Consider the following 230686-nt stretch of genomic DNA (forward strand, 5'->3'; position numbering starts at 1 on the left):
TCATGGCGAACGTATTAAAGACATGGGTCGAAAGCGATAAGCGCGAGGTCAAGCGCTTGGGCAAGATCGCGGATCAAGTACAAAGTTTCGAGGACGACGTCGCGGCCTTGAGCGACACAGAGCTGCAGGCGAAGACGCCGGCATTCAAAGACCGCCTAGCGAACGGCGAGACGCTGGATGATATTTTGCCAGAAGCCTTCGCCGTCGCGCGCGAAGGGGCCAAGCGAGTGCTCGGGCTGTTCCCGTTCCGCGTCCAGATCATCGGGGGCATCACGCTTCACGAAGGGAACATCGCCGAGATGAAGACCGGTGAAGGGAAGACCCTGACGGCGACGATGCCAGTGTACCTGAACGCGCTGGGTGGCCAAGGGGTCCACGTCGTGACGGTCAACGAGTACCTGAGCGGCCGTGACGCGACCGAAATGGGCGAGCTGTATAACTGGCTTGGTCTGACCGTGGGCCTGAACACTCACGACTTGAGCTCTGACGAGAAGCGTGCGGCCTACGAGGCGGACATCACGTACTCCACCAACTCCGAGCTCGGGTTCGACTATCTGCGGGATAACATGGTGGTCTACAAGCAGCAGATGGTCCAGCGGCCCCTGAACTATGCGATCGTCGATGAAGTCGACTCCATTCTGGTCGATGAAGCTCGGACCCCGCTGATCATCTCCGGCGGCGCAGAGAAGTCGAACGGCCTGTACATTCGCGCGGACCGCTTCGTCAAGACCCTGAAGGAAGAGGACGACTACAAGATCGACTGGCCGACCAAGACCATCGCCTTGACCGAAAACGGGATCCGCAAGGCCGAGAAGATCTTCGGCCTGAAGAACCTGTACGACCCGGAGAACACCGCCTTGACCCACCACATGGATCAGGCGCTGCGGGCGAACTTCATCATGCTCAAAGACATCGACTACATGGTCTCCGATGGGGAGGTCCTGATCGTCGACCAGTTCACCGGTCGTGCGATGGAAGGCCGGCGCTTCTCCGATGGGTTGCACCAGGCGATCGAGGCCAAGGAAGGCGTCGAGATCCAGGATGAGAACCAGACGATGGCGACCATCACCTACCAGAACTTCTTCCGGATGTACAATAAGCTGGCCGGGATGACCGGGACGGCGAAGACCGAAGAAGAAGAATTCCGCGAGATCTACAACATGAACGTGATCTCGATCCCGACCAACAAGCCGGTCGTGCGTGTCGACTCACCAGACGTGCTGTACCCGACGCTGGACGCGAAGTTCAAGGCGGTGGCTGAGGACATCAAGGAACGCCACGCGCAGGGCCAACCGATCCTGGTCGGCACCGTGGCGATCGAATCCAGTGAGCGCCTGTCTGCGATCCTGGACGCCGAGAACATCCCGCACAGCGTGCTGAACGCAAAGAACCACGCGCGCGAAGCCGAGATCGTCATGAACGCCGGCCAGCGTGGCGCGGTCACCATCGCGACCAACATGGCTGGGCGGGGGACCGACATCAAGCTCGGCCCTGGCGTCAAGGACGTCGGCGGCCTGGCCGTGATTGGGACCGAACGCCATGAATCTCGCCGGATCGACAACCAGTTGCGTGGACGGTCTGGGCGTCAAGGGGATCCGGGTTCCACCCAGTTCTACCTGTCGCTGGAAGATGACCTGATGAAGCGCTTCGGCGGTGACCGCATCAAGGTGATGCTGGATCGCTTCAAGGTCGAAGACGAGGACCAGGTGATCCGCAGCCGCATGATCTCGCGCGCCGTGGAATCGGCCCAAAAACGCGTTGAAGGGAACAACTACGACACGCGTAAGAACACGCTGCAATACGATGATGTCATGCGTGAACAGCGTGAGGTGATCTACAAGCAGCGCCAGCAGGTGATCAACGAAGAAGAGACCCTGAAGCCGGTCCTGATGGCGATGATCAACCGCTGCATCACCCGCGTCGTGCAGGCACACACGCTGGGCGACCAGAAGGACTGGAAGCTCGACGAGATCTATGACTACGCGACCGCGAACATGGTCTCGGAAGACACCTTATCGCGCAGTGACTTGGACGGTAAGTCCCAGGCCGAGTTGATCGACCTGCTGCAAGGGCTGGCCGACGAGAACTACGATGAGAAGCTCAAGCAACTGGGCGACCGTGACCAGATGCTGGAATTCGAAAAAGTCGTGATCCTGCGCGTCGTCGACTCGCTATGGACCGATCACATCGACGTGCTCGACCAACTGCGTCAGTCGGTCGGCTTGCGTGGCTACGGCCAGATGAACCCGCTGGTCGAATACCAAGAAGAAGCTTACCGCATGTTCGAAGAGCTGATCGCGAACATGGACGACGGCGTGACCCGCCTGTTCATGAAGGCCCAGATCCGTCAGAACATCCGGCGCTAAGCCTGATCACCCGCAGCCGGAGCAGCCACTCCGGCTGTTTCATTGATAAACCCATTCTTGAAAGGAAGATCCGTATGGAAATCGCTGAGATCCGCAACACCTTGGCCCAGCTTCGGACCAAAATCAATCAATTTAGGGGGTCGCTTTGACCTCGATGCGCTGAACGAACGCATCGCTGAAAACGAAGGCCGCATGGCGGAACCGGGGTTCTGGGACGACCAGCGCGCCGCCCAGACCGTGATCGACGCCAACAATCAGTTGAAGACCAAGCACGACAATTTTATTGCGTTGCAAGATAAGCTCGATGACCTCGATGTCGCGTTCGAGCTCCTGCAGGAGGAACCGGACGCTGAGCTTCAAGGTGAGATCGAAGCCGACCTGGCCGACCTGCAGGAGAAGATGACGCGCTACGAGATGACGCTTCTTTTGAGTCAGCCGTATGACGCCAACAACGCGATCCTCGAGATCCACCCCGGAGCCGGTGGGACCGAGTCTCAGGACTGGGGCTCGATGCTGCTCCGAATGTACCAGCGGTGGGCCGCGCAAAGCGGGTTTTCCGTCGAAGTCGCGGACTATTTGGCTGGCGACGAGGCGGGGATCAAGAGTGTGACGCTCCTGGTCTCCGGGGAGAACGCGTACGGCATGCTGCGCAGTGAAAAAGGGGTGCACCGCCTCGTGCGCATCTCGCCGTTCGACTCCGCCGGTCGCCGCCACACCAGCTTTGCCTCTGTCGACGTGATGCCGGAGCTCGATAACAGTATCGAGATCGACGTGCGCCCAGAGGACATCAAGATGGAGGTCTTCCGCTCCAGTGGGGCCGGTGGCCAGCACATCAACAAGACCTCCAGTGCGGTCCGCCTGATCCACATCCCGACGGGCATCGTCGTGTCGAGCCAGGCCCAACGGAGCCAGTTCCAGAATAAGGACACCGCCATGGGGATGCTGAAGGCCAAGCTCTATCAGCGCGAGCAGGCCAAGAAGGCGGAAGAGGCGGCTGCGATCAAAGGGGACCAGATGGAAGTTGCGTTCGGCTCCCAGATCCGCTCGTACGTCTTCCACCCCTACACGATGGTCAAGGATCACCGGACGAATTACGAGACCGGCAACGGCCAGGCCGTGATGGATGGGGACCTCGATCCGTTCATCTACGCTTACCTGCAGTGGGAGCTCTCCAAGAAAAATCCGCAGTAACCCGCGCAGCCCCTGGTCCTTGGACCCGGGGCTGCCTTGGCAAACTGTAATGTGGCTGTTATCAGTTTGACGTATTGGCATGCTATACTTTGCCTAGTTTTGAAAAAGGAGCGAGAGCATGATCCAAATGAAAAACGTGATGAAGCAGTACGATAATGGCGTCATCGCGATCAAGGATTTGAGTCTGTCGGTCGACCCCGGCGAATTCGTCTACGTGATCGGATCCAGCGGCGCGGGCAAATCGACATTCATCAAGATGCTGTACCACGAACTCACCCCGACGAAGGGCACGATCACCGTGGGCAAGTATGATTTTGCAAAGATGGACAACAAAGACGTGCCGCTGTTTCGGCGCGAGCTCGGGATCGTGTTCCAGGACTTCAAGTTGTTACCGCGCCTGACGGTTTACGAGAACGTGGCCTACGCGATGGAAGTGATTGAAAAAGACGAAGACGAGATCAAGCCGCGCGTCCTGCACGTCCTGAAACTGGTCGGCTTGGAGCAGAAGCTGCGCCGCTTCCCGAACGAACTGTCCGGAGGGGAGCAGCAGCGCGTGTCGATCGCCCGGGCGATCGTCAATGCCCCAGACGTCGTGATCGCCGATGAACCGACGGGGAATCTGGATCCCGATACGTCCGATGGCATCATGGACATTTTGGAGCGGATCAACGCGGATGGCACGACCGTGATCATGGCGACGCATAACCGTGAACTGGTCAACAGCCGCCCGCACCGCCTGCTGGAGATCGCCGGCGGTCGGCTAGTCCGCGATGAGGAAGGAGGCGCCTACGGGAATGAAGCCTAGTGTGATCAAGCGCCACATCAAAGACTCCCTGAAGAGCCTCCGGCGTAACGGCTGGATGTCCGTCGCCGCTGTCTCTGCGGTGACGGTCACCTTGCTGTTGGTCGGCATCTTCATGGCCTTACTGCTGAACGTGAACCACATCTCGCGGCAGGTCGAAAACGACGTGCGCGTGCGCGTCTACGTTGAAAAGAAAACGTCCAAGGCGCAGGAAGCGACGCTCAAGCAGGCCCTCAAGGCGCTGCCGGACGTCACGAAGGTCACGTTCCGGTCGTCCAACCAGGAACTCAACTCCATCGTCGGGACCTATGGGTCACAGTGGAAGATGTTCTCTGGGGACCAGAACCCGTTGAACGACGTGTTCTTAGTCGACACGAAAGACCCGAAAGCGACCGTCTCGGTGGCTAAGCGGGCCAAGAAGCTCAAGAACGTCTCGGAAGCCTCGTACGGTGGCACGACGGCTAAGCGTCTGTTCAAGACCGTCGATGCGATCCAGCGCGGTGGGTTGGCTTTCACCATCCTGCTGCTGTTCGTGGCGGTCTTCCTGATCAGCAATACGATCCGAATCACGATCCTGTCGCGTAAAGACGAGATCCGCGTGATGCGGCTGGTCGGTGCGACCAATGGCTACATTCGCTGGCCGTTCCTGCTCGAAGGCGCGTGGACCGGGCTGTTCGGGTCACTGCTGCCGATTGTGGCCGTCGATATCGCGTACGGTCTGGTCTACCGCAGCGCCAACCTCTCGACCGCAGCGAATGGGTTCGACCTGTACCCGTCGATGCCGTTTTTAATCTGGTTAGACCTAGCGATCGCCTTGATCGGGATCGTCATCGGGGCGCTCGGGGCCGTTGTCTCCATGCGGCGCTTCTTGCGGATCTGACCGACCAAGTGTCCTCCTTGTGAGGACTTTTTTTGTGGCGCAGGCGAGGCGACGGTCAGATTGTATCGCCGCGTTTACGGTAAATTTACTTATTTTTTGCAGTCCGGGGTTCCATGCTATACTAAACTTAAAGATGTGAGATGGGAGCGCGGGATGCAGATGATGATCATGGAAGGGCTTGTCGTGACGCTGGCGTTACTGGCGGTCGGCTACTTCTGGCGGTGGCGCCGCTTCGCCCATGAACGGGCGGTGTTCGGGACCGCGATCGACCGGCACTGGACCAACTGGTGGGCCGGGCTGATCGGCGGCGGTCTCGCCGGCCTTGTCGTCAGCGGGATCGCCGCCTTGGGCCACTTGGCCCTGCCGGGCCCCGTCGGGCTGTGGCTCGGGGCGCTGACGCTCCTGGGCTTGCTGGGGAGTGGCCTGGGGTACGCCCCGGCCGTGCTCGGCTTCAGCGGGATCGCCGCCGTCGGTACGGCTGGGTTAGCACCTTGGCTGGCGTTGCCGGCCGTCGACCGGTGGGCGTGGCAATGGCTGGCGCTGCTGGCGCTGCTCGGTGCGGCCAACGCAGGCCTCTTGCGCTTCTTGGCCCCGCCGATCGACGTGCCGGCGATCCACGCCGGCAAGCGCGGCGCACAGATCGCAAGCTATACGCGGCGCCAGTTCTACTGGGTGCCGGTCGTCTTGCCCCTGATCGGGGCGTCAACCTCGACCTGGGCACTTGTCCCGCTGGTACTGGGCGCCGCTTTGACGACACGCAAACAGCTGCCGACCGCAGCGATCCACGCGTGGGCGCGCCACGAGGCCTGGAGCGCTGGGCTCACCGCCATCCTGGCAGCGGGTACCTGGTGGCAACCACGGCTGGCGCTCGCCGCGCTGTGGGGTCAGGCTGGGTTGAGCCTTGCATTGCTGATCTGGCACCACCACGCTGCGGCGGCGGGGCACAGCTTCGTCTCGCAGACTGATTTGGGCGTGCGCCTCGTAGCGATCCAGCCAGACACACCGGCGAGCAAGATGGGCCTGCAGGCGGGAGACATCGTCTTACAGTGCAACCAGGTGCCCGTCCGCACGGAAGCGGCGCTTTACGCCGCGCTTCAAGCCCACCCCACGTATTGTCGCCTCAGAGTCCAGCGCCTGGACGGGGCGATCAAGCTAACCGAAACCGCGATTTTCAAAGGTGCCCCGCACGAATTGGGCATGATCACATTCACGGAGGATGAACATGAAGAAGATCTTAGTCGTCGATGATGAACCCGCAATCGTGACCCTGCTCCAGTACAACCTCGAAAAAGAGCACTACCAAGTGACGACCGCCAGCGACGGCGACACGGCCTTGAGCCTGGCGTTGCAGAGCCCGTTCGACTTCATCCTGCTCGACTTGATGCTGCCGGGACTCGATGGCTTCGAGGTCACGCGCAAGCTACGCGCGGCCAACAACGCGACGCCGATCATGATCCTGACGGCCAAAGACAGTGAGACCGACAAGATCGTCGGCCTGGAGCTGGGTGCCGACGATTACGTCACCAAACCGTTTTCGCCCCGCGAGATCGTTGCGCGGATCAAAGCGATCGAGCGCCGGATGCAGCCGCAGCCGGCTGCGGCTGCGGACCCGAAGGCGGTGATCAGCGTCGGGGCACTGCGGATCGACGAAGAGAGCTTCAAGGCGACGAAGAACGGGGATCCGTTGAACCTGACGCCTAAGGAGTTCGAGCTACTGGCGTATTTTGCCCGCCGCTTGGGCAAGATCCTATCACGCGATGCGCTGTTGAACGGGATCTGGGGGTTCGAGTACCCGGCTGAGACGCGAATGGTCGACATCCAGGTCAGCCACTTGCGCGAGAAGATCGAAGACGACCCGAAGAAGCCAGCGTACATCAAGACCGTGCGCGGGTTCGGGTATCAGATGGAGGTGCCGCATGATTAGTCTCATTCGGCGTTACGCCTGGGCGTGCTTATTTGCCGTTGCAGGCTTTTTCTTACTCTTGATGGGGATCGACCACTTGCTGTATGCGCAGCAGACGGCCCATCTGACCGCAGTGTACCAGACGTTCCAAGACGTCGGTGAGACGCAGTCGATGGCGGTCCGCTTGGCGCAGGACAACGATGTGACGATCACGATCCTCGACGGGCAGCCGACCACGCAGCGCGAGGATCTGCTGCAGGACTTGGTCGATCGCAAACGCACGATCGTTCACCAGAGCACGGTCTTGCTGGTGAACGGCCGCCCGGAGCAACTCTACGTCGGCCGTCGCAGCAACACGGTGTTCATCGGGGTGTGGCAGCGCAAAGCGACCTTGTTTTCGGTCGCCCCGATGTGGGGGGTCGCCTTCGTCAGCTTATACCTCTTCGCCTGGGGCGTACTGCTCGTCGTCACGTTGCGGCGCAACCAATACTGGCGCGGCCACCTCGCGCAGATGACCCAGAACCTGGCGGCGATCCGCAAAGAGCATCCGATCGAGCCGATCATCCTGACGCCGGGCTCGGCGTTCACCGCCATGGGGGAGGAGGTCAACCGCCTGGACCAGACCGCCGCGCACCTTCGGCAAAAAGTGGCCCTGCGCCAGGCAAGCTTCGACCGTCTGATCGACCACTTGCCGCAAGGGGTGATGCTGATCGACCAGGACCGCCAAGTCCTGCTGGCCAACCAGGCCATGAGCCAATTCGTCGGCCACGACATCTCACCGCGCCAGCATAATTATCTTGATGACGTGAAGACCTACGCCTTGGCGCGGATGATCGAGCATACCTACCGCAATCGCCACACACACCAAAAAGAGCTGACCCTGATGATCACGCAAAAGGCGGTGGACGCCAGCGTTGTCCCGCTGACCGGGACCGACCGCCTGCAGGTGCTGGTGATTCTGTACGACATCACCACGCTGCGGCGCGTCGAGCAGATGCAACTGGACTTCGTCGGTAATGTCTCCCACGAGCTCAAGACGCCGGTGACGGCGATCAACGGCTTTGCGGAAACGCTCCTGGCGGGCGCCAAGGACGATCCGGCCACGCTGGATCAATTCCTGCACATCATCCAGTCGGAAAGCACGCGCCTGACGCAGTTGATCACGGACATCTTGACCCTGTCGCGGCCCGACAGCACTCCGGCGGCCACCGCCGCAGTCAGCGTGGCGACCTTGGTCGAGAAGGCCTTGGCGACGTTGCAGCAGCCGATCGCCGAGAAGGCCCTGACGGTGACCACTGAGATCGATCCGGCGCTGACGGTGACGACGGTCCCCGCCAAGCTCTCGCAGGTGGTCCGCAACCTGCTGAACAACGCGGTCTTCTACAACCGCACCGGCGGCAGCGTGACCGTGACGGCGACGGCCGATACCCACAGTCTGCACCTGCAGATCCAAGACACAGGCATCGGGATCGCGGCGGACGACCAGAGCCGGATCTTCGAGCGGTTCTACCGGGTCGACAAGGCGCGCAGCCGGCATAACGGGGGCACCGGCCTCGGGCTGGCGATCGTCGCGGAGATGGTCACGCAGCTCAGCGGTGAGGTGGCGGTGGACAGCCAACTCGGGGTCGGCACCACCTTCACCGTTACCCTGCCCCTGGATTTACCTTCTTTTTACAATTAACGGGCTGAACATTTACACTGGCTTGATAGACTGAAAGAAGTCATGAAAAACGGAGGGTTCGTTGTGAAAAAAATTCTCGGCTTCCTGGCAGTTGCCGCTGTGACGCTGCTTGCGGGATGTGGTGGCGGCGATAATGGCGAATCGATCACCGCGGTAGGCTCTAGCGCCTTGCAGCCACTGGTCGAGGCCGCAGCGGAACAATATCAGACGGAACACCTCGGCGTGTTCATCAACGTGCAAGGTGGCGGGACGGGCACCGGGTTGTCCCAGATCCAGCAAGGCGCCGTGGAGATCGGCAACTCCGACCTGTTCGCAGAGGAGAAGCCTGGCATCGACGCGAAGAAGCTTGTCGACCACCGCGTTGCTGTCGTGGGGATCACCCCGATTGCCAACCCCGGGGTGGGGGTCAAGAATCTGACCGTCGTGCAGTTGCGCCGCTTGTTCACCGGCGAGATCACGAACTGGAAGCAAGTCGGGGGCAAGGATCTCCCGGTCGTGGTGGTCAATCGCGCCCAGGGGTCCGGCACCCGCAGCACGTTCGAAAAGTGGGTGTTGCAGGACCGTCAACCGATCGCCGCGCAAGAGCAAGACTCGACGGGGATGGTCCGCTCGATCGTCGCCAGCACGCCAGGCGCAGTCTCCTACGTCGCCTTCTCGTATGTCGATGCGACCGTCCGTGCGCTGGCGCTGAACGGCGTGACCCCGACGGATGCACACGTGACGACGAACGAGTGGCCGATCTGGTCTTACGAGCACATGTACACCCGCGGCCAGCCGACCGGGTTGACCAAGGCCTTTCTCAGTTACATCCTCGCCCCTGCGACGCAGCAACGCTTGGTCGCCAAGATGGGCTACATCCCGGTAACTGCGATGCAGGTCGAACGGGACGCTGATGGCAACGTGGTCAAGCGCGGCGAGTGACGCCAGGAGGACAACATGGATCCAATTCGTGAAGCAATGTTACGCCCATCGCGCTCGGCGAAGATCGAGCGGCGCGGGCGGCTGATCAGCCTAGTCTGCATCAGCCTGATCGTGCTCGTCGTGCTGGCGATCTTCTTTTTCGTCGCCTCGCGCGGGCTCGCCACCTTCTTCGAGAACAAAGTCAACCTGTGGGCCTTCTTGAGCAAGACCACCTGGGCGCCGGCCGTTACCGATGCCCATGGCGCCCCACAAGTCGGCGCCTTGCCGATGATCGTCGGCTCGTTCGGGGTGACCTTCCTGTCGGCGATCATCGCGACGCCATTCGCCGTTGGGGCGGCGATCTTCATGACGGAGATCTCCCCGAACCTCGGCAAAAAGATCCTGCAGCCTGTGATCGAGCTGCTGGTCGGCATCCCGAGCGTGGTCTACGGGTTCATCGGCTTGTCCGTCGTCGTGCCGTTCATTCGCGGCCTGTTCGGCGGGACCGGGTTCGGGATCCTCGCGGGGACCTTCGTCTTGTTCGTGATGATCCTACCGACGGTGACGTCGATGACGGTGGACGCCTTGAAGGCGGTGCCGCGCCATTACCGTGAAGCCAGCCTCGCGCTGGGTGGGACGCGCTGGCAGACCATCAGCCGCGTTGTCGTCCGCGCCGCGATGCCCGGAATCCTGACTGGGATCGTGTTCGGGATGGCGCGGGCCTTCGGTGAAGCGCTGGCCGTGCAGATGGTGATCGGGAACGCGGCGTTGCTGCCGCACAACCTGATCAGTCCGGCGTCGACGCTGACGTCGGTGCTGACTTCCGGCATCGGGAACACCGTGATGGGCTCGCTTGAGAACAATGCGCTGTGGTCGCTAGCCCTCTTGCTGTTGCTGATGTCGCTGGCCTTCAACCTGCTGATCCGCTGGATCGGGAAGAAAGGGGAGATGAAGTGATGGCGCCCAAAAAAGTCGATAAACTGGCCACGGTAGTGCTTTACACGATCGCCGGCGTGATCATCGTGATCCTTGCGAGCCTGCTGGGCTACATCCTAGTCCAAGGCGTCCCGCACATCTCCTGGCACTTCCTGACCAGCCCCGCTAAGTCTTTCGAGGCCGGCGGGGGGATCGGGATCCAGCTGTTCAATTCGTTCTACCTGCTGCTGTTGTCGATGTTGATCTCGGTGCCCCTGGCGCTGGGTGCCGGCATCTACCTCGCGGAATACGCGAAGAAGAACTGGCTGACCGACGTGATCCGCACGGCGATCGAGATCCTCAGCTCACTCCCGTCGGTGGTCGTCGGGCTGTTCGGCTTCCTGGTCTTCGTCCTGCAGTTCCAGTTCGGGTTCTCGATCCTGTCGGGCGCGTTGGCGCTCACGATGTTCAACCTGCCACTGCTGACCCGTAACGTCGAAGACTCACTGCGTCAGGTCAGCTTCATGCAGCGCGAGGCGGGGCTTGCCCTTGGCCTTTCGCGCTGGGAGACGGTGATCCACGTGGTGATCCCCGAAGCATTGCCGGGGATCATCACCGGGATGATCCTCGGGGCCGGGCGCGTGTTCGGTGAGGCGGCGGCCCTGATCTACACGGCCGGCCAAAGTGCCCCGGCACTGGATTTTACCAACTGGAACCCGCTGAACATCGCGAGCCCGCTGAACCCGTTCCGACCGGCGGAGACGCTGGCGGTGCACATCTGGAAGATCAACTCGGAAGGCATCCAGCCCGACGCGGCGGCCGTTTCTGCCGGTGCCAGCGCGGTGCTGATCATCGCGGTGCTGCTGTTCAACCTGGTGGCGCGCTACGTGGGTAACCGGATCTACAAGAAGATGACGGCTGCCTAAGAAGGAGAGACTATGCAAAATTACGCGTTAGATGACCGCTATATCAAGGCACTCGACCGCGACCAACACGAGATCGCGATCGAGACGGAAGACCTGCGCGTGTTTTACGGGGCTAAAGAGGCGATCCACGGCACCAGCCTGCCGTTCGAGCGGTTCAAGATCACGGCGCTGATCGGTGCCAGCGGTTCCGGCAAGTCAACGTTCCTACGCTCGCTCAACCGGATGAATGACACGATCGAAGGCACGCGGGTGACCGGAAAGATCATGTACCGCGGCATCGATATCAACGCCAAGGCCGTCGACGTCTACGAGATGCGCAAACACATCGGCATGGTGTTCCAGCGGCCTAATCCCTTCGCCAAGTCGATCTATGACAACATCACCTTTGCGCCCCGGCGCTTCGGGGAAAAACGCAAGGCCGTGCTCGATGAGTTGGTCGAGACCAGCCTGCGCCAGGCAGCCCTGTGGGACCAGGTCAAAGACGACCTGCACGCCAGCGGCCTGGCTTTGTCGGGTGGGCAGCAGCAGCGGCTGTGCATCGCCCGGGCGATCGCGATGAAACCGGACATCCTGCTGCTGGACGAGCCTGCCTCGGCGCTCGACCCGATCTCGACGTCGACCGTTGAAGACACGCTGATGGCCCTGAAGGATCAGTACACGATCGTCATCGTCACCCACAACATGCAGCAGGCGGCGCGGATCAGCGACTACACGGCATTTTTCTACGCCGGTCAGGCGCTAGAGTTCGACGAGACGCGCAAGATCTTCACCCGTCCGAAGATCCAGGCCACGGAAGACTATGTGTCTGGACACTTCGGCTAAGGAGGCACTATGAAAACTCAGGTCATCACCAGCAAGGATGTCCACCTGTTCTACGACAAATTCGAAGCGCTCAAGGGGATCGATTTGGACTTCAATGAGCATGAGATCACGGCGCTGATCGGGCCCAGTGGTTGCGGGAAGTCGACGTACTTGCGCTCGCTCAACCGGATGAACGATCTGATCCCGAGCGCCCGCGTGACGGGCGATATCCGCCTGCGCGGCCAGGATATCTACGCGCCGGAGCAAGACGTCGTGCAGCTGCGCAAGTCTGTCGGAATGGTGTTTCAGCAGCCTAACCCGTTCCCGTTTTCGATCTACGACAACGTGGTGTACGGCTTACGGTTGGCCGGGGTCAAAGACCGCGCGACGCTGGACGAGGCGGTCGAGACCAGCCTCAAAGCCGCGGCGATCTGGGACGAGATCAAAGACAAACTGCATGACAGTGCGCTATCGTTAAGTGGGGGCCAGCAGCAGCGCGTCTGCATTGCGCGGGTGCTGGCGGTGCGGCCGGAAGTGATCCTGATGGACGAGCCGACTTCGGCGCTGGATCCGATCTCCAGCACGCAGATCGAGAATATGCTCTTGGAATTGCGCGACCAGTACACGATCATTTTAGTCACACACAATATGCACCAAGCGTCGCGCATCTCGGACCGCACGGCCTTCTTCCTGCAAGGCCGACTGGTCGAAGTGGATGAGACCAAGAAGATCTTCCTCACCCCGAAGGAGAAGGAGACCGAGGATTACATCAGCGGCCGGTTCGGCTAACGCATCGCGCGGACAAAGGAGGGAACTGCTATGCGGCGGTTATTTGTAGACGAGCTCAACGAGTTACACGTTCGGTTTTCAGAGATGGGGATGATGGTCAACGAGGCGATCTTCAAGTCAGTGAAGGCCTTCATCAACCACGATAAGGCACTGGCCCGCGCGGTCATCGCGGATGATAAGCACATCAACAAGCGTGAGGTCGACCTGGAGAAGCGCAGTTTTGAGATGATCGCACTTCAGCAGCCGGTCACCACAGACCTGCGCATGATCGTCACGATCATGAAGGCGAGCTCTGACCTGGAGCGCATGGGCGACCACGCGGTGTCCATCGCTAAGTCGACGATCCGCATGAAGGGCGAGACCCGCGTGCCGGACATCGAAAAAACCATCGCAGACATGGCGGCAGCAGTCAAGCAGATGGTCGATGAGGTGCTGGAAGCTTACGTTAAGGAAGACTCAGTCAAGGCGCGGGCGATTGCGGAAGAGGACCACGGCATCAACGAGTTCTCGACGACGATCTACCACTTGTGTATCGATGAGATGACACGTGACGCGGATACGATCGTCGGGTCGATGGACTACATGCTGGTGTCCTCCTACCTGGAGCGCATCGGCGATTACGTCACGAACATCTGCGAGTGGATCCTTTACCTCAAGACCGGCAAGTTGCTGGAACTGAACTCTAACGCCAAAGAAGACGTGCTGTGAGCTTCACAAATAAGGCGCCAGGCAACCGGCGCCTTATTTGTGTGGGGGGATTGGTCACAGGGTGAAGTCACCCGTCAACACGACTTTGCCGACTTGGTGGCCCGCAGCCAAGCGGGTGAAGCCGGCCTTGAGGTTACCGACGGTGATCGGCGTGTCATGGGTGGTGACACCAGGATCGAGCACCCCGGCCGCCACGAGCGCGACGAGCTGCGTCAAGATCGCCCCTTGACTCGCCTCGTGCCAGCCGTAGTCGGATTTGGCGAACATATACTCGAAGTCCAGGCTTGCCGCCTTGGCTTTGAGTGCCGTCACCGTCAGCGGGCCTTGGGGGGTGACCAAAGCACCGACATGGCCGAAGGGGGCGACCAGCGCGCTGGCTGCGGCGAGGTAAGGCTCTGTCGTATACAGGATCGCGACCCCGTCGACGGTCGGATAGCCGGTCTGGTGAACCGCGGCGACTAAGTCGGCGTGGTAGTCGAGCGGGTGCGTCACCCCGTGCTGCGTGAGCCAGGCAAAGTTACGCGGGCTGGCGGTCGCCAGCACAGTCAGCCCGGCCCAGTGGGCGAGTTGGCTCATCAGTGTGCCGACGCCCCCAGCCCCGTTGATGATCAGCAGGCTGCGGCCGTGGTTCGCGTCGGCTGCGGGGGTGAAGCCCATTTTTTCGAACAGCAACTCCCAGGCGGTCAGCCCGACCAGCGACAGCCCGGCGAGCGCTACGTCGGGGAGTTGCGCAGGTGCGTGTGCACACAGTGCAGCGTGCACAGCCTGAAACTGCTGGAAGCTCCCGGGCCGAGTGGTCGTTCCGGCGTAGAGCACCCGGTCGCCGACTGTGAAATCTCGGACGGCGGTGCCCGTTGCGACGACGCGCCCCACGGCATCGTGGCCGAAGATGCGCGGCCCGCTGTTGGCGGGCAAGGCGGCGCGCAGCTTGTCATCGACCGGATTGAGCCCGATCCCGCGGACTTGAACGATCAAGTCGGTCGGCTCGGGTGTCGGCATCGGCACAGGCTGAGCGAGAATGCTGTCGGCGGCGTCGAGGGGGCCGCCGTGAGTGGCAACGAATGCGATATTTTGAGTCATGTGAACCTCCTTGCAAAAACGTAACCTTGTTGATATGTATATTCTACCCGTTTTTTGGTAAACTGTTCAAAAATAGCGTGATGAGGAGAGACAACGATGGCGAATAAGCACACCAACCATAGCAACGCATGGACATGGGTCCTGCTGGTGCTAGCCGCGCTCGGGTTCACCGGGTTCGCATGGTTCGTCACACAACCGACCGATGCGCTGACAATGATCAGCACAGGGAGTTTCGGCGTCGGGCTCGTGGTATTGATCTGGCTGATGGCCTACTTCGATGACTTGGCACGTGGGCGGGTCACGCGCTTTGCGGCGGATGTCCTGATCGGTGCGGCAGCCGTGGCGTTGATCTACGTCTATATGATCGGCTTCATCGTATACCCGGAGTTCATCTTCGGGGCGGCTGGGATCGTGTTGGTGCTCGCGGCGCTGTTTGCGCTACGCCGGCCTAACGGCACCCTAGAAGATCACAACCGGGCGCGTTTGACTGTCGAAGACATGGAAGACACCGACGAGTAATCGCCTTGTGGCCTGCGTCATGTGGACGCCAGCCGGGTGTGTTCAAGTCAGATCATGAAGCGTGACTGTGGGCCAAGAACCGACTTTTTGGCCCACTTTGTTGTTGAGTGGGGGTGCGGCGGTGTTCATCTATGTGTGCTGTGCAGGGGGCGGGAGCTCGAGCCTGTTTTGCGCCAGGATCACGCAGGCGATCAAAGCAACTGACGAGAATCTGACGGCGTGTTTCGTTGACCTGACGACGGTGCGTGCGGCCCCCTTGGCGTACGCGACGCAAGCGGACCTGATCTTCGTGTACGGACCGGCTGGGGCGATCCGCCCGGCAGAGGCCTTCGACTATGGGAGCCTGTTCGATGTCGTGTTCGTCGCCCCTCAGGTCCGGTACCTGCTTCCGCAGATCCAGCGGTGTTTGGCCGACTATCCGACTGTGGTCACCGCGCTCGACAGCCAGGTGTTCGGCATGATGGATGGGGCGCGCGGGCGCAGCACACTGCTTGAGCAGCTGATGGTGTTGGATTGGCAGCGCGGCTATGCATCTGGGCGGGCGTTGACGACCAAGCGCGGGGACAAATCCTTGGAGGTGCTGGTCTACGGCGCGAGCCGCAGTGATCGGGCGATCCAAGAACTGGTCGCCGCGCTTGCGGCGCAGGGGATCCGGTGCGTACAGGAGCGCTTCGCGTTGGACCGGCTGTACGACCGGACTTTCACCACGCCCTTCGAGGTCCGATTGTTGTTCGGCGCAGAGGTGACCGCGCGGACGGCGGCCAAGGTCGCACGCCGCATCGACGGTGTGCTCCGGTTCACCACCACGCCGACCGCATCGGCGCGACCGCATTGGGACACTGAGTACCGGATCCCGGTCGTTCGGTTAGACGCCCGACTGTTGGCCCGGCGCGGGGACCGGACCGTTTTGGTCGACCAGGTGCTCGCGTTCCTGCAGACAGTGGATGCGGTCGCGCAGGGGACCCAAAGCGTGTCAGTCGCGCATTTTGAGACCGCCCCACCGCCGCGTCCGACCAAGACGCTGCTGGGGCTTTTGACCTATCGTTGAATGGAGGCCCGGCCGTGCGCGGGCCTTTTTGGTCGGATCAGTGGCGCGCGCCACCTCCAAATAACCTCAGATCACGCATTTGGGTGTCAGATCTGAGGGGAGCGTGTCGTAGTATGGGGTGAAAGGGGGGGGGCGGGATGGATGACGACGAGATCGTTGCGCGGCTCAAAGCGCAGGACGAGCGCGCCTTTGACGGATTGATCGATCGCTACGGGGCCTTTATCCGGCAGGTCATCTGGCACCAGGTGCGCTCGGAGGCGATGCGGGCGTATACCGAAGACATCGAAAACCGGGTGTACTACAAAGTCTGGGCGAACGCGGCGCAGTTCGATCCCGCGCGTGGCCAGTTCAAGCAGTGGCTCGGGTCGCTGGTCAAGCACCAGACGATCGACTACGTGCGCGGGTTGAAGGGGACGCTGGCGACACTGGACATCGATAATATCGCGCTTGCTGCCCCGGAGCCGGCGGCCGATGTCTCACTGACGCAGTATTTTGCGGTGCTGAGTCCTACCGAAAAGCAGGTCTTCGAGCTGTTCTTCGCCGATGGCCGAACGCCGGAGGAGATCAGCCAGCAACTCAAGATGCGCGTGGCCGCGGTCTACAAACACTTGTCCCGCGGGCGCGCCAAGATCAGGAGGTGGTTCTGATGCCGAGCACAACGAATCCGTTCATCCGCGTCGTCAACGGAATGAATGGGCTACCGCAGCGACCGTTGGCGCAGACGCCGATGACGTTTCGGCAGAAACTGTACCGCAAGCGGATGGCGGCGTTAACGGTGACGATGCACCAAGTGCTCGAGCAGGTGGGCGCACTGCTCGAGCCAGGGGAGACGCTGGTGAATATGCTGCCGATGACTAACGAGGCCAATAGCGCGGCGGCGACGGATGGCCTCATGGGGATGTACGGCGTCAAAACCGAGCAGGCGCGCGATTACGTGACGACGCAGGCGAGCCTGCGGGGGAACCGGTTGATGGTGTTTACGGACCGGCGGATCATCTTCTTCATCGTGATCGAGTTTCTGGATGACTCGCAGGCGTACTACAGCTATCCGTATTCGGCGCTCGACTGGGTGATGCTTCGTGCCGACCCGGCGCCCGGCGCCGCCGGACAGGCGATGATCAACCCCTACACGTTAGACTTCGAAACGGCAGACCGGCACGTGTTCACCGAGTTCCTGACGCCCGAGAACGCCCAGATGTTCAAGGAGAACCTCCTGCGGATCCCGGCGATGGCCAACATCCGGTTGAGTGATCACGTGCACCGGCGGCGGCGCTGGGATCAATTTGCCAGCAACCTGGACTTTCAGCTGGCCTTCGCGTCCAAGGGCTTCTGGCTCTTGCTCGTGTTCTTCATCCTCGTCGCGATATGGGGCTATCTGGCCCACTAGTACCACCCAAAAAAGCGCTGCGCGCACGCCTTTAAGGCATGCGCGCAGCGCTTTGTGCGCTCACTGGACTTGTTGGATCGTGATCGGGACAGATTCTGGCACGCGCGGTCGTAGCGTCGCCATCAGTGATTGCAGATCGGTTTTGAACGTCAGGCGGATGAACCCGCGTGGGCTGCGGCCGAACACGGCGACGACCAGTTCTCGACCGTTGGGCAGGGCCAGCGGAGTGAGCGAGATCGCGGTCATTTTTTGGTACGGCAGGACGCGGCGCACCATGCCGACTGAGACGACGGCGGTCTTGGCGAGACCGGAAGTCCCGGACATCACGGTCAGCGTGATGAAGGCGGCGAAGAATACCACCATCAGGATGCTCGGCGTGCCGGTCGCGAGGAACCAGAAGGCGAACAGCGCGGCCATCACGACCTGGAAGCCGGCGTAGTTCCCGCGCAGGTCGATCTGGGCCTGCCAGTAGAGGTTATACACGCCTAGTGCGAGCAAGGCGGCATCGAGGGACAGGAGAAAAAGGGTCAATTCAGTCACGCTTTCTTGTCAGGAGTATCAGATGCAGTGGTCGGCGCCCCTGTCGGCGTCGGGCTGGTCGGGGCGGCTGCTTCGTCATAGAGCCCAGAGACTTGCTGGTACCACTTGAATAAGCGTACCACAACGATGCGAAGAACGGCAAAGCCTGGGATCCCCAAGATGACCCCGATAAGGCCGAACATATTGCCCGCCGTCAGCAGCACGACGACGATCGTGATCGGGTGCATCTCCAGCTTGCTCCCCATTACGAACGGGGAGATCAGCTGTGTTTCCAGTAGCCATTCGACGAAGAAGACCACGATCACCATAATGAACATCCGCGGGCTGGTGATCAGCCCAGTGATCAGGGCGGGGACCATCGCCAAGGCGGAGCCGAAGTACGGGATCAGGTTGAGCGGTGCGGCGATCAGGCCAAGCACCAAGGCGAAGCGAAGCCCGATCAGGGAATAGCCGATCATGAAGATGATCCCCACGGCGATCGCCACGGTGATCTGGCCTTGGACGTAGGAGCCGACCTTCTCATTCATCTCGTGGAGCATCTGCTTGACGCTCTTACGCAGCTTGACCGGGACGACATGCAGGAGCAGCGCCGGGAACTTGTCGCCGTCTTTGAGCATGAAGAACAAGATGATCGGCGCGGTCCCGACGGTGACGACGACATTGCCGACCACGCCGACGAGGTTCTGGATCTGGGCGACCGTCCCAGAGACGATCAGACCTTCCTTGCCGGAGATCGAGGACATGATCTCGTTACCCAGCTGGTTCAGGTCCTTTTGGGCGATCAGGTCCTGGTTGGCGTTCAGGTCCGTGACCCACTGCGTGAAGCTTGCCCAGGTCTCCGGCCAAGTGTTGATCAGGCTGGTCACCTGACGTTCGATCGGCGGGACCAGCTTGAGTACGGCGAAGACCAGCAGGCCGAGCACCCCGATGAAGACGAGCGCGATGGCGAGATTGCGGTGCAGGCCGTGGCGCGTCAGCCAGTTAACGATCGGGTTCAGCAGGTAAAACAGGATCCCGGCGAACACGAACGGCGGTGCGACGATGCCGAGGAAGTTACCGACCGGCTGGAAGACCCAAGCGATCTTGGTGAAGACCCAGATGATCACCAGCGCCAGTAGAACGTTGAACGCAGCAATCGCGAACTTGTTGTTCAAGAAGTGGCGGTAGAACCATGAGTTTTTGTTATTCATAGGAAGCCTCCTGGTTGTTCTCCCTTCAATGATACCCAAAAGAACGGGGGAAAGCGAATCCGGCGCAGGACCGATTTGTGTCGCCGACAGGGCGTGGTTTGTATCGACCTATCACCAAACGCCGGCGTCACGGCATTGTTTGTAAATTCAATGTAAAAAAGGCTTTTACAAAGAGATGGTTTTCGCGTATACTGACTTCAAGAAATCACGTGTAGGAGGCGAAGAACATGATGATCCTCAAATGGGGCTTGCGCGCGCTGATCGTCGCAACGGTCGGCCTGCTGCTGGTCGACACGTTCGTCGGCATCGGGCTGATGGCGGTCGATATCTTGGTCGGCGTCTTCTACGAGATGAAGCGCTCCGCCTGCGACCGTCGGCAGATGAAACACATCCCGGTGATCCACCGCGTCTGATGCGCAGGCCCATCGCTGAAGGCGTTGCGACCGTCGCGAGTCTAGCCCAGCGTATACGCATGTCCCCCGACCAAACCGGCGCAGTTCAGGTTTGGTCGGGGGACATGTTTATCTTGCGTGCTTGGCGCGGTCGACCCGGTGCCGCTTGCTTGAATGTCATTAGGCCCAACTGGGCGATTTTTGTCGGCAGACTTCTCGTGAAAAAGTTGCAAACAAACGTTCTCTTTGGTATGCTAGGGACAGAAAAAATTGAAATGGCGGTGATTCCATGCCTTCCCAAGCCAGTCAGAAGCGGTGGAAGCAGATCTTGACCACGATCCATGAATCGATCGATACACGCGGCTACCCACCGACCGTGCGTGAGATCGGCAAGGCGGTGGGGCTCAGCTCCTCAAGCACCGTTGCGGCCTACCTCGACCGCCTATTAGACGCGGGGTTGATCGCTAAAGATCCGTCCAAGCCGCGGACCCTTGAGATCACGAAGGCCGGGCGTGACTTCATTGGCGTCGGTGAAGCTGGGATCCCGATCGTTGGGACCGTTGCGGCCGGGGTGCCGATCACGGCGATCGAGAACATTGAAGACTATTTCCCGATCCCCGATGAGCTGGCCTACGATGCCGATGACCTGTTCATGCTGCGCGTGCAAGGGAATTCCATGATCAAGATGGGGATCTTGAATGGAGACCAGATCATCGTCAAGCAGCAGGAAACGGCTGAGAACGGGCAGATCGTCGTCGCGATGACCGAAGACGGTGAAGCAACGGTCAAGCGCTTCTTCAAGGAGCGCGACGGCGTGCGTCTGCACCCTGAAAATGACGAGATGGCGGATATGTACTTTGACTCTGTTGTGATCTTAGGGGTCGTGCTGAGCCTGTATCGTCCAGTCTTAGTCTGAGTCACTGACCGGGCCACATCGTTGTGATGTGGCCCGGTTTAGTCTTTTGGATGTGATCGGAGGTGCTGAGATGAATTACGTCGACTCGATCCGCCAGCTGGTCGGGCATACGCCGCTGATCCTGGCTGGTAGCTGTGGCGTCTTGGTCGATCCGACCGGCCGCCTGCTGTTGCAACACCGGAATGAACCAGAAGCGCGCTGGGGCTTGCTCGGGGGCTTGATGGAGCTCGGTGAATCGACCGCGCAGACCCTGATCCGTGAGGTGCACGAAGAAAGTGGGCTCCGGTTGGACCCGGCAGCGTTGACGTTGCTCGGGGTCTACTCTGGCATGGGGCCGCGCACGGCCCCGAACGGGGACGTGTTTTACAGCGTGATCACCGCCTACATCGTGCGGAACGTGACCGCACAGCCGGTGGTCGCCGATGCAGAGACCCTGGCCTTCGCTTGGTTCGCCCCGGCCGACCTACCGCGTCCGCTGGCCGATGCTCACCGCTTAGTGTTGGCGGATTACTTGAAGCAGTTGTAAGACGAGGGGGTTGTGACATAACCCCTGGTGGCACGACTATTCCAGAACGTTACGTGCCATAACGCAACGCCCTTTCTAACGCATGTCTGCCTGTAACTCACTGCGTTCGAACGGGCAGCGCAAGCCGTATAAGAGAGACCCCCTGCAAAACCTAAGTTCGGGTTTTGCAGGGGGTCTCTCTTATACTCTGGGCTAAAACCGCGTTATGGCACAGCCCCCTGCTTGTCACTGGATGGTGCGACGGTCGTCGTTGCGCACGCGCTTGAAAGTCGGGCCGTCGGGGAGCTGGCGGATCTTGGTCGCGCTGAGCTTCTCGAACTGAAGGGTACTGCCGGCCGCATTGGGCTGAGCAGTGCCGCTCAAGGTGTAGGTGGACCCGCTGGTGGTCAGCGTGGCATTGAAGATCCCCTCGGCGGCAGAGGTGAAGTCGGCACCGGGTTCTCGGCGCTGGATGTCAAAGATGTAGCCGGTAGTGTCCGCGGAGAACTGGAGCACCTCGTTATGGTCAGCCTGGTTGACGAAGTAGTGGCCGACCAGGTCGTCGACTGCCGCCGTCGTATTCGGGGCGTGCGGTGCACGTGACTGGCGACTGACGTGCGTCGTGGTGCTTGAGGGACTGACGTGATGTGCCGTGGGGGTCTGACGCATGGCAGGGGCCAGTGCGTGGCAGCCACTCAACAGCAGGATGGTCAGGAGCAGGAGACTTTTTTTCATGGGTTCACCCGAGGTGTTGAACGGCGACCATCAGCAGCGGGATGACGAGCGTCGCCATCAGGGTGGTTGCGGTGACAGTGATCGCGGCGTTGGCGGCATCGGCGCCGTAGAGTTTCGCCACGACCGGTGCGTTGGTCATCACCGGCATCGCGGACTGGAGAATGAAGACCTGCTTCATCATCACCGGAACCGGTGCGGCGGCGACTAAGGCCGTCATGATCAGCGGTGCAGCGATGAAGCGCCCGGCGCAGACTCCGAGGAGCTCGCGGTCGATGCGAATGTTGGTCAAGCCGGCCTGGTGCATCGCGATGCCGATGAAAAACATCGAGCCGGGAATGGTCAGATCGCCGATGTAGGTGAGGTCTGCGAGGACGAAAGCCGGCAGGCGCACGGGTAGTAAGACGAGCACGACGCCGACGATGAATCCGAGCAGCGGCGGCGAGAAGACTTTGCCAAGCGCTGCTCGCCACTGAAACCGAGCGGGGTGTGGGCCGTCGCCTTGGATTAGGTAAACGCCTAACGTCCAGAAGATCGTCGTGTTGGCCATGTAGTAGACCAGCACGTACGGCAAGCTCCTGGCGCCGAACAGCGCCATATTGACCGGCAGGCCGATGAAGACTGTGTTGGAGTTGAAAAACATCGACTCGAACAGACCACGGTGGGCGGCCTGCACGCGCAACAGCCGTGCAACCCCGATCGACAAGCCGAACAGAAGCGCCATGGAGAGTAGCGGGAAGCGCAGGTCGGGCAGCAGTTGCCGCAGTTCGTGAGCGGTGAACTTCGTGCTGATCGTCACCACCATATACGCCGGCAGGGCGACTTGCGTGACGACTTTCGCGATGATCTGACTGGTGCGATCGGTGAACCACCCGATCGCGGTCAGCCAGTAGCCGAGCGCGACGAGCAGTAGGATCTCAGCCACGCCGGCGAGACTGGAAAATAAAACAGTCAAGACAATGCTCCTTTGGCCGGAATCCGCTCAGTTGACGTGGATCCCGGCCAGTGTAATCAGGGTCTGGATCAAGATATCCGTGGGGGCGATCGGCCAAGTCGCGGTCGGTACAGCCATCGCTGGGGCGGCTAAGGTGATGGTAGCGCCGCGATATTGCGCGAGGAAGCGGTCGTAGTAACCGCCGCCAAACCCTAGGCGCGCGTGCGTGTCCAGGGCGTACGCGATGCCAGGCACGATCACCAAGTCGACTTGCTGATCGACGGCCGCCGCATCGTAAGCGGGCTCCGGGATCCCGTATGGGCTGGTGATGCGCGCCGCTGGCCCGGGGTCGGGTAAGAAGGCCATCTGGCGGTGCGGCATCGTTTTGGGCAGATAGACGCGCTTGCCCGCGGCCACCGCGGCGGCGATCACCGGGGCGGTCGGCACCTCGATCGGACTGCTGACTGTGGTGGCGATGGTCGCCGCGGTCTGCCACTGAGGGGTGGTCATCAACCACTCGAGCAGGCGTGGTCCAGCTGCTTGCGTCTCGGCTTGCGCAGCCTTGAGGCGGGCCAGTTGCGCTTGGCGGATCGTCGGTTTGGCCATCATGCCCCCAACTTCTGGCGCAGGTAAGCCGCCAACACGGTCGCGTTATTCGTCGTCTCGTCCTTGGCCCCGAACAACAGGAGCACGCGCGCGGCGTCGAGTGCCTCGAGGTGGGTGATGAAGGCCGGGGTGGCCGGGTTGGCGTCGAGTTCTTGGGTGTAGCGCTGGGTGAACTCAGCAGCCTTGGCCTCATCGTGGCCGAACCACTTGCGGAGCTCAGTTGATGGGGCGATGTCTTTGGCCCACTCGTCTAGGGCCGCATTGACCTTACTGATGCCGCGGGGCCAGACGCGATCGACAAGCAGTCGATACCCCGTGGGTTGTGTGTGTGCGTAGATCCGGACAGGAATGAACTCCATACGAAACACCTCCTGCCTCGATTAAAGCAGTGTGGTCACGCGGCGTCAAGTCGACGTCAGATGACGGCGCTTTCGTGGACGCACGCAGGCGCAGTTGGCTACAATCGAGGAAGGAGGTGATGTCGATGCATCAGAGATATCCGCTGGCCAACGGAGGGCACTGGCACTGCTATGAATCGGCCAGCGAAGCGGAGGTGCTGGCGCTGCAAGCCGATCACGCGATCCCGACGGCGTGGTTGCGTGCCGCACTCGACCCGCATGAAGATCCGCATGTGGAGGGCCTACATGGTGATGAGATCGCGCCGTTGCTGATCATCTTGCGCTTGCCGCTTGAAGCGACCAGCGCAACGGGTGATGCAGGGTTTGAGACCGCGCCACTGGCATTGGTCTTGAGCGACGCGGATCTGATCACGATCACCGCCAAGCCCCTGCGGCTCAAAAACGCTTTTTTGCAGGCGCTCGACGATGCAGACACGGCGAGCGGCTTGGCGTTAGGGATGATCTGGCACGTGTTGCACCAGTTCGTGCTAGACACCGATACCATGGCGGCACGCACACAGGAGATGGAGGTGCGCGTCGGCCACTCGTCACACAACACGTTGCTCTATGAGATCATGACGCTGGGCAAGAGCCTGGTGTACTTCACGGCGGCACTGGCCCGGAGCCGGGAGGTCGTGGCGGCGTTGCAGGATTCGCCGCGCTATTTTACGCACCAACAAGACGCTTGGCGCCTGCGTCGAGTCGAGGTGGAGGTGGGGGAGGCCCAGACGCTGGCGCAAAGCACCGAGGCGATCCTTGACCAGTACAACACCGCGATCTCCAGTGTGGTCGCCAACAACCTGAACCTGATCATGAAGGTCCTGACCTCGGTGTCGATCATCATGACGATCCCGACTATCGTCTCCGGTCTGTGGGGCCAAAACACGTGGCTACCGTTCCAAGAACCGATCTGGGGTTTCTGGGCCACACTGGTGATCACCGCCTTGCTGTGTGCCGGGACCGCTTGGTGGTTGAAACGCAAGGATTACTTCTGAATTGCCGCGGCGTCGCCGGCTTGTGGACGAGCGGGCTCAGGGGCGGGTCATCGCCAGTGGGTCGACCCATTGCGCGTATTGGGCGGCGGTGACCTGCCCAGACGCCAACGCGGCGTCGCGCAGGCTCAGGCCGTCTTGCTGGGCGACTTGGGCGATCTTGGCGCTGGCTTCGTAGCCGATGTGCGGTGATAGCGCCGTGACCAGCATCAACGACTGATCCACTAAGGCGCGCATACGAGTCGGATCGGCGGTCAGGCCCGTGACAAGCAGACGGTCGAACTGGGCGATCCCGCCGGCCAGTAAGTCGCAGCTTTCGAGGAACGCGGCAATGATCACAGGTTTGTAGACATTGAGCTCGAAGTTGCCTTGGCTCGCAGCAACGCCGATCGTGACATCGTTGCCCAACACGCGAGTGGCGATCATGGTCACGGCCTCGGCTTGCGTCGGGTTGACCTTGCCCGGCATGATCGAGCTACCGGGTTCGTTGGCCGGGATACGCAACTCGCCGTAGCCACCACGCGGGCCGCTGGCGAGAAACCGGATATCGTTGGCGACCTTGAGCAGGTCGGCGGCGACCGTCTTCAGTGCGCCGTGCATGCTCGTCAGCTCGCTGTGGCTGGCCAGACCGTGGAATTTGTTCGGCATGCTGGTGAACGGCAGGCCGACCTGAGCGGCGATCGCGGTGACCATCGCTTGGGTCTGCGCAGGGGTCGTGTTCAGGCCAGTGCCGACCGCAGTTCCCCCTAAGGCGAGTGCGAGTAGCTGCGGTTGGAGGGTGGCTAGGGTCTGCTCACCTTGCGCGAGGCTGGCACGCCAGCCTGAGACCTCCTGACCGAATGTCAAGGGCGTCGCGTCTTGCAAGTGCGTGCGGCCGAGTTTGACCGTGTTCGCGTAAGTGGCTTCCTTCTCCGCGAGCGTCTCATCGAGGTGACGCAGGGCGTCGCGCACCGCCGTCACCGCAGGGTAAGCCGCCAGGTGCATCGCGGTCGGAAAGGTGTCGTTGCTAGATTGACCGCAGTTCACGTGGTCGTTCGGCAACACCGGCGCGCCAAGTAAGGCGCTCGCGCGGTAGGCGAGCACCTCGTTGACATTCATGTTCGTCTGCGTGCCGCTGCCAGTCTGATAGACATGAAGGGGAAAATGCGCCATCAGGTCAGCTGCCGGGAGGGCCAAAAGCGCGTCCGCTGCGGCATCGATCGCCGTTGCCACCGGCGCTGGTAAGGCCCCGGTCTCCCCGTTGACCTGTGCGGCCGCGCGCTTGATCGTGATCAGCGCGCGGATCACAGCCACCGGCATTAAGGGGCCGACGGTGAAGTTGTGGCGCGAGCGCTCGGTCTGGGGGCCCCACCAGACATCATCGGGTAACGTTACAGGGCCGAGGGAATCGTGTTCGATGCGCATATCAGTTCTCCTTTGTTGAGGTCAAGATCGTGGTCAGCTGTGTCAACGTGGGGCTGGGAGCCAGCGTCTGGCTTGTCACCAGCTGCATGTGAAACACGGGCTGACCCGGGTCGCTCAGCCGGCGGGTGACCAGTGCGTCGCTCGGGGTGATGGCGATCTGGGCGAGCAAGGCGAGGCCGACTCGAGCCTGGACCATCTGCTTGAGCAGCGTCACGTCAGGCGTGCGGTACACGCTTCGCGGGCGCACGCCCGACTGACGGGTGAGCCATGTCAACGCTTGGGTGTGCACGAAGCCTTCGCTGAGCGTGACGAACGGTTCGGCTGCGAGGTCTGCGAAGTGTAGGGGTGTCCGCTTAGACAGAGGGTGATCGGGGGCCATCACGAGCACGAATGGCACTTGCGCCAGTGGCGTCACGCGGGCCCCAGGGACCTGAAGTGGCGCCGTCGAGCCCAGTAGCGCCAGGTCGAGCTGGCCGGCGCGGAGGTCTGCCAGCAGCTGGTCAGACCCGGCTTCGTGCGGCTGAAGCCGGGTCATCAAGCCGGCCGCCAAAAGCTGGGCCGCCAGCCGGGGGAATAGGACACTGCCGATGATCGGCGGCAGACCGAACTGCAACTTCGCCGCTTCGGCCCGGGCCAGCTCGGCCTCTGCCGCCGTGAGCTGCTGGATGATCACCTGCACGCGCGCAGCAAGCTGCTGGCCAGCCGGCGTCACGCTGATGCCGGCATGGCTCTGGTCGCGGTCGATCAGGGTCACGCCGTAATGCCGCTCCAGGCGCTTGAGTGCCATCGTGATGGTCGGTTGCGTCACGCCGAAGTGGGCGGCAACTTGCGAGAAGCTTTTGATGGTGCACAGTTCAGCGAAGTATTCCAGGTCCCGGGTGTTCATCGTGTCCTCCTCTTACTCATATAAACGTAGCGTATCACAAATACGCCGTTTGACTATCTTTTTTTGCCCGCGGTAAGCTGGAACCATTAATCGATCGGGAGGCGCCACATGCACATCACACCGCAACAGTTGCTTCATGACCCGTTTTTGAACAAAGGAACTGCCTTTACCCAGGCCGAACGCGATCGGTATGGGCTCAACGGCTTGTTGCCACCAGCGATCCAGACGCTCGACCAGCAGGTGCGCCAGGCGTACGCACAGTATCAACGCAAAGCCAACGCCCTAGAGAAGCGGCTGTTTTTGATGCAGTTGTTCAACGTCAATCACGTCTTGTTCTACAAGCTGTTCTCGGCACACCTCAGTGAGTTCATGCCGGTCGTCTATGATCCGACCATTGCGGAGACAATCGAGCAGTACAGTGCGCTGTTCATCGAGCCCCAAAATGCGACCTACCTGAGGATCACCGACACGGCGGACTTTCAGACCGTGCTGCGCCATGCGGCTAACGGGCGCGATATCCGCCTGCTGGTCGTTACCGACGCCGAAGGGATCCTGGGGATCGGTGACTGGGGCACGCAAGGGGTCGACATCGCGGTGGGCAAGCTGATGGTCTACACGGCCGCAGCCGGTATCGACCCGTCGCAGGTGCTGCCGGTCGTGCTGGACGTCGGGACGACGAACCAGACGCTTTTGGCTGACGAGCTGTACCTTGGGTTGCGTCAGCCGCGAGTGTCCGGCGCCGCATACCGGGCCTTTGTCGACCGGTTCGTTGAGGCCGCGACCGCGGTGTTCCCGCACCTTTACCTGCACTGGGAGGACTTTGGGCGAGCCAACGCGGCGGCACTGCTCGAGCAGTACCGGGGGCAGTTGACGACCTTCAACGATGATATTCAAGGCACGGGGATCATCGTTCTGGCCGGCCTGTTCGGCGCGCTGAGCATTTCGGGTCAGGCCTTGGCCGATCAAGTCTACTTGTGCTTCGGCGCCGGGACTGCAGGCGCTGGGATCGTCGCCCGCATCTATGCGGCATTCCTACAGACGGGGATGGCACCGGCTGAGGCCAAGCAGCATTTTTACCTTGTCGACAAGCAGGGGCTGCTGTTTGAAGACGACCCGAGCCTGACACCGGCCCAGCGACCGTTTGCCCGCAAGCGGACAGAATTCAGCGCGCCAGACACGCTGACGTCGCTGGAGGCAGTGGTCGAAGCTGTTCACCCGACGGTGCTGGTCGGCACCTCGACGCAGCCCGGCGCCTTCACGGAAAAAGCGATCCGTGAGATGGCGGCGCATACCGCAAGGCCGGTGATTTTCCCCATCTCTAATCCGACCAAGCTGATCGAAGCCAGTGCCACGGACTTGATCCGCTGGACCGAGGGACGGGCGCTTGTCGCGACTGGGATCCCGTCTGCGCCGGTCACCTACAACGGGATCACTTACGAGATCGGGCAAGCCAATAACGCACTGATCTACCCCGGGCTGGGGCTGGGCACGATCGCCGTGGACAGCAGCCGGCTGTCGGATGCGATGATCGAGGCAGCTGCGCACAGCTTGAGTGGGTTGGTCGATGCTAGTGTGCCGGGCGCCCCGGTCCTGCCGCCGGTCGCGAAGCTCGATGAATTCTCCAAGACGGTGGCGATCGCAGTGGCGACTGCGGCTGTCGCCGAAGGACTGAATCGACAGCCCGTCACAGACGTTGCCGAGACAGTCTTGGCTGCGCAATGGCACCCGATCTATCAGCCACTGCCCGAGATGATCGACTGTCCTTGAGGTAGTCGCCCGATCCGCCTCAAAAGCCAACAAGACCCGAAGCACGATCGCTTCGGGTCTTGTTGGCTTTTGGGGGGCGGTGCTTAGTGGCTGTGTGCTTCGAGGTAGGCGAGCGCGGCGTCGTAGTCCGGTTCATCCGTCTGTTCAAGAACCAATTCACGGTAGACGATCTTGCCGGCCGGGTCGATGACCCAGACGCTGCGGGCATCCGTGTGATTGTCCGGGACTAGGAGCCCCAGTGCCGTCCCGAATTCGCCGGCGGCATCCGAGACAAGCTGGATGCGGTGAACGTCTTCAGCGGCGCACCAGTCCTGCTGCTGGTCGGTGGTGTTCGTCGAGACCGTGTAGAAACCGACGGTGTTGAACCCTTCCATCGCCTGGTTGAAGTTCTTGGTCGAGATGCTGCAGACCCGGGTGTTGATGTCTGGCACAACGCTGATCAGGGTGTACTGTCCGTTCAGCGCCGCGCGGGTCAGCGGCTGACCGTCAGCGGCGGTCACCGTGAAGTCTGGTAGTGTCCGGCCGATCATCGGGGGTTCACCGACCGTCTGTTGTGGGGCGCCATGACGCGTGATTTGCATAGAAACTCCTCCTTCACACTAGTTGACCCTAGTGTAACACAGTCGCGTCAGTATTTCGATTGCAGACAATTAAATTATCGTTTTGATGACAAACCGGCCAGAAGATTGAGTCGCCATGTGACAACTTGTTATAATACAGGAGTGATGACAAGACAGGAAAGGAGCTCGCGCATGGCCAAAATGGTGATCGTCTATACCTCGCAGACCGGCTTCACGCAACAATATGCGCTGCACATCGCGCGTGAGTTCCACTGCGAAGTGATCGATAGCAAGTTTATCACCGCCGCCGAACTGGCGGCGGCCAAGTTGGTCGTCTATGGGGGTCACCTATGGGGCGATAAGGTCGGGGGCTTCACGCGGTTTTATCGCCAGTATGCCGCGGTCCTGCCGGAGTACCTGCTGGTGTTTGGGACTGGGATGCTGGCTGACGAGCAGGTGAATATTGAGCGGATCCGGGCGCGCACCTTCGAGCGCTGCGCGCAGTCCCCGCAGTTCTTCTACTTTCGGGGCCGCGTCGAGCCTAAGACACTGCCGGTCCGCTTGCGGCTACTGTTTCACCTCAACCGCCAGCGGGCTGCGGCACCGGAGACGTGTGCGCCGCAGTCGGACGCGGTGCGCCCGCTTTTGCGGGCGGCCCACCAACTCGACGACCTCGGCTTGTTGAACTGATACCGCATGTGACCGGGGGCCGGGTGGGCTGCCCGGTTTTTTGGTGTGGGCACCGCACAGAAAAAGGCGCAGCCACTGGGCCTGCACCTCGCTCAAAGTTAGCCGATCTCGGCGCTCAGCGCTTCGATCTGTTGTTCAGTTTCGTCCAAGAAGTGGACCAAGTTGCGCAGTGCCTGCGGGGTGGTGATGTCGACCCCCGCGACGCGGGCTTCCTCGACTGGCGGCATGGAATCGCCCAGGGCTAGGAAAGTTTTCCAATCATCCAAGGCAGGCTGACCGAGCTCACGCACACGCAGGTAGGCGCCGGTGGACACGACCATTGCGGCGGAGTATGTGTAGGAGTACAGCCCCATATAGTAGTGCGACTGGCGCATCCAGGTCAGCTCTGGCATCCCGTCGTCAAGGTCGACTGCATCGCCCCAGAACTGATGCAGAACGCCTTTTTTGAGGGCGTTGAGCTTGGCGGCATCGAAGGACTCGCCGGCGTCGATCAGCTTGTAGACTTCGCGCTGGAACGCCGCTTCCAACAGGTGCGTGACGCAGTTGTGGAAGTAGGTATCCGACAGCAGCCGACTCAAGGCGAAGCGCTTCATGCGCGGCTCGGTGGCTTTTTCGATCAGACTGTGGGTCAGGAGCAACTCATGGAACGTCGATGGGCCTTCAACGATGTAGGTCGACGGATAGACACCGAGGATCCCGTGTGCGGCAGAGGTCAGGGCCATCTGGCCGTCGTGACCGAGCTCGTGGACGAGGGTGTAGATGGCCGGCAACGTGTCGCTCCAGCTCATCAGGACATACGGATGCACCCCATATGGCTCGGTGGCAAATGCACCGGATTCCTTGCCGGCGTTCGGGGCAAAGTCGACCCAGCGTTCGGGAAAGGCGCGCATGATCAGCTTCTGGTAGTCCGGGCCGAGTGGCGCGATCGCGTCTTCGATGTACTTCGGCGCTTGGTCAAGGGTGACCTTAGGCGCAAACTCAGGGTCGAGGTCGATCTGCAGGTCGGTGTAGCCGATGTGGTCAAGTCCCCACAGTTGCTTGATGTGGGTGACATAGCGGCGCATCACGGGGCCGAGTTCGTTCATGATCACGTCGATCTGACGGTCGAACATGTCGCGGGTGACTTCCTGCGGTGCGAGCAGGTAGTCGATCACGGAGTCATAACCGCGCATTGTCGCCAGCGTCTTTTCCTTGGCGACTTGATTGTAGTAACCGGCCGCCATCGCGTTTTGGTATTGGGCCAGCGTCTTGCAGAACTGGTGGTAGGCCGCGCGCCGCACCTTGGTGTTCGGATGCTTCTGGTATTCCTCTTCGTACAAGACGAAGGACAGTGGGTAGGTCGTGCCGTCGACCTCGAAGCTGCCGAAGTCCATGTCGGCAAAAATACTCTGGCTCCGGATGGCGCTCGGCGCGTTCAATGCGGGGCTGAGCTCGGCCAGCGCTTTTTCCGCGGCGGGGTCGAGGGCCTGGGCCTTGCCCAGCTTGATGTGGCGGATGAACGCCGCGCGATCGACGTCGCCGGCCGCTGCTTCATCCAGGATCGCATCGGACTGTTGCTGCAATTCGGCGGTAAAGAAGGTCAGCTGGCCTTCCGTTGCGGCCAGCAGGGCCTCGGTCCGGTTGGCCCGCGCGGCCGCCGCCGCGTCGGTCGTGTCCGCCGAAGCTGGCAGGGTCCCGTAGTGGGCGAGTTTATCGACGATGGCCTCGATGTTGGCGTAGTCGGCCAGTGCATCGATGATCACCGGTGCAGCGGTCAGGCGTCCTTGGTACATCCGGGTAAAATCGGCGGTGAGTGCCTTGAGTTGGCTGATCGCCGCCTCAAAGGCGGTGTCGTTCGGGTAGATCGCGGTCAGGTCCCAGGTCAGCCGTGGGTCCACTGGCGCGCGGGGCAAAGATGTAGCAGGCATAGTGATGCTCCTTTCGGTTGCGTCGGCGTCTGAACGCCGGGGATGGACTCATTATAGCAGAGTGAGAACTGCATGAGGGGACGGAGACGCAAGTTCGGGCGATAATGCGTGGGGCCACCTGGCGTGATCGAAGCGTTGGCCTGGGCCCTCGCACACTGCTTGTTATCCCGCGGGTGACGGTTGGACTCCCGGCGCTTGGATGGCCAGCGTGGTGAGCGATCATTGTGCGTCTGGTGAGAACGCGCCCAACGCCTGATGGCCTGGCGCAAGCGTACGGTAGACGCGCTGATGGCCGTCGCCGGCAAACAATGGCGGCGCCAGAGTGAGCACGTCGAGTTGACCGTTATGAATGGCCGTCGCTTGAACGTATCGGTGGGTGATCGTCGCAGTGAAGTTGACGGCGCCGTGGGTCGTCACCGCACTGTCGATACGCAGGCTCAAGGCGGCGAAGGCCGAAGTGAGCAACGGGCCGGCCTCGCTTGTGGTGTGCGGAAACTGGCCGCCAGCGAGCTTGGCCGTCGCGTGGTGAAACCCCGCGTATTCAAGTTGCGGCAGGGCGTCAGCGGGCAACCAGTTGATCGTGCAGACACCGGTGCGCTGGATCTGAGCAGCCGCGTGACCGGTCGCCCCGAGCCCGAAGCAGAACATATCACCGAGGCTGTAGCTTGAGCTACAAGTGGTGACATTGGCCCCGAACTGCGCGTCTTGGTAACCGACGAGGAAGATCGGGTAAGCGAAGTAAGTCTTAGTGGTTGTGTGATCGATCAGCATAGCGTTCCTTCTTTCTTTTTGCTAAGATAACCCCAAAACCATTCGAGTGCCATCGAAATATGGCGCTCGGGCCGAAAGAAGGAACTCGGATGCCAGAATTACCAGATGTGAGCGCACTGGCCCGGCTGCTCGCCGACCCGACGCGGGGGCGCCTCTTGGATCTCTTGATGGACGGCCAGGCGCACACGGCACTGGAGCTCGCGCGGGCTGGTGGGGTGACCCCGCAGACAGGGACTTACCACCTGCACAAGCTCGTCGAGCTAGGGGTGGTGACCACCACGTGCCAGGGACGGCACCATTACTTCATGCTGGCGGACCCGACGGTGGCGGCTGCGTTCGAGACACTGAGTGGGCTGGTGCCTGCCCGACCGGTCCAGGCACTGAGCCGCCGTCGGCCCGCCGCCGCGCTAGCGTACGCGCGGACCTGTTACGATCATCTGGCCGGGACCGTCGGTGTGGCGATCTGTGACGCGATGCAGGCGCAAGGGCTGTTGCGCGTTGTGGCGCAACGGTTCGTGTTGACCCCTGCCGGAGAGGGATGGCTCCAGCGGACGCTGGCGATCGAGCCAGCGACCTTGGCGCAGCAGTCCCGACAGCTGACCGTCCGGTGTCTGGATTGGAGCCAGCGGCGCTACCACCTCGGTGGCGCGGTCGGCCACGCGATGCTGGTCGCGCTTGAGGCGCGCGAGGTCCTCACCCGTGGCCCGGCGCGGGCGGTCTCGGTGACCCCCAGTGGCCGGCGGTGGTGCGCGACGACGCTTGGCCTGACGTTACCAGCGGCGCCGCAGTAAGAAGAACACAACAGGCCGCCGACTGGAGTCAGTCGACGGCCTGTTAGGTTAGGCATTTTCGGGTTCGAGGTAGCGGCTGGTGCGTTTTTCCAACCACCATTGCGCGCCGGTGAGAAGCGTCGTCAGCATCAGGTACAAGAAGGCGACCAGACTGTACGAGACGAGCGGGTTATAATACAGTGCGGCGAACTGCTGGCTGACTTGGAACATCTCGATGATGGTGATCCCGCTGGCCAGGCTCGTGTCCTTGATCAGACTGATGAAGCTGTTGGACAATGGCGGCAAGGCGATGCGCGCCGCCTGAGGCAGGACCACGAGGCGGAGGATCAGCGACTTGCGCATCCCAAGCGCCTTGGCGGCCTCCCACTGAGTCGTCGGCACCGAAAGGATCGCGGCGCGGATGGTCTCGGAGGCGTAAGCCCCTGTGTTGAGCGCGAAGGTCATGATCCCGGCGGTCCAAGCGTTCAGCTCGATCAGCACGTGGCCGTTGACCTTGAGGTAGGGGAGCCCGAAGAAGACCAGGAACAACTGGACGAGCAGGGGCGTCCCGCGGAATATCCAGACGTAGAACCACGTCACGCCTTTGAGTGCGCGCATCCCTGGTTTGCGGGACGGCGAGATGCGGACCAAGGCGACGAGGACGGCGAGCACTAGGCCCAGTACGAACGAGATGACGGTGATCGGGAGCGTATATTTGAGCATCGCCGCGAGCAAGTCAGGCAACGACTTGGTGACGATTTGCCATGCGGACATATGGAGCCTCCTTAATGCTTATGTATCCCGGCTGAGCCGGGCGGTGGATCAGTCGGTGATATCGCCACCGAAGTAGGTCTTTGACAACTTAGCGAGCGTCCCGTTTTGGCGAAGCTTATCGATCGCAGCGGTGACTTTCTTCTGCAGCGGGGCTTCATCTTTGCGCAACAGCCCGCGCGCCGGGTTAGCGGTGATCGCCGAACCGACTTCGATCAGCTTGATGTCCGCGTCTGGCTTTTGCTTCAAGTAAGCGTAGAAGGACGCGGCCTCGTTGACCGTCCCGTCTGCGCGCCCCTGTTCGATCAAGGCGACGGACTGGGCGAAGCCGTCGACGGGCACGATGGTCGCGCCGAGCTTCTTGACGTTCTGGGCGTTATTCGAGGTCACGCTCTGCGCCATCTGTTTGCCCTTGATGTCTTGGATCGTCTTGATCGACGTGTTGTCTTTCTTGACGGCGAGTTGGGACTTGCCAGAGGTATAGGCGCTGGTGAAGCGATACTTGGCCGCGCGCTCTGGGGTCTTGGCGACGTTGTTCAGGATCAGATCGTACTTGTTGACGTCCAGGCCGGCGATCAAGGAATCCCACTTGGTCTCGACGAACTTCACCTTGAGTCCCAGGTCAGCGGCGACCTTCTTGCCGAGTTCGACTTCGAAGCCGGTCAGCTTGCCGTCCTCGTGGTAACTGTAAGGCTGGTAGGTGCCTTCCAGGCCGATCGTCAGGGTGCCAGGCGTGACGAGCTTCAATTCGTTGGAATCACTGGTCTTGGATGTACTGCCGCAAGCCGCCAACGCCCCGAGCAGAACGACACTAGCCAGTGCAAGCAACCATTTCTTCAATGTGTTTTCCTCCCTTATGGAAAAATCAGTAACCCATATTATACACGACTTACTTTTTGTGCGCGAGTTTTTTTAACGGATTCTCATCTGGCCAAATATTTTTCTTTTAATTAACGCATAATCACGGTAAGCTTATGGGACGTAAGGGGGTTCATTATGGAAATCGACAACAACCACTTAGTGACGCGCTACTATGACTTGCAAGCCAAGAACGCCAAGGTCTTCAAGGCCGTCGAAGCCTATGTCAACACGCAGGTCGAGGCGGTCTATGACCAGCTGAAGACCCACTTCGTCGACACGGTCACCATCGACGTGGAAGTCGCATTACAGGCCGCCAAGGACGCCGGCTTTGCCGTGGATCCAGCGGAAGCCGAGATCGCCGTGACGAACTTCATCATGAAGGACCTTTCCTCGATCGGCCTCTGGGTCCTGCCAAGCAGTCAGTGTGATCCGAACACGATCGTTGCGCGCCTCAATTTCTTCAACCACTCGCGGTACTACTGAACGCTTGCCACCCCCGGCGGGTGGCTTTTTTGATGATCGGCAGCGGTGGGTAGTGAAGCGATCGAGGGCCTTCACGCAATGTGTGGTTGGCTGATCGCGTGATCGGCAGGTGTAGACGCGGTTGTGACACCCCTTCAGCTCACTTCCCTCTGTGACGCCCAGTGTGTTACAACTAGGGTAGAGGCGGGGTGGCCCGCCGCGAGTCAAGAAAGGACGTGTCGGCATGAATGAACGGCTCTTAGTGGCACTAGATGGATCGGAAGCGTCTGATCAGGCACTCGCCAAGGCAGTCGCGATCGCCCAAGCCCGTGGCTGTGGGATCGATCTTCTCCATGTGATCGACACGCGCCAGTACCACATGGGGCTGGCGTCGACGACCGGCGTGGATGGTAAGATCCTGTACAACGCCGAACAGCGCGCGGAAGCAGAGTTGACGGACATCGCGACGCCGCTGCAGGCCCAGGGACTCGATGTCGCGATCCACCTGCGCTTCGGCAGTCGGCGCAGCGTGCTCGCCTATGATGCCCCGAAGGACTACCAGACCAGTCTGATTGTCTTAGGCCGCAGCAGTAAGAAGATGGTCACACGGATGTTCATCGGTTCGGTCGCCAGCTTCGTCGTTGAAAACGCGCCGTGCGACGTCTTGATCGTCGCCAACCCGCAAGCGAATTGAATAAGACCCCAACGCGCCGCCTGCCAGAGACCTGGGAGGCGGCGCGTTGGGGTTGGGGCCCTATCAAAGGCCACGGGGTGGCGCTGAGCGAGCCATACGGGGCCATTGCGATGATGACCGTCTCACCGCCAGTTGATCCGTGAGAGGATGCGGCGGCCGAGGAACTCTTGCAGGAGGTAGTAGACCGGTACGCTCGAGGCAAGGGCCGGCAAGTAGATCAGCATTAGGTCCCAACGCCAGAGGTTGGCGAGTGAGAAGATGCCGTTGACGATGAAGAAGGTGCCGAAGAACGCAACGGCGATCATGATGAGCATCGCGAGTTTGTAGCGATTGAAGGGTCGAGAGACCAAGAGCAGGACGTGAAATGAGATCACGCCGATCATGAAGACGACCAGCGTGGACGTCTGGGCGAACGACAAGCCGAAGAAGGACTCGACCCAAGTCATGACCAATGTGTAGCCGACGACGGCCAAGGCGGCGGGGGCTGCGATGGTCATGACTTTTTGCATGAACTGGCCGGTGACACGGTCAAAATTGGGTTCCAACGTCAAGAAGAACGATGGGATCGCGACGGTGATCGCGGTGACCGGCGTCAAGTTGATCGGCGTGATCGGGTAGTCGAAGTTCATGAACACGAAGATCGCAGTCAGGATCACAGAGAAGATCGTCTTGACCAGGTACATCGAGGCGACGCGCTCGATATTGTTGATCACGCGGCGCCCTTCGTTGAGCACGCCGGTCATCGCGTCGAAGTTCGAGTCGAGCAGGACAAAATCGGCGATGCTCTTGGCCGCCTCGGCGCCGCTGGCCATGGCGATGCCGCAATCGGACTGGCGCAGGGCCAACACATCGTTGACGCCATCGCCAGTCATCGCAACGGTGTGCCCGTCGTCTTGCATCGCGGCGATCAGGCGCTTCTTCTGGTCAGGGGTCACACGACCGAAGACGTTGTAGTCACGGGCGAGCGGGTGGAAATCTGCGTCTGCGGCGATCGTCGTCATGTCGAGGGCACGCGATGCGCCGGGCAGGGCCGCTTGCTTGGCGATGTTGGCGACGGTGACGGGGTTGTCACCCGAGATCACCTTGAGTGCGACGCCTTGACTGCCGAAAAACTTGAAGGTGGCGGCTGCAGTCTCCCGCACTTCATCGGTGATGGTGAGCCAGCCAAGCAGCTGCAACCCCTGAAGTGGGGCGGTGAGCGGTGGCTGGACGCTGGCAATGGCGATGACGCGGTACCCAGCGGCGGTCGCCGCAGCAATCTGGTGCGCGGCCGCGGGGTCGAGCTGTGCACCGAAGATGAATTCCGGGGCGCCCATCACGAGGCTACGCTCGGCAAAGCGGGCACCGGACCACTTGCGGGCGGAGCTGAAGGGCACCGTGTCAAGTGCCGGTGCACTCGGGGCGGGGTAGGCAGCTTTGATCGCCAGCGCCGTCTCGTTGTCGTCGTTCAAGGCATAGGTGATCGCGGCGGCGGCGGTGGTCAGCGTCTCGCTGGTGACGCCTGGGGCGGGATGCGCCGCGGCGACGCGCAGTTGGCCGCTGGTGATCGTGCCCGTCTTATCGAGGCAGATCACGTCCACGCGCGCCAGCGCTTCGATCGCAGGCAGTGCCCGCACGAGGACGCGCTTGGCGGCTAGGTTGCGCGCCCCGACGGCCAGCGCCACGTTAGTCAGCAAGACCAGGCCCTCCGGGATCATCCCGATCATCGCCGCGCTGGTCGACAGGATCGCGCGGTCGTAGTTGCCGCGCCGGATCATCGACACGGCGAACAGGGCGGTGCCCAGCGGGATCAGGACGTAGGTGAGGATGCGGATGATGCGGTTGATCGTTGCCAGCAGCTGGCTTTGACTTTTTTTCTCTGCCTTGGCTTCCAGGGCGAGCTTCGCGGCAAAGGTGTCTGCCCCAACGGCAGTGACTTGCATGTGCGCGGAACCTGCGACGATGAAGCTACCGGACAGCAGCGGATCGCCTTCATGCTTGGTGATCGGATGCGACTCACCCGTCAAGGGGCTCTCGTCGGCCTCGATCCCGTGTGTCGACGCCACCTGACCGTCTACCGGCACCTGGGCACCGCGGCGCAGTTCAAGCAGGTCGCCTAAGACGAGTTTGGCCTGCGGGATCGCCTGCCACTGGCCGTCGCGCAGCACGCGCGCGGGGGTCTCGGCGAGGATGCTCATCGCATCGATGCGGCGCTTGCTCCGGATCTCCTGGAAGGTGCCGATGGCGGTATTGATGATCGCCACGCCAAGGAACAGCAGATTCTTGTAGCTACCGGTGGTGAAGATCAAGACGCCCAGTGCGAGGTTGACGAAGTTGAACAGCGTCAGCGTGTTTTGGCGAATGATCTGGCCCACGCTGCGCGTTAGGGGCTTCATCGGCAGGTTATGCTCACCTGCACGGGTCTTGGCGGCCACTTCGGCTTGCGTCAAGCCGGTGGTCGGATCGGTGGTCGGCGTCATCAGGCATCATCTCCGTTCTTGATTCTATTGTAACGAATCACACCGGGGAACGGCTGCACGCGCGCTTGAATTAACCCAAACTTTAGCGGATTGCATCGCGTTTAGAGAAAGGCTAAAGTGGAGGACAAACAAGATAGGAAGTGTGCGTATGCAAACAGCCCCGAACGGCACTCATTTTGTCACCCTCGATAACGGGTATCACCTCTGGACCCAGACCCGCGGCACCGGCGATATTCAGCTGATGACGTTACACGGTGGCCCCGGCGGCAACAACCAAGTCTTCGAGAACTTCGCGGAGCGCCTTGCCCCGTACCGGGTGCAGGTGACCCGCTATGACCAGCTCGGCAGCTGGTTCTCCGATCAACCAGATTGGACGGATCCCGCGAACCGCTCGCAGTTTCTCAACATCGACTACTATGTGAACGAAGTCGAGGCCGTGCGGCAGCAACTCGACCTCGATCACTTCTTCCTGCTCGGGCAGAGTTGGGGCGGCGTGCTCGCGATCGAGTACGCGCTGCGCTACGGCGAGCACCTGCGTGGGTTGATCTTGAGCTCGATGATCGACAATCTAGATGAGTATATCGTTAATATCAACGCGATCCGCGATGCGATGTTCAGCGCGGCAGACGTCGCGTACATGAAAGACGTCGAGGCGCGCCATGCTTTCGACGACGCGCGCTATCAGGGCTTGGTCGCCACGCTCGGGGAACACTACTTGCACCACGCGGCCGACCCGCAACCGCGCCACCTGATCTCGATCCAAGGCACACCGGTGTACAACTACTTCCAAGGTGACAATGAATTCGTGATGGTCGGGGCGCTGAAGGACTGGGACCGCCGCGCGGAGATCCATCAGATCGCCGTGCCGACGTATCTGACCTTTGGCGGCCACGAGACGATGCCGCTAGCGGCGGCCGAGCGCATGGCCCAGACGATCCCCGACGCGACGTTGCACGTGACGCCAGGCGCCGGCCACGGTCAGATGCTGGATAACCCAGAGGATTACTTCCAATACTTGGGTGAGTGGTTGCGTGCGACCGCAGACCGGTAGCGAAAAAGAAACTGGTCATGCTGGGTTTTGGTCCAGAAGCTGGTAGAATGAAGGCAGGAGGTGTTGAACATGCTCAAAGAGACCCACGCTTTAGTCCAACAGATCGCAGACACGGCGCAAGAGCCGGTGCATACGTTCAGTGAAGTCATCAAGGCCAAGCCTGAAGTGCTCGTCGCACTGGCGGTCGTTCACGTGATCCCGATCGCGCTGGCGATCGTCGGGACCACAGAGATCATTGTCGCGCACCAGAAGGTCAAGGTCGAAAAAGAACGCACGAAACAAGCCAAGCTTCGCGCTGGGCTGGGGCGACATCACCGACACCCTGGCTGTGACAGCCATCACGGGCACCCACACCACGCCCCACGGTTGCTGGCCGAAGCGGCCCCGCAAGACTGAGTGAACCAACGGAGCAGACCCTAGGGCCTGCTTTTTTTGGTGGCGGCACCCCACCCGTGGTGCGATTCTCATTGATTTTTAATCGCAAATACGCGACAATAGACCCTATAACTTTCCTGGAGGTGGCAACATGCCAGCAATCTATGTTCGTCAAGGGCAACCGGCCGACGTGCCAGCGATCATGGGCATCATCGAAGACGCACGCGCGTTTCTCAAGGCGCAGGGGATCGACCAGTGGCAGGGGACGTATCCTGACCGCGCGGCGGTCGAGGCAGACATCGCGAAAGGGACGAATCGTCTGCTGGTCGTCGCTGACACGGTCGCCGGAACCGCGAGCCTGCTTGACGGGCCGGATCCGTTCTACACCCGTATCGATGGGGACGGCTGGATCGGGACGGACTTCTACATGATGATCCACCGGTTCGCGGTGTCCGCGGCGATCCGCGGTCAGCACCTCAGCCAGTTCTTCATGAGTAATCTGCTGACGGAGGCCTATGCGCGGGGCTACCGGGATGTGCGCATCGACACGCATGCCCAAAACGTGATCATGCAGCATGTCATCACCGGTAACGGCTTCTCGTACCGCGGGATCGTCTATCTGGACGAACCGGTCCCGGAGCGTAACGCCTACCAGTTGCTACTGAAATAGCCGCGCCGGGCGGGCCCAAGTTGGTGAACGAGCCGCCTCGTTCTGGCGCACCGCCCGAAGCGGTGCGCACGCGGGCGCGATCACCGCTTCGGCTGCACATCAAGGCGGGGTGACAGCGGGCCAGCGGTGGCTGGTGCGGCCAACTGGACCGACTGGACGGTTGAAGCCATAGGAGGAGACGGATGGGGTATCTGGGAACACTGGCACTGATTTTATTGACGACGCTGTTGTTGAGTCAGCTCAGCTTGAAGCTGGGCGTCCCGGCAGTGATCGGGCAGCTACTGGCCGGATTGCTGCTCGGCCCAGCGCTTTTGGGCTGGGTCCAGCCAACGGACATGGTGAGCGAGTTCGCTGAGATCGGGGTGATCGTCTTGATGTTCATCGCCGGGTTGGAATCGGACCTGACGTTGTTGCGGCGTTACTTTCGGCCCGGGGTGATGGTGGCAGTGATCGGGGTGATCGTCCCTGTCGCGGTGATCTTCGCTTTCAGCGAACTATGGGGCTTCTCTTTCGTCGCCGCCGCGTTTTTGGGGATCACCTTTGCCGCGACGTCGGTGTCGATCTCTGTAGAGGTGCTCAAGGAATTGAACGCCCTTGACTCACGCAGTGGCGCGACGATCCTCGGCGCCGCCGTCGTGGATGACATCTTGACGGTGATCATCCTCAGCGTGGCCGTCGGTGTATTCGGGACCGGCGCCAGCGTGACTGATGCGCCGCTGTGGCTGACGCTGGTCGAACAGGTCGCCTACTTCGGGGTGATCTACCTGGTCGTCAAGTGGGCCGCCACGTTCTTGATGCACCTCGCGGAGCGGTTGATCCCGGCTGCCAGTGTGACGATCATGTCGCTCTTGCTCTGCTTGGGGATGGCCTATCTCGCTGACTTTTTCGGCCTGTCCGCGGTGATCGGCGCCTTCTTCGCCGGCGTTGGGATCTCACAGACGCCTTACCGGCGGGAGGTCGATCACGCCCTTGAGGCGATCGGCTACGCGGTGTTCATCCCGGTCTTTTTCGTCTCGATCGGGTTGAACATGCGCTTCACTGGGCTGTTCCAGGACCTCGGTTTCATCGTGATCCTGACGGTGCTCGCCCTGCTGACAAAATGGCTGGGATGTGGCGCGGGGGCCAAACTTGCCGGGATGGATTGGACGGATGCGCATATCATCGGCTCGGGCATGGTCTCGCGCGGGGAGATGGCCCTGATCGTCGCGCAGATCGGCTTTGATGCGCAGCTGCTCCACCGTGACTTTTATTCCAGTGTGATCCTCGTGATCATCCTGACGACGCTGATCGCGCCGTTCATGCTCAAACAGGCCTTGCAGCGCCGCCCGCAACCAGAGCGTGAATGATCCGATCGGGGGCGACGCATCGCCAGCCTCTGAGTGCGTCACGCGGCGGGGTTGGGGCATAAGCAAGCGCGACCGAGTGTCATCACCAGCCGGTGATGAAGGCCCGACGCTCCCCGACCAGGTTGCGTCAACAAGCACCACTCGTATCAGCGCATGTCTGGCCGTTACGCACGGCGTTCCAACGCGCAAGCAAGCCTTGTCAGCACGGCCCCGTGTCGCCCTCGATCCTTGAGGGCCGCGGGGCCGTGTTGAGTTGTGGGCCAAAACTGCTTGACGCCTGCTTGTTTTGACAGGACTACAGGGAGCAGTTATCATGGCAGAGGCGCCTTGGTGTGAAGTCGAGGCAGACGCAGATGTGAAGGAGAGACTCTTGAAACACTTATTCTTTGACTTTGACGGGACGATCGCCAATTCTGAACGCGGAATCGTCGGTGGGATCAAGTATATGCTCAAGGCGATGCAGCTGCCGCCGCTGGACGATGCGACGTACCGGAAGTTCATCGGGCCGTCGTTGACTGCGAGCCTGAACCGTTACTACCCGACGCTGACGCCGGCCGCGGTCGCGGAGACGATCACGCACTACCAGACCTATTATCTCGACCAGGGGATCTACGAGCTGGCGTTGTATCCTGGCATTGAGCAGACGCTGGCGCAGCTCCAAGAAGCGGGCTACCAGTTGAACATCGCCTCGGCCAAACCTGAGGTGATGATCGATAAGATCGCGGCTCACTTTGATCTGGGCCACTACTTCGCCGGGATGTATGGGGCGACGATGGACGAGCGGATCCGTAGCTCGAAGACTGCAGTGTTGGCTTATGCGCTGGATCAGGCACAGGCACCGCTCGCATCGAGCTTGATGATCGGGGATCGCGACACCGATATGCAAGGGGGCGTGAACAATCAAGTCAAGACCCTCGGTGTCCTCTATGGCTTCGGCGACGCGGCCGAGCTGAATGGTGCCGGTGCGATGGGCCTGGTCGAGACGCCCAGTCAGTTGCCGAGCGGGATCCAGACAGTGCTCGGTTAAAGGCGTCGAAGCGCTCTCGGGTCATGGATCCGAGGGCGCTTCGAGCCAACACGTGAATAAGGCTCGCGGCGGTAGGGCTGATGTCGAAGGGCGACATAAGGAGGCAGGCTGATGACGAAGACCAAATGGGGCATTCTGGGGCTGGGCTTTGGGCTGATCACGCTACTTGCGATCGGGGCCCGAATCGTGATCTGGCCGCAGGTGAGTGGCCCGACGAGCGAGACTGTCGCCACTGCGACCATCGGGGAAGGCCGGGCGCCGCGTGCGGCAGTTCTTGTTCGCGTGAGTGGGGATGAGGCGGTCTCAAGCGACTTTGATCTAGCGGTTACGCAGCAACAGCAGTTGACCGTGACGGGCCGGGTCCGCCTGAAGCGGAATGGGAAGGCCCATGCGAGCGCGACGTTGGGCTTCACGTTGCACGCGACGCTGCGGGTGACGGCGGGGGAGCTGGCGATCACGCAGGTGAGCGGGACATGGCACCCCAGCGCGCGCTTGACATTGGCGAAGCGGACGCTCGCTGCCGGCGCTGGTGACAGCACTGGCTGGCCAGTCCAGGCGTTGCCGGCGGCGCGTACCTTTGCGGTGGCACCGATCGCCGCCAAGGGGCTGACTTACGTGACCCCGGACGGTGCGACGTTCACCGGTGCCCAGGTCACTGCCAGCGTGCGGATCCCGGACGTGAAGGCCCCGCTCCACGTCACAGTCCGGTTGCTCCCCAAGCGATTTTGAGCAAAAAAAAAGCGCGGTCCCCACACCACACTTGAATCAGGTCAGGAGACGAAGAGCTTGGTGCTGGCCTCTTCGAGCATGTTGAGCAATGTCTCCAGTTTTGCTTGACCCAAGACCTCGATCCACCGGTCGAATTCTGCTTGTGCCGCCTGTTCAGCCGCTTTTTCAGCGCGGCGACCAGCTGGCGTCAGCATCAAGATGTGGCGGCGCTTGTCTTGCGGTGATACGGTCTGCGTGACATAGCCCAGTGAACGCAGCATCCCCAACTGGCGTGCGATCGCCGGTTTGGTGACGCCGCGTCGCTGCACGATCTCGGTCAAACTTGTGACTTGATTGTGCGCGATGTCGTGCAGGATCTGGTATTGCTCGAACGACAAGCGGTATTCGGCGACCGGGCGTGAGATCAGGGTCTCGACGTTCTTGATCGAGCCGAAATACACATCGATGAAGCCTGCAAGCAGGCTGTCTCTATCCATAGTTTTGCCCCCCTTCAACGGTTCTGCAAACAGTCTAGCAGAAAACGCATTCCAGGCAAAACAAAACGACTCGAAAATGAGAAAAATGTATAGGCCGTTGACGAAATCGTCGTGGTCCGCTAACATGGGGGTTCGACAGAAAGGGGCGTGGCGAGATGAAGCACCGGAAGGGCACACTGATCGCAAGTTTGATGGGGATGCTGGTCGCGGCAGGCACGCTAGGGGCGTGCCTGTACTTCTATGACTACGCCTTCGTCCCGGCGCACAAGACGTTCTTGGCGAACACGCACAGCAAGCTGGAACGCGACGCGGAACGGTGGTTGAAGTCGGTCCCCCAGGAAACTTGGCATATGCAAGCGGCGGCCAGTGACCTTAAGTTGGTCGCCACCTATGTGCCAGCCGCCAAGGCGACTGCGCGCACGGTCGTGATCGCGCACGGCTACATGGGGTCTGGCCAAGAGATGGCCGCGAAGATCCAGCTGTTTCACGCAGCCGGCTATAATGTACTGGCCCCAGATGACCGTGGCCATGGCCGCTCGCAGGGGGATTACGTCGGCTATGGGTGGGTCGATCGACTCGATTACCTCAAGTGGTTGGATCGATTGATCGACCGCACCGGGCGCGCGAGCCAGATCGCGTTGTACGGGGAATCGATGGGCGGGGCGACCGTGATGTATCTGAGTGGGGAACGACTGCCGCAGCAAGTCCAGGCGATCATCGAGGATTGCGGGTACACCAGCATCATGGACGAACTGAGCTACCAGGCCAAGAGTCAGTTTGGGATCCCGCGTTACCCCTTGGTCCCGCTAGTCGCCCTGACTGCGACGATCCGGGCACGCTACAACGTTTTTACCGCCTCGACGATCCCGGCGCTGCGGCGCAACACCCGGCCGATCCTCTTCATCCATGGCTTAGCGGATACCTTCGTGCCGCCGAGCATGGCAACGCGTAGCTACGACGCAACGACGGCCCCTAAGCGCCTCTGGCTGGTGCCAGGCGCGAAGCATGCGGCCAGTCTCGATAAGCAGCCCACCCAGTACCGCAAAGTGGTGCTGGGGTGGCTTGACCGCTACATGCCATGAGCACAGCGAACGGACCAGCGCACTTGCGCTGGTTTTTTGCTTGCGGTCAGCATACTGCGGGTTTCATGTATAATAAAGGCGGAGGATACCGATATGCAAGAATCGAAATATACCCCGATCAGCCGCGGCTGGCTCGGCTTTTGGAGTTTGGTGTACAGTGTGCTACTAATCGTCGGGGCAGTTGGACTTGGCTTTGCCCTGACGTTCGGGCGACCGACGCAGGTATACCGCGTCTTAGTGGATCGCCGTGCCTTCGCAGCGATCCAGACGCGGGTCAATAACGCGACGCTGGCAGTTGCGCAGGGCCAAGGGTTAGAACTCGAGGCGACGACCAACGTCACGCCCGAAGCGGCATTGAAGGCGGCGCTGCGCACTGGCTTGGCGATCAGTAGTAACTTCAACGCCGTGCCAGCGCGCACGCCGATGGTGGTGCCGGCATACGTGACCACCGCTTCAACGGCCAAGACACCGTTAGATCTGACCCCCCTGACCCAAGCAATCACGGCCGAGTTGGTCAAGGCGGCCAAGGACCAGGGGCTGGCCTATAGCGGCACGATGCGCCAGCAGACCGAGACCAAGGTCGCTACCATGATACAGACTAAGATCACCCGTGACTTGATGTTGCAAGGGTGGGGGCTGGTCTATCCCATGCTGACCTTGATGGTCCAGACTGCGGCGATCGTCGGGGCGATCCTCGCGCTGATCGTCTTGGCGATCATGCTGTACTGTAGCCATAGCTGGCAACGCTGGTTCAAAGTGGCCGGGCGGGTGACCTACGTGATCGCCTTTCTCGGTGGTCTAGGCGCGATGATCGCCGGTTCACGCACGTTCGTTGCGCTGCTGGGCAACCTTGGTGGCCTAGATCAGATCATCTGGCAGGAGCTGTTCCACCAGTTCGCCCCGACTTGGCAACGGGTAGCCGGGATCACCGTCGTCGTCGGCTTGAGCCTCGCGTTGGTCGGTCAGGTACTCCGCGCACTGCAACGCCGCCGAGCGTCAAACTAGACAGGCCTGTTCGGCTATGGGATACTGGCGTCACCACATTATCGAAGAAGGTGATCTGATGGCGTTTATCGCAATGCTGTTGGTGTATGTTGGTGGACCGGTGTTGGCATTCTTCGTGATCGCACTGGCCGTCAAGACGGGAATCGTCTGGGCGGTCCAGGCGCTGGAAGCGGCTGGACGGTGGCCTCGTTAGCCCGGACCACGCCAAACAGCGCGCCGTTCAGGCGCGCTGTTTGGCGTGGCTGACTCACTCGGGGTGGGCGCGATCCGGATGGCGCAAGTTGTAGATGAGGGCGATCAGCACCGTTGCGGTGCCGCTTCCAATGAAGACGAGACTGTCGAGGCGCCACCCGTTGCGCCAGAAGTAGGCGAGGGCGACGCCCAGCCATAGCAGGCAGACGGCGATCAGCCGCCAGACTAAGGGTGGCACATGTGGGCGGACGAGGTGCCAGTAGCGCGTGCGCACGAATTGGCTGACGACGGTGATGGCACTGGTCAAGATCACGAGAAGCGAGAAGCTCAGCTGGGGCAGCCGCATGCCGGGCCAGTGAAAAATGTGGCCCATCAATAGCAGACATAGGAGTGCTGACGCGAGCATCGTCGCCCAGTAACTCTGGCGCGCGACTTTGAGGCCGCGCGCTTTTTGCGTCAAGTCGGTGACGAAGCCATGGTCTGCACGAACTAAGGTGTCCAACGAAAGGGCGAACAAGTCGCAGAGCTTGATCAGGCTCTCCAGATCTGGGTAAGTGCGGCCGGTCTCCCATCCTGAGATGGTCTGCCGGGTGAGGTTGAGCCGGTCGGCGACTTGCTGTTGCGTGAGGTGGTGCGCCTGCCGTGCGGCTTGTAGGTTGGTGCCAAGTGGTGTCATGATGATCCCTCCGATTCACGATTCGCCTTCATGATACGCGGTGGCCCGTCGGGTGACTAGCCTAAGCGGCGACGAGTTTTGTTGCGCGTCAAGCATGAGGGCCCTAGGTGCGACTGGAGGGGCTGAGCGCCTGGCAAACGGGGTCTGCACCCAGACCGGCGGCTTGTCATTCGCCGCGCAGGCTTCTTTGGGCAAGTCGCGGGGCAGGTTATTTCCCGGGCAATCATTCAGGCATCGACTGGCCGATCTGCCGCTGCGAGACGCATCGTATGGCTGACAGGCGCCAAGTCCTGGGTGATTGCGCAAGCAACTTGTTATCGCGGACGATCGTCGGCTGGGTCGATGGGAGAGACTGGTGGCCTCATGCGGGCGCTAGTCGGCTTTGGGGTGACGGTTGCGCCACCACTGGAAGCCGGCGACACCACCGATCACGCCCCACATCAGCGGCAGCGCCGCGCTGACACTGTCAGCCGTCAGCTGCCCGTTGTGGATCAGAGGCTGGCCGTAATGAAGGGTGACTTGCCACCACAGCTCTTGGCCAGCCATCAGTAACCAGGCGAGCCCGAGTAGCGCAAAGGCGAGCAGACTGCCGTCGCCTTGGTGAGGGCGCAGGTAGGCGCCAGTGAGGATGAAGTAACAGGTCACCGGCGTCATGACAAGCAAGAGACACCACATGGTCAGGGTGAACTGATCGGCAAACAGCGAGTGGTCGGCGAGCATGATCCTGGTTTGGTTGACCCCCAGTAGCCCTAGCAGTCCCCAGAAGCCGCCGGTGTAGCCGCGCCGGCGGGCCGTCAATTGACGTTCATCAAACATAGCACGTCCTCCTCAGTGAAATAGTTGTAGATAGCCCAAGAGCGCAGCCCAAGCAAGCGCGATCGCGAGTGCCAGTCGCCGGTGGTGACGGACGGTCCCATCGACGATGATCAGCGGTAGTAGCATCATGAGGAAGTTGGTCACCGTCGTCCCGACGGAGGTGTGGACGTCTGCGCGCCCGGCACGCACCCACAGCGTCAGCGCCAAAAGCCCTACCCAGCCGATCAGGATAGCCAGCCGTCGCGGGGTCGGGCGCAGTGAGCTCAAGGTGCCATTTGCGATCGCCTTGCCGGTCGCGGTCAGGGCAGGAAGGCCGACGGCGAGGACCAGGGCCCACGCCGTCGCCCCGGCGCCGATCTGGCCGTGCACCCACAGCGGATCGAGCGTGCCGCGTGCAGTGCTGGTGACGAGCTGGTGGATCTGAAGACCAGTCAGCGCCCATAAGACGAGCGCCAGCACCGGGAGCAGGCCTTGGTTGGTGGGGGTAAGGTAGGCATCCGTTAGCAGGAAGTAGGTGATCAGGCCGCCGCCGGTCAAGGCCAGCGTGACACTGATCAGCCCCAGCTGACTGGCGAACAATGGGTGTCCTAAGACGAGCTCAGCGTGCAAAGCGCCGAGCTGTAGCCCGATCAAGCCGGCTAGTGCCCAAGGGTAGCCGCGATGCTGAAGTTGGATCTGGCGTTCATCGAAGCGAGTGGTCATGGTCAATCCTCCCAGAATAGGTCATCAAGTGTTTTGTTCAGTGCCTTACAGATCCGCAAACAGAGCTGGATCGTCGGGTTGTAGTCGCCTTTTTCAATCGCACCGATGGTTTGGCGGGTCACGCCGATCCGGTCGGCCAGTTCTGCTTGGGTGAGATCGTGTTCGGCGCGGGCAGCGCGCATCTTTGTGTTCTTCATCGGTTCACCTCGATTGTAGTGTATGACATAGCCAACGAAATGACAAGTATATTTTACATTATTAGGGTACACCGACCGTGTTTTTGCGCTGATCTTGGTCGCAATTGACGCAGCGTGGGTGTCTTAACGCTTTTGTAATCCCTGCGGTCGCCGCGACGTGGCATGATTAGGGGGAAACGGAGGGATGAAGATGACGATCTTATTAGCCACCTTGCAGGAGCGGCGCGCGGACCGCTACACCCGATCACAGCTGACGGCTGCACTGGCGCACTGGCAGGCGGCCTATGCCTCGGTATGGCTGAGCGTGGGCGAGACTACGGCGGACTGGCTGCAGACATGGGTCATGCAGCAACCGCACAGTGTCCGGCTCCCGGTGCGCGGCGCCGCATACGCACGGCGTGAATTGGTCCGGGCGGCCCTGCCGTCGGTGCCCGCGGACGCAACGGTCCACCTCGTTGATTTTGATCGGCTGGTGACCTGGACCGCGCTGGCGCCGGACGAGCTACTGGCGTTAGGCCGCTCCACGCTGCCACCGGCCACTTACGAGGTGCTTGGACGCACACCGGCGGCTTGGGCGAGCCATCCGCAGACCTGGCGTGAGACTGAAGCCTTGACGAACCGTGTCGCAAGTGCGGTGCTGGGACTAGCCGGGATCGATATCACCGCGGGCAGTGAGCGATTCACCGCTGACTTGATGCCCCTGTTGCTCACAGGGACCGCGGCGATGAATGATGGCGAGTGGCCGCGCTTGTGTCAGGCGGCCGGTGCAACGCTGCGCTATCGCGCCTGTGAGGGGTTGGCGTACCGCGCCGACTTGAACGGTTACGGCCGTGATGAGACCCGCGAACTGGTCGGCCGGATACGGCTCGCTGCGGTGATCACACAGTCGCTGATCGCGGACTGACGCGCTAACGCCGCTGGATTAAGGCCAAGGTTGGGGCGTCGGGGGTGGGCTGACAAGGCTGCGGAAGACCGACGCGATGAGGGCGTGTCAGCACCGGTGCGTTGAGTCGCGGGGCGGGTCTTTCCGGTCAGCGCTGATGGATCAGATTAAAAAACGGTGTTGACATCATGAGAGTTCGCGGCTATCATGAACCACAACAACAGATGACGTGCTACGCGAAGAAGAGTAGCCAGCAAGCCGCGCTAAAGAGACCCCGGATGGTGAGAAAGGGACGCGGCGACCTGGTGAAGATGAGCTTCAATCAGCAGCCCAGGGGTTCACGCCGTTGAGCCGGGTGCAACCGTTACAGATGCCGGGGATCATCAGGGTCCCGCTGAGGTGGGGTGACCCACGAACACAGGGTGGTAACGCGAGCGATCGTCCCTCGACTGGTAGTCAGTCGAGGGATTTTTTTGTTCAGCTGACGGCGTGACAATGTACCCGCACCGCTAGGGACACTTGCCGATGCCCCGCTCATCACACTGCCCGTACACACAAGCCAATCACGGAGGACAAAACATGACAACGACGACACACGCCCCATTTCACGCAGATCTGGTCGGGAGCTTGCTCCGCCCGGCGACTTTGAAGCAAGCCCACGCTGACCGAGAGGCTGGCAAGATCACAACTGAAGCGGAACAGGCGATCCAGCAGGCGGAGATCCGCCGCATTGTCGACAAGCAGGTCGAGTTGGGGTTCAAGGCGGTGACGGACGGGGAATTCTCTCGCCAGTACTGGCACCTCGATTTCTTCTGGGGCCTAAGCGGTGTTGCTGAACTGCGCCACGCGACGTACGATAAGAACTTCAAAGGCGATATCGCGCCTGCGGACAACGTTAAGCTGGCTGGCCGCGTCACCTTCAACCCGGCACACCCGTTCTTTGACGCATTCAGTTACCTGAACAGCATCGTGCCGGAAGGGGTGCTGGCCAAGCAGACGATCCCGACGCCTTCGTTGCTGTTCCGTGATCATCGCAGTGATAACTGGGCTGAGTTTTACCCCAGCATCGACGCGCTGGAACAAGATGTGATCACGGCGTATGTCCAGACGATCCAGCGCTTCTACGCGCTGGGGTGCCGCTACATCCAGATCGACGACACGAACTGGGCGTTTTTGATCCACAATTTGCGTCGCACGGCAGGCGATAAGACGGCGGCCCAACCGTTCATCGAGCTGGCCGAGCGCTCACACCGGCTGCTTGCCGGGATCCTTGCCCAAGTACCGGATGATCTGACGGTCACCTCACATATCTGCCGCGGCAACTTCCAATCGACTTACCTGTTCACTGGCGGTTATGAGTATGTCGCTGAATACCTGAAGGATCTGCCATATGACGGGCTATTCCTTGAATATGACAACCCGCGTTCAGGTAGTTTTGCGCCGCTTGAGACGATCTGGAATCACGACGCGAACAAGACACTGGTGCTGGGGGTGATCACGTCTAAGTTCCCAGACCTCGAGGCACCTGCACAGATCGAGCACCACTTCGACGAGGCGAAGGCGCTGATCCCGCTGGCGAATCTGGCCCTGTCGACGCAGTGCGGGTTCGCCTCCACTGAGGAAGGGAACAAACTGACCGAGGCGCAGCAATGGGCGAAGTTGCAGTTGGTTCAAGAGATCGCGCAGACACTGTGGGCGTGACGTGGTATGCTGGCATCATCATTTAATGGAGGAGATCAGAATGGCAAAAGTCGAAAGTTTTGAATTAGATCACACGCGGGTCTTGGCGCCGTATGTCCGCTTAATCGCGGTAGAGGAAGGCCCGCACGGCGATAAGATCTCGAATTTTGATCTGCGGTTGGTTCAACCCAACGCGGATGCGATCCCGACCGGTGGTCTGCACACGATCGAGCACCTGTTGGCCAGTCTGTTGCGCGACCGGATGGATGGTGTGATCGACTGCTCACCGTTCGGTTGCCGCACCGGGTTTCATCTGATCACCTGGGGCGAGCACAGCACGACCGAGGTCGCAACGGCGCTCAAAGGGAGCCTGACGGCGATCACGACGGCGATCACCTGGGCAGACGTGCCCGGGACGACGATCGAGTCTTGTGGGAACTACAAGGACCACAGCCTGTTTTCGGCGAAGGAGTGGAGCAAGCTGATCCTGAGCCAGGGGATCTCGGTCGACCCATTCGACCGGCGCGTGTTGGTCTGACCGAACACAAAGGGGCTAAAACACAATTAACGGCCCAAGAATGAATCACGACTGTTCCAGACGAGTACGACCCATGAAGCGACGCCCAAGTCGAATAAGCGCGGTCCCGCGAAAGCCCTAAGCTCAGGGTTTTCACGGGACCGCGTTTATGCTCTGGTAAAACCGCTTTATGGCTCAGCCGCTTTGTGTCGCCGCACTCAGCCCAAGGCGGCGCGGGTGTCGATCAGCGATTGTAACTTGGTGGTCACGAACACGATCGTCTTACTGGACGGTGAGAATAGCGAATGTTCGGGGCGGGAGTGCTGCCAGTCGATCACGCCGTATTGCGGCGCGAGTCGCTGGATGTCGGCCGGACCATAGTCGATCTGGTCGGCCAAGCCCCACATGGTCGCCAATGCGCGGCGGCGCAAGCGGATGACCTTGCGGCAGATGACCTGATTGGCGATCAGCCACACGAGGTAAGCGGCCCACGCAAGCCACGGGTAGCCGGTCCGAAACAGGATAAGGTATAGGGCGATCAGGCCCAGCACCGTTGCGCTGGCCCACAGCCACATGATCTGGTGTGTCTTCATCTCCGGCACCTCCTTATGGCTAGTGTACGCGCTTTCGAGTGGCCGTGCAAAAAAAAGCCCACTGAACTGGCCGGGGGCTCAAGCTGCGTTGGGGCGCCTGCCGACAAGTCTGTGGCGCTTGCTGGGCCCTTACTTGTAGGTCACGGTATAGCGGGTGACGCGCCAGGTTTGTTTGTTGGTGGCGGTCACGCCGATCTGCTCGACTTTGGCCTTGATCTGTGGGGCGGTCAGGCCGTAGCGGGGAAAACACGGCAGCTCGGCATAAGTCAGCCCCAGCCAGCCGGATCCTTCGGTCGTGGTCGCGGTCGCAGACCCTGCGGTTTCGGTGTACGTCTGATTGTAGCGAACGGACTTGCCGGTCTGCTCGTTTTGGATCTCTAAGTAACTGGTAATGCGCGGTTTAGTGGCGTGCTTGGTCTTAGCTGCGGTGACTGTGGGGACAGACATTGGGCGCAGCGCCTGATAACTAGTGATGCCTGCTAGGGCCACGAGCAAGGCGCCGGCTAACCGTGACCGGATCATGTCAATCACTCCTTTGGCGAATTGGGCTTAGTTGGTGAGGGTGGTCGTGAAGCACAGTGGTACCAGCATTCCCGCACTTTGGTAACTGATGGTGAAGGGACTGCCACTGCCCTTGAAGCTCGGCATCTCGGCCCAAAAGGTCATCGTGCCAGTGGTGCCGCTGGCGGCCCGGCCACCACCAGCCATCTGGTTTTTGACGATCTGACCGGGCTGGTCATCGAACCCGCGAATGGTGAAGTCGGTGAGTCTGGGCGCAAAACCGTCCGATCGCGCGTAGTTATGGTAGGTCACAGTGACTTGAACGCCTTTGCGCGCCGTCAGGACCACGCCGCGCGTATCGGCGGCAATAATGGTTTCACCTTGGGCACTGAAGTCATTGGTGACGGCTTTGAGCGTTATGCCGAACTGTGGCTCGCTTTGCAAGTCTTGAACGATGCCTTCTTTGCCCGCAGCGAAGCTCGTCGGAGTCACGACCAGGCGCTTGGCGCGCACCTGGCTGAGCTGGGACTTGAGTTGCTTGTTCTCACGGACCAAGGCTGCTGTCGAATCAGTTTTGGCTGGTTGGCCGCACGCCGTCAAGAGCCCGCTGATCAAAGCGATCACGGTCACGTGGGCGAGCCAGTGCGCGGATGTGCGTGTCATATGCCCACTCCTCATGCTTTATTAATTATATTCTAATCCGAGGCGGCGATCGCCACAAGACTTAGGCCACTGAAACCAAAAAAAACACGTCGCAGGGACGTGTTTGTGGTCAGATCAGGCCTGGTCGCCGAAGAATTGGTGCAAGAAGGCAGCCACGCCGTCGTGGTGGATGTCGCGCGTGTGGTAGTCGACCGCGGCCTTCACGGTTGCGTTGGCGTTCCCCATCGCAACACCGTACCGGACAGTGGTCAGCATCTGGAGGTCGTTATTGCCATCGCCGAACGCCATCGTGTGGTCCAGTGGGATCTTGAGCTGCGCACAGACGCGGCGGATCGCCGTCGCCTTGTTCACGCCGTGAGCGGTGATCTCGATGTTGTCCGGTGCAGAGCTTGAGGTGTCGATGTCGGTGATCGTCGTGTAGGCAGCTCGGGCTGCGGCCAGCTTCTCGGCGTCGAGCGGTTCGATCGCGATCCCGTTGGTGATCTCAGCTTGATGCGCCAGCAGCGCCTCGGCCGAATCGATCCGCAGGTAGTGGGCAGGATCCTGGCCGGCGATCCGGTTGGACCCATCTTGGGTCATGTGCGTCGGCAATGCGTCGAGGTAGAGCACGCGTTCCTGGGTGAAAAAGTAGGTCGGCAGCTGCAACCGGTGGCTGGCCGCATACATTTGGCTCAGCGCGTCAGCCGTGAAGTGGCAGGCGTCGATCGTCCCGTCGATCTGAGTGACTGACCCGTTGGCGCCGATGACGTTCAACCCGGGGCTGACCCGGTCAGCCATCTCGCGGGCGGAGAACAGTGGCCGACCGCTGGCGATGAAGAACTGATGGCCCGCCTGGCGGTACTTCGCGATCGCGGCTTTGGTCGCGACAGTGGGAATCTGGGTATGATCGACCAGGGTCCCGTCGACGTCCATAAAAATTGCGTATGTTGACATGCCTGACATCCTTTGTCTATGTGATGCCTTCAGTCTAAGCGTTTTCACCACCGAAAACAACCGCTTGCCAAAGTCACTTGACTGGGGCACACTGAAGCACGATAAGGAGGTGAGCCAATGAAAGATCAACGGTTCGTCCGGGTGCACCAAGAGACTAGCTATGCGCATGTGATCGAGATCCTCGTCGACCGACAGACGCGCGTGCAATATCTGTGTAGCACCGTCGGCGTCGGGGGCGGTAGTCTGGTCGTGCTCGTCGATGCGCAGGGTCATCCCTTGCTATACGACGGGTCCCTCGATTAACGCACTGAAGCGCCGCTGGTGGGGCAGCGGCGCTTCAGGTATACCCGACTCAGGGGGGCTGATGGGGGTAAGGAGTGGGATCGATATGAAGAAAAAGGGTTTGGCGAGAGACTGGTATCCCTCGTTGTCTCCATTGTACCAGTTGTACGCCATTTAATCATTAACAATTTTGTATTTTTTGCGCAACCAGACAGTTGGTTCGAACGACCCGACGCATCCCTTGGAGGAACACGCGATGACACTGGCCACACGCTTCATGCAAGCAAATCAGAATCCGAGCCACTATTGTGAATATGTCGGGGAGACCGAGGCGGCGATCGCTGAAGGTCTTGCCGACGTGACGGTGATCGACACGCCAACGGTGCTGGCCGGGTTAGAGCAGTATGCCGTCGGGTCAGTCTGGACCGCCGAAGTCTGGGGGCCGTACTTGCGCAAAGCGGCCACGCTCGACCAGGTGATGCCAATGCTGACTGCACAGCTCACGCAACGACCGGCGCAATTGTGCTTCTTCTACACGGCAGCAGATCAAGCCCTCTCGGCGTGGCTGGCGGCGCATCACGCGACACGCACGCAAGAGACGATCTGGCGGCTCACTCCGATCGCAGGTGGGGCGGGGGTGCGGCAGCTTGAGGCGTTGACACCTGCGGTCCAGGCCCTTCACCACCAGTTCTGGCGCGGGCAGCTGCCGCCGGTGGATGCGACGCACTGGTGCTTCGTCGCGATCAGAGATGGCAGACTGGCCGGCTACGCCTATGCGGAGGTGGATGGTGAGGTCGGGCGACTGGATTTCGTCGCCGTGGCCCCAACTGCACGCCACGCCGGCTTGGCGACCAGCTTGATTGCGGCGGTCTGGGCCGCGATGGTCGCGTATGGGCGCTCGACCGTTTTTTTGGTTCAAAGCGAGCGCGCGGTCGCCGCTGGGCGGCTCTACGCGAAGCTGGGCTTCGAGCCGGTACGGACGCTGATCGCGGATACCTTGTGGGTCCCGTTAGACGATCAAAAAGCCCGCTGTTAGGGGGCAGCGGGCTCGTGGATTGGTATCCGACCAGGGGGAACTGATCCGGATTCGGAGTAGGATATGAAAAAGTGGGTTGGGGTTAGAAGTGAGAGGCAAGCTCATTTCTATGGTTCCTATCCTACCGGGGAACTGTGAAGGTTCTATGACGAAAGGTTAGTGAATTCGTTATTTCGGGTCATTCGCCAGCGGTCATTGACCTGCTGGCTGACTCGGTGCCTGGATCCGCCATGCGAGGCCAAAGGCGAGTCCGGTCAGGGCCAGGGCGAACCAGAAGCCGAAGTGGATCCCGACGGTTTGCCCCAGCTGCCCCATGTGCTGGTGGGTGCCCAGCGCCAGTAGACTGGTCGCGATCGCCGTGGCGCAGGCGCCGACGATCTGCTGGGCCGTGTTGAGTACGGCGCTCCCGTCAGCGCTGAGTGGCCCGTCGAGTGCGTTGAGCGCATAGGTTTGGGCAGGCGACATGGCGAGCGGTGCGCCGATCATCAGGATGACATGGCCGAGGATCACGACGGCCAGCGGGCTGGTCGCATCGGAATACAGGAGCACACCGAGCCCTAGGGCGGCGAGGGCGAAGCCGCCGCGCGTCAGCCAGTGGGCCCCGTAACGGTCAAAGAGGCGCCCGGCCAGTGCCGAGACGAGCGCGTTGACTAACCCGCCGGGTAGCATTGCCAGGCCGCACAGCGCAACGGGCAGGCCCATCGTAGTCTGAAGGTATGTCGGCAGCAGGTACATCGTGGCCAGGATCACGCCGAAGTCCAGCATCACCAGCAACATCCCGGTGGTGAAAGCAGGACGCGTGAACACGCGCAGGTTCAGCATCGGCGGCGACTGCCTGAGCTGGCGGCGGCTGAAGGTGATCAGCGCGAGCCCCCCGATAATCAAGGCGCCAAGGACTGGCCAGGATCGCCAGCCACGGTCGGCCGCCAGCGAGACGCCGACGACCAGTCCACCGAAGCCGAGCGTCGACAGGGTGACGCTCCACCAGTCGATCGGGGCGTCGGTGCGGGGGTAGACGTCATCCAGGGCGAGTAGCGTCAGCCCCAGGGCGAGCGCTAGCAGCGGGACGAAGACCCAGAAAACCGCGTGCCAGCTGGCGGTGGCGAGGAGCAGACCGGTCAGGGTCGGCCCGATCGCCGGCGCGAACATGATCACCAAGGCGGCAAGACCCATCACGGTGCCGAGCTTGTGCGGTGGGAAGATCTGCATTGCCACGGCGAACATCAGCGGCAGGACTAACCCGGTCCCAACGCCCTGGACCATGCGACCCGCCAGGACGAGTGGAAAAGTGGTCGCGGTGGCGTCGATTAGGGCGCCGACCATGAAGGCGCCAAGGGCGACGCTGACGATGCGCTTGGTCGCAAAGCGCCGCGCAAGCAGGCTCGACAGCGGCATGCAGATCCCGATCACCAGCATGTAGCCAGTGACGAGCCACTGCACGGTACCAGGCGTGACGTGCAACGTGGCCATTAGGCTCGGTAAGGCGATATTCAGGGCGGTCTCGGAGAACATCCCGACGAACGCGCCGATCATCAAGCCGAGCATTGCGAGGGCCGGATGTGCGAGGTGGACCCGCGCTTCCGGTTGTGATTGTGTCATTTCCATTGTGTTTTTTTGCCTTCCTTTACTGTGGGGCGCGCCCGTCGACGACGCAAAAACACCCCACCGGATAGCCGGTGGGGTGGAGCGGCAGCGCGGGTTGGCGCCCGCGCTGTGCGATGTCTATGGGGTGCGTCATGCAACGACGGTCAGTATAGCACGGATTTTTCAGCCAAAGCAAGGCTTGTTTTGCCCGCGATAAGTGCTATGATCGATTCGTTAGTCAGCTAACGAATGGAGGGCGCGCTGATGGTGAATTACGGACGGCTGGTCAAACAAGCGGCCAATCAGATGACCAAGGCGATGGACGCCTACGCGAAAGGACTCGGGGTGACGGGCACCCAATTGTCGCTGATCGATTACCTGCAAGCCGCACCCGCAGGTCGACTGCAGCGGGAGATCGAAGCGGAGTTTGGGATCCAGCGCTCCACGGCGACTGTCTTGCTGCAGCGGATGGCTGACCGCGGGCTGGTGGTGCGGACGGTCGCAGCGGATGATGCCAGGCAAAAACTGGTGCGTCTGACGCCTAAGGCTGCGGACTTGGCGGCGCATGCCCGCGTGTATCTCCAAGCGGAAGAGCGGCGCTTGGCGGCGGCGTTCACCCCGGCTGACCGCGCGACGTTCGTGCGGGTGCTACAGTTCTGGCAAGGGGGGCGAGCGGATGACTGATGAACGTGTCCCGCGCCGGGTGATCGGTGCCGTAGTGGCGACTGGGTTACTGTCGTTTTGCGGCGTGATTATTGAGACCGCGATGAATATCACGTTTCCCACCTTGATGCGCCAGTTTGATGTGGGCACGAGTACGGTGCAGTGGCTGACCACCCTGTACCTATTGGTGGTCGCGGCAATCGTGCCGTTATCCGCGACGCTCAAGCGTACGCTTCGCATGAAGACGCTATTCTTGATCGCCAACGGCTTGTTTCTGCTTGGGGTGGCGCTAGATGGCCTGGCGCCGACATTTGCGATCCTGCTGCTCGGGCGCGGCGTGCAGGGGCTCGGGACGGGGATCGCCTTGCCGCTGATGTTCAACATCATTTTGGCGCAGGTCCCGCGGTCGAAGATCGGCCTGATGATGGGATTGGGCACCATGATCACCGGGGTCGCCCCGGCGATCGGACCGACGTTCGGTGGGGTGGTCGTCGCGACGTTGAGCTGGCGATACATTTTCTTGTTCCTTACGCCTGTCTTGCTGGGGTCACTGGTGTTGGGAAGCCTGACGATCGTGCAAAGCGAACCACTGACCCGACCACGTGTTGATGGTCTGAGTGTTGTCACGATCATCCTTGCGTTCGTCGGGCTGGTGTACGCGGTGGCGAACGCGACCGGTGCGTGGCTGAGCTGGTCGGTTGCCGGTGCTGGGTCGTTCGGGGTGGTGTGCTTGGCGCTGTTCGTCTGGCGGTCAAGCCTGCTCGCGCACCCGGTGGTCGCCTTGACCAGCTTCCGGCAGCCGGCGTTTGCGGCACAAGTAGGCGCGTTCGTCGCCATCCAGATGCTTGCGCTGGCCCTATCGTTCATCCTGCCTAATTATGTGCAACTAGTCGATGGCGGGAGCGCGTTGGCGGCTGGGCTCACCGTACTTCCCGGTGCGGCCGTCGGTGCGATCCTCGCGCCACTGGCCGGGCGGGTGTATGACCGGCTGGGGCCGCGGTGGCCGATTCTCGGGGGCACCTGCATCATGCTGCTGGGCTTGGGGCAGTTTGCGTGGGTCGGCCGTGCGATGGGTCCTGCGACGATCATCGGGGTCTACCTCGTGTTCATGCTCGGGATCGGGTTAGCCTTTGGCAACATCATGACCAACGCCCTTGCGGCGCTTCCCGAGGCGGCGCAGAGTGACGGTAATGCGATCATGACGACGCTTCAGCAGTTTGCGGCGGCCATGGGGACCAGCCTGGCCGCAACGCTGGTCGCTGGTGGGCAGGCGACCAAGGGCCCGCTAGCGGTCGGGACAGCGCTGGGGGCGACCCATGCGTTCATCGTGCTGGTCGGCTTGTGCGGCGTCGCCTTCTTGTCGCTTGCCTGGGCCTTGCGGCGATAAGTTGGCCACCGGATCGACAACGATCCGGTTTTTTTGTGCAAAAATGAGAATTAGATAATAAATAATGGTAAACTGATAACAAAATTTGGAGGGGGTGGGGAGATGCGTTGGCATTACTACTTGGTGCAGTTGCGATTGCTCCTGCAGCGCAAGAAGAACCTGGCGGCGATCGGGCTCGCGTTGATCGCAGTGGCCGCCTATTGCTTCTACTACAATGAACGGACATTGCCACCGGAGCGGATCGATCTGACGACGTTGCGCAATGAGACCAAGGACACGGCCGATTACCTCAAGGCTAATGGAGACGCGACCCTCTATCCTGCGACAGCCGGGCGCGCGCGAATCGATGCCCGCTTGCTTCAGGGGATCACACACCATGATCGTGAGGTGTTGCTCAACGGGTACACGGCGCGCCTCGCGAATTACCTGATGGGGAATTCGGAGAACTACCTGTTGCCACTCGAGTACTACCTGAACCCCAAGAAGTACGAGTACGTGGATAAGGACGGCCGCTATTACATCAACCAGACCCAAGCGCGGGTGACTTATTATAGTCAGCATGCGCGCGTGCCGGTCGATGTCGCGGTCTTGAACCAGCAGACGTTCCTGCAGACACTGGTCCGGCTGACCGCGGCGTGGCTGCCGCTGGGCGTGTTGATCCTCTGCCTCGCGCTGGGCAATGACATGGTCACGGATGACTGGCAACACCAGACGGTCAGCTGGGGTCAGCCGTTGCGCTGGCGCACGCGACTGCGGCTCAAAACGCTGGCGGTTCTGACCGTGGTTGCGCTGATCGTGATCGTCGCGGTTGGTGCTGTGGCGGCGGTGACACTGCCGCGCTACGGCCTGGGCCGCGGCGCGATGGTCGTCCAACACTATGGGCGGTTCATGTCGACGCGCTTGATCAGCCAAACCCAATACCTGGCCGAGTTCACCCTGCTGTTGCTGGTCGCGAGCTGGCTAATGACCCGGCTGACGCTGGCCATTCAGCTGCTACTGGGCAATGAGTACATCGCCTTGATCTTAGGCGGGGTGTTCCTGCTCCTGCCACAGGCCTACTACATGCGCGGGATCGGGTTCGTTAAGCCGTGGGTGACCTGGCTGATGCCGTCGTATACACAGTTGGGCAGTGTGGTCAGCGGCGAGATGAGTTATCGCTACGATGCTCAGGTGATGACGACAAGCCACGCGTTATTGGTCATGGGCCTGTGGCTGATCGGGATCGAGCTGGTCGTCTCGGTGTGCATCGCGCGCCGGCGGCAACGGGGGTGGTTAGCATGAAGGCGATCTTACGACTCGATCACGGCGCGGTCTGGCGTAGCCGCAAGAATCGGTTTTTGCTTGTCCTGTGGACTGTGATCGGGATCGGCTTTGTCTTCGCGGCGCAGACGCTGCAACTGGGCGATCTCAAGGCCACCCTCTCGCGCAGTCATGCGTTGATCCAGATCAATGCGGGTCAGATCGAGAGTATGGTGGTCCCGACCAAGGGCCCCAAGCGCGCGACTGCAATCGCGATCAACCGCCAGGCCGCATTGTTCGGCCAGACATACGCGCGCTTCATGTTCGACGATGAAGCAGGTACGCAAGACGGGTTGATCGCACTGGCGAAGGCGCAGGTCAAAGGGGCACAAGGCGGGTATCCTGGGCTGAAGGCATCGAGCCTCCCAAGCGAGGCCGCGGCGACGCGCACGCTGCTCGTGACGCAGTGGTTGCGGCAGCACGGTCAACCCCTGATTCGTCAGGTCAGTGATGCAGGGAGCAGTTTGACGCAGGCTTGGCCGCTGTGGCTCGCCTTACTCCCGATAATGGCCCTGGCGATCGCCTGCGACGGCTGGTTGATGATGAGTGAGCACCGCACGGTCACGGCCACATTGCCAGTCGGACTAGGGGCCCAGGCGGTGTCCAAGGTGCTGACGCGGCTGGGCCTGACCTTATTAGCGATGGGGCTCAGCGGCGCGGCGACGCTGATCGTTGGGGCGCTTTCCGGCGGGTGGGGGCACCTCAGTTACCCGACCGCTGTCGCACTGGGGGATCAGCTACAGATCCTGCCGCTGGGGGCCGTGCTCGGCCTGGGGTTGCTCGATGCAGTTTTAGTGACCCTATTCATCGCCAGTGCGATGCTCGTCGTCAACGTGCTGACGCGTAATGTCTACTTGAGCGCCATGACCGGTGCCGCCGCTTTGGCGCTGCCATGGCTCACCCCGGGGCTCACGCGTGCGCTATGGTGGCTTCCCCTGGCTGGGTTGGCGCCAAGCCGCGTGTTCGACGGCACGCTGCAGGCCCAAGCCGGCAACTGGGCGCTTGGGATCGAGGGGAGTGCGCTGCTCTTGGTGCTGTGGACCTTGATCATGTTGGGGTGGTTCCGCTGGCTGGCAGCACGTCAAGTGGGGTAGTGGCTCATGTGATGCGCCGCCCAAAAAGGAGGAAATGAGTATGCTAGAACTTGAACACATTCACCTAGATTTTCCGGATAAGCCCAACGTTTTGGCTGACATCAACCTGCAGGCAGACGGCGGTGAGATCGTCGGGTTGGTCGCCCCGAACGGGATGGGCAAAACCACGCTGCTGAAGGTGATCCTGAACCGGCTCCACCCGTCAAACGGCGCGGTGCGGATCCAGGAGCAGGGCTACACCAGCCAGGCCCAGACGCGCAAGAACCATGCGTTGATCTGCGCATTTCCCGAGCAAAGCGACTTGTACGGTGACCTCAGCGGCCGGGCGCATATGCAGTTCTACGCGGATTGCTGGCAGAACAAGACCAAGTCGATCGCTGAGATCATCACCACGTTGAACATGGACAGTTATGTCGATCGACCGACGCGCACGTATTCGCTGGGGATGAAGCAACGCCTGTGCTTTGCGATGGTGATGGCGGCCAACACCCCGGTGATGCTGCTCGATGAGGTGATGAATGGGCTGGACCCGCTCAACGTGGCGATGATCTCCGAGCAGCTCCGCCGGCTGCGCGCGGAGGGCAAACTGGTGCTGATCGTCTCGCACCTGCTGAACAACCTGCAGACGTATGTCGACCGGACGATCTTCCTCAAAGACGGGCACTTCGTCTTAGATATCGACGCGCACACCGTTCCGGCGCAATACTTGAAATTCAGCGGTGACCCTGCGCAGGTCTCAGGAGCCACTGCGTACACGGAGACGATGAACACACTGCCGTTGGCTGGGCTGGATGGTGCGCGGGTCGGAGCGTTGGCAAGTCAACTGTTCACTGCGGGCGTCGCGTTCACGGTCGGGCCGCTGACGCTTGAGGAACAGTTCAGTCATTTTTACGCCCAGGCGGACGAGCACGTCTGAGATAAGCAGACAAAACAGCGCACGCCCAGATGGCGTGCGCTGTTGGTTTGTCTGCGATCGATCGAGTAAAAACGGGTGACGGGGCGGGCTGATTCGCGTGCGAAGGCGGTGAAAAGCGCTGCGATGCCACGCGTGAGGGCGCTGATCATCGACAGATCATGGTAGACCTCTTGCGTGCGGGGTGAGCCAAAACTGGGTCTGCGCATTTGCACATTGCCTTATCGGCGTGCACCTCAAGTCATGCGCCCTTGTGCATCATCCATAGTCGGTGAAGCGTCGGGATCATGAGGTGCCACAGCATAGCGACATATAGCAACCCCATCGGGATGATCATCGCCCAGGCGAGTCGGTCATCGTGATCGAGCCAGCGGGCGATGACCGGGATCCGCTCGACGAGCCCCAGACAGCCATAGGTGAGGTAGAGCCCAAGGAAGATCTGCGCAAGCCCGCGAGGCATGTGAGCCTGCGCGTGACGGTAGACGGTGAGGCTACCTGCCATTAGGGCGAGGATCGCCGGTAGGCCAAGCCAACCGCCTGTTGAGACGCGCCAACCAGTCGCCAAGTACGGATAAAGCAAGGCCAGACCGCTGATACCCAGTCCGATCCCGGCACCGGTGAGAAGGCCGAGCCCGACCATCACCGGACGGTTGCCGGCAAATGCCAGGGTGCTGAGAAGCAGGCTGCAGACGATCGCGGTCACCGCAAAGGCAAGCCCCATCAACAGGAGTTGGCCGAGGTCGAGCTGTGCGTCGGGTTCGATCAGCAGGGGGAGGCCCATCGCCGTGAGGTAACCCAGTGAGGCGAGCCCGACTAGTCGACGGATCGTGTGTGGACTCGCTGGCATCGCCCGTAGCAGGTCGCGTGACGTGCGGGCGGGTTCGGAGCCGAAGTATGTCGCCGCGCTGATCCCATCCGCTTGGGCGTCGAGCATGTCCGCCTGGATCTCCAGTAGGCTGTGCTCGACTTCGCGGGGGTCCTTGAAGAAGGCCCGCATGCGGGTGTAGACGACGATGGCACCGAAGAAGCGCTGATTCTCGCGTATCAAGTGCTGAGTACGCGCGGTCAATTGCGCCTTGAGTAAGTCAATTTCTGTCATCGTTGAGGCCTCCTTGTGCGGTGCGTGCGACTGGATGCGATCAGCACGCCAAGCGCGGTGACCAAGGTCAAGCCGATCAGTGCGGCGACCATCACCCAGACGAGGTGCCAATCTTGTTTGAGCCAGGCGGCCGCAAGGGGTTGACGGAGCGCCAACCCGACGCCGGCGTAGACCACGTACTCGCCGACCAGCAAGAGACCAGGCCAGCCAGTCAGGCGCAGGAATGCAGGTGACAGGATCACCAGGAGTGCCAGCAGACCCAGGATCACCCAGCTGGCGGTGGTGTCGCTGATGACCAGCCGCCAGGGGGTCCGCGTCCACAGGAGTAGCGGTAGCGCGCCACCAAGCCCGAGGCCCGCGAGTAGCGTCGCGCCGAACACCCCGGCGGCAAAGGTCCGTGGGTGTGGTGTGAACGCCAGCCGGCTGAAGAAGAGGCCAAGCCCTAGCACGAACGCGACGGTCGCGCCGGTGGCGAGCGGCAGGCGTCCGACGTCCAGCGGCAAGCCGGGGAGCATCATGGTTGGCAGGAGCATGACGAGGAGGCAGGCGAGGGCACTGAAGGCGCACAGGCGCATCGTTGCCCGACGGCTGCTCGGGATCGCGTGGAGCAAGGCCGTCGAAGTCGACGCCGGCGCTGCCCCGAAGTAGACCTCAGCGCTGACGCCATCGGCCTGGGCGTCTGCTAGGTCCGCCTGGATCTCCAGCAGACTGCGTGAGACCTCTGCCGGGTCTTTGAAGAAGCTACGCAAGCGCGTGTAGATCAAGAGCTGCTTGAAAAACGCTCGGTTGGATTCGGTCAGATGTGTGCTGCCGGCGCGGAGCTGTTGGCGCGCGGTCACTTTAGTTGCCATCTTGGGTCGCCACCTTCTCGATGATCTCATCGACATTTTGTTGCAAGGCACGCCAGCTTAGGCCAAACGCTGTGCGTTCAGCTTCGCCAGCGGCGGTCAGGCGGTAATACTTGCGCTCCGGACCGTCCGGGGAAGCCTGCATGAAGGATTCCAGCAGCCCTTTTTTGGCCATGGTCATCAACAGCGGGTAGACCGTGCCCTTGGGGACTGCCGCGAAACCGTGTGCAGCTAGCTGCTGGGTGATCGCGTAGCCGTATGACGGTTCGGTGTGCAGGAGCATCAGCAGGCACCCCTGCAAGACGCCCTTGAGCATCTGACTATCGTTCGCTTGGGCCAAGTTCTCACCTCCGACTAGTATGTCTTGCCTACTAGAGTGTACGTCGTCGTTAGCTGGTATGCAAGGCATACTAGTGGACTGCGTCAGATTTTTTCCGAATTCCGGCGGAGTTTGCCCACAGACAATTCACAGAATCGCCATGTTTGCCCCGTAACTTGAAAGTAGTCATTCGACGATCAATCAAGATGGGAGCGACACATATGAATTTTGCCAAACGCGCCTGGTTGAACCTGCTGGCGAAAAAGGGCCGGACCGCACTACTGATCCTGGTGACAAGTGCCATTATGTTATTCGTGATGGCCGGCCTTTTGATCAAAAGCGCTGCCAACCAAGCGACTCAAAACGCGAAGGACAGCGTTGGTGCAACGCTGACGCTGAGCGCGAACCGCGAGAATGCGTTCAAGAAGATGCGCGCGCAACAAAGCGAGAGCGCTGGAAGCACGAGTAAGCCCAGCGGCCGCCCGAGCTTGTCGATGGATCCGGTCAAGCTGAGCACAGCGGCCAAGATCGCTAAGCTCAACGGAGTCGAGAGCTATGCAGCAACGGTGTCCGCGTCAGCCAACGCGCAGAGCTTCGACGCGATCTCGACGAGCACCGGCCAGATGACCGGGCCGATGCAGCAGGAGAACAATAGCGGCGATATCACCATCAGCGGCGTGACCAGTACCGCCAGCAGTGCCAACTTCAGCGACAAGACCTACACGATCAAGTCTGGCCGTGGGCTGACGATCAAGGATGCGGCGACCAACAACGTGGTGATCAACTCCGAGCTGGCGACGCAGAACAGCCTGAAGGTCGGCGACACGATCAAGGTCAAGAACACCGCGAAGACGAAAACATACACGCTGACCGTCGTCGGCATCTACAAGGCCAAGTCCACCACGAGCAGTAGCGGTGCGATGGGCGGCGGTATGGGGATGATGGCGAGCGACCCGGCGAACACGATCTTTGCCGCCTACACCTTCGCCAACACGCTGAAAGGGAGCAAGTACAAGGATACTGCGGATTCCGTGACGTTCACCGTGTCTACCCCAAGTCAGGTCAACAGCGTGAAGAAGGCCGCGACGAAGCTGATCTCCAGCAAGTATGCGTTGTCCGCTGACGATCAATCCTACCAGATGGTCAAGTCCTCGATGGCGACCGTGACCAGTTTTGCGGACAAGATCGTCTGGCTCGTTGCTATCGCCGGGACCATCATCCTTGCGCTGATCGTGATCCTGATGATCCGCGAACGTCGCTATGAGATCGGGATCCTCCTCTCATTGGGCGAAAAGCGCGGCAAGGTGATCGCTCAGTTCTTCGTTGAATTGTTCGTGATCCTCCTGATCGGGGTCGGTGTCGCGAGTGCCGGTGGACAGTTCGTCGGCGATAAGCTTGCGTCACAAGTAGTCTCCAGTGCGCAGACCACGACGACTAGCAGTACCCAAGGCTTCGGTGGCCAAGGCGGGCCAGGTCAGCAAGGTGGTGCCCCAGGTGGGCAGATGCCAGGCGGGACCACGCGCGCCGCGACCCAAAAGGCGCAAGTCAAGCAGGCGAAACTCGCCACGCGCGTCAACCTCAAAGACGTTGCCCTGCTCTTTGGCCTCGGCCTAGCGATCATCTTGATCGCGATCCTCGCCGGCGCTGGTGGGATCTTGCGGCTGAACCCTAAGAAGATCTTGATCAACTGACCCCAAGGGCGGCGCAGGGCCGAACTTAGTCACATGTTAGCCCCAACCGCCGCACAGCATGAAGGAGGATCACCATGTTATCCACAGAGAAACTCACTTACTGGTACACAGACAAGGACCAGTACTTGTTCAAAGACGTTGACCTGACTTTCGAGGCCGGGCATAGTTACGCGATCGTCGGGCAATCCGGCTCGGGCAAAACCACGATGGTCTCGCTGCTGGCTGGGCTCGACACGCCCAAAGCCGGTGCGATCTTGGTCGAAGGTGAGGACATCAAAAAGCGTGGCTTGACGACTTACCGCCGCGATAAGGTCGCCATCGTGTTTCAGGCCTACAATCTGTTCACCTATATGTCGGCCTTAGAAAACCTGATGACCGCGATGAGCATCACGCACGCCAGCCACAAGGGCGACAAGGCGTATGCCGAGGCGATGCTGACGAAACTTGGGTTGACCCCGGAGCAGATGACGAAGAACGTGCAGAAGCTCTCAGGCGGCCAGCAACAGCGCGTTGCGATCGCACGCACTATGGTCTGCGACGCGCCGCTGGTGGTGGCGGACGAACCGACCGGTAACCTCGACGAGGACAACACCGACGATGTGATCGGGTTGTTCAACCAGATCGCCCATGAGCAAGGCAAGTGCGTGATCATCGTCACCCATGAACCGAGCGTCGCTGCCAAGTGCGATGGGGTCTTGCGCCTCGAGCACCGCGAGTTCACCTGGGAAAAGGCGCTCACGCCGACCCCGGCGGCCTAGACGCGCGAAGGAGACTGAGATGCTGAAACTCATTGCGATGCAGACGCTGCTCGGCGGGGTGATGATCGGCAGTAGCTTATGGGCGATGCGCCACAACAATGCGCGCCTAGAGTTGCTCGGTCGCGATGCCGCGTTGGTGTTGGCCGGGGGCTTGATGTTACTGGCCGGGCATACACTCAACTGGAAGTTCTGGACTGTCGCGGTGCTCACCGGCTCGGCCTTGGCCCTATTGGTCAAGGATCTGATCCTGCGCCGCCAGCCGGTGCGCGCGACGCGCTGATCCTGCGAAAGCCCCTGTGGCCCGCCTTTTCTTATGAAGGGCGGGCCACAGGGGCTTTGATGTGTGATCAATTCAGTGTGATCGATCCGTCCCCGGTGCGCACGGTGATCGCAGCTTGGGGGGCGTCGCCGTAGTGGCCGGTGCGACGCTTCGTTTTGTGCTGAGTGAACGTGGCGCCAGCTTCGGGCTGGGTGATGTGGCCATCGAAGGTACGCAGCGTGAAGGTGTACTCGGCGGTCGGTGGTAGCGTCAGCGCGACGTTCCCGTCGCCAGTCTGGGCCGTGAGCGGCTGTGAGAGTTCACTGAGTTGCAGGTCGATGCGCCCATCACCGGTGGTGAAGCGGCCGCCGGTCAACTCAGTGCCAGTGATGCGCCCATCACCGGTTTTGACGGTCAGCTGATCACTATGGAGCCGGGTGAGTTGAACGTGACCATCTGCGGTATGCAGCGTCAGGGACGTGGCGGTCACGTCCGCTAAGGCGGCGCGCCCATCGCCAGTGCTGAGCTCGGCATCACCGGTCAGCGTGAGTGTGTCGACGGTCAGGCGGCCATCACCAGTGGTCGCCGCAAGGGTGGTGCCGGCGACTTGCGTCAGCTGCAAATTGCCATCGGCCGTCCGCAGACTGATCGTTGCGGCGCGGCTATCACGCAGGGTGATATGGCCGTCGTCGGTGTACACGGCGAGGCGCGGTAGGTCAAGCGCGTCCAGTGTGACCGCCCCGTCGGTGGTGGTCAGGGCCAAGCTGACCCCGCTGAGTTGCCGCGCGGAGATCCGGTCGTCACTGCGTAACTGTAAGTCCCCGGTGAAGGTGACCGGGACATTGACCGTGATCACCGACCAGAAGCCGAAGCGTCGCCCGTTGAAGTTGAGCCGAAACAGGGTGTGGGGCCGCTTCCCGTGGCTGATTCGTAGCGCGTCGCCGACCTGCGTCAAGGTGCCAGCGTATGCGGGATCATCGGTCGACAATTGCTCGATGACGCTCAGCTCTGGGTCAAGCGTTGGCTGTAGCGTGACTTCATCACAGGCGTAATCCAACATGATACGTGTGATCCCGGCGATACCGGCGTGCAGCTGTACGGTCTGGCGGACGCCCGGGGTGCCCTCGGCTGTCTCAGCCGAGTCGATCGGCAGATCGGCGACCGGTGCGTTGTCTGAAGTGGACACCGCCGTGACTCGGGCAGGTAAGTCGAGTTGGGTCAGCAGCTCGTCGATGGCGCCGAACTCGGCCCAGGCGGTCGCGACCGCGGTGAGTGCGTCGGCACCGCCGGCCAGCTGGTCGGTGGCCGCCGCGGCCAAATTGCTTCGGATCTCCTCGCGCAGTTCCGTTGCCGCCACGGTCATCTGGTAGGGGGCAAAAACGCGGTCTAGCCGCTCATCGATCAGTTCTAGTGTTGTGGCCATCATCAGTCAACCTCCCGTTGATCAGAGCTTCAAGCGTTGTTTGGGCCAACCGCCACTCGACGCGTGCCTGCGTCAAGGCGGCGGTACCGGTCGGGGTGATCGCGTAATATTTGCGGCGCCCCCCTTGGGACTCATCACCCCAGTGGCTTTCGATCCAGCCAAGTTTTTCCTGCCGCTTGAAGACCGTGTAGAGTGTCGCTTCGTTGAGGGTGTATGCGGCCTGGCTCAGTGCGCGCACGTCCTTGGTGACTTGGTAGCCATAGCTTTCACCTTGGCTCAAGACATTCAAGACGATGGCGTCGAGGTAACCACGCACCATATCCTTGGAGAGTTCCATCTGCTCGCCTCCCGTGTCATCAATATAGCACAAGTAGTTGTTTGAAAGTAGTACTTGGCAAAAAACAAAGGTGACTTGCGTGCAAGTTGCTTGCGAACGTGCTATTCTGCTCATACGCTGGGAGTCGCGAGCAGTTGACTTGGCCGCACAATCGGCCATCGCGCGCTGTGGCAACAGCCAAAAACGCCTCACCGCAGCGTTAGCTGGGGTGAGGCGTGCGCATCATTGGATCGTCCAGTCGTTCGGGACCGAGAAGGTGACCGTGCGGTGGAGACGGTAGTGATTCTGGCCGCTCCAGGCGAAGAGCAACGCATAGAAGCTGTTGCGGTACTTCAGTACGTGGTCAGTGGTGGTCACCTTAGCGGTCGTGCCGCGCACGAGCTTGGTCGTCACAGTCGGGCTCGGCACTGCCTGCGTGACCTTGTGGCTGAGCGGGTTCGTGCGATAGACGACGGCCACTCGCTGACCGGTGGTGCCGATCGCGCGCGTGGTCAGTGTCGTCGCGGTGGTGGTCCCTACCAGCGGCTGTTCGCGCACGGTCGTGACCTCGACGAGGCCGAAGCGGCTCGCGTCGTTGGCGGCGATCCCCGCCGCAGAGGCGATGAGGACGACGCCCAGTACGAGCATGCCGGTGCGTCGGCGAGGACCGGGTTGACCGAGTACGGCGACGAAGAAGAAGGCAATGGCGGCAAGGGTCATGATAACGAGGATCATCAGCGGTCACCTCCATCAATTCGGTCGTTGGTGAGTCGGAAGCTCAGGATGAAGCCGACTGCCGCGAAGATCAGCGACACGACGAACGCGGCGCGGTAGCCAGCGACGGTCGCTGAAGCGGCCTGGGTCGCGAACGCGACCGGATCTGCGGCGCGCAGCGACGCGCTCGGCGCGTTGGCGCTCGTGACTGTCGAGAGCACAGACACCAGGATGGCCGTACCGATCGACGCTGCGACCTGGCGGATCGTGTTGTTGACTGCGGTGCCGTGATTGATCAAGTCAGGTGGAAGTGAGTTCATCCCGGCGGTTGTGACCGGCATCGTGACCATGGTGATGCCGAACATCCGCACGGTATACAGGACGGTGACGAAGAGTGTCGGTGTGTCGGCGGTCAGGGTGACCAGCGGGAAGGTCCCAACTAGCAGGAGGAACAAGCCAGTCTGGGCCAGGCGCTTGGCCCCAATCCGGTCAAAAATGTTCCCGGTGACCGGGCTCATGATCCCCATCATGATCGCCCCAGGCAGGAGGATCAGACCGGAGTGAAAAGCTGACTCGCCGTGGATGGTCTGGATGTACATCGGCAGCACCATCTCGACGCCGACCATGGACATGAAGGCGACCGCGGTCAGGATCACGCTGAGCGTGAAGGCCGGACTTTGGAACACGCGCAACTCCAGCAGTGGCACCGGCAAGTGGAGCTGCCGACGGACGAACAAGGCGACGAAAAGCACGCCGAGCGCCAGGGTCACCAGGACCAGCGGGTCGAACCAGCCGCGATCGCCGACGGTGGAGAAGCCGTAAAGCAGGGAGCCGAAGCCCAGTGTGGACTCGACGACGGAGAGACTATCGATCTTGGGGTCGGTGGTGGTCAGGACCTTGCGCATCGAATAGGTGGCCAGAAGGAACACCAGCCCCGCGATCGGGAGGATCACCGAGAACAGTGCGCGCCAGCCGTGGTGCAACAGCACCCAGCCGGATAGCGTCGGGCCGACTGCCGGCGCCAGACCGATCACGATGCCCGCCAAGCCCATCGCACTGCCGCGTTTTTCGGGCGGGAAGATCGAGTACATCACGTTCTGAAAAGTGGGCGCGGACATCCCGACGCCGGCTGCTTGGATCAGCCGCCCGGCGAGCAGGACTTGGAAGCTCGGCGCGAAGCGAGAGATCAAGGTGCCTAAGAAGAAGATCCCGATCGCGGTGAGGTAGAGGTGCTTGACGTTGAACTTGCTGAGCAGCCAGGCGGATACCGGGATCATGATCCCCATCACCAACATGAAGCCGGTGGTCAACCACTGCACGGCGCTGGCGTTGATGTGAAAATCGCTCATCAAGGTCGGGAAGGCAGTGGTCAGGATCGTCTGGGTCAGGAAGGTCGTGAACGTCCCGATCAGCAGGGTCGCGACCATCAACGCGCGGTTGTAGGGCTTCCCGTTAACATCAGTAGGCTGATTCACAATTAGTCATTCCTTTCATAAAAAACTGCAACTTCTATGATAGCACGTGGTGTCAAGGGGGGTGCGCCGAAGTGACTGACTGTCACATTGTGTCGGTCGTGATAGACCAGGCGTATGCCGGCGGGATGAAACGCCCGGTGTCACGCAGGCACAGCTGTCAGAGCGTGATGGGTAACACAAATATTTTCATATTCGGATGAGCGAAAATGAAACTTTCAGGAGGACGATCATGAGATGGATCAAGGGGCTGTTGCTCGGGCTGGGGCTTGTCGGCTGCCTGCTCCTAGGCGGTGTGGCGCGCGCCGCGGACTGGCACCAGACGGCGACGCCGACGCCGACGCTGTTCGTCCACGGATATGGGGGGAGTGCCGCGTCCAGCGATGCCATGATCGCAAGCCTTGAGCGCGCAGGGGTCGCAGAACGCACGTTACGGTTGACCGTCGATCGCGCGGGTCACCTACATGCCCGTGGTGATCTGCACAGCCCGAACCCGCTGGTGCAGGTCGTCTTTGAGGAGAGTCGCGCTGGTGAAGAAGTCGACACGCAGTGGCTTCTGCAGATCTATCGCTATCTGCGCGATCGATACGGGGTCAAGGCGGTCAACGCGGTTGGGCATAGCCTTGGGGCCGTCGCAGTGATCGCGGCAGCAATGGCCCATCCCGCGGTGCGCATGGCGAAACTGGCTGTGATCGCGGGCCCGTACAACGGGATCATGCCCGTTGAGGACCCGCCACACGCCGTTACCTTGGATAAGCAGGGCCGACCCAGCCAGGAGCCGGTCATTTATCAGTGGCTGGATGCCCGGCGCCATGGCTTTGCCGCGGCGGCGGTCTTGAATCTGTACGGTGATGTGGGGGATGGGTCGGACTCAGACACACGGGTGACTACGCAGTCAGCCCGCAGCCTGCGCGGACTCCTGCGTGACTGGTCGGGGGATTATCGCGCGCAACGGGTGCGGGGCCGCGCTGCCCAGCACAGCTTGTTGCACCAGCGTAACGCCACAGTCGATCGCGCCTTGCGCACATTTCTCTTCGGGCCGTGAGCTGAGTGTGCGGGCACTAGGACAAGCGCAACCCCTCATGCTGGCTGCCCGACTGGTCCGGACTCAGCCAAGCCATCACGCAACGCCTAGGTCAACGCAGGTCTGCCCGTCATTCACGGTGTTCGACGGGGTAATGTAAGCCGGCTAAGGCAGCGTCTGCGACTCAGCAAGACTGCCGGTGACGTCGGGACGACTTGTATTGGGTCGACGTAACGCTTAAACTTGGGTGGGTAATGAAACCGGTTACGGTGGAGGCGGATCAAGATGCGGGTTCCTTGGCGGCGGCTGAGGTTGGTCGCGCTTGTATTGACACTCGGTTCGGTGCTGATGCCCCCGATGCAGGGAATCGCGGATGGCACGACGGGCGGTGTGTATCTGTATCAATTTGGCTGGCCGATCAGCTGGCTCGAGGCGCGCCTGTCGTATGGCCTACCCGGTGCGGCCGGCTTGGGTGGCCTGGTGACTGTCGTCCGATACGCGCCGAGCTGGCAGGTCAACTTAGTCGGCTTAGTCGGTACCTGGCTGGTCGCTTTGGCGCTGGCCGTGCTGGGATGGCGGCTGTGGCATGTGTGGCACCGCAAGTGAGCGGGGGCTGGGATGCGCAGCACAAAAAAAACCGCCAGATGGCGGTTTTTTTGAGCGGTCAGCGGGCGTCATCCTCGTTGTCCAGCGCTGGCACGATCGCGGGGCCGACCGTGACTTCGAACCAGTTGGCGAAGCCCCGGGAGAACTCAGTGACGGTGAAGGTGTAGCGATCGATCTGGACCGAATCGTGCAGCTTCAGGTCGGGGTAATCCTCCATCAGGAAGCCGGCGACGGTGACAATGTCGGATTCCTGGAATTCCTTGAGCTCCGTGCGGAAGTAGCGCTCGAAGTCGTACAGCGTGGTCTTGCCCGACACGCGGAAGACGTCCGGCTGGTCCGTCTTGATGATGTACTCGTCGGACACGTCGTCGATCTCGTCTTTGACCGTGCCGAAGAGTTCTTCATAGATGTCCTTATCGGTGACGATCCCGCTGGTGCCGCCGTACTCATCGACGACGACCACGATCGGGGTCTGCTTCTGGATCATCTGCTGTAGGATACTGTGGATCGGGGTGACTTCCGGCACAGTGACGATCGCGCGCAGGAGCTTGGACACGCGAATGCTTGAATCGACCTGAGACTGCTTGACGAGGTCGTAGATGTAGACATAGCCGAGCACCTTATCTTTATCGCCGTCTGCGACGACTGGGAAGCGTGAATAGCCTTCGGTCAGGTAGTCGCGAAGGACCTCCTTGACGGTCGCCTCGATGTCGACGACCACGAGGCTGGTGCGATCGACCATGATGTCGTGGGCGGTCTTGTCGTTCAGGTCGAAGGCTCGCTGCATATAGGTCACATCGTTTTGGTCCATCTCACCGGTGGTGACGGCGGCCTTGCTCAGGTTGAGGATCTCGGCTTGGGTGAAGGCTTCGTTGCCTTCATCCGCCGGTTTCATCCCGAGCATCCGCACCAAGCCGGTGGCGCTGTGGTTCAGCAACCAGACGAACGGGTAGAACATGATGTGAAAATAGTGCAGTGGGGTGACGACGAACATCAGGGACTTGGTCGGGTAGTCGATCGCGATGTTCTTCGGCACGATCTCCGTCAGCACGACTTCAAGGTAGGTCAGCAGCAAGACACCAGCGACCGCACCAAAAATATGCAGGCCCCCGCCGGGCAACTGAACGTGGGTGATCTTGAGCAGGTCCACCAGCAAAAACTCGACGGTCGCCTCACCGATCCAGCCCAAGATGATCCCGGCGACAGACACCCCCACTTGGGTGGTCGACAGGTATTCGTTGAGGTTGTGGACCATGCGCAAGGCGCGTTTAACTTTAGCCCGGTTGCCCGTGCCGTTTTCCAACATCTCTTCCAAGGCGCTCGGACGGCTCTGCACCAGCGCGAACTCGCTTGCGACGAAGAACGCCGCGAACAGGAAGGTGATCACCATCACCAGTAGATTAGAGGCGACTTGGCCACTATCCATAATTGTGTATTCCCCATTTCAACAGTGTATTTGTGACCATTGTACCACTCGTGCCCGGATCGTTGACTGATCCGGACTAAAATCCGTCTGACGACCGAGTGGCGCGGCCAGGTTGCACTTATTGTACAGGAGCATCGACGTGTTTTCACTACTCAGCGCGAAAAAAGGCGTGCGCAACTTGCGGCTGACCAAAATAAGTGTACAATGAGGCACAAATGAGAGGAGCGTGAGCGTCATGGAACCGCTGACGGCAGAAGAGGAACGGCGCTGGGTGCGGCAGCGCAAGACGGAGCGGGCAACGCTGTGGGTCGGCGCCGTGATTGCCGGCATATTGCTGGTGAGGGGGTTTTATATTGGGAACCTGATGAGCTATTGGTTGCGCTTCGGGCCGTTCCTGTTCGTCGCGGTCTGCATTGAAGACGCGATCGAGACGCGCTGGGTGCGGCGGCGCAACCGCCATTACCAAGCCTAACACTGACGGCGCTTCGGCCGTGTGTGGTTGAGGCATCGCGCACACATCGGGTGGAAGTCCCCTGATGCGTTGATCCTGATCGAGGATCTGCTTGCCAGAGGGCTTCTTTACCGTTGCGTTGGGTCGGCTGCTGTTTTTTTGAGTTGACAAGGCGTATGCCAGCGACTAAGCTTCTGGTAGTTAGCAAAACTAACTAGGAGGCGAGGCGCAAATGAAAATGAGTGGGCACCGATTCGAGGTCGCCTTGGATCGGCGCGTCTTGGCCCTGACAGGGCCGGACCGCGATTGGTTCAACGCGTTGCGGTTGTTGATGTGGACGACTGGTTGCTTACGCAAGCGTGCGGCGATCAACGCGCAGCTGGTGCCGATGCTGGACGACTTACAAGAGGCCGAGCGCAACGGCGGGGATGCGCAGACCTTCTTCGGGCAGGCGCCGCAGACGATGGCGCAAGCGATCTTGCGCGAACTACCGCCGGTGACGTGGGGGCAGCGGACCAGAGTCGGCGGGGTGGTCGCCGCCACCGGCGTGCTGGTGGCCCTGATTTTGCGCGCCCCGCTAGGACAGGCGCTTGCACTGAACCCCTGGGTCGTGCTGGCAACCATCGGCTTGACTGGACTGGCTTGCTGGGGGTTATTGGCGTGTGTGCGCCGGCTCCCGTTTGCCAGCCACTGGCAGACTGCCGGCTGGTGCGCAGCGATGCTTGGTGTGTATGGGGCGTGGCTGGTGGGCCTGTGGGGGCTCAGCGCGTGGGATCAGACGACGTGGCACTGGGCGTTGGGGTTGAACTGGCGTGGGGCAATGCTGGTGTTCGTTGGGGTCGCGCTGCTGGTCGCCGCGGCGTGGTACTGGCTGGCCTACCATAGCGGGGTGACCTCGCTTCGCTGGGTCGCCAACGTCTTGGGCGTGGCTGGATGCGGGGCGGCGACATGGTATCGGACGAGCCTGGCCTACGGCAGCGACGCCGTGATGCAGCTGACGGTGTACGGGCTGTACGCCGGCGCACTGCTGCTGTACTTGGTGATTGGAACGATGACTATCGTGGTCGATCGGCACTTGTAGTGGCGGCACGTCTGTTGTCAAAAAAGCTTCGGCCGATGCCACTGCGGAGCCGCAGTTCAGGCATCGGTCGAAGCTTTTTTGTTGTGGTCACCCACGAATGCGGCTGCTCAAGATGAAGTGAAGCTTAGCGCTTGGGACCAACCGCTGATCGGAGACTTGATAGAGCTGCTCGATCGCGAGCTTAGTGGTGAAGATATCCTTGATCTCTAGCCCAGTGCGGTCGCTCGGAGCTGGCAACGGCGTCGCGACGGCGGCCAGTAAGTGGCCGCCCGGCCGAAGCAACTTGCTCAGCAGGTGAGTCAGCCGCCGCAGATCGTCTTGGCGCAGGTCGAAGGTGCCGAGGATCAGGTCGTAGGGGCCGGATAGCAGGTCTAGTCGTGCGTCTGGCATGATCCGGTAGCGCAAGCGGTCCGAGCTGGCGACTGCGCGCGCCGCGCTGATCGCCTGGGCGTCGTGGTCAACGCCGAGCACAGCGATCGCGCCCTGGTTGATCGCGTGGCGGCAGAACCAGCCATCGCCGGCGTGTAGTGCCAGCACCCGCAGTCCGGCCAGCCGGGGCGCCTTAGCGGCCAGCGCTTGCCACAGTGGTTGCTGGTTGCCGGTACTGGTCGGCAGCGGCGCCTTGCCTTCACGCATTTTTGGGTAAGTATCCATCGAGTCACGCCCTTTCGTTGCCTATTATAGCCTTAACCGGGTAGGCGGGGCAAAAAAGCTTCGGCGCAAGCGCGTCAGCGGACCTATCCTATAGGTAGGATAAGTCGTTGACGGTCAGATCAGCGTACGACTCGCGGCGAACAACGAGCTTGGCGGCGCCACCTTCGACGAACACAACGGCTGGGCGCGGATTGCGGTTGTAATTGGACGCCATGGTGTAGCCGTATGCACCGGTCGCCAGCACCGCGACGACGTCGCCGGGCTGGGTCGCTGGGAGCGGCGCGTCGTCGATGAGGATATCGCCCGATTCGCAGTACTTGCCGACCAGGTGGACATGCTCAGTCGCGGGTGCCAGTGGGGCATCGGCCTTGACCGCGTCATAATCCGCTTGATACAGGGCCGGGCGAATGTTATCGCCCATCCCGCCGTCTACCGCGACGTACGGACGCAGACCTGGAACGTCCTTGCGGCTACCGACGGTGTAGAGCTGGTAGCCGGCGGGGCCGACGATCGAGCGGCCGGGCTCGATCCAGATCGCCGGAACGGCGAAGGGGAGCTCGGCGGCTTTGGCGGTCTCGATGATCGCGTGCACGAAGTCTTCGGCTGGCAACGGATCATCGGCTTCGGTGTACCGGATACCGAAGCCCCCACCGACATTCAGGACGGCTGGGGTGAAGCCGAGGCGTGTGTGCCAGTCGCAGAGGATCTCCAGCAGCTTGGTGGTCGCCCCGACGAAGCCCGCGACCTCGAAGATCTGGCTCCCGATGTGTGCGTGGATGCCGCGCAGGTTCAACTGCGGGGTGGCCAAGGACGTCTTGGCGGCTTGTTCAGCCTGGCCGGAGTCGAGGTCGAAGCCGAACTTGCTGTCGACTTGCCCGGTCTGGTCGTAGGCGTGGGTGTGCGCAGAGATCCCCGGTGTCACGCGTAATAGGATGTCTTGCGTGCGCTCAGGGGTGGCGGTCAGCAGGCGTGTCAGCAAGTCGAGCTCGTAGAAGTTGTCGACGATGATCGTGCCGACGTGGTGGTCCAGCGCGAGTTGCAGTTCCGCCTCGGACTTGTTGTTGCCATGGAAGGCGACGTCTTGCATGGGAAAATCAGCCTGAAGGGCCGTGTACAACTCGCCGCCGGAGACGACGTCGATGTGTGCGCCTTCTTGGGCGGCGACTTGGTACATCGCGACCGTGGCGAAGGCCTTGCTGGCATAGCTGACCGCGTAATCGACGGGTTCTGCCTCGAAAACGCGCTTGAACGCGCGGATCTGTTCGCGGATCGCACCGACGTCGTAGACATATAGTGGGGTCTGGAATTCCTGGGCGAGCGCCAAGGCATCGACGCCGCCGATGGTCAGATGACCCTGCGCATTAGTAGTGATGGACATGGTTGTTCCTCCTTGTGTTTCGGGTGATGAGCAGACTAAAATGGGGCCCTTTTGATTGACGTCGGCCAAACAAAAAGGTCCCATTACGGATCGATGCTTGGATAGCGCCCCGTCTTTCGACGACAGTCCATCCGTTCTTAGCGGATGGCCCAACGGCACGCGCGCCACTGCGTGTGTCGTTTCGGCGATGATCCCTTTGACCGTACCGCGGTGCAGGGTGGCCTGCTTGGCACGGGGACTGATGAGCATCGCAACCTCTATCAATAAGGAACTTTAGCCCACGGGTGCAGGGATGTCAACTCAATTTTGACCCACTATTAGTAAGCACCAGGCTTTTCAGCGCGGCGCTTCTGTGTTAGACTGCGGGCAACAGCTTTTTGAGGAGGTCCATCATGGCAGAGTTACGTCAGGTCCACGGTTCCGATAATACGTTCTTTCTGCTCGATCAGACGACGTTGGGAGCACCGTTGCCGCAGACGACACTGATCCAGCTCGCACAGCGGTTGTGTGACCGCACGACTGGCCTGAACGGCGGCGCCGATGGCCTGTTGGTGGTCGACGCCGCGGCGCAGGCGGTCGGTAAGATGACCGTGATCAATGCAGACGGGACGCTGGCGAAGATGTGCGGCAACGGCATTCGGACGGTGACGCGCTACCTGAGCGAAAAAACGGGGCAGTCGCGCTTCATCATCCAGACCGACCAGGCGCCACTTGAGGTGCACGTTGACCGGGTGCTTGCCCCTGGGGTCAAGACCTACGGCGCCGAGATCTCACCGGTGAGCTTCGCCGCAGCGGCATTGCCGTTCGCCGCGCTTGACCACGAGCAGATCATCGACACAGTGCTGCCACAGATCCACCCGACTTTCAAGTTCACGGCGGTGGCGGTGCCGAATCCGCACCTGATCGCCTTCGTTCCCGAAGCCGCGCTGACGGGGCCTGAGCTTGAGGCGATCGGCAAGCGACTGAACGCACCGAACCCGTATTTTCCGGAAGGGGTCAATGTGACCTTCGCCACGATCGAGGGCCCGGACACGCTGTTCGCACGGACCTACGAACGGGGGGTGGGGTTCACCAACGCCTGCGGAACGGGCATGTCCGCGACCAGTATCGCATTCGTCTTGGCGCATCCAGAGATGGCGGCGTTGGATCGGCTGATCACGGTCTACAACCCCGGCGGCATGGTGCAGACCATCGTGCACCGGGTCGACGCACGCTACTGGGTCGAGTTGATCGGCAACGCGACCACCATTGCCCTGATTGCGATCCCAGATCAAGCGTTGGCGGCTGGCGACTTCGCCGGGGCACAAGTTGCGCTGACCGGCGAGGCTGAGCAGTACGAGGCCTTTGGCCGCACACTACCGTACCGGGACCTTGTCCCGACGATTTAGGAGGACCGATGACGAAGACACACACGTTGACGCGAATGGCGCTGATGCTCGCGCTGCTGATCCTGCTGGCGGCGATGCCACCGTTGACGGTCGGTTTCCTACCGGTACCGGTCGTGCTACAGAACTTCGCTGTGATGCTCACAGCGCTAGTGCTACCGGCCCGGCCGGCAACGGTAGTGGTCGGGCTTTTGCTCGGGTTGGCCGCGATCGGGTTACCGGTCTTATCCGGTGGCCGCGGTGGGGCGGCGCTTTTTGTCGGTCCGACCGCCGGCTTCATGCTCGGCTGGTTGCTGACGCCGGTGGCAATGGCGGGCGTCCGAATCGCCTTGAAGCGGTGGGCCCGCGGCTGGCAGCAGGCCCTCGGTCTGGTACTGGGCGCTGTACTCTTGCCAAACCTGATCGGGGCGCTTTGGCTGAGCGCCAGCACGGGGCTGACGCTGCCGGCGAGCCTGCTCGGGGTGGTCGTGTACCTGCCCGGTGACGCGCTCAAGGCGATCTTGGCCGCGACAGTCGCGCTGCCGGTGCGCGAGACGGCGCGGATGCGGGCCTAAACACCTGACCGACCGCGCCTGAACTGGCGCTCGGCACCGATCGAGCGGGTCAGCAACGACCCAGACGAGGCCGACAGGGCACTGAACCCAAAAACGAGCACTTGCCATCAGGCGAGTGCTCGTTTTTGGTGTGGCTGCTCAGTCGACGAACAGCAGCTGAAACTCGTGTTTGGCCAAGTCGATGTTGACGGCGACATGGCGGTTCAGGTCGGCGACGAGGCGCCGGGCGAAGCTCATTTTTTCTTCGAAGTCCTTGAGGATCGACGTCTCAGGGATGCTGGTGAAGTCGTAGTTCTCGCCGATGAAGGCGGGGTCGGTCACGTACATCAGGTTGTTTTGATCGTGGCGGCTGCCGGGCTTCAAAACGGCGTCGATGTAGTGGTACAGCAGAGACGGCGGGAAGTTCAATGGCTTATCCAGTTCGGTAGTGATCGTGAAGTCCGGCGCGTCATCGGCGAGGTTGTCGTTGACGTGGACTTGTGTCAGCCCTTGGTAAAGTTTCATATACTCACTCCCTTTGGTTTTCTCACTCAAGTATACCGCGAATGGCCCCTGAATGTCCTACTCGAGGTACAGCCGCCGCAGATCGCGCTGTTGATCGCGGGTCAGCTGCAGCACGTCGCGTAGGTATTGCGCCATGCCGCCGAACTCGCGGTTGATCGCTAGGAGTGCGACGTCGAGGTATTCATCGGCGACACGGCCCAGCGAGCGGGTCGACGCGAGCAACTCGTCTGAGCCGCCATTGGCGCGCACCGCGTCGAGGTTCTTCAGGCGTTGCGCGGCCAGGGATTGGTTGGAGGCAAGGTAGTCACGCCGGATCGTCAGCGGGTCGACGCCCAGTGCGGAGAGCACGTATACCGCACCCATGCCCGTTCGGTCCTTGCCAGCGGTGCAATGAAACAGCAGCGCGGCGTCTGGGGCGTCATTGGCCAGGAGCTGGTCGAAAAAGCGGCGGTAGGCGGCCTGGGCGTGGGTCTGGTTGACCAAGTTGGCATAGACGTTCAGCATGTTCTTGAAGCCCGCGAGCGGGTCGGTCGCAAACGTCGCACGCAACTCGGTGGCTTCTTGGGAGACCTTGGTCTCGTCGGTTTCAAGGACCGGGTCAAAATCGTAGGTGACGCCGGCCGGTAAGCGGTCCGGCGCGTTCTCGCGCTCTTTGGGGGAGCGGAAGTCGACGTCGACGCGCAGGCCGTAGTCCGCGAGGTACTGCAAGTCGCGCTCGGACAACTCGTTCAACCGCCCGGAACGGATCAGCTTGTGTGCGCGCAGGGTGTAGCCGTCTTGGGTCCGGTACCCGCCCAGATCGCGGAAGTTGTGGCCGTGGTGAATGTCCAGTAAACGTATACTCAAGATCGTTCGTCCTCCTCTAGTCGTCAATGCCCCTCCAGTATACCCGAGGGTGCGCGGAGAAAAAAGGGCCGGTGCAGCCAGGCGACAGACAAAAAAACTCGCCCCCGCAAGTGGGACGAGCAATGGCCGTTAGTCTTCTGCGACAGTTGTGCTGCCGATGATCAGACCAGCTGTGAATGAAGCGACGAGGTCCTTTTTGGTCGAAGGAAGGACATCGTTGTTATAAGTCAGGACGCTCTTGTCGCTCAAGAGGTCTTCGACGCGAATCACTTCGCGGTCGGTCAGGTCAATGACGGCTTCTTTTTGGCTGGCGTACTTGTCTGGGTAAGCCAGTGCTAGGATGTTGACGGGGTCAGTGTTGTAGTACTCAGCCAACTTGCGGATGCTGCGCTCGCTAGGGATCGTCTGGTCGTTCTCCCACTTGGTAAAACTTGCCGGGGAAGTGTGGGTGGCCTTGGCGACTTCAACGATGGATTCGCCTCGTCCTTTACGGATCTGACGTAATGCGCTGCCAACGGTTTCTGTCATGAATTTTTCACCACGATTCTTTAGGATACGATACCAAACCGAAATTCGGTTCACCTATTAATTTAGCGTTCTCACGCCTGAAATGCAATGAAGTAATCGGTTTTTATTAGCATCTTTATTTGAAATTCACAGAAAGGTCATAATCTGGCCCGCGCGCACTGGCCGATCAATACAAAAAAGATAATCTGAAGGCGCCTGCGCCGCGGCCAATTTGCTTGTATTTCCCGCGGCGCGGCGGTACGCTTAAGTTAATCCAATAAGGAAGTGATCATATGGACCAGGAATACAACACGCTGCTGGTGCCAGTCGATGGTTCCGATGAGGCCGAGCTCGCCTTTCGCAAGGCGGTCAAGGTCGCAGTGGCCAACCACGCGCACCTCGACATTTTGAACGTCCTTGACACGAAGCAGTTCATCGGTGGCTACGGCGGCATGATCTCCGGCGATGCGATCTACCAGCTGACCCAAGACGCCGAGAAGTACCTCGATGGCCTGGCGGAGCGGGCGAAAAACGCTGGCCTCGATGACGTCACGATCCACGTCCGCTTCGGCAATCCGAAGACCGTGGTCGCCACCGATTTTCCGCATGACCACCACACCGACCTGATCATCATCGGGGCCACCGGTTTGAACGCCGTCGAGCGCGTGCTGGTCGGCTCGGTCACCGAGTATGTCAACCGCACGGCGCCTTGCGACGTGCTGATCGTCAAGACCGAAGCATAATGTGCGCCAAATGAGCATAACGCAAAGGCCTGGAACAGCGCTTGGCGTTGTTTCAGGCCTGTTTGTGCGTAATCTATGGCATGGTCCCGCGACGACGCGGCGACCCAGACGGCTCGGGGCGATAGAGGAGGAGACTGAGATGGCAGAGACGACTTGGTGGGGCGACCGAAGCCCCTTACTGAAGGCATATCACGACAAGGAGTGGGGGGTGGCGACGCATTCGGACCGTGACTTGTTCGAGTTGTTGAGCCTGGAGGGCCTGCAGATCGGGTTGAACTGGGAACTGGTGTTGAAGAAGCGACCAGCGTTCAACGCGGCGTTTCATCACTTCGACATCGACGCGGTGGCGGCGATGACCGCAACGGACTTGGTGCCGCTGATGGCGGATACGGGCTTGATCCGCAACCGGCGGAAGCTGGCGGCGATCGTCCGTAATGCACGGGCAGTCCAGGTGATCCAGCGTGAGTATGGCAGTTTCGACGCTTACGTCTGGGGGTTCACCGCGGGCCAGCAGCTGGTCAACCGCCCGCAAACGGCGGCGGACATTCCGACGCGTACCGCGCTGTCAGCACAGGTCGCACAAGACATGAAACAACACGGCTTCACGATGATCGGACCGGTCAGCGCCTACAGCTTCCTGCAAGGGGCGGGTGTGATCGACGACCATCTGGCCCAGTGACGATGGAGGCGCTATGCGACACACACGATTGATGGGCCTGGCGCTGGCGATCCTCGGCTCCAGCCTGTGGGGGATCGCCGGGCCGGCTAGCGAAGTCTTATTCGCACAAGGTGTCTCGGTGTCCTGGCTGATCAGCTCGAAGATGCTGATCGCCGGGCTTGTCACGCTGGGCTACGCCCTGATCCGTGAGGGGCGCGCCGTCCTGGCGCCGTGGCGGACGCGCGCCGATGCTGGGCGGTTGCTGATCTTCATCCTGTTCGGCATGATCGCGATGCAGTATGTCTACTTCAAGGCCGTCGAGGTCGCCAATGCACCAACGGCCACGATCCTTCAGTACCTCTCGCCGGTCGTCGTGCTGGTGATCTTGGCCGTCACCACGCGGACCCTGCCGCGCCGGACCGACGTCGCGATCATCGCACTGGCGATGTTTGGCACCTTGATGGTGGTGACGAGGGGCCACCTGACGCAGCTGGCGATCACGCCGACTGCCTTGTTTTGGGGGCTGTTGGCCGCGCTGGCCGCCGCGCTGTATACTTTGTTGCCGGCTGGCTTGCTCGAGCGCTACTCACCGCTGACGATCAGCGCCTGGGCACAACTGGTGGGTGGGCTCATCGTGTCGGTGCGCGCGCCGGTCTGGCGTGGGGTGCCGCAGCTGAATGCACTGGGCTGGGCGAACTACACCTTCGTCGTGCTGGGCGGCACCATCGTCGCCTACATGGTCTACCTGGCCAGCTTGCAGTACATCACCGCCACGGCTGCAAGTTTGCTGGATGCTTTCGAGCCGTTAGCGGCCACGCTGACCGCGGTCTTGTTCATGAGCTTTCACCTGAGCCTCGCCGAGGTGATCGGCGGGGCGATCATCATCGCGACAGTGTTTCTGATGGCGATGACCAGCCCGAAGGCACCGAGATGAGCCGCATAGGTCGACCCCCTCAAGCTGAACCTGCCTTAGCGCGTGGCTCAGTTTGAGGGGGTCAACCTGTCGATATCGTTAGCGTGACGTTGGCTGGTCAAGCAGGTTCGGCAAGCGGACCTGGTGCTGGTCAGGACGAAGGCCGAGGATGTAGCCGTTTTTGACCCGCAGCTTGTAGGTGACGCGCAGCTGCATCTTCAGTGGTCGGCCTTGGGCATCGACCAGTGGTAATGGATGTTGATGTGGCATATTCTCGCCTCCTTCAGGATCATTATAAGGCAGGCCACGACCGGTAACTGTCACAGTTGCGTGTCAATGGCGTGGCTCGTTGTGGGACAAAATGATACAATGGGCGTGAACGTCATAGAGATGGAGGGCAACACATGGATCAATTTGGTGTGAGCGAGCTTGCGGATTGGCTGGAGGCCAATACGCCGGCGCTGCTCGATAAAACCACGAAGATGCCGACGGACCGCATCCTGGCGGCAGTGGACTACCTGAACGTGCTGGCGCAGCCGGCGGCGACCTACTTGGAGATGCATCAAGGTCAGTATTTCAAGGAGGCCTCTGACCATAAGTTGAACTTACTGGCCGATGACCAGCCGTTGCGCGCACTGGAAGACCGGATCATGGTCAACCACGTCGATGGCTCGATCGTGAGCGACCAGCTCAACTTCACCTATAACCACGAGCCAGTGTTCGAAGGCGGCTATCAGGCCAAGAAGGACCTGAACATCGTCAAATACGGGCTTGAGGTGATCGGCGCGGTCGCGACGAGTGGGCATCTGGACACGGTGACGGCGGCGCTATCACCAGATGCGACCGTGACCCTGATCGTTGCGGCGACGCAGTTCGCGGCCTGGCAAGCCTGAGGCGCAGCTCAGACGGTGGCCGGCACGAGCCAGTCGGACTCGTACAGCTGGTGAAGCTGATGGGAGACTGGGACCCATAACCGAGCTTGGAGAATGGCGCTGACGGCTGCCCAGAATTGGGGGTCGCGGCGCTGTTTTTCGTTGGTCTCGATCACCAGGGCCTGCCCGTTTTCTAGGGTTGCGGCGATGGTCGGGTAGGTGATGGCGTCGAGTCGGGCGGTGTAGACATCATTGACTAATTCCATTGCGATCATCCTTTCGATAACTTCAGCATACGGGGCAGGTATGGTGAAAGGCTGGGGAATTCGTCAAAAAAGTGTGAAGAGAACGATAAGAAAACATTAAGCGCTGCCATGGCTTTTTGGCTGTCGGCTGGGCTATACTAGAACCAACTATTCACTAAGGGAGCTGACTGATCTTGACTGAAGTACGGCGACTGGCCGCCGAAGACTCGGCCGCATTCTACGCATTGGCGCGTTACGCCTTCCACAAACCCCAGAGCGAAACGCGCGACCGTGCGTTCGCCGGTCTCTACGAGCACTCAGCCGCGTGGGCGATCGGCAGCCCACTCCAAAGCGGCTTGTTGGGCACGCACTTTACGGTCGACCTGTCTGGGGTGACCTACGGGATGAGCGGGGTCGGCTACGTCTCAAGTTATCCAGAAGCCAGTGGCCACGGGGGGATCAGCGCGATCATGGCGGAAGCCTTCGCAGACATGCGGGCAGCCGGCGAGACCCTGTCGTACCTCGCCCCGTTCTCCAGCACGTTCTACCGGCGCTTCGGCTACGAAGGCGCCTTCGATCAGGTGACCCACACGATCGCCGCCCGCGACCTTCCGCGCGTGCCGCGGGCGTCTGCGGCGGTGAGCGTCGCGCGGGTCCCGTTTCGCGCGGCGATCGCCGCCATGGCGGAGGTCTACGGGCGCAGCAAGGCGGCCACGCGCGGTGGTCTGCGCCGAGCGGACTGGTGGTGGCTGAACATGGCCGACCACTACCCGGACCGTGAGGTGGCCGTGGCAATGCTCGGCGATCGGCCGACGGGTTACGTGATCTACGAGCGCGACGGCGAGACTTTCCGCGTGCACGAAGAGTTCCATGATGACTTGGATGCACTGTTGGCGCTAGGCAAGTTCATCACGGCGCACCGCACCGCGTTTGCCACCTTCGTCTACACGACAGGCGACCCAGAGTCCCTGCACGACCTGCTGCCAGACCCGGCCGCATTGACGACTAGCGTGCGCGCCTACATGATGGCGCGGATCGTCGACTTAGAAGACTTCATGACGCGCTATCCGTACCAGGTCTCCGACCTGGCACCGGTCGTCTTCGCGGTGGAGGATGAATTCATCCCGGCCAATGCCGGGCTGTGGCAGCTTGCGATCAACGACGGCCAGGCCAGCTTCACCCGGGCAGATGCGCATGCGGTACCGGGTTTGCGGCTGACGATCCAGCAATTGGTCAAGGTGACCTTCGGTGTGCGCGCACTGCGCGACGCCTATAACCTCGGTCTGGTCGATGGGGACCCCTTCACGATCGCAAGTGTTGGGGATGCCTTCTTGGCGCACCAGACGCAACTTTACGATTACTTCTAGGCCGTCCATGAACGGGTCTGGGTGCTGCGACGCTGGCGCACACGCCGGCCCGTTTTTGGCGTGGCCGATTGGACAGCGGGTGTCCGTTGCTGAGCGATCTGTGAGCGGCGAATGAAGTTACGTGAGAGTCCTGTGGCGGAGATGGGGGCGTGCTGGCAATGGAATGGGAGGGGGCTCAGCGCATTCTTACGCGACTACCGGCTGGTTTTCACTGAAGGCTAGGGATTGGCTTGTTAGACTGGGATCGGCTTTATATTTCAGTGAAAGACAGGTGGAATCATGGCAGACGCCAATAAGCAATTACGCTGGTATAACGTGGCTCTGATCGCATTCGTCGCGGTCTGGGGCCTGGGCAATGTGGTCAACAACTATGCGCAACAGGGCCTTTCGGTCGTGACGAGCTGGGTGCTCATCATGCTGCTGTACTTCGTGCCGTATGCCTTGATCGTTGGGCAGCTCGGCTCGACTTTCAAGGACGAGAACGGTGGGGTCGCGTCTTGGATCCGCCGTACCGGCACCAAGCGGCTCGCGTACTTTGCCGCCTGGACGTACTGGGTGGTGCACGTCCCATATCTGGCGCAAAAGCCTTCAGGGATCCTGATCTCGCTGAGCTGGTTGATCAAGGGCAATGGGAACTTCGTCAACGAGGTGAACGCCAAAGTCGTGTCGGCGCTGTGTCTCGTGTTGTTCCTGCTGTTTCTTTGGCTGGCCTCGCGTGGGCTGACCACGCTGAACCGCATCGGGTCGGTCGCGGGAACGGCGATGTTCATCATGTCGATCCTCTTCATCATCCTGGCGGTCTCCGCGCCGTTCATGACCCACGCGACGATCGCGACGCCGCACATGGACCAACTGAGCACGTACCTGCCGAAGTTCAACGTCAACTACTTCACGACGATCTCGATGCTGGTGTTCGCCGTCGGTGGGGCGGAAAAAATCTCCCCGTATGTCAACAACACCAAACACGCCGCTAAGGAATTCCCGCTGGGTATGCTGGTGCTGGCTGGGATGGTTGCCTTATGCGCGATCCTTGGGTCGTTCGGGATGGGGATGCTGTTCGACGCCAATCACATCCCAACTGATCTGATGGCCAACGGCGCGTACCTCGCATTTGCAAAACTGGGGGCTTACTACCACGTCGGCAATGTCTTCGTGATCCTCTATGCCCTCGCGCAGGCGATGGCGCAGATCTCCGCTTTGGCGTTTTCGATCGACGCGCCACTGAAGATCTTGCTGGGCGATGCTGACCCGCACTTCATTCCAGCCAAACTGAGCAAGCTCAACAAGAAAGGGACCCCGACGAACGGCTACCTGATGACTGGCGTGCTCGTCAGCCTGCTGATCGTGATCCCGTCGCTTGGGATCGGGAACATGAACGAGCTGTATAACTGGCTGTTGAACCTGAACGCGGTGGTGATGCCAATGCGTTACCTCTGGGTGTTCCTTGCGTACATCCTGCTGAACAAGCAGCTCAGCCAGTTCCAGTCCGAGTATGAGTTCGTCAAGAACCCGAAGCTCGGTATGGTGATCGGTGGCTGGTGCTTCTTCTTCACCGCCTTCGCGTGCGTGATGGGGATGCTGCCGAAGATCAGTTACGCCGCGACACCGGGCACCTGGATGTTCCAGCTAGCGCTGAACATCATCACGCCGGCGATCTTGCTGGCGCTGGGGCTGATCCTGCCAGCCATCGCACGGCGACAGGAAGCTTGAAAATCAATCGATCGAAAAAACGTGTTGACGCTTACATGCGGATGAGTTAATATCATAGACAGTTGAACACGTGACGTTAAAGGGTTGTTACTTTAAGTAGGCTACACCTTCCTTCGGGAATGTGTGGCCTTTTTTCGTTGAGGAGAAATCAATGCAAGTCCAAAAAATCATCAACAACAATATGGTTAGATCTGTTGATCAAAACGGCCAAGAAGTCATCTTGATTGGCAAGGCGCTCGGGTGGAACCGGCGCCTAGGAGACTCGATCTTGCCGTCGCAGGTTGAAAAAATTTATCGACTGCAAAACGGTGAACAGGCGGATCAAATTGAGTCGCTACTGGCGGGAATTGATTTCAAGCACATTCAGTTGGTCAACCAGATTGTGGCGTACGCAGAGAAGACGCTTGGGTACCGCCTACAAAATAGCTTGTACATCTCGCTAACTGACCACATAAACTTTGCAATTATTCGGAATCGTCAACATCAAGAATTTGCGAACCCCTTACATAGCGAGATCAAGCAGTTCTATCGGCGTGAATATGATATTGGTCAGTACGCCATCCAGCTACTGAATCGACGGTTAGCACTAACGTTACCTGACGATGAGGCCTCGATGATCGCCATGCATATCCTGAATGCACAGGAGGACGGCGACTACTTTAAGCAAACGCGCAGATTAACGAATTTCATTCACGGCGTGCTTGATCAAGTCAAAGACGAACTCGGCGTGGCGTTTGACGTTGATTCAATCAACTACGACAGGTTATTAACACACCTGAAATTTTTTGCAAAGCGTTTCTTTAACGGTGAACAGCCTAGGCCCGTTGATGAGAATATTTTTCAAGTCATCACAGCACAGTATGAGAAAGAGTACGCGGTGGCTAGACACATTAGCGAACAGATCCAGCGGCGCTACGGTGAAGAATTGCCAAGATCTGAGTTGTTTTATCTAACGATCCACTTGAATGCTTTTCACGAACGCGAAAAACGGGGGTGTCACGATGAGATGTGAACAGGTTGTGATCCGAGGCGCAACGATGCGTGCACTGGGCTTAGCAATGAGAGATCCAACGCACACATTGATTCTAGAAGAGGGGCTTCACATCGGATGGGAATTCATTGATAGTCTGATGTTTGAGAAGACTCGGCCGGCGATGAGTGACGCGTCCAAACAACTCGAACAAGATCTAAAAATGAGCGGTGTGCAAAGCGGTGATTCACTGTATTTGCCGGATGTTTATCCGTTTTTAGCACGATGGGCCGCACGTTTAGGAATCAGAATTCTTTTTTCGACAACCGTTTCGACTGTTGCCTCGTGTGAAAAGGGAAATGTTGAGATTTTAGCACACTACGGTGTGGATACGCTGCGGATAAGGTGTGCGCACTATATTGACACGATGGTTTCTGCAACGGATCTCGGGCATGTTAGACGTGTCTGGATCGGTGGGCTAGCGATAGGTAACGACATTCCGGATACGATGCCTTCAGTCGAGATCAAACCGACGAATCATGATCAGATTTATGCGATTACGCTGGATGTCCCGCCAACAACGCCATATTTAACAGCGGTCAGAAAACTTACTGAACATTTTACTTTGTCAGCGGGCAAAAAACCGACTTTTCAATTGTTGACTGTTACGCCAATTCTTGGGGTGGCAGGTGATTGGGTTGACCGAACAGTGGGTAATGTGAGTTGGTATCCCTACACACGCACAACGGATTTTTATTCGGCAATCGAACAGGTGGGTGAGTGTTATGAAATATAGAGCACAGTGGTTGGATGGCCAACGACAAGTTGAGGCAGTCGCAGATGACATCAATGCCGATCGAGCTGACGTAGTTGTTCTCGGTGGCGGGACAGCGGGTGTGATGGCAGCGCTCGCAGTACTTGAGGCTGGCTGTACGGTCATCGTAATCGAAAAGTTGAAAACGCTGGGCGGAATTTTGAGCCATACGATGTTCAAATACTACATGGGTAATCCGGGGGGACGGTATGAGGCGCACGATCACTTGATTCGCGATCAGACGGGCCGTGTTGCGATCGTTCCTACCTACGGAGATCAAAATATAATTCGTAGTCTTGCAAATGATCATGTTATTCGGACGATGGGTGGAACAATCATCTACGGCGCATGTTTGACGGCTGCATACGCAAACGAAGAGGGGCAACTGACTGGAGTTGAGTATTTGGCCAACGGGCAACGCAAAGTGGTCGAGGGTGCTCAGTTCATTGATTGTACTGGTGATGCAAGCCTGGCCCGACTGGCTGGGGTGCCGGTGCGTCGAGGACGCGAATCTGACGGGCGCACACAACCTTTTTCACACCCGCGATTTCAACTAGACCGCATGCAGCATCGCGTAATCGTCAATAATATCGACGCGGGTTACGTGGATGAACGAGACGTTGACGATTACTCAAGCGCGGTGCTTGAGTCTGCACAAAATGCTGCATACTTAACTCGGAGCGCCTATGCAGACACCGTTGCATGGTCACCGATTCTTGGTGTCCGCGAAGGCGTTACGATTATTGGACAGGCAACACTTTCCCTTAAGAAGCTGATCATCAATGAGCGCGAGAAGAACCCATTGTTTTACACCTTTGCAAATGTTGACAATCATACGAAAGACATTGCCTTAGAAAGCCAAGCCGTCTGTGATTGGATGGTTGCGCTAGGACTGTGGGCAGTGAAGGTCTATGTCCCAGTCCCACTGGCGGCGCTAAGGCCGAAAAATTGGCGCAACATACTTGTGGCGGGGCGGCACATTTCCGTTGACCACGACTTGGCCGCACAGGCACGAATGATGCGTGATTGTCAAAAAAGTGGAGAGGCGGCAGGACTTGTCGCAGCGCTGGCAGTCAATCAAGGGGTTGATGTTGATCAGGTTGACTACGCGGAGATACAGACGTGGCTGACGGCGAGCGGCTGTCTACCCGATAAGCCACCTGTCGAGTTTGTGGATAATCCTCCGGATGATACCCGAACTTCTATGCATTATCCAAGTACATTAGCGGGGATACGTGAGGCACTATGCTCGAATCGACCTGGACTAGGTATTTTGGCCGCATACCGTGCGCATGATCGACCCCAGATCTTGGCGTGGTTGAATGCACCTGAGGAAGATTTGAGATTCAACGCCGCCATTGTATTAGCATTGTGGGACGATCCGGCAGGGACGGCCGAACTGATGGTGCATTTTCAACATCGAGATCCGTTCGTGCCAAGGAGTAGTAGATCGTACAACTCGCCTCGGGGGGTCACGGCGCTGTATCTGCTTGGTCGACTAGGCAGCGTGCAAGCAATTCAGGCAATTGAAGGGCTACTGACAGATTATCAAATGCTTCTGCAGGATGAGTTCGAAGCTGATCCTAAGTTCTTAACAAGGTCTGTTGATTATCAATTCCAGTATGTCACACATGCGTTGCGCGCATTGCTAACAATTGCGGCCCACCACAGGACTCAAAGAGATGAGGTCGTGGCATTTATTCGGCAGTTTATAACCCAACCTAAACTTAGATTGGCCGTCACGCTCAAGTACGATACGGGTGCGCCGAAGGATATGACTGTAGCGGTCCGCCACTACGTTGAAACAAAACTAAATCAGTTACAGGAAGATAGGGTGAATCAGGATGGACAAAAATGAAATTGAAGGAATTGTACGGGGATTAGGTGGTCTTGAGAATATTGACCAGTTCGGGAATTGCATGACGCGGTTGCGCTTAACAGTCAAGGACGAGCGCAAAGTCAACGTTGAAGCGTTGAAGAAGGCACCAGGGGTGGTGGGATTTGTCGGCGGTGCGGCACAACCGCAAATCGTTCTAGGGCCAGGTAAGGCTGAGGAGGCTAAAGCGCAGATTCAGCAGATGTTGGCAATGGCAGTCCCCGTTGAGCCGAAGTTATCTTCGGATGTAGCAGGGTATGCTTCTAAAGGCAATCCGGACGGGGAAAAATCTGCTCGGGTCGAAAATTTTAACAAGAAAAAGAAAAACCGTAGTCAGATTTTCACGACCATCTCTCAAGTCTTTACGCCCTTGATCCCTGCACTGGCAGGTACTGGATTGCTCTATGGGGTGATGAAGATTCTGTCACTGTTTTACATATACGGTGGCGTTCAATTATTCAATGGTGCGGCGATTGCTGATGGCGGATCGTATCTGATGGCGGCGTTGTCTGTGATCGCGGGCTCATTTTTCTCTGTCATGAACATCGCAGTGGCTGGGTCGGCTTCAACTGTTGTTGGCGGTAACCTCTTTGTCGGTCTTGCCGTCGGTGGGATCGTGACCAATGTCGGTGGGCTTGAAGGACTTTCAATGGGCTTTTTGAATCTCAAGTTCACAAGTGGTATGGGGGGGACTTTGGCAGCTCTGTTTGGGGGACTGCTAGCAGGCTACATTGACAAGAAAATGCGCGAGCGGACACCAAGCTCGCTTCAGATTCATTTGCCAGCGTTAGTTTCAGTGGCACTCACTGGCCTAGTTCTTCTGTTTGTGATTCAGCCAATTACAGGTGTTCTGGCAAATGGGATCACTGAGATCGTGATGTGGTTGACGAATGATGCCGGCGCGTTTGGCGGCGCAATTTTGTCCGGGACCTTCCTGCCGCTGGTTGCGCTTGGGATTCACCATATCTTCACCCCGATTCACACCACGCTTCTTCAAACCTTGGGATATACTTCTATTGCGGCCTTTTCCTCACTGGCGGGGGCTGGATTGGCAGGTGCCGCGGTTGGACTGATTGCGAAATACCGAAACACCAAGTATCACAACCTCACCCACGTCGTTTGGATGAATATTCCAACCCAACTATTGGGTATCTCGGAACCAATGATTTACGGGGTCACTTTACCGCTCTGGCGGCCATTCATTGCGGCAAACTTAGGCGGTGCAGTAGGTGGATTCGTATTAGGGTTGTTCCCGGGACAGGGGGCAGAAGCGCTAAACGTTTCCGGGCTCCTGGGTATTCTCGTTAACACGAAACCGTTTGCCTATATCTTGGGTTATGGGGCATCCGTGCTTGCGGCGGCGCTGTTCACCTATTATATGGGTGTTAAGGAAGAGTATCTTGAACCGTTCCTAGACAAAGAGTTCAAGTAGCAGGTCATTAGATGAAGCAAGCGAGGCTTTGAATATGCAAAAAATATCATTGGTTGCGCCGGTTAAGGGGACACAGATCGCTTTGGAAAAAGTACCAGACCCAGTTTTTTCCGAACGAATGATGGGGGATGGCGTTGCCTTTGATCCAGAGGAAGATACGCTTTTTGCCCCGATAAGTGGCACCGTAACCGCAATTTTTCCGACACAGCATGCGTTTCAACTCAAAAGCTCCGGTGGACTTGAAGCACTTGTCCATATCGGGATCGATACCGTTGATTTGAATGGCAAGGGTTTTGCGTTGACGCTTTCGGAAGGCCAAACTGTCACGGCGGGCGAAGTGATTGGGCGGGTAGACTTTGCCTATGTTCGAAGCCAAGGACTGTTGCCAATAACAATGGTCGTTTTTCCTGATGCGGGAGAGCTTTCGATCATCATTGAATGACGGTCTGAATTGTAATCGAAGAATCACCGGCAACGGCGGTTCTTTTTACTATCACCGAGGGGAGGTCATTCATCTATTTGTTGCGCGGTGGTCTCGTGTTACAATCAGGCGAACTTATCTTTTTTAGAAAACGAGTTGTGCAATGAATGACATTTACAATTTCCAACAAGTGATCCAACGCGTCGAAGTCGGGATGCTGGTGCTGATGGCGCTATTCGGCAACCTCGGGCTGTTCGTCACGGCCAGCGTGTTCATCGCGGTGTTCCTGAGCGTTAAAGTCGCGCTGACCGCACAATACACGAAGCGGCTGCGGCTGGTGCTGATCCTCGCGTACCTGGCCCTGATGACGCTGCAGATCGTCTTCGATGTGAACACTGTCTTTCTTGCGGCCGGCATGACTCGCCGGTTGCTGCGGGTGATCGCAACGCTGTTCTTGCCAGTCCCGTTTCTCGTCGAGTTCCTCGTCATGCGCAGCAAGACGGATGTTTTTTACCTGCCGCGGCTCGGGGAGCTTGCGACGATCAGCTTCGCTGAGTTTCAGGAGAACCGTGAGCGGATCCGCCAGGCGCTGCACAGCGCCGATCGGGTCAAAAACGTCTTCTCTGTCGATCACGTCCGCACGCTGTTCGGTGACCTACACCGCCACTCGGCGATGCGTTACATCAACGGCGGGAGCCTGGACGCGGACTATTTTCGCCGGGCGACGACGGCGCTGGCTGATCCCGCGTTGTACCTGGTGATCTCGAACACCGGCAGCCCCGCCAGCGAGCTGATCGCACTGTTCACGGAGAAGCAGTTCAACCACGCCTCGCTGAGCTTTGACGCGGCGCTGTCCACCATCATCAGCTATAACGGCGGTGAGCGCGTCTATCCACCGGGGTTGAACCCGGAGATGGTCGAAGCCTTTCATAAGAAGCCCGACGCCTCGGTCCTCGTCTACCGCCTGCCGGTGACGCGAGATCAGAAGCAACGGGTGCTGGAGACGATCCGCGAGATCAATCTGACCGGTAGCGCCTATAATATTCTCGGACTGGTCACCAAGCACTCGCTGCGCCGCAATATCATGTTCTGCTCGCAGTTCGTCTACACGATGCTCCAAGTGGCCGACGCCACGTACTTCACTAAGCACCCGGGGGATGTGCGACCGACCGACTTCATCGAGCTCGACTACCGCCGCAAGCTGGAGTATGTGACCGAGATCCGGTTCTGAGCGGCGGCCCGCATCATGGCCAGGGCGGCACGCGACGGCGTCGGCGCACTGCGGAATCCGGCGCTCAGCGCACTGCGGCCGCAGGCACTGGATTCAGGTAATGGTCTGGAGGGACTTGAGGGAACACGACAACAGGGGCTCAGCGCCGGCATAAGCCGGGTGCGCTGAGCCCCTGTTGGCATTAAGGTCTGGCGGATCCGCTGGGGAACTGGTGATTGGGCCGCGCTTCGGCGGTCACAGGTATGGTGCGTACTCGCACGCGAGGCGGGCGCTTAAGGCACGGCGGTCGGCCTCGGGCAGGAAGGCGGCGGCCGCCGCATTTTGGTTGAAGGCCAGCAGGTCGGCCATGGTCACGCCGAAACACTGCTGAAACAGCTCGTACTCGCGTGTCAGTGTGGTGTGGGAGACGGTGCGGTTATCCGTGTTGATCGTGAGCTTGGCGCCAGCGGCCCGCAGCTGCTCGTAAGGGAACTCGCTGAGGTCGTTAGCCGCCTTGGTCTGCAGGTTAGACGTCAAGCAGAGCTCAGCGGTCGCCCCGGCGGCGACGAACTGGGTGATCAGCTCGGGGTGGTCGACGATCGCCGTCGCGTGGCCGATGCGGTGGATGCCCATCGCGAGCGCCTGTGCGATGTTGTGCGCGCAGTGACACTCGCCGGCGTGGAACGTCATCGGGAGGGCCAGCGAGCGGGCGTAAGCGACCGAGTCGGCGACCACTTCTGGGGGAAAGTCGGCCTCGTTGCCGGCAAAATCGGCGCCGCCGACCCCGTGGCCAACGAACGGCGCCGCGGCGGCGAAGATCGGGTCGGTCACTTGGGCGGGGGATTGGCGCATCCCGCAGATCAGGGCAGTGGCGGTCAGGTCGAAGTCATGGTGCGCCCGCGCTAGTCCGCGCACGACCGCTTCAATGGCGGCCGTGGCGGTGAGGCCGGCGTCCATCGAGAACTCTGGGGCAAAGCGGATCTCCGTGTAGCGGACGTTTTCTTCTGCCGCTTGGGCCGCGACATCGTATGCGGCGAGCTCCAGCGCCGCTTCGGTCTGGAGGAGCGGGCGGATGAAGTCGAACGGGCGCAGGTAGTCGAGCAGTGTCTCCGCGTCGGCGGGGGCGGAGACAAGCGCCCGCAACGCCGCGTCATCGGCCGGTAGCGCGATGTTGGCCATGGCGGCGAGCTTGCGGATCGCATGAAGCGACAGCGAGCCGTCGAGGTGGCAGTGCAGTTCGACCTTGCCGAGTTGATGTAAAATGGTTTTATCCATCAAAAGCCCTCCTTGACGTCATTAAGTAATGTTAAGTTATTTTAAGTATAACACAGCAAAAGCCCTGCAAACGCTCCCTCGTCGTGTTACACTTAGTTTATCACATCACATATAGAAAGCTGGGATAGTATGCGAATGGTCGACTTGATCGCCAAGAAGCGCGACGGGGGGACACTCACGAAGGCGGAGATCGATTGGATGATCACCGAGTACGTGAAGGATAACATTCCCGACTACCAGGTGAGTGCCTTTTTGATGGCGACTTACTTCAACGGGATGGAAGATGCGGAACAGGCCGATCTGGCCTTCGCGATGCTCAATTCGGGGGACCGGCTGAACTTGGACGAGATCCCCGGCATCAAGGTGGACAAGCACTCGACGGGCGGGGTCGGGGATAAGATCTCGATCCCGTTGACGCCGCTGGTCGCTTGCCTAGGCGTGCCGATCCCCATGATCTCCGGCCGGGGGCTGGGACACACCGGGGGAACACTGGACAAGCTGGAGAGCATTCCTGGCTTCAACGTGCATGAAACAGAGGCGGAATTCAAGGCGCAAGTGAAAGACATTGGCCAGGCGATCATCTCGAGCTCTGGTGACATGGCCCCGGCTGACCGGCGCATCTATGCGTTGCGCGACGTGACGGCCACCGTAGAGTCGATCCCGCTGATCGCGAGCTCTATCATGTCAAAGAAGATCGCCAGTGGCACCAACGCGCTGGTCTTCGATGTCAAGGTCGGAAACGGGGCCTTCATGAAGACACAGGCGGACGCGGAGAAGCTGGCGCGCGCGCTGGTCGCCATTGGGCACGCGGCCGGGGTGGACGGCGTTGCCTTACTGACCGACATGAACCAACCGCTGGGCGTGACCATCGGGAACTCGCTGGAGATCGCCGAATCGATCGCGATCCTGAAGAACCGCGGCCCGAAGGATGTGCGCGAGCTGACCCTAACGCTGGCCGCGCACATGCTGGTGCTGGGGAAGCGTGCAGAATCGCTGGAAGTCGCGCTCGGCATGTGCGAAGATGCACTGAAGGACGGACGTGCGTTGCGGGCGTTCAAGCAGCTGATCGAACGCCAAGGCGGCGACAGCCGTGTCGTCGACGATCCGACCCGGTTGCCGCAAGCCCAGTACAAGGTGCCAGTAGTCGCCCAAGCGGATGGCTACGTGACGGCGATCGACAGCAACGCCTTGGGCATCGCCGTGATGCAACTCGGTGGTGGCCGCGCGACCAAGGATTCCGTGCTGGATCTGGCGGTGGGCCTGGTCCTGCATAAGAAGGTCGGTACGCCGGTGACCGCCGGCGACACGCTGGCGATGATCCACGCCGACAGTGAGGACATCGACGCGATCGAACAAGCGGTTCAGCAGGCCTTCACCATCGGCCCGGACGCGCCGGAGAAGGCGCCGCTGATCAAGCAGATCATTAAGTGATCGCGCGACAGGCAGTCTGCCGCTTCAGCCGCCTTTGTGCGAGCGAAGTGGCAGGACTGCCTGATCGTATTTTGAGGCGGCTTTTCGTCGTCTCGGTGCGCATCCGGCAACACAATCGTGTATGATAGGGGCAGATCATAGAATCGGAGGGAGACACCATGCGTTTACATCCCAACATCACGATCCGGCGCTTCGCCCGCGCGGATCTCACCCAGTTCGCCGAGTGGGTGCGGCCCCAGATCACTGGCGCCAGCCTGAACCTAGCGCTGATCACGGACACGCACGACCGGACCCAGTTGTCGCGGACCTTTTATGGCCCCAACGGCTTCTGGCACGTGCAGGAGCAGCACTGGCTGGCTGGCGAGCTGCCGATCGACTGGCGCGTGCACCTCGGGGACCTGGTCGATGGATCGGAGCCGAGCTTCCTGACGCTGTGGCGGTTGCGCAACATCGTCAGCGACTATGAGGCCGACCCGCTGCCCTACGTGATCGCCAAGGGCAACCACGACGACAACGACAAGTATGCGGAGCGCAACCGGCGTTTTGCCGGCAGCTTCCATCCGTGGGTGTTCAACGAGCACGTCTTTCGTAAGATGAAGGCGCAAGTCGGCGGCCCGGTGGTCTCACGCCACGGACTGTCCGTGTTCGACTGGGCCAACATCCGCGTGATCACGCTCAACACCTCGGACGTCCCGGTGCGCTGGGTCGGCGGGCGCAAGAACTATGATATGAAAAAGACGCTGGCGGTCACGGCGGCGCAGGTGCAGGAGCTGATCGATGCCTTGCAGAGCGCTGGCTCGCGCGACGTACTGATCATGAGCCACGCGCCGGTGATGACGCGCAGCGGTAAGCCTGGCTTGCGCTTCAATGGGCGTCAAGTCCATGAAGTGCTCCGGGCGTTCAACGAGAAGCTGAGCGGGCGCGTCGAGTTCGGGGCGCATCCGGACTTTGGCGGGCAGGCACGGTTTGACTTTAGCCAGACCCACGGGCGGATCATCGCCAGCCTCTCCGGCCACTGGCATACGGAAGAGGACTTCGCGGTCAATGGGATCCACTACAGTCTGATGAACGTCAGTGCTTTGATGGGCCGCAATCACGGGTTGACCACGCGCTACAACCGCAAGTGGAACCGGTTGATCAACACGCCGACCGAGTATGCCGGCTATGTTGTCTCGGTCGACACTAAGGCGCGTACGTTGGGGGTCTACGGGTACGGTGCAGCCAGCGCGAAGCGATCGTTCAGGTACTAGACCAATGCGGCAGCGATGCCGCCTTTTTTTAGCAAAAATAACGGTAAGCGCTTGCATTTTGCCGGAGCGGATGCTATACTTTAGTCAGAGTTAAGGAAGCGTTCCTCGGTGAACCACAGCACACGAACCAGCTCGAACTAGGTCGTCTCGCTCAACACAATGTTCCACCCGAGAGCCTGGGTACAGCAGAAAACTGTGCCACCAAGTGAACCACAGTGAAATGTCGCAACAAGCAACTAATTGGAGGTGCGAGTCTGACAAAGAGACTCTCCGAACCAAGCGTGACCACTGCGCGTTAACGGTGCACATCGGGCGTTAAGATAACGCCAAACAATGCTAAGTTATTAGGCCGCACCAAGCAATACCGCAGTCTAAGCGTACAAGTAAATATTGTCAGTTAGAGGTGTCGCAGTATCGATTTTTCCACACAAGCAACAGATTCTCTCGACTCTAAGTACACGAGTAGCACGAACGAACGAAGCGAGTTTTGCGAAACAAGTGTAATCGGTCGGAGTTCCAACCAGAACCAGCTGAACGAAGAGAATCCGGGGAACACCTTAACTTAGGACGTCGGCGCGCGAAGTAAGCATGCCGACGTCTGTTTTGTTGTGCGTGGGGCGCGTCACGCGGGGCCGGTGGCGAGCGGTGTGTACGGGGCCGTGTCATGTGGCCCAAACCGTTCGCCACCGCCGCAGGGCACCAGCCCACGCACCGCAGAGACGCCCCTTGACCCTGCAGCGAGGCAGGTGCTACACTGGACCCAACTATAAGCCAAGAGAAGTGTCAGTAGGCAGGCGTCTGTGTGTCAGAGAACCGGTGGAAGGTGCGAACCGGCCAGGGCGTCGACTGAATTACCACTCCAGTGCATTGGCCCGGGTGATGCCGTTAGCCATCGTGAAGAGATGACTGTGTCATAATCTGGGTGGTACCGCGGAGAGATTCGCCCCTGATCAACAATGTTGATCGGGGGCGTTTTTTGGTGGGCCCTTGGCGCAAAACTAGGAGGAACAACATGGCAGACAATATTTTGGACGAGCTCGCATGGCGCGGCGCGTTGAACCAGATGACAGATGAGGACGGCTTGCGCAAGCTGACGACTGACAAGCAGGTCGGGATCTACGCCGGCACGGATCCGACGGGGGACTCCCTGCACGTCGGACACCTGATCCCGTTCATGATCCTCAAGCGGTTCCAGCTGATGGGGCATAAGCCAGTGATCTTGATCGGCGGTGGGACTGGGTCGATCGGCGATCCGTCTGGTCGCAATTCCGAGCGCGTTTTGCAGACGATGGAGACGATCGCGCATAACAAGCAGGCGTTGACCGCCCAGATGGTGCGGATGTTCGGGACGGACAACTTCCGGATCGTCGATAACTACAGCTGGCTCTCGCAGATGAGCATGCTGGACTTCCTGCGCGATTACGGCAAGCTGTTCCCAGTCAACCAGATGCTGGCCAAGGAAGTGGTCGCGAGCCGACTCGAAAACGGGATCTCCTACACCGAATTCACCTACCAGATCTTGCAGGCGATCGACTTCCTGCACCTGCTTCAACATGAAGACGTGCAGGTGCAGCTCGGTGGGGCCGACCAGTGGGGCAACATCACCGCCGGTATCGACTTGATCCACAAGGTCACCGGCAGTGACACGAAGGCTTACGGTCTGACCAACCCGCTGATGCTCAAGGCCGACGGCACCAAGTTCGGCAAGTCCGCCGGCGGGGCGATCTGGCTCGACCCGGAGAAGACCAGCCCGTACGAGTTCTACCAGTTCTGGTTCAACCAAGACGACGCCGACGTCGAGCGCTTCTTGAAGTTCTTCACCTTCTTAGATCGCGACGAGATCGCGGCCCTTGTCGCGCTGACCCAGTCGCACCCGGAGCGCCGCGAAGCGCAACGGCGCCTGGCGCAGGAAGTCACTGCCTTCGTGCATGGGCCGGAAGCAGTCAAGGAGGCCGAGGCGATCTCTGCGGCACTGTTTTCCGGTGACGTGCAGGATCTGACCGCTGCCGAGATCGAGCAGGGCTTCAAGCAGTTCCCTGACACCACCGCCCCGAAGACGCCGGAGAACATCATCACCTGGCTGGTCGACACGACTAAGATCGAGGCGAGTCGCCGGCAGGCCCGCGAGGACGTCCAAAACGGGGCGATCACGATCAACGGGGCCAAGGTCCGTGACGTCGAGGCCACGGTCGACCCGAGTGACCACTTCGATGGGCAGTTCGTCATCGTGCGGCGCGGCAAGAAGAAGTACTTCCTGGTGCGGATCCGCTGACCGCGCCCTGAGGTGCGATGTTACACGGGGTTAACGGCGGCGTCTGGGGCAGATCACAGGCCCAAGCGTCGGGCGTGCAGACGCCGGTGAACTGGTGAGTTGTCATATCCGCGGTGCGGGCACCATGTTATACTGGGATTATCAAACGCGTGAGGTGACCGGAATGCAATACAGCGTGATCGGGGCAAGTTATCAAGACCAATCCTTAGCCGTGTTTTTTGCGGGGATGGACCATCAGGCTCTGCTGAGCTATGAGGCCGCGCAGACCAAGGTGCTCCACTTGCTGGTCGCCGAGCTGTCGGCGTCGCCCCTGCCGGACATTCACCAGTTGACCGATGAGGTGATCGCCTTTCTGGCGCGACCGGCGCATGACCTGCACCAACTGGAGGATGCGACTAACGATAGCCTCTCGCTCAGCTGGCTGTCGGATGATCACTTCTTGATCGCGGTGATGGATCAGACGGAGTCCTACCAGCTGCACCTGGAGGTCGTGCCCGTGGAAGCGGGCCCAGGCCCCAACGATTAGAGATGACATGAGCAAGGCGTCGCTGCCGCGGCGTCTATTTTCATGCGTTTTTTATCCACTTGGCCCGATTGATCACGATCGGGGGATTGCAACAGTTCTGCGTCGGAGCGACTCCGTTTGTTAACTCGCCTGTAACACCGCTGTAACGTTCACTTGCTATACTGCGTAACAGTGATAAACAAATAGGAGTGTGTGAGTTCATGAAGTTAGCAAAGACATTAACACTGATCGCCGCGGCGACACTGATCGGCGCCGGCACCTTCAGTACCAGCGCCATCGTATCCGCGGACAAGGCGACGGAAGCCGCCATCAGCGCCAAGAAGAGCGAAGGCGACACGTTGGCCAAGCAACTGGCCGCCGCCCAGATGAAGCTCAGCGACATCGACAACCAGCTGTCCGACAAGACCGTCGCCATCCAAGACGCGCAGAAGAAGATCAGCGCAACGCAAGCGACCATCACCGAATACAGCGCCAAGATCGCCAAGCAGGCTGAAGAGATCGCTGCCCGGAAGGACACCCTGAAGAAGCAGCTCGAATCCCTCCAAAAAGAACTCGGCGATTCCGTGACCGGGAACGTGTACTTCGAATTCCTGCTCAAGTCTAAGGACCTGTCCGACCTGATCTCTCGCGGCGTCACGGTTTCCAAGCTGAACGACGCGAACAAGGAAGCCCTCGATGACGTCAACGCGGCTAAGGCCAAGATGGACGACCTGAAGGCAGCCCAAGAAGCCAAGAAGACCGAACTGACCGACACGAAGACCAAGCTTGAAGCAGACAAGGCCAAGCTGGTCACCCTCAAGGCTGATTCCGCCAAGGCGGCGCAAGCACTGGCTAAGAAGATCGCCGACAACAAGGATGCCGTTGCGGCGCTCGAGAAGAAGCAAAGCGAAGCTGCCGCCGCTGCCCTCAAGGCAGTCCAGGCCGCTGCCGCCGCTAAGGCTGCGGCAACCAAGACGGTCACCACGACGACGACCACGGTCAGCACGGGCCAAGCGAACGTCAACACGCCTTCCACGCCAAGCACCCCAACCGTTGTCGGTGGTGGGAGCAGCGCACTGGCCGGGATCGCGGTCAAGTACCTCGGCATTCCTTACGTGTACGGCGGGACGACGCCATCCGGCTTCGACTGCTCCGGTTTCGTGCAGTACGTTGCGCGTCAGGCCGGCATCAGCCTGCCTCGTGTTTCCCAGTCTCAGAGCCTAGTTGGGACCGTCATCCCTGTCTCTCAGATGCAAGCCGGCGACCTCGTCTTCTGGGGCGGCCGTGGGAGCGCACACCACGTTGGGATCGCGATCAGCAACTCGTCCTACGTTCACGCACCACACACCGGTGACGTCGTGAAGATCGCCAGCACCCAGTGGTACATGCCAAGTTTCGCCGTTCGTCTGTAAGACGTCCATCTACTCACATCACTCACCAAAACGTCTGCCAGCGCAGGCGTTTTTTTGATACAATAAGCGGTAATATAGAAGAGACGGTGGAGGACATATCGTGACGCAGCAGAAGTTGATCGTGATCACAGGCGCGACGGGAACAGGCAAGACGACGGTGAGCCGCTACCTGCGGGAACATTACCACATCGAACGGGTGATGACGCACACGACGCGCCCGAAGCGCCCGGGGGAGGTCGACGGGGTCGACTACTTCTTCGAGACACCGGCGAGCTTTGCGGCCAAGCATTACATCGAGCACGTCACCTACGCGGGCTACCAGTACGGCAGCTCGTACGAGTCGCTGAACGCCGCGTGGCGGCACGCGAACTTCGTCAGCATCGTCCTTGATACAGCCGGTGCGATCACCTATGCCGACCAGCTCGGCGCGAAGATCGCGGTGCTCTACCTGACCATCGAGGATCCGAGCATCCTGCGGGCGCGCCTGCTGCACCGCGGCGATGATCCGGCGATGGTCGAGGCGCGCCTGGCCAGCCCGGAATACAAGCGTGACCTGCAGCTCCCAACGGCGCTGCGCCCGTATGCGCACGTGATCGTCAACGACGACTGGACAGCGGCGGCTAAGCAGATCGACGCCTTTCTCAAGTCCTTGGCGCTGACCAGCGCCGGCTTGTCCGAGTGACCGAATTGTGCTAAACTGAGTCAAATCGTAATCACTCCGATTAACGGAAGCGACAAAAGGGGGACGCCAAGATGATGGGAGCAACGATCGCACTTGAGAAGATCAAGGCGAGCGGGATGCGTATGACGAAACAGCGGCGCGATTTACTGGCCTTTTTGGCTCAGCATGCGGATAGCTACGTGACGGTGACCGAGGTCGATAAGCACATGCGGACGCAGTATCCGGGCCTGTCGCATGACACGATCTACCGCAACGTCAAGGAATTCGAGGCCCTTGGGATCCTCGAAGCTGACGTGCAAGGCGAGCAGGCGACCGTCAAGATGCAGTGCGATTTTCAGCACCCGCACCACCACCACTTCATCTGTCAGCACTGTCACCGCGTCCAAGAGTTGCAGATGTGTCCGCTGGGCTACTTCGAGTCGCAGTTGCCGGGCGCGCAGATCGAGAGCCACAACTTCGAGCTGTATGGGCTGTGCGCGGACTGCGCGGCACAGGCCGAACACTAATGATGAGCCCACAAAGCAGGCCTTGAGACATCTTGTCTCAAGGCCTGCTTTGTGGTGTGCGTGCAGTCAGGGTCAAGCGGATCGGGCGTGGCTCAGTTGCGTGTCTCCAGCTGCCGGCGAATGTCTGCGATCGCGTGCTTATCGCCGGAGAAGATGATGTGATCGCCCAGGTGGATCTGAATGTCACCATGCGGGGCAATGAAGTGGTTCTCGCGGAAGATCTGTGCGATAGTGATCGAATCGATGAACGGCAGGCTCTTGATCTCCATGCCGGTGAAGCGCCGGTTGAGCACGGTGATCTCGAAGATCCCGGATTCGGTAGCGTCGAGGATCTTCAACGTTGACGGGGATTCGATCAGGCTGCGCAGCATCGAGATGTTGGCGTCGAAGGTGTTGTAGATCTCGACGCCTTGCGCCGCCAGCTCGTCGTATTGACCGTTGGCGACGTTCTTGGCCTCGAAGCGTGCGATGATGCGCGGAACGGCTGCGGCGATCGCCCACTGCGCGAGCTGGTAGTTCTTGTCGTGGTCAAAATACGCGAGCATCAGGATGTCGGTGTCAAACGCGCCCGCCTCGCGCAGGGCGCCTTCTGAGAGGCTCGGGAGCAGCTTGATGTTCGCCTCGGAGTTGTAGGTCGTGTACTTCTCTGGGTCATCGGTGTACATCGTGATCTCATACAGCCCGCGCGAGAGCTGCTGGGCGATCGGGACGGTCATCAGGTTGGCGCCGATGAAGTGCACGCGGGTCTTCTTGAAGTCGTCTTTTTCCGCCACATAGAACCGGTTGAAGAGGATCGGCGAGGCAATGCAGGTGATGATCGCGGCCAGCGTGAACGCACCGCTCTGGGTGGCCGTGACGAAGCCCAAGTTCTTGCCGACCGTCAGCGCCGGGATCACCAAGGTGATGGTGGTCGAGATCAAGAACGTCCCGGCCAGTGCGTTCGCCCGACGGAAGCGCAACAGCAGCACGGGGACTAGCAGGACCTTGGCCAGCAGGAAGCTGACGAGCAGGATCGGGATCAGGGCGAGGCTCCGTGGATCTTGAAGCAGCGCCTTGAGGTCGATGTTCGCGCCGGTCATGATGAAGAAGATCGGGATGAAGAAGCCGTACCCCAGGCTGGTCAGCTTGTCTTGGGTCTCCTCGCGCGGACGCAGTAGCTTCATCACCATCCCGGCCAAGAAGGCGCCGAGGATATTCTCGGCCCCGACGGATTCGGCGATCGTGACCAGCGTGATGATGAGGAAAAAGGCCAGGCGGATATCCAGCTGCGTCGTGCTCTTATCGATCTTGGCGAACCACTGATACGGCTTGCGGAAGCGCAGCAGTAAGACGATGGCGGCCACGAAGATCAGCAGTAGCCACCACACCGAGCGCGTGGTAGACCCGTTCAGACTGGCGTACACGGTCAGCGCGATCAGGGGCACGACCTCACCGAACGCCGCCAGTAGCAGCATGGTCTGGCCGAAGGGTTTGCTCAGCAGCTCCTGTTCCTTCAGCGCGGCGATCACGACCCCCAGTGCGACGGTGGCGAAGACGATGGTCGCAAAGCCGATGTGGTCGAACAGCCCGAGGAGTTGTAACAGCCCACTGAAGCCGAGGCTGGCGAGGATCACACCGCCGTACCCGAGCAGCGCGAGCTTGGCCGGGCCGATCTGGCCGTCCCCCTTGGTCGGCTTGAACAGGCTGAAGTCGATCTCCATGCCGGACAGGAAGATCAGCACGATCACCCCGAGCTGGCGAAGCTGGGTCAAGACGGCCGTGGCGGTGACCACTCCGAGCAGGCTCTTGCCGAGCACGATGCCGACGACGATCTCGGCGACTGCGGTCGGGGTACTGGTGATGCGCAGCTTCGCCATCGCCAGCGGGATCACCAGCGCGGCGAACAGAACGATGAGCAGTGAGATACTTTCCATGACGGGTCCTTTCCGGTACAATGGTTAGTCAAAAGATAACGTCATTATACCTGAATACAAAGGAAGTGTTACCTCATGAGCAGAAAATCATTGATCAGCGGCACCTGCGCGCTGATCGGGCTTCTGATCGGCTGGCCGTTGCACAAGATCCTGCTGGGCGTCGCGGTTGGGCTCGCGGTCGGGACCCTGATCACGGTCTACACCCCGTGGTTCAAGGGCAAGCGGTGAGAGAAGGCGTGTCCACGCGCGCATGACGCCGCCAGACGCTGGCCCGTTGTCCCGACACCGGGAAAGTGGTATGATTGTATATCCGATTAATGATAAGGAGGGACAGCTTCCATGGCAGATCAAGCACAAGCATTGGAACAGACCCATCTAGACAGCATCATGACGCAGCTCGGCCAGGCGGATAAGCGCCTGACCGCGGAGATCGAGCGGACCAAGGCGGAGGAGCAGGCGCTGAACAAGAACTTCTTCAGTGACTTCTCCATCAACCTGACCAACGACGCGGAGACGATCGAGACCGCGGCCTCGATCCAGCAGCAGCAGCAGATGCTCGACGAGCGCTCCAATTCGTGGCGGCAGTCCACCCAGCAGCTGGCGACGGTTCGGCGCCTGACGGTCAACCCGTTTTTTGCCCGGATCGATTTTCAAGAAGGCGTCGCCAAGCCCGAGACCATCTACATCGGGCTCGGGTCCTTCACGGATGCCAACGGGAAGTTCCTGATCTACGACTGGCGCGCGCCGATCTCGTCTATCTACTACGACGGCGGGCTCGGGCAGGTCACCTACCGGACGCCGGACGGCCCGCAGACGGTCAATGTCGACCTCAAGCGCCAGTTCGTGATCAAGGACGGGCAGATCGAGACGATGTTCGACACCACCGAGACCATCGGCGACCAGATGCTGCTGGAGGTGCTGGGCGAGAAGTCGGACACCCAGATGAAGAGCATCGTCACGACCATCCAGCGGGAACAGAACCAGATCATCCGCGACACGACTGCGGAGCTGCTGTTCGTGCAAGGGGCGGCGGGCTCGGGCAAAACCAGTGCGGTGCTGCAGCGCGTGGCCTACCTCCTATACCGGTACCGCGGGAACCTGACGGCCAGCCAGGTGATCATGTTCTCGCCGAACCAGTTGTTCTCCGATTACATCGGCAACGTCCTGCCAGAGCTGGGCGAACAGAACATGGTCCAGTTCACGTACTACCAGTACGTGACCCGGCGCGTGCCGAACATCGACGTGCAGAACCTTTTCTCCCAGTTCGAACGGGTGCTGAGCCCGACGGCCAAAAAAGTCGCGCGGCTCAAGGGCAGCCTTGCGTTCTTCGAGGCGACCGGGCGCTACGCGGCGACACTTGAAGCCGCGGGGATGCGGTTTCGGGACATCAAGTTCCAGGACCGCGTGTTCATCTCCAAGAAGAAGATCGCCGAGATCTTCTACAGTTACAATGAGAACTACCACCTTGGCAACCGGCTGGCCGCGACCAAGGAGCGTCTGATCAACATGCTCAACCGCCGGGTCGACAGCGAGATGCGTGCGACATGGGTGCAAGAGGCAGTCGAAGGCCTGTCTGATGAGCGGATCCGCGAGCTCCAAAACGACGGCCCGAGTGAGTTCAAGGACGCCGACGCGGAATACAAGTTCTTCGCCCGCAAGATCGTGATGGATGCGTTCAAGCAGATCCAGACTGCGATCGTGCGCAACCACTTCCTCAACGTGCGGGGCCAGTACCTGGCCTTCCTGCGCGACGTCGGGACGCAGCTCGACCTCGCCGCGTTCGACCTGAGTCAGACGGAATGGGAAGCAGAAGTCGAGGCCTTCTTGACTGACTTCCGCGCGCGTCAGCTGACTATGGCGGACGCGACGCCGTACCTATACCTCTACGACCTGATGACTGGGCGACACGGTGAACGCAACATGCGCTATGTCTTCATCGATGAGATCCAAGACTACACGCCGTTCCAGCTCGCGTACTTGCGCACCAGCTTCCCGAAGGCCAAGTTCACGCTGCTCGGAGACCTCAACCAGGCGATCTTCACCAAGTCGGACTCACACACGCTGATCCAAGACGTCGCCAAGCTCTTCGATCCAGCCAAGACCCGCGTCGTGCAGCTGACCCAGTCCTACCGTTCGACCCGCCAAGTGACCGAGTTCACCAAGGCGATCCTGCGTTCCGGCCAGCAGATCGAGGCGTTCGACCGCCAGGGCCCACTGCCGGTCTTGTACCTGCGCGATCAAGTGCAGGATCTGATGGCCGCCTTGCTGAAGCAGATCCAGATCGACAACGACGCCAAGCAGACCACGGCGGTGATCGCCAAGACGCTGAGCGACGCTGAAGCGATCCACGCGGCGATGAAGGCGGCAGGGCTCCCGGCGACATTGATCCGCAGCGAAAACCAGCGCTTGGCGGCTGGGGTGATCGTCGTGCCGTCGTACCTGGCCAAGGGGCTAGAGTTCGACGCCGTGATCTTGTGGCAGGCCAACGCCGAGAATTTTCACGACGAGGACGAGCGCGAGCTGCTCTACACCATCGCCAGCCGGGCGATGCACCGCCTGACGATCTTCGCGAGCCCAACGCTGTCGCCGCTTCTGGCCGATGTCCCACACGACTTATACGAAGAGAAGTGACCCTGATGAAAATGAGCCAGACCAAGGCCGTCAGCACGCACCGCGTGTTTCCGGCCCAGATGAACGAACACGACTCCCTTTACGGCGGCCAGATCCTGTTTTGGCTCGACGAGGCTGCGAGCGTCGCCGCCCACCGCTTGGCGCGGCGCGAGATGGCAACCGGGAGCCTCGACATGATGAACTTTCTGGCGCCGACCCGCCTGGGGGACATCGTCGAGTTTCATAGCCTCGTCACCGGGGCTGGCAGTCGCTCGCTGGAGGTCTTTACCAAGGTGATCACCGAAGCCATCGACAGCGGAGAACGAGTCCTCGTTGCCACGGCCTTTTCGACCTTCGTTGCGGTCCCTGGCCCGGCAATGCCGGCCCTTGAGCCCGACGACCCGGAAGGCGCCCAGCTCGCCGCCGGTTACGCTACGCGCAGGGCGACTAACGACCAGCGGCGCCGGGCGCTGAACGACATTGACTTAGACCTCGCGTGACCCGATCGCGTCTCATCCAAGAGGCGCGATTTTTGGTGTGCCGGTGTCGCGGCCCTGCACACAGCGGGTCGATCGCTCTGTGTCGTTCGGGGTCTCGCCTGGCCGACTGCGTCTTATGTCGGCATAGAAACTTGTGATTTATCGAGAATTCGATTACACTACGGTTAACTTATTCGGAGAAGAGGGATTCTATCGTGCGCATTTAAGTCGCCATTGCAAAGTCACCGAGTGTGCCGATCAATGATCGGCGCACCGTGGGTTTGTGTGGTCTTGGCGCATGATGGATTCCTTGGACGAGGCAGCCTCGACCGAGGCTGCTTTTTTAGTTGCCAGAGCGGCGTCGCACAGCCTGCGCGCCGCCGCTCTGGCGATAAGGCGCGAAGACGGGGGTGAGGGCACTCGCCGTCACCGCCCTGAGTAGCCCACCACCTTGCTTCGGTGCGAGGCGGGGATTGCTCGCCGATCCGACATGTCTTCTCGATCACACGGGGAGAACGAGAATGCTAAAATATTTGACTGAGCAAAAGGGCCGCTTTGCCTTGACGCTGGCGGTCAGCGTGCTGTCCGTCTGCGGGTACGTCGGCTGGAGCTTCTTGCTGCAGGTGATCGTCGACATCGCGACCGGCAAGCGCAGTGGCTCGCTGGTCGCGCTGGCCGGCGGGCTGGTGCTGTACATGGTCGTGATGGACAGTGTGGGTGCGCTGGACCGCTACCTGCGGCCCAGGCTGAAGTGGCAGGCGGCCGGGCGTGCGCGGCGCGCCCTGATGGCCCACGCGTTGGCGATGGCCCCGTCGGCGTTTGCCGAAGTCGGGGTCGGCGCCATGGTCGGCAAGCTGACCAAGCAGCTGGATAACGTGACGACCAGCTTCTTTACCGAATGGCTGTGGATCTTCTACGTCGGGACACAGCTACTGGTGGCGACGCTCGCGACAGTCAGCATCAGCCCGCTGGTGACGGGGCTGATCATCTTGATGAGCATCCCGTCGCTGGTCATCCCGTTTTTGATCAAGGGGATGCTGAACTGGGCGTCTGATGCGCAGGTCGCGGCGATCGACGCATACACCGCCAAGGCGACGGACCTGCTGAGCGGATTTGACACGCTGAAGTTCGCGCTGGCTGGCCAGCGCGCTGCCCAGCAGCACGCCCGCGTCGATGCGGCCTTAGTCGGGGCGCAGACACGCAACACCCGGCTGGAGGCGATCAGCTTCGGTGTGTCAACGATGCTCAACGACCTGACCTACATGGCGGCGTGGTTCATCGGCGCCGTGATGGTGCAGCGCGGGCAGATGGATATGGGCCAGATGGTCGTCTTCAGCACGCTGACCGGCTACCTGACCTTCCCGATGATGTCGCTGACGCAGGATATCCCGAGGCTGATCAGCGGGGCGCGCGCGGCGCGAAGCTTGGCCGCCTTCATTGACGCCCCGTTGCCACCGGTCGCCGGTACTGCCCAGCCGCAAGCGGCCGCCGTCTTGGCCACGTTGCACCACGCAAGCGTGACCGTTGACGGCCAAGCGGTCCTGACCGACCTGAACCTGACCTGGGCGCCGCACGATAAGGTGCTGGTCGTCGGCGCCAGTGGGAGCGGCAAGACCACCCTGATCCGCCTGCTGCTCGGGGAGCTCGCACCAACAAGCGGCGATGCCTACCTGCTGGGCGCCCCGGCGACCGCGCTGGCCCGCGCGACTGTCTACCAGCAGGTCGGGTTCCTGGCGCAGGCCGGCCACATCTTCACCGGTACCGTGCGCGAGAACCTGACGCTGTTCGCACCGGTAGACACAGATGAACCGCTGCGGGCGGTGATGCGCCGCGCAGGGTTAGACGCATGGCTGGCGGCCCACAGCCTCGACACGCCGGTCAGTGATACCAGCCCGGTGCTGTCGGGTGGGGAGAAGCAGCGCCTAGCGCTGGCGCGGCTGTTTCTGCGCGGCTACGCGCACTATGTCTTCGACGAGTTGACCACTGGGTTGGATCCACGCATCGCCGCCGCCTTGCAGCGCGACTTGTTTGCCATGCCGCAGGGGTTCGTGATGATCACCCACACCTATAACGCCGCAGCGTTCGCGCAGGCCGATCAGATCTGGGTGATGGCCGGTGGGCGGATCGCGGCGCAGGGGCAGGCGACGTCACCGGCGGTCCAGGCTGCCTTAGCGCGGCTGGAGCTGACTGCAGCAGTAGCACAGCCAGAACCGGCAGATTAGAGCAGTTCTTGTTGCCTTAAGAATCGCGCGGAAGCGCGATTTTTTTGTGGTAAAACACCCACAGCACGTCAAGAAAACGCTACAATAAACAGGATAGATTGAGACAAGGAGGGACCAAGATGACCACGCTGACTGAGATCCACCGCGCGGGCACATTCATCATCATGGCGGTGAGCGGCCGGCCGGCGCTCGTGCGCCATCTGGCCGAAATGGGCCTGCTGGCGGGCAAGCGGCTGACGGTGATCCAGCCGGCCAGCGGCAGTACGGGGCTCTTGGTGTACTTCCAAGGCCAGCGGCTGGCCATCTCCGACGAGATTGCCGGTCAGATCCAGGTCCAGCCGCTGAGCGCCTTCGCCGAGGCGGACCTGTTGCCGCTGGCGACGCTGGCCCCCGGGGCGCAGGCAATCGTTGGCAAGATTCAAGGTGACGGCCAGTTGCGCCAGCGCCTGCTGGACATGGGGCTGACCCGCGGGACCATGGTCCAGTTGGTCAAGGTTGCACCGCTGGGTGATCCGCTGGAAGTCGCGGTGCGCGGCTACAAGCTGAGCCTGCGCAAGGCCGACGCTGAGGCGGTGCAGGTGGAAAGGGTGGGGGCGCATGAGTGACTTGACGATGGCGCTGGTCGGCAACCCAAACAGCGGCAAGACCACGCTGTTCAACGCCCTGACCGGTGCGCGGCTGGCCGTGGGCAACTGGCCCGGCGTGACCGTGGAGCGCAAGGCCGGCCGGCTGCGCAGTGCCAAAGACGTGATCCTGCAGGACCTGCCCGGCACCTATTCGCTTTCGCCGTACTCCAGCGAGGAGCTGGTCACGCGGGATTTTCTCCTGCAAGGCCACCCGACGAAGGTGATCAACGTGGTCGACGCGACCAACCTGGAGCGTAACCTGTACCTGACCCTTCAGGTGATGGAGGCGGGGCTGCCGCTGGTGCTCGCGTTGAACATGATGGATGTGCTCGCCAAGCAGGACCGCCGCGAGATCAACCTCAAGAAGCTGAGCTACGCCTTGCAGGTGCCAGTGATCGGCATCAGCGCGTTGCGCAAAACGAACCTCGAGGCCCTCATCGCGACGGCCCAGCAGCCAGGCGCCGGACAGTACCCGTACCCGGAGTACGACCCGCGCGTTGAGTCGGCGATCAGCATGATCGCACTGCAGCTGACCGCACTGCCCGAGGCGGACCGGCGCTGGACGGCGATCCACTTGTTCGAGCGCGACACCCAGGTGCAGGCGCAAGTCCGCTTGACCGACGCCCAGCGGCTGGACATCGAGCAGACCATCGCGACCGCGGAGCAACTCTTCGGGGATGCGGCCGACGCGATCCTTGTCAACGCGCGCTACGACTTCATCGCCCGCGTGATCGCGATGAGCGTGATCGATCAAGGCGACTTCGTGGAGTCCGTCTCCGATAAGATCGACCGGGTCGTCACCAACCGCTGGCTGGCGCTGCCGCTTTTTGCCGCGGTGATGTGGGCGGTGTACTACCTGTCGATCCAGACGGTCGGCACCATGGGCTCTGACTGGCTCAACGACACCGTCTTCGGGAACTGGTTGCCCGGGGTGGCGACCCACTGGCTCCGCGCCTGGGCGGTCGCGCCGTGGTTGCAAGGCCTGATCGTTGACGGCCTGATCGGCGGGATCGGCGCGATCCTCGGCTTCTTGCCCCAGATCATGATGCTGTTCCTGTGCCTCGGGGTGCTGGAGGACTGCGGCTACATGGCGCGCATCGCCTTTGTGATGGATCGGCTGTTCCACCGCTTCAACCTCTCCGGCAAGGCCTTCATTCCGATGCTGATCGCGACTGGCTGCGGCGTGCCCGGCATCATGGCGACGCGCACCATCGAGTCCGAGCGCGACCGGCGCATGAGCATCATGTTGACCACCTTCATGCCGTGCTCGGCCAAGCTGACCGTGATCGCCCTGGTCGCCGGCACCTTCTTCCCGCAACAGTCATGGGTCGCGCCCAGCGCTTACTTCATCAGCATCCTCGCCGTTGTGTGCTCGGGCATCTACCTCAAAAAAACGCGGCTCTTCGCCGGCCCGCCGGCGCCGTTCGTGATGGAGCTCCCGGCTTATCACCTGCCGAAGCTCAGCAACCTCGGGCGCAGCGTCTGGCAGCGTGCCGCGGCCTTCGTGCATAAGGCCGGCACCATCATCTTCCTGTCCTGCGTCGCGCTCTGGTTCCTCGCCAACTTCAACTGGCGCCTGCAGCTCGTGCCGCAGAACCAGAGCCTGCTGCGCGGGTTGGGGGAGCTGCTCGCCCCAGTGTTCGCGCCGCTGGGCTTCGGGGACTGGCGCGCCGCCGTCGCCACCGTGGCCGGGCTGATCGCCAAGGAAAACTGCGTCGGCACGCTGCACATCGCCTTTGGGCCCGGGAACTTCGGCGACCAGCTGCGCGGGGCTTACGCGCCGATGGCCGGTTACGCCTTTCTTGTGTTCAACTTGCTGTGTGCGCCGTGCTTCGCGGCCATCGGCACCATGTACAAGGAGTTCGGGGACGGCAAGTGGACCTGGTACGCCGTTGGCTACCAGACCGCTGTCGCCTACCTGCTCAGTGTGCTCGTCTATCAGCTGTCGCGGCTGGCACTCGGGACTTTGACCCTCGCCGGGGCAGGGTGGCTCGTCGCGGCGACCGCATTGATCGGTTACGGTCTGTTCGTCAAACGTGAACGCCCGGCGCTAGCCGTGGCGTGAAGGAGGACATTATGGCAACTTGGATCATCAGTGGCATCATCGTCGTGGCTGTCGCCGTGGTGGTGTACAATCAGTTCTTCAACCGCGCCAAAAAAGGGGCCGGCTGCAGCAAGTGCTCAGACGTCGGCTGCCCGCTGTTCGATCAGGCCCAGCGCCTGCAGCAGAACAACAAGAAACACGCCTAATCCATAGACATAGGGGACACCATGGAATCCTTAATGAATTACTACCGCTTCAGTCGCAGTGAGTGGTCGACCTTTCACGCCCACAACTTCGCGTCCGTCACCGATTCGGAGCTCGAGAGCCTGCGGTCTTTGAACGACGCGATCAGCATGGACGACGTCAAGGCGATCTACTCGCCGCTGCGCCACCTGCTGCACCTGCGCTACCGCGACTACCAGCGCGCCGAGTTCGACCTCAGCGAGTTCCTCGACGTGCCGCACCATACACATCCCTTCATCATCGGCATCTGCGGCTCCGTTGCCGTGGGCAAAAGCACCACCGCCCGCTTGTTACAGTTGCTGCTCGCCCGGGCCTACCCCGATAAGCGCATCCAGCTCATCACCACCGACGGCTTCCTGTACCCCAACGCCGAGCTGGAGCGCCGTGGCATCCTCGACCGCAAAGGGTTCCCCGAGAGCTACGACATGGACCTCCTGATCCATTTTCTCAACAATGTCAAAAACAACAGCGGCATCGTCCGGGCACCCAAGTACAGCCACCAGATCTACGACATCGTGCCCGGTGAGGAGGAAGTGATCGACCACCCCGATATCCTCATCGTCGAAGGCATCAACGTGCTTCAGCTGCCCAGCCAGGAACCGATCTACGTCTCGGATTACTTCGACTTCTCGCTGTACGTCGACGCCGACCCGGCCCTCATTGAGCAGTGGTACCTCGAGCGCTTCGGCATGCTGCTCGACACCGCCTTCACCGACCCGACCAACTACTATTACCAGTACGCGATCGGCGACCGCCAAGACGCCTTCAACATGGCGCGCCAAGTCTGGCGCGACGTCAACCTCAAGAACCTCAACGAGTACATCCTGCCGACCAAGAACCGCGCCGACATCATCCTGCACAAGACCGACAAGCACGTGATCGATAGCGTGGCGTTAAGGAAGTTCTGAGGAGACCAGAGCGCAGGACTCGCGGGCTTAGCGGGACGGATAGCCTAGCCACCACCGTTGAGCCCCGATCCTGGGCTCGACGGTGGTGGCGTAGCTATACGCGCCCGCGTTGCGAGTCCGGAGCTCGACGCCGCGCGAGTGCATAATCCATGTTGAGCTAGACGGATCGTCAGCGGAGAACGCATCATGCTGGCGCTCGTTATAAACCACTTCGAAAAAGCCATCCGCGCCCGCGCCGGATGGCTTGCCTGCACCTATGGGGTTAGCACCCCATCGTGAAGAACACGATCACTGGCGCCACCAGCCCCGCGGCGGCCAACCCCAGTCCGATCTGCGTCAATCGCCGGTCTTTCCGATGCACGCCGACCCCGGCGAGGAGCAGCGCGCCACCTGTGCATGTGGCAAAAAATGTTGTCATTTAGTCGTCCTCCTTAGCCCTAATCACAGTATAATAGAAAAGTTGTGAGGCGGGGCGGCCTGCTGAGCGCTTTAGGGAATCTTAGGCGCGCCGATGAGCCTTTTCACAGACGCATTGACCATTGGGGCAGTTTTCAGTATCATAGGACTATTAAAAATAAGGAGCGTGGCAAAACGTGGCTAAGACGACCCAAGACTATGACAAGATCATCGTCCTCGATTACGGCAGTCAGTACAACCAATTGATCACGCGGCGCATTCGCGAGTTCGGCATCTACTCCGAGCTCAAGCCGCACACCATTACCGCAGAAGAAGTGCGTGAGATCGCGCCGAAGGGGATCGTCTTCTCCGGCGGCCCGAACTCGGTGTATGACGAAGGCGCCCTGGGCGTGGACGATGAGATTTTCAACTTGGGGATCCCGATCCTCGGCGTCTGCTACGGCATGCAGCTGATGGCCCAGCGCCTCGGCGGCAAGGTTGAGCCCGCCGCTAACCGCGAGTACGGTAAGGTCGACATCACCATCACCGATCCGACCGCGGCCGTGTTCAAGGACCTGCCGGCGCAGCAGACCGTCTGGATGAGCCACGGCGACCTCGTGCGCGAGGCCCCGGCCGGCTTCCGCGTCACCGCCACCTCCGACAACTGCCCAATCTCCGCTATGGACGACGACGCCCGCAAGTTCTACGGCATCCAGTTCCACGCCGAAGTCCAGCACACCCAGTACGGCCACGAGATCCTGCGGCATTTTGCCTTCGACGTCTGCGGCGCTGAGGCCAACTGGAACATGGGCGACTTCATCGAGCAGCAGATCGACGCGATCCGCGCCGAAGTCGGGGACAAAAAGGTCCTGCTCGGCCTCTCCGGTGGCGTCGACTCCTCCGTCGTTGCCGCGCTGCTCAACCAGGCCATCGGCAGCCAGCTGACCGCCGTCTTCGTCGACCACGGCCTGCTGCGCAAGAACGAGGCCGACCAGGTGATGGACTCCCTCGGCAAGGGCCTTGGCGTCAACATCATCAAAGTCGACGCCCACGAACGCTTCCTCGGCGACTTGAAGGGCGTCACCGACCCTGAGCAAAAGCGCAAGATCATCGGCCGCGACTTCATCGAAGTCTTCAACGCCGAGGCGCGCAAGCTCGACGGCATCGAGTACCTCGCCCAGGGCACGCTCTACACCGACGTTGTGGAGTCCGGCACCGACACCGCCCAGACCATCAAGTCCCACCACAACGTCGGCGGCCTGCCGGAAGACCTGAAGTTCAAGCTGATCGAACCGCTCAACAAGCTCTTCAAGGACGAAGCCCGCGAGCTCGGTGAACGCCTCGGTATCCCGCACGAACTCGTGTGGCGCCAGCCGTTCCCGGGCCCAGGTCTCGGCATCCGCGTCCTCGGTGAAGTCACCGAAGACAAGCTCGAGATCGTCCGCGAATCCGACGCCGTCCTGCGCGACGAGATCAAAAAAGCCGGCTTGGACAAAAGCATCTGGCAGTACTTCACCGTCCTCCCAGGCTTCCGTTCCGTCGGCGTCATGGGCGACGGCCGCACCTACGACTACACCATCGCCATCCGCGCCATCACCAGTATCGATGGGATGACCGCCGACTTCGCCCGCATCGATTGGGATGTGTTGCAGAAGATCTCCGCCCGGATTGTTAATGAGGTGGGGCACATTAACCGGGTGGTTTATGATATTACGAGTAAGCCGCCTGCTACTGTGGAATGGGAATAAAAGGTACATGTGAATTGAACCCGGAATGTTGATTTAACGGCATTTTCGGAAGATACAAAGGATACGATTGGCGGGGAAATTGTTACGTTCCCCGCCAAAATCCCCGCCAAGTTTGGGCCGATGAGGGCTGAGCTGGCGGGGATTTTTAGTGACTTGTCATTAACGCCCGGGCCATCCGATGTCCTGCAACAAGAGTTCGGAAGTTAAGTATTTTGTAAAAAGCATAAGGCGTGACAGACCCGAAAATTTGTTGAATGAAAGATTACGCAAAGACGAATATTCACTAACCAAATCGAGTAAAATAAAACTAATAAGAACCCATTGGAGGATAAGCTGATGCCAGCTAAAAGCAATGAACTGAAAATCGAGGATAAGCTCTGGGAAGCCTGTGATAAGTTACGGGGGTCGATGGATCAGTCTACTTACCGAAACGTTGTGTTAGGGCTGATTTTTCTGAAGTATGTGTCCGATACATTCGAAGAACGGCACGCTGAACTTGAGGCTACTGAATATCCAGAGGATGCGGAAGATCGTGATTTTTACGATGCCGAAAATATCTTCTGGTTGCCTGAGAATGCACGTTGGTCTGTCATTGCTGCGGCTGCCAAAACGCCAGATGTCGGAACCATCATTGATGCTGCCATGACCTCGATTGAAAACGAGAATGACAGCATCAAAGGTGTGTTACCTAAGAACTATGCTTCTGACGATCTATCTAAGGAACGACTCGGTGAAGTTATTGATCTGTTTACCGATGTGCGGGTAGGGGATGAAGAATCGCGAAAGAATGACGTGCTAGGGCGCGTATACGAGTTCTTCTTGCGCAAGTTTGCAACCAATGGTGATGGTGAGTTCTATACACCGCGGTCTATTGTCCGAACGCTGGTAGACATGATTCAACCGTTCAGTGGCAAAATCTATGATCCATGCTGTGGTTCAGGCGGCATGTTTGTTCAGTCTAAAGAGTTTGTGAGTGAGCATCAGGGCAATATCCTTGACCTTTCTGTTTATGGCCAAGAATGGAATCCAACGACTTGGCGCTTGGCAAAGATGAATTTGGCAATTCATGGTATCGATAATAATCTTGGTCCTCGTAATGCTAATACGTTGCTTGATGATCAACATCGTGGCGAACGGTTTGATTACGCGCTGGCAAACCCACCATTTAACGTTAAGGATTGGGGTGCGGATAAGGTTGCAGACGACGCACGTTGGAAGTGGGGAATGCCAGGAAACAGTAACGCAAACTATGCTTGGATTGAACATATTTTGAGTAAGCTTGCGCCATTTTAGGAAACTTGGGGGTATAATACTATACAGACCGTAATTGTTACATAGTTTAATTTTTAGAAATTAAAAGTTTATCGATATTAAAGTTCGGTGTTCAGGAGGTATCAAGGATACGTATGAAGACAAATTTCTGTCCTAAGTGCGGTACATCAGTCTCAAATAATGAAAAATTTTGTCCGCATTGCGGTTTTGATCTGTATGGTCCGACAGATAAGAATAATAACCTGTTGAATTCATCTAGTGCAGCGAAAGCAACGCAAAGGATAGATCCTGCCTCTAGCAAATTTATTCAAGTAAATAATGAGTCGAATTCAACTTCCGAAAATGCTGGACATTCCAAGAAATTTAGCATTTTCTTTATCATGTTGATGGGTTTAGGCATTTTTATTTTTACAACAAAGCCTTGGATGCCAAGGGGATTAGGGACTGCGGATCAGGTGATGCGATATAGCAATAAACATGATCAAAATATTTTACGTATGCGGGCATATGGTCAATTGGATGAAGGTTTAGTTCAGGGAAATGTTGACCATACAATAAATGCCTATTCTGTCATGAAAAATTCCAAAACCGGCACCTTCGTATTCAAGTCACATAATCGTTATGTCTATTTGATACGCATTTACAATAACCATACGGATAGTTATTGGGAAGAAATTATTGCTGTCAAGAAAGATGATAATGATAAAGTCTATCATAAGCAGCTTTCTAAGGATGACATGAATGATATTGACTCAAACGCCTCAGTCGCAGAATCCTGGACTGATTATCAATATGAGGAATGGATCAACTAAAGTAGGGTGAGGTGAATTTTCAGTATCATATATCAGTATTAAAAATAAAAGTATTGAATGAACGAGTGGTATGAAGTGCAAATAAATTTAGCTATCATCAATAATGGCTATGTACACCTGGATTATTCACCTCGGTATTTGGGACATGAAATCGCATCTGGCCGGTCTGAAAGCAACGTTTGGAGCGTTGCGAATACTGACTGAGCGGAGAAGTTGGTGATCGATGCACCACGAACAGACCGACCCAGTTTTCGGCTCGACGCACGACCTATTCAGTTATTCAGTTCAGGTCGCCAACTGATGGACTTCGTCCATGAGCCGACTAAACCAGTTCTTGTAAACATAGTTAGAAGCAAGATGAATCACCACACGACGGGCGTGCCAAGTAATCCTACCGGCGATGTGAAAGAGACTGAACCGTAGCGAGGAGATGGTTGAACGACGGTCTTCCGAGACAAAGAGCTGTTTAAAGAGCTGAACCAGGTTATAGGCAATACCGGTGATCAAGGCTCGTGCAGTGTTCCGTGCAAAAGTTGAGCTGTATGTTTTGTCAAAGCCAAACCCGCATTTCAGCTCCTTAATTTGTTTCTCAGCATTGCCCCGCTGTCTATAGGTCTTGAACAAAGTCTCTGGAGCCTCAGAGGCCAGGCTGGTCACTACGAATGCGTGGTTCCAGGGAACTAGCTCATCTGCCGTATGAGTAGAACATACGATAACACGGTGAGCTTTACCCCATGACGCGGCCTGATACTTGAATTCGTGGTAGACGCATTTGCTCTCTTCATATTTTTGAGGGCAATCCACTAAGGCCGTTTCTGCCAGCTTCCCAAGCTTTGAATTTGCCTTGAGTCGAACCAAAAAGTCGACGCCATGTGTGTCGCACATCAAGTCATCTAGGTCGGCGTCTTCAAGGCGCTTGAAAAACCGTGAAAGTGAGGGCTGTGAGACTAGCCGAGAGCTACCCAAGGTGGCCGCCAGTACGGGATCACGTTGCCAGTCATTGGCACTACTGTCATGTAAATACCCGGCAACGTCGAGCAACAATTTTTCCAAGAAGATGTCGATCATCCAGGCCTTCCAGAATCGTCGTTGGTCTGGTAACTTGAGGCACTGATTGGCAAGTTGCCTAAAGTTGATACGATGAAGAAACTCTTGGAACAAAACGAGCCCGGCGTCATTTGAAAGTTGACCGCCGTCGGCGGTCACAGTCACATTGGTATTGCATTGCAGGGATAAGCTGGTTAAAGTTGAGATGGTGTGAAGCCTCGTTTTCGTGATGGTTTTCGTCGACTCAACCTTAGCATATAGGCGCACCCAATGGGTGAAACACCAAAGCAGCGCAGTCCCGTGTGAATCGTGGAATTGCGCTGCTTTTTTGAAATTCTATGAATAATCCAGGGTACATCATCTAGAAATAGAGTAACTCATTTGCTATTTAATTAGTATGTGGTCAAACCGGGGTCAGATGATATCGGAACCACGCTGAAAAGATTTTCTATAAAGGACGTCAATTGTATGGTCAATAAGAGTTATGAAATGAATTTTTGTGTGTACTGTGGTGCAAAGTTAACTGCTCGAAATAACCTTGGTATGCCTAAAAGTCACGGCGCAAGAGGAATTGCACGTAAATTGCGCCACCGAGGTAAAACAAGACATAAGAAAGGCTACGTCGAGAAACGAGGCAAGATTCCGATTTCACACAAGCTGATTGAGAGACCCTCAGCAGCTAATATACGTTCTCGCATTGGTGACTGGGAGCTTGATACTGTCGTTGGCCGGGACGGTGGTGACGTTCTGGTCACTATGATTGACCGACGTAGCCGATTGTTATTAGCGCAAAGAGCCACAGGTAGGAAGGCTTTGCCCGTGCTTGAAACATTGAAAGCAATGTTCGCAAAGATCCCACATGAAATTCTGCATACAGTCACTCCTGATCGAGGAAAAGAGTTTGGACGGCATGGAGAGCTCACGGACCAGTATCAAGTGGAATTCTACTTTCCCAATCCCCACGCACCTTGGGCTAGAGGAAGCAACGAAAATACAAATGGATTGATCAGGGAATATATTCCCAAGGGAATAGACATCGCTACGATTACAGACGAAGAAATCAACCGAATGGTGTGGCAAATCAATACCCGGCCGCGCAAGATGTTCGGATGGAAATCTTCACTGGAAGTCTTCTGGTCAGAGATGTTCCACTTAGCTTTACAATTCAAGGATGCAAAACGTAGCAACTTAAACTTGAGGGCAATTGCCCGCAGAACATTCTTACACTGTATCAGAGTATCAGAAATAGAACGAATTTCATTGAACCAATAGAGAACATTAAAATTAGGAGGATGTTTTGACAACTAATAAAGCACACAATTTGAGTCTCTCAGCATTGATGTTAGCAGTATTGATCGTTTGCTCACAGCTAACCATTCCGCTTCCCATCGTTCCAATAACGCTCCAAACATTGGCAGTAGGCATTATCGCCACCATGTTGTCCCCAGGCTATTCGGTTTTAGTCGTATCGGCATATATCATTCTAGGCGCCATTGGTTTACCCGTCTTTGCCGGTCTTTCCGGCGGAGCACCTGTATTAGCAGGACCAACTGGTGGCTATATATGGGCCTTTCTAGTTTATGCACTCATAACCTCGCTACTGTTAAAAGTAACTGATAAATCGGCATTTGCTGTATTTCTTATGAACGCGATTGGGGCGATTGCTCAACTGTTCCTTGGAACGCTTTGGATTCAGTTATTCATGCATGCCTCAATTTTAAAAGCCTTCTCTATTGGCTTCTTCCCGTTCCTTATTCCCCTAATCATAAAGGTGATACTTGTAACGGCAGTATATGAAGGACTAAAAAAGGCAATCGTTTCATTTGCTTGACCCCCAAGATCAACAACTCTTCTACTCGCATCAAATTAATAGTTAAGACAGGAGTCTTACTTATGGCAAATTCTACGATCAGGCAGGCCGATATACTGTTAAGAGGTGAGCACCCAATAACAGACCGAATATGAATCGCCGTTGCCTGGCGGTATCCTTACCTCATCATAACGAAATGGTGAGGTATTTATATGGCAGATAAACCAGAAATCGTCCAAATCAAGATGGACAAAACCCTGCATTCTCAAATCCAAGCACCGACCAAAGCGCTACAGATCAAGATTGACAGTAACAAGTCAGTCGTAGTCTACAATCATATTCAAGGTTACATTCTTGAAGCGCTCATGAAAGCCGTGTTTACTGATGCTCATTGATCCAACACGACTTCACGGAATCTATTTGGTGTGCGGTAGAACTGATCTGCGCCGCGGTATTGATGGCCTAGCGGCAGTCGTTCAAGAGCAATACCAACTCGATCCGCATAATCAGTCGCTTTACTTATTCTGTGGGCGTCGTAAGGACCGATTCAAAGCATTATTCTGGGACGGTGATGGTTTCATATTATTATACAAACGCATTGAGAATGGCCACATTCAGTGGCCAACCAATCAAAACGAGGTGAAGAAACTCCACACAAAGCAACTTGTTCGTCTACTTTCAGGTTGGGCAATTGAATCGTCAATCAAGCCGATACGACCGCCAAAAAGTAATCATGGTCAAACGCGATGATTAGTGATAAGCTACTGCCAACAAAGATAACGAGGCAGTGCAAATGGCAACCACGACGGAAGATCTGCTTAAACAAGCACTCGAACAAAACGCCAAATTACTTGAACAAGTTCAACTCCTGACGGAGCAAGTAGCTTATTTAACTCATCATCGTTTTGGGCGTAGTTCGGAACAAATCGATCCCAACCAAACCTCATTGTTGGGTAAGCACCTAATAATCGACCGGATATGAATGCGTCTAAATTCAAGATATCATTACCTCATCATAAAGATTGGTGAGGTATTTTAATGGAAAATAAACCCGAGATTGTTCAAATCAAGATGGACCGTCCACCACGCGCTCAACCATCGGCGCCCTCCAAAGCGTTACAGATCAAGATCAATCAGAATAAGTCGGTCGTTGTCTACAACCACATCCAAGGCTATATCTTGGATGCCTTGATGAAAGCTGTGTTCAGTGATGCTCATTGATCCGACTAAGCTTCACGGTATCTATTTGGTATGCGGAAAGACCGATCTACGTCGCGGTATTGATGGCCTTGCGACGATCGTTCAAGAACAATATCAACTCGATCCTCAAAACCAGGCACTGTACCTGTTTTGTGGTACTCGAAAGGATCGGTTCAAAGCACTGTACTGGGATGGTGATGGCTACTTATTGCTATACAAGCGTGTCGAAAATGGTCGCTTTCAGTGGCCAAACACACAAGGAGAGGTGAAGAAGCTCCATACTAAACAATTGATTCGCTTACTTTCCGGATGGGCGATTGAATCAACGATCAGGCCTATCCAACGGTCAACAAGTAACGCTAGTCAAAGACGGTGATTCATGGTAAGCTACTGCCAACAAATATCACGAGGTAGCGTCAATGGCAACCACGACTGAAGACTTACTCAAGCAGGCACTTGAGCAGAATGCGCAATTGATCCAACAAGTCCAGCAACTCACCGAACAGGTGGCGTATTTAACGCGCCAACGTTATGGTAGTCGTTCAGAGCGGATCGATCCCAACCAAACATCGCTATTAGGTGACGATAGTGTTTTTACCAACCCAGAGCAAACTGGGCAACAAAGCGAAGAAGTAACAGATGATGAACCGCTTATGCCTCGTAAGCCCAAAGCGACGCGGCGGCAGCTATTGGCGAAGAATCTACCGGTAAGAACTACTATCGTTCCTAAGACAGATGAACATTGCGACCAAGGGCACGATTTGAGGACGATGGGTACGCACTTCGTTCGCGAAGTCGTTCACCGGATTCCAGGACGTTTATTTGTCGAGAAGATCTACGAACAAACCTACAAGTGTATGACTTGTGAACTGGAAGATGAGGGTAGTCACGTCTATCATGGTGCAGCGCCGAAGGCACTGATTGCCCATAGCATCGCGACGCCATCGTTGGTCGCGTCTATCCTGCATCAAAAATACATCTTGGGGACACCACTTTAACGACAACTCAAAGATTGGCAGCGTGCAGGTGTCCTACTCAGCGAAACGACGGTGGCCAATTGGGTGATTAAGTGCGCCGAGTTGGTGAAGCCCGTCTACGACCTGATGCGCACTCACTTGATGAGCCAAGGGTTTCTTCAAGGTGACGAGACGCCTTATCAGGTCCTTCAAGAGCCTGGCAAGTCTGCGCAAAGCAAGTCGTATATTTGGGTTGCGCGAAGCATCACACGGTGCGATACCCCGATCGTGGTGTATGCCTATGCGAATACTCGTTCCGGGAAGTTCGCGCAAAGTCTGTACAGCGGTTTTCCAGGAGTACTTCAATGTGACGGCTACGCCGGATACAATCTTCTCGGCGACACGATCACCCGGGTTGGTTGTTGGGCACATGTGCGGCGCAAGTTCTTTGATGACTTCAAAAACACTAAGCAGATGACACCTGGTCTAAAGCTACTTAACCAGATGTTCGCATTTGAACGAGACTGGGCCAGTCTGGATAGCGTGTCACGTTTGAACAAGCGGCAACAAGAGCTGAAACCGTTGATAGAACGATTCTGGCAATGGTGTGATCAGGCCGACGACCTGCCGAAAGATCGGTTGGGAAAGGCCCTCGCCTACGCGCAAGGCCAACGTGCAGCACTAAACCGGGTCCTAGACTATGGCGAGATCGATCTGAGCAACAACGCATCCGAGCGTAATATGAAGAGCTACGTGATTGGGCGGAAGAACTGGCTGTTCAGCACGAGTCCCAAAGGTGCAGAAGCCAACGCTATTTGGATGACGATCGTCGAGACCGCCAGGGCTAATGGAGTGGATCCACGCGACTATATCACTCAGCTACTAGAAATAGTCTCACAGCTGCCAACCTTCGCGAAAGCTGAATCGTTGGAGGCGTGTTTGCCATGGAAATCAATGAGTATCGATTCAAGCGTGAAAACAATCGCTTGAAACTAGCATAGGCCAACAATCTCAACGGACGAGATTGTTGGCTTATTTCAACGGTCGGCTATTAGGTGCTTACGATCCTCTTCCAGTTTGATGCGAACAATCTCTGGCTTCTCATCCAATAAAAATCACCTCACCATATTTGATGAGGCAATCATATCGCCCAGAAGCTAGCATTCATATCCGGTCTGTTATTAGGTGCTTACCCAAAAAGGCCCACGGCATGTCAACTTCGACCCCACTTTACCAAAAAGAAAAGTGGTGAACCACGATTCCGTCGAATCATGATTCACCACTAATTTTCCTCAACTAATCAGATCAACTCATACGTGGGCATTGATCTGCGACACTATGAATCCGGCAACTACGAGGCAGCCGATCACATCTCCAAGCGGGGTAATCCCTACGCCCGTAAGATCCTGTTCAAGATGATTGGGACCATGGATTCGGTCGCTAAGCTGCCTAACCACCCCAACCACATCGTTGATTACTACGAAAAGAAAAAACAATCTTCTCAGTCGAAAGGGACTAAGAAGATTGCCATTGCGGCGGTTTCCCGCCTCATCAGAACTATTTACCACCTTGTCATGCACAATCAGACTTATGACTACCAGAAAGCCTCGCTAGGCAGGTAAGCAAAGCCGTCATGCACAATTCCATTCTATAGGCTTTGTTCAAAAACCGAAAGAGCAAAGTTCTGTTTGGTGTACCTCAAGGACCCTTCAGAAGCATCACTACATTCTCCTGAGGACCCGAACCAAGGACTTTGTAGGAATCAATAACGAATCAAGAAAAGAAATTCCTTGATAGGCTTGACTTTGGGTAGAAAAAAGGCTGGCTCATTATCGATAGGGAGGATTCTTATCGGTAATGGGCCGGCCCTTTACCGATGCTATGCAGAAAAGTTTTCTTTTACCCAGTTCTGAAACAACGTCGGCCAGATCGCCACCTGCGGGTCAACTTCTGTTCCCTTGCGCGTTCGAGTTTCGTCCGTTGCCAGACTCAGACCATGGCCGCCGTTGGGGAAAAGATGCAGCTCCGCCGGCACCCTGGCAGAGCGCAGCTTTTGCACAAACTGCAGTGAGTTCTCAGCTGGGACTAAATCATCGGCCATGGTGTGCCAGAGAAATGTTGGCGGTGTCTCGGCCGTGACGTGCAGCTCAGGACTGACATCGTGCAGCAAGGTCGGATTGTGTTTCTCCGGCCCGAGCAGATGGTCAATGGAGGACTGGTGGGTATACTGGCCAGCAGTCAGGACAGAATAGGCCAGGGCGAGACCGCTGGGCCGCAACAGGCGCGGATCGCTGGCCGTGTCTTGCAATACAGGGGCGGACCACATCGTGGCCAAGCTGGCCGCGAGATGGCCGCCGGCGGAGAAACCCAGGACGATGATGCGGTCCGGTTCCACGTGCCACGCGGCAGCGTTGTGCCGAATCAGCAGAATCGCTTGGGCCGCTTGGCGCAGGGCGATGGGATACAGTGCCGGATAAACCGAGTATTTCAAGATAAAAGCATGATAGCCCCTCCCCAGGACCTTCAAGGCCACTGGTTCTGCCTCCCGGGGCGAAATGAACTCGTAACCGCCGCCCGGAAAGATCAGCACGGCCGGGCGAACGCGGTCGCTGCCCATTTCATGATTATTGTCAATGACATAGCCCGTGAATTGGGCGGTGCCCGGGCCTTCAGTGATGACTTTTTGGATATAGTGCACTGCCGCAGCGCCTGCTTTCTAAAGAAATTTTACCAGGGATGAATGACCGAGATCGTCCGCGCCATGTCGGCCGCGTGCGCCGGATCGCGGAGCAGATAAACGGACAGGACGTCGATCAGGTACATCAGAGAGAACTGGGAATTGATGAAATTCTCCCGGTTCAGGAACAGCGCATTATACACCAAGACCGTGATTTCACTGGTCTCGGTCAGCTTGCTCTTTTGGAAGCTGGTGAACGAAATGATCGTCGCACCCTGCTGGCGGGCCAGTTGTGCGGCCTCAATGACTTCCACGGTGTTCCCGGAGATTGAGATGCAGATGACCAGGTCTTTCGCCGTAAGCAGGGAGGCAGCAATTTTCATACTGTGGGAATCGGTGCAGGCGAAAGCCGTTGACCCCATCCGGCTTAAGCGCGTTTCGAATTCCTTGGCCGTCAGCCCGGAACTGCCGATACCGTAGACGTAAATCTTGCGGGCTTGGGAGATTTTGGCCACTACTTGGGTAATGGTCTCCTCGTCCAGGCGTTCGACGCTCTTATTGATCACGTGCTTGTAGAATTCGTTGATCTGCTGCAGTGTGTCGTCAGAATTGGCGGCCGGGACCGGCCGCTGTTCCGTCGTGACGACGGCCAGCTGGATTTTAAAATCCGCGTAGCTTTTACAGTCGATTTTCTGACTGAACCGATTCACCGTCGCGATGGACGTGTGGGTGACTTGGGCCAGTTGAGTAATTTTCATTTCCCGGACGTCCCGGGGGTGATTGACGACGTAGAGCGCCACGGCGCGTTCTTTGGGATGAAATGCGTTAAACGTGCGCTCGATCGTCTTGAGAATGTCCATGTCCATGCGCCGCCTCTTTCTGTAAATAGTGGTAGAGAGCCCCATACATCCCGGCTTCGTTGCCTAGGGTGGCTGTCTTCAGGGCGGTGGCCGCGTATTGCTGCGCGGTGAGCCGCTGGCGAAACGCCGCGTCCAGCAATTGGCCGAACTCGGGGGCGCCTTCGATGATGCCGCCGCCAATGATGAATAATTCGGGATTCAGTAAATGATTGATATTGACGAGTTCACTGGCGATGCCGTCCAGCCAGAGCTGCACGGCGTTTTGCACATCTGGAGTGCCGTCACGAAAGGCGTGCACGACCTGATAGCCGGTAGTGAAGGGCTGATTGGCAGCGTCCGCGGCCCGGTGGATCAGTGCCTGCGTGTTGGCGTAGGTTTGGAAATCCTGGCCGTTTTGATTCACGCAACCCACTTCCCCGGCACCGAAACTGGCGCCGCGGTAGAGCTGGCCGTTGATCAGAATGGCGCCGCCGATGCCGGTACCAATGGTCATACAGAAAATATGCTGCTTGGGATAGTGATTGCGCCACAACTCGCCGAGCAAGGCACAATTCACATCGTTTTCGACCCAGCAGGGGACACCGGTGCTGTTCTCAACACTCTGTTTTAACGGCGTGCCCATGTAACCGGGAATTGTGTAGCCGGCCGAGACGATCGTGCCAGTGTCCGGATCAACTACGCCCGCACTGACGATGGCGACACCGGTGATACCAGAGTGGTGGTACGCCTGGTAAATGGTCCCGGCTTGGGCGGCAATGTGATTGTCCGCAGCCGTCTTTCCGTCGGCGTTTCTTGTACTGCGGTGATGCGCTCACCGGCTTCAGTGAACAGGGCATGTTTGATTGTCGTACCGCCAATATCCAGCGCAAGCAGGGCCATGGTCACGCCTCCTGTTCTTCCGGCTGATCAATGGCCGCAACAAACCGTTTGGCGATTTGCTGCGGGCGGGTGATCGCGCCGCCGACTACAACGGCGAATGCCCCGAGATCCATGGCCCGCCGCGCCTTTTCCGGCGTATCGATCTTGCCTTCGGTGATCACCGGTTTTGTGACCGCTGGAATCAGCTGTTTCAGATAAGCAAAGTCGTTGTCAGCAATGTTTTGCCCCTGGGTCTCGGCCGTGTAGCCGTGCATTGTCGTGCCGATGATATCGAACCCCAGCTGTTGCGCCTGCAAAGCTTCCGTCACCGTTGCCGTGTCGGAAGCTTTGCAGAATCTGGGGATACTTGGCCCGGGCATAGGCGATTAATTCCGCCAGCGGCATTTCCGGACGGGGATGGTTCGTGGCATCCATGGCAATGATTTCCACCCCGCAGAAATCCAGCTGGTCAATTTCCAGCGACGTCGGCGTGATGTACACCGGTGATCCCGGATACTCCCGCTTGATAATGCCAATCATGGGTAAAGAGACCACCTCCCTGATCGCCAGAATATCGATCATTGAGTTGGCCCGGATCCCCGCCGCCCCAGCCGATTCGGCGGCCTTGGCCATACGGGACATGATATAACTGCTGTGCAACGGTTCATCAGGCAATGCCTGACACGAGACAATCAGGTGGCCTTTGAGTGTATTCAAGTCCATGATCAGACCCTCTTTCCGCTAAGATGCATTACACCGCGTGCTGCGGGTAATGGCAAATAACCTTGTGAGCGGTTAAGGGCGCAAAAACTGTGTTACGCCACGAGTTTAAGATACCATATGGAAATGATTTTTGCAGTAGATATGTGATGGATATCATTTACATAAGTGGGAAATTGCGGTGTATTTACAGGGCCTTCTGGTTCAAAGCAGGACGGGGAACTAAGTGGTGAAAGATTCTGTGGTATTATCGACACATCATGTATTGAGGGAGAAGTCGAATGGAATTAGGGGAGTTTTTCCGCCAGCAGCGGCTGGATAGCAATTTGACGATTCATCAGGTGGCGCATGGCATTATTTCTGACGCGGCGTTGTCCCGTTTTGAGCGTGGGGAAAATGAGCTGAGCACGCAGTCTTTCTTGCAGCTGTTACCGCGGTTGAATGGCAACCCTGATTATTTGCAATATGGGTATGCTGGTCTTGATTCGGCCAATCCGCTAGCTGGTCCAAGCGGTACACTTAAAACGTATCATGATTGGGGTCTGCACTTGCTGGCGCTTTTTGATAAGACCGGCTGGCCGTATTATCGGTTGGCGGGAATTGAACGGTTGATCATTACGGATACGTATACGCAAAAAGGAGAAGCAACCCGGGATATGGTTCAGGTTGTTCTTACTCATCTCAACCAGGTTCAACCATGGGGTACATTTGAAATTCGTCTCGCGTCCAGGTTGACCCGGTCATCATTGCTAGAGCAGTCTGAATTGCTGCACTTACTGGAACAATGTTGGGCTGTGGCCCGGCAACACGCCACAGAGATGGAAATTGCCTGGTCAGAATCGCCGTTTGCTTACGCTGTCATTGCATGCCAGGCAATCAGCATGGAACTGATTTACCGGAATCAATTTGTAAGCACCTAATAACAGACCGGATATGAATGCCAGCTTCTGGGCGATATGATTGCCTCATCAAATATGGTGAGGTGATTTTTATTGGATGAGAAGCCAGAGATTGTTCGCATCAAATTGGAAGAGAATCAACGCCGGCAGACTCAGAGCGTGCCGACTAAGGCGTTCCAGATCAGGATTGGTGACAATAAGACCGTGGTGGTCTATGGCCGGATTCAAGGTTACATTCTTGACGCCCTACTGAAAGCCGTGTTCAACGATGCTCATTGATGTGCGTAGACTAAGCGGCATTTATCTGATCTGTGGCAAGACCGACTTGCGTCGCGGCATCGATGGTTTGGCTGGCGTGATCAAGGAAGAATATCAACTTGACCCATACAGTCGAGCGCTATTTCTATTCTGTGGCACACGCAAGGATCGGTTCAAAGCCCTCTACTGGGCTGGTGATGGATTCATACTGCTCTATAAGCGGATCGAAGACGGCCGACTTCAGTGGCCAACGACCCAGAGTGAGGTGAAAAAGCTACACGCAAAACAACTAGAACGGCTGTTATCGGGCTGGGGACTGGAGTCCACAGTTCGGCCTTACTGTCCACAAAGACAGGCGCCGAATTCTGGTAAAGTGTCCACTAAATAAAGCTAGGAAGCCTGTCGTATCAGTGGTACACTCAGCCCATCTTGATGAATTGAGGTCCACGCCGATGGCGAAAACGACTGAAGAATTACTCGAGCAGGCGCTCGAGAAAAATAGCGAACTTACCAAACAGGTTGGGAGTCTGACTGACCAAATTCAGGCCCTGACGGAACAGGTCGTATATTTAACTCGGAAACTCTACGGGTCTCATTCAGAGAAGCTGGTTGATCCGAATCAGCTTTCTCTGTTGGAGGACAGTAGTGTTTTTACGGACCCAGAGCAGACTGGGGAACAAAGCGAAGAAGCAGTCGTAACGTCAACCCAGCGTAAAGCTAAACGGCGCCGCGTTGAAACCATTGATGTTAATCTACCGGTTGAAGAAACGGTTATTGAGCGCGAAAGCAGCGTTTGCGAACATGGACATCAGCTAATAAAGGTCGGCAAACACTTTGTTCGCCAGGTCGTGCAACACATTCCAGGTAGACTCTATGTTGAGAACATTTATGAAGCGACATACAAGTGCGCTGACTGTGAACAATCCGATGGCGTCTCTCACCTGTATCAAGGCCAGGCGCCGCAGGCGTTGTTTCCTCACAGCGAGGCAACCCCATCATTAGTCACCGAGGTGCTTCATCAGAAATATACTCTGGGGACCCCACTCTACCGCCAGAAATTGGAGTGGGCGCGTGATGGCCTGATCGTCAGCGAAACAACGATGGCCAACTGGGTCATTAACGCCGCAGAAATCGTCAGACCAGTTTATGATCTTATGCATGAACATCTCTTATCGCAGCGATTTCTTCAGGGTGATGAAACACCATTCCAAGTGTTAAGAGAACCTGGCAAGTCTGCCAGGAGCAAGTCTTACATCTGGGTCGAGCGCAGTATTCGTCTCGCCGACCAGCAGGTCGTCTACTACGCATATGGCAATACCCGTTCCGGTAAGTTCGCCCAGCAAATTTACTCAGGTTATACGGGTGTCCTGCAGTGTGATGGCTACGCCGGTTATAATCTCCTCGGCGACAGCGTCATCCGGGTTGGTTGTTGGGCCCACGTAAGACGCAAGTTCTACGATGACGCCGCGAAGGTCAAAGGTAAGTTCACTCGCACGAAGCCTTTAGAGCTGCTCAACCAGATGTTCCATTCGGAAGAACAGTGGCGCCTTCTCTCGCCAGAGGAGCGTCTGAAGTGTCGACAGACCGACCTGAAACCGCTGATCGATCAGTTCTGGGCATGGTGTGAACAAGCCGCTCCAGCGCCAAAGTCGCGATTGGGCGTCGCTTTGACCTACGCCTTGAATCAGCGCCAAATGCTCAACCGTGTCTTGGAGTTTGGCGAGATCGATCTGAGTAATAACGCTTCAGAGCGAAACATGAAGTCCTTCGTGATCGGTCGCAAGAACTGGTTGTTTGCGACGAGCCCGAAGGGTGCCGAGGCCAACGCCATCTGGATGACGATTGTTGAGACCGCAAAGGCCAACGGACTGGATCCAAGAACTTACATCGAACGTCTTCTGCACGAGCTGTCGCAGCTTCCCACTTCTCCTACGAGAGAACAAGCTGAGTCTTATTTACCTTGGAATCAGTATCTGAAGCCATCAAAACAAGAGATTGCTTGAACAACGAAGGGGCGTAATCCGAGAATGCGGATTACGCCCCTTCTTAGTTTGCAAGGCGGTCGGTTATTGGGTGCTTACATCAATTTGCAGCAGCGGTGAAAGTGGTTCATGACATCGAGCAGTTACCGCTGAACCAAAATTTGAGTCTATTGTACAATCAAACCAGGACGCGCCTATATTTGGCTTACCACGAGCATCCTGGAGAGGAAATCAATAATCAGTTCCTTTGCGCAAGCGTGGCAGGGAACCCGGTTTGCCGAAATCGGTCAGAAAAATCTCACTCGCTGGAAGGATTACGTGAAGAAAGAGAATCGAAAACATGATGATTGAAGAAACGTTCAAACAACTGCGGCAAGAACGCCAACTCAGCTTGCGTCAAGTGAGTGCTGGTATTGTATCGGCCAGTACACTATCGCGTTTTGAGCAAGGGAAAACGCACTTATCAGCGGTCACCTTTATTCGGCTACTGGATCGGATGCAGGCAGACTGGTCGATTTTTATACCGTCAGAGAAAGACGGCGCCGGGAATCTGCTGCAGGCGTTGTTGTATCAAGCCGATCAAGGTAACGAAAAAGCAGTTGAAAAATTTCCCGCGACAATTGAAAAAACTGAGGAGGCGGCAAACCATGCTGAATATCGTATTTTGTGCGACTTATTGTTGAAAAACAAGTTTAACTTGGAAACACATACGTTTAATCAATCAGTTGCCTTCGCAATGACCAAGGTTCTTGATTCGACTGGATGGTCAACATTTAGTGCTGCCTTGGCCAAACAGTTGGTACACGTTACAACTTTACAATCACTGCCAACAGTGCTAAATGCTGCCGCCGGACAGCTGCAAAGACAGACGCCGCAACTACCGGTATTCTTTTCCCTGAGTGTTTTTATCCTTTATCAGGAAGGGGTGTTGCGGTTGCTGCGGGCGGATCAGGTAACTGTCGCGCGAACCGCTCTTGATGCGATTCATTCAGTTTTGCCCTTGACTGCTGAAGAGGATTTCACTTATTCCATTGTTAAGGAAATTTGCGCTAATGTTGAGGGCAAACAAACCGTCAGTTTTAAGCAGACGGCATTGACTCTGAATTTTTTGATGATTTCCCGGGCAGACAGAAATTTGCATGAGCTTGTGCCGCAGATTGCGCCGTTGATGAAACGGCAGCATTTCAGTACTGATTTGTTTGATGTTGGACAATTGTATGCTGACTACGAAACGGTTTCCTAGTTGCAATGCATCAATCACGGATTGCCGCTTGTAGTTGGCGCAGTGAGTTCTGCATAACTTTGGGTGGTACCATCATCCCAGGTTGCTGAGCCATCAGGGTGTACAGTGCAAGTAAGAGCTCCAGTTTCTTTTTGAGTAACGAGCCACCCGCCCGCGACAGGCTTTGCGGTTAACGTATCTGCAATTACTGAATCTGCATGCGCCATTAGTGCAATTGCCTGAGCAGCATTAGTGATTACAGTAGATTGTGTCGAACCGGCGGTGCTATTTCCGGCAGCTTCATCGTTTTCTTGTGATGAACTCGATGATTCATTTGCGCTCTGAGTAGTGCTTCTCGCATCACCCTGCGAGGATTCTTGACTTTCCTGGTGCGGCGTGTTGATCTTGATTAGCTTCTTATCTGTCAGGTTCGCCGAAGTCACGCCATCTTTGCGGAATGCATAGTATGTGTAGGCCAAGGGGTAATGCTGGTTTAAATACAGAAAGATACCAGCACCGACAAGAAATTGACCATTGACGTGGTCAAATATCTCAGTGATCTTCTTTGTCTCACCTGGCTTTACGGTGAGCAGACCGGTGAGTTTACTCACTTTTTTGTGTTCGGCGTCTGCGAAAATCATGAATTTGCTGCGGTCAAATTGGACAATCTTGTTGGTGTGGTTAGTCACTGCCATACGGATTGTGTCTTCCTCGCCGGGATTGGGGGCGCCGGTACTGTCTTCGGTGGCTTTGAAGGCAAAGTTGAACTTGGCGCGATCTGCTTTTGAGAGATCGGTGTAGTACACTTCCGAAACAGTCTGTTTACTGATTTTACTTGTGTCGGTGGATTTTTGCGTTCCTTTTTTGTTGATCAGCTGACAGCCAGTCAGGACGAAAACGGCGACCACCAAACAGAAGAGAAGCAGGACAGATCTTCTTTTCATAGGATTATCTTCTTTCGTTTCTTTCGGCTGCATGGTTACTGCGCACGGCGGCCACGATCATGGTGACGATGATCGATACGAAAATACCGGTGAGAATGTTCTCTACCCAGCTCATTCCAGCAATGTGCGAAATGATTACCACAATTAATACAGTCACCCAGTAGATTAATTTATCGTCTGCGGGATGGGTATTATTTCTGGCTTGTGTTTGTGGCACAGATTGATTGGATTGGCCTTCGGCAGACTGTTGGGGAGCGGCTTGGTTAGGTTGGGACGATTGTTGCTGGTCAATAACCAAGCTATGCCCACAGGATGGGCAAAACTTTGCGTTTTCTTGAATCTTGGCTCCGCAATAAGGACAATAGTGCATAAGATCACTTCTTAACCGTTTTGTAGTGGATCTAGTCGGTAACGTCGTACGTTACAGTACCGTCCCTCACCGAAAATATTGTTCGACTTTCATTATCTGGATTGAGCACTTCAATTGTGATGCCATCACCGTAATTCTTTTGCAGATTGCTAGACATTTTTGTTACGCCGTCCGTGAATTGGGACCAATCATCATAGTAACTTGAGTCTTGACCGTTTGCGATGATCTCTTCTGCTTCGCGGGCGAGATCGCTTTTTACATGAATCACAACAAGGTCTTTACTCTTGACGTCAAAGCTAGCGTACTGGGAAAATCCTTTATCTTCGAGCTGCTTGTTAAACTCACTGGTCAGATCTGCCCGTTTTTCCGCATCGCTTTTACCAAAACCGGACTTGCCGAGGAAGATGATCGTGATAGTAAGAACAACTGCGAGGCCTAAAATGATTATCCAAAATGAGTTTTTATTGGTGCGCTGGCCAATACTTGGGCTTTCAGTAACCGGTTGGGCAGCCTGTTGAGCCGGTGTACTCGTCGAATTAAATTGTTGGTAGGGGTTGCTGGCATTCACAGACGCTGGCCCATTGTCGGCTTCGGAGTTGGCGGATTGACTGTCGGCAGCGCTCTGATTCGCAGGTGTCGGCGTGGGAACATTGGCCGGCGGCGTTGCGGGTGATTCGGATATCAGGTTGGCCTCATCCGTGGCAATACCCAGTTTGGCGCCGCAACGAATGCAGAATTTGGCTTGGACCACGTTATGGTAACCGCATTTGGTACAAATCTTGATCATGATTGATTTCTCCTTCCAAAGACCAGAGTGGCTTCAGATATCCCCGAGCATGTGGCGAACGTTTTGTAGGTTTTGTTTTATCCAAGGGCTGCCTGGAATGAGCTTTTGCGCAGCGAGGGTCATTACATTACCATCTGTACCAACGATTTTTAGTTCAATTTGCGTTAACCGGTTTTTCCCTGTGGTGAACCTGGCAGAGAACTTAACCGGTTCAAAGGATAGGGAACGAATAGCGCTGAGCGGAATCAGCTTGTCCTCACCTGTCAACTGATAGTGGAGTGTAGGGCTCACGGCGACTTTCATAAACAAAAGACCGGTTTGCTCAAAGCTAATGTAATACATGGTATTGATCAGACCGTTAACAATCCCGCCAAGAAGTACGTTGTTATGCAAGTCTGACTGCGCAAAGATGATCTTGTCTGCATCGGCAGAAAACCCGAGCGACTGCTTGTAGCGAACAATTGTATCCAATGATGCCATTATGCTTTTCCTCCTGAAGTTATTTGCATACCTTGTTTCCGTGCCTGAATCTCTGCCAAGCCTTCACCCATGAGGTTATAGAGGAGCGCCCAGCCAACGATGGTGACAGTAATGATTGTGAGTAATTGGCTGTCGAGAATGACGGTCGCCTTGTCCCAAACCGCATGGAGCGCAATGGCCGCGGCAAAATAGCCGAGAAACTTTCCCTGGAAGAACGTTTTGCCGTCCAATGGGGCATTTCTCTTCACGGCGACTAACGCCGCACCGGTGATGGCGGTCCAGACAACATGGCTGCCAGTGGCGGTAATGGCCCGCAACAGAGCCACGTCCAGTAATTCATCACCGGCGTTGTAGATGTAACCGGCCGTTTCGAAAGCCGCGAAGCCGGCGCCGATAGCGGCCCCAATGAGCATGCCATTTAGGATATAGGAATAATTGCTCTTCTTAACGAAGTAGGCAACAATCAGCACTTTGCCCAGCTCCTCGGCAATGCCGATGCTGATGGTATCGCCCCAGGTGAAGGTGCCATAGTACTGCTCCTGAGCTGAAAAAGAGACGAACTGGTAGAGGAACATGGTTACCAGCAGAGAAAGAACGCTGCCGAGAACAAACACCTTGAGGGTTTCGTAGAAGCTGATGTTTTTGTAGGCATTCATTTCGAAGAAAAACACCAGTGCGCTCAGAGGGACGGCGAAGGCCCCAGTTAAGATCACGCCTGGAATCATCAGTGCGTTGTTGTCGCTAACGGCCACAAACAGGAGACCGCAGAAGCTGATGGCGAATAGAGCGAAGACGCGGGCAAAAAGCCATGGACGGCCCCAGTCCGATTTAACAGCACTTAATGCGGGTGTTGTCCTTTGTGTACCCGCAATGAAGATTTCTTCGGCTTCTGCCTGGCTGTGCTTTTGAAAGACCTGAGAAAAGACGAGCTTCATCGTGGCCGCCGCGGCCTTGGACGAAGTTACAAATTGGTTCGTCGCTGACGGAGTTGATGGGACAGACATCGTGGGGACCGGGCTAGGTTGAGACGTGTTGGGGGTTGGCGTAGCGCTGGTATGCAAGCGATAGCCGCATTTTGGACAAAACTTTGCACTGGGTTTAAGCGGTTTCCCGCAATTCGGACAGAATTTCATATTGAGCCCCCCCTTCAGTCGGCATCCAGCAAAATGTGGGAAAGTTTCTCACCCAGATTGCTTTCTGCTTCGATTTGTTCGCCGGAATGGCCATTTTGCGACATGACGACAGCGACGAAGACGTGTCGGTCGCCTTGGACAATTGCCGCATCATTTTCCACGCCGTATTGCCCAAATTCACCAGTTTTGTTATAGATGGCCGTGGCATTGGTGATTTTTGCCGGCAGCTTTTCGTGGTTTTGATTGTTTTTCATAATGGCCATCATTTGGTTATCGGCCTCTTTGCTTATGAGCTTGCCGTTATTAATTAAGGTAAGCGCATCGCCTAGGTCCTGTACGCTGGTCATATTGTCTTTGCCAGCAGCTAAGGCATCGGTATCCATCATCTTGCGTTCGAGCACAGTATCGGGGAACCCAAGCTTTTTGATTTCTTGGTTGACCACATCGAGACCGCCCAGATAATCGATCATGACATTGGCTGCCATATTGTCTGATTTCTCCATCATGTGATCCATCACCTGACGATAGGAAAGAGTCGTGCCATCCGGCATGTTCTGCATATCGCCGGTGCCGCTGACTTTGTCGGCGCCAGCTACTGTATATGTATCCGCCAGATTGAGGTCGCCATTTTGTGCCTTGGCAAACGCCGTCACCATGATGAAAATCTTGATAATGCTGGCCGCTCTTTGCGGTCGATTGTTCTGTACAAAGTGTTTTAGATGGAGCTCGTCAGAAGCGGACACAAAGACGGAATTATCACCCGGAATCTGGCCCATTGTTTGGTTCACCGCAGCTTGTACTTCGTCGTAGAGTTGGGTGTTATACGACTTTGAGGAAGAGCTGGCTTTCTCGGAAGAAGAGCTGGCTGCTGCCTTGGTTTTACGCGCCGGAGACTTGCGGGTGGTTTTGGCCACTTTCGTCGTTTTTGGTGCGGCGGACTGGCGGAAGTATCGGTTATAAACCACCCAGCCAGTACCGGCCATCAGCGCGATGAGTACAATAATAGCTAGAATAGCGGGAACTTTCCGGTGATTGGCAGGCGTGGCTGCTTGGGGAGGGACAGGCGGCTGATTGGGTGGCGTGCCTAGTTGTGGGCTTGCTATGTCAGCAGCGTTCTTCTCCGGACTTGGCTGATTCGGTTCACTGGGAGCAGTCGGGGTATCCGGCGTGTTTTCCACTGACGAATCCATTGTTTGTGCTGGTTCCGGCTCGGCATCCGTAAATTCATAACCGCAGTTTTCGCAAAACTTGGAATCGAGAGCATTCAGATGGTGACAGCGGGGACATTCCTTCTTGTCTGTCTGGGTCGGCATACTTTTCGGTAGCTTTTTACCGCAATTCAAACAGAAATCGGCATCGGGCGGGTTTATGGCGCCGCAGTAGGGGCATTTCATTGGATGATCACATTCCTCTTCATATTTTTCCTGAATCGATGGAGCATTTGTGCTTTTTAATTATCGGGATAAGGTGTTGATACAACGGTGAAGTTACCGTCGCCCATGGATACTTCCAGCTCCCCATCACTGTTGACGCGATAAATACAATCCCGTTTCATAATACTGGGATCGCCTGTCATTGGTGTGTAGACCCGGACAACTGCATAACCATCTTCAAATGCTGGTTGTAATTCAACTTTTATCTTATCAAGTCGCCAACCATTATCTGCCAAAGCAGCGCGCACCCAGTCCAGCAACTGACTCTGCGTTAAATTCTTCATATCAACGGTTCCGCTTGAACTGGTATCACTGGTGTCGTCCGTATCATCGTCTGTGTCATCTGTATTAGCCGACGGGTTGTTGTCGCTGCTGCTTGAAGATGACGCAGAATTAGTCTGCTTCGGAGCATTCATTTCGATCAGTTTTTTATCCTTCAAGTTGTTCGAGGTCACGCCACCAGACTCAAAACAGTTGTAGGAATATGCCAGCGGGTGTTGCAAACTTAAATAGACAAAGATACCCGGACCGACCAACGATTGTCCGCCGACTTTTGTAAAAAGACTATGGATTGTTGTTTTGCCTCCGGAATCAAGCTGAATCTTTCCGCTTTTGGCACTTTTTTTATTCTCTGGCCAATCGCGTGCAACCAATAGAAATTTTGATTTATCAAAAATGATGGGTGTGGAGGAATCGTTTTCAACAGTCATGGTAATGATATAGATTACTCCAACCTTGAGACCTGTTGTGTCGTCCTCCTCGGCCTTAAATGAGAAATGAATATTCCGAGTGATTTCGGCAGAGGCATCGCTATATGCGATGGCCTTAGGCTGATTAGACGACTTCTTTACTGAGGACGCTTTGCTGGCAATGTGGTGCCCCCGTGCTGACGTTCCTGCAGCAAATGGATTTTTTCCGACGAATTGGCCCGGCAGATCACAACCAGAAAGTACGATCAGTCCTAGGAAACACAGACAGATTAAGCGTATGAACCGTTTCATAAAGTCATCCCCCCAGTCACAAAGACGGCAATCGCGTAAGCAACGTTGACGGTACCGCCAATTAGGCCCATAACCGCCATGACTTTGGACAGGCGGTGGACCTTTGTCACTAATGCCCAGATGCTAAAAATGATTGCCAGAACACCAACGACTCCCCAGAGGTTGATGAACCAGCAGCCGAGACCAAAGATATAGCCGAACAAAGCCAAAAAGCTGAAGCGTCTTTCATGAACAGATGCATCGGCATCATTCGCACTGTTGTCTGGGATGGTTGCATCTTCGGCAACTGGCATAGGTTCAGCAGCTAGTGCGTCGATATTGGGATCAGATGTCTCATTCTCGGACGTTGATTCTTCGGACTGTACGTCTTCCTGAACGGCCCTTTCTGACTCGTCCGGTTCTGCTGTGGTCTGTTCTTCGTGAACGGGCGCATCCTCGTCTTTCGGCTCCGGAGCGGCCGACGATTCCTCAGCATCACTCGGGGTGACACCTTCTGATTCTGGCTGTTCAGGTAAGGCCTGCTTTTTCTCTTGTTCATTTTTAGTAACTGAATCAGATGCTTCTTTCTTCGGCCCGGCAACTGGCGCCTCGGGCGTCGCCACATTGTTTTCGGGCATATAATCAGCCAGGCGCACGCCGCACTGGTCACAAAACTGCTGTCCTGGTTCAACCGGTGCGCTGCAGTTGGGACAGAACACTATCTGTTGTTGATCACTCGCCATGATCGCAACCTCCCCATTAATGTATCTATAGTAGCACATCTTCAGTAGCTAATGCTCAAAATTGTGAATATGCAACGCCACCACAAAGAAGCCCCCCAATGACCCTCATCAATGCAGGACTCGTTGAAACACAGCGGATGGAAATTAATAGTTCAAGTTGGCGACATTTTGATCTGGAATTTCTTGAAACTCGTCCTCCAGATACCGAAGACCATACTTTTGCTGGGCGTAAGTGACATCGTTGTCTGTCAGCTTTCTATTCCAGTCTTTGTAGGGCGGCTCAATGTAATACTCGACGGCGGCTAACTTGCGCCAGCCTTTTTTGGCAAATCGACAGGGAATAAATTGCTTAGTACACTTAATTTTTCAAAATCATTTCAAGAACCAACAGCGACTGAGCCGGTGACGTCACTAACTCATAATCTTGAGACAGATTTAAAGATTGAGAAGAAGATTGATAGATTATCCGACATGGTTGAAGCCGGGTTAGCGATGTTTGATATTATCTTAACGGGAATTGTAAATGAGAAAAATTAAATTAGTAATTGGCCCGCGGAGTTTCTTTGACAAACAAATAACTATGCCTGATCTGATAGCACTAGAGACATATGTCACGTTCTATGATCAGACTAATCACAACGTAATCGAGGCCGCAGATGAAGATAAGTTTAGACAAAAGCTATCGGGTAAGACTCTCTATGGAACTTCTGAGTCTTTTGCAGCAATAACTCAGTCAGGAATTGAAACTTTATCAGAGAGTTTACGATTGGCAGTGGAATTTGCAGAAAACATTGTTCTTCAGAATCCACCGAGAGTCGTCGTCCATCAATTAATGGCATCTTATCCAGATAAAACAGAGGTATTGAAAAATAAATTTTTGGAAATCTCTAAAGATGACATCAAGGAATTCTATGAAAAATTTCCCGAGAATATATATTCACAAAGGAATGCATTGCAGACTTTATTCACTGTACTAACTGAATATCAGCATCGTAGCAATCACCATATACCGCTTGTTCTGATGTTTTATGGGCCCTCTGGAGTTGGAAAAACCGAAGCAGCGAATCTGTTGGGTGAAATACTGAGTGGCACGTTGTCACGGCAACAGTTGTCAATGTTCCAGAATCCATCGGCAGCAGATTATTTATTTGGCGCCGAACATAGTCAACGTAGTTTTGCGTGGGACCTTGCGAATCGGGAATCCAACGTAATTTTGCTTGATGAATTTGATAAACTGGGAAATTTGATAAAGTAAGCTCAGGATTTTAGAATGCATTCTATCAATTGTTTGATGAGGGTGTTTTTGAGGACAGAAATTATCACGTCGAGACGGAGAATCTGATTATTAAGGGATTATTATTTGTACAGCAAACTTTGAAAACATTGAGCAAATTAGACAGACGCTCGGTGATGCAATGTTTTACCGCTTTGATGCATTTATTGAATTTACCTCATTGAATTCGGATGCATTCAATCGAATTGTGCACGATATCGTAACTGAGATATGGGGTGAGCTTAGTCAAGCAGAACAATCAATTTTCAAGACTAAATCTGATTTAGTAAATCTGTTCAAACAAGATATTCCATATTTCCAGAACTATCGACACGCAAAAAAACTCATGCGCCAGTTCGTGTACGAAAGGGTGGCATTGCATTCGCTTTAGATGGGGAGTTCTATGATAGTGTAAGCGTTGGTTTATTTCATCTTGAGGTCCATATTATTGCTTTTATTGGCAATGATATGGGCTTTTTTTGATGGGAGAGAATTAATTTCGAGTTAACTGGAAGTCTTGTGGGATTATGATCCTCTATATTAAAAGCACGTTACAGTTCGAATTTTTGTTTCAAAACGCGTCCTACAAACCGTCTGTATATGGTGAGAGCGAAAGTTCTCATAGACCTTCCGGAAGGGTCTTGCAACGCAGCGCCGCCGCGCGCGGCGTGCAGCGCGAAAGCCGCTAGTGCGAGCGGCGGCGGTCGGCGTTAGCCGGCCGCCACAAGCCCCCGGTCTCTAATAGGGGGGCAAATATTAGAGACAAAATACACGTAAGTAGGACGAAAGCGCCGGTGGCAAGCCACTTTGCGTAAGCAGAAAGAAGGCTTTGCTGTCAGGTCGCTTCGAAAGGAGCTAACATGCTGAAAGATTTGAACTTAGTCGGCGGGATGACGAATACCGACTGGCTAAACCAGTTTCATGATGAGATGCGCACGCACAAGATCACTCAGGGCCAATTAGCGAAGACGGCTGATTACAGTCGATCGCATTTGAACCAGCTGCTGACGGGAAACAAGCCGATTAACCAACAAGCGCGGTTGCGATTGACGTTGGCACTGCGGTCGTTGACCGGCCAGAACAACGTTGACGTCTGTATTGATTACTTGGGCGTTACCTTCAAGTCGCACGACTATGAAGAACTGGTGACCGAACTGTTCCAGATTAACCTGAATCACTTTAATCTCAAAGAAGGGGCGCGATACGGGTACGCGGCGACCTTCAAATGTGGTGAAATCGATGTGTTGCTGTCGCCGTATCAAGATGTGAATGCAGACGGTTATGATCCAAGCGAAGACAGTGGCACAATGATTGAACTGAAGGGCCAAGGCTGCCGCTATGTTGAATCGTATTTGCGCCAGCAGAATCGCACCTGGTACGACTTCCTAGAGACGTGCATTGCGCTTGACGGTCATTTCACCCGAGTTGACCTCGCCATCAATGATCGCAATGGCTTGCTTGACGTACCAACCTTGATTGAGAAGTGTGACCGTGATGAATTCACCTCACGTTTTCATGGTTTCCGAGATAATCGCACCAAGCAGTGGAAGGTATCGGGCAGAACCTTGTATCTGGGGTCGCCGCAAAGTGAAGTGTACTTCTGTATTTACGACAAGGCTTTTGAGCAACACCAGAAGCACCCTGAGATTGCGATTGAAGATCAGCCGATACGGACACGCTTTGAAGTCCGGTTACGTCGCAAACGCGCCGCTGCGGCAATTAAGAATTTGTTGGCAGAGCATGATCCAGAGAAAGTTGTGTTCGGCATCATCAATCGCTACCTGCGTTTTTTGACGCCGAGTCACAAAGCGAAGAGTCAGTGGGCGACAGATCCGCGCTGGGATGCTTTCATCGGCAATTATCGCGACAAGCTGCGACTTTCTACCAATCCTGAACCATTGAGTTACGCGCACATTACCCGTTGGCTCAAGAAGCAGGTCGCGCCGTCGCTGAAGATGTTGCAGCTGATTGATCAGTACAATGGCACTACTGAGCTGAAGGCGATTATTGACGGCGGCAAGTTGACGCAACGCCACTGGGACTTGATTCACCACTATCAGCATCACCGCAACGGCGTTTTGACGGATTCAGAACCGAGTGAGACATCAAAAAAGAGCGACTATGCCGACCAAAGCAAGTAGTCACCCTTCACAGATAAGATTTGGGTCCTATCTGGTTTGATTATCTCACTTCAATCAATGAGAAGGAAGTGACGTAATTGGATAAGAGTTTTGTCTGCTATCAAGATCTGATGGCATTAGGTTTTAAGCAGCACACCGCGCGCGATATTATTAGACAAGCGAAGCAAAGGATGGTACAAAAGGGTTATCCCTTGTATCTCAACCGAAACTTAGGGCGCGTGCCGCGTTCTGTCGTTGAGTCCATTCTCGGATCACCGATGAATGGAGCTGTTGAGAATGAGTAAAACCAAATATCCAGGCGTATTCATAGACGCCAAAGGTAACTTCTACTATGAAACCGAGTTAGGCACCGACAAGATGAGTGGCAAGCGCGTCCGCAAGAAAGGGCGGAAGGACAGTCAAGGAATGCCGTTCAGTACCGCGTTTGCTGCAAATAAGGAACTCACGCGGGTGAAGCGTGAATATCATGAGGCGCATGGGTTTACGAACTTCCGCATGACCTATCGCCAGTTCATGAAAGATGCGTATATCCCAGCGTATAAAACCGACGTGGAGGAAAGTACCTTTGCCGTCCGTAATCGTAGCTTTGATATCTGTATCGCACGGTTTGGCGATCAGTTGTTGCGTGACATCGATATCACCGACGTGCAGAACTTCCGCACGTGGCTGCTCACGGATGAGAAGGACGGCGGTGCGGGCTACTCGCAAGGCTATGCTGGATTGGTGTTCGGCTGCTTCCGCAAGTCCCTTGATCATGCGGTGCAGATGCAGTATCTGTCCAGCAATGTGTCGAAGCGGGTCAAGGCGATCCCTAAGGCCAAAAGCAGCGTGCCGTTCTGGACGAAAGCTGAGTTTGAACAAGTTATTGCTCAGATCTGCATTGATGACATCTACGGGCACCTGAACTTCGTGATGTTGTGGCTGTACTTCCTGACTGGCGTGCGGGTCAACGAAGGCACGGCGCTGTGGTGGCGGGATGTTGATCTCGCCAAGAAGCAGCTACACGTTGACCACATGCTGGTGATGAAGAGCCGCCATGACTGGGAACGCCACGACTACACGAAGACGGACAGTGGCAAGCGCATCTTGACGCTTGATGATGATACCGTGGCAATTCTACGGCGCTGGCGTGAGGTACAGACGAGTTTCGGTCTGGGTGGGGTTGATGACTTCATCATGACCTACGATGGCCTGCCGATGACTAAGTCCACGATTTCACGGATTATCCACCGCTACGCCAAGTTGGCGCAGGTGCATCCAGTCGAAGGCAAAGGGCTACGCCACAGTCACGCGTCATATCTCATCAATGAGTTTAACGTCTCCGTACTGGTATTGTCTAAGCGTTTAGGGCATTCGTCACCTGAGATCACGCTCAAGCACTACTCACACTTGTGGGGTGGGCTGGATGCAGATATCGCCGAACAGATCGCAGGCAACATCACGATCAAGACGGCGGGCCAGAATCAGGTGCGATTCGTGGGAAATCAGGCGGTGAAGTACGATCAATTAAGCCCCGCCAAACTCCCCGCCAAAGCGGCAGTTGAAGCATAGAAAGCTAGTGATGACGCGGGTTAATACCGCTGAAGACACGCTCGAATGGGAATAAAGAGCAGGTGACACTTGAGATGAAAAGCCTGATTTAACGGCGTTTTCGATTGAGTGAAACGAGTTGAAATAGGTAGAATTGAAGTGGTTCCCTGCCAAAACCCTGCCAAAAATGAAGAGCCAGTCCGGAGAAATCTGGGCTGGCTCTGTTTTTGATTTTAGTCGAACAAACGTTCTCTTGATGGTGAGGCCATGCTATAATCGTTGTGAGAGTGTTTATGCTTTTCTAGGTAATAGCTGGTAAAATTATGAAGTAATCCATCATTTGAGGTTTAGAGAGAGATTTTGAAATGAGGTCGTTCCATGTTGAGAATGAGAATTGATATTGAAAGTCTGAAACTCAAAATTTCAGAATCTAACGAGATGTTCTTTCGACAACTAAGTCGAGAAGAGCAGAAAAAGATTGGACAATTTACGACACCTATGCCTGTTGCAGAGTATATGGCAGAACGGCTGATTGATGATGCCGACGTTTTGAATAATCAAAGTGTTAAGCTTTTGGATCCAGGGGCGGGTACCGGAGTTCTGGGTCTCGCTGTGGTTGAGAAACTATTTTCGAAGTATCCGAGTTGCAAAATTGAACTAGTAGCTTATGAGAACGAACCAATAGCACTCCGTGTATTAAAATCAAATCTTTCACTTACTGATTCGTGGGCGGATGAATCAGGGCTCAATTTCTCATATGAGATTCGCGAACGTAACTATATCCTCGAAGAAGATGGGCTGTTAGAGGATAGCGCATTTTCGTTTGAGTCTAACTATGATCTCGTGATTGCGAATCCGCCATACAAGAAACTCTTGAAAGATAGTTTAGAGGCTGATGCAATGAGCTTTGTGGTACACGGTGCGCCTAACCTATATGGATTTTTCTGGGTTAAGGCTGCGATTGAGTTACGTCCAAATGCTACATCAGTGTTTATTGTGCCACGATCATGGATGAGTGGCGCGTACTTTGAACGTCTTCGTGCCTTTATGTTTTCACAAGGTAGTGTCATCGAACTACATGCGTTTGAAAATCGAAACAATGTGTTTGGAAGCACCAAAGTTCTTCAGGAACTAGTAATTGTTGTCTTCCAAAAGAAGCGAGTCGATTTAGTGAAAATTTGGTCACACGACGACATTACCACTCTAGAACAAAGTCAATCTATCGTCGTTTCTCGTGATTTAGTTGTTGTTGGCGAGGAGCAGCGAGTTTACTTGATTACTAATGCGACTCAGTTAGCACTTGCAAAATGGGCTGTTGCTCTACCCAGTACATTCTTAGACTCAGGTCTGAAAATGAAAACCGGACTGACAGTATGTTTTAGAAACCGAGATTTGGTTGAGGATGAGCCTTCGGATAACAATGTACCCATCTTTTATGCTGACGATTTTGATGGTCATGAGGTTAGACTAAAGCGAGAAAATGGTCAGTATCTATCCAAGAAGCGCGCGGGTTTTCTTCAAGACAACGTAGATTACATTTTTGTTAAGCGTTTCTCTACTAAGGAAGAATCCCGGCGTATTCAAACTGCGTATTACGATGCAGAGCGCTTCTCGAAAGAAAAACAAATCAGTACAGATAATAAGCTTAATTTCGTGGTTGCAAGCTCCAGTGATTTGTTAAGGGGTGCATTCCTTGTTATGTCGTCAACGATTTTCGACGAATATTATCGGCTGTTGAGCGGAAATACGCAAGTTAACTCAACGGAGATCAATTCGATGAAATTTCCAGATGCGCATAGTCTAGCGAGTCTTGGTGAGAAGTATCAAGTTTCCGAACTCACACAAATGACACAAGAAAAAATTGATCAAATAATATTGGCGAACTTTGGGGTAGAAGCTTAATGGGTAAATTATTCGATGCTTGCCAGATGCTTAAAGATGTCGGTTTTGCAAAGTCAGTTAGTGAAAAGAGCATGGCGGCGCGTTTTATCCTGGCAGCCACGAAGGTTACAGAGGATATGAGCTGGTCACAGGCCACAAATTACGGTGTTCAGATTCATGAAGGACTCGTATTCCTAAATGATGTGTATTCCACGAATCTGAAAGAGAATACTCGTGAGTCCTTGCGGAAACTGGGTCCAAAGAAGATGGCCACCGTTGGCCTTGTAAGGGATAACGTATCCGAAGGAATTGCGACGAACTCAAAGAATTATCGCTGGTTTTTGTCTGATGACTTTTTTGAATTAGTCCGCCACTTTGAGGATGAGAGTTACACTGAGCGTTTGGTACAGTTCAAGGCAACACATCTTTCGCGTATGAGTCTTCAAGCTGATAAGCGCAACAAAGCGATGATTCCAGTTAAATATTCTGATTTTGAGTTTGAATTAACACCGGGGAAGCATAATCAGCTGCACAAGGAAATTTTAGAGCAGTTCGCACCGAGGTTTGCCGGCGGTGCTAGGCTTCTATACGTTGGAGATACCGCCGAAAAAGATCTGAAATTTGAAGAATCAGCTCTGGAAAACTTGGGTTTTCCGATGACGATGCATGATGTTATTCCAGATGTTGTTTTGTTTGATGAAAAACGTAATTGGCTATTCCTTATTGAAGCAGTGTCATCAGTTGGACCAATGTCGGTAGATCGGGTTTCTCGCATTAAGTCAGAATACGCCGGAAAGGCTGGCTTAGTTTTTGTTACGGCGTTTCAAAACTGGTCTGTTTATAAGAAGTTTGTTGGAAACATAGCGTGGGAAACCGAAATTTGGATTGCTGATTTCCCTGATCATATGATTCATATGAATGGTGATCGGTTCATGGGACCATACGAAAAGTAGAATGCTATAAATCAGTGAATGGGAGAGAGAATTATGACATTGTTTGATGAATATACTGAAAGTGTCAAGGAGATTCGTACAGATGCTTATTCGATTTCAATTGGTGAAATTGCAAATATGTACAAAGAGAACGATTTGATAATATCTCCAGAATATCAACGGTACTTTCGGTGGGAAATAAAGAATAAATCGGACTTTATCGAGTCTATTCTATTAGGTATACCAATTCCGTCTCTATTCGTATCGCAAGACATTGCGGGAACATGGGATGTAATTGACGGATTACAGCGCATCAGCACTATTCTGGAGTTTATGGGAATTCTTCGAAATCCTGAAAAAAATGACTTGCAGGTTTTCCCGAGCTTAGAGTTGGTTAGCACGAAATTTTTACCATCGCTACAGGGGAAGACCTGGGATAAAGAACATAATATTGGCGAAGAGTTGAGGCGTATCTTCAAGAGGAGAAAATTATCATTCATAATTGTAGATGGGAGTAACAATAACTCAATTAAGTACGAGCTTTTCCAGCGCTTAAATACTAATGGGCTTGCCCTGAAACCACAAGAAATTCGAAATGTGTCAGTCTTAATGTCTTCACGAAAGATGTTTGAATCAATTAACGAGATGAACTCTGACTCGAATTTTCAGCGTATATACAAACTTACTACCAAGAAAAAAGATGAACAAGAGGATAAGGATGCTGTTTCCGCCTTTGTTGTCATGCAGACGTTAGGTGATACCGTAGTAAATTCCGGTGAGGATATCAGTAGCTATCTGACTGAACGCCTTACACAGATTTCACCACAATTAGGAAATGATGCATTAGAAGAAATAAAAATGAAATTCAGGGAAGCTTCGTTAATCCTTGCTAGTTCGTTGGGTGATAATGCTTTTCAAAAGTGGAGTGAATCGAAGAATAAATACTATGGACCATGTTTGCGCAGTATTTTTGAGGTTCTGTTCCCACTGGTAGCAAACAATCTGGATTTGTTTAGAAATAACGCAGAGTTGTTAGTTTCAATTCAAAAAGGACTACCTACCCGGAAAGGGTATAAGGATGCGACAAAACGTGGGACGCGTGCAATAGTACGCTTCTCGAAGCTGCTTAAACTAAGTGAGATCATTGCTGATGAAAGTAAAAAACATTGAAACCCTTCAGGATAAAATTGATAGAGAGATGTTTTGGAGAAGAGAGGAAATTATACGGTTAAACATTCGTGCCAATCAACCTTCTGAGAATGCAACTGTTTTGCGAGCGGGATATCTGCTCCTATATAGCAGCTGGGAAGGATTCATTCGGTCGATTGCGAATTTGTATGTTGTGTTTGTCTTTAGTCGAGACATTTCTTTGCACGATCTTCGTGATGGATTTCAGGCAGTATATTTCCAACAAAGCCTTTCAAAAGTAAGAGAATCACCAAGCAGTGCACAGTTGCAGGAATTTATGCGAGAAATTCATTCAAAAGAATTGGAGAGGCCAACAAGAAAGTTGGTTGATACTACTGGAAAGAGGTTTATTAATACAGATTCAAATTTGAATTTTAAGCGTTTAGATCGAATTATTAGTGTTCTAGAGCTTCCATTAGATTTTTCCTTGAAAAAGGAATGGATTGATCGTGACTTGCTAATGATCCGAAACAAGATTGCTCATGGAGAACGATCCAATGTGGACGTTGAGATGTTTAATGAAACAGTTTCCCATGTTTTAGAGATGATGGATCTTTTTTCCGAAGGAGTGATGACCGCTGCTGAGACGGAATTGTATCGACGTGATTCTCTAGCATAGCTTCAGGATGATTTATTGCTGAAGATATTGTTATAATCGTGTTTTTTCAATCACGGTACTTCGGACTTCCTTCTGCATTTTATCGATGTATTTATTCAAGTACCGTCGATCCAGCCACTCCGCAATCTCTCTTATATCATCATTTCGCCAGGCGTACATTTGGATGATGTCATCCAGGTACGCCTTTTCCATTTTCTCGTCACCAGAATCACGCGCGATGTCTGCCTTGGCGAAGATGTTCTGTGTAAGCACCCAATAATCGACCGTCTTGCAAACTGAGAAGGGCCGCAATCCTATTTTTGGATTGCGACCCTTCATTGCTTACGCGGTTTCGCTAGTTGCTGGCTTTAGATGCTGATTCCAAGGTAAATAAGCCTCAGCTTGTTCCCTCGTTGGTGAGGCAGACAGTTGTGACAGCCCATGCAGAAGTCGCTCAATGTAACTTCGTGGATCCAGTCCGTTGGCTTTGGCAGTCTCAACGATCGTCATCCAGATCGCATTGGCTTCGGCCCCCTTTGGGCTGGTGGCGAACAGCCAGTTCTTTCGTCCAATCACGAAGGACTTCATGTTCCGCTCTGATGCATTGTTGCTCAAATCAATCTCGCCAAACTCCAAGACTCGATTAAGCATGCACCGCTGATTCAAAGCGTAGGTCAGAGCGACACCCAGTCGCGATTTCGGCGCCGGCGCGGCCTGATCACACCAAGCCCAGAACTGATCAATCAGAGGTTCTAGTTCTGCCTGTCGACATTTCAGACGCTCGGCCGGTGATAAGAGCGCCCATTGTGTCTCAAGGTGGAACATCTGGTTGAGCAGCTCTAGCGGTTTCGTGCTGGTAAATTTACCTTTAACCTTCGCTGCGTCGTCGTAGAATTTACGCCGAACGTGCGCCCAACAACCAACACGGATGACGCTGTCGCCAAGAAGATTATATCCGGCATAGCCATCACACTGCAGGACCCCAGTATAGCCTGAGTATATTCGCTGCGCGAACTTACCAGAGCGGGTGTTGCCATAAGCGTAGTAGACGACCTGCTGGTCGGCGAGGCGAATACTGCGTTCTACCCAGATGTATGATTTACTCTTTGCCGACTTACCCGGTTCTCTCAGCACTTGGAACGGTGTTTCGTCGCCTTGCAGGAACCGCTCTGACAGGAGGTACTCGTGCATCAGGTCATAGACTGGTCTGACGATTTCTGCCGCGTTGATTACCCAGTTTGTCATGGTCGTCTCACTGAGTAGAAGACCCGCTCGGCGCCATTCTAATATCTGACGATAAAGCGGTGTACCCAGCATGTATTTCTGATAGAGCAACTCAGCGACTAGCGACGAGGTCGCGAGACTGTGCGGGAACAACGCCTGCGGCGCTTGTCCTTGATACAGGTGACTCACACCATCCTCGAGCTCACATTCCGGACACTTGTATGTCTCTTCAAAGATACGCTCAACATACAATCTGCCTGGTATGTGTTGGACCACTTCACGCACGAGATGCTTGCCCACTTTAGCCAGCTGATGACCATGATCACACAGCTCACTTTTTCGAGTGATCACGGTTTCTTCGATGGGCAATTTTGGATCGATTGATTCACCGCGACTGCTTTTAGGCTTGCGCTTGGCTTTTACTACGACTATTTCTTCGCTTTGTTGCCCAGTCTGCTCTGGGTCGGTAAAAACACTGTTATCTCCCAGAAGAGACAGCTGATTAGGATCGGTCATCTTCTCCGAATGGGAGCCGTAGAGTTTCCGAGTTAAATACGCGACCTGCTCGGTGAGCGCCTGAACTTGTTTCATGAGTTCTCGATTTTGCTCGAGTGCCTGTTTGAGCAGATCTTCAGTCGTAGTGACCATGGGCGTAGCCCTCGATTCATTGATGTTGGGTTGAGTGTACCACTGGTGCGACGGGCTTTCTACCATTATTTCTTGGACAAAACTGGTTTACCGTCGACTCCAATCCCCAACCAGATAAAAGACGCTCTAATTGCTTAGCGTGGAGTTTCTTAACCTCATTTTGAGTCGTTGGCCACTGTAGCCGGCCGTCCTCAATTCGCTTGTAGAGCAGGATAAATCCATCGCCAGCCCAATATAGGGCCTTAAACCGATCCTTGCGGGTCCCGCAAAATAGAAACAGTGCCCGACTGTACGGATCCAGATGATATTCCTCTTGGATAACTCCAGCCAAGCCTTCAATACCACGACGCAAGTCGGTCTTACCACAAATCAAATAAATGCCGCTGAGCTTGTGGATATCAATGAGCATTGGCGAACACCGCCTTCATCAAGGCATCCAGGATATAGCCCTGGATATGGTTATACACTACAACCGTTTTGTTGGTGTCAATCTTAACTTGAAAGGCCTTGGTGGCAGTGCTCAGTGGCGCCCGCCGCTGGTCATCCTCTAATTTGATCCGAACAATCTCAGGTTTCTCATCCATAAAATTACCTCACCAATTTAGATTTGATGAGGCAATCATACTGCCCGGCAAGGGGCAATCATATCCGGTCTGTTATTGGGTGCTTACGTTCAGACTGCCACTGCTGCATTTCTGGGTTATCGAGCATCAACTCGTTTGGGGTAACGTTGAGGACATCACAAACCTGCATGATCGTATCTGCAGATGGCGTGAACACGCCACGCTCGATCTTGGAGACGGTTTGCTCAATAATGCCGAGCTCGTCAGCAAGGTTTTTCTGGGGCATCCCTTGAGCTTTACGAATACGCTTGATGTTCAAGCCAATCTTTTTTTCAATGTTGTCAGAATTTTTTCCAAACATTTTTTTCCTCGATTTCTTAGCCGTTTGAAGTCGTTTGAGACTCAATGAAGCCGTATGAATCTTTTTCAAGTGGGTACTAATGTTGAAAAGGTATCTACTGTTGAAGAAATTATCGCACTGACACAAGCTCTTCAGCGTTCCTCAACCCGCAAGCAGTCTTAAAATCTGAGAATTAAAATATATGCTGTGTACCCATTAGGCTGGATATTTTAATAACTCAGTAGTTCAGCCTCGCGAGAGACACTCCGGTATTCAAAGGGAGAAATCGCCCTTTGTTTACCCCTACATCAATTGGTGCTGAAGCGAAGAATAGATTAGTTATTTAGGGAGATCTCCGCAAGTTGGAGGTCTTTTTTGCAGGAGAGACAGTGAAGTTGAATGGTATTCTCCAACTTAAAGTCAATATCGTCGATGAGCACACCCGCCATGCACTTGTTATCGCGGCATCTAGCCAATAATATTGAGATCCTGTCACCGTTCGAATCATGGTTTCAAAACCTGTCCTATAAACCGTCTGTATATGGTGAGAGCGAAAATTTACACAGACCTTCCGGGAGGCCCTTGCAACGCATCGCTTTCGGTCCTCTAATAGGAAAGCAAGTATTAGAAGACATGGTGGTCATGCGCTTTGGAGTTCACGATTGCGCTACGTCCGCGCTGATATGGCTCGAGTATGATATACTGTTCTCGCTTCACATACTGGGATGTGCTGATATCGGTCACTAGTTCGCACCATGTTCCCTGCTTTGCGGGGGTGATTCCAGTATTTGGTTAGTGATAGTCGTAGTGAATGTGTAATCCCTGCAACTGCGGGGGAGAGTTTTGCTCATCTTTGTGAGATTGTTGAGGTTGCTGGCCACTATTTTTGGTTGTCTTTTTAAAATGGCCGAGTTAGACTTAATTAAATATACTGAACAGTATATGGTTTGTTAATTATACTTTTAGGACATCGGTCAGCGTAAATCATGTTTAGTCGGACGATGAGCCCAAACTCGGGCCAACGGTACTCAGAGTTTCTAAAGCTGATCTCACCTTTCTGCAGCTCGCAGTCAATATTCGGTATAATGGCGGTAATAAAAGTGTAGAGGGAGGCCGTTCATGGCACAGGGATTATCAGAACCGTTACGGTCGCTGCTGACGGCGATGAACCTAGGACGGAGCCAGGGGCATCCGCTGGCGGGATGGACACTACTGTCCATGCTGTATCGGGATGGCAGCACGGCCAGCGAGCCGATGACCATGAACTATCTGGTGGCCAGATACAATGGTGAGTATTTGGACCCGGGCGAAAGCCGGGTGACCGACGAGACACTGCGCGGCGTGATGAAGGTGCTGGTCGAACAGGCCCACCTGGTGACTAGCTCGACACGCCGGGTGCGGGAGCGGATGGATTCGGGCAAGTTCCACACGGTCCAGTCGGCGATCTATCGGATCAATGCGGCGGGCATTGAGTATCTCAAGGCGATGCAACGGGTGATTGACGCGGAGAACACGGTGGTGGCGTCGACCAAGCGGATCGGCGACTATATGGCGCTGATCGACAAGTTTCAGGGCTACGCCGGCATCTCGACCGAGTCAATGACGCTATATGAGGATTTCAATCGCCTGCTGACGGCTTATGACGCGGTGATGAATGGGTTGCGCAAGCTCGATGTGGACCTGCACGATATTTGTACGGACCTGGCGTTTGACCGGGTTGGGGACGCCGCCGACCATTTGCGCCGCATGCTTCACGATGAAGCGATCCCGGCCTACAGCACCATGATGAAGTCCTCTGGCCCGCTGGCGTGGCTGGTGGGCCAAGCGCAGTTTGCGACCATGGTCGCGGAATCGCGCCAGGCCGCGGGTAACCTGGATGTCACGGTGGCCATTGGCGACCAGGCGGCGCTTGAGATCGAGCGCCGGCAGACGGAAGCCTTCGTGACGCGGCGGCTGCGGCTGATGCTGCAGAGTTTTGACCCGACGACGGCGGTGATCCAGACCAGCTTCGATTCGATCTACCTGCTGTACACCACGCTGATCTCGGCGACGGAGCTGCTGGCCCGCGAATACGAGCACGTTCGCGGCCATTCGATCGACTTGCAAGCCCTGACGGCGGACATCGATCAGCTGCTGACGCAGGTGCACCGTATCCAGTTACCGACGCAGTTTCCCGCGCACCTGCCGATGGATCGGCTAGGTAAAGCCGAGATGGCGGAAGTTGAGGCGCTACCGAAAGACGAGCGGGCGGACCGAATGGCGGAGCTGACCACCACGGTGCGCAACGATATGTTAGAGGCGGGGAGCATGGAGCCGGTCACGCGCGCCGTGACGACCACCGAATCGCGGGTGGTGACGCTGGCGGACAATCCGGTCGTGGCCGTTGACGGGGACCTAGCCGGCGCTGAGCAGCGGGCTTTGGCCGAGTTCACCGACTTGGTGATGGTTTCGGCGGACACAGCGCGCATCGACCATGACCTTGGGTGTCAGACCGCGTTAGCGCGCGACGCCATTGTCAGCCTGTACCCCGCGACTCAGTATGCGCAGACCGAGGCGTTTGCCGCGTTTGGCCGGCCGGTGGCCCATGCAGAGGTGGCAGGAACGCAGGAGATCCACTTGCACTTGGTCGGGGAGGATTATGCAGTGGTGCTGCCGCATGCATTTGCCGTGACTTTTAGGTAGGAAGGAGGGCAACATGGCCAAACTCACGAGAGCTGAGCGGGCGGTGATCGAGCAGCTGCTCGCGCATGGCGTTTTTACCGGCACGAAAACCGAAGAGATGAAGGCCGGTGCCATCGCCGCACGCGACGCGTATCAGCGCCCTGAAGGACAGCGCCGCATCAATGGCTGGTTCAAGCAAGTGTTCGGCCGCACGCCGCTGTCGTTTCAGGACAACTGGGTGTGGCTCATGGGCTCAGACCAGCTGTCGAGCACTGAGATCACGGTGCTGCTGGCGACGCTGAAGGCCGTGATCAACACGCCGGCCGCCCAAGGGGTGGAAGCCGATCGCGTGATCGAGGCGCGGCCGGTGATCGCCAGTGTCCAGACGGCGGCACCGGGCCTGTCGGACAAGCAGGTCGGCAAGCTGATCGACGAGCTGTTCGTGCAGCGGTTCCAGCTGCTGACGCCGGATAACCCGGTGGATGCTGAACCCACCGCGGCCAGTCAGGTCGTGGACGAGTATTGGGATGTCTCGGTGGACTTCGTGGCCGTCGCGCAGCTGTTGGTGCAGGCGATGAAGGCCAGCCTGCAGGCGCCGCCGGCTACCGTAACGGCGCAGCAGCAGGTCAACGCGTATCTGCTGAAGCATCGGGTCATGGACAGCAGTGCCGGGCCATTGTGGACCACTTTGCAGCAGCTGAAGAGCCAGATCTCGGCGGCCTGGCAGCCGCTGCAGCGCTTCTATCTGGAAGTCGGGGATGACTACGCGGCCTTGCTGGATGCGGATCGCCGCGAGCTTACCTCCAGGCAGTACTTCGTCGCTCTGCCGGTGGCGCGGTCGTTGGCGTCGGGGTTGCCGGATGCAGCGCTTGGCACGCGCATTCGGCAACTGGCGCGGCAGTTGTACCCACAGGCCAACGTGAACCAGAGTCTGGTCAAGGATGAGCTGCGCCTGAACGGCCTGGCGACGCTTGAGCACGGCAGCTGGGTCGCCACGCCACTGGCCAAGCGCTTTGCCATTACATTGGAGGATGATGACGTTGGAGAATGATTATTTGCATCCCGTGAGCTATCACCTGCGCCACTTCGGGCAGTATACCCAGCTGGACCTGGTGGCGGCCACCGATGGCAACCTCACGTTGCTGGGGGCCAATGCGGTGGGTAAAACGACCCTGGCCAACGCGTTTTATCCCGTTCTGATCGACGGCTCGATCGCGACGCCCAACTTCAATCCGGCGCGCTCAAGCGACGCAGTGAGCGGCAGCACGGACCCGCGCAACACGACGCGCGACAAGCGGACCTTCAATTCGATGCTGCTCGGCTGGGGGCCGGCGCAGTACCAAGTGCGCACCGGGTATACCTACATGGTGTTCGCCTCTGCCCAGCGACAGGTGGTGCTGGGCATCGGGGCGCACCGGCAGACGGACGGGAAAAAGGCGGCCACCTGGTGGTTCGTGCTGGTGTCGCGTGAAGTCGCGGCACTGACCTGCGTGGATGACGCTGGTGCTGCCTTAGATAAGCAAGGCTTCATTGACGCCAACGCGGGGTTTGGCGAGGAGCTACAGGTCTATGACACTTGGCAAGCCTATCGCGGCGCCGTGGCGCGCGATGTCTACGGCTTCGATGGCGGGGAGGCGTTGGGCAAGCTGGCCAATGCCTATCGCCTGCTGGCCTCGCCGATCCTGACCGGTGGCAGTGCGCGGTTCGCCCCGATCCCCAACGCCCTGCGCATGGCGCAGGAGCCGATCGATCGCGTGGGCATCATCGAGCCGCTGGCGACCTCGCAGCGCAGTCTGAATCAGACCTTGGCCCAGCAGCACGAACTGCAGCTTGGCTTGGCGCGCCTGGATCGGATCAAGCAGGCGCAGTTCTGGGGCAACCTGAACCGCTTGAACGCCACCGACGACGGGCTTCTGCCGCGCCATGTCACGCTGGCGGCTCAGCGTGATCAGGCGCAGGCAATCGTGACCAACGCCTTAGCCACGATCAGCCAGTTAGCCGCGCAGCAGGACGGGTATCAGACGCTGCGCGAGCAGGCGGATGAGGTGCTGGCTGGCCTGCAGGAACGGCTCGCGGATCAGGCCAGCTTGGAGCGGCAACGCGATTATTTGGACACGCAGATCGCCAACTGGCGCAGTGAGCTAGACCTGTATCAGCGCCAGATGGCCGAGAAAAGCGCGGACGAGGCGGTGGTCGCCAAGCACCAGGAAGCGGTAGTGGCCCTGCAGCAGGCAGCGGCGACGCTTCGGGCAGACCAGCTCGAGCCAGTGATCGCGCAGTTGTACGGACTCTCCGCGAACCGGACGGAGCTGACCCAGGCGCTGGCCCAAACCGATGACGCGCAACTACTGGCCAGCCTGGCCGACTTTGTGATCACCAAGCAGCGGCAGCTCAAGGACTACCATCATCTGGCCGCTACCATCGCCCAAACCAGTGCGGATGTGGCATTGGTCGTGGGCATGCAAGGGGACATGGGTACGGCGATCGACACCCGCCTGACCGGGCGGCGTAACGCGAGCGTGAATGCCGCGCTGCAGACGGACAACCGGCAGATCCATGAAGCCGGTGCGGCGACTATGAACGCGCAGGTCGCGGCATTGCAGGCGAAGCAGCAAGCGCTGCTCGCAGCGGCCCCGGATCTACGGGCCATCATTGCCGCACCTGACTTGCTGGGGACGCTGCAGGACCTGCAGGCGGCCTTCGCGGCCGCGATGCAGGCGCTCGACGCCAACCGGCACGACGAAGACCTCGCGCAGGTGAAGCTGACGGCCGCCCAGGGGCAGCTGGACAAGCTGCTGGCGGCGATCGATCCGGATTTTGACCCGGCGGTCGCCGAGACGCAGATCAACGTGTTGACGGCTGAGCGCAATGACTTGCAGCGGGACCCGACGCTGACCGATCAGGTGGCCAAGCAGAAACAGACGATCAAGGGCCTGGATGCGTCGATCAACAAGCTGATCCGCCAGCGCGGTGAGGCGGAAGGGACCGTCAAGTCGCAACGGATCCAGATCGAGCAGACCACGCAGGAGTTGACCGTGATCGATGACCGGCTGGAGTCTGATCTGCGCCAGTTGCGCCTGTTTGCCCCGGCGGATGCGGCGTTGGATGATATTCTCGCGACCCTGCAGTTCGCCCACAGCAATGGGGCGCAGATCCGGGAACACCCCTTCAGTCAACTGGGGTCGGAGTTGCGCAGCACCTTGGATGGCCGCGAGCACGAACAGCCGCTGGACGTCTTGTTCGATCAGCGTGAAGCCCACGATCTGGCGGCGCAATTGCGCGGTGCGCGCACGGTAGAAGTCGGTGACCTGTTAGTGGTGCCAATCGACTTGGCCCAGGCCATCGCGTTGTTCACCGCTGGTCTGGACGACCTGGCCCGCGCCGTGGCCGAGCGCCAAAGTGGCCAGTTGCTGGCGATGCAGACCTACATCAACGCGGCGGCGCTCCACATCGCGCAACAATACCAGCTGATTCCCGAGTACAACCAGATGCTGACGGAAGGGATCGACCCGCGGGGCATTCGCCTTGAGGTCGCACTTGAGCCGCTGCCAGGCAGCACCGAAGCTGCCGTGGCCGAGGCCCGGAATCTGCAACTGACCGAGCGGCCGGCCCTGACCGCGCTGGTGCAGAACCGCATCGATCGCCTGGTCAATAATCCCGATCTGGCTACCGATGCGGAGGCCTTCATGGATGAGGCCGAGGCGCTGCTGGACACGCGCCTGTGGTCCGAGTTCAAGATCTACATCTACCGGCGGCACTCCGATGAGCGCGAGCTGGTGAATGACGCCTTCGTTCAATCCGGTGGTTCCGGCGCGGAGAAGGCGCAGGCTATGGTGCTGCCGCTCTTGCTGGTGCCGAAAATGCGCCTGCACCAGGCGGCTAAGCCGGATGCGCCGCACCTGGTGATGTTTGATGAGTTCGCCGACAAGCTCGATCCGGAAACCGCGCGGGCGTTTGCCCAGACCATCGATCGCTTCGGCTTCAACTTCATCGCGACCATGCCTTCCGGCGCGCAAACCAAGATCCTCGCTGATGGGGTGGCCAATCGCGCCTATGAGGTGCTAGCTCCGGATCGCACTGACGGCAAGTTCCACGCCAATCAGGTGCATGAAGTGATGCAGTGGCACGCGACCGACGCAGGGCAGACTGCAGAGCACGCGGTCGATGCTGGGAAGGCGGCAGAAGTGGGGGCGTCAGCGGATGAGTGAGCTTGAAGCGGCGTACGTGGCGGCTACTGGCCGCCAGCTGCCGATCCACGCTGCGGGCCTGGCGCGCTGGTTTGACCAGATGCAGACCGGTGAGCTGCTGCCACCGCGTTCGGTTCAAGCCGTCCAGGCCGGTTTGATCGGGCATGCGTTGTCTGACCCCAAAGCTGATCCGCCGCACTATCACTATTACACCTGGGTGGTCGAGCACCTGCGCAGCCAAGGGGTGGTCATCCACGAGTTATCCGCGCAGTTGATCGGGATGGCCTTCGTGTCTACTGGCGTTTTGGCCACCGACCTGCCGCAACCGCTGACACTGAACCCCTGGCAAGTCGCAGCTATGGGAGCTTGGCCGCTAGCGACAAAGCGCGCGGTGATCATCGAGAATAACGGCGTGTTCATCTGGCTGCATCAGCTGCATCCGGACTGGCCGCTGATCGCTCAAGGCGGGAATGATTTTCAGCCCGCGTACCTGAACCTGCTGACCGCGCTGGTGACCCGCGGCTTGAGCGTGACCTACCTGGGCGATTTGGACGCTACCGGCATCCGGATGGCGGACACCCTGCGGCAGGCGCTGCCGACCAGCCGCGAGTTCTTGGCGCTCCAGTCGCCCACGCGCGTGATGGGATGGCTGAGTGCGTATGGCAAGGATGACCCGCGGCGCACGCGGCGTCAGGCGGTCCAGGATCCGGAGTTGCGCATGGAGATGAACAGCATCGCGTTTCAGGGGCAGTTCGTGGAGCAGGAGCAGCTGCTGGACGACTACGAGCGGCTGATCAGGGCGTGGCTGGGGGAAAACTGAATAGTTGGGTTTGGACGGCTACACTTGAAGTCTTTTGGCGGGTTACTCTCATTAGTAGCTAAAGGCGGGTGAAAGTTATGTCGGGTACAACGGTGATATCTTTGCAGTTGACGAACGCCCAATATGATAAGTTGCAGAGGCTGATTGAGTTCGATGGACTCTCTGTGACCGTGTACACGCGCCAAGCAGTGCTTGAGTGGATGGAAGACGATGAAGATTACCGGAAAACACAAGCTAACCTTGCAACCAGTCAGGGTGAGACGGTGAGTCGCGCTGGAATCATGAAGCGATTAGGGATGAAGTAGTGGACAGTGATGAGTAGGATTTTCGATTAAATAGCAATCACGCAATCCGGCTGTGAATCAGCATGAGTAACTGTGATTCGATCGTTGCCGATCATCAGGTCAGGGTCACGCCAACCTGCGTGCTGGGGTTAATCATCATAGATCTTAAGTACTTGGCAACACTGCCGAGTTGTCCGGTGTCAGATTCTCACCGCCATCAACGAAGAGTTGCTTAAGGTGGTGGTTGGGGCCGGCAGGCGTTGATAATTACCTGCGCAAGTAACGCTAGCAGAGTTGGTGCTGGAGAATAAAGCTATTCTGTATGCTAGTGGGCGGGACCGGTGACGGACCTGCCCACATTTTTGTCATCTGAAATCATCTAAAGTCTTGGCAATTTTTACGATTAAACCCAAACTTGACGCTTTTAATCAGCGGTTTTCCGGTATAATCGCATTGTGCAGTTTATTGCTTCCAAGCTATTTCGACAGGCTGGGAGAAACTCGATTGAGTGTGCTGAATAACTAGTGAAACCACTTTCTCCCATGCTGCAGGCTGAGCACTTGATGAAGCTACTACAACGATCGATAAACTAATTGTAAAATGGAAAATGGAGGTAACGTATGCCAAAACTATCTGCCGGTGCGGTTAAGTACGGGTTTTGGTTCGCAGAGTTTATTCAACTCATGGAATGGGTAACGGACAGCGAGGATGATCAGACGATTCGGCAACGAGTCATCGACACCAACGCGTTTGAGCAGCGCTCAGTTGCGCGAACGGAGAACGTCGTGAACTGTATTCTGCGGCGAATCCGGTCGTTGCCCGAAGACTTGCGTGAAATTTTTCCGTCGCTAGACCTGGACAATCAACGCATCACGGTGCTGATTGGCATTATGAATACAGATGAACTGATTCGGCGATTCATGCTCGATTGTTTCAAAGATGCGGTCGTGCTGGGGGATGAGGTGCTCCAGGATTATGAGCTCAATGCGTTCTTCTCGCGGCTGCAAGCGGAGCGCGATGAGGTGGCGGAGTGGCACGATAACACTATCCAACGGCTGAAGGGCACGATTCGCAACTATCTGCGAGCGTCCGGCATTGCCCGGGCCGCTGGAAGCGAGCTGGCGTTGCAGCGACCACTGCTGGACACACGTCTGGTGACGATTCTGCAAGCAAATCACCAGGCGGTGTATGTTGTGGCGCTGACGGGGAGGACTAATGGCTGACTTAGAAGAAGATTTCCGGCGGCTACGGGACAAAATTGCTTCGCCGAGCTTTCAGCAGAACCACGGTTTGTCTAATGAAGTGGGGTACTACATCTTCGATTACGATCCCAAGGATGAGCTGCGGGTCAGAGAAGCGGTGCAAAACATTGCGACAACCGCCACCGTGGCCACGATTGGCGCTAACGTCCAGGTTTTCAATCTATACGATCTGGTGATTACGATTCTGAAGCGGTACGGCTATGTCGAAGGATTTGCCGATTTTGAGCAAGAGTACGGCACGGAGCAGTTAATCCACGAGATCAACAATGTCTTGGAAATGAACGAGGAGCGCAACTTGATCGTGGAAGAGATTGCGGCGGCCGTTGACGCCGAGGAGCCGACCATTATCTTTTTGACCGGCGTTGGGCAGGTCTTCCCGCTGTTGCGATCGCATAAGGTACTGAACACGATGAACCAGGTGATCGACAAAGTGCCGGTGGTCATGTTTTACCCCGGCAAGTACGATGGCCTGCACCTCTCGATGTTTGGTGAGATCAAGGACGATAACTACTACCGGGCGTTCGGCCTGAGAAGGGTATGGAATGAACATGAAGATTAAGGAGTTATTCGCTAAACCGATTGATCGCGACATTCAAGGGGTCATCAAGGTGAGCCAAGAAAGCAACATTAAGGTCGAGCTGGATGAGTACGTGGTGACGCGCGAGCTTCAGGACCAGTTTGCCAAGTTCTTCTCGGCGTATGAAAAGGCGCTGCAAGGGCCGACCGATGATATGGGCGTCTGGATCTCCGGATTCTTTGGCTCTGGTAAGTCGCACTTTCTGAAGATCTTGTCATACATCCTCGAGAATCGCGAGGTCGACGGGCGACCGGCCGTCGAATTCTTTGCAGATAAGATCAACGATTCCTTCGTGTACACCCGTATGCAAGCGGCGGCGAACTCGAATACGCAGGTCATTCTGTTCAACATCGATTCTAAGGCCATGAACGATGGGAAGACTGACAGCAACGTTATCCTCGATGTTTTCCTGCGCGTCTTCAACGAGATGCAGGGGTATTCCAATAAGAATCACTGGATTGCCGATCTGGAACGGCAGCTGGATGAGCGTGGGCATTATGAGGCGTTCAAGACGGCGTTCCACCAGCTGGAAACCAATGGGCTGGACTGGAACTTTGGCCGCGACCATTACTCCCAGAATAAGGGCACGATTCGTGATGCGCTGGTGCAGGTCGGCTACATGAGTGAAGCCGATGCCCAGGGCTTTGTGGATAACCTGTTCAACCGCTATCCCATTAATATTGAAAACTTTGCGCAGCTGGTCAACGCGTACATTCAGAAAACCGGGCAGCGGGTTGCTTTCCTGGTCGATGAAGTCGGCCAGTTCGTGGGCGATTCCGTTCAGCGGATGCTGAACCTGCAAACCGTGGTTGAGGAGCTGGGCTCTGCGACCAAAGGCAAGGCGTGGGTGATTGTCACCTCTCAGCAGGCGATTGGGGATGTGACGACGAATCTCAACGGGCAGGATTTCTCCAAGATTCAAGGGCGGTTCAAGACGCGCATTGCATTGAGCTCGGCCAACGTCGACGAAGTGATTAAGCGGCGTTTGTTGACCAAAACCACCCCGGCGCAAATGGAGTTAGAAGGCCTGTATCAGGGCAACGCCGCCGCCTTGCGCAACGCAATTGATTTTGACGATGGCGTCACCCGCCAGAAGTTCAGCGACCCGGCTGAGTTTGCGCTGAACTACCCGTTCGTGCCGTACCAGTTCAACCTCTTGCAGGACGTGCTGACGGCGGTTCGTAACCACGGTTCGGACGGGAAGCACCTGTCCGAAGGGGAGCGGTCGATGCTTTCCATTTTCCAGGAGTCCGCCATGCGCAAGATGGACGCGGAGGAGGGGCAGCTGGTGCCGTTCTCCCTGTTCTTCGAGGGCCTGGCCCAGTTCCTGGACCACACGCATAACATTGTGATTCAGCGAGCCTGGGACAATCCATCACTGAACCCGAATCGGGAGAAGAACCCCTTCACGCTCCAAGTGTTGAAGACGCTGTTCATGGTCAAGTACCTGGACAGCTTCAAGGCGACGCTGAACAACCTGGTGACGCTGATGATCGACGATGTGAACGTCGATCGGATCGCGTTGACGAAGCAGACGCAAGAGGCCCTGGCTGCGCTGATCCGCGAAGGCGTCGTCGAGAAACACTTTGACCTGTACATTTTCCTGACCGATGCCGAGCAGGACATCAATGATGGGATCGAGCACGAGAACGTCATCGACAGCGCCATTGCGGAGAACTTGCAGCAGTACTTCTTTGGAATTAGCAAAACGATTAGTGATCGCTACACCTATCCGAAGCTGCACAATCGCTACGTCTTTGCCTTTAACCGTTGGCTTGACGGCAAGCCATACGGGCGCGGCAACCAAGCGCTCACCATTCAGCTGATCACGCCGCAGAGTGACTACTTTGGCGATGAAAGCACCTACGCGCAGTTGTCGACTGCACCGGATACAATGGTGATTGCGCTGCCAGACGATCGCGACTATATTGACCTGACCACTCGCTCTCTGAAGATCAAGCAGTATGTGTTGGGCAACACGAACAACCAGGATCCACGCTTCCGGTTGCTCCTGGACGAACGTCAGGATGAACGGACTCGACTAGATCAATCCGCGCAGACGCAGGCATTAGATGCCCTAGAGCGCGCCCAGATTTTCGTTGCCGGCGCACCGATCAGCACGAGCCACGACTTCGCGGCCCGGCTGGAGGAAGCGGAGAAGGCGCTCATTGACAATAACTACCGCTCGTTAGACTACATCGATGCGGCGAAGTCGGAACAGGCGATCCTTTCATTGCTCAACGACAATGGGCTCGTCAAGACGGACGAAAATTCACGCGCGGTGGATGCCGTCTTTGACTGGCTTCAGCAGCAGTTGCGGACCAGTCAGCACGTAACCTTGAAGTCCGTCCTGAACCGCTTTGCCACCATTCCTTACGGGTACACCGAAGAGGACACCGAGTGGTTGGTGGCCGCGTTGCTCAAAGCTGGGCGAGTCAAGCTCAGCTACAACGGCGAGCCAGTCAGTCTGATGCAGGACTCCGCGCGTCAGGTGACGGAATACCTGACAAAGAAGCAGTACGCAGAGCGCATTGCCATCCAGGTGCGCTACGTCACCCCAGAACGTGACTTGAAGAAGCTGCGCGAAGTGGCGAAGGAAGTGTTCAAGCGGGAAAAGTTCGGTGCCGAAGACCTCGAAACCGTGACGCATGAGCTGCAGGACAAGGTCGGGGCAGACCTCAAGAACCTGGAGCACTTCGAGGATCAGAATCGCGCCTATCCGGGCCACGATCTGATTGAAATGGGGATCAGTTACCTGCGTGAGCTTCAGGCGGCCAAGGACTCGGATGCGTTCGTTGCCACAATTGTGAAACGGTCAGACGATCTGCTTGACTGGCACGATGAGTACGTCGAAACAGACACGCAGGAGTTTTATCTCAGCGCACAGATGCAAAAAGTCTGGGACGATGGGCTCCAGGACCTGTCGATCTATGATCGGTCTAAGGACTTCCTGGCCGATGCAAAGTTGACGCAAATTGCGGAATCGTTGCGTGCAGTGCTGAAGTCGAATCGGGCCAAGGGGAACGTTCGGCGGATTAAGGAACTGGATGAGCAGTTCGACGAGATATATAGTGCGGCGTTTGACCAAGTGCAGGCCGAGAAGCTGCAAGAGATTGATGAAACCAAGCAAAGTGGCTTAGACTACCTGCAACGTGCAGCGATCACACCAGACGTGGCGGCGGCTCAGCAGGAAGAGTTCTTGCGGGCGCTTGCGCGCATCCGTCAGGAAGCCGCAGATGCGCGGGCATTGGATGAGCTCAACGTGACGACGTCGAAGGCTAAGACCCGGTTCCAGCGGATGACGAGTTACATCGAGAATCTGAAGCCGGTGGTGCCAGTTCCGCCAGTTGTGCCAGTAGATCCTGTCGATCCAGTGGACCCAATTCGCCCAGTGACACCTGTTAAACCACCAGTGCACCGCATCAAGACGGTTCAAGTGCGCGATGTCTCCGCGGGCAGTCAGTGGCGCATTAGCAGCGCAGCAGAACTTGATCATCATTTAGCGACCTTGCGTCAACAGTTGCTGGCGCGGCTGAAGGATGCGGATGAGATCGACTTACATTTCTAACTAACAACGGGATGAGGGAAAAGGATGGACAAACGCGCCATTAACAAGTTTGCAGTTCAAGCACGGCGTGACCTGATTGAGAGCGTCACGCGCCGGCTAAATGCATTGGGCATCACCGATCATGGGATTGAAGCAAAGGAAACGCGCTCTACCGCTCTGGCGGAATATTACGCCGGCAGTACCCAGCCGCTTGAAGGAAAGGATATTCAGCGGCGGGCAGCGCTGGTGACGCGGCTGAATGAAATGGCTGCTAAGACTGACGCCCAGGCTGCGTTTACGGACTTGGTCGAGGAGGTCGCATACACGTGGTTCAACCGGATCATTGCGATTCGTTTCATGGAAGTCAACGACTACCTTCCTTCTGGTACCCGAGTGCTCTCTTCTGCCGAGCAGCGAAATGAGCCGGATATCATGCGTGAAGCCCTGGATCTTGAAGACGAACTGGGCGGTTTTGCCCCAGACGAGTTGGCATTAATTCGTACTGCTCAAGACTCACAGCGGCCGCTGGACTTGGATGCGATGTATCAGATGCTGTTCATCAAACAGGTCAACAAGCTGAACGAGAGTCTGCCAAAATTGTTCGAGAAGACCGACGATTTCATGCAACTTTTGTTCACTCCCAGCTATAACCGCGGCGTGATTCGTGATCTTGTGGAGCAGATTCCTGAGGCCGACTTTGACATTGAGTCCGAGGGCAGTCAGGGGCAGGTTGAGATTATTGGGTGGCTGTATCAGTACTACAACACGGATTCAAAAGATGCCGCGATCAGTTCACCCAAGGCGCACAAGTTCCGCGGTAAGGAGATTGCATCTGCAACTCAGATCTTCACCCCAGACTGGATCGTTAAGTATATGGTTGAAAATTCAGTCGGAAAGACTTGGATTAAGCACTTAATGACGACCCACCCTGAAGTGTCTGAGGAAGATTTGGCACATCAGTTTAATTGGCAATACTACATGCCCGAAGCGTCTCAGGATACCGAAACACAAGAAGCAGAACGGCTCGTTGACCAAAAGTTGGTGGACTTAACCCCGCAACAGTTGACAACTTTGGACCCTTCGATGGGATCTGGTCACATTCTAGTCTATGCCTTTGATCTCCTGATTCAGATCTACCGAAGTGAAGGCTATTCAGATCGAGAAGCTTCAACAGAGATTGTTACTTCCAATTTATTTGGCTTAGACATCGATCGACGCGCTTATCAGTTAGCTTACTTTTCAGTGATGATGAAATACCGTCACTATAACCGGCGTGCGTTGAGAACGGCCGCAGTCCCGCACCTTGCAACAGTTGAAAGTTCAAAAGATTTGCATAGCGAGGACATTCAAGCAGCATTTCCACTGCTAGGGCAGAAGGAATTACAGTATCTTAGCGACCTTCGGCAAACGTTTAAAGAAGCCGATTTGACCGGATCACTCACAGATACCCAGCAAGTTGACCTGACCGCGATTCGCCAAGCATTGGACGATGTTCAGAATGTTCAGACCATCCTTTCCGACACAGTGCGCCAAGAATTGAACGATCTCTTTGATACCGCAAAAATCTTGGCCGCACAATACCAGAATATTGTAACCAATCCTCCCTACATGGGTTCTGCACGGATGAACAAGTACCTAGCCGATTTCTCGAAGAAATTCTACCCTGAGTCAAAAGCGGATCTGTTCGCGATGTTTTTGGAGCACTTTAACAAGGTTGTGTTACCTGGCGGATATGTCTCAATGGTAACAATGCAGTCCTGGATGTTTCTATCTAGCTTTGAACAACTTCGTATCCATCTATTGAACACCCGAACAATCTCAAATTTGATGCACATGGAAAATAACGTCATGGGGATTGCTTTCGGCACCGCTGTTACAATCACACGCAATGTTCGATTGCCAAGGTTCACTGGTACGTATCATCAGATAAAGACCGGCGATGTTGCTGAAGGAAAGTTTCCAACCGCCTTGCCAGTGCCCGGGAATCGATTCAATCGTGCTAACCAAGCGAATTTTAGTACCCTTCCTGGAAATATTCTCGGATATTGGGTGAGCACAAAAATGCTTAATGTTTTTCGAAAAAACAAGTCAATAAATGATTTTTTTGAAATTAAGGTCGGTATCCAAACTGGAGATAACCCCAGGTTTTATAGGCAGTGGACGGAAATTAGACAATTTGATACTGATTGGGTGAAAACAAATAAGAACGGCGAATACCGAAAGTGGTTTGGCAATCTAACTACAGTAATTTTATGGAAGGACAACGGAGCCGCTGTCAAGCAATGTGCAGATGAGAAGGGACGTATAAAATCTCGCCCACAAAACGAATCCTTTTACTTCCTACCAGGAATTTCGTTCTCAAATATAACCTCATCTGGCAACTTATCAGCCAGATTTGCCCCGGAGGGAATGATATTTGACCAAACTGTACCCACTGTTTTTACTAAATCAAATGAATCACTCGAAAATATAATGGCTTATCTAAATAGTAAGGTTGCTTTACATATCGGATCTATCGTTAGCCCAACGATGCATTTTAATGCTGGTGAGGTTTCAAAATATCCATATATTCCAACAGAAAATAATGAATCAATTTTTTACCTCAGTACACAGAATGTTGAAAAAGCAAAAAAGGATTGGGATAGCTATGAGATTTCTTGGAGCTTTTCTACAATGCCATTTATTAAGCAAATTGCTGATCATAATCGAAACTGGACAGTTGAATCAGCTTACAATCAGTGGGCTAAGGAGGCTGAGGAGCGCTTTAATCAGCTGAAAGCAAATGAAGAGGAGCTCAACCGAATTTTCATCGACCTGTATGGCCTTCAGGATGAGCTGACGCCTGAGGTGGCGGATAAGGATGTTTCGGTCCGGAAAGCTGATTTGCCTCGTGATATCAAGGCGTTTCTCTCGTACTTCATCGGGGTTGTTTTTGGCCGCTATTCGCTGGATGTTCCAGGACTCGCCTTTGCTGGCGGTGAGTGGGACAACTCAAAATATCAAACTTTCCAGCCGAATGCTGATGACATCATTGTTCTGACAGATGCGGATTACTTTGGTGATCAGCGTGATATTATCAACCGGCTCAAAGAATTCCTGACGGTGACCTTTGGCGCAGAGCACCTCGATGAGAACTTACGCTTCATCGCCGAAGCGCTTGGCAAGAAGGGGGCAACTGCGGAGCAACAGATTCGCAACTACTTCCTTGACGATTTCTACAAGAAAGATCACCTGTCGACTTACCAGAAGCGGCCGATTTATTGGCAGCTGGATTCAGGGAAGCAAAGTGGGTTCCGTGCGTTGATGTACCTTCACCGCTACGATGAGAATACGCTCGCGATGGTGCGCACTTCTTACCTGCATCCGCTGCAGGAGGCTTATGCCAATCAGTTATCATCGCTGACGAAGATGATTGAGGTTGAGGTCAATTCCAAGCCACGCAATGAAATGACTAAGCAGATCGCCAAGTTGCAGAAACAACTGGAAGAAGTTGCGAAGTACGATGGCGCACTGCAGCACGTTGCGAATATGCACATCGCCCTTGACTTGGACGATGGTGTGCTGGTTAACCACGAGAAGGCTCAGGGTGGACAGAAATTATTGAGCCCATTGAAATAAGCAAAATTCCGTTCGCTGGATGAAATCCGTGAGCGGGATTTTGCTGTCTTATGAGGCGTTTGTGCCAACGATTGTGCCAAGTTACGAAAGCGAGATTATTTGGATGATTTTATCCGTATCCTGTTCCTCGAGCTCCTTGATCACATGGAGGTAAGTTGATTGGGTCGTTGTGATATTCGCATGACCTAGACGCTTGGACACTGAGAGTACGTTGATCCCTTGGTAGAGGAGAATGGAGGCGTGTGTGTGGCGAAGACCGTGAAAGGTGATCCGCGGCAGGCGCAGTGACCGCAGCGTTTCTGTGAGTGATTTGTTGATCTCCGCACTGACAGGGACACGGTTATTTTCCAGAAATATTGGTTGCTCAGAATTGATGTGGTGGCAAGCGCTATAATCTCGTATCGCTGAGGCGGTACTCAAGTTGATTGAAATCTTTCGAACGGAGCTGGGCGTCTTGGTCGGCTTGAAGCCAGTATGGTATTTGTAATCCCATGTCTTGTTCACGAGTAATAGATTGGAAGTGACGTCTAGGTCCACGGGTGTGAGACCAACAATCTCGGCGTAGCGCATACCGGTGACTGCGGCGATGTAGATAATTAGATCGGATTTATCTGTTAGATCCAGGTGGGTTACTAGCCGTTGCCATTCGTTATAGTCGAGCGCCTTCTTTGGATGTTCAATGCGATGGCCACTGATCACCGCTTTGCGTGTGGGGTCGATAGGGATGATCTTTTCGTCAAGCGCATCCAAGATGGCGGCACGGATTTGCTTGTGGAAAGTTGCGACGGTGCGAGGCGCGTGATCAGCGGCGAACTCATTGAGCTTTTCTTGGTAAAGCGAGCGGGTCAGATCCTTTAGTGGCGTTCTACCAAACAGTCGCCGAATGTGTTGCAGCGTATTCTGGTACTTGATGAGCGTGATGGCGGTGACTGAGTTGGCCTTGTATAGGGCCACCCACCGACTAAAATAATCAGCGAGCGGAATGTCTCCTGCCTTATAATGACGCGCGCTGATGTAGTTAGATTTGATCTCACTAGCCGCGATTTCTGCTTCGCTTTTAAGCTGAAAGCCTGATTTGCGTAGTTTCCTGTACTTGCCGTCTGGATCTTTGTATGAGATTTCGTACTGCCAGACATTTCCTCTTTTTCGATAACTGACCATGGTCTTGAAACACTCCTTTGCGTAGTATGTGGATACCTTGGCACAAAATTGGCACAAAGGGGTGGTGAACGCCACTCATTTAGGAAGGCTGCGAGTTTATGATCAGCGATGTGGTCGAGTAACGGGCTAGAACGAAATGACCAGGAGTCTTCGGATGCTATAATAAAACCCCTAACGGATGTAATAGATTGATCAACTAAATTATTAATGGTAGGTGTGGGGGTACTCGGGGTTGGAATACGTCTGAGATCTCCGTTTGTAAAAGACATACTAGGATTTAGTCCCTGTAGCAAGTGGAAGGTAACTTTTGAATTAAGTATACCCATCACTAACTCGGTGACATCGCTATTCTTAGGAAACATAGTTCGACTAGTATCGTCAAAGATATATCCAGGTGGTGCAAACTTAACTCCGAACTTTGAGGAGCTAAGCTTTGTCCAAGATATGCCAGGTTTGAAATAATACTCAGTGTTACGTGCTGCACCCGCGATATTGCCTTTACCATTACGATGTGTACGAATTCTCTCGCCGTTGTGCTGCCAATCCACTACCACTTCATTTTTTGAGTACCAGCGAATAAAATCACCTCCGGTTCGGCAGGGGTACCATCGCTTGTCGAGATGTTTTGTATCATTCACTTCTTCTGTATCAAAAGAGATCTGTGTTAAGTTAACTTCCGACCAGCGTCGCTGAAATAAAATGTTGTCTCCAGTTGATAAGCCAGCCTTTAAATCAACAATGCTATCGAGGCTCGGCAGAGTATCAAAAAGCCGAAAGAGTTTCTCTGTGAACCAATAGGCAATAGGACTCTCCGAAATTTGCTGGAATTTCGCTTGGTTAGCGCAATAGATATACTTCAGTTTCGGGTTCTCGACAGCCCGAAGATAGGCTTGCTCTTTCTTATTCTGTGAATCAAAATCAACCAGTCGCTCATAGGTGCCGATGAACCCTTCGGTGTTTTGTTTCTGCATCACAAATGCTACGGACTGGACAACTTCCCCGCCGATCTCTTCAAATGCCCGTGTGCCAAGATGCGCGAGATTGATTATGGTCTGCTGATTCAGTGTCTTTCTCAGCGCCTCAAAACTCGAGAGAAACATCCACTGATGCTGGGTGATCATGGCGTAGTAGCCCTGATCGACCGTTAGCTCGCGCAATCGCTCCATGAATACCCCAAATAAATCGGATTTACTGTTTGGATAGTGCTTTTTAACAAAAGAAGCGAGAAACGATGGCATTTTACCCGAACCCATGTAAGGCGGATTGGTCACACTAACCTGGTATTCACGGGTCAATAGTTCTAAGACCGCCAGCACTTGCGCCAGTTCTTGTCGTATTTGGTTTAACTGGATACTCTGCAGGGACAATTGCCCAACGTTGTCTTTAGCGGCTACGATGGCATGCAAGCTACTGAGAACATCTGGGTCAAAATGGGCGCTGATCAGTGAGCCCAGTTCATCCCCATGGCCAAATAACGAGGCGAGCGTCTTCAACGCATCCAATACCTTAGGCTCTTTAGTCAGCTGCGCCAAGTCGTTCTGGTTCCAGTGAATATCTGGCACATCGAAGACTTGCGGCGTTACCTCCGCGCGCAACAGGCGGCGATCGTACTGGCGACCCTTCATCATCATCGCAAAGTAGGTGAGCTGAAAGGCTCGCGTATCAATGTCTGCGCCAAACAAGTTGTGGCTCAGAATCATTCGGGAGGCTTCTCGCTGCGAATAACCGACGCTGGTGTAGAGTTGCACCAACAAGTCGAAGGCATAAATCAGAATGTGCCCGGAGCCCATCGACGGGTCGATAATTCTGATGTTTTCCGGCTTTAGGTCGCTCAGAGATTGGTTATTACGTTGAGCAAGCACGGCAACGGCATCGGATTGCTCTGCATCCGGCATGAAGTAGTGCCAGCCAAACTCATGTGCCAAATCTTGAGCGGTTCGCGTATCGCCAGCCGCCTGCAAGTGATTGATCCACAGGCGGCCGACCGAGTTTTCCACCAGATACTTGACAATCCAGTCAGGCGTGAACAACTGTGTCACAGCCGGGATGTCTGCTTGTGTGTAGTTGCGCTTCTTGAAGGCCTTGTCTTTGGGTTCCTGGTTGTAGTACTGATACAGCCACCCAATAATCTCAACCTGCCCCTGACTGCCCTCGGACTCAATGTCAAAGTCGGCCTCAGGAATCTGCTCCACAAGATCACGAATCACGCCGCGGTTATAGCTGGGAGTGAACGATATCTGGTGTAGATGCTAGTTATCAATTCGTCTGTTGGTTATACTTAAGAGTTAGAAAGCATCGATTGCGACGAGAGAGAATGGGGTAAGCAGATTATGGCTGAGTTGGAGTTGGATCAGGTTGTTCAGGGGATTGAGGCACGTTTCACTGACGACAATCACTTTGTTTTTTGGTATGACGAAGCGGCCGATTTTAAGGACAACATTCCGGCAATTCGGGCTCGGCTTGCCCAACCGGTGATCGAGCTGCAGCCGCGCGAGCAGTTTCGCACGAAGTTGCAGCTGACCGAGATGCAGCGCCGGGGTGAGTCCGCGTTGGTGTACTCACCGGCGCCGATGCCAGCCTTGCACCTGAATCTGATGGCAGACATGCTGCGCTACTCGAGGACGTATGCCGCGGATGCGCTGACGATGCTGCAAGAAGAGTTGGGGCTCGCGCAAGGCGATCGCCAGTTCCTGCGCAACCACGCGACGTTCTTTGCCAGCAAGGAGCGCAAGCAGCGGTTCGTGAGCCTGAACTATAACCGTCAGCCGCTGGAGATGGTGCTGCTGGCGGCACTGGCCAAGGCCCAGGGGCCGGCGCTCAGTGCGGTGCTCCAGAGCGTGATTCAAGGCGGGCTCGAGGATGACAATCTCGTGTTGGCTCAGTTTGAAAAATTCGGCGCGCTGGATGCCTTCTGGCGCTTCGTGGAACAGGCGTATGGCTTCAGCGGCGAGCACCAGACGCTGCGCCACCTGTTCACCGCTATGTTCTTGAACATGGCATACGATCAGGCGGGCAAAGCACTGCCGAGCACCCTGAAGGCCTACGCGCTGAGCGGCGCCAACAACGCGATTACGTTTATTCAAAACAGTCGGAACCTGCTGACCTGTCGTGACGCGATTCAACAGGTGGCAACAGAGGTGTGGACGTTCGTGAAGGGGGCGCGGCTGTTCGGCGCGATGGAGCTGCGCGACCTGGCGCAGATCGATGCGTTTCCGCAGATTGACCACCTGATCATTCAGTGGGTGACGGGGCGCCTTCTGGCCGATGATTTTGGCGTACGCATTGGGCGCCAGACGCTGGCCGGACTGATTGAAGACCGATTGAACCGCCCTTATGGTGAGCAGATGGTCTCAGCTTACCAGATTCAACAAGACGCGCTGACGATGCTGACAACGCAGGCGAGTGACGCCCCGACGGATCTGCTGGCCGTGATCACCGCTTACGTTGACCACGACTATGTGTTGGACACGAGTTATCGCCACTTCACGGCCGCGTGTGCCGCGGTGGCGCCTGATCTGGAGGACCTGACCGAAGGCATTCAGGCGAAGGTCGAAAATACTTACCTCAACGGCTTCTTGAGCCACTCGATTCGGCAGTGGAACGCGGTTTATGCGCCTGACGCCGTACCGCGTGATCGCCAGCAGCGCAACTTCTACCGCCAGTTCGTGTCAATCGACGAGGGGCGCACCGTGGTGATCATTTCGGATGCCTTTCGTTTTGAGGCCGCACAGGAACTTAAGGCGCAACTGGATGCGCGCGATGTGATGCAGACGGAGATGCAGTACTTGGTGACGGGCTTACCTTCCGTGACTTACTTTGGCATGCCGGCCCTGCTGCCGAACCGCAGTTTGCGCTTCAATGGCAAGGATGGCGTGCTGGTCGATGATCAGGTGGTGAACTCAACGCAAAAGCGCGAGGCGGTGTTGCAGGCGACGAATCCTGCCAGTGCCGCTGAGCTCGTCAAGAACTTCAACGCCATGAGCAGTCAGGCGCGTAAGACCTTCCTGGCGGGCCAAAAAGTGGTGTATCTGTACGATAACCAAATCGACACCACCGGGGAGAAATCCGTCACCGAGCAGGAGGTGTTCAGCGCCACCGCGCGCGCCATCGAGAACCTGGCGCGCACCATTGAGCTTTTGCGTAATGTGTCAGTAAGGCACATTATTGTGACCGCGGATCACGGGTTCATCTACCGTCAGTCACCGCTCGATAGCGCCAACAAGATCCCAGTATCGGATCAGATGTGGCAGGATGTCGGCGGGTTGCGCAAGGAGCAGCGCTACGCCATCACGGAGCAGCCACTGACTGTCACGGGCACCGCACACCAGCAACTCGGGGCCTTGATGGGCAATGATGACACGCGCTGGGTGAACTACCCCACGAGCTTCAACATCTTCGTTGCGCCGGGCCCGAGTCAAAATTATGTGCACGGAGGCTCTTCCGCCCAAGAAATGATTGTGCCAGTGCTGGATATTCGCACCAGTACCGGGCGCTCCTTGGCCGAGCCGGCAAAGCTCAAGGATGTGACGGCCTCACCGCGCATTACATCGCGCGATGTGAACATCCAGCTGATGCAGGAGTTGCCATTGAGTGACCTGGTGACGGCCGCCAGCTACCTGATCTACTTTGAGGATGCGCAAGGGGACAAAATCTCCGGCGTGCGCGAAGTGGTGGCGGACAGCCGCGAGGAAACCCCAACCGCGCGGATTCAGCGCGTGCGCCTGACCCTGAAGGACGCGAAGTACAGCAACGGGCGCAAGTACACGCTGGTGATTCACAACACGGAAACTGATGAAGAAGTCCACACGGAATATACGATGGACATGGTGATCGGGGGAGGGTTCGGCTTTGACATCTGAGGAACGGCAGTTGCGGCGTACCACGATTTTGAACAAGCTGGAACAGTATTTTTCGGGGCGGTACGTGCGTAAGGACCTGACCCAGCGGATCAAGGAAGGCGCGAATGTGCCCACCTACGTGCTGGAGTTTTTGCTCGGGCAGTACGCGAACGGTTCGGATCCGCAGGCGATTGAGCGCGGCGTGGAGAACGTGAAGCGGACGCTGGCGAATAACTACGTGCGGCCGGATGAGGCGGAGAAGATTAAGTCTAAGATCCGCGAAAATGGCGCGTATACTGTCATTGATAAGCTGACGGTGTACTTGAATACCAGCGAGGATCGCTACGAGGCGCGCTTTGGCAATCTTGGTATTGATGGTGTTCCGGTCGACGAACGGTACCCACAAGATTACGAGCGGCTGCTGATCGGTGGAATTTGGTCGATTGTGCGCCTGAGCTACGATCACGAGGATGAGGACCACTTTCGGATTGAAGAGTTGACCCCGGTTCAGGTGCCATTCGTGGATATGGAAGAGGTTTACGCTGGACGGCGGGCATTCAGCACCGATGAGTGGATTGATCTGCTGCTGCGTTCCATGGGCATGGAGCCAGATGAGTTCGATGACCGCATGAAGTGGTTGCTAATTGCGCGGCTGATCCCACTGGTTGAGAACAACTACAACTTGGTGGAACTTGGGCCCCGCGGGACCGGGAAGTCTCACGTGTACAAAGAACTCTCCCCAAACACCATTCTGGTTTCGGGAGGCCAGACCACGGTGGCTAACCTGTTTTACAACATGACTCGCCGCGAAGTAGGGTTGGTGGGCATGTGGGATACGGTTGCCTTCGATGAGGTGGCCGGCATTAGCTTCAAGGATCAGGATGGCGTCCAGATCATGAAGGATTACATGGCGTCGGGATCCTTTGCACGCGGCCGGGCGGAGATTCAGGCCAGCGCAGGGATGGTGTTTGTCGGTAATATCAATCAGAGTGTGGATGTGCTCTTTCGGACGTCCAACCTGTTCGAACCGTTCCCAGAGGCGATGGGCACAGACACCGCGTTCCTCGATCGCATTCACAACTATCTTCCCGGCTGGGAAATTCTCAAGTACAAGCCGAGCTTTTTCACCTCAGACTTTGGGTTCATCACGGACTACCTGGCCGAGGTGATGCGCGAGCTGCGGAAAATTTCATATGGGGACGCGTTCGATGATGATTTTGCCCTGGGCGCGCAGCTGAATCAACGCGACACGATTGCGGTGCGCAAAACGGTGTCGGGCATGATCAAGCTGATCTTCCCGAATGGCGAATACGAAAAGGCGGATGTGGAAAAGATTCTTACCTTTGCCCTTGAAATGCGGCGCCGCGTGAAGGAACAGCTGAAGCGCATCGGGGGCATGGAATTCTACGATGTAAACTTCTCCTACATCGATCGCGAGACGCAGCAGGAAACCTTTGTGGGGGTTCCTGAGCAAGGCTCAACAACGCTTATCCCTGGGGGCACTGAAAAACCCGGCTTCGTCTACACCATCCAACGCGATGCCAGCGAGCGGCTGGGCTTGTTCAAGCTGGAAAGTCAGGTTATGGCCGGATCGGGTAGACTGGAGAAAACGGGGATTGGAGGCAATCGCCAAGCGCGTGAAGCTATGGACACGGCCATGCGTCTGTTGCAATCCAGTTACGCCACGATTGATCAGCGCCTGTCGCCCAACCACCACGACTTTGTGTTGCATGTCGCAAATCTGAATGGGCTGGAAATGACCGGCCAGCTCGCCCTGACCAGTTACATTGCACTGGTTTCGATTGGGGCAGGCCGCGCGACGCTTGACAGCCTTGTGGTTCTAGGGGATGTGACGATTGGCGGCACTGCGGCTAAGCTGGATGGCTTGGCGGATCAATTGCAGATTGCCAGCGACAGCGGGGCGAAAAACGTCTTGATTCCGGTCAGCGCAGTGGAGCAGTTGCCAAGTGTTCCGGCCGATCTTGTTGCCAAGTTTAACTTGATCTTTTACTCGATGGCGCAGGAGGCTGTGTTTAAGGCGCTGGGCGTGAACTAATCCGCGTACTTGAGAGGAATACGAGATGACATTTAACTACAAGGACTTAAAAATAGGCAAGCATGGGATTCCGACTTGGGACGGAATGATTCCTGTGATTATGTTTTTTGCCGCCCAGCAGAAGACGTGGCAGGGGAGTGATTTGACCGATGCAGTGGTCGATGAAATTGAGTTGCCGCTTGCATTGCGTGAAAAAGGTTACGACAATTATCCAAAGGAAAAAATTGTCAACAATAGGATCCACTGGGCACTGTCGGATCTTGCACTTTCGGGCCTGTTACGGCGGCCCAAGCGTGGTGTCTATGAAATCACCCCCCTGGGGCACCAGCTGAATGACCAATACGGACGTGACCTGGCAGCCAAAATCATCCATGCTCAGCCGGCTTATCTTGCACATCAGGAAGAGTTGGCGAAGCATCAAACTAGTCCTGAAGGGGCGTTGGACGAAGGCGAAGACGACACAACAATTGCCAAAATTGATCGCATTCAGGCCCAAATTGAAGCATATAACGCTGAGATCGCGACCGATTTACTTGACCGAATCCGAGAAGCAGAGCCAACCTTTTTTGAGAATCTCGTGGCGGATTTGCTGAGGAAGATGGGTTACCAAGGACCAAATGGCGATGCGACCGTCACAAGTGCTTCTCACGACGGCGGCATCGACGGGATCATCAATCAAGACCCGTTAGGAACTAGCACTGTTTATTATCAAGCTAAGCGGTATCAGGCAGACAATGTCGTTCAGCGGCCAGCCATCCAAGGATTCTATGGTGCCTTATCCAATGTTCATGCGGACCGTGGCGTGTTTATCACCACTTCGAGTTTTACTCAGGGCGCCAAAGATCAGGCGAAAAGTTTTGCGATCGTGCTCATTGATGGAACTCGGCTCACTGAACTACTGTTGCATTACCACGTTGGGGTGCAGGCCAAGAAGAATTATGATCTGTTTCAGATCGATGAAGATTACTTTGAGTGATCCCTCCGAGGTGAATCTTGTGAACTTACCCAAAAGCTCGGGAGTGAGAGCAGTCGTGCCGGTTTGATTAAAGATGATCAGATTGTTCCGAATCTGAACACGAAATAGAGGATGAGTAATTTGACGGTACAATGGCAGTTCGAAGCCGTATCTGAGGACACGTTCGGGTTACAGGTTGGGAGTGTTGCTGACATCAATCTCGGTGGTCAGCGGATCTTGATTAAGGTCACGGACAGCTCGCACCGTTGGCTGACATATGAGACCAAAGCCTGGGGTGAGTTTGGGGTGCGCGGACAAATACTTTTGGGAAGCCAACTCCAATTAAGTTACTCGAGTGAGTACCAGACTGATACGATGACCTGGCCGTACCGTAACTATTACGCCAATGATCCGAGTGAGTGGACCGCGCATTTAACCGATTACCGAGCTGTCATGCACAGCCGGTATTCAAGTGTTGCCGAGCTGATGCGTGTGCTGATCCCAATCTTCGAGCAGCTTGGGAATGGTATTTATGTTGTCTCGTTTCGTGATATGGTGCCAAGTGACGGATCTAATTCGCTGGACGCAATGCCACAACGAGGAGTCTCGACAGATAACCCGGCAACGCGCAATGTAGTTTTCTCAGGACTCGATACACGAAGCATCGTGGTTGATGATGCTTTCCCACTGTATTTGATTCCAACCGAAGCGCCTGAGCGAATTAATTGGGCCGAGGTGGCGGCGCTAACCCAGTCTGAGGACTTGGGTTTTGGTGTTGCGTATGAGTTTGAAGGGTACACTACACTTTTGTTGGATGGACATCACCGTGCATTAGCGGCTCAGCGGCGAGGTGAGCTGCTCCCATGTGTTGTCATTACCGCCAGCTCAAACGCGTCAGTGGTGCCTTCTGAACATTGGCAAGAGATGTCAGAGTGTTCCGATTCGAGTCATGTGACGCCTTCGCGGGTGCATGGTATGCGGTTCTTGGACTTACCCGACCTTGAGCTGATGGCGCGGCTGAGTGAGTATGCAAGCGAGAGTGCCAGTCTATCAATGCGTGAGCTACCGTTGATGCCACAGGTCGAGGCTAAGCATGCGTTGCAGGCAAATGAGTTACTGGATGTCGTCTTAGGGCTGTTCTTCTTTGGTTTCGAGAACGAATTTCTATCGTTAGCCCCCCTGATTCGTCAGAATTATCCGAGTGCAAAACTGAACCGCCGCTATTATGAACTGATGACGAATTGGCTACCTATGCCAACCGTCGCAAATCACCTTTATCAGTTTTTGAGTGATGACCTTAGCCGAGATGAGTCACTCAATACCTTTGTGGCGATTCGATTGGCCGCGTATGAGCAGACACCACAGGCCGCGCCTATGACGATGACGCTGGTGGTGAATGGACAGTCGGTTCCGGTCACCTGTGTCCAAGAAAAACCTAGGCTTGTGGCGGGGACTATGCTGCCAGAGATTTTTCGCTACCAAATTGCTCAGAAGATGTTAAAGGTGGGAGATCGAACCGTTCTAACGGTGAGCCCGACGCAGCCGGGCTACGTTGCGGAATACGAACTAGAAGATTTTGTGTTAAGACTGACCTTTTGGTGGGAGAGCCCGGACCATGAGGAGCTGGTGAATACGACAGAACTGCAGATAGCAATCGAGTACGATTGCGAAGAAGAGAACCTAGATATTCGCGAAACGGAAGCAGGGTTGGTGATTTCGTTAGCCCAGGCCCCAGACGGATTGGCTTCCGCTTTTACAAACGGTGTGTATGCGGTGCGCAAAAAAATGGTGAACACGCCGTTTCGGACAGTACAACACATTGACTACCTGATGTCTACAACGATTGATCACCTGGCCATGGGTCTGGATGATCGAGTTGATTGGACTAAGCCAGTCGCTGTCCAGCTGGCGACAACCGCTCGGGTTGTTCCTTTGACTTGGCAACCGGTGGAAAAGGTCATCATTGGAACGCATCAACTCCAGCGCTATCGAGGGATGTGGTCGTGGGGCATGATTCAAATTGGCGATTCGATTACAGTTCGCCTTCTTGATGAAGATCCAACGGGGTACGCGCAAACAATGACTCAAGAAGAAAGTACGCTATTCTTGGTTTGGCGGAGTTTACGGCAGCCATTGAACCAGCATGCAATTATGATGGGGCTTCCCGTTGGCGCTGGTCGCGTGGATATGATTGAGCGGGATGCAACTTCTGTTCAGATTACGCGGCCTAGCGAAGAACTTATCACCGCTTTAGCGGCTGGTGTCCAAGTGATTGACATTTGGGCCCATGATTTGTCACCAACTGAGTTTGAACACTTACTCGATCAAGCCAAGCGGGCTGTTGAATCTCCTAAAGCCAATCAATTTACAAAAGCTGCACCCGAGACCTACTTAAAGGTTCAACCGGTACCATCGGCTGAGACATTTGTAAAAGTTCAGTTTTATCCAGGGGGCCGGTCGTATACGTACTTAGGGGGTAGCGCCCGCGTTCTGATTGGGGATCATGTTCTGGTTCCGACTGGGCCCAATAATCTACCGAAAGTTGCGCGTGTTGTCTCGGTAGCGCAGACCTTGCAGGATAAGTTGCCGTTTCCGAATGATAGGCTGAAGCGGGTGATTGGTAAGGTGTGAGCGGCAGACGGCCAGTTTCGGGATTTACTGGTATTACAAGAATGACCGCGGCTGAGGGTGGTCCATTGCTTAGTCCGGTTGTCGTTATTTAGTCCGGTTGTCGTTATAATGATGGTTACCCGTTGTAAATCAGGCGTTGCTAAGAACACAACGAAGGAGTTTCCACTTATGACGTAATGGCCGCGTGATTATGTTCTAGCATAGGAGGAAAGATGGTCACGATGATAAGCCCTAGCGAGTATGAGCACATGTATCTGGTAGACCAATCGCCAGAAGCGGTGTTTGGCCAGATTCGGATGCTTAGACGGCAGATGACCAAGTTGCGCGCTACACTGGAACCTGCTGCAGGCGTCACGGCACCGGCAGGACCGGAGATAGAGGAGGTGCAGTTTGATGTGAATCGGCTGTACCTGGAGCGTGCCAAAGCGTACTACGCGGCGATGGGCGGTGTGCTCCAGCCGACGCCAGCGGAGCGGCGCGGCCAAGCTTTGGACTCACGCATGGCCGCGATCGAGACCGTTGAGTTCTCGATCGGTGGCTACTTTGGCGGGCACGATATCACGACGGTTGACTTGACCACCGGGAGAATTCGGCGAGATCACCTGCCTGAATCGCAGCTCGGTCGCATTCAATTTCCCCCACGGACGACAACCGTGACCGATTTTATCACGCAACTGACCGCCCTGCACCTCGGTGAGTGGCGGCGGCGGTATGTTGAGCCAGACATTATGGATGGGACGCAGTGGGAGCTTATCATCACCTTCTCGGATACGCATTATCGGTTTGAGGCGTGGGGGAGCAACAACTACCCTTACAATTTCGCCAACTTGGAAGCGTTGATGACCGCGTATGATCGGCTGACACTAGCCGATTAACGGTTGCTGGCAGAGAATAGACGATTACCCACTGCTCTTGTTGATGGAGGATACAAATGACAACCAAGCAGCAGATCCAAAACTTCTTTGAGGCGGGCATGATCGCCGATGCCTTGGGCGTGCCGGTGGAGTTCAGCCGGCGGGACACTTACACCGTCACGACGATGCAGGGCCACGGCACCTACGATCAGCCGGCCGGCAGCTGGTCGGACGACTCGAGCCTGACGCTGTGCTTGGCGGAGACGCTGACGCAGGGCGGTGACGCCGAGGCGCTGATGGCCAAGTTCGTGGCGTATCTGGAGCACGGCGCCTACACGCCTGGCGGGGAAGTGTTTGACGTCGGCAATGCGACGCGTGAGGCGATCCGTAATTTTGTTGGTAAAAACGTTCCGGCCATCGCTGCAGGGGAACGCTCGGCTAGGTCTAACGGTAACGGCGGCTTGATGCGCATTGCCCCGCTGGCCTTCAGTACGGTGAACTTGCCGCGTGAAGCGCGCCGGCAGCTGACACAGGATTTTACGACCGTGACGCATGGCCACGTGCGCGCAATCATTGCCGATGACTTGTACGTGGAGTGCCTACGCCAACTGTTGTTGGGGCAGCCCCTGGCGCAAGCGATGGCGGCGGCCTGGCCGGTGATCGCAGCCGCTGGATATCCGGCCGAGGAGCTAGCACTTTTTCACCGCGTCCACGACCCGGCGCTGGCCAATGCCGCGCGGGAAGCGATCCGCTCGAGTGGCTATGTGATCGACTCGTTCGAGGCGGCCATGTGGTGCGCGCTGAATTGCCCAACGCTTGAGTCGGTGATCCTGCAGGCGGCCAACCTGGGCGAGGATACCGATACGATCGCGCAGATCGCGGCGTGTCTGTATGCGGCGGGGCACCTGGATGAACGGGCGCCGCGCAATTGGCGGGAGACGCTCATTCGCACGCCGGCCGCGGAGCGGATCATTAGCGAGTTCGCCGAGCGATTCGGGGCGGACTGAGCGGTGAGGACGGGGTGAGTTGCGCCTGACGAGCCAGGGCGGCTATGCAGCTGACGGCCAAGCGTGTCACTTGCCTGACGCCTGGAAAACCGCACACGACAAATTTTCAAATTGGCGCAAGCACCGGATCAGAAGGTTGCCGCGTCAACGGTCGGGATCGATCTAAATTTTACGCAAGGCCTCAATGATCCGATCCACGCATTTCGCCAGAATACTGTGACACATATGATCGACTGCACAAATTGACTTATTTGTCGTGTGTCATTTTTCTTGAGTTGCCAAGTCACACCGTTGGCCGAGGGGGCGGATCGATTCGCAAGGGGATCGCGACTGGATAGCGCCACTGACTCGCCACCCATAAATGATCAGCACTGCCCTGTTGACTCTGGCGGTTGATCAGACTATGCTGAACGTATAAAAATATCGTACATGTATCGAGAGTGTTGGTAGTGGCTATGCACAGTGACCAACCGGCAACGTACCGAAAGGCAACGTGCCCCACCATAGACGGATGCGGACTAGCTTCTTCGAGTCGTGCATTTCGGTGTACGACTTTTTAAATACAATGATTGGAAGCGATTTTATGTTGCTATTTTTAGAAGGTCACCTCACGCAGGTGGCGGATACGGATGAGGAAAATATCAGGCAGTGGATCGCCTACACGCGGGCGAGTGTGGCCGTCAACGCAGTGGGCGTTGACCAGTACCTGCTCGCTCGGGCAGGCGCGACCGGTGGGTTGCGTGATGCGGTCGATGCGGTCGTGATGGCCAAGCTAAGTGCGGTGCACCCGCAGACCAGTGTGCCGAAAACGGCTAATGCTAGGCGCGCGGCACAAATCACGCACAATTGGGTGCGACAATTTGCGGCGGATACGCGGGTGCCTGAGTCGGTGCGTAGCCGGGCGGCACAATTATTGGAGGCGTGGGTAGGATGAGTAAACCTAGAAGCAAGCGTAAGCATCGTGGCCAGCAGCGGACTGAGGCGCTGACGAAAGCCATCAGTGACGAACTGAATTTGGCGGCGACGCAGGCGATTCAGCGCGGGATCGAAAGGGGGATGCGCGAGGTCTTCGCCGAACTGGTGCAACAGGAAGTGAGCCGGCAGTTGACCGGGGATGACGACGTTGAGCCTGAGGATTTGATCCCGGATGGTGAAGCGGGGGAGACTGATGACAGCTTTAATCCCGATGACGACGAAGAGCAGGATGATTCCGAAGATAACGATGAGTGGATTGAGGATGAGCAGTATGCCTACGGTGATGATTGGGATGGAATCGGGTATGACCGGACTGACGAGTAGGGGGTTGATCGCCTAGATCTTCTGGAGAGGGAGTTCTTCACCGGACACCAACGGGCGAGAATGCTAACAATTGACGGGGTGTTGGTTAGTTGCTTAATTCAGTATAATAAACATTATAAAATCAAAGGGGCGGGTGATGCTGATGATTGATGCATTAGTGATTCACAACCAGTACGGACGAGGCCGGGTAACTGCATTTGATGGTCAATTAATTACCGTGGACTTTGCAGACCAGCCGGAGAAAAAGATGCGGCTATCACTGGTGCTTACCCGTGGAATTTTGCGATTCGTGGATGAGGACAGACAGACGCAGGCACTACAAAAGTTTGCTGAACCTGAGCCTCCCGAACGGTCGATCAAATTGCCTTCTCGAGCGGTCACTAAGCGCACTTCGACCAAACACCGACGAACCGGTCGACCGGTTCCAACAGAAACGACAAGCCCAGCAAGGCTTATTGTTGGCGATACTTACAGCAACCAAGAGATTATGGCAACTTTTCTTGTGGCCCCTTATGGCGGGATGCGGAGGTCCAATCGTAAAAATGCACTCGTCCTGATCTCACGCCACCATGATGACATGGCGCAAAATCCATACGAGGATCGGTGGCAGTCAGATGGCTTCTTCCATTACACCGGCATGGGAAGAATCGGGGATCAGAGTCTGGAGAGCACTCAGAATCGGACCCTGAACGAGTCGGGCAGCAATGGCGTGAACGTCTACCTGTTTGAATCCTCAGTAGATAATGAGTATGTGTACCGTGGCGAAGTGCGCCTTGCAGCGCCACCGTATTCGGTACAGGAGCGGGACTCTGGTGGGCAACTACGCCGGGTCTACAAATTTCCGTTGGCGCTGATTAGGTGAAACATTGCCAACCGGACACGGTTTTAGCCAGGCGAAAGTGCATTGATTGGAACACGGCCTAGGCGTAGGGCGATCTAATGATCGAATGCTCAAAAAAGAGGGACAACACTTCTGGCTTTACAACCAGATCGTGCAGTCCCTCTTTTAATTTCGCTTTCCTACAGCGATAGAATCGAATCGATCAGTTGCGTCTTACGCACATCGATGGTGTCACGATTCCATGCATCGAATTGGGTTAGGTCTTGGGTCAAGTGAACCGTGGAGTCTTGGTAGCCATTATTTTTGCCTGGTTCGCCAGCCTTCTTCTTGCGGAAATCCGCGTTCTTGAGGGTAGAGTTGTCGACACCATACCACAAGGTGAGATTCCCAATGCTCCACAGGTGGCGTTGGCGCTCTTCCTCGTCCCGAAATGAGCCCCAAGCTTCAAGATTGAGTGGTTTGCGGGGCATGATGTGCTCAAGGTGGATCTCGCTATTGCTCGGCAACACCACCCCACGCTCTTTGCCATTGTAGTCATGGTTCTCGACCATTCGAAGCAGAGACTTGGCAAGCCGCTCGTCCTCGCTGAAATCGAATCGCTGCAGTGCATCCTTGATGGTTCCGTCATCTAGCTTGCCTTCGATGGCTTTCTTCGCTAATTCTCTGTGGATGGTTGCCGGATCCTTGGTTTCGATCAGACGGACGGCCTCGTTGGCCATCAGTTTTTCTAACCAGTTCGTACCCCCGTTGAGGATCTTGTTGCGAAACAGAATCTGGCGTACTAGCCGCATTATTTTGACACATTCGGCTTCAGCAATATCTAGCTTGAGTAGCGCAAGGACAAGCGGATAGTAAGCGTGGAAGTTGAGGGCGTTCAGTTCGGTAATGATCGCGATGCTCGTTTTGCCGATCTGATCAGCCAGCTCGGATTCGACGGGGTTGATGTCGCTGATCTGGGAAAAGGCCGAGGAGAAAGTCTCAATGTCGTGGGTAAACGCCAAAATGTCATCGATGGCGGTAAACTTGTTGATCACTTTGCGGTACAGGTTGCGCTTGGTGGCAAAACTGGCCTGGGAGTTCCACAAGTAGCGGATGTAGTCGGTCAGATCCTCAGTCTGGAGATTGGTTTGCGCCGTTTGCCAGCAACGCTTCAGCTGCTCGCTTTGCGCGGCAGTCGTGGCGGCGCCGAAGAAGTTGGACTTGATCAGGTCTGCAGAGGTGAGGTCTTTGCCACGTGCATTCAGGGTCTGGAAGATCTGAAAGGCGTTCTCACTATTGGAGATGGAGATTTCAATGATGAAGAAGTGCGTCAGCAGGGTCGTCATCAGGTCTTTGGTGATCTGCGAGAGCGCTTTGTCTGAGACTTCGTCACCAACAGTCGCGAGCTCAAGGAGGCGACTGAGCATCTGATTGTAGGCGTGGGCCATGACGTTTTGCGCTGGCTTGGTTCCACTCTTTCGCGTGTCACGCTTTTGGCTGACCTCGTCAAGGCCCTTGAAGTTACGTGGGGTTTGAATTTCGGTACGGAAGAATTTTTCGCCTTGGCCTTTTTGCGTCAGCCGGAGATCGTCTTCGTCGGGACTGCCAATGTAGTCCGTGATGATGCGATTCGCGTTGCGGCCCTCAGAGTCTGCGATCCCTTGGGAGATCGCGGAAAAAATATCGCGGCAAACCGCCAAAAAGATGGTGATCGTCGTCAGACGCTGCTGGCCATCGATCACCTGCTTCCGCTCGTCGCCGTCAGAGCTGTCCACGACCACCACGGGGCCGAAGAAGTATTCGGAGCCAGTAGATCGCCGGTTCTCGTCGATCAGGTCGTCCATGAAGTCCCCGACTTGATCCTGTTCCCAAGAATAACCGCGCTGGTAGTCCGGGATCGTGGCCCGAAGGTCGTCAAGGTAGTTCTTGATACTAAAGCGTTCTGGATGGAATTTTGCCATAGGTACTGCCACTCCTTCAATTGATCTTCATGATCATCATATAGCAAGGCAACAGCATGATCTAGCGTCGCAATAAAAATATTGATTATGGGGACGAGAGGCCGGCTGGTTGAAGCTGCCACTAGATTCGATTGGCAAGCGCTATTATTGGTAGGTGCGCACCTCTATGTGCACTCGTGATTTTCGATTATGCGATGTGGTGATTTAGATAGTTGTTCGCATGTTCTAAAGTTAAGTCGTTGCAAGGCGTCGTTGACGTGTTGTCGCCTAAGTCGCTATCAATGTATTTCTTGCGAACTTGCCACAGATTTTCGACCGTTGGGTTTGACTGAGTCTTGGAAACGACTCATTGAGACTGGTTAATTCATCGAGCGATGATTGGTGAGATAGAGATTCACATGCGGTAACGCTTGTTTCAGTGACTGTTCTGGTGGGGGTTGATTTGGACAAAACTGAAAGTTGAAGATATTGAGTGTTCAGCGTAGCATGATGGTAGGATCATCAATCGAAAGTCATTGAAAAGCTCCGTATATTTTTCTTAGAAGCGCGATATTTCAGGGATTGTTTAGTGTGTTCCCCGCGTAGGCGGGGGTGATCCCGGGTACGGCCAGTGGTTCCAAGAGGACTTCATGTGTTCCCCGCGTAGGCGGGGGTGATCCTGGTATGTACATGCCCGAACCATCAACTGCGCAGTGTTCCCCGCGTAGGCGGGGGTGATCCTGATCCCTGACGAACTAGCCCCGCTGAATGGACGTGTTCCCCGCGTAGGCGGGGGTGATCCAAGGTTATGTCGTCGTTTGATGCGATGAGTAGCGTGTTCCCCGCGTAGGCGGGGGTGATCCCGACCCCCGGGTGAGAGGGCCGCTCTTTTTTATGTGTTCCCCGCGTAGGCGGGGGTGATCCCCACGCCCAGCAAGAGGTCTACCTTTACTCTTTGTGTTCCCCGCGTAGGCGGGGGTGATCCCGAGTCGCCGCTCACCTTCTCGATCAGCCCCAAGTGTTCCCCGCGTAGGCGGGGGTGATCCCGGGATTGCGGCACCGCGTTCTCAGCGTCGCAAGTGTTCCCCGCGTAGGCGGGGGTGATCCCATGGCGATGATCGACATGAGTGACAACGCGAAGTGTTCCCCGCGTAGGCGGGGGTGATCCCGCCAGCGCCAGCAGGCAAGACGGTCGCTCAGCGTGTTCCCCGCGTAGGCGGGGGTGATCCCCTCTCCCTCTCCCCGATTGTGGAAGGCAAGGTGTGTTCCCTGCGTAGGCGGGGATGATTCTCAGGTGGACTATAGATTCTTCATCGGCTTTAAGTATTCCCCGCGCATGCGGGGATGATCCCCAGTTAAACAGGTTTTGTCCGAAATTCATAATGTATTCCCCGCGTAAGCAGGGATGCCCACCACGTGATCTACGTTCACTTCGTTGGGATCGGCGCGGATCCTCCCGCAATTGAATGGGCAATGTGCTTGGCTACGGTATGCCCGCACGGTGAGGTTCTGCTGGACTTGATCAACCTTTGCGCAGAATCTCGCGCGGAAAGTTACTGCGATCGAATGGTTCAGGGCTTGTTCACTCGATAAGACTGTTTTTGCCAAGTTGGCAAGAGCGAGATACGCATTAATTAATACAATAAATAATCTGAATTTTCACAACTTTATTGATATTGAAAATTATTCGACAAGTTGGAAGATGAGTGATAGTTTATTGGTATACTAGGTTAATAGGATGATGGTGGAGAACGGATCGACTTGATATAGATGGTTCCCTACGGAGGCTGTTCAAAACTTACCTACGAACAAACTGCAGGACATCTGTGCGCAAACACAATGGCTGACGATGGGTGCTGACTAGATGATCTGGCTCGCGTCCAATCAGGCGGGGTGTGCTCAAGTCGGGTTAGTCGCACAGTTGAGCTATAGGAGGTGCACAATGGAGATCACCGCACTCGACCCGGCCACACGCGCTTTATGGGCGAAGAAGCGAACGGTGGACGGGCAACAGCTTTGGTTGCCGCTAGTCGCGCATTTGCAGGATTGCGCGAATGCGATCAACGCGCTGTATAACCTCTGGCTCAGCGACAGCCAGAAGCGTCGGATGATGGCAACGATGACGGACGATGAGCTGCGGCGCCTGCTCAAGTTCATCGCGTTGGCGCACGACCTCGGTAAGGGAATTGCCGCTTTTCAGCGGAAGCCATCTTACGGCGGTTCGCAGGCGATCGACCATGTGCTGACCGAGCAACTGATCCGCGCTGGCTTCATGGGACTGGATCAGGCGCGGATCGAGGACCCAGAGCAGAGTCCGCACGCCTTGGCGGGGGAGGCGCTACTGGAACGCGCAGGTGTCCCGGTTTCTGTGGCGGCGATCATCGGCGGGCACCACGGCCGGATCGCGGAATACCCGCCGACCAAGAATATTTGCCAGTTCACCGCGAACTATTGGCAAAGCGACAAGGATGCTGAGCAGCAACGCCCTTGGCGCCGGGTGCAGGAGCAGCTGATCCGCTGGGCGCTCGAGCAAGCCGGGTATACGTCGGTCAATGAGATCCCCGACGTCGACATTGTGCAGAGCGTGCTGATCGAAGGGTTATTGATCATGGCAGACTGGCTCAGCTCAAGCGAGTTCCTAAATGATGATCCGACGCGGCCCTTGTTCCCGCTGATCCCGATCGAGCACCACTTAAGGGACTTGGATCTGACGGCGCGCTTTCGCCGGGCGTGGTCGACGTGGCATGTCGATGAGCCTTGGCGCCCAGCGCCCGTTCAGCTGACGCCCGACCCTTACCAGGCGCGGTGGCAGTTTGCCGCACGGCCGGTGCAGCGGGCGATCACCCAGGCGATCGATGCGACCACCGAGCCGGGGCTGGTATTGATAGAGGCGCCGATGGGTCTAGGCAAAACTGAAAGCGCTTTAGTTGCGGCGGAACAGTTGGCTAGCAAGACCGGCAGTAGTGGCCTCTTCTTCGGCCTACCCACGCAAGCGACGAGCAATGCGATGTTTCGTCGGGTCAGCGCCTGGCTGGACGTGCAGGCGACACAGCAAGGTGGGCACTTATCGCTTGAGTTGCTGCATGGCCGAGCCAAATTCAACGAGGCCTTTCGCGCACTCCCACACGCACAGGCAGTCGCACAAGACGACGATGAACCTGCCGCCGTAGTGGTGAATGAATGGTTCAGTGGCAAAAAATCGATCTTAGATACGGTCAGCGTCGGCACGATCGATAACTTGTTGCAGATGGCCCTGAAACAGAAGCACCTGTCGCTGCGTCACCTCGGGTTCTCAGGCAAGGTCGTCTGTATCGATGAGGTCCACGCGGTGGATACGTACATGCTGACGTATCTGGATGGGGCCCTGGAGTGGCTGGGGGCGTATCACGTACCTGTCGTGATTTTGTCGGCAACGTTACCGATTGCGCGCCGCAATGAGCTCTTGGGGGCGTACTACCATGGTCGGTTCAACGCCAAGTTGAGGCTATCGGATGCGCAGCAGGCGTGTGAAGCTTACCCGCTAGTGACCTTGCTGGACGGACAGCAGGTCCACCAGATCACCGATTTTCCCGGCCCGTCCGATCAGGCGGACTTGACGATCCAGGTCGAGCGACACGACGACGATCCGGAGGGGCTGGTCGACCGCGTGTGTCGCGCGATCGCAGCCGGAGGCGTGGCTGGCGTGATCGTGAACACGGTGCAGCGGGCACAGACGCTTGCGCAGCTGGTCCCGCCGGAGATCCCGACGCTGATCCTCCATTCAAGTTTCTTGGCGCCCGACCGGACGAAGCTCGAGGATCAACTGGAAACACTGATCGGCAAGGCCGGGGTCAAGCGGCCCGACCGACTGATCGTGATCGGTACGCAGGTGCTGGAGCAGTCGCTGGACATTGACTTCGACATTCTGTTCACGGATATCGCCCCGATGGACTTGCTGCTGCAGCGCGCCGGTCGGTTGCACCGCCACCAGCGTCAGCGACCGGCTGCGCTGAAGGCACCGAAGATGGTGGTGATGGGCATTCTTGCGCCGGGGGATTATGGTGAAGCGAACGCAGCGATCTATACGCCGTACTTGTTGATGCGTACGGACGCGGCGCTTCCGTCGGAGATCCGGCTCCCTGACGATATTTCACCATTGGTTCAGCGGGTCTACGCCTTCACGGACGAGCCGGCGTTCCCGGGGCTCGAGGCGGCTAAGGCGGCGTTCGAGACGCTGATCGAGCAGAAGGAAGCTCGGGCCACAACGTTTCGCCTGGCGCCCCCCAAGAAGCTGAAGCGCGCCACGCTGCACAAGTGGCAGGCCGGCGGCACATTGCCTGGAGTGGACCAGTCCGATCAGCGCGGTGTGGCGGCCGTGCGCGATATCGACGAAAGCCTTGAAGTCATCGTGATCAAGCAGACGCGCACTGGTGCGCAACTGATCGATGGCCGACCACTTGCTCAGTGTGCAGAGGCCACGATCGCGGCGCAGATCATGCGACTGCCGCAGCGTTTCTCACAGAGGTGGAACATCGAGGCCACGATCCGCACGCTTGAGGACCAGACGGCCGCGCACTTGCCGCAGTGGCGATCCAGTAGCTGGTTGCGTGGTGCCTTGGCCCTGATCCTGGATGAACAGGCGGAGGCTGAACTGGACGGCTACCGGCTGCATTACTCGCCGCACCTGGGGCTGATGTATACGAAAGAGGAAGGTAATCATGGATAATCTGCAGTTTAACTTGGTCACCGATCCGTGGATCAAGGTGATCACCAAGGCAGGCGATACGGTCGAGACGGTGTCGATCCTGACCCTATTTACGCACGTCGGGGCGTATCGCCGCCTGGCGGGCGAGATGCGTGCGCAGGACCTGGCGATCTTGCGACTGTTGCTGGCCATCGTACAGACGGTCTACTCGCGTTATGATGAGGCTGACCAGCCCTATGAGTGGTTGCAGGTCGACGCGGAGACGATGCAGCCGCTGGCGGTCGCTCAAGACGACTATGACGAAGACGACCTGATGGCGACTTGGCAGGCGCTCAAGGATAATGGTGAGTTCACGGACCGCATTGTGCAGTACCTGCGCCGCTACCAGGACCGGTTCGACTTCTTCGGGCCGCAACCCTTTTATCAGGTCACGGCCGCGCAGTACGATCAGCTCGTGCCGGCAGACAAGCAGATCAGCATGGGCAAGGGGACCGTCGACGTCAAGCAGATCGACCGGCGGATCTCGGAGAGTGGCAATTCACGCGCGGTTTTTGCCGCCAAAACCGAGGCATACAAGCAGGTCTTGGCGCTGGATGAGTTGGTGCGGTGGCTGATCACCTACCACCAGTTCACCGGGGTGACGGATAAGACGAAGATCAAGACGGCCGAGAAGTTCTCGGTGTCGATGGGCTGGACGTATCGCCTGAACCCGGTGTTCATCAGCGGTCGTGACTTGTTCGAGACGCTCATGCTGAACTTGGTGCTCGTGCCTGCGGAAACGACGGCGTACCATATTCAGCGGCCGCAGTGGGAATTCCCCGACCAAGTCGCGTATGTCGACTGGATCAAAAAGCAACTGTTGCCTGATAACGTCGCCGCGCTATACACGATGTGGTCGCGGATTTTGCACATCGAATGGTCAGACGCTGGGACCCCAATGATCTTCAGCGGTGGGTTGCCCGGCGTGGACGCGACGAACGCCTTCGTTGAACCGATGACGGTCTGGAAGTGGGCGGACAAGGATAAGCCGCCGGTGTTCAAGCCGGCAAGAAAAAGCGTCGCCAGCCTGAATAAGGCGATGTGGCGGAACTTCGGGCAGTACGTGGCGGTGCAGGGTGAGCAGACAGACCAAAAAGTGCACGAACCCGGTGTCGTCAGCTGGTTGCACAAGCTGGTGAATGAAGACCGCCTGACGGCCCAGAATGCGGTCCACCTCACGGGGATCACCCTGATCAGCGACGGGAATGCGACGTCTCAGGCCCCAGTCGCCGAAGTGGCGGATGAGATGACGATCCAAGCGGCGGTCTTGTTCGATCCTGACGGTGGTGCCGATTACTGGCCGGCGCGGATCGAACGGGCGATCGATCGCACACAGCAGGTCGGCACGGATTACTATCATTTTGTCAAAGAGGTGGCGACGATCCGGGGGATCGACGGGACCGAGTTCGCGAACCGGCAAAGCGCGCGCTTCTACGCGCAGCTCAACGCACCGTTCAAGCAGTGGCTGGCGGGGTTGTCCAACCAAGATGACCGAGACGAGAAGTTGGCGCTGTGGAAGGCCGAGCTGAGGCGCGTCGTGAACGCCGCCTTGGCAGAAGTGATGCAGCAGACGTCTTCGAGAGACATTCGCGGGATCACGGTCGGTCAGGATCAAGGTAAAGCACGGTACACGAACATCGTCTTGGCGGAGCGCCGAGTGAGGGCAAGTGTCAAGCGGCATTTGGCAGAGAGTGGAAGGTGAGGATGAGCATGGAACGAACGATCGAATCAGTCACAGTGAGCATCACCAAGACACTGTATGCGAACGGTGACCCGGATAAAGCGATACTCGCTAGTCTACGCGGGGCGGCGTCATTCAGCAGCCCCAAGGCGCAGAAGTTCTGGCCGCTGGTGATGCAGCGCCTGCCTGAGAAGCTGCTCAGCCGCGACGGGACCCCGACGCCGGCAGAAAACGCGGTGTACGCTGCGGTCCGGCTCTACGCGCTACACCAGCAGAGCAATACGGCGTGTGTGTACGCACCGGCGTCACGAGGGACGACTGATGCCGACGCCACGGGCGTCCCGTTCTTCACGGCGGTCGCCCGGTTGAAGCGCGACCCTAAGCGCGTCGTTGCCGTTGACCGCCGAACACAACAGGCGCTGGCGATGACCCAGTTTGGCGCCGTGATGAACGCCCTGACCCACTTGGTGGGGATGGTGCGGGCCAACCAGCCGGGTGTGCAGATCGACTATGGTCGACTGGGCCAAGACCTGTATTGGTTCCAACGAGGGTACCGCGAAGCCGCCCAGGTCCGCTTGATCTGGGGGCAGGATTTTTACTTCGAGTCAACACAGTCAACTGAAGGGACGGAAGCCTAATGACTAATAACTTATATCTCGATATCAACGTGTTACAGACCGTGCCATCGTCTAACCTCAACCGCGACGACGCCGGTTCGCCTAAGACGGCGATCTACGGCGGGGTCACCCGCGCCCGTGTGTCCTCTCAGAGCTGGAAGCGTGCGATCCGCCTGGCATTCAACGCGGATGATCACAGCGATACGCCGGCCGGGATCCGGACCAAGGACGCGGTGAAGTTGCTGACGGAAGAGATCCAGCGTCAGGATGCAGGCATTGCAGACGACGTGGCCGCGGCCAAGGCACGTGACTTGATCAATGCGGCTGGGATCAAGACGGACAAGAGCGATCAGACAGGCGCCTTGCTCTTGATCAGCCGCGGTCAGGTCGAGAAGCTGGCGCAATATGCGTTGGCCCACGACCAGTACGAGGACAAAAAGGCATTGAAGGCCGCCTTGAAGGCAGACCAATCGCTGGATACCGCCTTGTTCGGCCGCATGGTCGCAGACGACCCTGAGCTCAATGTGGATGCTTCGGCGCAAGTCGCACACGCGGTCTCGACGCATGAGATCGTGCCCGAATTCGACTACTTCACCGCCCTGGATGACTTGCAGCCAGAAGATAGCAGTGGTGCGGCGATGCTCGGGACGATCGAGTACAACTCCTCGACGCTGTACCGGTACGCGAACCTGAACTTACACGAATTGCGCCACAACATCGGGGATGCGGCGACGATCCAAGGGGCCCTGCGCTTCATCAAGAGCTTCCTGTTGTCGATGCCGACGGGGAAGCAGAACACATTCGCCAACAAGACGCTGCCGAACTACGTCATGATCGCACTGCGGCGCGACACACCGGTGAACCTGGTCTCGGCGTTCGAAGAACCGGTCCACGCTGGGACGGAAGGGTACGTGAAGGGCTCGATCAAGCGGCTCAAGCAGGCAGCACAGGATGCTCTGCAGTACGTTGAGGCACCGCTGTTGGCGGTCACGATGACGGCGTATGCATCTGAGGCGACGGATCGAGTCGCCAACCTGACGGACCTGTTGGCGCAAGTCGAAGCAGCACTGGAGAAGGTGGCCCAAGATGAAAACGCTGGCGATTAGGCTCACCGGGCCCCTGCAGGCTTACGGGAACGAAGCGACCTTTACGCGCCGGACCAGTGATGACCACCCTTCCAAAAGCGCGATCATCGGTCTGCTGGGGGCAGCGCTCGGTTATCGGCGGGAGGACCCCCGGTTGTTGACGCTCAACCAGCTTGCCTTCGCGGTGCGGATCGATCAGCCCGGGGAGATGATGACCGAGTTCCAGACGGTCGAATGGAAACCGGGCCGTGCGTCCAAGCTGAGCTATCGGGACCTGATCCAAGACGCCGTGTTTGTCGTTGCGATCGGCAGTGACGATGAGGCTCTGATCGCCCGGCTCGCCGATGCGTTGCGGCACCCGAAATTCGCGCTGTTTCTCGGCCGCCGTGCGAACGTGCCGGCCGGCGTGCTGGATGTCCAGCTGATCGATGCGCAAGACCCGGTGGCGGTGTTGACGACTTGGCCATGGCAAGCGTCGCTGTGGTACCAAAAGCGTAAGCGCGCCGACGAGACGATCGAGCTTGAGCTGTACGCAGACGCGCAGTTGCTCGAAAAAGGGCCGACGCACCTCGTGAAGGATCAAGTCGAGTCGTTCGACCAGCGTGATCGCCGGTCGAGTTTTCGCAGTGTACGCACCCTGAGTGTCCCGGTGACTAACCCGGTGCATCCGCTGCCGGAGACGATCCACGACATCTGGTCACGCGTCTGAAAGGAGGTCGCTATGTATCTATCAAGAGTTGAGATCGACCTAACGAACCGACAAAAAACCAAGGAACTCAGTCATCTGGGCGCCTATCATAACCTGGTCGAACGCAGTTTCAGCTGGACCGAGGCCACATCGGCGCGCCCGCGCCACCTCTGGCGATTGGACCAGCTTCGGGGCCGGCTGTTTCTGCTCGTGTTGAGTGACACGCAACCGGATCTGGCTGTGCTTGGCCAATACGGTAGCCCTAGATTCGCACAGACGAAGGATTACGCACCGTTTTTGGCCACGCTTCAGGGCGGTCAGCAGATGCAATTCCGGCTGACCGCGAACCCGACGTATGCGGCGCCCCAACCAGACGGGGCGCGCGGGCGCGTCTACCCGCACGTCACCGTGGCGCAGCAGCGGCAGTGGCTGGCCGAGCGGGCAGACCGATTGGGGTTCGCGCTGGGCCGACCGGGGGATGACCCGGACCGTGCATTCGATCTCGTCAGCCGCGATCATCCGGTGATGCGGCACCGAGGGACGCGCGCAGTCCGGATGAGCCGCGTGTCGTATGAGGGCCTGCTGACGATCACCGATCTGGCGGTGTTCAAGCAGACGCTGGTGACGGGGATCGGACGAGAGAAGGCGTACGGGATGGGTCTGATGACCGTGATCCCGGGGTGAATGCATGGGTGAGATCAAGGCGGGCGCCAAAAAGCCAACGCTGACCGAGTTGCCGCGGGTCCGTGACCGGGTAACGTTCCTGTACTTAGAACACGCGAAGATCAGCCGACAGGACAGTGCGATCACTGTCGCCGACAGTCGCGGCACGGTTTTCGTCCCCGCCGCGCTGGTCAGCGTCTTGATGCTCGGTCCCGGCGTCGACGTCACGCATCGGGCGATGGAACTGATGGGCGACTGCGGGATGAGCGTGATCTGGGTCGGCGAACGCGGGATCCGGCAGTATGCACACGGCCGAGCGCTGAATCATTCCTCACGCTTACTTGAGGCGCAAGCGCGCCGCGTATCCAATGTCCGCATGCGGGTGGCGGTCGCGCGGCAGATGTACCAGATGCGATTCCCGGATCAAGATGTCAGCGGCCTATCCATGCAAGCCTTGCGCGGCAAGGAAGGGGCGCGGGTCCGGCGGGTCTACCTCGACCAATCGAAGCGGACCGGTGTGGCATGGGATAAACGCACGTACGATCCTGATGACTTTGCCGCCGGGACGCCGATCAATCAGGCGCTTTCGTCAGCCCATCAAGCGCTGTACGGGTTAGCGTACAGCGTGATCGTTGCGCTGGGTATGTCACCGGGCTTGGGTTTCGTTCATACAGGGCATGACCTGTCGTTCGTTTACGATTTTGCCGACCTCTACAAAGCGGAAGTGACGATCCCCATCGCGTTTCAAGTGGTGGCGCAGGCGCAGACTGGCGATGATATCGGCGCGCTCACGCGTCACGCTGTGCGGGACGCATTCGTTGACGGCAAGCTGATGCTGCGCATGGTCGGTGACCTAAAGCGGCTGATGGGAGAGCCGATTACCGAGGCAATCGATGCAGATCAGATCAGTCTGTGGGACGATAAGCAGGGGTTGCAGAAGTTCGGTGTCGCGTACCACGAGTTCAGCGGGGAGCCACGCTCATGATCGTACTCACACTATCTAAGGTGCCGCCCTCGTTGCGCGGCGATCTGACCAAATGGTACAGCGAGATCCAAACCGGCGTGTTTGTCGGCAACGTCAGTGCGCGTGTACGCGATCGCTTGTGGCAGCGGGTGTTGGCCAACATCGGTCACGGCGAGGCGACCATGGTGTTCAACGCCCAAAATGAATTGGGGTACCAGTTCCTGACCACCCGGGCAGATCATGCGGTCGTCGACTACGATGGGCTGCCCTTTATGATGCGGCGCGATCATACCGACACGACCGTTGACCCGGGCTTCAGCCAAGCCGCCAAGTTTCATCAGGCCCATAAGTATCAAGGACGACGCCGGTAAGTCGAGCCAGAGCACGCGGCTGCACCTGCACTGGTCGCGCTCGATCTAGAAACGACCGGACTGGATCCAGCCCATGATCAGATCATTGCGATCGGGGCGGTCAAGCGCGATGCAGACGGGCGAGAAAGCCGTTTCGATCAGCTTGTCAGTGATGTTGCGGCGATCCCATCAGCCGTGACGACGTTGACCGGTTTGTCACACGATCAGTTGGTCAAAAGCGGGCGCCCCCTGGCGGCGGTCCTCGCTGAGCTGAGTGACTTTGTTGGCCTGCTGCCCGTCATCGGGTACAACCTGCGTTTCGATGAGGCATTCTTGTTGAACGCCTTGCAGCGGGTCGGGCAGGCACGCTGGCCGAATAAGATGATCGATGTGAAGCCAAACGTGATGAAGGCCGAGCCATTCCTGGACAACTTTAAACTGAGCACGGTCTTAAAGCAGTATGGAGGAGTCAACGAGCAGCCACATCAGGCGCTGAGCGATGCGCGAGCGACGCTGCGATTGGCGGACAAGCTGATCGAGGGTGGCGCACTGAAACTTTAGTCTGCGATGACGCGGATGAGTAAGTGGTGACGAGGGGTCCCTCGAGAGGGGCTCTTCGGTTTCTAACCGATCAATCGGTCGCGCAAAGTGATTGAAACTCGGGGTGTGTGAGTTTGCAAAGTGCGGTAGCTCAGGGATCGTTTAGTGTATTCCCCGCGGATGCGGGGATGATCCTCTGACTGCCATCTAGTCAGGCCTCCGGTGCGCGTATTCCCCGCGGATGCGGGGATGATCCTTTCTCGCCGGCCGCGCTGCCAAGATGAAGCTCGTATTCCCCGCGGATGCGGGGATGATCCTCAGGCCGCCAGCCTTTGCGGCCCGTACAGCCTGTATTCCCCGCGGATGCGGGGATGATCCATCACCACGAGGTTGGCCCAGGGGTACTTTAGCGTATTCCCCGCGGATGCGGGGATGATCCCTAGTCGCAGACAACGTGGCATCCTTTACCGAGGTATTCCCCGCGGATGCGGGGATGATCCCGACGTGATCGTTTTATCCAACTCCAAAGAGCAGTATTCCCCGCGGATGCGGGGATGATCCCTTTCACCCCGATTTTGAGCCGGGACATGACGCGTATTCCCCGCGGATGCGGGGATGATCCTACGCCGCGGCGCTGGATGGTTGACCTCGCCAAGTATTCCCCGCGGATGCGGGGATGATCCCCCGAGCAACTCGACGCTGTCAGCGGGTGATGTGTATTCCCCGCGGATGCGGGGATGATCCCCCGCGAAAACCCTCCCCAGGGCAACGCAGAGTGTATTCCCCGCGGATGCGGGGATGATCCTTGATTCTGAGGCCTGCTCGCCACCACGCTTGAGTATTCCCCGCGGATGCGGGGATGATCCCGTTGCGATGTTGCTTGTTCAAACGCTGAATACGTATTCCCCGCGGATGCGGGGATGATCCTGAAGAGGTCGCTCAGACTTTCAACTCTCCGACGTATTCCCCGCGGATGCGGGGATGATCCCAGTTTAGTGCGACTAGTGTATATACGGCTTGCGTATTCCCCGCGGATGCGGGGATGATCCCAGCCCATCGGCGTGCTTTTCAGCGGTTCCGGTGTATTCCCCGCGGATGCGGGGATGATCCAAACGAGCAAGCGGCACAAGCCAAGAGGCCGAAGTATTCCCCGCGGATGCGGGGATGATCCAAAGTACGGGGTGCCGATCACGCTCGACGACAGGTATTCCCCGCGGATGCGGTGGTGATCCTCCGTTTGGTGCGGAGATTTCAGTTGCGGTGTCTGTTTTTCCAGCGGATACGGGGGATGATCGCCGATATGCTAAAGTCGGCGTTTCCCTAGGATGCAACTATTAACTCTCTAGACGCTACGGAACGTGTTGACCTAGATCAACGTCAGGAGCAGGATCAACTCACAGCGAAAGCAGGCTTTGCCGGTCAGTGGTCTATGTCTTTAGATCGAGCGGGATAATATTTGGATACTAGGCCAGTTCGTTGGGCAGGAGCAACTGATCACTGAATACGAAATGTGATCAATGCCTGGTCGTCAGGTCCATGAGATACCTGATGTTCAGCGTTGCATCGCGATTGCTAACTGACTAGACAAGCGCCATGCTCCCCAACCTGTCGCCCAGCCAGCCGCTCACTATAGGCGCGACCAAAGACACGTGCCCGCAGTCGATCACCTAGTGACCGACCGTGGGCACGCCTTTTTGGTGTCATTGACCACGTGCAGGCGCGAACGCAAAAGCGCGGACGGGTAGTCGGGCTTGTAACGCGGGTCGGACCGGCATTTTAGTCGGTGAATTTCCCGAAAATTTATATAATCATTCGTAAATACAAAAAATGCAAAGGTTTCTTACAAATATTGACTCAGTTGAGGAAACGCCTAATGATACACTGAGCTTAATTTAATCGTTAGCTCAAACTGAAGTCGGTAGGAGGAACCCCCGATGCGAAATAAACCTTATCGTCAACTTTCACAAGATCTGATGGATGAAAAGCGTCATTACCGGATGTATAAATCAGGCAAGTCCTGGGCAGTTGCTGGTGCAAGTCTGCTGTTTGCGGGCATGCTGATGGTGCAACGGCAAAGTGTTGTGCAGGCAGATGACACCGATGAGATGACGGTCAGCGCCGCGGCGACGAGCACGCCCGCCGTGGCGCAGGCCACGGCGATGCGCACCGGTACGGCAGCGACTGTCGCGGCGCAGACCATCACGAGCGCAACGGCACTCGATCAGTTGGTGATGCCGGTGACGCTGCAGGATCTGACTGCCCCAGACTGGACGGCGGCAGATTTCGATTATAGCCAAGTCCAGATCGATCAGCCGGGGACATATCCGGTGACGCTCAGCACGCAGGGGCTGGCGGCGCTGCAGGCAGCCAATCCGACGGTGCAACTATCGGCAGCGAACGTTGCGGCGGGAACGCTGACCGTTCAGGCGGCCACTCAAGCGGATCAAGGTACGACGACTGCGGCGCCAGTCGCGACAGGCACGACGTCGGCGACCACGGACGAGACACCTGCAGTGCAGGCGCAGACGGTCGCCCAGCCGAGCGTGACGGGCCAGACCCCGGCCGCCACGGCACAAGCGACGCCTGCGCCAGCTCCCGCGCCGAGCACAGCGCGGGCGTCGGTGACGACGTCCACGGACACGATCGGGTATAACAGTGGGGCCAACAGCTTAGAGATCACCTATGCGATGCAGGCGACAGCGGGAGATTCCTTCAGCATCACAGTCCCGGCCAGCACGGCTGTTTTGGGTGAAACGGAAGACGTCGCGGTCACGAAGCTCGCGCCGCAGCAGGGGACCACCACGGTCAGCCCGAATGCGGATGGGTCACTCACAGTCACGAATGTGTTCACCGCCGGCGGGAGCTACCAGCAGACGATCACGGTCCCGATGAAGGGCAACGGACGGGCACAGGTCACGCCGCTCGATGAGGTCGGGACGACGACGCTCAGTGGCACATACGCACTCAACGGTGAGCAGATCGGGACCTATCAGATCACTCAGGTCGTGGCCCCACAGGCTGACTTGGCGACGCCTACTCGGGTGAACCCGTCGGTGGCCACTGTGGCCGGGATCCTGCCAGACACGACATATGTCTATGAGTTTGACGTCAACGAGACGACCGGGGTGGGCAATGAGGCGAATTCTGCGCTGTTAGTCAACTCGGCGGTCAACTACGGCACGACGGTGACGATCCCGGTCCCAACGGGGTTCGTGTTGGATCAGGCCCTGACGGATAAGCTGAATGGCTTCACTGACGGCACGACGATCGTACAAGACGGCGGCGCGGGGCATGATCTGGTGATCACGGTCCCCAAAGGCGCTGGGGGTCAAAACTTTGACAACAAGCGCGGATACTTGATCGCCGGGGCTTATGCCGTGGCACAGGCTGACACCGCGACGCCGCTGACTGCCAGTGGCGTCGCAACGATGGTCCAACAGATCAGCGATGACCCGACTGACACGCTGACGTTCACCACCGGTGCGGCATGGACTGATAACCTGTTGCCGACCGGCGATGCGGGCGCCGTGAATGTGGAGGTCGCGCTCAAGGGAAACAGCTCGGCCGCATCGAGCCAACTATTGCTGGACGGCGACTTGACCAACGATCCCGAAGCGTTGGAGACCTTCACGGTCAACTACAACGCTGCTGCGGCAACGTCGGCGCTGACGATCACGATCACGGTCCCGGATGGCTACAATGCCGACCGGCTCGCTGTGCCCGCCGCGGACGCTTCGACGAGTGCATACCTGCCGCAGACGATGAGCTATCAGTACACGCTGACACTGGCGGATGGGACGACAGAGACCGGGACCGTGGCGGCTGGCGGCGTGATCACGCGCACTGGCACGGCGGCGATCCGTCAGGCGGTCCTGACGCCGGATCTCGTGGACGCCGGGGCGGCCAGTGGCAAGTTTACCCTCTACGGGCACCTCAGCGCTGCTTACGATGACGGGACGGCGGTCGAGTTAGACGACCAGCTGACCACAACGGTCACGCTGGCCGGAATCGACGACCAGCTGCACGCTTTTTCACACACCCAGACGGTCACGGCGGCAAGCGCTCGGGCGACCGCTTATGTCTATCACGGGGATAAGTCTGCTGGCGCAGCCGGCGGCTATGTGACGATGATGGGCTCCGGGAACTACACGCTGACGACGGAAGAGGTGTTCGAGCCGATCCTCTACTTCGTTCTGCCGAAGGACACGGGGATCACCTCGATCCAAGCGACGCTCAGCTCTGAGCACGATGGACAGCCGCGAGTCGCCGGCCACCCAACGATCACTCAGTTCCAGGCGGATGACGGACGCACGGTGGTCAAGGTGGACTACACGGGCACCGGCGAATCGATCAACACGCGCACGACTGGCGCTGGGGCAAGTATTTCACTAGAAAACCTTGCAGATGCACTCGCGGGCACGTCACAGTTTGCGCTGTACATGACGTCGCCAGTCACGCAGATCGTTGCAGCGAGCTACGGTACAAGCGTGTCGCAGCCGAACGTGACCGATCTGTCACTGACAGGCGGAGACGCCAATGCGATCCTGCTGGGGACCGCTGACTGGGCGATCACTACGGTGCCAGGGGTCTATGGGGCTTCCTCAGCGCAAGCAGATGAGCCGAACCCGGTGACGAACGCACAAAGCGATAAGGCGAGCACCAACCCACTGACGTTCTATACCTCGCTGACGAACAACACGGGCGAGGTGATCAGTGGGACCGTGGCCACGGTGGTCAACCTGCCGGAGACGGGTCAAAACGGCTCAACGTTCACCTTCCAGATGACCGGTCCAGTGTCACTTCCGGCCGGGATCACCGGCACGGTCTACTACGCGACGACGCAAGCCGTGCTGGCGAAGGATCAGACTAGCTTCGACACCACTGGCTACGTGACGGCTGATCAGGTGACCGACTGGACAGCGATCCGCTCGCTGTATATCCAAGTGGACGGACTGGCGGCGAACACGACCACCGGCCGGCTGGCGATCCAAGGCCAGACCAGCGTGCCAGAAGCCTCTCTGGTGGGCACGATCGGCTACTTGCAGACAGGCTTTTTCGCCCCGTCGTTGGTCGTGAGCACGGATGACCGCGCGGCGTCGATCGCGATCACTGGGCACTCAACGCTCAACGCGCGCTTCCACTACGTTGATGCGGCGGGCGCTGACCAGTACGTCGACTTGACAGACCTGAGTCGGACGCTAGCGGAACAGGTCGATCCGGTTTTTGCCGACTATCCGACGACGCAGGATGCGCTGTCAGCGGTAGACCAGACGCTGATCCCGGCCGGCTACCAGCTGAGCGGTGAGCCGTTGAAGTTGGTCGCTGGTGGGACCAACCAGATCTTAGCGGACGCAGCGACGGCGGGCGACCTCGTGATGCGTGGCGACTTCGATGGCGCGTACATTCAGTATGAACTGGCGCCACTGACCGACGTGCTGACGGTCACCTATGTCGATGTCCTCACTGGCGAGACGCTCCAGACTGATGAAGTGGCGGGGCGGCTTGGCGAAACGGGGACCTACACTGTCGAAGCGGTGCCGCAGTATGAGCTGGCGGCTGGTCAAGCGGGTGAGCTGACCTACACGATCGCGACCGGGAATACCGACGACCTGACGGTGCGGTTGACCCACCAGCTGACCCGCGGCACGGCCGAGACGACCCGGACGATCACATACAAGATCGCCGGGGGTGATCAGACCAAGGCACCAGCGACCGAAGTCCAGACGCTTCGTTGGGACACGGTGACCGATGAGGTGACCGGGACCACCGTGGCGACGGCCCAAGGCGGCTACGCGGCGGTTGACAGCCCGACGCTCGCCGGGTACACGCCGGATAAAGATCAAGTGGCGGCGCAGTGGCCAGCGGCGGTGGTCGGCACCCCGCAGAATGCGGCGGCTACGGTGACGTACACGGCGGCGCCTGCGACCTTGGCGATCGATTACGTCGATGATGTCACGGGTGCGGTGCTCAAGCTCGAGACGCACACCGGGGTCACCGATCAGACGCTCAGTTACACCGCTGACCTGACCGATCTGGCCGACGGGTACGTTTTGGCCAAAAACCAGGCCGAAACGGGTGCGGTCATCCTAGGCCCATCAACGACCAGTGTGACGATCCACCTGACCCACCAGCTGACCCGCGGCACGGCCGAGACGACGCGGACGATCACATACAAGATCGCCGGGTCCGATCAGACCAAGGCGCCAGCGGCCGAAGTCCAGACACTTCGCTGGGACACGGTGACCGATGAGGTGACCGGGACCACCGTGGCGACGGCCCAAGGCGGCTACGCGGCGGTCGCCAGCCCGACGCTCGCCGGCTACACGCCAGATAAAGATCAAGTAGCAGCGCAGTGGCCAGCGGCGGTGGTCGGCACCCCGCAGAATGCGGCGGCTACGGTGACGTACACGGCGGCGCCTGCGACCTTGGCGATCGATTACGTCGATGATGTCACGGGTGCGGTGCTCAAGCTCGAGACGCACACCGGGGTCACCGATCAGACGCTCAGTTACACCGCTGACCTGACCGATCTGGCCGACGGGTACGTTTTGGCCAAAAACCAGGCCGAAACGGGTGCGGTCATCCTAGGCCCATCAACGACCAGTGTGACGATCCACCTGACCCACCAGTTGACCCGCGGCACGGCGGAGACGACCCGGACGATCACATACAAGATCGCCGGGGGCGATCAGACCAAGGCGCCAGCGGCCGAAGTCCAGACGCTTCGCTGGGACACGGTGACCGATGAGGTGACCGGGACCACCGTGGCGACGGCCCAAGGCGGCTACGCGGCGGTCGCCAGCCCGACGCTCGCCGGCTACACGCCGGATGAAGCTCAAGTGGCGGCGCAGTGGCCGGCGGCAGTGGTCGGCACCCCGCAGAATGCGGCGGCTACGGTGACGTACACGCCAGCCCGCGCCAGCGTGACGCTCAACTATGTCGACCAGACTGACGGCCGCATCGTCAAGTTCACGACGCTACCTGGTGTCACCGATCAGACGCTCACTTACACGGCGGACCTCTCGGACCTTGCCGGATACGTTCTGGCGTCGGGGCAAGTGGCCGGCGGAACGGTCACCTTGTCGCAGGCCACCGGGATCATCGAGATCAAGGTAACGCATCAGCTGACCCATGCGACGCTCGAGACCACCCGGACGATCACCTACAAGATCGACGGGCCGGATCAGACGCTCGCGCCAGCAGCCAAGCAGCAGACCATCACTTGGGTGACGACGACCGATGAAGTCACCGGCGCAACGGTGGCGACGGCACACGGCGTCTATGGTGCTGTCGATAGTCCATCGGTCCCAGGCTACACGCCGGATCGCAAGCAGGTGGCCGAGCTGGTGCCCGCACCGAGCGTGACGCGGCCGACGGATTCAGAAGAAGTGGTCACCTACAAGAAAAATGCGACTGGTCAAGTCGGCGATGGTGATGTTCAAGTGAAGACGCAGGTGCCAGAGGGCGTGAGTGTGACACAAGAAGACTACTACAACAACCTGACCCCAGGTGGGGTTGACGGTGGTGTTCAAGTGAAAACGCAAGTGCCAGAGGGCGTGAGCGTGACGCAAGAAGACTACTACAACAACCTGACCCCAGGTGGGGTCGACGGTGGTGTTCAAGTGAAGACGCAAGTGCCAGAGGGCGTGAGCGTGGCGCAAGAAGACTACTACAACAACCTGACCCCAGGTGGGGTCGACGGTGGTGTTCAAGTGAAGACGCAAGTGCCAGACGGCGTGAGTGTGACACAAGAAGACTACTACAACAACCTGACCCCAGGAGAAGTTGATGGTGGTGTTCAAGTGAAAACGCAAGTGCCAGACGGCGTGAGTGTGACACAAGAAGACTACTACAACAACCTGACCCCAGGAGAAGTTGATGGTGGTGTTCAAGTGAAGACGCAAGTGCCAGAGGGCGTGAGTGTGACACAAGAAGACTACTATAACAACCTGACCCCAGGTGAAGTCGACGGTGGTGTTCAAGTGAAGACGCAGATCCCAGACGGTGTGAGCGTGACGCAAGAAGACTACTACAACAACCTGACCCCAGGTGAAGTCGACGGTGGTGTTCAAGTGAAAACGCAAGTGCCAGCCGGTGTGAGCGTGACACAAGAAGACTACTACAACAACCTGACCCCAGGTGAAGTCGACGGTGGTGTTCAAGTGAAGACGCAAGTGCCAGAGGGTGTGAGCGTGACACAGGTGAATGATGATGCGCACCGCACACCAGCCCACGGCGCGGCGACCCGCACAACGGGTGACCGGCAAGCGCGGCAGCTCCCGCAAACAGGGGAAGCGCACAATCTGGCGCTGACGCTGAGTGGGTTGACCGTCCTTGGCCTCCTGCTGGGGCTGGATGGGTTCCGCAAGCGACGGAAGGCAGATCGATCCTGATAGAGGCAAGTGCTAGCGCTCAGCGACAGACGTGCAGTCTGCGCTGGGCGTTTTTGTGTCCACTCGGCTAACGATGGGTATAAGTGACTGAAGTGGTGGCAAATAATCATTTATTTTATCGAGCGCCCCAACTGGGAAAATGGTCGTAAATCGCGAGCGGGCGGCATCCGAATGCCCTGGGACGCTATTGGTCCGAGTTCCCGCCCACTTGTTTTTGCCCCGATCAGCGGGCATGATTAGTGCTAATGATGGAATAAGGAAGTGTATTCAATGACACAGTATGCGACGACCAGCGCGTACCTGGAAGCGGTGCGGGCCACACATCACATTCGGATCAAAGCCCTTTGCGCGTATGTCGGGTTCTCCCCGCGCACGTATCAGCGGATCGTGCGCGGTGAGGCGAGTCCTACGGTAGATGAATTTTGCCGGTGGCTCGCGTTTTTGCACGTGATCCCCAGCGAGCGCCTGCATGAGGTGATGATGGGGGAGCTATTCCCGATCACTACCGCACAAAACGAGCTCCTGACGCAGCTGCGAGCGCCGGGGGCGGTGGCTGCGCCAGACGCGATGCGTGCGCGGATCGCGGCGTACGCGAAGCAGACCGAGCAGAGCGACTTTAGCCTGCTGGACCAGCTCCTCGACCTGCGGCTCAGCGCGGATCCGACTCGCCAACAGGCGCTGGCCAAGGCGGTGATCACCGCCTTGCAGACGCGCGATCACTGGTCGAACTTTGAGATCCAGTGTTTCTTGGTCGTCGAGCCACACCTCAACTGGTCGGTGGTCTCGCACTGCATGGATCGCTACATGTGCTTTCCAGACGCGCCGAACAAGGTGACATGGGCACCGAGCGACTACTTTTTGGCCTGGGCGGTGCCGCTACAGGCAGGCTACGTGCAGGCGGCGGCACGGACACACATCTGTGAGAACGTCTGCCAGGCCTTGGCGTGGGATCAGGCGATCCGGCGCATGAAGTGGGATCCGGACTACGATCACCAGGCGACCAGTGCGCTGTGTCAGCGACTGATCACCGTCTTCGAGGCCCCTGAGGTCACGCCCACAGCGATCGAGGCGGTGTTTCAGCCGACGCTGGCCGCGATGGCGGCTTTGACGGCGACGCAGCCGCTCCAGCTGATGGATCAATTCGAGGCGCTGCGCCAGGCGCTGTTGGCTGCAGGGGACTATCATCATGACCACCGGCCGCGCCACCGCGCAACGCCGTTACCGCTGCCGTACACCCCGGCGGCGGGCATCGGGGCGCGGTTCGATCAGCTGCGGCGGGCGCAGGGCGTCAGCATCAAGTCGCTGTGTCGGCTCGCTGGGTTCTCGCGCGACGTCTACCGGCACTTTCAGGACGGCAGCGGGTCGCTACGGTTGGCGCAGCTCTGCCGGGCGCTGGATTGCATTCACGTGGCCTTCGATGAGCTGGTGACGACGCGTGATCTCCCGTTTTGGTCGACGCTCGTGGCCTCACTGGCGCAGGCGCTGCCGGTGTACGCCCAAAAAGGCGAGCTGCCGCCCGACTTTGCCGCTAAAAGTAAGGCGCTGCATGAGCAGGCGGTGGCGGTCGACAATCCGCTGTTCTTGACCGGGTGGCTGGTCGTGATGATGAGCAGTGAGGAGACCCTTGGCCACTACGACGCCGCCGGACCGTACGCCAGGCAGCTGCTGACGCTGCTGGCGGGGTACGAGGAATGGGACACCCGGGATTACTACACCTTAGCGGACGCAGGGGATCACGCGGACCTGGCGTCTGCGCAGTTGACCATGCGGCGGTTAGTCAACGCAGTCAAAAAACCACAGTCGATGCTCGGGCAGACCCCAATGGCGATCTGGCCGGCGTATTGGACCGGGTTGTTGACCGTCGGGTATCGGTCGATGGACGCCGGCGCGGTGCGCGCTGTGACGCGGGTGATTCGGCAGATCGGGGCTCCGGTCCGATACGGGGCGAACACCATTTTGTGGGGGATCATGCAGCACTACGCGGCGTACATCGAGCAGGTCTTGACGCAAGGACGTGCGGCCGCCGCCCCGCAGTGGACGGCGTTGTGCGCGCAGATCCAGCAGATCACGCCGGATGAAGGCAACTGGGCCATGCGCCTCTTAGACGCGAACCGCAACACGTGGACCGCCCTGTTGCGCCCGTGAGCAGCACCAAGACTTGGCTTCTCGACCATGTGACTGAATCGCGCAAGACGGCGACTTGATCGCCGTTTTTTTGCGCACGCTGACATAAAACTGCCAAAATTGGGTCTTTTTGACCGTTTGAGCGCCGCCGAGCGTTTCTGCGTTTAAGATATTAGTTAATCACTGATTACAAATTTTTTATTGAAAAACTGGAATTGGCGACTAGCAAAGGAGGCGGGTGTCGCAGGCAGGCAATTGCTTGCGTGATCAGATCCAGCGGCCGGCGTGGCCCCAGACGGGCACGCTCAGCCGCCGCGGCGCGAGGAGCGACGCAGGAGTTTTGGGGGAGCTTTATCCGGAGTGTATGACCTGGAGGACACTATGAAAGCAAGTAAACTTGACCAACGCGTCGCGCCTCGCGAGGTGAAGGCGCACTTCAAGCTGTATAAATCTGGCAAACTGTGGGTCACCGCCGGCATCTTGGCGACGGCGATCGGCACGTACGCGGTGACCGGGACCCCGGTCCAAGCCGCGACCACAACGACCGATGCCGATACGAGCACCGCTGATATGATCGCCAAGAGTCACGCCGCGATCTTGCGCTCGTCACAAACGGCGGCACCGACGAAGGCCGATCAGGCGGCCAAGGCCGCTGAAGACCAGCCGGCGACTGACACCGCCACTCAGGGCGCAGGGACCGCTGAGGCCGCCTCGACCAGTGCGACCACGACTGCCAGTGCGCCGACGACGCAGACGCCGGCTGCAACGCGCAAGACGTCGACACCGACGCAAGCCGCCGCGACCAACCAGGCGACGGCGCAGACCAACGGCAGCACAGCGACTACCGGACAGGCCACCGATGAGGACGTGACGACTGCGACGTACCATAACGTCAACACCAAAGGCGAGCAGATCGCCCCTGATCAGACGCAGACGATCACCAAGACCAATGGTGGGGTGGTGCCAAGTGCGCCAACCGTTGAGGGTTACACGTTGGCCAAGGAGGTCGTGAATTCGCCGGGGGCCGTGGATCATGATCAGTCGGTCAACTCCATCGTCATCGACTACGCTCAGCAGACGCTGACCACGTATACCGGGGCGAACGGGACTGGTAGCGTGGTCAAATCCCTGCAGGTCTCGTCACTGTCCGACAAGGATAAGGTCGCCCTGGCGTACAACGGATTCAACTTCGACCCAAGAACGGCCTTTGACATTGAGGCGGACAAGATCGGGCAATTCGTCAGCGAAACCGCCAAGCATATTCTCGTCAAGGATTGGTGGGATCAGTTCGTTAAGCTCGGTGGGGACCACTCCTACGTGTACATGACCGAGGAGGAGCTGAAGGCGGCCCCGACCGCGGACGGGACGCTGACCGCAGTCTTCCATGCGGCCGACAGCCAAGGGGCGCAGATCGCGCCGGATCAGACGATGACAATCACGAAGACCGGCGCTGGCGTGGTCCCAAGCGCACCTACCGTGGCTGGCTATACGGTCAGCCAGGAGGTCGTCAGCAACCTGCCGGAATGGCAAGACGCCGGGCGTCAGATCGGCTCGTTCGTCATGGATTACACGACGCAGACGCTCAAGGTATACGCCGGCAAGGATGGCCAGGGTGAGCTATATCGGACCCTCACGTTCAGCGAGCTGACGACTGCGGAAAAGGTCGGCCTCGCGTACTTCGGCCTTAACTTTGACCCGAGTGAGCCCTTCGACATGGCGGCAGATCAGATCGCCAAGTTCGACAGCCCCGAAGCCAAGAATGACTTCGTCTACGACTGGTGGCGACAGGTCATCGCGGCCGGCGGCGAGTTCACCTATGTCTATCAGCCGGCAGCCGACGGGACGACCCCGCCGGCCAGTGATGGGAGCGTGCGGGCGGACTTCACTTATGTGGACGAGGCGGGCAACACAGTGGCGCCGACCAAGACGTTCACTGCAAGTGCGACACACATCGACATCGTGCCAAGCGCGGTGCAAGTGGCCGGTCGCACGCTGGAAAAAGAGGTGATCAACGGCCAGTTTGAGGGGTTCGATGACAGTGTCATCGGCTCGATCATCGTTGACTACACGCGGCAGACGCTGACTACCTACACTGGCGCTAACAGCACGGGCACGCTGCTCAAGGCGATCGCGTTCTCCGAAATGACAGTCAACGATAAGGTCGGCTTTGCCTATAACGGGATCTTGATCGATCCGGATCAGCCGTTCGACATTATGGCCGATACGGTCGCGAACATCGGCAGTGAGGCGGTCAAAGTCGACCGCACCATTGACTGGTGGCAGGAATTCAACGCGGTAGGGGGGACGCATGCCTTCGTCTACACGGCGGTCGGTGAGGCGCCAACGACGGACCTGGTCAGCGAGGACAAAGTCCGGGCGGCGTTCACCTATGTCGACGAGGCCGGTCAGACGATTGCACCGAGTCAGACGCTGACCACGACGACGTGGCAGGCCGGGGTCATCCCGGGGGCTGTGACGGTCACCGGATACACCTTGCAAAAAGAGGTGGTCAACACGCCGCAGCTCAACGACGGTGCTAACGTTCAGGGCGCCGTGGCCAACTCCTACGTGGTCGACTACGGCCAGCAGACCCTGACCGTCTACCGCGGGCTGAATGGGACTGGCGCGATCATCAAGTCGATCGCGTTCGGCGCGATCGATCTCAATGACCGCATTGCCTTAGCCTATAACGGGATCATGATCGATCCAACGCAGCCGTCATTCGATATGGCGGCCGATACGATCGGCCACTTCGTTAGCCCAGAGGCGAAGTTGATCCTGAGCTTCAACTGGTGGCGCAATTTCGTGCTCCAAAAAGGGACGCACACCTTCGTCTACACCAAGGACCCGGAGACGGTGACCCACGGGACGACGACCAGCACCCGCACGATCGTATTTGTCGATGAAGCCGGTAATTCGCTGGCAGACCCGATTACGCAGACGGTGACCTACCGCACGAGCACGAATGGGGAAGGTGAGACGGTCTATACCGCCCAAGGCGTCTACAGTCCGGAAGCCGCGCCGACGATCGCCGGCTACACGCCGGATCAGTCGCTGATCGCCGCAGATTACCCGGGGACGGGGATCGGCACGCCGCAGGATACGGTCGTGACCGTGACCTACACGAAGACCCAGTTTGTGACCGGTGAAGTCAGCGATGGCCCGATCAAGCAGACGATGATCCCAGAGGGCCTGAGCGTGACGGCGGCAGATTACTATAACAACCTGACGCCGGGCGAAGTGGCCGGCGGGGTGCAAGTGAAGACGCAGAGCCCAGACGCCTTGAGTGTGACGCCTGAGGATTACTACGACTACTTGCCTGCGACACCGGTCGGTCAACTGAGCGATGGCCTGATCACCAAGATGCAGATCCCAGCAGGCGTAAGCGTCACGGCAGCGGATTACTATAACAACCTGACACCGGGTGAAGTGGCCGGCGGCGTGCAAGTGAAGACGCAGATCCCGGCAGGGGTGAGCGTGACGGCGGCGGATTACTACAACAACCTGACGCCAGGCGAAGTGGCTGGTGGCGTCGTCGTTCAGACGATGATCCCAGCGGGCCTGAGCGTGACGGCGACGGACTATTACGACCACCGGACACCAACGACCGATCGCGGTGAGACCAAGACGCCGGGGCAGCCGAGTCGCTTAGGTGGCGACCAGACGACCAGCACGCAGACACCGACGCAGCCGAAGCTCGCGGTGACGGTCAGCGAAGGTGAGACCAGCACGCCTCAGGCGGGCGCGACGACGCAAGCCAGTGCGGCCACTGCGCACTTGCCGCAGACCGGTGACGCCATGAACGCTGCGCTGGCCCTGAGTGGGCTGGGCGTGATGGCGCTGATGGGCCTGGCCGGGGCGACCCGGCGCAAGCATGACGAAGCGAAGTGAGCGCGATCACGCGCTGACGGCTGCTGATGACTGAACTTTTTTGGGGGGGAACGGCTGGGTGCAGCCGTCCCCCTTTATTGTGGACCTTGTTGGCGAGGTCCACTGAAGCCCAGCCGCATGAAGCGGCGGGGGGTGAAAGGACCGAAGAGAATGAACAATCGCAAACAACTGATCGACTTGACTGGCCAGCGGTTCGGCCGGCTGACGGTGCTGGGGCGGGCCAAGCAACGCTCGGCCAACCGCAACGCCCGCTGGGAGTGCCTGTGTGACTGCGGGAAGCACAAGGTTGTGGAAGGGTACCACCTGCGCCACGGGCTGGTGGCCAGCTGCGGGTGCCTGCGGGTCGAAACGTCGCGCAAAATGGCCGCCCAGGCGCTACTGCCGTATGCGGACCACGACGGCTCGGCGTTCAAGAATGAGGCGGGAGTCTATTACAGCTCGCTGATCCGCTCGAAGCGTAACCGATCGGGCACCATCGGCGTGTCGTATGATCACCAAAAAGAACGCTGGGTCGCCCGCTTACGGTTTCACGGGGAATACGTCTTGAACAAGACGACCAAAACGCGTGAGCAGGCGATCGCCCTGCGACAGCAAGCACTGAGCGCGAGGCGACTGGCAGGACAAAAGCACCAGTCGCTCGAATGTGTGAATCTAGCGCGTCGCTCGGGGGATGACGCTAGGCATGGCGCGGTGTTGTAGGCGGCACCCCGGCTGGTAAGACCAAGTCGCGCGAGTTTGGTCGACTTTATGAGTCGCAACTCGACACCGCCAGCGCGATGATGAGGCGCTTCGGCGACACGCGCTTGCATGAGGCAACCCGTGACTTGTGGCAGTGGTCGTCTGCATTATTGCGCCGCATAACGGCACGCACCTGGTCGCGTTGGCTGACGCCACGTGAACGGGCGGGTGCCGTTTTGGGCGTGATGCGGTTAGGACCATTGGGGCGGCGAGCGGGGCGCTCTAGGGTTGACACGGCACTCCCTTAATGGTTTAATGGTTCGAAAGAAAGAACGGATGAATGAAGACGCCGGGCGCCACTTGGGCCAGCCGATGACGGCCCACACGTGTCGTGGTGTGCGCGACGGCGCACTGACTGAGGCCGTTCACCTTTCACGCCGGTGGGCGCGCCCGCCTCAAGGGCTGCCGGGCTGCGGGACCGGGCGATCACCGGCGTGAAGGGACGAAACACGACGATTATCTGTCTGATACACGGATCCGGTCGTGACCGCACCGCTTCGCGAGAGGCTGGACGATCACGACCGCCAGGACGAAAGGGTGAGTGCAATGCGCAAAGTATTGATCGTTGAGACGAATGTGACACGGTACCAAGGCACTAAGGAGCCGACCGGCTTGTGGCTGGGCGAGGCGGCGGAGTTCGTCGCGGAGATGAAGCGCGCCGGCATCGCGGTGGATTACGTCAGCCCTAAAGGCGGTTTCGTGCCGCTGGACCCCCGGAGCATGAAATACACCGATGAGGCGATCATGCAGGTGTACGAAGATCCGGACTTCGTGGAACGGGCGCTGGTCCACACCCTGCGGCCGGACCAAGTTGACCCAGCGGATTACCAGGCGATCTACTACACCGGTGGGCACGGGGTGATGTGGGACTTTCCCGATGATCCGGGCCTCCAGCAGCTCGCCTTGGCGATCTATGCCCAAGGCGGCTACATCAGCAGCGTCTGCCACGGCATCGCCGGGCTCTTGAACCTCAAGGATGCCAGCGGCCAGTACCTGATCGCCGGGCGCACTGTCACCGGCTTCACCACTGCCGAGGAGATCATCGCCGGCAAGAAGGCGGTCGTGCCGTTCTTGAACCAGACGGTCGCCACAGCCCACGGGGCACACTTCAAGAAGAAGCGCTTCTACAGTGAGTACGCGGTGGCAGACGGCCGTCTGCTGACGGGGCAAAACCCGTTCTCCGTCCGCGCAGTCGCCAAGCTCGTGGTCAACGCGCTCGAAGCGTGACACGCGGATTAGGGTGACACGATCGACCGAACACAGAGGCCTGCGTGATGCGGCCTCTTTTTTGTCGGCGCGAGGCGACCCCAAAAACCAGGCGCGCGGGCCTGGTCGCCGTCTCGCCGTCAGCGGTGGACAAAGGCGATGCTGTTAGCCAGTATGCAACACATCAGCCCCCCGACCGGTCACCAAGCTGCTGTCGGCGGGCGTCAGGGTTGTACCGCATCGGCATCGGTCATCTTCAAGATGATCTTGCCGGTCGCGTGGCCGGCTTGCGCGTATGCGAGCGCGTCTTGGATCTGATCGAATGGCACGATGCGGTCGATCACCGGCTTGAGCACGTCGGCTTCGATCAGCTCGCGCAGGTGGTCGAGCTGCGGGCCGCTGGGCTGCATGAAGAGGAAGGTGTAGTGTGCGTGGGTCGCGCGGGCACGCTTGGTCACGTCACGGGTGACGAACCCGAAGGCTAGGCGCTTCCACAGTGGCACGCCGTACGCCCGCCCGAAGCGGGCAGTGGGGCGTCCGGCGATCGAGACCACATGACCGCCTGGCCGGATGATCTTGAAGGCGTCGATCAACGTCTTGCCCCCGCGCGTGTCGAGGACCGCGTCGTAGTCGTGCAGCACAGTTGAAAAGTCGGTGGTGCGATAGTCGATCAGTTCATCGGCGCCCAGCGTACGGGCCAAGGCGAAGTGATCAGTGGTCGTGGTGGTCGCGACAGATGCGCCGAGGTGTTTGGCGATCTGGATCGCCAGGCTGCCGATGCCACCGGTGCCGCCTTGGATCAGCACTTTTTGGCCCGGTCGCAGGTGCATGATGTCGTGCAGCGCTTGGTAGCTGGTCAGCCCGACCAAGGGGATCGACGCGGCTTCCTCAAAGCTTAGGTTGGCCGGCTTCGGCGCGATGTCACCTTGGTCGACCGCGATAAACTCGGCGAATGTGCCGATCCGGTCTTTTTGTAAGCGGCCGTACACGGCGTCGCCAATATCGGTGGCGTGAACTTGCGCGCCGACCGCGGTGACGATGCCGGCAAAATCGCTGCCCATGATCAGCGGCAGCTTGTAGGGGAGCAACGGCCTCAAGCCGCCGTCTTTGGTCTTGATGTCGATCGGGTTGATACTGGCCGCGACGACTCGGACCAGCACGTCGTTGGGGCGCAGGGGCGGGATGGGCACTTGCTTGAGCGTGGGCATTGGTTGCTTGTAAGCCTCGATGACCGCGGCCTTCATCTGGTTTGGCATTTAACGATCCTCCGTTTAGGTTCTTTAGTTTAATTTAGCGAACGAATAGCTCGTTTGAGTTTAGTTCGTTTGTTTAAAAATGTCAACCAATTTCTTGACACGGGTCGGCTTTTAGCGTTAAATGGTTGATAAGTTCAAACGTTAAACTGGGGGAACGTGGCGCGTGGCGCCAGAAAGGAGTGAGCGCATGGCAGAAGAGACCCTTGAGATCTTCAAGGCGGGGATCCCCGTTTTCAGTGTGCTGCAAGACGAGAACCGCCAGCAGATCCTAGTGATGCTGTGTCGGACTGACCGGATGACGGTCAACCAGATCACCGAGCGCCTGACGTTGTCGCGCCCGGCGGTGTCACACCACCTGAAGCTGATGCTCGACGCCGGCCTACTGGCGGTCGATCACGTCGGCACGGCGCGTTACTATCACACTAGCATGGATGAGACCCTGGCGCTGTTAAAGGCGCTGACCGCCTCACTTGAAGCCGACATCGCGCGTAAGCCCGCGTGAGTCGGCTTTTTTGCTGCGACGACCTGCGCGCGTTGCGGTTTGGGCTTAAAAAAGCCGAGCCCACTGGGGGTCCGGCTAGTGAGATCAAGGTGACGGCGCTGGCCTTGCGTGGGGGATAAACCTGATCTCGCATAATGCGGCAGTTGAACACCCTGCCCCCACGACTGCGTTCTCGAGTGAAAGGCCGCGGTCGTTTCTGAATCGGCGGAAAAACTGACCGACAGTTGTCATCACCATCAATCCCCCCTACTTAGTCGTCTGTGTCCCATTACGGATCGACACCACTTGAGTGTACGATTGCGTACTCGCGGCGCGAAATCAACCCGGAAAATTACATAAATGCAAGATCTCACCTAAAAGTGGCGCGATCACGGTCGGCGTGATTGCGCCATCGTCAGTTTGTCCATATGATGAAGACTATGGGCCACTGGGCAGTGGCCCGAAGACGGCGCTGGCGCGTCGTACTGGCACACATAGGAGGAAGTTAGAATGGACCTAAGTAAACTGAACAAGAACTGGCTGATCGGTGGCGTCGTCGCGCTGATCGTGGTGATCGGGGCCGTCGTCATGATGATGCCGAAGCACCTCGATGGCGCGTACAGCGGCGAAGTCTCGTTCCTGTTCATCAAAAACACCGACACGCTGACGTTCAAGGGCGGCGAAGTCACGGAGCACGCGGACGGCGACAAGACGCGCAAGGGCACGTATACGCTCAAGGGCGACCAGCTGGAGATCAAGCTCGGCATCGAGACGATGAAAGCGACGTTGACCAGCGATAAGAAGGCGTTCACTATCGATGCGGCCAGCGGTGATTTTGCGCTGGCTAAGGGCGTCACGTACACCAAGAAGTAACCGGACGTATAACGGGGGCGTCTGGGCGTCTGGGCGTCTGGGCGACCGGCGTCGACTGTCGAGCGGATGGTCACAGGCGGAATGCGCGCTTGACGCAATCGATGATCCGGACGATCCAGCCCCGGTCAGACGATCTGGTACTTCGGCCCATACATCTATGCGAATAGCACCCAGGGGGATGACCCGGATGGGGTGGCGCTATGCGAGCCTGGCAGCAAGCCGTGGCTCGCTTCGGGCCAGAAGGCGTACAAGCTGTACCCGCTGGACTAAGCAACGGGCGGTCAGTGTTGACGTCAGGGCGTCAGATTGACCTTGTTAATTATAGGAAGGTCGCACTCAAAAAAAAACCTGAGTCAACGCTGACGTTGGCTCAGGTTTTTTGAGTGCGACTTACGGGCAGACGACCACCTTGCCGAAACTGGCGTGGCTGTCAAGGAACGCCTGGGCGTCTGCAGTCTCCGCCAGAGTGAAAACGCGCGTTGGCGTGACGTCGAGGCGGTGGGCCGTGATCAGGTCCAGCATGGCCTGGAACTTGGCCTCCGTCACGCTGCCGGATGAAAACGCGGTGAGGTAAGCGTCCGGTGGGAGTGCGGTGATCGGGTCGAAGTCAGCGGACCACACGCCGCCCAGCTCGCCGGTGACACAGGCGATGCCGCCGGGCTTGAGGACGCGCAGGGAGTCGGTCATTGTCAGCGGGCCGACGAGCTCGAGCACCTTGTCCGCCGTGGCTGGCGGCACCTGCAACACACCGTCACGCTCCTCGACGACGCGGTCGAACCCAACCGCCTGGAGCTGCGGGGTCTTGGCTAAGTTGCGGGTGCTGCCGATCAGCTGGTGGACGCCCATCGCCTGGGCGAGTTTGGCGGCGGCGACCCCGACGCCGCTGGTCGCACCGCGGATCAACAGGGTGTCGTCAGTCGTCAGCTGGAGGTTGCGCAGCGACCCATAAGCGGTGAAGTAGGTCTCGGGCACCGCAGCCAGTTCGGGCCAGCTCAGGTCGGTGGTGACCGGGTACAGCTGAACGTTAGGCACGAGCACGTATTCCGCGTAGCCGCCGTCGAAGTCGCGACCCAGACCGCCCATCAGGGTCACCGCGCGCTGGCCGACAGGCAGGCGCGCGGGGTCGGTGGTATCTGCGATCACGCCGACCGCTTCGATTCCGAGGATCCGCGGTAACGTGACGCTCGGCGACCAGCCGTTGCGGGTGAAGATCTCAGAGCGGTTGATGCCAAACCCCTTGACTTGTAGCAGAGACCACCCGGGCCGGACCGTGGGGGTCGGGACGGTCTCCAGTTGCAGGACGTGCGCGTCCCCCGGTGTGTGTAACACGATCGCTTGCATCTGATCGCTTCCTTTCACTTCGTCTGGTCTCAGTCTAGGCGCCACCGCGCGGTTTGGCAAGAGCTGTTGGTTGAACTAGAATTTTGACATCGAATGCGTTAAACTAGAATGAAACTAATCAAGGAGATGAGCACATGACGGCGCTTTTTACCCTCGACCATGTCGATTACGCCCCGGGCGGCAAGGCGATCCTGCGTGACTTGACGCTGACAGTCCCGGAACATGCGGCGATCACCATTGTCGGCCCGTCTGGAGCGGGCAAAAGCACCTTGCTGCGGCTGCTCGCGACGCTGCTGACGCCGTCGCACGGCACGATCCTGTATCGCGGCCAGCCGCAGACGACTTGGCCACACCCGCAGTACCGGCAACAGGTCTCGTACTGTTTTCAGCAGCCGACCTTGTTCGGGGAGACGGTGCAGGATAACCTGAGCTTTCCCTTCGCGATCCGCGGGCAGGCCTTCGATGCGGTGAAGGCCGAAGCCGCGCTGGCGGCGGTGGACCTGCCTGAGTCGATGCTGAAGACGGCGATCACTGAATTGTCCGGTGGGGAGAAGCAGCGTGTGGCGCTGATCCGCAACCTACTGTTTCCGCCGCAGGTCCTGTTGCTGGACGAGGTGACGACCGGGCTGGATGCGGTCACTAAGGCCACAGTGCGCCGGTTGATCGATCAGTGGCACGCGGACGGTGTGGCGCTGCTGAGTGTCACGCATGACGAGACGGAGATCGCAGCGGCCACGACGCGGTGGACGCTACGGGCCGGTCGATTGGAGGGGCAAGATGACTGATCTGATCGTGAGTCCCACCGCCTTAGGGTTTGCGGTGGTGTTGGTGCTGGTCGCGCTGGGGGTGAACCTGCGCGAGAAGATCGGGCTCGAGCGCGATCTGGTGGTCGGGGTCTTGCGCGCCGTGGTGCAGCTGACGGTGGTCGGCTACGTCTTGACGTATATAATCCGCGTCGACCGACTGTGGCTGACGGCGCTGATGGTGGCGATCATCTTGTTCAATGCCGCGTTGAACGCGCGCAAACGGGCCAACGGGATCCCGCACGCGTTTGCGATCAGCCTGCTGGCGATCGGCACGGCGACGGTGACGACGATCACCCTGCTGGTGGTCGCCAGAGCGGTCCGCTTCACGCCGAGCCAGATCGTGCCGATCTCCGGAATGATCAGCTCCAACGCGATGGTCGCCATCGGCCTGGCCTACCGCAGCATGAACGCAAGTTTCCACGATCAGCGCCAGGGGGTGATGGAACGGCTGGCCTTGGGGGCCGACCTCAAGCAGGCGTCGCGCCACATTGTGCAGGCGGCGATCCGCACGGGGATGGCGCCGACGATCGACTCAGCCAAGACGGTGGGGATCGTCAGCCTGCCGGGGATGATGTCCGGCTTGATCTTCGCGGGGGTCGATCCGACCAAGGCGATCATGTACCAGATCATGGTCACCTTCATGCTGATGGCAGCGACGAGCATCGGCAGCGTGATCGCCTGCTACCTGGCGTATCCGGGCTACTATAACGATGACATGCAGTTGAAGTGAGACCGACGGCGGGTGCCGCCGGTTTTTTATGTGAAAAAAGGTCACAATTCGCGGTGGCGGATCCTCGGAATCGAACGCGCTTACCGGCGTGACATTGTTTTAGTTTTCACTTGCAATCTACCTGAGGCAGGCGCTTAATAAGTGAGTACTCACTGTCTTAATTGCAAGGAGGAACTCAGATGACCAAAGTGAAGATCGTATACGCCAGCCTGACCGGGAACAATGAGGCGATCGCGGATTACGTGGCGTCGGGGCTGACGGCGCGCGGCCTGGATGTGGATGTGGAAGAGATGAGTCAGGCACTGGCCGACGACTTGGCCGACGTGGATGTCGCGGTGGTCGCCTCGTACACCTACTCTGGGGTGACGGATGGCGAACTGCCGGATGAGGCGATCGATTTTTATGAAGACTTGCAGGAGCTGACGTTACCGGCCCTCCGCTTCGCCGTGTGCGGAAGCGGGGACTCGACCTACGAGCAGTTCTGCACGGCGGTCGACCAGTTCCAGGCGGCGTTCCTGCAGGCGGGGGCGACGCCTTGTGCGGAGCCAGTCAAAGTGGACCTCGCGCCTGAAGCCGCCGATTGGGCCCACCTCGACGCCGTCGTTGCGGCGATCGCGGCGCTGTGAACGGAGGGGTGCGGATGAATCAGCCTTATCTCGGCGGCATTGACGTCGGCTCGACCACGGTCAAGCTCGTGATCCTCGATGCTCACAACCAGACCGTCTTCGCCCGCTACGAGCGGCACTACTCAGATGTCAAGGCAGCCAGCGAGCGGGTGCTGCGCGAGGCGATGGCCGCGCTTGGTCCCGACCTCGCACTGCGGTGCATGATCACCGGCTCTGGCGGGATCGGCCTCGCGCACTTGCTGGGCCTCGAGTTCGTCCAAGAGGTGATCGCCTGCACGAAGACGGTCGAAACGCTGATCCCGCAGACAGATGTCGCGATCGAGCTGGGCGGAGAGGACGCGAAGATCACGTTCTTCGGCGCCAGCTTAGAGCAGCGAATGAACGGGTCTTGCGCCGGGGGCACCGGCGCGTTCATCGACCAGATGGCGACGCTGCTCAAGACGGACGCCGATGGGCTGAACGCATTCGCCAAAGACGCCCAGAAGCTCTATCCGATCGCGAGCCGCTGCGGGGTGTTCGCCAAGACGGACGTGCAGCCGCTGATCAACGATGGGGTGGCGAAGGCCGACATCGCGGCCAGTATTTTTCAGGCGGTGGTCAACCAGACGATCTCGGGCTTGGCGGCGGGACACAAGATCCGCGGCCATGTCGCCTTCCTCGGCGGGCCGCTGTATTTCATGGACCAGCTGCGCGCCCGCTTCATCGAGACACTGGGTTTGACGCCCGAGCAGGTGGTGTTCCCTGCCGATCCGCAGCTGTTCGTTGCCAAGGGGGCGGCGTTTTATGCCAGCGACACCGCGCCGACCACGCTGACGGCGCTGTTGGGCCAGTTGCTGCACGGTGATGACTCGGCGATGAAGCCGGCACACGCGCTGGCGCCGCTGTTCGAAGACCAGACAGCCCTGGATGCCTTTCGCGCGCGCCACGCGCAGGCGCAAGTCGATTCGCGCGACCTGGCGAGTTACCGCGGCGTCGCCTTCCTTGGGATCGATGCGGGATCGACGACGACCAAGGTCGCACTGATCGCCGAGGATGACAAGCTCCTGTACACGTACTACGATTCCAACGACGGCGATCCACTGGAGAAGACCAAGGCGATCCTGCGCGACTTGCACGCGAAGTTGCCGGCTGGCGTGACCATTGGGAAGGCGGCGGTGACGGGGTACGGTGAGCACCTGATCCAAAACGCGCTGAATGTCGATATCGGTGAAGTCGAGACCGTTGCGCACTACAAGGCGGCCCGCTACTTCCAGCCGGATGTCGACTTCATCCTCGACATCGGCGGCCAGGACATGAAGGCGATGACCGTTAGCCACGACGCGCTGTCGACCATCAAGCTGAACGAGGCGTGCTCCAGCGGCTGTGGTTCGTTTTTGGAGACCTTCGCCACCAGTCTGAATTATGACATCCGAGACTTTGCGCAAGCGGCGCTGCTGGCGGCACACCCCTGTGACCTCGGCTCGCGCTGCACGGTGTTCATGAATTCCAAAGTCAAGCAGGTGCAAAAAGAAGGGGCGACGATCGGCGACATCGCCGCCGGGCTGAGCCTGTCGATCATCAAAAACGCGCTGTTCAAAGTGATCAAGATGCGCCGCCCAGAGGACATGGGTCAGCACATCGTCTGCCAAGGTGGCACCTTCTACAACGAGGCCGTGCTGCGGGCGTTCGAGCAGATCGCCGGCGTGGAGGTGATCCGCCCGAACATCGCGGGGCTGATGGGGGCGTACGGCGCGGCGCTGATCGCGCAGTCGCACTACCAAACAGGCGAGCAGACCGGGATGCTGAGCCTGGACCAGATGGCGTCGCTCAGCTTCGCCAAGGAATACATGCACTGCGGTGGCTGCGAGAATAACTGTGCGCTGACGATCACCGTGTTCAACGATGGGCGCCGCTTCGTCACCGGCAATCGCTGTGAGCGCGGCGAGGCGCGCGGACTGCGTCTCCGCGCGCCCAAGACCAACGGGAAGGTCAACCTGGTGCAGGAAAAATACCAGCGCTTGTTCGCGTACCGTCCGTTGCGCCGCAAGCTGGCGACGCGGGGGACGCTGGGGATGCCCCGCGTCCTGAACATGTACGAGAACTATCCGCTGTGGCAGACCTTCTTCACGAAGCTGGGCATCCGCGCCGAGCTGTCGCCCAAGGGTAGCCAGGCCCAGTATGACAAGGGCATGGAGACGATCCCGAGCGACACGGTGTGTTATCCAGCCAAGCAGGTCCACGGGCACATTCAGGCGCTGATCGACCGCGGGTGCACCCGGATCTTTTACCCCGCCGTGGTCTACGAGGTGAAGGAGCAGGCCCAGGCGCCGAACCACTTCAACTGCCCGATCGTGCAGAGCTACCCGGCGGTGATCGGCAACAATGTCGACGAGATCATCAGCGGGGCGGTAGACTACCGGGCGCCGTATCTGAACCTGGCCGACCACACCGGCACCGCAGCTAACCTCTACGACTGTTTCAAGGACCTCGGTGTGACCCGCGCCGAGGTGACCGATGCGCTCGAGGCGGGGTACGCCGAGCTGGCGCACTTCAAGCAGGGCATCCGCGATCGCGGTGAGGACACCCTGCGGATGCTGCAAGACACGGGGGAGCACGCGATCGTGCTGGCCGGGCGACCGTATCATCTGGACCCTGAGATCAACCACGGGATCGCGCAGCTGATGACGGCGGAAGGCTTCCACGTGCTGACGGAAGACGCGATCGCCCACCTCGGCGATGTCGCCGGCCTGCGCGTGGTCAACCAGTGGGTCTACCACTCCCGCCTGTACGCGGCGGCCCGTGTGGCGGCCAAGTTCCCGCAGCTGGAGTTCGTGCAGCTCAATTCGTTCGGGTGTGGGATCGACGCGATCGACAGCGACCAGATTGAGGAAATCATGGCCCAGCACAACCGCTTGTACACTTGCTTGAAGATCGACGAAGGCACGAACATGGGTGCGATCCGCATCCGCCTGCGCTCACTTAAGGCAGCGGTGCAGGAGCGGGAGGCGCGGCGCATTCGGCCGCAGGTGCTGAGCGACACGCCGGCGCCGGTCAATTTTACCCGCGAGATGAAAAACACTGGCTACACCCTGCTGCTCCCGATGATGTCGCCGATCCACCAGCACGGCTTGGTCGACGTCGCCTTGCGCGCGTCGGGTTACAATGTCGTCAACCTACCAATGGATGACCGTGCGGCTGTCGATGTCGGTCAGCGCTTCGTGAACAACGACGCCTGCTACCCGGCGATCATCTCGATCGGGCAGATGCTTGAAGCGCTCCAGAGTGGTCAGTACGACCTGAACCACACCGCGGTGATGATGACCCAGACCGGTGGTGGCTGCCGGGCGACCAACTACATCCCGCTGATCCGTAAAGCCCTACGCGACGCCGGCTTTCCGCAGGTGCCGGTGGTCTCGCTGTCGCTGGGCAACCAGGGGGTCGAGGACACGCCTGGCTTCACCTTCACGCTGCCACTGCTGCGGCGCGTGGCGCTGGCCTTCCTGTATGGTGACTTGTTCGAACGAGTGGTCTACCGGACGCGCCCATACGAGCGCGAGGCTGGGGCGGTCGACCGGTTGCATGCCGACTGGCTCAAGCTGGTGCGGCCGTCCATCGAGGCGGGGAGCTTCCGCGCCTTCAAGCGCAACGTCGCGCAGATCGTGCAGGATTTTGGCACCATTCCGTTGAATGAGACGGTCAAGCCGCGCGTCGGCGTTGTCGGTGAGATCTTGGTCAAGTACTCGCCGATCGCTAACAACGACGTCGTGCGCCTATTGGAGGCGGAAGGGGCCGAAGTGGTCGTGCCGGACATCGTGGGGTTCATGAACTACTCGCTGTACAACCAGCGCTTCCGCTACGAACACCTCGGCGCCAGCGCCAAGGCCAAGTGGATCGCCCAGTTCGCGCTGCAGGTGATCGACTGGTGCGAGCGCCCGATGCAGACCGCGTTGACCGCCTCGCGCCGCTTCGACGGGATCGCCGCGATCGACGCGATCGCCACCGATGCGAGCCAGGTGCTGAGCCTGGGCAATCAGACGGGGGAAGGGTGGTTCCTGACTGGTGAGATGATCGAGCTGCTCAAACACGGCACGCCGAACATCATCTGCATGCAACCCTTCGGCTGCCTGCCGAACCACGTGGTCGGCAAGGGCATGATCAAGGCGCTGCGTCAGCGCTACCCTGGCGCCAACATCGCCCCGATCGACTACGACCCCGGCACCAGCGTCGTCAACCAACTCAACCGCATCCGCCTGATGCTTGCGACGGCCAAAAAGCAGCTGATCGCGCAGTAGATCAGGCCGCATGGGGCTGAGACAAGCAGTCGCTATCGCCCAGACAATCGGCGGGCGACACTGACAGACCCGCACTTCGGGTGGCCAGTGTCGCCCGCTTATTCGGCTTGTGTCGCCCGGTCGAACACCGTGAGCGCCGGACAGGTCTGCGTTCGATTTTTTGAACGCGGACCAGTCGCGGGCTTTGGGGCCATCAATGAGGGCGCACCCCTGCGTTTTTAATGACGCCGCAGGGTGCCAAGCGCCCCCTCAGCATGGCATAATGGAAGCAGACACATTCGAAGGAGGACGTTATGCCACAGGCAATGATTCTCAAGGTCACCTTGGCGCACCGGCAGCCCGTGACCTGGCGACAGTTGGCCGTTGCGCCGAGCATCACCTATGATCAGCTGCACCGCGTGCTGCAGGTCGCGTTCGGCTGGACCGATACCCACCCGTACACCTTTGGGCCGGCAGACGACCGGGCGTCAATTGATGTGACGCGCGCGTCAATGACCGAAGGGGTGCGTGCAGTCCTCACGCGCGGGCCGCTTCTCTACATCTACGACGCCAGTGTCTCGTGGCACCATGAGATCCAGCTGATCGAACAGCGCGACGTGACTGGGCCGCTGCCGCAGTGCCTGGCCGTGCGCGGGAATGGCTTCTCGGAGGATGGTCGGGGCATTGTCTCGCGTCCGGTGACCCTCGAGGCACTCAACGCACAACTGCGGGCCTTGCGGATTGAGCGACCGGCCCGCACCGCGGCGGACGAGTCGCTCGGGGTGGCCGACGCGCCGTCCGCTGAGATGCTGAGCGAGCTGCTGGACCATCTACCGGTGGCGGGGCTGCGGGCCCTCCTGCCGCTGTTTGAGGCGTCTGAGGCGCGTCGCGAGCTGGCCGCTCTGCCCACCGACCTGCTCCAGCTGATCGTGACGCGATTCCTTATCGAAACCGTGTTGCACAGTGGTAAGGCGCCGCGCGCATGGACGCCGGCGGATTGGACCGCGGCGCTGGTGACGCTACTTGAGCAAGACGCGGATCACGTTGAGGATCAGCGTCTGACCCTGCTTGTGATCGGCACGTTCATGCAGGTGCTCAGCGATGCCGGGGAGCTCGCACTGACGCCGGCACAGCTCGATGCGACACTTGAGGAATTGGCGCAAACATTGGCACCCGAGCCGGGTGCGGGTCTGTCTGAGGCTGACGGGGAAGCGATCACCGCGCAGATCGACCTGTATTTGACCAGCCGCGCGTGGGCGCATCGCGACGTGCGCATCACGGCCACTCAAGCGGGCAACCTCCTATTCTCCTTTGCCGTGTGCATGGCAGAGTTTGGCAGCCCAGTGCCCACTGAATGGCTGCCAGACGACGTCGTTGAGGTGCTCGGTGCGTTCATCCCGGCGACGGTCACCCTGAATCCGGGGGACGAGCGGGTGCTTGCCCCGCTGCTGCGGGGGCTGATCGCCGCACTCAAGGCGCGGGGACAACTGACCGCTCAGGCAGCCATGGCGCTGACAACCGCGATCAGCCGTGGTGACGCGCAACTGCAACGCACACTCGCCCAGTCTGAGTCAAAGGGGTACGTCCCACCGATCCAGCCCGGTCGAGGTGAGGCCCGCGGCCAGCTGTCGCTGATGGGGGATGACCAGGCGGTGACGCGCACCAGTCCAGCTTCACGCCCACATGTGTTGACGGCTAACGGCAAGCATTGGCACCAGTCGACGGCCACTCGCGTGCAAAATGACGCCGCTGCACTGGGAACGCTTGCGCAGCAGCGCTTCGGTGCCGGCGAGGCGGCAGGGTTGTTCGTGGGGGTTGTCACTGAATTTGTCGCCGGCATCTACGCGGCGACGCTGCTGACGCCACTGCATTGGACGCCTGCGGCCGTCACCCAGCAGCTCACCACGCAGCTGACGCCCCTGGATGCGGCCACGCGGCGCCTGCATGTCCAGTGGCTCTGCGCCTATTTCGCCGTGTTGGGCGAGCAGACCAGTCTGTCCGCGAAGCGCGCCAAGGCACTGCAGAAACTTGCGCAGGCGACCCTAGTCACGCTACCGGACCCGGTTGCGGCTCAGCCACAACCGGGCGGTAAAGTCGTCCCGTTTCGGCCGAAGGGGGCGGGGCGGTGAACGGGGCCGTTGGACAAGGCTGTGGTCTAGAGCCATTGTTAGTGCGCTGATCCCGTGGGCCCAGGATCGATGCCCGCGCCCCTCGTCTGCTGTTGCCGCAACAGCGCATCATGTGATCGCCAAGAGACGTTCGGACACGAAAGCCAGAACAGATTTGCCGTGTGCAGTCTGTCCTGGCTTTCGTGTTTTATCGACTTTATAGCTCGTAAATGTAGGGCAGGATAACGATGATATCCAGGGCATAGAGAACGAAAAATGCGATGGTATAGCGCTTATTTTTTTGCTTGAAGCCCTTAAAGCCGAGCCAGATCGTTACGACCACTAACAGCGTGAGCAGGATAAGAAAGATTAAATGCGCCATGATGCGCTCCTTTCCAGGGTGACGCCTAGACGACACACCCGATGATTGTGGTGACCGCTTTAGACTGTGGTGTCATTCAGGTCCTTCACAGTCCCTAGATCACGAATTTTACCGTCAACGTAGCACATTTTTTCCTGGATGTCGTGATCGTCGATCGCCGCTGAGAGCATGCGTACAGCAGTTCGACCGATCTCCGCTTCATCTTGTTGATAGTAACTATACTGAGAATGTAGATCGCTGCCGGGGTTCGCATCGAACCCGAAGAATGAAATGTCTTCTGGGATGCTTAAGTGAAGGCGATAAGCGGCTTCATGGGCGAGGTAAGCTAGGTAACTGTCGAGTGCAATGATACAGGTCGGTCGCTGGGTCGTGATGTAGTCACAAATGCGTTCGACGTCAGCGTTCACTGATCCTGTGTCCATTCTATCGCTGATATAGTTGGTCTGAACGACCGCGCAGATCGCGCTTGACTTGAGTGTGTAGTGAGAATGTGAATAGACGGACGCGAAGCCATCCTTACGGGCGACAAAAGTCGAGTTACTGATCTCTGCATAATCGATGATCCCGATCTTGGCATGTCCGCGGTCAAGGATCATCCGCGCGCACTGCCGGGCACTTTCGAAGTGATCTGTCCCGACGAGCATGGTGTCAAGACCCTGCATCTGCTTGTCGAGGATCACGATCGGGAAGCCCTGCAAAACGTACTTCATCAAGACCGGATTGTAGAACTCTCGCTGTAAAGGCGCGATCAAGATCCCAGCAACAGGCGCATCGATCAGCTGCTGAATACAGGCAGCCTCCAACTGCTGGTCTTCATTGGAGTAGCGAAGGAGTGAGGCGAACCCGTACTTAGCTGCTTCGTCGCTCAGCACGTGCAGCAAGGTGTCCCCATAACTTTCCAACGTCCCTGGCACGATGATGCCCAGGGCACGTGTGTTGAGCTGCTGGAGCGGTTTTTTGAGCACAGTGGTGCCCTTGCCTGGTTGACGCTGAACGATGTGCGCTTGAGCTAGTTGATTGACCGCGCTTTGTGCTGTGATCCGACTGACGTTGTAGATCTTCTCCAGTTCGCGCTCGGTCGGCAAGAGTCCACCAACGGGGTAAACCCCGTTGGTGATCTGATTTTTGAGGTCCTCGTAGATCTGAACGTATAACGGTTGAAAGGAATTAAGTGCCATAGGAAAGTCTCCAAACCGAAATGATATTAAACTAATGTCATTAATAGAAAGCGCTGCCAAATATCGTGTGAAACCGTTGACAAACGCTTTTCATGGGCTATTATGGCAAGTAAGGGCGCCGCTGTCAACTGATATCATCGGAAAATGACATATCATTTAACCGATCGTGGC

General features: G+C 57.7%; 208 protein-coding genes, 6 pseudogenes, 2 CRISPR repeat arrays and 1 riboswitch. Of the genes and pseudogenes, 146 read left to right on the forward strand and 68 right to left on the reverse strand.

Features of this window, described 5'->3' with window-relative positions; translation table 11 throughout:
- Positions 1-2: 2 nt before the first annotated feature.
- The 13 genes from secA (at position 3) to phoU (ending at position 13862) form a co-directional block, all read left to right on the forward strand.
- Entirely contained in the window at positions 3-2366 is a 2364-nt protein-coding gene (gene secA, locus HII33_RS03210) for a preprotein translocase subunit SecA (protein ID WP_179394351.1), read from the forward strand.
- 74 nt (positions 2367-2440) lie between these two features.
- A protein-coding gene (gene prfB, locus HII33_RS03215; protein ID WP_179394352.1) for a peptide chain release factor 2 occupies positions 2441-3557 on the forward strand; the annotation gives its coding sequence in 2 pieces (ribosomal slippage) (positions 2441-2512 and positions 2514-3557; 1116 coding nt in all).
- Positions 3558-3675: 118 nt separating this feature from the next.
- Positions 3676-4362, forward strand: coding sequence for a cell division ATP-binding protein FtsE (gene ftsE, locus HII33_RS03220; protein ID WP_179394353.1), 687 nt, complete (start codon positions 3676-3678; stop codon positions 4360-4362).
- Positions 4352-5239, forward strand: a complete 888-nt coding sequence (gene ftsX / locus HII33_RS03225) for a permease-like cell division protein FtsX (RefSeq protein ID WP_179394354.1) — start codon at positions 4352-4354, stop codon at positions 5237-5239. Before ftsE ends, ftsX begins: the two co-directional genes overlap by 11 nt.
- Positions 5240-5392: 153 nt before the next feature.
- Positions 5393-6487, forward strand: coding sequence for a PDZ domain-containing protein (locus tag HII33_RS03230; protein WP_179394355.1), 1095 nt, complete (start codon positions 5393-5395; stop codon positions 6485-6487).
- On the forward strand, positions 6462-7163 hold the full coding sequence (locus tag HII33_RS03235) for a response regulator transcription factor (RefSeq protein WP_179394356.1): 702 nt from the start codon (positions 6462-6464) through the stop codon (positions 7161-7163). Before HII33_RS03230 ends, HII33_RS03235 begins: the two co-directional genes overlap by 26 nt.
- On the forward strand, positions 7156-8823 hold the full coding sequence (gene pnpS / locus HII33_RS03240) for a two-component system histidine kinase PnpS (protein WP_179394357.1): 1668 nt from the start codon (positions 7156-7158) through the stop codon (positions 8821-8823). Before HII33_RS03235 ends, pnpS begins: the two co-directional genes overlap by 8 nt.
- 63 nt (positions 8824-8886) lie before the next feature.
- Positions 8887-9744 carry a phosphate ABC transporter substrate-binding protein PstS family protein gene (locus tag HII33_RS03245; RefSeq protein WP_179394358.1) on the forward strand — a complete coding sequence of 286 codons (858 nt, stop codon included), beginning with the start codon at positions 8887-8889 and terminating at the stop codon, positions 9742-9744.
- A 15-nt stretch (positions 9745-9759) separates the two neighbouring features.
- Positions 9760-10680, forward strand: a complete 921-nt coding sequence (gene pstC, locus HII33_RS03250; protein ID WP_179394359.1) for a phosphate ABC transporter permease subunit PstC — start codon at positions 9760-9762, stop codon at positions 10678-10680.
- A complete protein-coding gene (gene pstA, locus HII33_RS03255) occupies positions 10680-11564 on the forward strand; it encodes a phosphate ABC transporter permease PstA (RefSeq protein ID WP_179394360.1) in 885 nt (294 codons plus the stop codon). The genes pstC and pstA overlap by 1 nt, the downstream gene beginning before the upstream one ends.
- 12 nt (positions 11565-11576) lie before the next feature.
- Positions 11577-12386, forward strand: a complete 810-nt coding sequence (gene pstB, locus HII33_RS03260; RefSeq protein ID WP_179394361.1) for a phosphate ABC transporter ATP-binding protein PstB — start codon at positions 11577-11579, stop codon at positions 12384-12386.
- Between the two features lie 9 nt (positions 12387-12395).
- The gene (pstB, locus tag HII33_RS03265) at positions 12396-13154 is read left to right on the forward strand and encodes a phosphate ABC transporter ATP-binding protein PstB (RefSeq protein ID WP_179394362.1); all 759 of its coding nucleotides are present in this window, start codon (positions 12396-12398) and stop codon (positions 13152-13154) included.
- 30 nt (positions 13155-13184) lie between these two features.
- Entirely contained in the window at positions 13185-13862 is a 678-nt protein-coding gene (gene phoU / locus HII33_RS03270; protein WP_179394363.1) for a phosphate signaling complex protein PhoU, read from the forward strand.
- A 54-nt stretch (positions 13863-13916) separates the two neighbouring features.
- On the opposite strand, the gene HII33_RS03275 is transcribed toward phoU, so the two are convergent.
- Positions 13917-14942, reverse strand: coding sequence for an alcohol dehydrogenase catalytic domain-containing protein (locus tag HII33_RS03275; protein WP_179394364.1), 1026 nt, complete (start codon positions 14940-14942; stop codon positions 13917-13919).
- 96 nt (positions 14943-15038) lie between these two features.
- Between HII33_RS03275 and HII33_RS03280 the strand changes: the two genes are divergently transcribed.
- From HII33_RS03280 to HII33_RS03295, 4 genes are all read left to right on the forward strand, one after another.
- Positions 15039-15461 carry a hypothetical protein gene (locus HII33_RS03280; RefSeq protein ID WP_179394365.1) on the forward strand — a complete coding sequence of 141 codons (423 nt, stop codon included), beginning with the start codon at positions 15039-15041 and terminating at the stop codon, positions 15459-15461.
- Between the two features lie 121 nt (positions 15462-15582).
- Entirely contained in the window at positions 15583-16509 is a 927-nt protein-coding gene (locus tag HII33_RS03285) for a PTS sugar transporter subunit IIB (protein WP_179394366.1), read from the forward strand.
- Positions 16510-16646: 137 nt separating this feature from the next.
- Positions 16647-17156, forward strand: a complete 510-nt coding sequence (locus HII33_RS03290) for an RNA polymerase sigma factor (protein ID WP_179394367.1) — start codon at positions 16647-16649, stop codon at positions 17154-17156.
- Positions 17156-17896 (forward strand): hypothetical protein, encoded by a 741-nt coding sequence (locus HII33_RS03295; RefSeq protein ID WP_179394368.1) that lies wholly within the window; start codon positions 17156-17158, stop codon positions 17894-17896. Before HII33_RS03290 ends, HII33_RS03295 begins: the two co-directional genes overlap by 1 nt.
- Before the next feature lie 60 nt (positions 17897-17956).
- On the opposite strand, the gene HII33_RS03300 is transcribed toward HII33_RS03295, so the two are convergent.
- Entirely contained in the window at positions 17957-18436 is a 480-nt protein-coding gene (locus HII33_RS03300; RefSeq protein WP_179394369.1) for a hypothetical protein, read from the reverse strand.
- Positions 18433-19626, reverse strand: a complete 1194-nt coding sequence (locus tag HII33_RS03305) for an AI-2E family transporter (protein ID WP_179394370.1) — start codon at positions 19624-19626, stop codon at positions 18433-18435. The genes HII33_RS03300 and HII33_RS03305 overlap by 4 nt, the downstream gene beginning before the upstream one ends.
- 227 nt (positions 19627-19853) lie before the next feature.
- Here HII33_RS03305 and HII33_RS03310 point away from each other — a divergent pair, with 227 nt between their 5' ends.
- The 3 genes from HII33_RS03310 to HII33_RS03320 all read left to right on the forward strand — a co-directional run bounded on the left by HII33_RS03310 (position 19854) and on the right by HII33_RS03320 (position 21460).
- A complete protein-coding gene (locus tag HII33_RS03310; protein ID WP_179394371.1) occupies positions 19854-20039 on the forward strand; it encodes a hypothetical protein in 186 nt (61 codons plus the stop codon).
- A gap of 268 nt (positions 20040-20307) precedes the next feature.
- The gene (lexA, locus tag HII33_RS03315; protein ID WP_179394372.1) at positions 20308-20934 is read left to right on the forward strand and encodes a transcriptional repressor LexA; all 627 of its coding nucleotides are present in this window, start codon (positions 20308-20310) and stop codon (positions 20932-20934) included.
- 70 nt (positions 20935-21004) lie between these two features.
- Positions 21005-21460 (forward strand): NUDIX domain-containing protein, encoded by a 456-nt coding sequence (locus tag HII33_RS03320; protein ID WP_179394373.1) that lies wholly within the window; start codon positions 21005-21007, stop codon positions 21458-21460.
- Positions 21461-21685: 225 nt separating this feature from the next.
- Here HII33_RS03320 and HII33_RS03325 read toward each other — a convergent pair whose 3' ends face one another.
- Genes HII33_RS03325 through HII33_RS03340 form a run of 4 tightly spaced genes read right to left on the reverse strand, consistent with a single transcriptional unit; the run spans position 21686 to position 24070 of the window.
- The gene (locus tag HII33_RS03325) at positions 21686-22174 is read right to left on the reverse strand and encodes a hypothetical protein (RefSeq protein WP_179394374.1); all 489 of its coding nucleotides are present in this window, start codon (positions 22172-22174) and stop codon (positions 21686-21688) included.
- Between the two features lie 4 nt (positions 22175-22178).
- Complete coding sequence (locus HII33_RS03330) at positions 22179-23126, reverse strand: AEC family transporter (RefSeq protein WP_179394375.1); 948 nt, start codon at positions 23124-23126, stop codon at positions 22179-22181.
- Positions 23127-23153: 27 nt separating this feature from the next.
- Positions 23154-23714 (reverse strand): 5-formyltetrahydrofolate cyclo-ligase, encoded by a 561-nt coding sequence (locus HII33_RS03335; protein WP_179394376.1) that lies wholly within the window; start codon positions 23712-23714, stop codon positions 23154-23156.
- Entirely contained in the window at positions 23711-24070 is a 360-nt protein-coding gene (locus tag HII33_RS03340; protein WP_179394377.1) for a DUF488 domain-containing protein, read from the reverse strand. Before HII33_RS03340 ends, HII33_RS03335 begins: the two co-directional genes overlap by 4 nt.
- 125 nt (positions 24071-24195) lie before the next feature.
- Here HII33_RS03340 and HII33_RS03345 point away from each other — a divergent pair, with 125 nt between their 5' ends.
- Positions 24196-25104: a magnesium transporter CorA family protein gene (locus tag HII33_RS03345; RefSeq protein ID WP_179394378.1), complete on the forward strand. Its 909-nt coding sequence runs from the start codon at positions 24196-24198 to the stop codon at positions 25102-25104.
- Between the two features lie 36 nt (positions 25105-25140).
- Here the strand turns inward: HII33_RS03345 and HII33_RS03350 are convergent, their stop codons facing one another.
- Both HII33_RS03350 and HII33_RS03355 read right to left on the reverse strand, forming a co-directional pair.
- The gene (locus tag HII33_RS03350; protein WP_179394379.1) at positions 25141-26505 is read right to left on the reverse strand and encodes a class II fumarate hydratase; all 1365 of its coding nucleotides are present in this window, start codon (positions 26503-26505) and stop codon (positions 25141-25143) included.
- 1 nt (position 26506) lies between these two features.
- Complete coding sequence (locus HII33_RS03355; RefSeq protein ID WP_179394380.1) at positions 26507-27391, reverse strand: LysR family transcriptional regulator; 885 nt, start codon at positions 27389-27391, stop codon at positions 26507-26509.
- A gap of 108 nt (positions 27392-27499) precedes the next feature.
- Between HII33_RS03355 and HII33_RS03360 the strand changes: the two genes are divergently transcribed.
- Complete coding sequence (locus tag HII33_RS03360) at positions 27500-29158, forward strand: malolactic enzyme (protein ID WP_179394381.1); 1659 nt, start codon at positions 27500-27502, stop codon at positions 29156-29158.
- A gap of 83 nt (positions 29159-29241) precedes the next feature.
- Here HII33_RS03360 and HII33_RS03365 read toward each other — a convergent pair whose 3' ends face one another.
- Positions 29242-29739: a thiol peroxidase gene (locus HII33_RS03365; protein WP_179394382.1), complete on the reverse strand. Its 498-nt coding sequence runs from the start codon at positions 29737-29739 to the stop codon at positions 29242-29244.
- A gap of 171 nt (positions 29740-29910) precedes the next feature.
- Between HII33_RS03365 and HII33_RS03370 the strand changes: the two genes are divergently transcribed.
- A complete protein-coding gene (locus tag HII33_RS03370; protein WP_179394383.1) occupies positions 29911-30408 on the forward strand; it encodes a flavodoxin domain-containing protein in 498 nt (165 codons plus the stop codon).
- A gap of 98 nt (positions 30409-30506) precedes the next feature.
- Here the strand turns inward: HII33_RS03370 and HII33_RS03375 are convergent, their stop codons facing one another.
- The gene (locus HII33_RS03375) at positions 30507-32315 is read right to left on the reverse strand and encodes a M3 family oligoendopeptidase (RefSeq protein WP_179394384.1); all 1809 of its coding nucleotides are present in this window, start codon (positions 32313-32315) and stop codon (positions 30507-30509) included.
- A 219-nt stretch (positions 32316-32534) separates the two neighbouring features.
- On the reverse strand, positions 32535-33086 hold the full coding sequence (locus HII33_RS03380; RefSeq protein ID WP_179394385.1) for a flavin reductase: 552 nt from the start codon (positions 33084-33086) through the stop codon (positions 32535-32537).
- 89 nt (positions 33087-33175) lie between these two features.
- Between HII33_RS03380 and HII33_RS03385 the strand changes: the two genes are divergently transcribed.
- Positions 33176-33877 carry an ArsR/SmtB family transcription factor gene (locus HII33_RS03385; RefSeq protein WP_218841893.1) on the forward strand — a complete coding sequence of 234 codons (702 nt, stop codon included), beginning with the start codon at positions 33176-33178 and terminating at the stop codon, positions 33875-33877.
- A 48-nt stretch (positions 33878-33925) separates the two neighbouring features.
- Here HII33_RS03385 and HII33_RS03390 read toward each other — a convergent pair whose 3' ends face one another.
- Positions 33926-34630: an amino acid ABC transporter permease gene (locus HII33_RS03390; protein ID WP_179394387.1), complete on the reverse strand. Its 705-nt coding sequence runs from the start codon at positions 34628-34630 to the stop codon at positions 33926-33928.
- 48 nt (positions 34631-34678) lie between these two features.
- Positions 34679-35467: a transporter substrate-binding domain-containing protein gene (locus tag HII33_RS03395; RefSeq protein WP_179394388.1), complete on the reverse strand. Its 789-nt coding sequence runs from the start codon at positions 35465-35467 to the stop codon at positions 34679-34681.
- A gap of 156 nt (positions 35468-35623) precedes the next feature.
- On the opposite strand from HII33_RS03395, the gene HII33_RS03400 reads away from it, so the two are divergent.
- Positions 35624-35971: a hypothetical protein gene (locus HII33_RS03400; RefSeq protein ID WP_179394389.1), complete on the forward strand. Its 348-nt coding sequence runs from the start codon at positions 35624-35626 to the stop codon at positions 35969-35971.
- 223 nt (positions 35972-36194) lie between these two features.
- A complete protein-coding gene (locus tag HII33_RS03405; RefSeq protein WP_179394390.1) occupies positions 36195-36644 on the forward strand; it encodes a universal stress protein in 450 nt (149 codons plus the stop codon).
- A gap of 122 nt (positions 36645-36766) precedes the next feature.
- Here the strand turns inward: HII33_RS03405 and HII33_RS03410 are convergent, their stop codons facing one another.
- Positions 36767-39103: an HAD-IC family P-type ATPase gene (locus HII33_RS03410; protein WP_179394391.1), complete on the reverse strand. Its 2337-nt coding sequence runs from the start codon at positions 39101-39103 to the stop codon at positions 36767-36769.
- Between the two features lie 148 nt (positions 39104-39251).
- Between HII33_RS03410 and HII33_RS03415 the strand changes: the two genes are divergently transcribed.
- The 6 genes from HII33_RS03415 to HII33_RS03440 all read left to right on the forward strand — a co-directional run bounded on the left by HII33_RS03415 (position 39252) and on the right by HII33_RS03440 (position 44301).
- Positions 39252-40154, forward strand: coding sequence for a proline iminopeptidase-family hydrolase (locus HII33_RS03415; protein WP_179394392.1), 903 nt, complete (start codon positions 39252-39254; stop codon positions 40152-40154).
- Positions 40155-40223: 69 nt separating this feature from the next.
- On the forward strand, positions 40224-40550 hold the full coding sequence (locus HII33_RS03420; protein ID WP_179394393.1) for a hypothetical protein: 327 nt from the start codon (positions 40224-40226) through the stop codon (positions 40548-40550).
- A gap of 130 nt (positions 40551-40680) precedes the next feature.
- Positions 40681-41199 (forward strand): GNAT family N-acetyltransferase, encoded by a 519-nt coding sequence (locus tag HII33_RS03425; protein ID WP_179394394.1) that lies wholly within the window; start codon positions 40681-40683, stop codon positions 41197-41199.
- Positions 41200-41381: 182 nt separating this feature from the next.
- The gene (locus HII33_RS03430) at positions 41382-42545 is read left to right on the forward strand and encodes a cation:proton antiporter (RefSeq protein WP_179394395.1); all 1164 of its coding nucleotides are present in this window, start codon (positions 41382-41384) and stop codon (positions 42543-42545) included.
- 370 nt (positions 42546-42915) lie between these two features.
- Entirely contained in the window at positions 42916-43572 is a 657-nt protein-coding gene (locus HII33_RS03435) for an HAD hydrolase-like protein (RefSeq protein WP_179394396.1), read from the forward strand.
- Positions 43573-43683: 111 nt separating this feature from the next.
- Entirely contained in the window at positions 43684-44301 is a 618-nt protein-coding gene (locus HII33_RS03440; protein WP_179394397.1) for a hypothetical protein, read from the forward strand.
- Positions 44302-44342: 41 nt separating this feature from the next.
- On the opposite strand, the gene HII33_RS03445 is transcribed toward HII33_RS03440, so the two are convergent.
- Complete coding sequence (locus HII33_RS03445) at positions 44343-44777, reverse strand: MarR family winged helix-turn-helix transcriptional regulator (protein WP_179394398.1); 435 nt, start codon at positions 44775-44777, stop codon at positions 44343-44345.
- Positions 44778-44932: 155 nt separating this feature from the next.
- On the opposite strand from HII33_RS03445, the gene HII33_RS03450 reads away from it, so the two are divergent.
- From HII33_RS03450 to HII33_RS13880, 3 genes are all read left to right on the forward strand, one after another.
- A complete protein-coding gene (locus HII33_RS03450) occupies positions 44933-45859 on the forward strand; it encodes an alpha/beta hydrolase (RefSeq protein ID WP_179394399.1) in 927 nt (308 codons plus the stop codon).
- Positions 45860-45952: 93 nt separating this feature from the next.
- The gene (locus HII33_RS03455; RefSeq protein WP_179394400.1) at positions 45953-46864 is read left to right on the forward strand and encodes a hypothetical protein; all 912 of its coding nucleotides are present in this window, start codon (positions 45953-45955) and stop codon (positions 46862-46864) included.
- Between the two features lie 58 nt (positions 46865-46922).
- Positions 46923-47057: a hypothetical protein gene (locus tag HII33_RS13880; protein ID WP_281362204.1), complete on the forward strand. Its 135-nt coding sequence runs from the start codon at positions 46923-46925 to the stop codon at positions 47055-47057.
- Positions 47058-47111: 54 nt separating this feature from the next.
- Here the strand turns inward: HII33_RS13880 and HII33_RS03460 are convergent, their stop codons facing one another.
- The 4 genes from HII33_RS03460 to HII33_RS03475 all read right to left on the reverse strand — a co-directional run bounded on the left by HII33_RS03460 (position 47112) and on the right by HII33_RS03475 (position 49447).
- Complete coding sequence (locus HII33_RS03460) at positions 47112-47732, reverse strand: helix-turn-helix transcriptional regulator (protein WP_179394401.1); 621 nt, start codon at positions 47730-47732, stop codon at positions 47112-47114.
- Between the two features lie 372 nt (positions 47733-48104).
- Positions 48105-48548 (reverse strand): hypothetical protein, encoded by a 444-nt coding sequence (locus HII33_RS03465; RefSeq protein WP_179394402.1) that lies wholly within the window; start codon positions 48546-48548, stop codon positions 48105-48107.
- Positions 48549-48560: 12 nt separating this feature from the next.
- Complete coding sequence (locus HII33_RS03470) at positions 48561-49250, reverse strand: hypothetical protein (protein WP_179394403.1); 690 nt, start codon at positions 49248-49250, stop codon at positions 48561-48563.
- 2 nt (positions 49251-49252) lie between these two features.
- A complete protein-coding gene (locus HII33_RS03475) occupies positions 49253-49447 on the reverse strand; it encodes a helix-turn-helix transcriptional regulator (protein WP_179394404.1) in 195 nt (64 codons plus the stop codon).
- Positions 49448-49637: 190 nt separating this feature from the next.
- On the opposite strand from HII33_RS03475, the gene HII33_RS03480 reads away from it, so the two are divergent.
- The 3 genes from HII33_RS03480 (at position 49638) to HII33_RS03490 (ending at position 52548) form a co-directional block, all read left to right on the forward strand.
- Positions 49638-50351 (forward strand): hypothetical protein, encoded by a 714-nt coding sequence (locus HII33_RS03480; protein ID WP_179394405.1) that lies wholly within the window; start codon positions 49638-49640, stop codon positions 50349-50351.
- Positions 50352-50909: 558 nt separating this feature from the next.
- Positions 50910-52031: a 5-methyltetrahydropteroyltriglutamate--homocysteine S-methyltransferase gene (locus HII33_RS03485; protein WP_179394406.1), complete on the forward strand. Its 1122-nt coding sequence runs from the start codon at positions 50910-50912 to the stop codon at positions 52029-52031.
- Between the two features lie 40 nt (positions 52032-52071).
- Positions 52072-52548 (forward strand): S-ribosylhomocysteine lyase, encoded by a 477-nt coding sequence (locus tag HII33_RS03490; protein WP_179394407.1) that lies wholly within the window; start codon positions 52072-52074, stop codon positions 52546-52548.
- Positions 52549-52745: 197 nt separating this feature from the next.
- On the opposite strand, the gene HII33_RS03495 is transcribed toward HII33_RS03490, so the two are convergent.
- The 4 genes from HII33_RS03495 to HII33_RS03510 form a co-directional block, all read right to left on the reverse strand.
- A complete protein-coding gene (locus tag HII33_RS03495) occupies positions 52746-53120 on the reverse strand; it encodes a hypothetical protein (RefSeq protein ID WP_179394408.1) in 375 nt (124 codons plus the stop codon).
- Positions 53121-53249: 129 nt separating this feature from the next.
- Positions 53250-53642: a hypothetical protein gene (locus HII33_RS03500; protein WP_179394409.1), complete on the reverse strand. Its 393-nt coding sequence runs from the start codon at positions 53640-53642 to the stop codon at positions 53250-53252.
- 27 nt (positions 53643-53669) lie between these two features.
- Entirely contained in the window at positions 53670-54284 is a 615-nt protein-coding gene (locus HII33_RS03505) for a hypothetical protein (RefSeq protein ID WP_179394410.1), read from the reverse strand.
- A 114-nt stretch (positions 54285-54398) separates the two neighbouring features.
- Positions 54399-55217, reverse strand: coding sequence for an HAD family hydrolase (locus tag HII33_RS03510; protein WP_179394411.1), 819 nt, complete (start codon positions 55215-55217; stop codon positions 54399-54401).
- A gap of 117 nt (positions 55218-55334) precedes the next feature.
- Between HII33_RS03510 and HII33_RS03515 the strand changes: the two genes are divergently transcribed.
- Positions 55335-55520: a DUF6440 family protein gene (locus HII33_RS03515; RefSeq protein WP_179394412.1), complete on the forward strand. Its 186-nt coding sequence runs from the start codon at positions 55335-55337 to the stop codon at positions 55518-55520.
- 235 nt (positions 55521-55755) lie between these two features.
- Positions 55756-56535: a GNAT family N-acetyltransferase gene (locus HII33_RS03520; RefSeq protein ID WP_179394413.1), complete on the forward strand. Its 780-nt coding sequence runs from the start codon at positions 55756-55758 to the stop codon at positions 56533-56535.
- 192 nt (positions 56536-56727) lie between these two features.
- Here the strand turns inward: HII33_RS03520 and HII33_RS03525 are convergent, their stop codons facing one another.
- Entirely contained in the window at positions 56728-58140 is a 1413-nt protein-coding gene (locus tag HII33_RS03525) for an MDR family MFS transporter (RefSeq protein ID WP_425483979.1), read from the reverse strand.
- 243 nt (positions 58141-58383) lie between these two features.
- Here HII33_RS03525 and HII33_RS03530 point away from each other — a divergent pair, with 243 nt between their 5' ends.
- The 5 genes from HII33_RS03530 (at position 58384) to HII33_RS03550 (ending at position 63478) form a co-directional block, all read left to right on the forward strand.
- On the forward strand, positions 58384-58803 hold the full coding sequence (locus HII33_RS03530) for a MarR family winged helix-turn-helix transcriptional regulator (protein WP_179394414.1): 420 nt from the start codon (positions 58384-58386) through the stop codon (positions 58801-58803).
- A complete protein-coding gene (locus tag HII33_RS03535; RefSeq protein ID WP_179394415.1) occupies positions 58796-60169 on the forward strand; it encodes an MFS transporter in 1374 nt (457 codons plus the stop codon). Before HII33_RS03530 ends, HII33_RS03535 begins: the two co-directional genes overlap by 8 nt.
- A gap of 102 nt (positions 60170-60271) precedes the next feature.
- Positions 60272-61450: a hypothetical protein gene (locus HII33_RS03540; RefSeq protein ID WP_179394416.1), complete on the forward strand. Its 1179-nt coding sequence runs from the start codon at positions 60272-60274 to the stop codon at positions 61448-61450.
- Entirely contained in the window at positions 61447-62562 is a 1116-nt protein-coding gene (locus HII33_RS03545; RefSeq protein WP_179394417.1) for a hypothetical protein, read from the forward strand. Before HII33_RS03540 ends, HII33_RS03545 begins: the two co-directional genes overlap by 4 nt.
- A gap of 34 nt (positions 62563-62596) precedes the next feature.
- A complete protein-coding gene (locus tag HII33_RS03550; RefSeq protein WP_179394418.1) occupies positions 62597-63478 on the forward strand; it encodes an ATP-binding cassette domain-containing protein in 882 nt (293 codons plus the stop codon).
- Between the two features lie 238 nt (positions 63479-63716).
- Here HII33_RS03550 and HII33_RS03555 read toward each other — a convergent pair whose 3' ends face one another.
- The 3 genes from HII33_RS03555 to HII33_RS03565 are packed head-to-tail and all read right to left on the reverse strand — an operon-like array spanning position 63717 to position 65762.
- The gene (locus HII33_RS03555; RefSeq protein ID WP_179394419.1) at positions 63717-64574 is read right to left on the reverse strand and encodes a hypothetical protein; all 858 of its coding nucleotides are present in this window, start codon (positions 64572-64574) and stop codon (positions 63717-63719) included.
- Positions 64571-65425, reverse strand: a complete 855-nt coding sequence (locus HII33_RS03560; protein WP_179394420.1) for a hypothetical protein — start codon at positions 65423-65425, stop codon at positions 64571-64573. The genes HII33_RS03555 and HII33_RS03560 overlap by 4 nt, the downstream gene beginning before the upstream one ends.
- Entirely contained in the window at positions 65415-65762 is a 348-nt protein-coding gene (locus tag HII33_RS03565) for a PadR family transcriptional regulator (RefSeq protein ID WP_179394421.1), read from the reverse strand. The genes HII33_RS03560 and HII33_RS03565 overlap by 11 nt, the downstream gene beginning before the upstream one ends.
- 200 nt (positions 65763-65962) lie before the next feature.
- On the opposite strand from HII33_RS03565, the gene HII33_RS03570 reads away from it, so the two are divergent.
- The 3 genes from HII33_RS03570 (at position 65963) to HII33_RS03580 (ending at position 68470) form a co-directional block, all read left to right on the forward strand.
- On the forward strand, positions 65963-67432 hold the full coding sequence (locus HII33_RS03570) for an ABC transporter permease (RefSeq protein ID WP_179394422.1): 1470 nt from the start codon (positions 65963-65965) through the stop codon (positions 67430-67432).
- A gap of 74 nt (positions 67433-67506) precedes the next feature.
- Positions 67507-68190 (forward strand): ABC transporter ATP-binding protein, encoded by a 684-nt coding sequence (locus tag HII33_RS03575; protein WP_179394423.1) that lies wholly within the window; start codon positions 67507-67509, stop codon positions 68188-68190.
- Between the two features lie 19 nt (positions 68191-68209).
- Positions 68210-68470 carry a hypothetical protein gene (locus HII33_RS03580; protein WP_179394424.1) on the forward strand — a complete coding sequence of 87 codons (261 nt, stop codon included), beginning with the start codon at positions 68210-68212 and terminating at the stop codon, positions 68468-68470.
- Positions 68471-68537: 67 nt separating this feature from the next.
- Here the strand turns inward: HII33_RS03580 and HII33_RS03585 are convergent, their stop codons facing one another.
- The 4 genes from HII33_RS03585 to HII33_RS03600 all read right to left on the reverse strand — a co-directional run bounded on the left by HII33_RS03585 (position 68538) and on the right by HII33_RS03600 (position 72329).
- The gene (locus HII33_RS03585) at positions 68538-69875 is read right to left on the reverse strand and encodes a DUF4097 family beta strand repeat-containing protein (protein WP_179394425.1); all 1338 of its coding nucleotides are present in this window, start codon (positions 69873-69875) and stop codon (positions 68538-68540) included.
- Complete coding sequence (locus HII33_RS03590) at positions 69844-70209, reverse strand: PadR family transcriptional regulator (RefSeq protein WP_179394426.1); 366 nt, start codon at positions 70207-70209, stop codon at positions 69844-69846. The genes HII33_RS03585 and HII33_RS03590 overlap by 32 nt, the downstream gene beginning before the upstream one ends.
- A gap of 222 nt (positions 70210-70431) precedes the next feature.
- On the reverse strand, positions 70432-70923 hold the full coding sequence (locus HII33_RS03595) for a DUF4811 domain-containing protein (protein WP_179394427.1): 492 nt from the start codon (positions 70921-70923) through the stop codon (positions 70432-70434).
- On the reverse strand, positions 70923-72329 hold the full coding sequence (locus HII33_RS03600; protein WP_218841913.1) for an MDR family MFS transporter: 1407 nt from the start codon (positions 72327-72329) through the stop codon (positions 70923-70925). Before HII33_RS03600 ends, HII33_RS03595 begins: the two co-directional genes overlap by 1 nt.
- Positions 72330-72606: 277 nt before the next feature.
- Between HII33_RS03600 and HII33_RS03605 the strand changes: the two genes are divergently transcribed.
- The gene (locus HII33_RS03605) at positions 72607-73419 is read left to right on the forward strand and encodes an alpha/beta fold hydrolase (RefSeq protein WP_179394429.1); all 813 of its coding nucleotides are present in this window, start codon (positions 72607-72609) and stop codon (positions 73417-73419) included.
- 264 nt (positions 73420-73683) lie between these two features.
- On the forward strand, positions 73684-74004 hold the full coding sequence (locus tag HII33_RS03610; RefSeq protein WP_179394430.1) for a hypothetical protein: 321 nt from the start codon (positions 73684-73686) through the stop codon (positions 74002-74004).
- Between the two features lie 58 nt (positions 74005-74062).
- On the opposite strand, the gene HII33_RS03615 is transcribed toward HII33_RS03610, so the two are convergent.
- Complete coding sequence (locus tag HII33_RS03615) at positions 74063-75430, reverse strand: CNNM domain-containing protein (protein WP_179394431.1); 1368 nt, start codon at positions 75428-75430, stop codon at positions 74063-74065.
- Positions 75431-75665: 235 nt separating this feature from the next.
- On the opposite strand from HII33_RS03615, the gene HII33_RS03620 reads away from it, so the two are divergent.
- Together HII33_RS03620 and HII33_RS03625 are read left to right on the forward strand one after the other, a co-directional pair.
- The gene (locus tag HII33_RS03620; protein ID WP_179394432.1) at positions 75666-75902 is read left to right on the forward strand and encodes a hypothetical protein; all 237 of its coding nucleotides are present in this window, start codon (positions 75666-75668) and stop codon (positions 75900-75902) included.
- A gap of 211 nt (positions 75903-76113) precedes the next feature.
- Positions 76114-76962 (forward strand): hypothetical protein, encoded by an 849-nt coding sequence (locus tag HII33_RS03625; protein ID WP_179394433.1) that lies wholly within the window; start codon positions 76114-76116, stop codon positions 76960-76962.
- Positions 76963-77049: 87 nt separating this feature from the next.
- Here HII33_RS03625 and HII33_RS03630 read toward each other — a convergent pair whose 3' ends face one another.
- A complete protein-coding gene (locus HII33_RS03630; protein WP_179394434.1) occupies positions 77050-77616 on the reverse strand; it encodes a class I SAM-dependent methyltransferase in 567 nt (188 codons plus the stop codon).
- Positions 77617-77704: 88 nt separating this feature from the next.
- Positions 77705-78994, reverse strand: coding sequence for a diaminopimelate decarboxylase (gene lysA, locus HII33_RS03635; RefSeq protein WP_179394435.1), 1290 nt, complete (start codon positions 78992-78994; stop codon positions 77705-77707).
- 94 nt (positions 78995-79088) lie between these two features.
- Positions 79089-79262: riboswitch (Lysine riboswitch) on the reverse strand.
- 124 nt (positions 79263-79386) lie between these two features.
- Between lysA and dapF the strand changes: the two genes are divergently transcribed.
- A complete protein-coding gene (dapF, locus tag HII33_RS03640; protein WP_179394436.1) occupies positions 79387-80382 on the forward strand; it encodes a diaminopimelate epimerase in 996 nt (331 codons plus the stop codon).
- An 8-nt stretch (positions 80383-80390) separates the two neighbouring features.
- Positions 80391-80933, forward strand: coding sequence for a biotin transporter BioY (locus tag HII33_RS03645; RefSeq protein WP_179394437.1), 543 nt, complete (start codon positions 80391-80393; stop codon positions 80931-80933).
- Positions 80934-81071: 138 nt separating this feature from the next.
- Here the strand turns inward: HII33_RS03645 and HII33_RS03650 are convergent, their stop codons facing one another.
- From HII33_RS03650 to HII33_RS03660, 3 genes are all read right to left on the reverse strand, one after another.
- Entirely contained in the window at positions 81072-81437 is a 366-nt protein-coding gene (locus HII33_RS03650) for a hypothetical protein (RefSeq protein ID WP_179394438.1), read from the reverse strand.
- Positions 81438-81494: 57 nt separating this feature from the next.
- On the reverse strand, positions 81495-82283 hold the full coding sequence (locus HII33_RS03655) for a tyrosine-protein phosphatase (protein WP_179394439.1): 789 nt from the start codon (positions 82281-82283) through the stop codon (positions 81495-81497).
- A gap of 129 nt (positions 82284-82412) precedes the next feature.
- A complete protein-coding gene (locus HII33_RS03660; RefSeq protein ID WP_179394440.1) occupies positions 82413-82811 on the reverse strand; it encodes a helix-turn-helix domain-containing protein in 399 nt (132 codons plus the stop codon).
- A 272-nt stretch (positions 82812-83083) separates the two neighbouring features.
- Between HII33_RS03660 and HII33_RS03665 the strand changes: the two genes are divergently transcribed.
- The 3 genes from HII33_RS03665 (at position 83084) to HII33_RS03675 (ending at position 85125) form a co-directional block, all read left to right on the forward strand.
- Positions 83084-83533, forward strand: coding sequence for a universal stress protein (locus HII33_RS03665; protein WP_179394441.1), 450 nt, complete (start codon positions 83084-83086; stop codon positions 83531-83533).
- A 139-nt stretch (positions 83534-83672) separates the two neighbouring features.
- A complete protein-coding gene (locus tag HII33_RS03670; RefSeq protein WP_179394442.1) occupies positions 83673-84212 on the forward strand; it encodes a DNA-3-methyladenine glycosylase I in 540 nt (179 codons plus the stop codon).
- A 13-nt stretch (positions 84213-84225) separates the two neighbouring features.
- Positions 84226-85125, forward strand: a complete 900-nt coding sequence (locus HII33_RS03675) for a DMT family transporter (RefSeq protein ID WP_179394443.1) — start codon at positions 84226-84228, stop codon at positions 85123-85125.
- A gap of 78 nt (positions 85126-85203) precedes the next feature.
- Here the strand turns inward: HII33_RS03675 and HII33_RS03680 are convergent, their stop codons facing one another.
- Entirely contained in the window at positions 85204-85374 is a 171-nt protein-coding gene (locus HII33_RS03680; RefSeq protein WP_179394444.1) for a hypothetical protein, read from the reverse strand.
- Between the two features lie 134 nt (positions 85375-85508).
- On the opposite strand from HII33_RS03680, the gene HII33_RS03685 reads away from it, so the two are divergent.
- On the forward strand, positions 85509-85997 hold the full coding sequence (locus HII33_RS03685) for a hypothetical protein (RefSeq protein WP_179394445.1): 489 nt from the start codon (positions 85509-85511) through the stop codon (positions 85995-85997).
- An 8-nt stretch (positions 85998-86005) separates the two neighbouring features.
- Here HII33_RS03685 and HII33_RS03690 read toward each other — a convergent pair whose 3' ends face one another.
- Positions 86006-86242 carry a hypothetical protein gene (locus HII33_RS03690; RefSeq protein WP_179394446.1) on the reverse strand — a complete coding sequence of 79 codons (237 nt, stop codon included), beginning with the start codon at positions 86240-86242 and terminating at the stop codon, positions 86006-86008.
- Positions 86243-86415: 173 nt separating this feature from the next.
- Between HII33_RS03690 and HII33_RS03695 the strand changes: the two genes are divergently transcribed.
- The 8 genes from HII33_RS03695 to HII33_RS03730 all read left to right on the forward strand — a co-directional run bounded on the left by HII33_RS03695 (position 86416) and on the right by HII33_RS03730 (position 96042).
- Positions 86416-87588 carry a GNAT family N-acetyltransferase gene (locus HII33_RS03695; RefSeq protein ID WP_179394447.1) on the forward strand — a complete coding sequence of 391 codons (1173 nt, stop codon included), beginning with the start codon at positions 86416-86418 and terminating at the stop codon, positions 87586-87588.
- 279 nt (positions 87589-87867) lie between these two features.
- Entirely contained in the window at positions 87868-89298 is a 1431-nt protein-coding gene (locus HII33_RS03700; protein WP_179394448.1) for an amino acid permease, read from the forward strand.
- A 151-nt stretch (positions 89299-89449) separates the two neighbouring features.
- Positions 89450-90310: a PRD domain-containing protein gene (locus tag HII33_RS03705; RefSeq protein WP_179394449.1), complete on the forward strand. Its 861-nt coding sequence runs from the start codon at positions 89450-89452 to the stop codon at positions 90308-90310.
- The gene (locus HII33_RS03710) at positions 90300-91064 is read left to right on the forward strand and encodes a hypothetical protein (RefSeq protein ID WP_179394450.1); all 765 of its coding nucleotides are present in this window, start codon (positions 90300-90302) and stop codon (positions 91062-91064) included. The genes HII33_RS03705 and HII33_RS03710 overlap by 11 nt, the downstream gene beginning before the upstream one ends.
- Positions 91054-92940: an FAD-dependent oxidoreductase gene (locus HII33_RS03715; protein ID WP_179394451.1), complete on the forward strand. Its 1887-nt coding sequence runs from the start codon at positions 91054-91056 to the stop codon at positions 92938-92940. The genes HII33_RS03710 and HII33_RS03715 overlap by 11 nt, the downstream gene beginning before the upstream one ends.
- Positions 92927-94390: a PTS transporter subunit EIIC gene (locus tag HII33_RS03720; protein WP_179394452.1), complete on the forward strand. Its 1464-nt coding sequence runs from the start codon at positions 92927-92929 to the stop codon at positions 94388-94390. The genes HII33_RS03715 and HII33_RS03720 overlap by 14 nt, the downstream gene beginning before the upstream one ends.
- Before the next feature lie 34 nt (positions 94391-94424).
- Complete coding sequence (locus HII33_RS03725) at positions 94425-94832, forward strand: PTS sugar transporter subunit IIA (RefSeq protein WP_179394453.1); 408 nt, start codon at positions 94425-94427, stop codon at positions 94830-94832.
- A 142-nt stretch (positions 94833-94974) separates the two neighbouring features.
- Complete coding sequence (locus HII33_RS03730; RefSeq protein WP_179394454.1) at positions 94975-96042, forward strand: hypothetical protein; 1068 nt, start codon at positions 94975-94977, stop codon at positions 96040-96042.
- A 234-nt stretch (positions 96043-96276) separates the two neighbouring features.
- Here the strand turns inward: HII33_RS03730 and add are convergent, their stop codons facing one another.
- Positions 96277-97296: an adenosine deaminase gene (add, locus tag HII33_RS03735; protein WP_179394455.1), complete on the reverse strand. Its 1020-nt coding sequence runs from the start codon at positions 97294-97296 to the stop codon at positions 96277-96279.
- A 129-nt stretch (positions 97297-97425) separates the two neighbouring features.
- On the opposite strand from add, the gene HII33_RS03740 reads away from it, so the two are divergent.
- The 7 genes from HII33_RS03740 (at position 97426) to HII33_RS03770 (ending at position 105354) form a co-directional block, all read left to right on the forward strand.
- Positions 97426-98727: a pyrimidine-nucleoside phosphorylase gene (locus HII33_RS03740; RefSeq protein WP_179394456.1), complete on the forward strand. Its 1302-nt coding sequence runs from the start codon at positions 97426-97428 to the stop codon at positions 98725-98727.
- A gap of 158 nt (positions 98728-98885) precedes the next feature.
- Positions 98886-99977 (forward strand): metallophosphoesterase family protein, encoded by a 1092-nt coding sequence (locus tag HII33_RS03745; RefSeq protein ID WP_179394457.1) that lies wholly within the window; start codon positions 98886-98888, stop codon positions 99975-99977.
- A 1012-nt stretch (positions 99978-100989) separates the two neighbouring features.
- Positions 100990-102249 carry a tyrosine--tRNA ligase gene (gene tyrS / locus HII33_RS03750; RefSeq protein ID WP_179394458.1) on the forward strand — a complete coding sequence of 420 codons (1260 nt, stop codon included), beginning with the start codon at positions 100990-100992 and terminating at the stop codon, positions 102247-102249.
- A gap of 163 nt (positions 102250-102412) precedes the next feature.
- Positions 102413-102775: a hypothetical protein gene (locus tag HII33_RS03755; protein WP_179394459.1), complete on the forward strand. Its 363-nt coding sequence runs from the start codon at positions 102413-102415 to the stop codon at positions 102773-102775.
- Positions 102776-102975: 200 nt separating this feature from the next.
- Positions 102976-104166: a C40 family peptidase gene (locus HII33_RS03760; RefSeq protein WP_179394460.1), complete on the forward strand. Its 1191-nt coding sequence runs from the start codon at positions 102976-102978 to the stop codon at positions 104164-104166.
- A gap of 97 nt (positions 104167-104263) precedes the next feature.
- On the forward strand, positions 104264-104848 hold the full coding sequence (locus HII33_RS03765; RefSeq protein ID WP_425483981.1) for a guanylate kinase: 585 nt from the start codon (positions 104264-104266) through the stop codon (positions 104846-104848).
- Positions 104849-104919: 71 nt separating this feature from the next.
- Positions 104920-105354 (forward strand): Fur family transcriptional regulator, encoded by a 435-nt coding sequence (locus tag HII33_RS03770; protein WP_179394462.1) that lies wholly within the window; start codon positions 104920-104922, stop codon positions 105352-105354.
- Between the two features lie 92 nt (positions 105355-105446).
- On the opposite strand, the gene HII33_RS03775 is transcribed toward HII33_RS03770, so the two are convergent.
- Entirely contained in the window at positions 105447-107267 is a 1821-nt protein-coding gene (locus HII33_RS03775; RefSeq protein WP_179394463.1) for a cation:proton antiporter domain-containing protein, read from the reverse strand.
- 75 nt (positions 107268-107342) lie between these two features.
- Between HII33_RS03775 and HII33_RS03780 the strand changes: the two genes are divergently transcribed.
- The 8 genes from HII33_RS03780 to coaA all read left to right on the forward strand — a co-directional run bounded on the left by HII33_RS03780 (position 107343) and on the right by coaA (position 116399).
- Positions 107343-107495: a Tat pathway signal protein gene (locus HII33_RS03780; protein ID WP_179394464.1), complete on the forward strand. Its 153-nt coding sequence runs from the start codon at positions 107343-107345 to the stop codon at positions 107493-107495.
- A gap of 111 nt (positions 107496-107606) precedes the next feature.
- Positions 107607-109898, forward strand: a complete 2292-nt coding sequence (gene helD, locus HII33_RS03785) for an RNA polymerase recycling motor HelD (protein ID WP_179394465.1) — start codon at positions 107607-107609, stop codon at positions 109896-109898.
- A gap of 5 nt (positions 109899-109903) precedes the next feature.
- Positions 109904-110377 carry an acyl-CoA thioesterase gene (locus tag HII33_RS03790; RefSeq protein ID WP_179394466.1) on the forward strand — a complete coding sequence of 158 codons (474 nt, stop codon included), beginning with the start codon at positions 109904-109906 and terminating at the stop codon, positions 110375-110377.
- A gap of 500 nt (positions 110378-110877) precedes the next feature.
- Entirely contained in the window at positions 110878-112578 is a 1701-nt protein-coding gene (locus HII33_RS03795) for an ATP-binding cassette domain-containing protein (protein WP_179394467.1), read from the forward strand.
- A 119-nt stretch (positions 112579-112697) separates the two neighbouring features.
- Entirely contained in the window at positions 112698-113183 is a 486-nt protein-coding gene (locus HII33_RS03800) for a FeoA family protein (RefSeq protein WP_179394468.1), read from the forward strand.
- A complete protein-coding gene (gene feoB / locus HII33_RS03805; protein ID WP_179394469.1) occupies positions 113176-115269 on the forward strand; it encodes a ferrous iron transport protein B in 2094 nt (697 codons plus the stop codon). The genes HII33_RS03800 and feoB overlap by 8 nt, the downstream gene beginning before the upstream one ends.
- An 11-nt stretch (positions 115270-115280) precedes the next feature.
- Positions 115281-115454, forward strand: a complete 174-nt coding sequence (locus HII33_RS03810) for a FeoB-associated Cys-rich membrane protein (protein WP_179394470.1) — start codon at positions 115281-115283, stop codon at positions 115452-115454.
- Positions 115455-115475: 21 nt separating this feature from the next.
- Positions 115476-116399 carry a type I pantothenate kinase gene (coaA, locus tag HII33_RS03815; RefSeq protein ID WP_179394471.1) on the forward strand — a complete coding sequence of 308 codons (924 nt, stop codon included), beginning with the start codon at positions 115476-115478 and terminating at the stop codon, positions 116397-116399.
- 262 nt (positions 116400-116661) lie between these two features.
- On the opposite strand, the gene HII33_RS03820 is transcribed toward coaA, so the two are convergent.
- Entirely contained in the window at positions 116662-116817 is a 156-nt protein-coding gene (locus HII33_RS03820; RefSeq protein ID WP_179394472.1) for a hypothetical protein, read from the reverse strand.
- A gap of 175 nt (positions 116818-116992) precedes the next feature.
- Between HII33_RS03820 and guaA the strand changes: the two genes are divergently transcribed.
- The 3 genes and pseudogenes from guaA (at position 116993) to HII33_RS03835 (ending at position 120627) form a co-directional block, all read left to right on the forward strand.
- Complete coding sequence (gene guaA, locus HII33_RS03825; RefSeq protein ID WP_179394473.1) at positions 116993-118543, forward strand: glutamine-hydrolyzing GMP synthase; 1551 nt, start codon at positions 116993-116995, stop codon at positions 118541-118543.
- Positions 118544-118879: 336 nt separating this feature from the next.
- Positions 118880-119830, forward strand: a pseudogene (locus tag HII33_RS03830) (type I restriction-modification system subunit M); the annotation flags it as partial.
- A gap of 119 nt (positions 119831-119949) precedes the next feature.
- On the forward strand, positions 119950-120627 hold the full coding sequence (locus tag HII33_RS03835) for a zinc ribbon domain-containing protein (protein ID WP_179394474.1): 678 nt from the start codon (positions 119950-119952) through the stop codon (positions 120625-120627).
- A gap of 285 nt (positions 120628-120912) precedes the next feature.
- Here HII33_RS03835 and HII33_RS03840 read toward each other — a convergent pair whose 3' ends face one another.
- On the reverse strand, positions 120913-121941 hold the full coding sequence (locus HII33_RS03840) for a transposase (RefSeq protein WP_179394475.1): 1029 nt from the start codon (positions 121939-121941) through the stop codon (positions 120913-120915).
- Between the two features lie 261 nt (positions 121942-122202).
- Between HII33_RS03840 and HII33_RS03845 the strand changes: the two are divergent.
- From HII33_RS03845 to HII33_RS03885, 10 genes and pseudogenes are all read left to right on the forward strand, one after another.
- Positions 122203-122829, forward strand: a pseudogene (locus tag HII33_RS03845) (IS30 family transposase); the annotation flags it as partial.
- Positions 122830-122971: 142 nt separating this feature from the next.
- Positions 122972-123505 (forward strand): biotin transporter BioY, encoded by a 534-nt coding sequence (locus tag HII33_RS03850; protein WP_179394477.1) that lies wholly within the window; start codon positions 122972-122974, stop codon positions 123503-123505.
- A 191-nt stretch (positions 123506-123696) separates the two neighbouring features.
- Positions 123697-123879 carry a hypothetical protein gene (locus HII33_RS03855; protein WP_057821157.1) on the forward strand — a complete coding sequence of 61 codons (183 nt, stop codon included), beginning with the start codon at positions 123697-123699 and terminating at the stop codon, positions 123877-123879.
- Positions 123869-124234, forward strand: a complete 366-nt coding sequence (tnpB, locus tag HII33_RS03860; protein WP_057821159.1) for an IS66 family insertion sequence element accessory protein TnpB — start codon at positions 123869-123871, stop codon at positions 124232-124234. The genes HII33_RS03855 and tnpB (HII33_RS03860) overlap by 11 nt, the downstream gene beginning before the upstream one ends.
- A gap of 43 nt (positions 124235-124277) precedes the next feature.
- A complete protein-coding gene (locus HII33_RS03865) occupies positions 124278-124466 on the forward strand; it encodes an IS66 family transposase (protein WP_179394478.1) in 189 nt (62 codons plus the stop codon).
- 56 nt (positions 124467-124522) lie between these two features.
- Positions 124523-124705: a hypothetical protein gene (locus tag HII33_RS03870; RefSeq protein WP_179394479.1), complete on the forward strand. Its 183-nt coding sequence runs from the start codon at positions 124523-124525 to the stop codon at positions 124703-124705.
- On the forward strand, positions 124695-125060 hold the full coding sequence (tnpB, locus tag HII33_RS03875; protein ID WP_179394697.1) for an IS66 family insertion sequence element accessory protein TnpB: 366 nt from the start codon (positions 124695-124697) through the stop codon (positions 125058-125060). The genes HII33_RS03870 and tnpB (HII33_RS03875) overlap by 11 nt, the downstream gene beginning before the upstream one ends.
- A 43-nt stretch (positions 125061-125103) precedes the next feature.
- Complete coding sequence (locus HII33_RS13755) at positions 125104-125682, forward strand: IS66 family transposase (RefSeq protein ID WP_246287259.1); 579 nt, start codon at positions 125104-125106, stop codon at positions 125680-125682.
- A gap of 12 nt (positions 125683-125694) precedes the next feature.
- Positions 125695-126630 (forward strand): annotated as a pseudogene (gene tnpC / locus HII33_RS13760) (IS66 family transposase); the annotation flags it as partial.
- Positions 126631-126926: 296 nt separating this feature from the next.
- A pseudogene (locus HII33_RS03885) lies at positions 126927-127262 on the forward strand (transposase); the annotation flags it as partial.
- Between the two features lie 257 nt (positions 127263-127519).
- On the opposite strand, the gene HII33_RS03890 reads toward HII33_RS03885, so the two are convergent.
- The 5 genes and pseudogenes from HII33_RS03890 to HII33_RS03910 all read right to left on the reverse strand — a co-directional run bounded on the left by HII33_RS03890 (position 127520) and on the right by HII33_RS03910 (position 130758).
- Entirely contained in the window at positions 127520-128338 is an 819-nt protein-coding gene (locus tag HII33_RS03890; protein WP_343036826.1) for an alpha/beta hydrolase, read from the reverse strand.
- 29 nt (positions 128339-128367) lie between these two features.
- Positions 128368-129183 (reverse strand): MurR/RpiR family transcriptional regulator, encoded by an 816-nt coding sequence (locus HII33_RS03895; protein WP_179394481.1) that lies wholly within the window; start codon positions 129181-129183, stop codon positions 128368-128370.
- Positions 129143-129934 carry an ROK family protein gene (locus HII33_RS03900; protein WP_179394699.1) on the reverse strand — a complete coding sequence of 264 codons (792 nt, stop codon included), beginning with the start codon at positions 129932-129934 and terminating at the stop codon, positions 129143-129145. Before HII33_RS03900 ends, HII33_RS03895 begins: the two co-directional genes overlap by 41 nt.
- The gene (locus tag HII33_RS03905; RefSeq protein ID WP_179394482.1) at positions 129853-130056 is read right to left on the reverse strand and encodes an ROK family protein; all 204 of its coding nucleotides are present in this window, start codon (positions 130054-130056) and stop codon (positions 129853-129855) included. The genes HII33_RS03900 and HII33_RS03905 overlap by 82 nt, the downstream gene beginning before the upstream one ends.
- Positions 130057-130058: 2 nt before the next feature.
- A pseudogene (locus tag HII33_RS03910) lies at positions 130059-130758 on the reverse strand (N-acetylmannosamine-6-phosphate 2-epimerase).
- A 278-nt stretch (positions 130759-131036) separates the two neighbouring features.
- On the opposite strand from HII33_RS03910, the gene HII33_RS03915 reads away from it, so the two are divergent.
- The 5 genes from HII33_RS03915 to HII33_RS03935 all read left to right on the forward strand — a co-directional run bounded on the left by HII33_RS03915 (position 131037) and on the right by HII33_RS03935 (position 135137).
- Positions 131037-131675 (forward strand): helix-turn-helix domain-containing protein, encoded by a 639-nt coding sequence (locus HII33_RS03915; RefSeq protein ID WP_179394483.1) that lies wholly within the window; start codon positions 131037-131039, stop codon positions 131673-131675.
- Between the two features lie 72 nt (positions 131676-131747).
- The gene (locus tag HII33_RS03920) at positions 131748-131933 is read left to right on the forward strand and encodes a hypothetical protein (RefSeq protein ID WP_179394484.1); all 186 of its coding nucleotides are present in this window, start codon (positions 131748-131750) and stop codon (positions 131931-131933) included.
- Entirely contained in the window at positions 131923-132300 is a 378-nt protein-coding gene (tnpB, locus tag HII33_RS03925) for an IS66 family insertion sequence element accessory protein TnpB (protein ID WP_179394485.1), read from the forward strand. Before HII33_RS03920 ends, tnpB (HII33_RS03925) begins: the two co-directional genes overlap by 11 nt.
- 64 nt (positions 132301-132364) lie before the next feature.
- On the forward strand, positions 132365-133915 hold the full coding sequence (gene tnpC / locus HII33_RS03930; RefSeq protein ID WP_179394486.1) for an IS66 family transposase: 1551 nt from the start codon (positions 132365-132367) through the stop codon (positions 133913-133915).
- Positions 133916-134234: 319 nt separating this feature from the next.
- Complete coding sequence (locus tag HII33_RS03935) at positions 134235-135137, forward strand: helix-turn-helix domain-containing protein (RefSeq protein ID WP_179394487.1); 903 nt, start codon at positions 134235-134237, stop codon at positions 135135-135137.
- A 14-nt stretch (positions 135138-135151) separates the two neighbouring features.
- Here HII33_RS03935 and HII33_RS03940 read toward each other — a convergent pair whose 3' ends face one another.
- The 8 genes from HII33_RS03940 to HII33_RS03975 are packed head-to-tail and all read right to left on the reverse strand — an operon-like array spanning position 135152 to position 141986.
- Positions 135152-136060 (reverse strand): hypothetical protein, encoded by a 909-nt coding sequence (locus HII33_RS03940; RefSeq protein ID WP_179394488.1) that lies wholly within the window; start codon positions 136058-136060, stop codon positions 135152-135154.
- Positions 136061-136064: 4 nt separating this feature from the next.
- On the reverse strand, positions 136065-136430 hold the full coding sequence (locus HII33_RS03945; protein WP_179394489.1) for a zinc-ribbon domain-containing protein: 366 nt from the start codon (positions 136428-136430) through the stop codon (positions 136065-136067).
- Positions 136431-136461: 31 nt separating this feature from the next.
- Positions 136462-137217: a zinc ribbon domain-containing protein gene (locus tag HII33_RS03950; RefSeq protein WP_179394490.1), complete on the reverse strand. Its 756-nt coding sequence runs from the start codon at positions 137215-137217 to the stop codon at positions 136462-136464.
- A 33-nt stretch (positions 137218-137250) separates the two neighbouring features.
- On the reverse strand, positions 137251-137697 hold the full coding sequence (locus HII33_RS03955; RefSeq protein WP_179394491.1) for a hypothetical protein: 447 nt from the start codon (positions 137695-137697) through the stop codon (positions 137251-137253).
- Positions 137697-138830 (reverse strand): PrsW family glutamic-type intramembrane protease, encoded by a 1134-nt coding sequence (locus HII33_RS03960; protein ID WP_179394492.1) that lies wholly within the window; start codon positions 138828-138830, stop codon positions 137697-137699. The genes HII33_RS03955 and HII33_RS03960 overlap by 1 nt, the downstream gene beginning before the upstream one ends.
- 14 nt (positions 138831-138844) lie before the next feature.
- Positions 138845-140224, reverse strand: a complete 1380-nt coding sequence (locus HII33_RS03965) for a serine hydrolase (protein WP_179394493.1) — start codon at positions 140222-140224, stop codon at positions 138845-138847.
- Positions 140225-140280: 56 nt separating this feature from the next.
- Positions 140281-141264, reverse strand: a complete 984-nt coding sequence (locus HII33_RS03970) for a hypothetical protein (RefSeq protein ID WP_179394494.1) — start codon at positions 141262-141264, stop codon at positions 140281-140283.
- Positions 141261-141986, reverse strand: a complete 726-nt coding sequence (locus HII33_RS03975) for a zinc-ribbon domain-containing protein (RefSeq protein WP_179394495.1) — start codon at positions 141984-141986, stop codon at positions 141261-141263. Before HII33_RS03975 ends, HII33_RS03970 begins: the two co-directional genes overlap by 4 nt.
- Before the next feature lie 98 nt (positions 141987-142084).
- Here HII33_RS03975 and HII33_RS03980 point away from each other — a divergent pair, with 98 nt between their 5' ends.
- The 9 genes from HII33_RS03980 to HII33_RS04020 all read left to right on the forward strand — a co-directional run bounded on the left by HII33_RS03980 (position 142085) and on the right by HII33_RS04020 (position 151550).
- The gene (locus tag HII33_RS03980) at positions 142085-142222 is read left to right on the forward strand and encodes a hypothetical protein (protein WP_179394496.1); all 138 of its coding nucleotides are present in this window, start codon (positions 142085-142087) and stop codon (positions 142220-142222) included.
- A gap of 287 nt (positions 142223-142509) precedes the next feature.
- A complete protein-coding gene (locus HII33_RS13770; protein ID WP_246287260.1) occupies positions 142510-143241 on the forward strand; it encodes an AAA family ATPase in 732 nt (243 codons plus the stop codon).
- Positions 143242-144119: 878 nt separating this feature from the next.
- Entirely contained in the window at positions 144120-145400 is a 1281-nt protein-coding gene (locus HII33_RS03990) for a replication initiation factor domain-containing protein (RefSeq protein ID WP_033572651.1), read from the forward strand.
- Between the two features lie 77 nt (positions 145401-145477).
- The gene (locus HII33_RS03995; RefSeq protein WP_003575700.1) at positions 145478-145684 is read left to right on the forward strand and encodes a DUF3173 domain-containing protein; all 207 of its coding nucleotides are present in this window, start codon (positions 145478-145480) and stop codon (positions 145682-145684) included.
- On the forward strand, positions 145677-146951 hold the full coding sequence (locus tag HII33_RS04000) for a tyrosine-type recombinase/integrase (RefSeq protein WP_179394497.1): 1275 nt from the start codon (positions 145677-145679) through the stop codon (positions 146949-146951). Before HII33_RS03995 ends, HII33_RS04000 begins: the two co-directional genes overlap by 8 nt.
- Positions 146952-147308: 357 nt before the next feature.
- Complete coding sequence (locus HII33_RS04005) at positions 147309-148832, forward strand: Eco57I restriction-modification methylase domain-containing protein (protein WP_246287261.1); 1524 nt, start codon at positions 147309-147311, stop codon at positions 148830-148832.
- The gene (locus tag HII33_RS04010; RefSeq protein WP_179394498.1) at positions 148832-149764 is read left to right on the forward strand and encodes a BsuBI/PstI family type II restriction endonuclease; all 933 of its coding nucleotides are present in this window, start codon (positions 148832-148834) and stop codon (positions 149762-149764) included. The genes HII33_RS04005 and HII33_RS04010 overlap by 1 nt, the downstream gene beginning before the upstream one ends.
- 33 nt (positions 149765-149797) lie before the next feature.
- Positions 149798-150913 (forward strand): DUF262 domain-containing protein, encoded by a 1116-nt coding sequence (locus HII33_RS04015; protein ID WP_179394499.1) that lies wholly within the window; start codon positions 149798-149800, stop codon positions 150911-150913.
- Complete coding sequence (locus tag HII33_RS04020; protein WP_179394500.1) at positions 150894-151550, forward strand: MAE_28990/MAE_18760 family HEPN-like nuclease; 657 nt, start codon at positions 150894-150896, stop codon at positions 151548-151550. The genes HII33_RS04015 and HII33_RS04020 overlap by 20 nt, the downstream gene beginning before the upstream one ends.
- Positions 151551-151871: 321 nt before the next feature.
- Here the strand turns inward: HII33_RS04020 and tnpC (HII33_RS04025) are convergent, their stop codons facing one another.
- From tnpC (HII33_RS04025) to HII33_RS04040, 4 genes are read right to left on the reverse strand one after another with little or no spacing between them, the layout of a single operon-like run.
- On the reverse strand, positions 151872-153401 hold the full coding sequence (tnpC, locus tag HII33_RS04025; RefSeq protein WP_179394270.1) for an IS66 family transposase: 1530 nt from the start codon (positions 153399-153401) through the stop codon (positions 151872-151874).
- Positions 153402-153417: 16 nt separating this feature from the next.
- Positions 153418-153810, reverse strand: coding sequence for an IS66 family insertion sequence element accessory protein TnpB (tnpB, locus tag HII33_RS04030; protein ID WP_179394269.1), 393 nt, complete (start codon positions 153808-153810; stop codon positions 153418-153420).
- Complete coding sequence (locus HII33_RS04035) at positions 153800-153985, reverse strand: hypothetical protein (protein WP_179394268.1); 186 nt, start codon at positions 153983-153985, stop codon at positions 153800-153802. The genes tnpB (HII33_RS04030) and HII33_RS04035 overlap by 11 nt, the downstream gene beginning before the upstream one ends.
- Positions 153986-154043: 58 nt before the next feature.
- Positions 154044-154325, reverse strand: a complete 282-nt coding sequence (locus HII33_RS04040; protein WP_179394501.1) for a helix-turn-helix domain-containing protein — start codon at positions 154323-154325, stop codon at positions 154044-154046.
- Between the two features lie 1098 nt (positions 154326-155423).
- Between HII33_RS04040 and HII33_RS04045 the strand changes: the two genes are divergently transcribed.
- The 8 genes from HII33_RS04045 to pglX (HII33_RS04080) all read left to right on the forward strand — a co-directional run bounded on the left by HII33_RS04045 (position 155424) and on the right by pglX (HII33_RS04080) (position 171260).
- A complete protein-coding gene (locus HII33_RS04045) occupies positions 155424-156986 on the forward strand; it encodes a hypothetical protein (protein ID WP_179394502.1) in 1563 nt (520 codons plus the stop codon).
- A 13-nt stretch (positions 156987-156999) separates the two neighbouring features.
- Positions 157000-158016 (forward strand): hypothetical protein, encoded by a 1017-nt coding sequence (locus HII33_RS04050; RefSeq protein WP_179394503.1) that lies wholly within the window; start codon positions 157000-157002, stop codon positions 158014-158016.
- A complete protein-coding gene (locus tag HII33_RS13775; RefSeq protein ID WP_246287262.1) occupies positions 158006-161173 on the forward strand; it encodes an SbcC/MukB-like Walker B domain-containing protein in 3168 nt (1055 codons plus the stop codon). The genes HII33_RS04050 and HII33_RS13775 overlap by 11 nt, the downstream gene beginning before the upstream one ends.
- Positions 161166-161972, forward strand: coding sequence for a DUF2399 domain-containing protein (locus HII33_RS04060; RefSeq protein ID WP_179394504.1), 807 nt, complete (start codon positions 161166-161168; stop codon positions 161970-161972). The genes HII33_RS13775 and HII33_RS04060 overlap by 8 nt, the downstream gene beginning before the upstream one ends.
- Before the next feature lie 904 nt (positions 161973-162876).
- Positions 162877-163479, forward strand: a complete 603-nt coding sequence (locus tag HII33_RS04065; RefSeq protein ID WP_179394505.1) for a DUF1819 family protein — start codon at positions 162877-162879, stop codon at positions 163477-163479.
- The gene (locus HII33_RS04070; protein WP_179394506.1) at positions 163472-164077 is read left to right on the forward strand and encodes a DUF1788 domain-containing protein; all 606 of its coding nucleotides are present in this window, start codon (positions 163472-163474) and stop codon (positions 164075-164077) included. The genes HII33_RS04065 and HII33_RS04070 overlap by 8 nt, the downstream gene beginning before the upstream one ends.
- Positions 164061-167663 (forward strand): BREX system P-loop protein BrxC, encoded by a 3603-nt coding sequence (brxC, locus tag HII33_RS04075; protein WP_179394507.1) that lies wholly within the window; start codon positions 164061-164063, stop codon positions 167661-167663. The genes HII33_RS04070 and brxC overlap by 17 nt, the downstream gene beginning before the upstream one ends.
- 24 nt (positions 167664-167687) lie before the next feature.
- Positions 167688-171260 (forward strand): BREX-1 system adenine-specific DNA-methyltransferase PglX, encoded by a 3573-nt coding sequence (gene pglX, locus HII33_RS04080; protein WP_179394508.1) that lies wholly within the window; start codon positions 167688-167690, stop codon positions 171258-171260.
- 81 nt (positions 171261-171341) lie between these two features.
- Here pglX (HII33_RS04080) and HII33_RS04085 read toward each other — a convergent pair whose 3' ends face one another.
- A complete protein-coding gene (locus tag HII33_RS04085) occupies positions 171342-172421 on the reverse strand; it encodes a site-specific integrase (RefSeq protein WP_179394509.1) in 1080 nt (359 codons plus the stop codon).
- 77 nt (positions 172422-172498) lie between these two features.
- Positions 172499-174628, reverse strand: a pseudogene (gene pglX / locus HII33_RS13700) (BREX-1 system adenine-specific DNA-methyltransferase PglX); the annotation flags it as partial.
- Between the two features lie 123 nt (positions 174629-174751).
- On the opposite strand from pglX (HII33_RS13700), the gene pglZ reads away from it, so the two are divergent.
- The 9 genes from pglZ to HII33_RS04130 all read left to right on the forward strand — a co-directional run bounded on the left by pglZ (position 174752) and on the right by HII33_RS04130 (position 186923).
- Complete coding sequence (pglZ, locus tag HII33_RS04090; RefSeq protein ID WP_179394510.1) at positions 174752-177280, forward strand: BREX-1 system phosphatase PglZ type A; 2529 nt, start codon at positions 174752-174754, stop codon at positions 177278-177280.
- Between the two features lie 10 nt (positions 177281-177290).
- Complete coding sequence (gene brxL, locus HII33_RS04095; RefSeq protein ID WP_425483982.1) at positions 177291-179315, forward strand: protease Lon-related BREX system protein BrxL; 2025 nt, start codon at positions 177291-177293, stop codon at positions 179313-179315.
- A gap of 25 nt (positions 179316-179340) precedes the next feature.
- Positions 179341-180291, forward strand: a complete 951-nt coding sequence (locus HII33_RS04100) for a restriction endonuclease (protein WP_179394512.1) — start codon at positions 179341-179343, stop codon at positions 180289-180291.
- A 120-nt stretch (positions 180292-180411) separates the two neighbouring features.
- Complete coding sequence (locus HII33_RS04105; protein WP_179394513.1) at positions 180412-182901, forward strand: hypothetical protein; 2490 nt, start codon at positions 180412-180414, stop codon at positions 182899-182901.
- A 212-nt stretch (positions 182902-183113) separates the two neighbouring features.
- Positions 183114-183776, forward strand: a complete 663-nt coding sequence (locus HII33_RS13780; RefSeq protein WP_246287263.1) for a hypothetical protein — start codon at positions 183114-183116, stop codon at positions 183774-183776.
- Between the two features lie 56 nt (positions 183777-183832).
- The gene (locus HII33_RS04115; RefSeq protein ID WP_179394514.1) at positions 183833-184762 is read left to right on the forward strand and encodes an ADP-ribosylglycohydrolase family protein; all 930 of its coding nucleotides are present in this window, start codon (positions 183833-183835) and stop codon (positions 184760-184762) included.
- Positions 184763-185345: 583 nt separating this feature from the next.
- Positions 185346-185696, forward strand: a complete 351-nt coding sequence (locus HII33_RS04120) for a hypothetical protein (RefSeq protein ID WP_179394515.1) — start codon at positions 185346-185348, stop codon at positions 185694-185696.
- On the forward strand, positions 185693-186061 hold the full coding sequence (locus tag HII33_RS04125) for a hypothetical protein (protein ID WP_179394516.1): 369 nt from the start codon (positions 185693-185695) through the stop codon (positions 186059-186061). Before HII33_RS04120 ends, HII33_RS04125 begins: the two co-directional genes overlap by 4 nt.
- Positions 186062-186197: 136 nt before the next feature.
- Positions 186198-186923 (forward strand): SRA domain-containing endonuclease, encoded by a 726-nt coding sequence (locus tag HII33_RS04130; protein ID WP_179394517.1) that lies wholly within the window; start codon positions 186198-186200, stop codon positions 186921-186923.
- A gap of 158 nt (positions 186924-187081) precedes the next feature.
- Here the strand turns inward: HII33_RS04130 and HII33_RS04135 are convergent, their stop codons facing one another.
- Positions 187082-188842, reverse strand: coding sequence for a DUF262 domain-containing protein (locus HII33_RS04135; protein WP_179394518.1), 1761 nt, complete (start codon positions 188840-188842; stop codon positions 187082-187084).
- A gap of 570 nt (positions 188843-189412) precedes the next feature.
- A CRISPR array of direct repeats spans positions 189413-190173; the repeat unit is 29 nt; unit sequence GTGTTCCCCGCGTAGGCGGGGGTGATCCC.
- A 590-nt stretch (positions 190174-190763) separates the two neighbouring features.
- Between HII33_RS04135 and cas3 the strand changes: the two genes are divergently transcribed.
- The 14 genes from cas3 (at position 190764) to HII33_RS04200 (ending at position 216505) form a co-directional block, all read left to right on the forward strand.
- Complete coding sequence (gene cas3, locus HII33_RS04140; protein WP_179394519.1) at positions 190764-193526, forward strand: CRISPR-associated helicase Cas3'; 2763 nt, start codon at positions 190764-190766, stop codon at positions 193524-193526.
- The gene (casA, locus tag HII33_RS04145) at positions 193519-195246 is read left to right on the forward strand and encodes a type I-E CRISPR-associated protein Cse1/CasA (RefSeq protein ID WP_179394520.1); all 1728 of its coding nucleotides are present in this window, start codon (positions 193519-193521) and stop codon (positions 195244-195246) included. Before cas3 ends, casA begins: the two co-directional genes overlap by 8 nt.
- Positions 195247-195254: 8 nt before the next feature.
- The gene (gene casB / locus HII33_RS04150) at positions 195255-195863 is read left to right on the forward strand and encodes a type I-E CRISPR-associated protein Cse2/CasB (protein ID WP_179394521.1); all 609 of its coding nucleotides are present in this window, start codon (positions 195255-195257) and stop codon (positions 195861-195863) included.
- Positions 195863-196948: a type I-E CRISPR-associated protein Cas7/Cse4/CasC gene (gene cas7e, locus HII33_RS04155; RefSeq protein WP_179394522.1), complete on the forward strand. Its 1086-nt coding sequence runs from the start codon at positions 195863-195865 to the stop codon at positions 196946-196948. The genes casB and cas7e overlap by 1 nt, the downstream gene beginning before the upstream one ends.
- Positions 196929-197636 (forward strand): type I-E CRISPR-associated protein Cas5/CasD, encoded by a 708-nt coding sequence (gene cas5e, locus HII33_RS04160; RefSeq protein WP_179394523.1) that lies wholly within the window; start codon positions 196929-196931, stop codon positions 197634-197636. The genes cas7e and cas5e overlap by 20 nt, the downstream gene beginning before the upstream one ends.
- Before the next feature lie 12 nt (positions 197637-197648).
- Positions 197649-198299 carry a type I-E CRISPR-associated protein Cas6/Cse3/CasE gene (gene cas6e, locus HII33_RS04165; protein ID WP_179394524.1) on the forward strand — a complete coding sequence of 217 codons (651 nt, stop codon included), beginning with the start codon at positions 197649-197651 and terminating at the stop codon, positions 198297-198299.
- 4 nt (positions 198300-198303) lie between these two features.
- Positions 198304-199263 carry a type I-E CRISPR-associated endonuclease Cas1e gene (cas1e, locus tag HII33_RS04170; protein ID WP_179394525.1) on the forward strand — a complete coding sequence of 320 codons (960 nt, stop codon included), beginning with the start codon at positions 198304-198306 and terminating at the stop codon, positions 199261-199263.
- Entirely contained in the window at positions 199260-199613 is a 354-nt protein-coding gene (gene cas2e, locus HII33_RS13950) for a type I-E CRISPR-associated endoribonuclease Cas2e (RefSeq protein ID WP_343036827.1), read from the forward strand. The genes cas1e and cas2e overlap by 4 nt, the downstream gene beginning before the upstream one ends.
- 30 nt (positions 199614-199643) lie before the next feature.
- Entirely contained in the window at positions 199644-200153 is a 510-nt protein-coding gene (locus HII33_RS13955) for a 3'-5' exonuclease (protein ID WP_343036831.1), read from the forward strand.
- Positions 200154-200299: 146 nt separating this feature from the next.
- Positions 200300-201364: a CRISPR direct-repeat array (repeat unit 28 nt; unit sequence GTATTCCCCGCGGATGCGGGGATGATCC).
- Between the two features lie 702 nt (positions 201365-202066).
- On the forward strand, positions 202067-208525 hold the full coding sequence (locus tag HII33_RS04180) for a mucin-binding protein (protein ID WP_179394526.1): 6459 nt from the start codon (positions 202067-202069) through the stop codon (positions 208523-208525).
- 270 nt (positions 208526-208795) lie between these two features.
- Positions 208796-210670, forward strand: coding sequence for a helix-turn-helix transcriptional regulator (locus tag HII33_RS04185; protein ID WP_179394527.1), 1875 nt, complete (start codon positions 208796-208798; stop codon positions 210668-210670).
- 360 nt (positions 210671-211030) lie between these two features.
- Entirely contained in the window at positions 211031-214540 is a 3510-nt protein-coding gene (locus tag HII33_RS04190) for a KxYKxGKxW signal peptide domain-containing protein (RefSeq protein ID WP_179394528.1), read from the forward strand.
- Between the two features lie 150 nt (positions 214541-214690).
- A complete protein-coding gene (locus HII33_RS04195) occupies positions 214691-215239 on the forward strand; it encodes an AP2 domain-containing protein (RefSeq protein ID WP_179394529.1) in 549 nt (182 codons plus the stop codon).
- Positions 215240-215824: 585 nt separating this feature from the next.
- Positions 215825-216505, forward strand: coding sequence for a type 1 glutamine amidotransferase domain-containing protein (locus HII33_RS04200; RefSeq protein ID WP_179394530.1), 681 nt, complete (start codon positions 215825-215827; stop codon positions 216503-216505).
- A gap of 203 nt (positions 216506-216708) precedes the next feature.
- Here HII33_RS04200 and HII33_RS04205 read toward each other — a convergent pair whose 3' ends face one another.
- Positions 216709-217740, reverse strand: a complete 1032-nt coding sequence (locus HII33_RS04205) for an NADP-dependent oxidoreductase (RefSeq protein WP_179394531.1) — start codon at positions 217738-217740, stop codon at positions 216709-216711.
- Between the two features lie 187 nt (positions 217741-217927).
- On the opposite strand from HII33_RS04205, the gene HII33_RS04210 reads away from it, so the two are divergent.
- Together HII33_RS04210 and HII33_RS04215 are read left to right on the forward strand one after the other, a co-directional pair.
- Positions 217928-218242 carry an ArsR/SmtB family transcription factor gene (locus HII33_RS04210; protein WP_179394532.1) on the forward strand — a complete coding sequence of 105 codons (315 nt, stop codon included), beginning with the start codon at positions 217928-217930 and terminating at the stop codon, positions 218240-218242.
- A 489-nt stretch (positions 218243-218731) separates the two neighbouring features.
- Positions 218732-219094, forward strand: coding sequence for a hypothetical protein (locus HII33_RS04215; protein WP_179394533.1), 363 nt, complete (start codon positions 218732-218734; stop codon positions 219092-219094).
- A gap of 390 nt (positions 219095-219484) precedes the next feature.
- Here HII33_RS04215 and HII33_RS04220 read toward each other — a convergent pair whose 3' ends face one another.
- The gene (locus HII33_RS04220) at positions 219485-220435 is read right to left on the reverse strand and encodes a zinc-binding dehydrogenase (protein WP_179394534.1); all 951 of its coding nucleotides are present in this window, start codon (positions 220433-220435) and stop codon (positions 219485-219487) included.
- A 134-nt stretch (positions 220436-220569) separates the two neighbouring features.
- Between HII33_RS04220 and HII33_RS04225 the strand changes: the two genes are divergently transcribed.
- From HII33_RS04225 to HII33_RS04245, 5 genes are all read left to right on the forward strand, one after another.
- Positions 220570-221220 (forward strand): ABC transporter ATP-binding protein, encoded by a 651-nt coding sequence (locus HII33_RS04225; RefSeq protein ID WP_179394535.1) that lies wholly within the window; start codon positions 220570-220572, stop codon positions 221218-221220.
- Positions 221213-221971, forward strand: coding sequence for an ABC transporter permease (locus tag HII33_RS04230; protein ID WP_179394536.1), 759 nt, complete (start codon positions 221213-221215; stop codon positions 221969-221971). The genes HII33_RS04225 and HII33_RS04230 overlap by 8 nt, the downstream gene beginning before the upstream one ends.
- Before the next feature lie 179 nt (positions 221972-222150).
- Positions 222151-222597, forward strand: a complete 447-nt coding sequence (locus tag HII33_RS04235; RefSeq protein ID WP_179394537.1) for a flavodoxin — start codon at positions 222151-222153, stop codon at positions 222595-222597.
- 14 nt (positions 222598-222611) lie between these two features.
- Positions 222612-226868: a 2-hydroxyacyl-CoA dehydratase gene (locus HII33_RS04240; RefSeq protein WP_179394538.1), complete on the forward strand. Its 4257-nt coding sequence runs from the start codon at positions 222612-222614 to the stop codon at positions 226866-226868.
- Between the two features lie 293 nt (positions 226869-227161).
- Positions 227162-228976: a plasmid pRiA4b ORF-3 family protein gene (locus HII33_RS04245; protein WP_179394539.1), complete on the forward strand. Its 1815-nt coding sequence runs from the start codon at positions 227162-227164 to the stop codon at positions 228974-228976.
- A 196-nt stretch (positions 228977-229172) separates the two neighbouring features.
- On the opposite strand, the gene HII33_RS04250 is transcribed toward HII33_RS04245, so the two are convergent.
- Positions 229173-229337, reverse strand: a complete 165-nt coding sequence (locus HII33_RS04250) for a hypothetical protein (RefSeq protein ID WP_179394540.1) — start codon at positions 229335-229337, stop codon at positions 229173-229175.
- A 59-nt stretch (positions 229338-229396) separates the two neighbouring features.
- Positions 229397-230515 carry a GntR family transcriptional regulator gene (locus HII33_RS04255; protein ID WP_179394541.1) on the reverse strand — a complete coding sequence of 373 codons (1119 nt, stop codon included), beginning with the start codon at positions 230513-230515 and terminating at the stop codon, positions 229397-229399.
- Between the last annotated feature and the right edge of the window lie 171 nt (positions 230516-230686).

The sequence above is a fragment of the Lacticaseibacillus absianus genome (assembly GCF_013407595.1).
GTDB lineage: Bacteria > Bacillota > Bacilli > Lactobacillales > Lactobacillaceae > Lacticaseibacillus > Lacticaseibacillus absianus.

Bases quoted from the DNA above. Each gene is read 5' to 3' on its own strand.
- HII33_RS03340 (WP_179394377.1), bottom strand. From the start codon at position 24,070: ATGGAGTTCATTCCTGTCCGGATCTACGCACACACACAACCCACGGGG.
- tnpB (WP_057821159.1), top strand. From the start codon at position 123,869: ATGCTCATTGATCCAACACGACTTCACGGAATCTATTTGGTGTGCGGT.
- HII33_RS03455 (WP_179394400.1), top strand. From the start codon at position 45,953: ATGCAAGAATCGAAATATACCCCGATCAGCCGCGGCTGGCTCGGCTTT.
- helD (WP_179394465.1), top strand. From the start codon at position 107,607: ATGGCAGATCAAGCACAAGCATTGGAACAGACCCATCTAGACAGCATC.
- HII33_RS03505 (WP_179394410.1), bottom strand. From the start codon at position 54,284: ATGACACGCACATCCGCGCACTGGCTCGCCCACGTGACCGTGATCGCT.
- HII33_RS03230 (WP_179394355.1), top strand. From the start codon at position 5,393: ATGCAGATGATGATCATGGAAGGGCTTGTCGTGACGCTGGCGTTACTG.
- HII33_RS03535 (WP_179394415.1), top strand. From the start codon at position 58,796: ATGACTGATGAACGTGTCCCGCGCCGGGTGATCGGTGCCGTAGTGGCG.
- HII33_RS03940 (WP_179394488.1), bottom strand. From the start codon at position 136,060: ATGAAAAGAAGATCTGTCCTGCTTCTCTTCTGTTTGGTGGTCGCCGTT.
- HII33_RS04255 (WP_179394541.1), bottom strand. From the start codon at position 230,515: ATGGCACTTAATTCCTTTCAACCGTTATACGTTCAGATCTACGAGGAC.
- HII33_RS04215 (WP_179394533.1), top strand. From the start codon at position 218,732: ATGGACCTAAGTAAACTGAACAAGAACTGGCTGATCGGTGGCGTCGTC.
- HII33_RS03800 (WP_179394468.1), top strand. From the start codon at position 112,698: ATGACCACGCTGACTGAGATCCACCGCGCGGGCACATTCATCATCATG.
- HII33_RS03990 (WP_033572651.1), top strand. From the start codon at position 144,120: ATGCTGAAAGATTTGAACTTAGTCGGCGGGATGACGAATACCGACTGG.
- HII33_RS03560 (WP_179394420.1), bottom strand. From the start codon at position 65,425: ATGGCAACTAAAGTGACCGCGCGCCAACAGCTCCGCGCCGGCAGCACA.
- tnpB (WP_179394485.1), top strand. From the start codon at position 131,923: ATGCTCATTGATGTGCGTAGACTAAGCGGCATTTATCTGATCTGTGGC.
- dapF (WP_179394436.1), top strand. From the start codon at position 79,387: ATGGCAGAGTTACGTCAGGTCCACGGTTCCGATAATACGTTCTTTCTG.
- pstB (WP_179394362.1), top strand. From the start codon at position 12,396: ATGAAAACTCAGGTCATCACCAGCAAGGATGTCCACCTGTTCTACGAC.
- add (WP_179394455.1), bottom strand. From the start codon at position 97,296: ATGGATAAAACCATTTTACATCAACTCGGCAAGGTCGAACTGCACTGC.
- HII33_RS03630 (WP_179394434.1), bottom strand. From the start codon at position 77,616: ATGGATACTTACCCAAAAATGCGTGAAGGCAAGGCGCCGCTGCCGACC.
- HII33_RS03755 (WP_179394459.1), top strand. From the start codon at position 102,413: ATGCAATACAGCGTGATCGGGGCAAGTTATCAAGACCAATCCTTAGCC.
- HII33_RS03715 (WP_179394451.1), top strand. From the start codon at position 91,054: ATGAAATATAGAGCACAGTGGTTGGATGGCCAACGACAAGTTGAGGCA.
- HII33_RS03670 (WP_179394442.1), top strand. From the start codon at position 83,673: ATGGCAGAGACGACTTGGTGGGGCGACCGAAGCCCCTTACTGAAGGCA.
- HII33_RS03740 (WP_179394456.1), top strand. From the start codon at position 97,426: ATGCGAATGGTCGACTTGATCGCCAAGAAGCGCGACGGGGGGACACTC.
- HII33_RS03575 (WP_179394423.1), top strand. From the start codon at position 67,507: ATGTTATCCACAGAGAAACTCACTTACTGGTACACAGACAAGGACCAG.
- cas7e (WP_179394522.1), top strand. From the start codon at position 195,863: ATGACTAATAACTTATATCTCGATATCAACGTGTTACAGACCGTGCCA.
- HII33_RS03235 (WP_179394356.1), top strand. From the start codon at position 6,462: ATGAAGAAGATCTTAGTCGTCGATGATGAACCCGCAATCGTGACCCTG.
- HII33_RS03335 (WP_179394376.1), bottom strand. From the start codon at position 23,714: ATGATGGCCAAACCGACGATCCGCCAAGCGCAACTGGCCCGCCTCAAG.
- HII33_RS03440 (WP_179394397.1), top strand. From the start codon at position 43,684: ATGACGAAGACCAAATGGGGCATTCTGGGGCTGGGCTTTGGGCTGATC.
- HII33_RS03795 (WP_179394467.1), top strand. From the start codon at position 110,878: ATGCTAAAATATTTGACTGAGCAAAAGGGCCGCTTTGCCTTGACGCTG.
- HII33_RS03345 (WP_179394378.1), top strand. From the start codon at position 24,196: ATGCATCAGAGATATCCGCTGGCCAACGGAGGGCACTGGCACTGCTAT.
- HII33_RS03690 (WP_179394446.1), bottom strand. From the start codon at position 86,242: ATGGAATTAGTCAATGATGTCTACACCGCCCGACTCGACGCCATCACC.
- HII33_RS03615 (WP_179394431.1), bottom strand. From the start codon at position 75,430: ATGGATAGTGGCCAAGTCGCCTCTAATCTACTGGTGATGGTGATCACC.
- HII33_RS03275 (WP_179394364.1), bottom strand. From the start codon at position 14,942: ATGACTCAAAATATCGCATTCGTTGCCACTCACGGCGGCCCCCTCGAC.
- pnpS (WP_179394357.1), top strand. From the start codon at position 7,156: ATGATTAGTCTCATTCGGCGTTACGCCTGGGCGTGCTTATTTGCCGTT.
- HII33_RS04205 (WP_179394531.1), bottom strand. From the start codon at position 217,740: ATGCCAAACCAGATGAAGGCCGCGGTCATCGAGGCTTACAAGCAACCA.
- HII33_RS04050 (WP_179394503.1), top strand. From the start codon at position 157,000: ATGGCCAAACTCACGAGAGCTGAGCGGGCGGTGATCGAGCAGCTGCTC.
- pstC (WP_179394359.1), top strand. From the start codon at position 9,760: ATGGATCCAATTCGTGAAGCAATGTTACGCCCATCGCGCTCGGCGAAG.
- HII33_RS04015 (WP_179394499.1), top strand. From the start codon at position 149,798: ATGACATTGTTTGATGAATATACTGAAAGTGTCAAGGAGATTCGTACA.
- HII33_RS03600 (WP_218841913.1), bottom strand. From the start codon at position 72,329: ATGGTCGCGACCCTGCTGATCGGGACGTTCACGACCTTCCTGACCCAG.
- HII33_RS03400 (WP_179394389.1), top strand. From the start codon at position 35,624: ATGGAAATCGACAACAACCACTTAGTGACGCGCTACTATGACTTGCAA.
- HII33_RS03490 (WP_179394407.1), top strand. From the start codon at position 52,072: ATGGCAAAAGTCGAAAGTTTTGAATTAGATCACACGCGGGTCTTGGCG.
- cas2e (WP_343036827.1), top strand. From the start codon at position 199,260: ATGATCGTACTCACACTATCTAAGGTGCCGCCCTCGTTGCGCGGCGAT.
- HII33_RS04125 (WP_179394516.1), top strand. From the start codon at position 185,693: ATGAGTAAACCTAGAAGCAAGCGTAAGCATCGTGGCCAGCAGCGGACT.
- HII33_RS13770 (WP_246287260.1), top strand. From the start codon at position 142,510: ATGAGAAAAATTAAATTAGTAATTGGCCCGCGGAGTTTCTTTGACAAA.
- HII33_RS03500 (WP_179394409.1), bottom strand. From the start codon at position 53,642: ATGATCCGGTCACGGTTAGCCGGCGCCTTGCTCGTGGCCCTAGCAGGC.
- HII33_RS03460 (WP_179394401.1), bottom strand. From the start codon at position 47,732: ATGACACCACTTGGCACCAACCTACAAGCCGCACGGCAGGCGCACCAC.
- HII33_RS03720 (WP_179394452.1), top strand. From the start codon at position 92,927: ATGGACAAAAATGAAATTGAAGGAATTGTACGGGGATTAGGTGGTCTT.
- HII33_RS03485 (WP_179394406.1), top strand. From the start codon at position 50,910: ATGACAACGACGACACACGCCCCATTTCACGCAGATCTGGTCGGGAGC.
- tnpB (WP_179394697.1), top strand. From the start codon at position 124,695: ATGCTCATTGATCCGACTAAGCTTCACGGTATCTATTTGGTATGCGGA.
- tyrS (WP_179394458.1), top strand. From the start codon at position 100,990: ATGGCAGACAATATTTTGGACGAGCTCGCATGGCGCGGCGCGTTGAAC.
- coaA (WP_179394471.1), top strand. From the start codon at position 115,476: ATGGAATCCTTAATGAATTACTACCGCTTCAGTCGCAGTGAGTGGTCG.
- HII33_RS04020 (WP_179394500.1), top strand. From the start codon at position 150,894: ATGAAAGTAAAAAACATTGAAACCCTTCAGGATAAAATTGATAGAGAG.
- HII33_RS04190 (WP_179394528.1), top strand. From the start codon at position 211,031: ATGAAAGCAAGTAAACTTGACCAACGCGTCGCGCCTCGCGAGGTGAAG.
- HII33_RS03410 (WP_179394391.1), bottom strand. From the start codon at position 39,103: ATGACGCCGACCACCGATCCGACCACCGGCTTGACGCAAGCCGAAGTG.
- HII33_RS04235 (WP_179394537.1), top strand. From the start codon at position 222,151: ATGACCAAAGTGAAGATCGTATACGCCAGCCTGACCGGGAACAATGAG.
- HII33_RS03365 (WP_179394382.1), bottom strand. From the start codon at position 29,739: ATGCAAATCACGCGTCATGGCGCCCCACAACAGACGGTCGGTGAACCC.
- HII33_RS03420 (WP_179394393.1), top strand. From the start codon at position 40,224: ATGCTCAAAGAGACCCACGCTTTAGTCCAACAGATCGCAGACACGGCG.
- HII33_RS03865 (WP_179394478.1), top strand. From the start codon at position 124,278: ATGGCAACCACGACGGAAGATCTGCTTAAACAAGCACTCGAACAAAAC.
- HII33_RS03870 (WP_179394479.1), top strand. From the start codon at position 124,523: ATGGAAAATAAACCCGAGATTGTTCAAATCAAGATGGACCGTCCACCA.
- HII33_RS03570 (WP_179394422.1), top strand. From the start codon at position 65,963: ATGAATTTTGCCAAACGCGCCTGGTTGAACCTGCTGGCGAAAAAGGGC.
- tnpB (WP_179394269.1), bottom strand. From the start codon at position 153,810: ATGCTCATTGATATCCACAAGCTCAGCGGCATTTATTTGATTTGTGGT.
- HII33_RS04000 (WP_179394497.1), top strand. From the start codon at position 145,677: ATGAGTAAAACCAAATATCCAGGCGTATTCATAGACGCCAAAGGTAAC.
- HII33_RS03445 (WP_179394398.1), bottom strand. From the start codon at position 44,777: ATGGATAGAGACAGCCTGCTTGCAGGCTTCATCGATGTGTATTTCGGC.
- HII33_RS03620 (WP_179394432.1), top strand. From the start codon at position 75,666: ATGGAACCGCTGACGGCAGAAGAGGAACGGCGCTGGGTGCGGCAGCGC.
- HII33_RS04045 (WP_179394502.1), top strand. From the start codon at position 155,424: ATGGCACAGGGATTATCAGAACCGTTACGGTCGCTGCTGACGGCGATG.
- pglX (WP_179394508.1), top strand. From the start codon at position 167,688: ATGGACAAACGCGCCATTAACAAGTTTGCAGTTCAAGCACGGCGTGAC.
- HII33_RS03965 (WP_179394493.1), bottom strand. From the start codon at position 140,224: ATGAAATGCCCCTACTGCGGCGCCATAAACCCGCCCGATGCCGATTTC.
- HII33_RS03375 (WP_179394384.1), bottom strand. From the start codon at position 32,315: ATGCCTGCTACATCTTTGCCCCGCGCGCCAGTGGACCCACGGCTGACC.
- HII33_RS03730 (WP_179394454.1), top strand. From the start codon at position 94,975: ATGAATGACATTTACAATTTCCAACAAGTGATCCAACGCGTCGAAGTC.
- HII33_RS03495 (WP_179394408.1), bottom strand. From the start codon at position 53,120: ATGAAGACACACCAGATCATGTGGCTGTGGGCCAGCGCAACGGTGCTG.
- HII33_RS03280 (WP_179394365.1), top strand. From the start codon at position 15,039: ATGGCGAATAAGCACACCAACCATAGCAACGCATGGACATGGGTCCTG.
- HII33_RS03935 (WP_179394487.1), top strand. From the start codon at position 134,235: ATGATGATTGAAGAAACGTTCAAACAACTGCGGCAAGAACGCCAACTC.
- HII33_RS03380 (WP_179394385.1), bottom strand. From the start codon at position 33,086: ATGCTGATCGATCACACAACCACTAAGACTTACTTCGCTTACCCGATC.
- HII33_RS03360 (WP_179394381.1), top strand. From the start codon at position 27,500: ATGCACATCACACCGCAACAGTTGCTTCATGACCCGTTTTTGAACAAA.
- HII33_RS03475 (WP_179394404.1), bottom strand. From the start codon at position 49,447: ATGAAGAACACAAAGATGCGCGCTGCCCGCGCCGAACACGATCTCACC.
- HII33_RS03310 (WP_179394371.1), top strand. From the start codon at position 19,854: ATGATGATCCTCAAATGGGGCTTGCGCGCGCTGATCGTCGCAACGGTC.
- cas5e (WP_179394523.1), top strand. From the start codon at position 196,929: ATGAAAACGCTGGCGATTAGGCTCACCGGGCCCCTGCAGGCTTACGGG.
- HII33_RS03680 (WP_179394444.1), bottom strand. From the start codon at position 85,374: ATGCCACATCAACATCCATTACCACTGGTCGATGCCCAAGGCCGACCA.
- HII33_RS04115 (WP_179394514.1), top strand. From the start codon at position 183,833: ATGACAACCAAGCAGCAGATCCAAAACTTCTTTGAGGCGGGCATGATC.
- tnpC (WP_179394270.1), bottom strand. From the start codon at position 153,401: ATGGTCACTACGACTGAAGATCTGCTCAAACAGGCACTCGAGCAAAAT.
- pstA (WP_179394360.1), top strand. From the start codon at position 10,680: ATGGCGCCCAAAAAAGTCGATAAACTGGCCACGGTAGTGCTTTACACG.
- HII33_RS03700 (WP_179394448.1), top strand. From the start codon at position 87,868: ATGGCAGACGCCAATAAGCAATTACGCTGGTATAACGTGGCTCTGATC.
- HII33_RS04085 (WP_179394509.1), bottom strand. From the start codon at position 172,421: ATGGTCAGTTATCGAAAAAGAGGAAATGTCTGGCAGTACGAAATCTCA.
- HII33_RS03530 (WP_179394414.1), top strand. From the start codon at position 58,384: ATGGTGAATTACGGACGGCTGGTCAAACAAGCGGCCAATCAGATGACC.
- brxC (WP_179394507.1), top strand. From the start codon at position 164,061: ATGAACATGAAGATTAAGGAGTTATTCGCTAAACCGATTGATCGCGAC.
- pstB (WP_179394361.1), top strand. From the start codon at position 11,577: ATGCAAAATTACGCGTTAGATGACCGCTATATCAAGGCACTCGACCGC.
- HII33_RS03745 (WP_179394457.1), top strand. From the start codon at position 98,886: ATGCGTTTACATCCCAACATCACGATCCGGCGCTTCGCCCGCGCGGAT.
- HII33_RS03760 (WP_179394460.1), top strand. From the start codon at position 102,976: ATGAAGTTAGCAAAGACATTAACACTGATCGCCGCGGCGACACTGATC.
- HII33_RS03905 (WP_179394482.1), bottom strand. From the start codon at position 130,056: ATGGCCCTGCTTGCGCTGGATATTGGCGGTACGACAATCAAACATGCC.
- HII33_RS03540 (WP_179394416.1), top strand. From the start codon at position 60,272: ATGCGTTGGCATTACTACTTGGTGCAGTTGCGATTGCTCCTGCAGCGC.
- HII33_RS03725 (WP_179394453.1), top strand. From the start codon at position 94,425: ATGCAAAAAATATCATTGGTTGCGCCGGTTAAGGGGACACAGATCGCT.
- HII33_RS03305 (WP_179394370.1), bottom strand. From the start codon at position 19,626: ATGAATAACAAAAACTCATGGTTCTACCGCCACTTCTTGAACAACAAG.
- HII33_RS03290 (WP_179394367.1), top strand. From the start codon at position 16,647: ATGGATGACGACGAGATCGTTGCGCGGCTCAAAGCGCAGGACGAGCGC.
- HII33_RS03945 (WP_179394489.1), bottom strand. From the start codon at position 136,430: ATGCACTATTGTCCTTATTGCGGAGCCAAGATTCAAGAAAACGCAAAG.
- HII33_RS03625 (WP_179394433.1), top strand. From the start codon at position 76,114: ATGAAAATGAGTGGGCACCGATTCGAGGTCGCCTTGGATCGGCGCGTC.
- HII33_RS03580 (WP_179394424.1), top strand. From the start codon at position 68,210: ATGCTGAAACTCATTGCGATGCAGACGCTGCTCGGCGGGGTGATGATC.
- pglZ (WP_179394510.1), top strand. From the start codon at position 174,752: ATGGCTGAGTTGGAGTTGGATCAGGTTGTTCAGGGGATTGAGGCACGT.
- ftsE (WP_179394353.1), top strand. From the start codon at position 3,676: ATGATCCAAATGAAAAACGTGATGAAGCAGTACGATAATGGCGTCATC.
- HII33_RS04005 (WP_246287261.1), top strand. From the start codon at position 147,309: ATGTTGAGAATGAGAATTGATATTGAAAGTCTGAAACTCAAAATTTCA.
- HII33_RS04185 (WP_179394527.1), top strand. From the start codon at position 208,796: ATGACACAGTATGCGACGACCAGCGCGTACCTGGAAGCGGTGCGGGCC.
- HII33_RS03960 (WP_179394492.1), bottom strand. From the start codon at position 138,830: ATGAAATTCTGTCCGAATTGCGGGAAACCGCTTAAACCCAGTGCAAAG.
- HII33_RS04195 (WP_179394529.1), top strand. From the start codon at position 214,691: ATGAACAATCGCAAACAACTGATCGACTTGACTGGCCAGCGGTTCGGC.
- HII33_RS03605 (WP_179394429.1), top strand. From the start codon at position 72,607: ATGAGATGGATCAAGGGGCTGTTGCTCGGGCTGGGGCTTGTCGGCTGC.
- HII33_RS03780 (WP_179394464.1), top strand. From the start codon at position 107,343: ATGAGCAGAAAATCATTGATCAGCGGCACCTGCGCGCTGATCGGGCTT.
- HII33_RS03510 (WP_179394411.1), bottom strand. From the start codon at position 55,217: ATGTCAACATACGCAATTTTTATGGACGTCGACGGGACCCTGGTCGAT.
- HII33_RS04130 (WP_179394517.1), top strand. From the start codon at position 186,198: ATGCTGATGATTGATGCATTAGTGATTCACAACCAGTACGGACGAGGC.
- HII33_RS04180 (WP_179394526.1), top strand. From the start codon at position 202,067: ATGCGAAATAAACCTTATCGTCAACTTTCACAAGATCTGATGGATGAA.
- tnpC (WP_179394486.1), top strand. From the start codon at position 132,365: ATGGCGAAAACGACTGAAGAATTACTCGAGCAGGCGCTCGAGAAAAAT.
- HII33_RS04070 (WP_179394506.1), top strand. From the start codon at position 163,472: ATGGCTGACTTAGAAGAAGATTTCCGGCGGCTACGGGACAAAATTGCT.
- HII33_RS03550 (WP_179394418.1), top strand. From the start codon at position 62,597: ATGAGTATGCTAGAACTTGAACACATTCACCTAGATTTTCCGGATAAG.
- HII33_RS03515 (WP_179394412.1), top strand. From the start codon at position 55,335: ATGAAAGATCAACGGTTCGTCCGGGTGCACCAAGAGACTAGCTATGCG.
- HII33_RS04135 (WP_179394518.1), bottom strand. From the start codon at position 188,842: ATGGCAAAATTCCATCCAGAACGCTTTAGTATCAAGAACTACCTTGAC.
- HII33_RS03645 (WP_179394437.1), top strand. From the start codon at position 80,391: ATGACGAAGACACACACGTTGACGCGAATGGCGCTGATGCTCGCGCTG.
- HII33_RS03465 (WP_179394402.1), bottom strand. From the start codon at position 48,548: ATGTTTGATGAACGTCAATTGACGGCCCGCCGGCGCGGCTACACCGGC.
- HII33_RS03820 (WP_179394472.1), bottom strand. From the start codon at position 116,817: ATGACAACATTTTTTGCCACATGCACAGGTGGCGCGCTGCTCCTCGCC.
- HII33_RS04100 (WP_179394512.1), top strand. From the start codon at position 179,341: ATGACATTTAACTACAAGGACTTAAAAATAGGCAAGCATGGGATTCCG.
- HII33_RS03610 (WP_179394430.1), top strand. From the start codon at position 73,684: ATGCGGGTTCCTTGGCGGCGGCTGAGGTTGGTCGCGCTTGTATTGACA.
- HII33_RS03835 (WP_179394474.1), top strand. From the start codon at position 119,950: ATGAAGACAAATTTCTGTCCTAAGTGCGGTACATCAGTCTCAAATAAT.
- HII33_RS03295 (WP_179394368.1), top strand. From the start codon at position 17,156: ATGCCGAGCACAACGAATCCGTTCATCCGCGTCGTCAACGGAATGAAT.
- HII33_RS03425 (WP_179394394.1), top strand. From the start codon at position 40,681: ATGCCAGCAATCTATGTTCGTCAAGGGCAACCGGCCGACGTGCCAGCG.
- HII33_RS03790 (WP_179394466.1), top strand. From the start codon at position 109,904: ATGAAAATGAGCCAGACCAAGGCCGTCAGCACGCACCGCGTGTTTCCG.
- HII33_RS04200 (WP_179394530.1), top strand. From the start codon at position 215,825: ATGCGCAAAGTATTGATCGTTGAGACGAATGTGACACGGTACCAAGGC.
- phoU (WP_179394363.1), top strand. From the start codon at position 13,185: ATGCGGCGGTTATTTGTAGACGAGCTCAACGAGTTACACGTTCGGTTT.
- HII33_RS13780 (WP_246287263.1), top strand. From the start codon at position 183,114: ATGGTCACGATGATAAGCCCTAGCGAGTATGAGCACATGTATCTGGTA.
- feoB (WP_179394469.1), top strand. From the start codon at position 113,176: ATGAGTGACTTGACGATGGCGCTGGTCGGCAACCCAAACAGCGGCAAG.
- HII33_RS03595 (WP_179394427.1), bottom strand. From the start codon at position 70,923: ATGATCCTCGTTATCATGACCCTTGCCGCCATTGCCTTCTTCTTCGTC.
- HII33_RS03950 (WP_179394490.1), bottom strand. From the start codon at position 137,217: ATGATCAAGATTTGTACCAAATGCGGTTACCATAACGTGGTCCAAGCC.
- HII33_RS03520 (WP_179394413.1), top strand. From the start codon at position 55,756: ATGACACTGGCCACACGCTTCATGCAAGCAAATCAGAATCCGAGCCAC.
- HII33_RS03480 (WP_179394405.1), top strand. From the start codon at position 49,638: ATGACGATCTTATTAGCCACCTTGCAGGAGCGGCGCGCGGACCGCTAC.
- HII33_RS04220 (WP_179394534.1), bottom strand. From the start codon at position 220,435: ATGCAAGCGATCGTGTTACACACACCGGGGGACGCGCACGTCCTGCAA.
- HII33_RS04225 (WP_179394535.1), top strand. From the start codon at position 220,570: ATGACGGCGCTTTTTACCCTCGACCATGTCGATTACGCCCCGGGCGGC.
- HII33_RS03385 (WP_218841893.1), top strand. From the start codon at position 33,176: ATGCCAGAATTACCAGATGTGAGCGCACTGGCCCGGCTGCTCGCCGAC.
- HII33_RS03585 (WP_179394425.1), bottom strand. From the start codon at position 69,875: ATGATGGCCACAACACTAGAACTGATCGATGAGCGGCTAGACCGCGTT.
- HII33_RS04060 (WP_179394504.1), top strand. From the start codon at position 161,166: ATGAGTGAGCTTGAAGCGGCGTACGTGGCGGCTACTGGCCGCCAGCTG.
- HII33_RS04010 (WP_179394498.1), top strand. From the start codon at position 148,832: ATGGGTAAATTATTCGATGCTTGCCAGATGCTTAAAGATGTCGGTTTT.
- cas3 (WP_179394519.1), top strand. From the start codon at position 190,764: ATGGAGATCACCGCACTCGACCCGGCCACACGCGCTTTATGGGCGAAG.
- HII33_RS04120 (WP_179394515.1), top strand. From the start codon at position 185,346: ATGTTGCTATTTTTAGAAGGTCACCTCACGCAGGTGGCGGATACGGAT.
- HII33_RS03390 (WP_179394387.1), bottom strand. From the start codon at position 34,630: ATGTCCGCATGGCAAATCGTCACCAAGTCGTTGCCTGACTTGCTCGCG.
- HII33_RS03430 (WP_179394395.1), top strand. From the start codon at position 41,382: ATGGGGTATCTGGGAACACTGGCACTGATTTTATTGACGACGCTGTTG.
- HII33_RS03955 (WP_179394491.1), bottom strand. From the start codon at position 137,697: ATGGCATCATTGGATACAATTGTTCGCTACAAGCAGTCGCTCGGGTTT.
- HII33_RS03980 (WP_179394496.1), top strand. From the start codon at position 142,085: ATGACCCTCATCAATGCAGGACTCGTTGAAACACAGCGGATGGAAATT.
- HII33_RS13755 (WP_246287259.1), top strand. From the start codon at position 125,104: ATGGCAACCACGACTGAAGACTTACTCAAGCAGGCACTTGAGCAGAAT.
- HII33_RS03775 (WP_179394463.1), bottom strand. From the start codon at position 107,267: ATGGAAAGTATCTCACTGCTCATCGTTCTGTTCGCCGCGCTGGTGATC.
- HII33_RS04040 (WP_179394501.1), bottom strand. From the start codon at position 154,325: ATGTTTGGAAAAAATTCTGACAACATTGAAAAAAAGATTGGCTTGAAC.
- HII33_RS03665 (WP_179394441.1), top strand. From the start codon at position 83,084: ATGGACCAGGAATACAACACGCTGCTGGTGCCAGTCGATGGTTCCGAT.
- HII33_RS03590 (WP_179394426.1), bottom strand. From the start codon at position 70,209: ATGGAACTCTCCAAGGATATGGTGCGTGGTTACCTCGACGCCATCGTC.
- HII33_RS04230 (WP_179394536.1), top strand. From the start codon at position 221,213: ATGACTGATCTGATCGTGAGTCCCACCGCCTTAGGGTTTGCGGTGGTG.
- HII33_RS03355 (WP_179394380.1), bottom strand. From the start codon at position 27,391: ATGAACACCCGGGACCTGGAATACTTCGCTGAACTGTGCACCATCAAA.
- HII33_RS03975 (WP_179394495.1), bottom strand. From the start codon at position 141,986: ATGGCGAGTGATCAACAACAGATAGTGTTCTGTCCCAACTGCAGCGCA.
- casB (WP_179394521.1), top strand. From the start codon at position 195,255: ATGGAACGAACGATCGAATCAGTCACAGTGAGCATCACCAAGACACTG.
- cas1e (WP_179394525.1), top strand. From the start codon at position 198,304: ATGGGTGAGATCAAGGCGGGCGCCAAAAAGCCAACGCTGACCGAGTTG.
- HII33_RS03405 (WP_179394390.1), top strand. From the start codon at position 36,195: ATGAATGAACGGCTCTTAGTGGCACTAGATGGATCGGAAGCGTCTGAT.
- HII33_RS03470 (WP_179394403.1), bottom strand. From the start codon at position 49,250: ATGACCACTCGCTTCGATGAACGCCAGATCCAACTTCAGCATCGCGGC.
- HII33_RS03555 (WP_179394419.1), bottom strand. From the start codon at position 64,574: ATGACAGAAATTGACTTACTCAAGGCGCAATTGACCGCGCGTACTCAG.
- HII33_RS03855 (WP_057821157.1), top strand. From the start codon at position 123,697: ATGGCAGATAAACCAGAAATCGTCCAAATCAAGATGGACAAAACCCTG.
- HII33_RS03350 (WP_179394379.1), bottom strand. From the start codon at position 26,505: ATGCGCATCGAACACGATTCCCTCGGCCCTGTAACGTTACCCGATGAT.
- HII33_RS03685 (WP_179394445.1), top strand. From the start codon at position 85,509: ATGGATCAATTTGGTGTGAGCGAGCTTGCGGATTGGCTGGAGGCCAAT.
- HII33_RS04240 (WP_179394538.1), top strand. From the start codon at position 222,612: ATGAATCAGCCTTATCTCGGCGGCATTGACGTCGGCTCGACCACGGTC.
- HII33_RS04250 (WP_179394540.1), bottom strand. From the start codon at position 229,337: ATGGCGCATTTAATCTTTCTTATCCTGCTCACGCTGTTAGTGGTCGTA.
- HII33_RS03915 (WP_179394483.1), top strand. From the start codon at position 131,037: ATGGAATTAGGGGAGTTTTTCCGCCAGCAGCGGCTGGATAGCAATTTG.
- HII33_RS03675 (WP_179394443.1), top strand. From the start codon at position 84,226: ATGCGACACACACGATTGATGGGCCTGGCGCTGGCGATCCTCGGCTCC.
- secA (WP_179394351.1), top strand. From the start codon at position 3: ATGGCGAACGTATTAAAGACATGGGTCGAAAGCGATAAGCGCGAGGTC.
- casA (WP_179394520.1), top strand. From the start codon at position 193,519: ATGGATAATCTGCAGTTTAACTTGGTCACCGATCCGTGGATCAAGGTG.
- HII33_RS03370 (WP_179394383.1), top strand. From the start codon at position 29,911: ATGGCCAAAATGGTGATCGTCTATACCTCGCAGACCGGCTTCACGCAA.
- HII33_RS03325 (WP_179394374.1), bottom strand. From the start codon at position 22,174: ATGAAAAAAAGTCTCCTGCTCCTGACCATCCTGCTGTTGAGTGGCTGC.
- HII33_RS03545 (WP_179394417.1), top strand. From the start codon at position 61,447: ATGAAGGCGATCTTACGACTCGATCACGGCGCGGTCTGGCGTAGCCGC.
- HII33_RS03660 (WP_179394440.1), bottom strand. From the start codon at position 82,811: ATGACAGAAACCGTTGGCAGCGCATTACGTCAGATCCGTAAAGGACGA.
- HII33_RS03810 (WP_179394470.1), top strand. From the start codon at position 115,281: ATGGCAACTTGGATCATCAGTGGCATCATCGTCGTGGCTGTCGCCGTG.
- HII33_RS04210 (WP_179394532.1), top strand. From the start codon at position 217,928: ATGGCAGAAGAGACCCTTGAGATCTTCAAGGCGGGGATCCCCGTTTTC.
- HII33_RS03770 (WP_179394462.1), top strand. From the start codon at position 104,920: ATGATGGGAGCAACGATCGCACTTGAGAAGATCAAGGCGAGCGGGATG.
- HII33_RS03415 (WP_179394392.1), top strand. From the start codon at position 39,252: ATGCAAACAGCCCCGAACGGCACTCATTTTGTCACCCTCGATAACGGG.
- HII33_RS03705 (WP_179394449.1), top strand. From the start codon at position 89,450: ATGCAAGTCCAAAAAATCATCAACAACAATATGGTTAGATCTGTTGAT.
- ftsX (WP_179394354.1), top strand. From the start codon at position 4,352: ATGAAGCCTAGTGTGATCAAGCGCCACATCAAAGACTCCCTGAAGAGC.
- HII33_RS04035 (WP_179394268.1), bottom strand. From the start codon at position 153,985: ATGGATGAGAAACCTGAGATTGTTCGGATCAAATTAGAGGATGACCAG.
- HII33_RS13880 (WP_281362204.1), top strand. From the start codon at position 46,923: ATGGCGTTTATCGCAATGCTGTTGGTGTATGTTGGTGGACCGGTGTTG.
- HII33_RS04245 (WP_179394539.1), top strand. From the start codon at position 227,162: ATGCCACAGGCAATGATTCTCAAGGTCACCTTGGCGCACCGGCAGCCC.
- HII33_RS03650 (WP_179394438.1), bottom strand. From the start codon at position 81,437: ATGAAACTTTACCAAGGGCTGACACAAGTCCACGTCAACGACAACCTC.
- HII33_RS04065 (WP_179394505.1), top strand. From the start codon at position 162,877: ATGCCAAAACTATCTGCCGGTGCGGTTAAGTACGGGTTTTGGTTCGCA.
- lexA (WP_179394372.1), top strand. From the start codon at position 20,308: ATGCCTTCCCAAGCCAGTCAGAAGCGGTGGAAGCAGATCTTGACCACG.
- HII33_RS03970 (WP_179394494.1), bottom strand. From the start codon at position 141,264: ATGAAACGGTTCATACGCTTAATCTGTCTGTGTTTCCTAGGACTGATC.
- HII33_RS03525 (WP_425483979.1), bottom strand. From the start codon at position 58,140: ATGGAAATGACACAATCACAACCGGAAGCGCGGGTCCACCTCGCACAT.
- HII33_RS03320 (WP_179394373.1), top strand. From the start codon at position 21,005: ATGAATTACGTCGACTCGATCCGCCAGCTGGTCGGGCATACGCCGCTG.
- cas6e (WP_179394524.1), top strand. From the start codon at position 197,649: ATGTATCTATCAAGAGTTGAGATCGACCTAACGAACCGACAAAAAACC.
- HII33_RS03450 (WP_179394399.1), top strand. From the start codon at position 44,933: ATGAAGCACCGGAAGGGCACACTGATCGCAAGTTTGATGGGGATGCTG.
- HII33_RS03895 (WP_179394481.1), bottom strand. From the start codon at position 129,183: ATGGACATGGACATTCTCAAGACGATCGAGCGCACGTTTAACGCATTT.
- HII33_RS03710 (WP_179394450.1), top strand. From the start codon at position 90,300: ATGAGATGTGAACAGGTTGTGATCCGAGGCGCAACGATGCGTGCACTG.
- lysA (WP_179394435.1), bottom strand. From the start codon at position 78,994: ATGTCCATCACTACTAATGCGCAGGGTCATCTGACCATCGGCGGCGTC.